Raw genomic sequence first — 220,621 nt, forward strand, 5'->3', positions numbered from 1 at the left:
TATTTGCACCTGGCGGAGCTTCTCTCGGCGCAGCAACCCGTGTCGGACCACCACGACGAGATGCTCTTCATCGTCCAGCACCAGGTCACCGAGCTGTGGCTCAAGCAGCTGACCCACGAGCTGCGCTCGGCGATTGCCCTGATCGCCGCCGACGACCTGCCGCCGGCGCTGAAGCGGCTGGCCCGGGTCAAGGCGATCCAACGGCAGATGTTCGAGCAGTGGGCCGTGCTCGAGACGTTGACGCCGATCGAATACGCGCAGTTCCGCGACTCGCTCGGCAAGGCCTCGGGCTTCCAGTCCCCGCAGTACCGCACCGTCGAATTCCTGCTCGGCAACAAGAACCCGCAGATGATCGCGGTGTTCGCCCACGACGAGATCCTGCGATCCGCTCTGCAGGCCGATCTCGAGGCACCCAGCCTGTACGACGAGTTTCTCCGCTATCTGGCGCGGCACGGCCACGAGGTGCCGGCCTCGGTGCTGGAGCGAGATGTCACGCAGCCGTACACCGCTGATCCCGGGGTGATCGAGGTGCTGCGCCGGATCTACGCCGATCCCGACACCTACTGGGCCGCCTACGAGATGTCCGAGGAGCTCGTCGACGTCGAGGGCAGCTTTCAGCTGTGGCGGTTCCGACACCTCAAGACCGTCGAGCGGATCATCGGCTTCAAGCGTGGGACCGGCGGCTCGTCGGGCGTCAGCTTCCTGCAGAAGGCCTTGGAGCTCACGTTCTTCCCCGAGCTGCTGGACGTGCGGACGCACATCGGCGCCCCCTAGCGCGGCCCGGGGTTGTGCTCGTGGTGGACCCCCCCCGCGGAGCGCGACAGCGGTTGGGCGCTGCCGCCCCAGCGTCGTGCGATGATCTCCGCCATGATCGACACGGCGGTCTCGGCGGGTGTGCGCCCACCCAGATCGAGACCGATCGGGCTGGCCAGCACCGACAGCTGCTCCTCGCTGAGCCCCGCCTCGCGGAGCCGGTCGAGCCGTTCGACATGCGTGCGCCGCGATCCCATCGCGCCGACGAACGCCGGCCGGTGGTCGCCGCCCAGTCGCAGCGCCACGTCCAGCACCGGCACGTCGAACTTGGGATCGTGGGTCAGGACGCAGATCACGGTGCGCCGATCGACGCGACCACCGGCAGCCTGCTCCGCGAGGTAGACGTGTGGCCACGCCACGACGACGTCATCGGCACCCGGGAACCTGGCCGCTGTCGCGAACACGCCCCGAGCGTCACACACCGTGACGTGGTAGCCGAGCAGTGCGCCCTGGTCCGCGACGGCAGCCGCGAAGTCGATCGCCCCGAACACGATCATGCGGGGTCGTTCCCGCAGGCTCGCGACGAACACTCGCATGCCGGTCTCCATGCGCTGGCCCTCCGGGCCGTACGTGAGTGTGCCGGTCGTGCCGACGTCGAGCAGCCCACGGGCATCGTCGATCACGGCAGCATCAGCCCGTTCCAGCCCGAGGCTGCCGACCACCGAGTCCGGGCGCACGACGATCCGTCGCCCGATCCACTCATCGGCCGGATGCTCCACGACCGTCGCGACGGCAACCGGCCGCCCGGCCTCGACGTCCGCGGCGATCCGTCCGAGCTCGGGATGAGTCGTGGCTGACACCGGCTCGACGAAGACCTCGATGGTCCCTCCGCACGTGAGCCCCACCGCGAAAGCCTGCTCGTCGCTGTATCCGAACCGCTCGAGCGCGGGCCGACTCCGCGTGATCACGGTCTGCGCGAGGTCGTAGACGGCGCCCTCGACACATCCTCCCGAGACCGACCCGTCCACCGTGCCGTCGGCGAGCACCACCATCGACGCACCCGCGGGCCGGGGCGCTGACTGCTCGGTGTGGATGACGGTCGCCAGCGCCACGACCTCGCCACGCCGCCACGAACCCAGCAGCTGCCCCAAGACCTCACGCACGGAAGCGGCGCCCAGTCATCATGAGCCGATGATAGGTCGGCGATGATCGACGTCCGCGCCGGTCCCGAGGTCCCGACAGTCGACCACGACAGGGCCATGCTGTTCGAGGTAGGCACGGGCGCCCTGGTCACCCGTGACGGACGCTGCGACAGCCGGCCAGTGTGCTCGACCGATCAGGACGGGATGCCCGTGACCCTGCCCGTAGTCCGCCCGGGCCAGCACCTCGGACGAGGCGACCGCGAGCAGTCGGCGGACCACCCGGGCGTCGACGTCAGGCAGATCCACCAGGTGCACGAGGGCGGCAACCGCCTCATCGTCGTCGATGGCGCGCAGGCCTGCCGCCAGCGACGCGGACATGCCATCGGCCCAGTCGGTCGCCCGGACCACCCAGACGGGCTCTGACTCGAGGGCGGTCTCGACCAGGTCCGCCGCCGCGCCGATCACCACGACCACGCGGTCGCAGCCCCCCGCCGCCAGCATCCGGGCCGCGGACACCACCCACGGCACACCGCCAGCGCCTTCCACGAGAGCCTTGGGCTGACCCATCCGTGTACCCGCACCGGCCGCGAGGAGCAGTCCCGTCACCTGAGTCACGCCACCAGTGTCGCGGTCGCCCGGCGAATCACGAAGGCCCCCGCCCGTTCACACGGTGGGGGCCTTCGCTGGGTCTGCTGGCGAGTTGCCTCGTCAACGCGGGGTGACTAGAACCCCATGCCGCCCATGTCACCCATGTCCGGGGCGCCTCCGCCGGCCTGAGCAGGCTCAGGCTTGTCGGCGACGACGGCCTCGGTGGTGAGGAACAGTGCCGCGATCGAAGCTGCGTTCTGCAGCGCCGAGCGCGTGACCTTGGCCGGGTCGATGATGCCCGCCGCGATCAGGTCGACGTACTCGCCGGTGGCCGCGTTGAGTCCGTGGCCCTCCGGGAGGTTGGCGACCTTCTCGGCGACGACTCCACCTTCGAGACCAGCGTTGATCGCGATCTGCTTCAGCGGGGCCGAAGCTGCGACGCGCACGATGTTGGCACCCGTCGCCTCGTCACCCGTGAGCTCGAGCTTCTCGAAGACCGCAGCAGCAGCCTGCACGAGTGCGACGCCACCACCGGCGACGATGCCCTCTTCGACGGCCGCCTTGGCGTTGCGGACGGCGTCCTCGATGCGGTGCTTGCGCTCCTTGAGCTCGACCTCGGTCGCTGCGCCGACCTTGATGACGGCGACGCCACCGGCGAGCTTCGCGAGACGCTCCTGGAGCTTCTCACGATCGTAGTCGGAGTCGCTGTTCTCGATCTCGGCCTTGATCTGCTTGACGCGACCCTGGATCTGCTCGTCCGAACCGCCGCCCTCGACGATCGTGGTCTCGTCCTTGGTCGTGACGACCTTGCGAGCCGTGCCGAGCAGTGTCAGGTCAGCGGTCTCCAGGCTGAGTCCGACTTCCTCGCTGATGACCTCGCCACCCGTGAGGATCGCGATGTCGGCCAGCATGGCCTTACGACGGTCGCCGAAGCCGGGCGCCTTGATGGCGACGGACTTGAAGGTGCCGCGCATCTTGTTGACGACCAGCGTGGCCAGAGCCTCGCCGTCGACGTCCTCGGCGATGATGACCAACGGCTTGCCGGCGGCCATGACCTTCTCCAGGACGGGGACCATGTCCTTCACGGAGCTGATCTTGGAGTTGACGATGAGGATGTAGGGATCCTCCAGCACCGTCTCCTGGCGCTCGGCGTCGGTCACGAAGTAGCCCGACAGGTGACCCTTGTCGAAGCGCATACCCTCGGTGAGCTCAAGGTCGATGCCGAACGTGTTCGACTCCTCGACCGTGATGACGCCTTCCTTGCCGACCTTGTCCATGGCCTCGGCGATGATCTCGCCGACCGTGGTGTCAGCAGCGGAGATCGAGGCGGTCGAAGCAATCTGCTCCTTGGTCTCGACGTCCTTGGCCATGCCGAGCAGCTGAGCGCTGATGGCCTCGACGGCGGCCTCGATGCCCTTCTTGAGGCCCATCGGGTTGGCGCCGGCCGCGACGTTGCGCAGGCCTTCGCGGACGAGGGCCTGAGCGAGGACCGTGGCGGTCGTGGTGCCGTCACCAGCGACGTCGTCGGTCTTCTTGGCGACCTCCTTGACGAGCTCGGCGCCGATCTTCTCGTAGGGATCCTCGAGCTCGATCTCCTTGGCGATGCTGACACCGTCGTTGGTGATCGTGGGGGCTCCCCACTTCTTCTCCAGGACGACGTTGCGACCCTTGGGGCCGAGCGTGACCTTCACGGCGTCAGCGAGCTGGTTCATTCCGCGCTCGAGGCCGCGACGGGCTTCCTCGTTGAAAGCAATGGTTTTTGCCATAAGTACTTTTCTCCGACTTGGTTGTCGAGTGGGTGATCAGGCGATGCCCGCGACGGACGGCTGCGGCGTGTGGCGAACCCTTCTCGCCGCAGCCCACAACCTCATCGGTCTGATCTGCTGTCTTAGCACTCTCATCATACGAGTGCTAATCAACGTCGCGCAATCAGGTGGACGGAATCGGTCCCATTGCGTACGCCATCCCGACAAGATGTGGGCACTTGTCGTGACTTCCAGAGGTCCGAAACGCCCGAAAGTGCCCACATCTGGCGGACTCAGACGGAGAAGAGGAGGAACAGGCCCGTGAACGTGTAGGCGACCATCAGGACCAGCATGGCCAGCTGCCCGCTGAGCCGGTGCTCCTTCGGCAACAGGGCCAGAGCCCGGTCGTGCGCGGCGATGACGGCGAGGACGTGGCCGACGACCACGAAGGTCACCTTGAGCGCGGCGAGCATCGAGGTGTGCTCGGACAGGACGTATGCCGTCGCCGGGTCACCCAACGGCGCCCACCCGCGGCCGAGCGGGTCGAGCAACGCGAAGAACGCGGTCTGCCCCTTCTCCATCAGGTAGGTCAGGTAGTGGGCGAAGACGTAGCCCACGACGATCGGCACCAGGGAGTGCGCAAGCCGGCCCGGCAGCGCTCGCCGCTCCCGCCCGCTGACGCCTCCCGTCGCCCGTCCGGCGAGGACGAACAGCGCAGCGACCACGACGCAGAAGGCCAGCAGGGTCACGGTGTGCTGCCAGGTTGCCAGCGTCCTGCTCTGCCAGAACGACGACGCCGAAAAGCTGTCGTACGCCGTCGAGCCCAGCAGCGTCGCAAGCACCGCGACGAGACCAGGCTCGACCGGGATCGACGGCAGACTTCGCAGCGGGTTGTGGAGGACCCAGCGACCGTCCCGTACGAACGGCGACAGCTTGGCGATGATCGCGCTGTAGACGTCGAACGGGTCGGCCCGGTCGAACCAGCGCTGACCGAACGCCACACCACCCAGGAGCATCATGGCGACGTAGCAGGCAACCCAGGCACGCACCGCGGCGATGCTGCCGGGGTCGGGCGAGGCGAGCTCGAGCCACACGAACGCGAACAGTCCGGCGACCGCGGGCCAGTAGCCGAGTCGCTCGGGATAGGCCCACAGCCCAGGCCACCGACCGGTCAGGCTCCGCCACGGGGACAGGCCGCGCCAGATGTGACCGGCGACGAGCGCCAACGGGACCAGCCCGACCCACACGAAGATGTAGAGCGCGCCGACCCCGCCGTTGCCCGAGTCCGACGGTCCCGCGAAGAGCGCCACCATGGCCCAACCGGTCAGCAGCAGCCCCACGATCGCGAGCCACCGCCGACGCGGTGGAGCTTCGCGAGGCGCCGGTTCACCGGCGAACTTCGGTTCCTTCCACGCCAGGGCCAGCACCGCGAACGAGATGGTCAGCGCCCATGAGGCGCCGACCATCGCGTAGAGGAAGGGGATCGGCAGGTCGGTCGACCCGCCGAGGCCGTGAGTGTGGATCACGGACGAACGACGAGCTGCACGATCGTGACGTCGAGGTGGTGGGCCTCGACCGCAACCTGTCCCGGGGTGTCGATCGTGAACGAGAACGACTCGTCGTCGCCGGCGGACACCTCGAACTCGTGTTCCGGGTCGGAGTGGACGTGGAGCTCCTCGTCGGCGTCACTCGTGACGTGGAGCGTGACCTTTTGACCCACCCGGACGTCGATCCGCTTGCCCTGTGGCGTGACGGCACCGCCCTTCAGCACGATGTCGACTGTCACTCCGGCATCGGTCGGGGCCGGCGACGGACTTGTGGAGGTCGGCGCCGCGGTCGACGTCGAACCGTCTTCCGCCGGCGCCTCGTCGGCGGAGCTCGAGCCACCACATCCTGCAAGCAGCAGGACGCAGGCGCACAGGGCTGACACGATCTTCACTCGTTCTCCTCGGTGTCGAAGGCGCGGTCGATGAGATCGCGCTCGGCTTGTTCTTCCCTGCGGTCCTTGCGCGCGATGTAGAGCACGACACCCACGACGACGACCGCCGGCACCAGGGCCGGAATCGCCAGAAGTGCCGCGTGGTGCGCGAGGAGCTGGTCTCCGGCCGGCGTCATGACGTCAGCGTAGGGGTCTGTTCGGACTCAGCGGCTTCATACTCCTCGATCTTGCGAGCAACCCGCGAGACGGCCACCGAGATGCCCAGGACGATCCCCAGGCTGCAGAGCAGGACGACCATGTTGGCCACGCCCCACATCCAGGCCGGGCCGTCACCGTTGCGCTCCCGCTGCAGGATGTCGATCTCGGGCACGAATTCCCGCGTGAAGGTCGCCGAGGCCGGGACCTCGCCGACGTCAAGCGGCGCGTCGGCGGGCAGGAAGATCGGCACGGCCGCGAGCGTCCGGCCGTCCTGCACGCGCAGCAGCGTCTTCCAGTTGCCGCCTACGGGGACCGGCTTGGTCGACTCCCAGGTGTTCTGGCCGGTACGTCGGAGACGATCGGTCACGACGCCTGCGCCGCCGCCCTGCCATGCGGTGATCTGGACCCAGGTGGGGTTGTCGTCGACCAGGTCGGCCGGAGTGACCGTGAGCTTGGCGGTGACCTCGGGGTTCGCTGCGGTGCCAACCTGGGTCAGCGCGAAGTCGGCCGAGGCGTTGCTGGGGACCGTCGCGTGCAGCCCGTTCGCGACGGCGAGCGCGGTCACGAGCACCGAGGCGGTCACGATGACCCGGCCGACGTTCTTGGCCGGCGGGCGACCCTGCAGTCCCAGTGCGAACAGCGCGCCGCACAGGCCTGCGGCGATTCCGACGGGCACGGACATCGCCAGGCCCTCGGCCCAGATGTCGCGCGGCCACGGGAACTGGAAGACCTCGTCGTTCCAGAGCTTCTCGATGACGCCACCGACGCTCGCGATCAGCAGACCGCCGACGGCACCGAACCACAGCGGCTTGTCCTTCAGCCTCGACAGGGCCAGCAGCTCGATCAGCACTGCGCTGCCGAGGTAGAGCGGGAAGACGTGGTGGGCCTGGCCCATGACGTCGGTGACGACGAAGGAGATGATCCCGCGCATCAGCAGGAAGAACACAACAGCGGCGATCGCGGCGCCGGGACCGACGTACAACCGCGCGGCGACGAGGGTCAGGCCCGCCGCAGCGGCGATCATCATCGGGGCGAACACCAGGCGGAACTGCGCGATGCCGAAGTCGAACTCGGCCTGGAAGACCGACAGCCCGATCAGCAGCGAGCCGAAGGCCGTCGAGACCATCACGGTGCGCAACCAGACCGGGACCTCCCGACCCTTCAGCCGCATCGCGATCTCGGCCTCACGATTGAGCAAGATGATGCCCGCCGTCGATAGTCCGGCACCACCGATCAGCATCAGGTGCGTCGGTCCCCACAGCGTGACGTCCTGGCCGAAGAGGCGGTGCCAGACGTCGTCGAGCGGGAAGCCGATCAGGGCGTACAGTCCGCAGGCGGCGATGAAGATGCCGCTGACGGGGGCGTACCAGTGCCGGGTGATGCGCACCGAGGCGATGCCGGGCTTCTCGCCGTCACGCGGATAGACGACCGCCGACATGCCCGCGATGAACAGCGCGAACAGGCCGTACAGGATCAGGTAGTGGGCCGGGTTGGCCAGCGGGCCAGCGTCCCGGCCACGTCCGGCGTGCAGGCTGACGTCCCACATGAAGCCCAGCAGCGCGACGATCAACGAGCTCGCGACGAACACCGTCGGGATCGTGGACCAGCCGGGCTCCCCCGTGCGGCGGCCCAGCGCGCTGCCGAGCCGGTCGAACCACTCGATGCGGTGGGTGCGGTGCGCCCATGCGATCACGAGCAGCACGCCCGTGACGAGCGTGGCGGCGATGGACAGACCGATGACCTGGCCGAGCTCTGCACCACCGACTGGGGCAGTGGCGGGGTCGGACGCGGAGATGAACATACCGGGAGTATGTCAGTGTCGATGTGACATGGCAAGTGTCATATACCTGGTGGGGTCGCCAGACATGAAAGAACCCGGTCCCCCCGGACCGGGTTCTTTCATTGGACTCAGTGCGCGATGACCTCGTGAGCCTCGCGACCCTTGGGCCCGTCGACCACCTCGAACTCGACCTTCTGGCCGTCCTCGAGAGTCTTGTAGCCGTCTGACGCGATCTTGGACCAGTGGACGAAGACGTCGTCCTGGCCCTCGACCTCGATGAAGCCGTAGCCCTTATCAGCGTTGAACCACTTGACGGTGCCTTGCACCATGCCGCCACTCCCACCTGTTACCCGACGAACCCCACCTGCCGAGGGGCTCATTCGCAGAGCCTACAAGGCTGCGCACCCACCGGCCACGGCCGGGCAAGCCCGGCCACCGCGTCACCCAGGCTCAGCACCCCCCGGCCACGGCCGGGCAAGCCCGGCCACCGCGTCACCCAGGCTCAGCACCCACCGGCCACGGCCGGGCAAGCCCGGCCACCGCGTCACCCAGGCTCAGCACCCACCGGCCACGGCCGGGATGATGGAGACCTGGGTTCCGGCCGGCGTAGCGGTGTCGAGTCCCTGCGCGAAGCGCACGTCCTCCTCGGCCACATAGATGTTGACGAAACGGCGCAGCTTGCCCTGCTCGTCGACGACTCGTGCCTTGATGCCGGGGAAGCTGCCCTCCAGCGAGTCGAGGACCTCGGCCAGCGTGCCACCGTCGGCGGCGACCTGTGACTGGTCGCCCGTGTAGGTGCGCAGGATCGTGGGGATTCGGACGTTGATGCTCACGGTGCTCCTTGAGATGTTCTGGGGATCAGACGATGCCGGAGGCGACGAAGGCCTCGTACGTGGGGGCGATGGTTGCTGCCGGGCCCACCAGGCCGGTGACCGCGTCGAGGGTCTTGAGGCCGTGTCCGGTGTTGATGACGACGGTCTCGAGCTCGGGGTCGAGCAGCCCGGTCTGGACCAGCTTCTTCAGCACGCCGACCGTGGTGCCGCCGGCCGTCTCGGTGAAGATCCCCTCGGTGCGGGCGAGCAGCACGATCGCCTCGCGCACCTCGTCGTCAGAGATGTCCGCGATGGCCCCACCGGTCTCGCGGCAGATGTCCAGGACGTACACGCCATCGGCCGGATTGCCGATCGCGAGCGACTTGGCGATCGTGTCGGGCCGGGTCGGCCGGACCACGTCCCATCCCTCGCGGAACGCCTCGGAGACCGGCGAGCAGCCGGTGGCCTGGGCACCGAACACGCGATAGGGCTTGTCATCGACCAGGCCGAGGGAGATGAGCTCCTGGAACGCCTTGTGGACCTTGGTGAGCTGAGAGCCCGATGCGACCGGGATGACGATCTGGTCGGGCAGGCGCCAGCCGAGCTGCTCGGCGATCTCGTACCCGAGCGTCTTGGAGCCCTCGGCATAGAACGGACGGACGTTGACGTTGACGAAGGCCCAGCCTTCCTCCTCGCCCGCGATCTCGCTGGCGAGCTTGTTGACATCGTCGTAGTTGCCGTCGACCGCCACGAGGTTCTCGGTGTAGACCGCGGAGTTGATCTGCTTCGGGGTCTCGAGGTCGCTGGGGATGAACACCACGGTCCTGATCCCCGCGCGCGCGCCAGCGGCAGCGACCGCATTGGCCAGGTTGCCGGTCGACGGACACGCGAAGACCGTGCTTCCGAACTCACGCGCAGCACTCAGCGCACACGCAACGACGCGGTCCTTGAACGAGTTGGTCGGGTTGGTGCTGTCGTCCTTGACCCAGAGCTTTGCCAGACCCAGCTCTGCGGCCAGGTTGTCCGCACGCAGCAGCCGGGTGTAGCCGGGCTCGAGGTTCGGGCTGAGCTCGATGTCGTCGGGGGCGGGGAGGAGCGCCTTGTAGCGCCAGATGTTGCTCGGCCCGGCTTCGATCTGCTCCCGGGTGATGACCGGAAAGTCATAGCGGATCTCAAGTGGCCCGAAGCACTCGTGACACACGTAGTGCGGGCCGAGCTCCTTGGTCGTGCCGCACTCGCGGCAGACGAGCTCAACGGCATTGCCGAAGGCGCCTTCGCGAATCGCGGGGCGGGTGGTTGTCGGTGCGACTTCTTGAGCAGTGACGGTCACGCGATCCTCCAGGTCATCTTTCCCGGATCGGCTGTCGCCCGGGACGGATTGAGCACCTGGTCGCTGACCGACTGGTTGCTGGGGTGTCGTAGGGCCGTATCCCTCTACCCCTCGTGATGAGTGACTCCAATGTAGGACGCGTCTCACGATGTGTCCACTCTGTCCACATGTTGGACGGGCCCGTCTCATTGGACGGCCAAGGGCCGCGTCAGTGGTGGCGGGAGAATCGCGTCGCCGGAGGCGGATAGTCGCCGTCCGCGAGGTTGGCCAGCCGCTCGAACGGGTTGTACGACGAGTGATCTCCCGCGATCGCGTACGAGATCCCGACACACAGGAAGTACAGCGGGAGCATCGCGACCCCGAGGACGAAGGCGTACTGGGTGCAGTGCCGGTCCTCGTGTCGCAGCAGCGCGGGCCGGTCGCGTAGGTGGTCGACATCGTGCTTGCTGGTGATGACGCTGCCGATCGTGAACGCGCCGGCGACCGGGAAACCGTAGCGATAGCCCGTGGCGAGGTACGTTCCACGGCCGCGGCCAACGATCGTCGCACCGCCGATCCGCGCGATCAGCAGCCCGAGCGGCGTGCTGAGGTTGAGCCAGTTGAGCACCGTCCGCACCCGAGTCCAGGGCGTGTGCGGCAGCACCGGAACCGACTCAGATCTCATCGGCCAGCTCTTCGAGCCAGCCCGCCACTGCATCCGGTCCGTCGAGGACCACGTCTGCCCGGGCCACGAGGGCATCCTGCTCGTTCGAGGCCGAGCAGATCAGGAGCCCCCGGACGCCGGACCCACGCAGGTCATCGACCGCGTCGAAGGCGGGCAGGTCGCCGAGGTCGTCGCCGGCGAAGATGACCTGGCGGGCGCCGACCTCGGCGACCAACGCGCGGACGACGTCCCCCTTGTCGGTGCCTGGCGCCCGCAGCTCGATGACCTGACGGCCGGGCTCCACCGCCAGGCCGAGTCCGGCGGCCAGCTCCGCGAGCGGCTCGGCGAGATCGTGGAGCACCTCAGGGTCGATGCCGCGGGTGTGTACCGCGATCGCGAGGCCCTTGTCCTCGATACGCACGTGGTGCGCTCCTCGCTGCTCCAGCCAGTCCGGCAGCGTCTCGGCGAGGCGGATGATCGCCTCGGAACGCTCGGGCTCGATCGTGACCCCGGTCGCCGCGTCCCACCGCTCGGCGCCGTACTGCCCGCAGATGATGAGCCGCTCCAGGCCCTCGACCCCGACGAATCCGCCGAGCTCCAGCGCCTGCCGCACAGGGCGACCCGTGACGATCGCAACCTGTCCCAGCACCCGGCCGAGGTGCGCGAGAGCAGCGACCGAGCTCGCATGGGCGTAGGCCTGGGTCGGATCGTCGACGATGTGGGCCAGAGTGCCGTCAAAGTCCAGAGCGAGCAGGGTGCCGCGGGGATCGGAGATCACAGCGGCGCGGGTGGTTCCGGACATCTTCCTATTGTTGCGGGCCGGACAAGATGACCGTCAAGCGGTCCGTCCGCATCGGCGACACGCTCGGCAGGATCCGGTCGATGCCGACGTCATCGCCGAGCCGCCGCCCCTGCTCGGCGAGTGCCGGCGGGTAGTAGACCGTGTTGCTGGAGATCGCGCCTCGCCAGTTGCCGATCCCGACGACATTCCAGCCGGCCTTGCGCACCGTGACGGCGAATGTGTCGGCGAGACCGCCGATCGTGGTGTTGTTGAGCACCGACACCGGCGCCGTGCGGTCGATCACGGGTTCGGTGGTCTCAGCAGGTGCCGGGGTCGTCGCTGGCGCGGCCGAGGCAGTCTCGGTGGCTGTCGGCACAGGGGTCGTCGCTGTCGTGGCAATCGGCGCGGGGTCGGCGCTCGTCGAGTCCTCGTCCTGGTCGACAAGCAGCCAACCGAGCCAGCCTGCCGCTCCGACGCACAGCAGCACGGTCAGGACGATGAACCAGCTGGCGGGCACGTACGCCTTGCGGCTCGGGGTCCGGCGATGATCCATCTGGACCTTCAGAGGTCGATGCCGAGACGCCTGGCCGAGCGGCTGCGCTGGCGTTGGGCTCGCAATCGACGAAGGCGCTTGACCAGCAACGGATCGAAGGCGAGGGCATCCTCACGATCGATCAACGCGTTGAGCACCTGGTAGTAGCGGGTCGCCGACATGTCGAACTTGTCGCGGATCGCCTGCTCCTTGGCGCCGGCGTACTGCCACCACAGGCGCTCGAGGGCCAGGATCTCGCGATCGCGATCAGACAGCGTCTCGACGGCGGCCGGACTTCCGGCGTTCGACTTCTCCACGGCGCTCATGCCCTGATCCTAGAACACGAACTACACATGTGTCATTTGCCATGATGAAGTCATGGCAACTGAATTTGCAGCAGATCGACCCATTCGCTGGGGCATCCTGGCCACTGGACACATTGCCGAGTCCTTCGCGACCGATCTGGCGCTGGCCGACGGCAACGAGCTGACGGCGGTGGGATCGCGCAGCCGCGAGTCTGCGAGCGAGTTCGCCGAGCGGTTCGGCGCAGCCAGGTCACACGCTTCCTACGCTGCGCTGGCCGAGGATCCCGACGTCGATGTCATCTACGTCGCAACGCCGCACAGCAGGCACCTTGAGGACGTCATGGCCTGCTTCGAGGCCGGCAAGGCCGTGCTGTGCGAGAAGGCGGTCGCGCTGAACGCGGCGGACGCCGGCACGCTGGTCGACGAGGCCCGCCGTCGTGGGCTGTTCTTCGCCGAGGCGATGTGGATGCGCACGAATCCCAACATCCGCCGCGCCGCCGGGCTGGCCGCCGACGGCGCCCTGGGCGAGATCGGCCAGGTCCGGGCCGAGCTCGGCTTCGTCGCCCCGCCCACCACAACCCGGCTCTGGGACCCCGCCCTCGGTGCGAGCGCGCTGCTCGACATCGGCATCTACCCGCTGACGTTCGCGCACCTGGTCCTCGGCGAGCCGACAGCCATCGCCGCGGCGGGGGTCCGGTCCGACCTCGGCATCGACGTCAACGGCGGGGCCACCCTGACGTACGCGAGTGGCGCGGTTGCGAGCATCGCGTGGACGCAGGTCGCCCAGAGCGACAACCGCGCCTCTATCGCTGGCGACCTGGGGATCGTCGAGATCCCGGGACGATTCCACCACCCGACCGAGGTCCACCACATCCACGACGGGCGTACCGACACGATCCGCGAGCCCGTCACGGGTCGGGGCTACGCCCACGAGATCGCCGAGGTCGCGGCCTGCCTGCGAGCCGGCGCGACCGAGTCCTCGCTGCTCCCGCTCGACGAAACCGTGTCGATCATGGCGCAGATCGACGAGATCCTGAACCAGATCGGGGTCGACGAGCGGTGACGCTCCCCACATCGGGCTAGGCTGCGGTCATGGCCGTCGGCACCGCAGACTTCGTCGTGATCGCCAACCGCCTGCCCGTGGACCGAGTGACCGCTCCGGACGGCAGCACGATGTGGCGGACCTCCCCCGGTGGGCTCGTCACGGCCCTCGAGCCGGTCATGCGTCGCAACGGCGGCGCGTGGATCGGCTGGCACGGTGCCGCCGACGAAAAGCTCAAGCCCTTCGTCCACAACGGACTGCACCTGGTCCCGGTGCCCCTCAGCGAGCAGGAGGTCGCCGAGTACTACGAGGGCTTCTCCAACTCGACTCTCTGGCCGCTCTACCACGATGTCGTGGCGCCGCCTGAGTTCCACCGCGAGTGGTGGGACTCCTACGTCCGCGTCAACCGCCGCTTCGCCGAGCGAGCAGCCCAGGTCGCCAAGCCGGATGCCGTCGTGTGGGTGCAGGACTACCAGCTCCAGCTCGTGCCGAGCATGCTGCGCGAGCTGCGGCCCGACCTGCGCATCGGCTTCTTCCTGCACATCCCGTTCCCGCCGGCCGAGCTGTTCCAGCAGCTGCCCTGGCGCCGCCAGATCCTCGAAGGCCTGCTCGGCGCCGACCTGGTCGGTTTCCAGATGCCAGGAGCCTCGCAGAACTTCGTCCGGCTCGTTCGGCAACGGGTCGGCCACAAGACGCACCGCGACATGATCTATCTCCCCGACGGACGCACCGTGCTGGCACAGGCGTATCCCATCTCGATCGACGCCGCTGGCTTCGAGGAGCTCGCCCGAACACCCGAGGTGATCGCCAGGGCTGCGGAGATCCGGGAGAGCCTCGGCAATCCCAAGACGATCCTGCTGGGCATCGACCGGCTCGACTACACCAAGGGGCTGCGTCAGCGCCTGCGCGCCTTCGGCGAGCTCATCGGTGAAGGCTCCTTGCACGTCGACGACGCCGTGTTCGTGCAGGTCGCGACCCCGTCCCGTGAACGGGTCGACCAGTACAAGATCCTGCGCGATGACATCAACCGCCTCGTGGGCCGCATCAACGGCGACGTCGCCCGCATCGGCCAGCAGCCCGTGACCTATCTGCACGCCTCCTATCCACGCGCCGAGATGGCCGCTCTCTACCGTGCCGCCGACGTCATGGTGGTGACGCCACTGCGCGATGGCATGAACCTGGTCGCCAAGGAGTACGTCGCCTGCCGATACGACGACCGGGGTGCACTGGTGCTGAGCGAGTTCGCCGGTGCGGCCTCGGAGCTCAAGTCGGCCTATCAGGTCAACCCGCACGACATCAACGGTATGAAGAGCAAGATGCTCGAGGCCATCAACGCCAGCCCGCGGGAGAATGCACGGCGCATGAAGGCGATGCGCAAGCAGGTCATGGAGAACGACATCGAGCTGTGGGCCTCCAACTTCCTGCGCGAGCTCACCGCCAGTCGCGATCCGCACGTCAAGAACCCGCGACCGGTTTGATCCCCCACGCCGTGCTCGCCTTGTTCCGTTCACGTCCGGCCGCGCTCGGCCGCCCGGGCACAGCATGACCGCTCGATGAGCGCGCTCGATCCGTCGGTACGCCGCGGGTATGCACTCGGTAGCGTCGCGACCGGGACCTTCGGCACTGTCCCGGGCCTGCTGCTGCTGCCCTACCTGACCGACTCGCTCGGCATCACCGCGATCGTCGCGGGTTTCATCGTGTTCGTTCCCAAGGCGTGGGACGGCGTGCTCAACCCGATCGCCGGCCGGATCAGCGACCGCTCGACGTCGCCCGCCGGCCGGCGGAGGCCGTTCCTCCTGAGGGGCGGCCTGGCGCTCGCTGCCTGCTTCGCGCTGCTCTTCGCCGGACCGGTCGGGCCGCCGGTCGTCGCGGGCACGTGGGTCGTCGTCTGGTTCCTGGCGTGCGCCACGGCCTACGCCTTCTTCCAGGTGCCCTACGTCGCGATGCCGGCCGAGATGACCCTCGACTACCGCGAACGCACCAAGCTCATGACCTGGCGGGTCGTCGTGCTGGCGCTGGCGATCCTGCTGTCCGGCGCGACCGCCCCGATGGTGGTCAACGCCTTCGGCGACGAGGGGACCGCCAAGGGCTACCGCTTCATGGGTGTCTACATTGCGGCGATCCTCGCGCTGGGGGTCTATGGCGCGTGGCGCGGCACCCGCAACGCGCCCGAGCACCGCGTCGAGACTGCCGCCGGCTCGCTGCGCGACCAGCTCCGCCTGGTGTCGGCGGTCCGTGACTTCCGGATCCTGCTGTTGACGTTCGTCCTGCAGGCGGTCGGAGTCGGGGCGATGCTGGCCGGCGTCGCGTACGTCGCGGACGACCTGCTGGACAGCGCGGCCGCCGCGACGATCCTGTTCGCGGCCTTTGTCGGCCCCGCCCTGCTCGTGACGCCGCTGTGGGAGCGATATGCCGAGCAGCGCGGCAAGAAGTCCGGCTACCTCATCGCTTCGGGATTCCTGGTGCTCGGCGCCGCGGCTCTGTTCCAGGCCCGGGCCGAGCAGACCGTCGCCGTCTACCTTGCCGCCGCGGTCGTCGGCATCGGCTACGCGGGCGCGCAGGTTTTCCCGATGGCGATGCTGCCCGATGTCGCCGCCCGCGACGCCGCGGTGTCCGGCGAGAACCGGATCGGCGTCTTCACCGGCGTATGGACCGCTGGCGAGACCCTCGGACTCGCGATCGGGCCCGGCCTGTTCGCCGTGATCCTGGCGATCGGCGGCTACGTCTCCTCAACCGACCACACCGCGGTCCAGCCCGAGAGCGCACGCACTGCGATCGCGATCGGCTTCTCGCTCGTGCCCGCAGCGCTGATCGCGGCCAGCATGCTGTTCCTGCGGCGCTATGCCCTCGACGACGACCTGAAGGTGACTCATGAACTCTGACGACATCCTGCGCCGGCTCGAAGAGCTGCGCGCCGACGACCTACCGACCCACGGGGGACGCACCCTCGCGTACGTCTACGACTCGGGCCTGGCCGAGGCCGACCGGATCGGCAAGCAGGCTCTCGCGATGTACGCCTCGACGAACGGACTCGACCCGACGGCCTTCCCGAGCCTGCTCGCGATGGAACGCGAGCTCGTGGCGTTTGCCCGGCCCATGTTCCACGGCGGCGAGGACGTCGTGGGCACCGTGACCTCGGGTGGCACGGAGTCAATCCTGCTGGCGGTGCAGGGCGCCCGTGACGCGCTGCCCGGCACGACCGCTCCGGTCATGATCCTCCCGACCACGATCCATGCCGCGTTCAACAAGGCGGCGCACTACTTCGGGGTCGAGCGGGTCGCGGTCGACGTCGACCCGATCACCAAGCGCGCCGATCCGGCCGCCATGGCCGCCGCGATGGACGCCTACGGCGACCGGGTCGTGCTCGTCGCCGCCTCGGCCCCCTCGTACGCGCACGGCGTCGTCGACCCGATCGAGGAGATCGCGGCCGAGACCATTGCGCGTGGCCTCCGCCTGCACGTCGACGCCTGCATCGGCGGCTGGGTGCTGCCGTGGGCCGAGCGGCTGGGGCACGCCGTGATGCCGTGGGACTTCCGGGTGCCCGGCGTCACGAGCATCTCGGCCGACCTGCACAAGTACGCCTACACGCCCAAGGGCGTCTCGCTGCTGCTGCACGCCACACCCGACCTGCGCCGGCCCCAGTTCTTCGCCAGCGCCGACTGGCCCGGCTACACGATGCTCAACGCGACGACGCAGTCCACCAAGTCTGGCGGACCGCTCGCCGCGGCGTGGGCCGTGGTCAACCTGATCGGCGACGACGGCTACCTCGACCTGGTCCGCACGACGCTCGACGGCACGACCGCGCTCGTCACCGGGATCGAGGCGCAGGAGCACGTACGCCTGGTCACCCGTCCCGACTCCTCCCTCGTCACCCTGGACACCGACGAGACCTGCGACGTCTTCACGATCAGCGACCAGATGCTCGCCCGCGGGTGGTTCGTGCAGCCGCAGATGTCATATCGCGACATGCGCGCGTCCCTTCACCTGACGGTGTGCGCCGCGACGGCCCCGGCAGTGCCGGAGTTCCTGACTGCCCTGGCCGAGTCTGTCGAGGCAGCCGTCGCCGCCGGACCGATCGTGATCGATGCCGAGCTGCGCGCCGCGGCCGAGTCGCTCGACCCCGAGACCCTCGACGATGCCGCGTTCGACGGGCTGCTGGCGCTGGCCGGTCTCGGCTCGGAGACCGGAGCAGTGACCGCACCGGAGCAGATGGCGCCCGTCAACGCACTGCTCGACGTGGCTCCCCCCGCCCTGCGGGAAGCCCTTCTGATCGCCTTCTTGGACAGGCTCTCCCGCTGATGACCGACGCCGAGGACATCGACCTGTTCTGGGCAGCAGCCCGGCACCAGACGCGCACCAACCCGGTTCCGGGCTACCTCGGCAGCTATGCCGGCGATGCGGTCGCACCACCGGCCTGGTCGTTCGGAGGAAGCCCCGAGCAGGCCGACGAGCTGCTCGGGCTCGTGCTCGACGGCACCAAGACCGCCACGGCCAGCGCCCTGTGGGACTACGAGCACGATGACGAGCCGATCCCCCGGGTCGGCGACCTCAGCATCGTGCTCGACGGCGCCGACCATCCACGCGGGCTGCTCGAGACGACCCACGTCGACGTCGTGCCATTCGACCAGGTCGACGCCGAGCACGCCGACCTCGAGGGCGAGGGCGACCGCACCCTGGACTACTGGCGCGAGTGCCACGAGCAGTTCTTCAGGACCCACGCCTCCCACACCCGCGGGTTCTCGCCCACCATGCCGGTCGTGCTCGAACGATTCCGGGTGCTCTACCCGCGATGACCAAGGCGGCGCCGGACTTCTGGGCAGCACCGACCCTGACCGGGCGGCACGTCCGGCTCGAGCCACTGGAGCCAAGCCATGCCGCCGGAGTCCTCCGCGCATCGGACGACGACGAGGTCTTCCGTTGGCAGGCCTTCTCCCGTCCCGACACGATCGAGCAGGCCGAGGCCCTGGTCGGGCTCTACCTGGCCAGGCCCGGCACGATCGCCTGGGCCCAGGTCGATGTGGCAACAGGTGTCGTCGCCGGGCTCACGACGTACTACGACATCGACCCGGCCTTGCGCACCGTGGCGATCGGCTCGACCTGGCTTGGCCGCCGATACTGGCGCACAGGGGTCAACACCGAGGCGAAGCTCCTGCTCCTACGCCGCGCCTTCGATGATCTGGACTGCGCGCGCGTCGTGTGGCACGTCGACAGTCTCAACGAGCGTTCGCAGGTTGCGGTCACCCGGATCGGCGGCGTACGCGAGGGCGTGCTGCGCAAGCACCGCATCCGTCGCGACGGGTCCTGGCGCGACACCATCGTGTTCTCCATGACCGACGACGAGTGGCCCGCAGCCCGCGACTCGCTACACGCCCGACTGGACCACTGACCTGCTCCAACTTCACGCTGCGAGACAATGAGGGCAATGACTGACACCACGAGCGTTGACCTGACCCCCGAAATGCCCGAGCTGCCCGGACCTTGGCGCGCCCGCGTCCCGGCGTACGACGACATCGCCGCGCTGGTCCAGCTGCGGCACCTCGACGAGCTCCAGGGGACCGGCGAGGCGCACATCGACCCCGCCGGCATCGAGTCCGAGGTCGCAGGCCAGGCCTCGTGGACACGTCGCCAGATCGTCGCGGTCGGTGCCGACGATGTCCCCCGCGCATGGATCACGGTGCACGACCGGGCAGCGGGCCGCGCCCTGATCTGGGGCTACTTCGATCGTGACGTCGTCGAGATCGACACGATCGCCGGGGCGTTCTACGCCTGGGCCGAGGAGACCGCCATCGCGATGGCTAGGATGCGAGGGGTCACCGAGACGCGCCTCGACGAGAGCCCGTTCGCCGAAGACACCCGCCAGGCGGGCTGGCTCGCAGCCGCGGGCTACACCAAGCGCCGCACCTGGCTGCACATGAACCGGCCAGTCACCGCCGAGGACGCGACCCTCGAGCCACGCGCGGGTGTCACGGTACGCCCCGTCGAGCGCCACGAGAACGGCTTCCCCGTCGCGGCCGACCTGCAGATCGTCCACCAGATGCTGGAGGCGTCCTTCGAGGACCACTTCAACTCCTACCGCGAGAGCTTCTCGGAGTTCCTCCAGCGACAGCGGGAAGAGCCCGGACACCGCTGGGACCACTGGTGGCTCGCCTACGTCGATCCCGAGGACGGCGGTGAGCCCGTTGCTGCCGGAACGGTCGTCTGCTCAGTCCTGTCCGCTCCCGAAGGCGGCGTCGAGGGCTCCTACGTGGAATACATCGGGGTCAACCGCGAGGCGCGAGGCCGTGGCGTCGCCAAGGCATTGCTCTGGACAGTGTTCGCCGATGCGGCGAGCCGCGGCCGGGACCGTGTCGGTCTCGAGGTCGACGACGACTCCCCCACCAAGGCCGACCAGCTCTACCTCGCGCTCGGGTGGACGACGGACTACGCGACCGACTCGTGGTTCAAGGACATCCAGCTCACGGACTGACGCTCGCGACCCCACCGGGCACGTTGGTCAGCCCACGCTGCTCGCGCTGGCCGGGCGTCATCGAACTTCCTTCGAATCAGCCCGGGATATCGGGGGCAGTTCAACGTTTTGAGCGACCATGCCGCCCCGGTACGTAGATCATTCGGACAGTTGCATCCCTGACCGCAGATACTTCACCATGGCGTATGACTTCATCTCCCCGCCACGTCGTCGTGATCGGTGCCGGCATGGTCGGCCTCTCCACCGCGTGGCACCTGCAGTCCGACGGCGTGCGCGTGACCGTGCTCGATCGTTCGGGTGTCGCGGCCGGATCGTCGTGGGGCAACGCCGGCTGGCTCGCCCCGGCGCTGACTCTGCCGCTCCCGGACCCCGCGATCCTGGCCTCCGGGGTGCGGGACACGCTCAAGTCGTCGTCTCCTGTCTACGTCCCCTTCTCGGCCAATCCGCGCCTGCTCCGATTCCTGGCCGGATTCGCCCGGCACTGCACCCCGACCAAATGGCACAGCGCGATGTCGGTCTACAGCCAGATCAACCGACTCGGGCTCGCAGCCTTCGACGAACTGGCCGACGGGGGCGTCGCCGAGCCGACCCACGAGGCGCAGCCGTTCCTGGCCGGATTCGCCACCGAGGCCGATCGCGAGACCTTGGTGGCCGAGTTCCGCCACGTCGTCGAGGCCGGCGGCGCGACCGACTACGACCTGCTGACCGGGCACGAGATCAAGCAGCTCGAGCCGAGCCTCGGTGACGGCGTCACATCGGGTCTCGCCCTGCACGGCCAGCGCTTCATCAACCCCGGCCGCTACGTCCACTCGCTCGCGGAGTCCGTGCGGGCCCGCGGCGGCGAGATCATCGGCGGGGTGCGCGTGCGCGACGTCAAGGACCTGGGCAGCGCCGGCGTCGAGGTCCTGACCGATGGCGCCTCAGTCCATGCCGACACCGCGGTCCTCGCGACCGGCGCGTGGCTCGGCGACCTCGGTCGCCGACACGGCGTCAAGAAGATCGTGCAGGCCGGCCGCGGCTACAGCTTCACGGTCCAGCCGACACACATGCCCAAGAATCCCGTCTACTTCCCGAGCCAGCGCGTGGCCTGCACACCACTGGGCGATGGCTTCCGCGTGGCCGGGATGATGGAGTTCCGCAGCCCCGAGGATCCACTCGACCCACGCCGGGTCAACGCGATCATCGACGCGGTTCGCCCGATGCTGACAGGTGTCGACTGGGATGCCAGGACCGACGAGTGGGTTGGCTCCCGCCCCTGCACCGCCGACGGCCTGCCGCTGATCGGCGCGACCCGGTCGCCCCGGGTCTTCGTGTCCGGCGGCCACGGCATGTGGGGCATCGTGCTCGGACCGCTCAGCGGTCGACTGCTGGCTCAGCAGATCACCCGCGGCGAGCGCCACCCTTTGATGCAGAGCTTCGACCCGCTGCGCTGAGCGACCTCAGTCGGCGAGCCGGCCGCGCTTGTGCTCGAAGATCAGGTTGGTCTCGGTCAGGGCCACCTCGGGGGCCGAGCTCAGGTTGTCCACGACGAACGCGCGTAGGTCATCAGGATCGCGGGCCGCCACGTGGACGTGGAAGTCATCGGCGCCCGCGAGGAAGAAGACGTTCAGGACTTCGGGCATCTCGGCGAGTCGGTCCGAGAACTCGTTGATCGAGCCACGGGCATCGCCCCGTAGGCGCACCGCGATCATGGCCTGGATGGGGCGACCGATCCACGCCGGATCGACCTCGGCATGAAAGCCCGCGATCACACCGCGCTCGACCAGGCTGCGCAGACGGGTCAGGCAGGTCGATGCCGCGACACCGACCCGGTCGGCCAAGGCATTGTTCGGCATGCGGCCATGGCTGCGCAGTGCCGCGACGATCCGCTGGTCGATGTCGTCCAACTCGCGAACATCATTCGGCATACGCACTCCACGGCTCAGAATTTCGGCGTCTTCCACGTCGAACGGGCATCGTACAGAATCATCTTCACGCTGTTGCAGAGTATTCCGCACTTACTTCACGATGGGGGGACATTCCGCCTGAAGGAGCAGTCATGCTGGTCGGTGTCCCCCGCGAGATCAAGAACCACGAGTACCGCGTCGCCATCACGCCCGCGGGCGTGCACGAGTTGACCCGTCACGGGCACGATGTCGTCATCGAGAGCGGCGCCGGTCTCGGCTCGGCGATCAGCGACGACGAGTACGTGGCCGCTGGGGCCAGGATGCTCGACACCGCAGAGGCCGTGTGGGAGTCCGCCGACCTGGTGCTCAAGGTCAAGGAACCGATCGCCGCCGAGTACGGCAGCATGCGCCGCGGACAGGTCCTGTTCACCTACCTCCACCTCGCCGCGAGCCGCGAGTGCACCGACGCACTCCTCGCTGCCGGGACGACGTCGATCGCCTACGAGACGGTCCAGCTGCCTGATCGCTCGCTGCCACTGCTGGCACCCATGTCGGAGGTCGCGGGTCGCCTCGCACCCCAGGTCGGCTTCCAGCACCTGATGGCGAGCAACGGTGGTCGCGGGGTCCTTCCCGGCGGCGTGCCGGGCGTGTATCCCGCCGACGTCGTGGTGATCGGCGCCGGAGTCTCGGGCGTCAACGCTGCCGAGGTCGCGCGCGGCATGGGCGCTCGGGTCGAGATCCTCGATCTGGACGTCGCCAAGCTGCGGCAGGTCGATGCCCGGTTCGCCGGGATGATCACGACTGTCGCCTCCAACTCGTTCGCGATCGAGAAGGCCGTGCGCGAGGCGGACCTCGTGATCGGCGCGGTCCTGGTGCCCGGCGCCAAGGCGCCCAAGCTCATCAGCGACGATCTCGTGGCCACGATGCGACCCGGATCGGTGCTCGTCGACATCGCGATCGATCAGGGCGGCTGCTTCGAGAGCTCGCGGCCCACGACCCACGACGACCCGACCTTCAAGGTCCACGACTCGATCTTCTACTGCGTCGCGAACATGCCCGGCTCCGTGCCACGGACCTCGACCTATGCTCTGACGAACGTGACACTGCGATACGCGCTGGCACTGGCCAACAAGGGCTGGAAGCAGGCCGTGACCGACGACGCTGCCCTCGCTGGCGGTCTCAGCACGCACGACGGCCATCTCGTCAACGGCCCGGTCGGCGAGGCCCTGGAGATGGAGATCACCCCGCTCAGCGCCCTCTGACCGTTGGCAGTCGGCCTGCCGATCCGGCCTGATCGCGGTTGACTGTGTCGATGAGCCAAGGACCAGCCGCACGGCCGGGTGACGCGGAGCTCGCGATCGCCGGCCGTTCGGCGATCGTGGCGGTCACCGGATGGTTCTTCGCCGACCTGTCCTCGGCGATGCAGTCACCCCTGGCTCTGTCGCTGACCTTCTTGCTGTGGCTCGGCACTCTGTTGGCTGCGGCTCGCACGGTCCTCGCTCTGGCGATCGGGCTCTGGAAGCGCACGCGCCGGCGATAGCTCGGAAGTCAGGCCGTGTACGGCCGGGCGCGACGCAGCGCCCGGTTGGCGACCGCGGCCAGCACCACCGCGGCACCCGCCGCCGCCACGGTGACGGCGAACGCTGGGGTGTGGCCCCCGTCGTCGGCGAGCCGCCCCGCGACCGACGCACCCAGGGCGTAGCCGATGCCGGTCGACCCTGCGAGCAACGTCATCGCGGTGCCGACCCGGTGAACCGGGACCAGGATCCCAGCGAGGGCGAAGTTGCTGATCATGTAGGGCGCGACTGCGAAGCCCAACAGCGCAATGACCCCGATGAGCGCACCGATCGAGTCGACGAGCAGCAGCGGCAGCGCGAGCACCAGGAGACCGACGGCGGCGACCAGCATGCGGGTCGCGTACAAGATGCGCTCGGGCAGGGCGGTGATGGCGAGCCCCGCCGTGACGCTGCCGATGCCCAGCACGGCGTGGATCAGTCCGGCCACCCCGGCATGCCCCTCCGTGCGGGCCAGCACCGCCGTGCCGGTCTGGACGCTGCCGAAGATCGTGCCGATGCACAGCTGGGCCACGACGAGCACCGCGAAGGCCACCGACCACAGCGCGGCCGATCCTGGCCCGCCGGTCGTCGAGCGCTTCGCGACCAGGGCCGACGTCGGGTGAACTGCGAACCACGAGCCGAAGACCGCGAGGATCACCGCGGCGGCCAGCAGCGCCCCGGCCGGCTCGGCGATGATCGCGAGCAGGCCGATCATGGCGGGGCCGAGGACGAATGACGCCTCGTCGGCGGCGCCTTCGTAGGAGAATGCGGCATCGACGAGTCGTCGCTGGTCGCCCGCATCCCGCGTGATGGGCCTCCAACGCACCCGCGCGAGGGGGCCGACCTGCGGCATCGCGAACCCCGTCACGCCGGCCACGGCGAAGATCAACACCCGGGACGCATCGGGCGTGGCCACCACGACGATGGCCGCCAGACCGACCGCACCCACGAGCGACTGCACCAGGACGACGGGTCGCTGCCCCACCCGATCGGCGAGGCTCCCGGCGATCGGCGATCCCACGGCGTTGGCGACCGCGAGGACCCCGGCCGCGGCGCCGCCGGCACCATAGCTGTCGAGCTCGGCGCTCACCAGGACCAAGACACCGAGCTGGCTCATGGCAAGCGGAATTCGCCCGAGGAAGGCTACGAAGATGTAGGCGGGCCCGACGATCCGCAGAAGTGCGCGGTAGGCGGCGATGGCTGACACAGCCCGGGCAGTCTAGCGCCCGCCGATAGGGTCGCTTCATGCCGTTGTCCCGTGCCCGTCGCTCGACGTTCGCGATCTTCGCGCTCAACGGTTTCCTGCTCGGGATGTGGGTCGTCAACATCCCCGAGATCCGTGATCGCACGGGTGCCAGCACCGTCACGCTGGGCTACCTCCTGCTACTGCTCGGAGGCAGCGCCCTGCTCGGCATGACGGTCGGCGGCTGGCTGATCGACCGATTCGGCAGCAGCATCGTGACGGTCGTCGCCGGGCTGGGGCTGAGCGCCAGCGTGATCGGCCCCGCACTCGCGACCAGCGTCGCGGGACTCGCGGTCGCACTCGGCACGCTCGGCCTCTTCAACGGCACGATCGACGTCGCCCAGAACGCCCACGCGGTCGAGGTCGAGCGAGCGTACGGGCGACCGATCATCAGCGCCTTCCACGCGTTCTTCTCGCTCGGCGGGCTGCTCGCGGCGCTGGTCGGCGGCGGCCTGATCGCTGTGGGGGCCGATGTCCGCTGGAGCCTCGCCGGGGCTGGCGCAGCCGGTGTCGTGGTGACGCTGGCCGCCCGGTCGGCGCTGCTACCTCCAACCGCGGCGACGACCCGGGCCGCCGGCACCCCGCGGGCGCGCTCGCCGTGGAACCTGCGCCTCGCGGTCCTGGCGCTCCTCGCGTTCATGCTCCTGCTGGCGGAGGGCGTCGCCTACGACTGGAGCACGGTGCACCTGCACGACTCGCTCGGCGCCAGCAAGACCCTCGCAGCGTGGGCCTTCGGCGCCTTCTCGATCACCATGACCCTGGTGCGGCTGGTGGCAGACCGGGTCGTTGCCCGGATCGGCGCCGCAGCGTACGTCCAGCGTGCCGCCCTGGTCGGCGCGGTCGGCCTGCTCGGCGCGGCGCTCGCCCCGAGTGCCGGTGTCGCGATCGCGGCGTGGGCGGTGTTCGGGATCGGCTTGGCTGGCTGCGTGCCGCAGTTCTTCAGCGCAGCGGGCAACATCGATCCGGCAGCTGCCGGCACGTACCTCGCCAGGGTGACCGGGATGGGCTACCTCGGGCTGCTGGCCGGCCCGGCAATCATCGGGGTCCTGACCCAGTGGGTGCCCCTCACGACGGCGTTCACGGTCCCCATCGTCGGGTGCCTCATGGCTGGGCTGCTCGCACCGTCGGCACTGCGCAAGGTCGACGCGTGAACGGCCCGCTCGGCGAGCTCATGGCACCGGACTGGGCCGAGGCACTTGCGCCGTTCGCCGACCAGATCGCCGCGATGGGGCAGTTCCTTCGGGACGAGAGCGGGGCCGGACGTCCTAGTCTGCCCACGAGCGATGCCATCCTGCGGGCGTTCGCCGAGCCGATGGCCAACGTCAAAGTGCTGATCGTCGGGCAGGACCCCTACCCGACCCCGGGCCACGCGATGGGCCTGTCGTTCTCCGTCGCGCCTGACGTACGGCCGGTGCCACGCAGCCTGGGCAACATCTTCACCGAGCTCGAGGCCGACCTGGGTGTCGCCCGCTCCCCCAGCGGTGACCTGACCCCCTGGGCCCGGCAGGGCGTCCTCCTGCTCAACCGGGTGCTGACGGTTCGCCCCGGCGAGGCGGCAAGCCATCGCGGCAAGGGGTGGGAGGCCGTGACCGAGCAGGCGATCCGCGCGCTCGCCTCCCGGGGCACCCCGCTGGTGGCGATTCTCTGGGGTCGGCAGGCACAGGGGCTGGCGCCGATGCTGGGTGACGTGCCGCGGATCGAGTCGACGCACCCCAGCCCGCTGTCGGCCTCACGCGGCTTCTTCGGGTCTCGACCGTTCAGCCGCGCCAACCATCTGCTCGCCACCCAGGGTGCACAACAGGTCGACTGGTCGCTGGACCACTAGGCTGACGACGTGGCCGAACAGGGGAAGATCCGTGACCGTGGCGTCGTGATCGACGAGGGTTTCGCGGGCATGCAGCGATGGGGTCTGCGGATCGTGATCATCGCCGCCGCCGCGTGGATCATCGGCTGGATCATCGGCCACACCTGGATGGTGCTCTACCCCGTCTCGCTGGCACTGATCCTGTCGACCGTCCTGGCTCCGCCGGTCTCTTGGCTGCGGGCCCGCAAGGTCCCGTCCGGACTGGCCGCGGCGGCCGTCGTGCTGGGATTCATCGGCGTCGTCGTCGGCATCATCGCGATCCTGACCCCGCAGGTCGCCGACAAGTCCGGCGAGGTCGCCGCCGGCGCCACGGACGGGTTGCAGAAGATTCGTGACTGGGTCACGGGCGAGCCACTCAGCCTGTCAGACGGGCAGATCACGAGCGCGATCGAGGCCGTGCAGGACAAGGTCACCTCCAGCGCCAGCGCGATCAGCTCGGGCGTGTTCTCGACTATCGGCACCGCGACCTCGGTCATCATCAACCTGGTCCTGATCCTGATGCTGACATTTTTCTTCGTCAAGGACGGCCACAAGTTCCTCCCGTGGATCACGACCCTCGGTGGGGCACGCACCGGCACACACCTTGCCGAGGTGCTCGGACGCTCGTGGAACACCCTCGGCGGATTCATCCGGACCCAGAGCCTCGTGGCCCTCATCGATGCCGTCATCATCGGCACGGGCCTGGCGATCCTCGGGTCACCCCTCGCCATTCCGCTGGCGGTCATCACCTTCTTCGGCGGCTACATCCCGATCATCGGTGCATTCGTGAGCGGTGGGCTGGCTGTCCTCGTGACCCTCGTGACGAACGATCCCAGGGACGCGTTGATCGCGTTGATCATCGTGGTTGCGGTGCAGCAGCTGGAGGGCAACGTCCTGTCGCCGTGGTTGCAGGGCAAGAACATGAACCTGCATGCTGCCGTCGTGCTGATGTCGGTCACCGCCGGCGGCACCGTCTTCGGCATCACCGGCGCCTTCCTTGCCGTCCCGGTCGTCGCCACGATCGCCGAGATCCTCCGTTACACCAACGAGCACATCGACGACTCGGTGTCGGTCCTCGCCCCCAAGCTCGACTCCGAGGCCGCCGAGACCCTCGACGCCGACTGATCCTGACGGCGAAGGAGGACAGATGGCGGTCGAGACGGCACAGACCCTGGATCGCGGACTGCGCATCCTGTCGCTCGTCGCGGCCTCGGACTCCCGCTTCACGATCAAGGAGATCGCCGAGTCACTCGGGATCAGCCGCACCGTGGCCTATCGGCTCATCGTGACCCTGGAGGAGCGCGACCTGCTGCAGCGCGACGAGCAGGGCCGCCTGGGTGCGGGGTTCGGCATGATGGCATTCCGCAACGCCTACCTCCCCGAGCTCAAGTCCCGGGCGTACGCAGCGCTGACCGAGCTGGCCGACTCGAGCCGCGCCACGGCCCACCTGACGATTGCCGACGGCGACGATGCCGTGGCGCTCCTGGTCGTCGAGCCCGGCCGCAGCGACCTGCACGTGGCGTACCGTGTCGGGGCGCGCCACCGGCTGGACACCGGCGCAGCGGGCAAGGCGATCCTGCTGGGGCGGCAGCACGCAGGTGGCGCAACCCCGATGGCCAGCACCTCCGGCGAGCTGCAGCCGGGCGCCGAGGGGCTCGCGGCACCCGTGCTGGGTGTGCCAGGCCTGGAGGCGTCGATCGGCATCGTCAGTCTGCACCACATCGATGCGGCTGTGGAGCCCCTGGTGCTCAAGGCGGCCCGAGCCGTCACCGAGGCGCTCACCGCCGGCTCCTAGCCGACGATCGTGCCGGTGACCTCGCCGAGCGTCAGCACCTCGCCGTCGGCGCCGGGCGCCGTGGCTCGAAGCGTGACGGTGTCACCGTCCTCGAGGTAGGTCCGGGTGCTGCCGTCGTCGAGGGCGAAGGGCTCGGTCCCGCCCCACGACAGCTCGAGCAACGATCCACGCCGATTGGGCTCCGAGCCCGATATCGTGCCGGAGCCGTAGAGGTCGCCTGTGCGCAGCGAGGCGCCGTTGACCGTCATGTGGGCCAGCATCTGGGCCGGCGACCAGTACATCGCTGCGTAAGGGGGACGCGACACCGCCGTGCCGTTGAGATCGACCTCGAGATCGATCGCGTAGCCGGCCGGGCCCTGCACCACGAGGTAGTCCAGCGGCGCAGGATCCTGTCCGGGCAGCGGGACGCGCGCTGCGTCCAGGGCAGCGAGCGGGGTGATCCACGGCGAGATCGAGGTCGCGAACGACTTGCCGAGGAACGGCCCGAGCGGGACGTACTCCCACGCCTGGATGTCTCGCGCCGACCAGTCGTTGAGCAGCGTGACGCCGAAGACGTGATCGGCGAAGGCGTCCGTGCCGACCGGCCGACCCTGCTCGCTCGGGGTGCCCACCACGAACCCCAGCTCGGCCTCGATGTCGAGCGCACGCGACGGTCCGAAGCCGGGCCGGCCGTCCGGGCCCGGGCGCTGCTGACCACTCGGACGCACAACCGGCGTGCCCGACGCCACGACGGTCCCGGCCCGCCCGTGATAGCCGACCGGGAGGTGGCGCCAGTTGGGCAGCAGCGGCTCTGCGTCGGGACGGAAGATCCGGCCGAGGTTGGAAGCGTGCTCCAGCGAGGCGTAAAAGTCGACGAAGTCGGCGACCGCGAACGGCATGCGGGTCACGACCTCGGCCACGGGGATGCGCGCGGTCGACGTACCGGAGGCGAGGACGTCCTGCAGCCACGTGCGCGCCGCCGCCCACACGCGGGGGCCGGCTGCCATCAGCGCACCGAGGTCCGGCGTCGCCAGCACCGCCGGATCGACGCCCGGCGGCGGGGACGCCGAGGCCAGCGCGGCCAGGTCGATGACGTCGTCGCCCAGACGCACGACGATGAGCTCGCGGCCGGCGTATGTGACTGCGGCGTACGGCAGGTGCGCCAGTCCGAATCCCGCGCTCATTCGGCTAGCCCGAGGTCGACGAGGTCGGCGTACGGCTCGGCGATGCTGCAGCTGCCGAACCCCCTGAAGATCCTTCGCACGGCGTCCACCTGGTCAGCGTCCCATGACGAGACGATCGCGGCGAGGGCTCGACCATCGCGCTCGGCGAGGGTCGCCGCGGCGTCCTCCGATGTCGCGCCTGCCAGCAGCCCGTGCACCGCGGCGAGCACGTTGAGGAATCCGTGCTGCTCGAAGTCCGTGCCGTCCTGGGTGTTGCGCACTGCACGATGCAGGCCCGCGGTCAGCTTGAACCGCTGGCGCTCGCCCACCAAAACCGCGAGCACAGCGGCGAGCTCGGCCTCGCTCGGGTACGCCTCGGCGACGACTCCACCGGTCCGGAGCTTGACCTGGTGTCCGTCCGAACCGATCCCCTCGAGGGCGACGATCCACGCCGCCGACACCCCGACGCCGGGCCGCGGCAGCTCGATCGAGACCGTGGGCCCGTCCTTGGCCCACGCGAGCCCCATGAGCAGGTCGACGGCAGCGGCGGACAGGTCGGCATCGGCCGCCACCGCGATCTCGGCGCCCACGACTGTGAGGAGCTGAGAGCCGGTCGCGCGAATCACGGCCTGCGCGAGCTCGGCCGGACCGGCTGTCCCGATGATGCCGATCCGCAGTGGCTGCTCGTTGACTCCGTCCAGCTCGACGACGTCGTGGTCGCGCACCAGCAGCGGACCGACGAGCCACGCGTGACTGCTGCTCTGATGCTCGTGGTGCTCGACGACGGCGTCGGCCAGCGACGCATTGCCCGGCGGGAAGACCGCGGCATCATCGATCAGACGGTCGAAGCAGCGATGGGTTGACACCCTCCGGACGATATCGCAATGTGTGTTTATCGGATACTCTCATCCGCTATCCGGACACAGGAGCGACCCGTGACCTTCTACCGCAGTGCGGGCACCATCCCGCCCAAGCGTCACACCCAGTTCCGCACCGCCGAGGGCGCCCTGCACCACGAGGAGCTGATGGGCGAGGAGGGGTTCTCCAGCGACTCCTCGCTGCTCTATCACCGTGGCGTCCCGTCGGCGATCGTCGGCTCGGAGATCTGGGACCTCCCCGACCACACGACCGCCGCGAACCACCCACTCAAACCCCGCCACCTGCGGCTGCCCGCACTGTTCGCCGAGAGCGACCCCGGGTCGATCGACCTGGTGACAGGTCGTCGACTCGTGCTGGGCAACGGCGACGTTCGCATCGCGTACGTCGTCGGGAACGCGGCGTCACCGATGTACCGCAACGCGATCGGCGACGAGTGCGTCTTCATCGAGTCTGGCCACGGGACAGTCGAGACGGTGTTCGGCAGCCTGCCCTTTCGCACAGGTGACTACGTCGTGATTCCCCGGGCCACGACGCACCGCTGGCTGCCCGACGGGACGGTCCGGGCGTATGCGATCGAGTCCAACAGCCACGTCGCACCACCCAGGCGCTATCTCTCCCGATACGGCCAGCTGCTCGAGCACGCGCCGTACTGCGAGCGAGACCTGCACGGTCCGCCCGAGCCACTGGTCGCGGAGGGGCGTGACGTCGAGGTGCTGGTGAAGCACCGCGGATCCGGCCCGAGCGGAATCGTCGGCAGCATCCTGACCTACGACACCCACCCGTTCGACGTCGTGGGCTGGGACGGGTGCCTTTACCCCTACACGTTCAACGTCGCCGACTTCGAGCCCATCACCGGGAGGATCCACCAGCCGCCGCCGGTGCACCAGGTCTTCGAGGGGCAGAACTTTGTGATCTGCAACTTCGTGCCGCGCAAGGTCGACTACCACCCGCTCGCGGTCCCGGTGCCGTACTACCACTCCAACGTCGACTCCGACGAGGTCATGTTCTACGTCGACGGTGACTACGAGGCGCGCAAGGGCTCCGGCATCGCGATCGGGTCGATCTCGCTGCATCCCGGGGGGTACGCGCACGGCCCCCAGCCCAGCGCGATCGAGGCGAGCCTCGGCGTCGAGGCGTTCGACGAGCTCGCCGTCATGGTCGACACATTCCGACCGCTCGAGCTCGGCGAGGGCGGGGCGGCGACCGACGACGGTGTCTACGCCTGGTCGTGGGCCGGCCGCCGCCTCTAGCCGCCCGACGCCGCACCCCAACCTCTGAGAAGGTGAACCCATGGACTCTCGTCACGACCTGCTGAACGTCGACCACCTCCTGACCGACGAGGAGCGTGCGATCCGCGACACCGCCCGCCGGTTCGCCCAGGATGCGCTCGCACCGCACATCATGGAGTGGTCGGAGTCCGGCGAGCTGCCCGTGCGCGACATCGCCAAGCAGATGGGCTCGACCGGTCTGCTCGGGATGCACCTCACGGGCTACGGTTGCGCCGGCGTCGGCCCCACGGCGTACGGCCTGGCGAGCGCCGAGCTCGAGGCGATCGACAGCGGACTGCGCTCACTGTTTTCGGTGCAGGGCTCGCTCGCGATGTACTCGATCCACGCCTACGGCTCGGAGGAGCACAAGCAGCAGTGGCTGCCGGGCATGGCGGCCGGCGACTTCATCGGCGCCTTCGGACTGACCGAGCCGGACCACGGCTCGAACCCCAATGGCATGCGCACCCGCGCCAGGCGCGATGGCGACGACTGGGTGCTGAACGGCTCGAAGATGTGGATCACGAACGGCAGCGTCGCCGACGTCGTGGTGGTCTGGGCCCAGACCGACGACAAGATCCGCGGCTTCGTCGTGCCGACCGACACCCCCGGTTTCTCGGGTCGAGCGATCAAGCACAAGATGTCGATGCGCGCCTCGGTCACGAGCGAGATCACGCTGGAGGACGTCCGCCTGCCCGGCGACGCGGTGCTGCCCGGGGTGAGCGGACTGCGCGGGCCGCTCAGCGCGCTCAACGAGGCTCGATTCGGCATCATCTTCGGCTCGACCGGTGCCGCCCGCTCGTGCCTGGAGACCGCGATCGACTACGCGAAGACACGCATCCAGTTCGACAAGCCGATCGGCGCATTCCAGCTGACCCAGGCCAAGCTCGCGGACATGAGCGTGGCGCACGGCACCGCGCTGCTGCTCAGCGTCCACCTGGGCCGGCTCAAGGAGGCCGGATCAATCACCCCCGCACAGGTCAGCGCGGGCAAGCTCAACAACACCCGGGTGGCGATCGACATCGCCCGCAAGGCCCGCACGATCCTCGGCGCCAACGGCATCTCCGGCGAGTACGCCGTCATGCGGCACGCCAATAACCTGGAGTCCGTGCTGACCTACGAGGGCACCGCCGAGATCCACCAGCTGACGATCGGCCGGGAGCTGACCGGGTTGTCAGCCTTCGCCTAGCGCCACGCTCCCGCGTGAGACGCTGGGGCCATGACTGAGGCGGCGGACCAGGCAGCAGCGCCGCGCCGCGGACGTCCCGGCTACGACCAGCAGACTGTGCTCCGCCGGGCGATCGACCTGTTCAACCAGCAGGGCTACGACGGCACCAGCATGGGCGACCTGGCCAAGGAGCTGGGGCTGACCAAGTCAGCGATCTATCACCACGTGCCGAGCAAGGAGCATCTCCTCTCGGCGGCGCTCGACGAGGCCCTGGACGGCTTGTCGGCCGCGGTCGACACCGCCGCGGCGGCCGCTCCGGGCACCAGCGCGTACGAACGTCTGCGGACCGTCGTCCAGGAGTCAGTCGAGATCCTCGTCGCACATCTGCCGGCTGTGACACTGCTGTTGCGGGTGCACGGCAACAGCGAGGTCGAGCTGGCCGCACTCGAGCGCCGGCGCCGGATCGACGAGCGACTCGCGAGCCTGGTGCAGGCCGCGGTCGACGAGGGTGCGCTGCGAGCCGACATACCGCCGGACCTGATCAGCCGCCTGTTGTTCGGCATGGTCAACTCGCTCGTCGAGTGGTACCGCCCCGGTGGACCGGTCGACCCCGACGTCCTTGCCACGTCGATCGCGACGCTGGCATTCGACGGGCTGTGCTTGCGCGACTCCTAGGCGTCGGCGATGTCGCGCCCGAGTGCGCGGCTGCGGCCGCGAAACTCCGCGATCATCGCCGAGCCGTCCCCCACGACCCGGTTGATCGTCACGTCGTAGATCCCGGTGCGGCCGCGGGAGGCGCGCTCGGCTGCCGTCGCGAGCAGGGTGTCACCAGCATGGGCGGACTCCAGGAAGGTGATGTCGAACCCCGACGCCACCGTGACCTCCCCGTGGGAGTTGCAGGCCAGCGCGAACGCCGTGTCGGCGAGCGAAGCAACGAGACCGCCGTGGCACACCTCCCAGCCGTTGACCATGTCGGCCCGCACGACCATCGTGACCTGGGCCGAGCCAGGACCGACCTTGACGACCTGCATGCCGAGCAGTCGGCTGGCCCGGTCCCCGGCCCACATCCGCTCGGTGCTGGCCTGGGCGATCTCGTGTGCGTTCACCTGCGTCTCCTCGGTTCGGATGGGATCACGCGTCGAAGTCGACCGTGACGCTCTCGCTGACGGGATGGCTCTGGCAGGTCAGGACGTAGCCAGCCTCAACCTCGGCGTCCTCCAGGGCGTAGTTGCGACGCATCTCGACCTCACCGGAGGTGACCCGGGCCCGGCACGTGCCGCACACACCGCCCTTGCAGGCGAACGGCAGGTCGTGGCGGGTTGCCGCGGCCCCATCGAGCACGCTCTCGTCGCGTGACATCGGCGCGGTGGTCGTGCGCCCGTCGAGCACGATCGTGACATCGCTCGTGATCCCCGAGACCACATGATCGGCTCGGTGCAGCTCCGGGGGCGGCTCGTCGACGTAGAACAGCTCGAAGTGGACCCGTTCGGGGGGGACCCCCAGCTCGGCAAGCACCCCACGGGCATCGGAGATCATCCCGAACGGCCCACACAGCCACACATGGTCGACCGCCCCCACCGGCACCAGGACGGTCAACAGGCGACGCAGCCGATCGGCCTCGAGCCGCCCAGAGAACAGCTCGACGTCGCGCGGCTCGCGGGACAGCACGTGCGCGAGGTCGAATCGTGATCCGTACCGGTTCTTGAGGTCAGCGAGCTCCTCGGCGAACATCACCGAGCCGCTGGTGCGGTTGCCGTACAGCATCGTCACGCGGGCATCAGGATGCGTGAGCACCGACGACGCGATCGAGATCATCGGCGTGATGCCCGACCCGGCGGCGATGCACAGGTGGCGTTCGCCGCCATCGGGATCCGCGCGGAAGCTGCCGGTCGGGGTCTGCACCTCGATCCGGTCGCCGGGGCGTACGTCGTGCACGAGCCAGGACGAGAACAGCCCCTCGGGAATCTCACGCACACCGATGCGCGGGGAGGCGCCGACGGCGGCGCAGATCGAGTACGACCGACGGTGCTCGGTGCCCTCGATCACGCGACGCAGGGTCAGCGACTGCCCGGCACCGAAGTCGAAGGCCGACCGCAGGTCGCTCGGGACGTCGAAGGTGACCGCCGCGGAGTCATCGGTGAGCCGCTCGACCGAGGTGACCGTGAGCGCGTGGAACGCCGCCCGCGGCGTCACGCCGGTCGAGCTTGTACCCGCGGTAGGTGTGCCGATCGAAACCATCAGATCTCCTTGACGTGCTCGAAGGGCTCGAGGCACGCCGTGCAGCGGTAGAGCGCCTTGCAGGCCGTGGGACCGAACTCCGAGGTCAGCTCGACATCTGCTGAGGCACAGCGCGGGCAGGTCAGTGCGCGACGGGTCGCCCGGAGCGACAGGACGACCGGACCGTCGTGGCGTGGTGCCGGGCCGGGCGCCGACAGGCCATGGGCACTGAGCGCCCGCCGCCCGCGCTCGGTGATCCAGTCGCTGGACCAGGCCGGGTTCAGGCTCACGCGTACGTCGACCCGGTCGAATCCGTGGTCGCGCAACGCGTGCACGAGATCGTCACGCATCGTGGCCATCGCAGGGCAGCCCGAGTAGGTCGGCGTGATCGTCACGACGACCGTGCGCTGGTCGACCACCTCGACGTCTCGGAGCACTCCGAGGTCCTCGAGAGTCAGCATCGGCATCTCCGGGTCGGTCACCGCTGCGACAACTTCCCGCGCCGCGGCCATGCCCTTCACCATGAGCCCATCGGGTGCGCGCGGGCCACGACCTGCAGCTCGGCGAGCAGCCGGCTGAACGCCTCGGTGTGGAGCCCGTCGCGTCCCGTCTCGCCCCGCACGCCGGCCAGGGGTCCGACCTCGGGTCGGTCGACACCGCTGGCCGAGAAGACCTGTTCGAGCAGCACGTCGACCTCGTCCGCGACGCTCGCCGGGTCGACGCCGACGCCCGCGTCGGCGACGGAGCGCTCGACCGGGTGGGTCGTGAAGAGCTCGGCCAGCAGCGGCCAGATGGCGACGAGTCCCTCGACCACGCGGCGACGTGACTCCTCGGTGCCCTGCGCAAGCGTCAGGAACCAGCGGGCGGCGTAGTCACGGTGATAGGTCATCTCCTTGACCCCCTTGACCGCGACGGCCGAGAGCACGTGGTCCCGGCTGGCCGCAAGGCGTTGGAACAACGCGAGCCGCCAGGTCGAGAACAGCAGCAGTCGGGCCATCGTCATCGCGAAGTCACCGTTGTCGGCCTCGACCATTCGCACGTTGCGGAAGTCGCGGTCGCCCCGGAAGTAGGCGAGTGCGTCCTCGGCCGGCACCGGTGAGCGCTCGGGCAGGACCGGGACGACAGAGGGGTCGGCCGCCGCGGCCCGGGCGAGCAGGAGTCGGGCCTGGCCCAGCAGGTCCAGCGCGATGTTGGCCAGCGCGATGTCCTCCTCGAGGTCGGGCGCGTTGCTGCACCACTGCGACAGGCGCTGTGACATCACCAGGGCGTCGTCGGCGAGCATCAGGCAGTAGACCGCCAGGTCGTGCCGGTCGACACCATCGGGCACGGTTGTGTCGACGCCGGCCAACGGGTCCTCGAAGTCGGTGCCGAACGCCCACTGCGAGTCGTCACCGCCAAGCAACCCGTCGTACACCGAGTCGTGGTCGGAGACGTGGCTCGGATCAGGTGTGTGATTCATGGTCAGCTCCCGATCACATGTGGGGGACGTCGTCGGGGATGTCGTAGAACGTCGGGTGGCGATAGACCTTGTCGCCACTCGGCGCGAACAGCGGGTCCTTCTCGTCGGGACTCGACGCCGTGACGGCATCCGAACGTACGACCCAGATGCTGACGCCCTCGTTGCGGCGGGTGTAGACATCGCGCGCGTGCCGCACCGCCATGTCGTCGTCGGCGGCGTGCAGCGAGCCGACGTGCACGTGGTTGAGGCCACGCTTGCCGCGGACGAACACCTCGTACAACGGCCACTCGGCCTGGACTCCCTGGCTCATGCGCGCGTCCCTTCGGTCCGTGCCGCGAAGGCCATCGCGGCCTCACGCACCCAGGCGCCGTCGTCCCACGCCTTCTTGCGGTGGGCGATGCGTTGGGCGTTGCACGGCCCGTTGCCGCTGATGACGTCCTTGAACTCGTCCCAGTCCGGCTGGCCGAAGTCGTGCGACTGGCGTTCCTCGTTCCAGCGGAGATCGGGGTCGGGGAGCGTGACGCCGAGCGCCTTGGCCTGCGGCACGGTCATGTCGACCATGCGCTGGCGCAGATCGTCGTTGGTGTTGCGCTTGATGCCCCACGCCATCGACTGGGCCGTGTTGGGCGAGTCGTCGTCGGGCGGACCGAACATCATCAGCGCCGGCCACCAGAACCGGTCGACCGACTCCTGCACCATGGCGCGCTGCTCGTCGGTGCCGCGCATCATCGTGGCCAGCAGCTCATAGCCCTGCCGCTGGTGGAACGACTCCTCCTTGCAGACCCGGATCATCGCGCGACCGTACGGCCCGTACGAGGTGCGGCACAGCGGCACCTGGTTGCAGATCGCGGCGCCGTCGACGAGCCAGCCGATCGTACCGACGTCGGCGTACGACAGCGCCGGATAGTTGAAGATCGAGGAGTACTTCTGCCGCCCGGAGATCAGCATCTCGGTCAGCTCGTTGCGGGAGACGCCGAGCGTCTCGCACGCCGAGTAGAGGTAGAGCCCGTGACCCGCCTCGTCCTGCACCTTGGCCAGCAGGATCGCCTTGCGTCGCAGCGACGGTGCACGGGTGATCCAGCCCCCCTCGGGCTGCATCCCGATGATCTCCGAGTGAGCGTGCTGGGCAACCTGGCGAACGACGGTCTTGCGGTACGCCTCGGGCATCCAGTCGCGCGGCTCGATCCGATCGTGCTGCTCGATCGTGGACTCGAAGGACGCCTGCAACGCTCTCGTGTCCATCTCGGGGGCCAGGGTCATGTCGCCTCCAGCTTTCTCGTCCGCAACCATTTACTGACCGAACGGTCTGTAATAGTCTTGCACGCGACATCGCGATCGCGCAACGAAAGGCAACGACCCATGAGTGCACACCTCCAGAGCTACGCGGCTGGATCGTGGTTCCGCGCCACCGACGAGGGCCCCCCCCTCCTCGACGCCACCACGGGCGAGGAGGTCGCCCGCGTCTCGGCGACCGGCCTTGATCTCGCGGCGATGGTCGATCACGCGCGCACGGTCGGCGGACCGGCAGTCCGCGCGCTGACGTTCCATCAGCGCGCCTCGATCCTCAAGGCCGTCGCCAAGCACCTCGGCGAGCACAAGGACGAGCTCTACGCGCTGTCGGCCCGTACGGGAGCCACGCTGCGCGACTCGCAGGTCGACATCGACGGCGGCATCGGCACGATGTTCAGCTATGCCGGCAAGGGCACCCGCGAGCTGCCCAACGACACCCTGATCCTCGACGGAGGCACCGAGCAGCTGGGCAGGACCGGGGTCTTCCTCGGCCAGCACGTGTGGACGTCACGCCCCGGTGTCGCGGTGCAGATCAACGCCTTCAACTTCCCGGTCTGGGGCATGCTCGAGAAGCTGGCACCGGCCTTCCTCGCCGGACTCCCCACGATCGTCAAGCCGGCCAGCCAGACCGCGTACCTGACCGAGCTCACGGTACGACACATCATCGACTCGGGACTGATGCCCGAGGGCTCGTTGCAGCTGCTGTGCGGCAGCCCCGAGGGCCTGCTCGACCAGCTCGGCGCCCAGGACTCCATCGCGTTCACCGGCTCGGCCGCGACCGGCGCGATGTTGCGCCAGCACCCCGCGGTGCTGCACGGCGGCGTGCAGCTCGGCGTCGAGGCCGACTCGCTCAACTGCTCGATCCTCGGCCCCGACGTCACGGCCGACGATCCCGAGCTCGACCTGTTCGTCAAGGGAGTCGTCGCCGAGATGACGGTCAAGGCCGGGCAGAAGTGCACCGCGATCCGCCGCGCGATCGTGCCCGCCGCGATCGCTGACGAGGTCATCGCCGCGATCAGCGGCAGGCTGGCCCAGATCACGGTCGGCAACCCGACCAGTGAGGGCGTACGCATCGGCGCCCTGGCGAGCCTGGGCCAGCGCGACGAGGTGCGCAAGGCCGTCCAGACCCTCCGCGGTTCTGCCGAGATCGTGTTCGGCGACCCCGACCACGTCGACGTCGTCGACGCCGACGCGGAGACCGGCGCCTTCATGTCCCCGATCCTCCTGCGCGCCGCAGCCGGCGCGTCCGAACCGCACGACGTCGAGCCGTTCGGTCCGGTCAGCACCGTGCTGACGTACGACACCATCGACGAGGCCGTCGCGCTGGCGGCCCGCGGTCAGGGATCGCTCGTCGGATCGCTCGTCACGCACGATCCGGAGGTCGCCCGCGCCATCACCGTGGGGCTCGCGCCGTGGCACGGCCGCATCCTGGTGCTGGACCGCGACGCCGCGCCGGAGTCCACCGGACATGGCTCGCCCCTCCCGGTGCTGGTGCACGGCGGGCCCGGCCGGGCCGGTGGTGGCGAGGAGCTCGGTGGCATCCGTGGGGTCCTGCACCACATGCAGCGCACCGCGATCCAGGCCTCACCTGACATGCTCACCGCGATCACCGGGCAGTGGATCAAGGGCTCGGTGCAGCGTGTCGACGACCAGCACCCCTTCCGCAAGAGCCTGGCCGAGCTGCGGATCGGCGACACGATCCGCTCGGCGTCACGCACCGTGACGCTGGCGGACATCTCGCACTTCGCGGAGTTCACCGGCGACACGTTCTACGCCCACACCGATCCCGTGGCGGCGGCTGCCAATCCGCTGTTCGGCGGAATCGTCGCACATGGCTACCTCGTCGTCTCGATCGCCGCAGGCCTGTTCGTCGAGCCCAACCCCGGTCCGGTCCTGGCCAACTTCGGCGTCGACAACCTGCGCTTCCTGACCCCGGTCAAGGCCGACGACACGATCGACGTGACGCTGACGGTCAAGCAGATCACGCCCCGCAACAGCGCCGACTACGGCGAGGTCCGCTGGGATGCCGTCGTCACCAACGCGGAAGGCAAGCCTGTTGCGACGTACGACGTCCTGACCCTCGTCTCGAAGACCCTCCCGGAGTGACCCCGCCCCTCAACGGGTGGGGCGCTGGTCGAGGATCCGGCGCATCTTGCCGACCGATCGCTCGATGACCGCCGGCGCCACCACCTCGACGTCGATGCTGACGCCGATCCTGCTCTTGACGAGTCTCCGTACGCGCTCACCGGTCGCCTGCGCGACGTCGGTCGGCACGCCTTCGCGGTGCTCGACGCGCACCGTCATCGAGTCGAGCGTCCCGGTGCGGGACAGGACGCACTGGAAGTGCGGCGACAGCTCAGCCGTCGCAAGCAGGATCTCCTCGATCTGCGTCGGGAACAGGTTGACCCCGCGCAGGATGATCATGTCGTCGCTGCGGCCCGTGATCTTCTCGATCCGGCGCATCGTGCGAGCCGTGCCCGGGAGCAGGCGGGTCAGGTCGCGAGTGCGATAGCGGATGATCGGCATCGCCTGCTTGGTCAGCGAGGTGAAGACAAGCTCGCCCTCCTCGCCGTCGGGGAGCACAGCCCCGGTGTACGGGTCGACGATCTCGGGATAGAAGTGGTCCTCCCACACGTGCAGGCCGTCCTTGGTCTCGACGCACTCCTGCGCGACGCCCGGGCCCATCACCTCGGACAGGCCGTAGATGTCGACCGCGTCGATGCCGAGCCGCTCCTCCATGTCGCAACGCATGTGGTTGGTCCACGGCTCGGCGCCGAAGATGCCGACCCTCAGCGACGTCGAGCGCGGGTCGACGCCCTGGCGCACCATCTCATCGACGATCGCGAGCATGTACGACGGCGTCACCATGATGATCTCGGGCTCGAAGTCCACGATCAGCCGCACCTGTCGTTCGGTCATGCCACCCGAGACAGGCACGACGGTGCAGCCCAGCTTCTCGGCGCCGGCATGCGCGCCCAGCCCACCGGTGAACAACCCGTACCCGTACGCGTTGTGCAGCATCTGGCCCGGCCGACCTCCCGCGGCGCGGATGCTGCGCGCCATCACCGTCGCCCAGGTCTCGAGGTCTTCGCGGGTGTACCCGACCACAGTCGGCTGCCCCGTCGTGCCCGACGAGGCATGAATGCGCGAGACCTGCTCCCGTGGCACCGCGAACATGCCGAACGGGTAGTTGTCGCGCAGATCGGCCTTGGTCGTGAACGGCAGCTTCCCCAGGTCGGACAGCTCGCGGACGTCGTCAGGATGCACCCCCGCGCCGTCCAGGGCCTGTCGATAGTGCGGCACGTGGTCGTACGCATGGCGGACCGACCAGCGCAGCCGCTCCAGCTGCAGTGCACGCAGCTCGTCGATGGAGGCGGTCTCGATCTGCTCCAGCCCGTTGTCGGCAGCCGTCATCGCGGCGACCCGCCCGCTGCAAGGCGCGCAGCTGCGAGGTCGAGCGCAGCCTGCTCGCTGCTGATGCCGCCAGCGCGGGCCGTGCCGAAGACGTCGTCGAGGGTCGCACCGATCCCATCGATGTGCGCGGCCACCTCCTCGGTGGACCAGCCCAGGACCTCGCGGCCGACCAGGTGGATCGCACCACCGGAGTTGGCGATGAAGTCCGGAGCGTAGACGATGCCGCGCCGGGCCAGATCGTCGCCGACGGCGGGGTCGGTCAGCACGTTGTTGGCAGCACCGGCCACGACCGCCGTGCGGATCGCCGCGGCCACCCCGGCATCGATGAGCCCGCCCATCGCGCACGGCACGAAGACGTCCGAGGGGGTGTCCAGCACCTCGGCCGGATCGACGATCGATGCACCCAGCCGGACAGCGCGGGCACAGCGCTCTTCGTCGACGTCGGCGGCGATCAGCTCGGCCCCGTCCTTGCGGGCGAGCTGCAGCACGTCCATGCCGACCGCGCCAAGGCCCTGGATCAGGATCCGGCGTCCCTCGAAGGAGTGGATGCCGGCCTCGGCCGCGGCATGCTGCATCGCGACGTAGACGCCCTGGGCTGTCGACGGCGCGCTCGACCCCGGACCTCCGGCCGACTCGGAGCGGCCGAACGCGAAACCGGACTCGGCATGCAGCACGTCCATGTCGGCCGAGCTGGTGCCCACGTCCGGCCCCGTCCAGTAGCTGCCGTTGAGCGTCGCGAGGTTCTCCGCGTGGATCGACAGGATCCGCCGCCAGAGCACGTCGTCGATCTCGTCGCGCGGCGCGGGCAGCGCGATGACCGACTTGCCACCGCCCATCGGCAGATCGGCCGCCGCCATCTTGAGCGTCATGGCGCCGGCCAGCCGCTGCGCGTCGGCGATCGCATCGGCGTACGACCCGTAGTGGCGGGCCCGGGTGCCCCCCGCGGCCGGGCCCCGGCTCCGCGAGTGCAGCGCGATGACGAAGAAGGCACCGGTCTCGCGGTCGTACCGTGCGGAGCACAACGCCCCGTCCCAGGAGGTGAGGACATCGACGGTCATGGGTCGTCCTTTCTAGAGGTGGGCGATGGCCGAGCCGGGTGACTCGATCGCGTCGGCGACGACCCGCATGAAGCCGGCAGCGGTCCCGCCGTCGCACACCCGGTGGTCGAACACGAAGGACATCTGGGCGATCTTGCGGACAGCGAGCTCGCCGTCGACGACCCAGGCCCGGTCGATGACGCGACCGAAGCCGAGGATCGCGACCTGCGGGTGGTTGATGATCGCGGCGCTGCCGTCGACGTTGAATCCGCCGTAGTTGTTGATGGTGAACGTGCCGCCGGTGAGCTCGGCCTGCGTCGCCCGACCGTCGCGAGCTGCTGCGGTGAGCCGGCGGATCTCACCGTCGAGCTCCATCGTGGTCAGCAGGTGCGCGTCGAGCACCGACGGCGCGAGCAGTCCGCGATCGGTCTGGACCGCGAGGCCCAGGTTGATCCCGGCGTACTGCACGAGCTCGTCGTTGACGGTGTCGACCTCGCCGTTGAGCTCGGGATGGGCACGCAGGCCGGCCACCGTGAAGCGGGCCAGATAGGCCAGCAGCCCGGGCACCGACTTGCCGGCCGCCTGGGCTGCCGCGCGAATCGCGAACAGCTCGGTGAAGTCGACGTCCACCCACACCGTCGCCTCCGGGATCTCGCTCCGGCTGCGTGACAGTGCGGTTGAGACCGCCTTGCGAAATCCGGTCAGCGGGATGCGCTGAGCGACGTCCAGCCCGGTGCGTTCGCTGCGGTTCGTACGCTCGGTGCTGTCAGCACCGGCCGCGTCGATCGCAGCCTCCACATCGCGCCGGGTGACCAGCCCGTCGGTGCCGGTGCCGGTGATCTCGCGGACAGAAAGACCTGCCTCGCGGGCGCGACGACGGACCAGCGGGGAGGTGACCCGGGCGACGGGTTGCCCTCCCGTGGCAGCGATCCCCTGGGTCGCGGCCACGGGAGGGCTGGACTCGATGGCGCGGGGACGCCGGCGGCGGCCACTGCCGGCGCTCTCGGGTGTTCCGTAGCCGATCAGCACGTTGCCCGATCCGGCTCGTTCCTCCTCGCGATGGCGCTCTCCCGCATCGGCAGGGATGGACGACTCATGGCTACCAGCGGCGTCGATCGAGATCAGCGGGCGGCCCACATCGATCGCGGCGCCCTGCTCACCGTGCAGCTCGCTGACCCGACCGGCGTACGGCGACGGGACCTCCACGATCGACTTGGCGGTCTCGACCTCGACGACCGGCTGGTCGACGACGACGACGTCGCCGACCGCGACGAGCCAGCGGACGACCTCGGCCTCGGTCAGCCCCTCACCGAGGTCCGGCAGGGTGAAGATCTGGGTGCTCATCGGTCGTCCCACTGCAGGGTGTCGACGGCGTCCAGGATGCGGTCAACGCTGGGCAGGTGGAAGTGCTCGAGCTTCGGCGGGGGGAACGGGATGTCGAATCCCGTGACCCGACGGACCGGCGCTGCCAGGTGGTGGAAGCAGCGCTCGGTGACCCGCGCGACGATCTCCGACGACACGCTCGCGAAGCCAGCTGCCTCGGCGACCACGACGGCACGCCCCGTCGACCGCACTGCGGCGCAGACTGTCTCGTCGTCGAACGGCACGAGGGACCGCACGTCCACGACCTGCAGGCTGCGTCCTTCCGAGGCTGCGACGTCGGCGGCTTCCAGCGCGATCGGCACCGAGGTGCCGTAGGCGATCAGGGTCGCGTCGGTGCCCTCGCGACGCACGACCGCGCGCCCTATGCCCGGCTGCGGCTCGTCGAGATCGACCTCGTCCTTGCTGAAGTAGAGTTTCTTGGGTTCGAGCACCACGACCGGATCCGGCGACGCGATCGCCTCACGCATCAGGGTGTACGCGTCGGCGACCGTCGCGGGCGCGACGACCGTCAGACCCGGGGTGTGGACGTAGTAGGCCTCGGACGAGTCGCAGTGGTGCTCGACGCCCCCGATCCCCCCCGCGTACGGGATGCGGATCGTGATCGGCATCCCGACGGTTCCCCGGGTGCGGTTGCGCATCTTGGCGACGTGGCTGACGACCTGCTCGAAGGCGGGGTAGGCGAATGCGTCGAACTGCATCTCGACGACCGGCCGCATGCCGTTCATCGCCAGCCCGACGGCCATGCCCATGATCCCGGCCTCGGCGAGCGGTGTGTCGAAGCACCGCGCCTCGCCGAACTGCTCGGTCAGGCCGTCCGTGATCCGGAAGACGCCGCCGAGCGCGCCGACGTCCTCACCGAACATCAGCACCGAGTCGTCGGCTGCCATCGCATCGCGCAGCGCGTGGTTGAACGCCTGGGCCATCGTGATCTTGGTGTGCTCGGCCATCAGCGGGCCTCCTCCCGGGTCAGCTCTTCGGCAAGGAACGCCGCCTGCTCCACGAGCTGCGGGGTCGGCGTCGCGTAGACGTGGGCAAACAGGTCGTCGGGGTTCGGCTCGACATCGGTCATCAGGCCGCCGCGCATCGCTGCCGCAACCTCCTCGGCCTTGCCGGCGAACTCGGCCATCCGCTCCTCGCCGAGGAGATCGCGCTGCGTGAGGTACGCCTGGCTGCGCCGCAGCGGGTCACGGTCCTGCCATGCCTCGACCTCAGCGTCAGGGCGGTAGCGCGTCGCGTCATCGGCGTTGGTGTGCGCCTGCATCCGGTAGGTGTGAGCTTCGACGAGCTGCGGGCCGCCCCCGGCTCGCGCCGACTCGACCGCCTCGCCCAGCACCGAGAGGAGTGCGGCGACGTCATTACCGTCGACCCGCTCGCCCGGGATGCCATAGCCGATCCCCTTGTGCGCCAGCGACGGTGCGACGCTCTGCCGAGCCAGCGGCACCGAGATGGCGTACTCGTTGTTCTGCACGAAGAACACCGCCGGGGCCCGGAACACCGCAGCGAAGTTGAGCGCCTCATGGAAGTCACCCTCGCTGGTCGCTCCGTCTCCGCACATCGCCATCACGACGGTGTCCTCGCCGCGGAGAGTTGCCGCGTGCGCGACCCCGACCGCGTGCACGAGCTGGGTCGCCAACGGCGTCGCCTGGGGAGCAACCTTCGTGGCCACCGGGTCGTAGCCCGAGTGCCAGTCGCCCTTGAGCAGCACCAGCGCGCCAACCGGATCGACGCCGCGAGCCACGATCGAGACCGTGTCGCGGTACGTCGGGAACAACCAGTCGTGCTCGCCGAGCACCAGCGCAGCAGCCACCTCGCAGGCCTCCTGGCCGTGCGAGGACGGATAGACCGCGAGCCGGCCCTGCCGCACCAGCGCGTAGGCCTGATCGTTGATGCGCCGGCCGACGACCAGCGCCTCGTGCGCGCGGAGCATGTCCTCGTCGCTCGGAAAGGCGTGACCGGTGTCATCGGTCCGCGTCCCGTCCGGGTCGAGCAGGCGGACCGGCTGGTCGGACGGCAAGAGGTCGCGATGCGGCACGTGGGGACACCCTTCGGTACAAGCTGCTGTTCACAGAACAGTGCGCCTGAGGGCCAACCGAGGGCAACAGCTGGCAGATTGTCGAGAAAATGTCTCGACACACGCCGGTGTAGCCTGCCATTCATCCACCATGACGTGTGTCACACGGGAAGCGAGAGACAGATGGCCGGAGCTGAGATCGACGACATCGACATCCAGATCCTGGACGCCCTCGAGGCCGATGGTCGGCTCTCGATGCGCCAGCTCGCCGAACAGGTCCACATCTCCCGGGCCAACGCCTACGCCCGGGTCGAGCGGCTCACCCGGTCAGGGATCATCACGGGCTACACCGCTCTCGTCGACCAGGTCGCGCGCGGGCTCGGCACCTCGGCATACCTCACGATGAACGTGCGCCAGACCGACTGGCGCGAGATCCACAGGCAGCTGCGCGCGCTACCCGGCATCGAGCACATTGCGCTCGTCGGCGGCGAGTTCGACGTCGTCATGCTGGTGCGCGCCCGGGACAACTCCGATCTCCGCCGACTCGTGCTCGACGAGATCCAGGGAATCCCGGGCGTGCTGAGCACCCGCACGCTGCTGGTGTTCGAGGAGTCGCTCCCGTCCCGTCAGCCGTGACCGGACGCGACTACCGCGGGACCACCGTCACGCTCACCGTGGACGGAGTGCCGACCTGAGCGAGGACGAGGGTCGGGGCATTCGCGGCCGAGACGACCTTGGCGCCCGAGACCCTGACCTCGTAGCCGCGCGGGTACTGCACGGCCGGCGTGGCGACCGTGGTGCGTGCGCCTGCGCCGAACACGCCTCCGCCCACCTTGCGCGGCGTCCACGAGAACGTGAACCGGCTGGTCGAGCGATCGAACCGGTACGCCCCCGGCGTGCCGGCGACCGCCTTCGGGTGCGCGACGGCGATCGAGCGGAGCACATCAATCGCGACGTTCGCGCCGGTCGGCGCGATCGCCGGGTCGAGGACAATGGCCTGGTCATCGGCAGGCCTCGCGCCGGTTGGGTCGTTGCAGCCGCAGTAGGCCCAGTACATCCAACCGATCTGGTGCTTCGCCGCCTGGTCCACGACAGCGGTGTTGATGTCGGTGTTGGTCGTCCCGCCGAACTCGGTCAGCAGGGGCAGGACCTGACGTTGCTTCGCATGGGCCGCCGCGTTGGCGAAGACCAGACCGTCCATCGCGGCGCAGTCCAGGCCGTAGCTGCCGAGCAGCCCCCGACCGAGGAAGGTCGCCGTGAGGCAGTACGTGTGGAACGAGAAGCCGAGCTCGGCCCCCCGGGGAGCCACGTGGGTCCTGATGCCGTTGTTGAACAGCGCATACGGCTCGTAGAACGTCACGGTCCGCTGGTCGACGGCCCGGATCTTGTCGATGACGCGCTGGGAGAACCGCGTCAGCGCAGCGTCCTGGATCGGGCAGCCGATCGGCAGCGCACACATCGCATAGCCGGTGCCGGGCCACGGCTCGTTGAACAGATCGAAGGACATGACGCCGGCGGTGTCGGCGAAGTACTCCGCAACGTGACCCCATGCGGCTGCGTACCGGTCCTGGAGGCCCACACCGCCCGGGCCCTTCCGGTTGGCCCAGAAGTTGTCGTACGCACGGTTGAGCGCGAACATCGCGAGATAGTTCTTGTTGAAGCCCAGCTTGGGCTCGGCCGGGAGCCCGTCGTCCTGGACCGCCCAGTCCGGCGCACCCTCGCCCTCGAAGCGCTCGTTGAACATGTCCTGGTGGAAGTCCAGCATCGTGCTCACACCATGACGTTCCAGCGTCTGCACCGTCTCGCGGATCCGAGCCAGGTAGGCATCGTCGTATTGTCCCGGCGCCGGCTCGACGGCCTTCCAGATGACGCCGAGTCGCACCGAGTCGAGACCGTTCGCAGCGAGGAACGCTGCATCGTCGTCCCCGAACCCCGTGGCATCAGGCGCGTAGGAGCCCAGCTTGTTGACCATGTTGACGCCGTGCACGACGAGTGCGCGACCTGAGGGGTCGACGAGCCAGGTGCCCTCCGTGCTCGGTCGGTCCGTCACGGCCTGCGCGGCCGACGGAATCGACACCACCATGCCGGCCACCAGTGCGACAGTCGTCATCCACCTGATCATCAGCGTGCTCCTCGATCTCGTTGTGCGTGACACTCTGACATAAGTTGTCACATTGCCACAAGGCCTCGTAGGATGTGCCCATGTCACCCAGCACGACTCCCGACCGCATCGACGAGTATCTGGATGCGGCGCGCGCCTGCATCCTGGATGTCGGCATTCGGCGCACGACACTGACCGACGTCGCCCGGCGAGCTGGCGTTGCCCGCATGACGCTGTATCGCCGCTGGCCCGACATGCAGACGTTGATGGGCGACCTGATGACCCGCGAGTGGGTGCAGCTCGCCACGACCGCTGGCGCAACACCCGCACGGTTCGGGCCACAGGAGATCGCCGAGTCGGTCGTCCGGACGATCTCGGCCATTCGCGAGAACGCTCTGTTCCAGAAGATCGTGTCGGTCGACCCCGAGTTCCTGCTGCCGTACCTTCTGGTCCGTCGCGGACGGACCCACGATGCGATCGTGCAGGCCATCGCGGCCGCGGTCGAGCTGGGTCAGCGCGACGGCCTGGTCCGCGCGGGCGATGCTCGTGTGTTCGCGGTCGGCATCATCGTCGCCGCGCAGAGCCTTGTGGTGTCGGCTCAGATCATGTCCGACCTCGCCGACCAGGACACGCTCAACGGCGAGCTCGTGACGATGATCCAGAGGTACCTCGCATGAGCCGGTACGCCGTGGTCGGCTCGGGGCCCGCTGGAGCAGCCGCCGCGCATGCACTTGCCGCCGCCGGCCACGATGTTGTCGTGCTCGAGCAGGCCGACCGCATCGGCGGCCGCACGATCGGCTGGGATGCACCCGACGCGACGGTCGACTCCGGAGCAGGATTCTTCACGAACTTCTATCCGGTCCTCGACGGCCTCCTCGATGAGCTGGGTCTGCGGGAGGAGATCATCACGCTCGACCGGAGCAATGCGCTCGTGCGAGACAGCGAGATCGCGTCGCTCTCCCTGGGCTCGGTCGGCTCGTTCCTGCGCTTTCCATTCGTCGGACCGGCCGGCAAGGCGCGGATGGCGCGCGCCACTGTTGCGGCCTCGCTGCGCCGGCGAGGTCTCGACCTCAACGACCCGGCCAGCCTCGCCGCAACCGACGACCGATCGGTCGCCGCGCACGCACGGGCCACGGTCGGCGAGCAGGCCTACGAGAACCTGGTGCGGCCCAGCATCGAGCCGTTCTGGTACATCTCGTGCGAAGACGTGTCCCGGTCGATGTTCCTCGCTCTCCAGGCCCGAGCCGCGACTGCGCGGTTCTACACGTTGCGCCCGGGCATGCAGGCCATCGCCGAACGCCTGTGCGCCGGCCCGGGTATCGAGGTCCGCACCGCCCAGCGCGTCGATCGCATTGCGCGCGACGGCACCGGTGTCATCGCCGACGGCGAACGATTCGACGGGATCGTGGTCGCCACGACCAGCAGCGCCGCCGCCCGAATCGTCGACCCCGCGCTGCTCTCCGCCGAGCTGCGCGAGCACCTGGCCTCCCAGCAGTACGTGCCGCAGGTCCATGCATCCTTCCGGGTGGCGCACGAGGCCTGCCCCCCGCAGAGCGCGCTCTTCCCGGCCGGCCCCGGACATCACTCCGTCGCGGCAATCGCGTTCAACAGCCACAAGCGCCAAGGCACCCATCAGGACGGCGAGCTCGTGAGCGTCTTCCTGAGCGCCCGGGTCAGCGCCGACCTGGTCGACTCCGACCCGGCGACGATCTATCAGCACGCCTGGCGGCTGGGCCGCGAGCTGTGCCCCACACTGCCTCTCGTGGCTGAACCATTCGCCCACGTGGCGAGGCGGGAGGCCATCCCGGTCCACGCGGTCGGCCGATACCGCACCGTGGCGCAAGCCCTCACGACCCAGGCCGCTCCACTCGTGCTGGCGGGTGACCACCTCGCCACGGCCACGATCGACGGCGCACTGTCCTCCGGGCAGCGCGCCGCTCGTGCCCTGCTGCTCGAGCGATCGCCTAAGGCAACCGCCGGCTGATCCACATGCCCCAGAGTGCCGCGAACGCGAACATGAACAGCGAGTAGACCGCGGCCGGGATCGAGATCTCGGTGCTGTCGAGGACCTCGACCGCGACGTAGATCGCCAGGGTCGCATTGTGCACCCCGATCTCCATCGACGAGGCAATCGCTTGTCGGCCGACGATGCCGAAGGCCCGCGGAACGACGTAGCCGAGGACCAGACTGATGGCGCAGAACAGCGCCGCCGCCAGACCAACCTTCGCGAAGTAGTCGCCGATGTTCTCGCGCTGGTCCAGCAGGATGCCCAGGACCAGCACGGCGAGGATCACTGCAGAACCGATACGTACGGGCTTGTCCGCGCGCGAGGCGAACCCGGCGCGGTAAGACCGCACGAGCATGCCCCCAATCACCGGCAGCAGGACAATCGCGAACACCTCGACAACCTTGCGGAACTGCAACGAGACCGTGTCCTGACGGTCGTAGTACGCGATGGCCAGGTTGGTGATGATCGGCAAGGTCACGATCGCGACGATCGAGTTGATCGCGGTCAAGGTCACGTTGAGCGCGACATCCCCGCGGAACAGGTGGCTGAACAGGTTGGCGCTAGTGCCGCCCGGCGAGGCCGCGAGCAGGAGCAGGCCGATGCCGATCAGCGGCGGCAGGTCGAACAGCAGCACGATGCCGAAACAGATGATCGGCAGCAGCACCAGCTGGCAGGCGAGCGCCACGAAGACCGCACGCGGGTGCTGTCGGACGCGGCGGAAGTCCTCGATCGTCAATGAGAGGCCGAGGCCGAACATGATGATGCCGAGCGCGAGCGGGAGACCGACCGTGGTCAGCGGAGAATCCATGGCGACACACTAGGGCGTGCGAGGCCGGGACGACTGCAACCGAGGGGCTCTACGATCGTGCAATGGACCGCAAACCGGGCCGACCACGCCTCCTGAGTCTGGACGCCATCGTCGAGGCCGTGCTCGCGGACGGCATCTCCACCTTCAGCATGCCCTCGGTCGCAGCGCGACTGGGAGTCGCGCACTCGGGGCTCTATCGCTACGTCCACGACGGGGACGACCTCTTGGTCAGTGCGATCGAGCGGGCCGCACTGTCGGCTCATTGGCCCGAGGCGGACCTGCCGTGGCGCGACCTGCTGCGCGAGATCTCCCACACTGTGCAGAACGTCTGCGAGCGCTATCCCGGCTACGCCGTCGCCGCCTTGTCCCCGCCACGCTGGTCGACCAAGATGGTCGACCAGATCGGCCCCTACATCATTTCGTTGCAACGGCAGGGATTCACGATCGAGGATGCTTCGGTCGCGGTGACCCTCGCCGGCAATCTCGCCCTGACCACCTCGCTGGCCGGTGTGACCGCGGCACAACGCTCGACCGACATCCCCCGCGAGTCCAGCCTCGCCCAGCAGGCCCGGGTCCTCGACATCGTCCTCGACGGACTCGCCGGCCGACTGATCGCCTGACTCAGGCCTTCGCCTGACGGCTCAGCCTGCGCCGCAGGACTGCCAGGAGGATCCCCAGCAGGACAAGGGCTGCGAGCCCGAGCCCCACGATCAGCCCCGCCGAGAGTCCGGGCGAACCATCCGTGTCGGCCTTCTCGTCGGCGTTCTTCTTGGGCGGCGTCGCGAACTCAGGCGCGCCGGCCACGTCCCCGACCACGGCGACGCTCAACGTCAACGGGATCTCACCGATCTCCACGTCGTTCTTCGACGAGGTCGCCCGCACGCTCACCCCGCAGTAGACGTCGCCGGCCGAGTCCGACCCACGCAGGACCTTGTTGCGCGACTGCCTGTTGGCGTAGGCCAGGGCCGGGCTGGCCACGTGGAGGGTCAGGTCCTTCCCGGCGTAGACACCGTCGTCTCCCTTGCCGAGCACCTCGGTGACCTCGGTCCGGAACGGTCCATAGACGCGAGCCTGGGTTGCCCGCACATTGGCGCTGGAGACAGCTCCATCTGCCGCGCCGAGGGTCAGGTCACACACGGCCTGCTGCCCCCATCCGACGTCCCGGACCCGGTACATCAGGGTCTCGCCGGCGACGATCGTGTCGGAGTAACGACCCGCGTCCAGGGCCGGCGCGCCGGTGAAGCTCACGGACCCGAGCACGGGCGTGATCGGCCCGTTGTCGGCCGGTCCGGTGACGTCGCCGTAGCCCTGGGACGAAGACGATTCGGTCAGCTGCGCGCCATTCAGCACCTCTGGCTCGGTCCGCACCAGGATCTCCAGGGGCTTGACCCCCTCGACCTTCGGCGGCTGGACCGTGAGGACGTACGGACCGGCGCCGCAGTCGGCCTTCACCTTCGGGGTCACGAGCGTGTACGCGGCATAGGGCGCGCGGGTGTTGCCGACCCCCACGACCGACGCATCGCTCTCCGCACACCGTCGGCCATCGGCCGTCGTGACCGCGATCTCGAGCCGCTCGGACGCCGTCAGGTCGTCCGAGGTCGTGCGCGTCGAGACGCTCAGGTGAAGCGTGCCCTTGCCGGGATCGGGGACCGAGTAGTGCTCGACGCCGGAGTCGCCGATCGTGTCGAGCCACTGACCGTCGGTGATGGCGGCAGGCGCGGATGCGCTCGTGCCGCCCTCCACCGCGAGCCCGTTCTCGACGTACCCTCGGGCCGCGCGGACCGAGGCGCGCTTCAGCGTGGAGTCGAGGCGAGAGATGTCCTGGACGTCGTAGTAGGTCCCGCCACCGGCAGACGCGATGCAGGTGAGCTGGTCGCGTGCCTTCGCGTCGACCTGCAGGCCCACGACGTCAAGGTAGAAGTCGGTGCCCTGCTTGCGCAGGTCCCGCGCAACCTCGCACGGATCACCACCACAGTTCTCCTCCCCGTCGGAGACCAGCACGATGCTGCGTGGCCCCTTGTCGGGGAGATCCTTGAACGCCTGCTTGAGCGAATAGGCGATGGGGGTGTTGCCCAGGGGCCTGAGCTTCTTGACGCCGGCGGTGAGAGCCGGTCGGTCGACGGTGTCGACCGGCACCAGCAGTTCGGAGTCCTGACAGGACCCCTTGCCATCGGAGATCGTCGAGCCGTAGGCGCGCAGTCCGACTTTCGCGTCGGCGGGCACGGCCTTGATCACCGAGCGCAGGCCCGCCTGGGCCGCCTCCATCCGGGTGCGCCCGTCACCCGAAGACTCCTTCATCGATCCCGAGCCGTCGAGCACGAGCACGACGGAACCGCCACCCTGGCCGATCACCGAGTCCTCTGCTCCGACCGGCCCACCAGCGGCGATCCCCACCAACAGGACCCCAGCGGTCGACAGAGCAATCACCAACTGCTTTCCCCCGAGCATCCAGCCAGTCTGACACATCCGTCTGGACGCTTCCCTCCGTCAGCACGGACGGCTTCCGTGCGCTAGTGTCACCCTGACTCCTCTGGAGTCGCATGCCAGACCGACCACAGCGCATCGGCGTGCTGCTGTGATTCAAGGCCAGCCGGGGGGGGTGCAGTGTGAGCAGCCGCATTGTCTTGGTGACGCGATTGGCGTCGTCACTCGGCGTCTCGGGGACGCACGACCAGCTTGCGGTCGCCGACATCCGACACGCCGATGCCGTCGAGTCGGCCATCGCCGACCACCACCGCGGCGGCGAGTCGGTCGTCCTGACGGGTGCCCTGGAAGACGCCGAGGACCTGACCGTCATGGCCGCCCGTTCTAGGGTGCGCATCCCGGGTCTGCGGGTGGCGGTCGAGCCGCTGCCCGGCAACCCTCTGGCGCTCGCGATCATCTCCTCGTTGGCCGACGACGCGGACGGGGATTCCGCCTGGATGCACGCCGCGCTCGATGACCTGCGTCAGCGCACCTGGTCGGGCACGTGGCTCACCAAGCTCTCGCACCTGACCCGCCCCAACCCCACGGTGTGGCAGCAGATCGCATCCTGGCTGCCCGGCGCCGCCTTCCTCGCCGAGCACTCGCCGGCACCGTCCGTGACCACTGCGAAACGTGCACCTCTCAACGCCCTGCCCGCACGCCCCGGCACGGCGCTCCTGCACTCGCCGACGGACTCGTGGGTCGTGGAGGCTGTGCTCGAGTCGCTCGGCTCCACCTCGAGCACTCCCGTGGCACCCGCCCGAGACCTCATTGACTCCTACGGCACGAGCAGCGCCATCGAGTTCGTGGCCATCCCCGAGGACTTCCGGGAGGCCGCTACCAGGATCGCCGCGGAAGCCGTGGTCTGCACCGCGTGCGGGATGCGACACGCGCGTACCAGTTGCCCCTATTGCCGCATGACCATCACCTCAGGAGTGCTCTCGTGAATCCCCGTCAACGCCGCGGCGTCATCTTGATGGTGCTTGCCGGCCTGTGTGCCATCGCGCTGTTCTTCGTCTCGGTCAACTGGGTGGGCTCGGTCAACGCCAAGGTGTCGCCGCTGGTCAAGACCTACCGGGCGACCGACGCGATCCCGGCGTACTCGGTCATCGAGGCCGACGACGTCGAGACAGTCGAGGTCCCCGCGCGGTGGGTGTCCACAAGCGCAGCGGTTGACATCAAGTCCCTTGTCGGCGAACGAGTCGCCTTCAACGTCGACGAGGGTACTTACCTCAGCGATGACATGCTGCTCCCCCGGTCCTCCCTGAACGAGGACGAGCGCGAGATCGCGCTGACCGTCGACGCCAAGACCGGCATCGCGGGCCGGGTCCAGACCGGCGACTTCGTCGACGTGTACGCGGTGTTCACCAACAGCGAGGGCACCGGCGGCACGTCGCGGGTCCTCGTTCGGAACGTCCGAGTGGTCTCCGTGCGGGGTGTCGAGACGCAGACCGCTGGCAAGGGCGATTCGTTCGGCGAGGAGCAGATCATCCCCGTGACCCTGGCGCTCCAGCCCAAGGCCGCTCTGGCGGTGACCTACGCCGACGCGTTCGCGACCTCCGTCCGGCTGGTGGGCCTGCCACCCGGAGTCACCAGCAAGAACCGCTCGAACGAGCCCGAGTCCGTCAGTGGCACCGACCTTGCCCGGTCGGGGGGTGCGTCGTGAACATCCCCGTCGTGATCGTGGCCCCGAACCAGACGACAGGCCTGGAGGTGCGCTCCCAGGTCGACGAGGTCGACGGCTTCTACGTCGTCGACGTCGTGGACACGACAGCCCGGCTCCACGAGGTCATCCTGGACCGCCAGCCCCACATCGTGCTGATCCACGAGGGTGCAGGCCCCCTGCCCACGCCGCAAGCGGTGCGCGACATGCAGGCGCGGCACCCCGACGTTGCCGCCGTGGTGCTGACCGAGAAGTTCTCCCCTGAGGTCTTCACCGCCGCGATGGACGCCGGCGCCCGGGGCGTCCTGCAGTACCCGACTTCGCACGACAACCTTCAGCAACGGCTACCTGCCGTCGCCGACTGGGTCCGGCAGATGCGCAAGCACCTCTCATCGGGCGTCGCCGACGACGAGCTCGGGTCCCGGGGACGGCTCATCGCCGTGGCGGGCTCGAAGGGCGGAGTCGGGACCACGACCGTCGCAATCCATCTGGGTCACGACGCGGTCACGCGGGTTCCCGGCCGCAGCGTCTGCGTCGTCGATCTCGACCTCGACGGCGGCGACATCAGCGACTTCCTCGGGATCGAGCACCGGCTCGACATCTCCGACCTGGCCAAGGTGGCCGACGACCTGTCTACCCAGACCGTGGAATCTGCCGTGCACCGCAGCCCTTCGGGGCTGGCCGTGGTCCTGGCCCCCGACCGGGTCGAGGACATCGGTGAGGTCGCCGAACGTGAGGCGTTGCTGATCCTCGCCGCCCTCCGGCGGCATTTCGACCTCGTCATCGCGGACTGCGGATCGTCGATCAATCCGGCCACCGCAGCCGCCGTCGAGACTGCCGACGACGTCGTGCTCCTTACGACTCCCGACCTCCTCGCGCTGCGCGGCGCCCACCGGACGACCGAGACCTGGCGACGCATCGGGGCTCGGGAGATCGACCACGTCAAGATCCTGATCAACCGCTCAAGTCGCGACAGCGACATCCAGCCCGACACCGCATCGCGACTGCTGCCCAAGGACCCGTTGGAGATCGTGCTGCCAGAGTCCCTCAAGGTGTTGCAGCGGGGTGTCAACCTGCAGGACCCCGGCGAGATTCGGTCGGCAGGATGGTGGTCCCGCATCCAGGCCTTGGCCGGGGTCCTCGACACGGTGCCGGCAGCCGCACACCAGGCACCGAGCCCCCGAGCGGGTTCCGGCTTCCTGCGCCGCCGGGCAGCAGTCGCTGAGCCCGCGGAGGCGGGTCAGTCGACGGTCGAGTTCATCGGCGCCCTCGTGCCCGTCGGCCTCTTCATCCTGCTGCTGTGGCAGCTGGGCCTGTGGGGCGTGACGGCGGCCTACACGAGCCACGCTGCCGACGCGGCCGCCCGCGAGGCGGCCATCGTCTCGGGCACGTCCGGCGCGCAGGCCGCGGTGCAGGCCGAGGCCATGGAAGCCGTCCCGGGCTGGTTCAAGCGGCAGATCGCAGTCGATCTGCAGGCCAACCGGGTTGTCGTCCGGGGACGACTGGCGCTCCTGGCGCCCGGCGTCTCCACCGGCGTCACCTTGACATCGTCCGCGCCGATCCTCGACGAAGGGGAGTGACATGCGGCGCGAACGCGGGACCTCCACGATCGAGATCATCGGCATCACCCCGCTGGTCGTGCTCGTCATGATCATTCTGGCCCAGACGGCGCTGGCTCTCTACGCGTCGACGTCGGCGCAGACCGGGGTGCGGATCGCGGCCCGCGCCTGGTCACAGGAGCCGGCCATGTCACCGGCAGGCGTGCACAGCACCATCAACGCCACCGTGCCGTCGTGGCTTCGTGTCGATGCCGGCGACGTCGTCCTGCGGGGACCGGGGCACTCCGTGACCGCGACGTTCGACGTGCCGGACATCATTCCGTTCGCCGATTTGCGGATCACCCGACGGACCGTGATGCCATGAAGGAGCGCGCCAGGTTCTCCTCGAGCTCGATTCGCACCTCCGACGGCGAGCAGAGTGCCGAGCTCTCCGCGATCGCCGAGGAGACCGACGACGCACTGGTCGCCGACTTCCGGGACCGGCTGCTGAACGAGATCGATCTCGCCGAGCTCTCCAAGCTCGAACTGCCCCAACGTCGAGCCCGCCTCGAGCGGGTCATGACTCATCTGGTCGCCTCGCACGGCCCCCTGCTGTCGTCACGGGAACGCACCGGCCTGATCCGCAGGGTGGTCGCCGAAGCGCTCGGCCTGGGCGTGCTCGAGCCTCTGCTGGCCGACGACGCGATCACCGAGATCATGGTCAACGGCCCCGATCTGATCTACGTCGAGCGCCTCGGCCGGGTCGAGCTCGCCAAGGAACGTTTCGTCAGCACCGAGCAGCTGCTGCAGACGATTGACCGCATCGTCTCGACGGTCAACCGACGGGTCGACGAGTCGAGTCCGATGGTGGATGCCCGCCTACGCACCGGCGAGCGCGTCAACGTCATTCTGCCGCCGTTGGCTCTGGACGGACCGATCGTGACGATCCGGAAGTTCCCGCGACCTTTCACGATGGAGCAGCTCGTGTCGGCCGGGACGCTCGACGAGCAGACTGCACAGGTCCTCGCGGCAGCGGTGCGCGCCAAGCTCAACATCATCGTGTCGGGCGGGACCGGCTCGGGCAAGACGACGTTGCTGAACTCGCTGTCGTCGTTCATCCCCGAGCGGGAACGGATCGTGACGATCGAGGATGCGGCCGAGCTGTCCTTGCAGCAGACCCACGTGATCAGGCTCGAGTCGCGCCCTGCCAACGTCGAGGGCAAGGGCCTGGTGTCGATCCGTGACCTCGTCCGCAACAGCCTGCGCATGCGGCCTGATCGCATCATCGTGGGAGAGGTCCGTGGCGGCGAGACGATGGACATGCTGTCGGCCATGAACACGGGCCACGAAGGCTCCCTCACGACGATCCACGCGAACAGTCCGGAGGAGGCGCTGAGTCGCGCCGAGACCCTGGCCAGCATGAGCGACCTCGACCTGCCGTTCGCGGCCGTGCAGGAGCAGGTCAACAACGCGATCGACATGATCGTGCAGCTCGACCGGGGGCCGGACGGCTCCCGGCGCGTCACCGACGTCGCGCTGATCTCGTCGAAGGGTCGCGAGGAGTACCGGCTGGAGCGGCTCACGACGTTCGTGGCCGACCCGATCGGAGCCGACCGGGTCGTTCGCGGGCGGCACGTGGCACGCCCGCTGCCCGACCACTTCGTCCGCCGGCTGATGCTGGCCGGCCAGAGCGTGGCGGCCGCCCCCATCTCGCAGGTCGAGCCCTGACGTGACGCCCACCCTGTTCGTGTCGTTTGCGACCCTCGTGCTGGTTCTGCTGGGCCTCTACCAGTTCTGGATCGACCTCGGCGAGAAGAGCCTCTACCTCCATGCGGCTCACGGAGATCCCGCGGCCGACGACACCCACCACGCCCGCGCCCCCATCGACCGGTGGGTCCTCCGGTCGCGGTGGGGAGCGGGCATACAGTCCTCAATCGACCTGCTCGGCTGGAGCACCCGTCCGAGCACCTTCGCAGCGATCGTCGCCGGGGTCTGCCTGACGGTCGGGCTCGTGATCGGCGCCCTGCTCTCCTGGCTGCTGGTGCCCGTCGGATTCTGGGTCGGCGCAGCCGTGGTGCGCAATCGCATCCGGGCGCTGCGCGAGAAGCGCAAGGAGGATTTCATCGCCCAGATGCCCCAGCTGGCGCGGGTCCTGTCGAACGCCTCGTCGGCTGGCCTCTCGATCCGCACCGCCGTGGCGATGGCCGCCGATGAGCTGGAGGAACCCGCGAGCACGGAGCTGCGGACCGTGGCTGACCAGATCAACGTGGGGGTGTCGCTGGAGACAGCGATGGCCAACATGGAGCAGCGGCTCCCCTCCCGCGAGCTCGGCATCCTGGTCAGCTCGCTGGTGGTCAGCTCGCGGTCCGGTGGCGCCCTGGTCTCGGCCCTGCGCGACATCGCCGAGACCCTGGAGACCCGCAAGGAGGTCCGCCGGGAGATCCGCACGACGTACGCCCAGACCGTCGCCACTGCGTACGCCGTCCTGAGCTTCGGCCTGGTCGCCTTGCTGCTGCTCGAGTCGCTGAACTCCGGGACCGTCGACGCCATGCTGCGCAACCCCATCGGCCAGGCGGCCCTCATCGGTTCCGCAGCGGTTTACGCCGGGGGGATCTGGATCGTCCGCCGGATGACCCGGGTGGAGGCGTGATGGCGCTGCTGTTCGGAATGGCCGTGCTCGCCACGTTCGCTGTCTTCGTGTTCGGGTGGCGCCTGGCCCGCGCGGATGCGCTCGAGGGATGGGACGTGGCGGACATCGCGCTGCTGCGCGACGAGGCCCAGCGCAAGCGCCGGGTCGGCATCCTGGAGCGGATCGCGCGTCGGACGTCCCCCCAGCTGGCGGTCGTGCTGGGACCGCGCATCATCGCCAACCTGCGTCGTCGCATCGACCTGGCCGGACGCCCCGACGGCATGACCGTCGACACCTTCTTGCAGCTGCTGGTCAAGTACATCATCGTGCTGGGCGGCGCCGGGGTCTACATGATGATCCTGGGCCGGCTGGTCTCGGCGCTGCTACTGGTGGCCGCCGGCGTCATCATGCCGCTGTCCCGACTGGCTGGAGCGCGCCGTCGTCGCCAGACCCAGATCGACGCCGATCTGCCTGACTTCCTCGACGTCCTCGCGGTCACGGTCGGCGCCGGCATCGGCTTCCGCTCAGCGATGGACCGGGTCAGCACCCGATTCACCGGCCCGCTCCGGGAGGAGCTGACCCTCACGCTGCACCAGCTCGACGTGGGCGTGCCGCGACGAAGCGCCTTCACCCAGCTGCGCGATCGGTGCGACACGGATGCCATGTCCTCGTTCGTGTCGGCCCTGTTGCAGGCCGAGGAGCTGGGCGCCCCACTCGGGGAGGCGCTCAACAGCATCGCCCGCGACAGCCGTCGCGAGGCGGCCCAGTCGGCCCGGCAGCGCGCCGCGCGCATGAATCCGCGAGTCACCTTGATCGTCTCGGTGATCCTCGTGCCGCCGACCCTGGTGCTGATCGGCGTCGGCATGTTCCTTGGTGCCGATATCGACTTCGGAAGTCTGCTCAATGGTTGACCAGACCCTGGTGACCCAGGTCGTGCGCTACGCATTCGTGATCCGTCTCGCGTCGCTGGTCTTCGTGGTCCTCGATCCTTCGGGGGTGGCCACGTCGCTCGTCGGCTACGTCGCGGTCCTGTTCATCACGGCGACCAGCGCGCTCGGGCTGTACGTCACGGGCCCCCTCACCCGTGTGGTCAACGCCCATCCCACGTTGTTGATCCTGGACGTGCTCGTGACATCGCTGATCGCCGCGACGATCGGCACCCAGAGCCCCATCGTGCTGTGCTCCATGAGCACCGCAGTGCTGATCGGAATCCTGCTCCCCCGGCACTATGTGGCACTGGTCCTGACGATCCTGGTCGGGGCATACGTCCTCACGACGGTCAGTCAGGTCACCGAGCCGAGCTTCATGACCGTGGTCCTGACGCCCGTGTCCTACGTCGCGATCTGCGTGCTCGGCTCGCTCACCCGCACCCTGCACGCCGCAGCGATGGCGGACCAGGCGAGTGCCCGCCGGTCCTCCGAGGACGCCGCCCGCGAGCGGGAGCGCGCACGACTGGCCAGGGAGATGCACGACTCGGTCGCCAAATCGCTCCACGGCATCGGGCTCGCTGCGGCCGCACTGCCCATGTGGGCGCGCAACCAACCCGACCAGCTTCCGCAACGGGCCCGCGAGCTCCAGGACGCTGCCGAGTCCGCCTCGATCGATGCCCGGGCCATCCTGATCGGCCTTCGCGCCGATCCGAGCGAGCTGTCGCTTGCGCAACGGCTCCGAGCCCTGACCGAAGACCTCACGATGGGCGGGGTCCGGACCAACCTGTCGGTGTCCGACACGGCAACGGTTGACGCCGACGTCGCGCGAGAGCTGACGGCCATCGTCGCGGAGGCCGTCGAGAACGTCCGCCGCCACAGCGAGGCCACACTCGTGGAGGTCTGCGTCGGCGACGAGACGGACGCGCTGGTGGTCTCGATCAAGGACAATGGCGTCGGCTTCGACCCGCAGGAGGTCCCCCGCGACCACTTCGGCCTCGTGGGCATCCGGGAACGCGCCGAGTCCGTCGGCGCCACGGCTGCCATCACGAGCGCGCCAGACACCGGTACCCACATCGTCGTACGCCTGGCCCACGACGCCCGGAGCCATCCGTGACCGGGCCCATCAAGGTCCTGATCATCGATGACAACCCCATCGTGCGTCTGGGCCTGCGCAACCTGCTCGACGTGCAGGACTCGATCACCGTCGTGGGCGAGGCCGACAACGGTGACGACGGCGTGCGGCTCAATCTGGAGCTGCTGCCGGACGTCGTCCTGTGCGACGTCCGGATGCCGGGGCTCGACGGGGTCGGAGCGGCCGAGCAGATGGCTCCCACGTCCCATGTCGTGATGCTGACCTACACCGACGACGTCGACACGATCCGCGCCACGATCGCCGCCGGCGCCAAGGGTTACCTGGTGCACGGCGCCCACCAGCCGGACGAGATCATCGCGGCGGTCGTGACAGCGGCCAGCGGCTCGTCGGTGCTCGGCCCGGCCGCTGCACGGGCCCTGCTGTCGGGATCGCTGGCTCCACCCCGCGCGGTCGACCATCGCGTCCGCGGGCTCACCGACCGTGAGGGCGAGGTCATGGATTTCGTGGCCCGCGGACTCGGCAACCGCGATATCGCCAAGGCCTGCTTCCTGGCCGAGAAGACGGTCAAGAACCACATCAACAACATCTTTGCCAAGCTCGGCGTATCCACCCGGGCCGAGGCGATCAGTCTCTGGCTCGGCGCCACCGGGACCCAGCCCGGCGCCTGACAAGTCAGGCCCGGCGTGGGCCCTCGGGCCCATGAAATGTGCGACCCGGGCGACCTACGTTCATGGGGTCGGACACACGACAAGGCGCAGGACCGTCCGGCATCCACGTCACCCGCAGCCGCTTCCAAGGAGAACACCATGCAGAACCTCGCACTCAAGTTCCTGGCCATGACGATTTCCGCCATGCACGCCCCCAAGGACGAAAAGGGTCAGGGCACGATCGAGTACCTCGGTGCGATCATCGTCGCCGTCGTGATCATCATCGCCACGATCGATGCCGTCGGAAACCTCGGCATCGGTGAAGCCATCGCCAAGCAGGTCGAGACGATCACCAGCAAGGCCTGATGTTCCCCGCCACCACGGCGCGGGAGGAGCGCGGCGCCGCCGCGCTCCTCCTTGTCGTCTCCGGAATCGTCGCAGGCCTGATGGTGCTGACCCTGTGGGCACTGCCCATCGCCGGCGCATCGTCACAGCAGGCCAAGACCCAGTCTGCGGCCGACGCCGCTGCGCTGGCCGGAGCCGACGCCGTCGTGGGTGGGCTCGCCGACACGCTCAAGGGGTTGAGCTCATGGAACGGCTCCTACTCGGCGCTCGGCACCACCAGCGGCGCCGAACGGGCCGCGGTGTACGCCGATCAGAACGGCGCAACCCTGATCTCCTACGCCGGCCCGCCCACGACTCCCGGATGGACCACCCGCGCCGGCGTCCGCCGCATCGTCGACGGCCAGGTCTACGAGTCCAGGGCCTCGGCCCGCCTCGACCTGCCATCGTGCTCGACCGAAGAGGTGGAGCCACCGCCGACCGACGAAGTGGATCCGCCACCGACCGACGAGGGCGAGGAGCCCGAGGAAGGCGACGAGCCTCCACCACCACCCGACTCCACGGTCAGCTGCGAGGGACTGCCGGCGTTCACGATCGTCGAGGGTGACCTCAGCCTCTCGACCGGCTGGGCTGGCTTTGTCGATGCGCTGCTCGGCGGCTCACACGCGAAGCTCACCGGATGAGCGCGTCATTGCGCGGCGAGCACGGCACCGGGCGCCACGCCCCAGCGCCGAAAAGCTCCTGCCTCGGCCTCGAGCACCGATCGGGATCGACGCCGCATCGCGCCGAGTCGTCGGGGTGGCATGGTCTGCACGTGCAGCACTCGACCGTCTCGGTCGACCAACGCCACATCGATCGCGAACCGCATGCCCATCGTGTGGACGTGCCGGCACGGCATCAGCCAGATCGCTCCGTCGAGGCCATCACGGCCCAACAGCCCCTTGCGGCGAGTGCCGTAGCTGTCGGCCATCTCGACAGCACCGACTGGTCGACCATCCACCGTCAGCACGCGCATGTCGCCATCGTAGGCATCCGCGCGCCCGGCTTCCGGCTCGACCCTCCCGCCCACCGACCTTCACCCCACCGCCAGGAGATCCCATGAACATCGGCATGCCGGCCCGTCGCCTTCTCGTCGCTCTCGCCCTCCCCGTCGCGCTCCTCGCTGCGTGTTCGGACGGAGGCCAGAGCGTGCCAGACGACCAGCGACTCAAGCCCGCAGGCGCCCCGACGGGGTGGCAGGCGTCCGATCTGGACCTAGTGAGCATTGCCGCGCCACCCACGTGGAAGCGGGCGGCGGCCACGACTCCCGAAGCCGGAACCACGATCACGACCTGGAGCACGCCTCCGGTCGACGGGAAGTCCACCAGCGGCATGGAAGTACGCGAGATCACGTCGCCGAACAACGACGCGGCGACCGCGGCCAAGGCCCTCGGCGTCAACGCCATGACCACGATGCAGGGTGGCAAGCCGGACCCGAAGGAGATCGTCTGGCCGGAGGCGGTCAACGCGTGGATCCTGACCAACGACATCACCGTCGGCCCCACCGCCGAGGAGCGCGACAAGTTCGCCAGCGTGTCATTCGTGGCGGACCTCGCCGACGGCCGTCAGGTCCAGGTCCTCGCCTTCAACAAGAAGGGCCTCGATGACGCCCTGCTGCTGAAGGTGCTCAGCACCGTGGAGCTCGTGCAGGTCGACCAATGATCGCCAGTCGGCGCGACGATCGCGGGCAGGGCAGCGTCGAGCACTTGGGCGCGATCGTGATCTCGGTGGCCATCATCTTGGCCCTGCTCGCCGCAATGATCGCCGCCAACCCTCAGATCGGCGAGGCCATCGCCTATCAGGTCTGCAAGGTCGTCCACGTCGCCGGCGGCCCCGACTGCACCGCACCCGACGCCCCCCCCTCGGCCGAGGACAGAATCCCTCAGGACCCGTGCCTGGAGGGCAGCGACAACGTCAACGCGTCCGCGCAGCTCTCGGTCGTCGTCACGATTCGCAAAGGATGGATCTATCTGACCGAGGAGATGTCCGACGGCACCTTCCGCGTCACCCGAGTGCGAGAGAACTCCATCGGCACCGGCTTCGGTCCGGGCTTCGACGCAAGCGTCACCATCGACGGCAAGAAGTACGGCATCGTCGGCAACGTCTCGGCCGATGCGTTGATCGCCGGCAACATGGGCTCGACCTGGTACGCCGGCTCGCAGAGCGAAGCCGAACAGATCATCAACGACAGCCTCAAGGAGGAAGCCGTCGACACCACGATCGGCAGCCCTCCGCTGATCGGGGGACTCCTCAGTGGTGCGGTCAAGCACTTCACCGGTCAGCCACCGAAGCCCGATGAGACATACGTCGAGGGCGGGGTGCAGGTCAGCGGCCAGGCCGCCGTCTCGAACGTCCTGTTCGGGGGTCAGGTGGATGCCAGCCTGGAAGGCTACGCGGGCTTCAAGGAGGGCCCGGACGGCTACACGGTCTACATCAAGGGCAACACCAGCGCGAGCATGTCGATCGGCGGTGTCTGGGGCCCGGCGGAGGACCCCGCCGCCGGTGCGGAGTTCGTCTACGAAGCCCACTACGACAAGAACTGGGAACCGGAGGGACTCACCATGACGACGGCGACCTACGCCGACTCCAGCGGGTACGACGAAGGCGACACCCGCGTCGTCACCGAGCACGTGTTCACTGTGCCGGTCACCGACGACGCATCCCGCGAGCTGTTCGACGACGCCCTGATCAACCCGCTGGCGTTCTTCGACGTCAGCGAGGAGGCAAAGCGCAGTGGCTACTATGCGAAGAACACCTACGACGTGGACGAGAACACGTATGGAGGCACCCTGGACGGCAAGCTCATCGGTGAGTACGGCGGCGGGGTCGAGGGAGGCACCGTGACGCAGGACTTGACCGATGCCCAGTACTGGGACGGCGCCGGCTTCTCGGACAGGCCGGACTGCCTTGTCTGATCTCGTCGCCGTCGGGCTGTCGATCCTCGGTGGAGGTGCCGTCGTCGCCACGGTCTTCTTCCTGGTCGCCTGGTCCCGGACCTCGATGGCCCGGGGATGGACAGCGACGACAGGCGTCGTCATCGACCGGCGAACCGGACGGGCCGAAGGCGGCATCCCCGCGCAGCACCCCACCTTCCAGTGGCAGGACGCTGACGGCAACCTCCACCAGGAGACGTCATCCATGAAGCAGTCCCTCGGCCCGGCCCCGGGCACCCGCGTCCCTGTCCTCTACGACCCCGCACACCCTTCCCGCGCCGTCATCAACACCTACGTGCAGAGCGGGCGGCTCTTCTGGGCGCTGGGATTCCTCGTCCTTGCTCTGGGCATCCTGATCGGCGGCTTCCTGTTGCTCGGCGCCGCGCGCATGAACTGAAAGGCACGACATGAGACCCACCATCCTGATCGGATCGGCAGTCACCTCCGCGCTGCTCGCGCTCGTCGCCGCGGTTGTCGGTGGCATCGTGGCCGGCAACCAGGTGTCCGTCACCCCGGGCGTCATCACCCGCACCGTGTTGGTCGTCGTGGCCCTCGCGGTCACGGCGGCGATCTGGGGCAGCCGGATGGGGCCCACCGACCGGGCCGAGTCGCTGGTCGCAGGTCTGTCGCTCGGCTGGTTCCTCGACCTGGCCAATTGGGACGGGCACGGGGTCATCGGTCAGCTCTTCACCTCGTCCGACCTCGCCGCCGCGATGATCGACCTGATCGTCTGGTCCGCGGTTTCCCTCGGCCTCGTGGCCCTACTCGCCAGGCGGCCGCAGGCACCTGCCAACCCGATCCGCAGCGGTCAGCGCTACTGAGGCGGCCGGCATCCTCGGGGCGGATCTTCGGCGCACGACACCCGGCGCCCTGGAATTCCCGGGTGCGATCACCGGGTTGCTGATGCAGCAGCCAGGGGACCACGGACGATCCGCCGCATCTATGCTGGCGCCGCAGAACCACGCACCTCGGCCAGGAGTCCAGATGCCAGACGACGCGGAGCATCCCGCCACCGCAGGCCCAGATCCCTCGCACCTGTCGTGGTCGCGCCATCGGCAACTGGTCGCGCTGCTGCTCCAGGGCGCGACATGGAGGGTCTCGTCACGGGCGTCCCTCCTCGTCGGCACCCTGCTGACCGCCGTCAACCAGGGCGACCAGATCGTCGGCGGCACGATCGGCTGGGTGGGTGGCGCGCGGATCGCGGCGAACTACGCGATCCCCTACATGGTCGCTGGGGTGGGGTTCCTCAGCGGCTACCGCACCGCAGCGACCCGCTGAGACCGACGCGCGAGATCGCCACTACCGGATCCACCCGAAGCTGGGCACGACCTCACGCGGCCAGCTGAGCGTCACACTCGACGATGTCGGGCTTCGGGATGATCAGGCGGTGGTCACCGGGTTCCCTGACAGATCGATCCCCCGTTGCCCATCCCGTCGGACCTCGACGGCCTCGCCCTTGGACCCGCGGCTGCGTCGAACACACCCATGCCCACCCGCCCAACAGAACCGGAGAAACACCATGCTGCCCGCCCACGTAGAAGCTTTCATCGATGCCGAGATCACCGCCAGCACGACCGACTTCAGCGACCTGCGCGCGGTGATCCTGAACGGAACGCTGAAGCCGTCCCCAGCCCCGAGCCACACCGACGGCCTGATCGACGTGTCCGCCCGGGTGCTCCGCGGAGTCGGAGCGCGCGTCGACACCATCAGGATCGTCGACCACACCATCCCGCCGGGTGTTTACCCCGACATGCGCGAGCAGGGCTGGGCCACCGATGAGTTCCCCGACCTCTATCGGGACCTGATCGAGCCTGCCGACATCGTCGTGCTCGCGACGCCCATCTGGCTCGGCGACCAGTCCTCGATGACGCGCCTCGTGATCGAGCGTCTCTACGGCTGGTCAGGCGACCTGAACGCCGCAGGCCAATGGTCCTACTACGGCAAGGTCGGCGGTGTGCTGGTCACCGGCAACGAGGACGGCGGCAAGCACTGCGCCGCCCAGATGCTGTACGCCCTCTCCCACATCGGATTCACCATCCCGCCGCAGGCCGACGCCTACTGGGTCGGTGAAGCCGGGCCGGGCCCCTCGTACCTCGACGACGATCGCGGCGCGCAGAACCACTGGACCACCCGCAACACGGTCTTCGCGGCGTGGAACATGCTCCACACGGCGCGCCGCCTCAAGGACCAGGACGGCCTTCCCGCGCACGGCAACGTCACGGCCAACTGGGACCTCAGCAATCCCACGCACCCCACCCCCGAGTACCGCTGACGTCGGCACCGGTGCCGACGGGCGACCCGTCGAGCACTGGAGCCTCCGACAGGATTCGAACCCGCGACATCCTCATTACAAGTGAGGCGCTCTACCAACTGAGCTACAGAGGCGTACGGGCCGTGGCCCGGCTCCCATCGTAGTGGGTGCCGGGCGAGGAGCTCGAGACACCCGCGCCGGCCCGCGCCGGTGAGCGTGTGCCGCTGCGTGTTGCGACATACTGACGCGGTGACAGATCTCGCCAACACCGAATCGTATGCCCGACTGCTCACCGCGACTCGCGACCTGGAGACGCCGTTCGCGGTGATCGACGAGCAGGCGTTGTGGGCCAACGCCGATGATCTCGTGCGGCGCGCGAACGGGGTGCCGATCCGGGTCGCCAGCAAGTCCGTGCGGGTGCGCTCGATCATCACCGGCACGCTGGCCCGTGCCGGCTTCGCCGGCGTCATGTCCTACTCGCTGGCCGAGTCCAACTGGCTCGTCGACAACGGTGTCGACGACATCTTGCTCGCCTATCCGACGACGAGCCGCTCGGCACTGGACTATCTGGTCGCCGACGAGCGCCGGCTGGCCCAGATCACCGTCATGGTCGACAGCACCGAGTCGCTGGACCACATCGACCGGCTGCTCGGCGTGGGCCACCCCGCAATCCGGGTCTGCATCGACGTCGACGCCTCGCTCAAGATCGGACCCGCCCACCTGGGAGTACGCCGGTCGCCCGTCCACAGCGCCGAGCAGGCCGGCGCGCTGGCTGCGGCCATCGTGGCGCGGCCCGGATTCGACCTGGTCGGAGTCATGTTCTACGACGCACAGATCGCGGGCCTGCCGGACTCCTCGGCGGCGGTCCGCCTGGTCAAGAAGCGCTCGGCGGCCGATCTGATGGTGCGCCGGTCCCAGGTTGTGGCGGCGGTCTCGGACCATGCGACGCTCCAGATCGTCAATGCGGGCGGCACCGGCAGTCTCGAGGTCACCGGTGCAGATCCCGCGATCACCGAGCTGACCGCCGGCTCCGGCCTGTTCTCGCCGACCCTGTTCGACGGCTACGACGCCTTCGAGTCGCGTCCTGCCGCGTTTTTCGTGCTCTCGGTCGCCCGCAAGCCCGCGCCCGACATCGCGACGCTGTTCGGCGGCGGCTACATCGCGTCGGGGCCGACCAACAAGAACCGTCAGCCGGCTCCCGTCTGGCCCGCTGGTCTCAAACCGATCGGCACCGAGGGCGCCGGTGAGGTGCAGAGCCCGGTCAAGGGCGATGCCGCGCGGGCACTGAGCATCGGTGACCGGGTCGTGATGCGGCATGCCAAGGCCGGCGAGATGTGTGAACGCTTCGACGAGGTCGTGATCGTCACCGCAGGTGGCGGGGCGACACGCATACCCACGTATCGCGGAGAGGGCAAGAACTTCGGATGAGCCATACCTGGACCAATTGGGGCCGCAGCGAGCAGAGCCACCCCGCGCGCATCGCGTACCCCGGATCGACCGCCGAGGTCTCCCGGCTGGTGCGCGAGGCCGTGGCGGCGGGGACCACGATCAAGGCGATCGGCGCAGGCCACTCGTTCACCGCGATCGGGGCTACCGACGGGATCCTGCTCCGGCTGGACCGGATGAACCGCATCCTCGCCCGCGACTCGACCACTGGACGGGTCCGAGTCGAGGCCGGCATCTCGCTGCACGACCTCAACCCCCAGCTCAAGGCCATGGGCCTGGCCCTGCCGAACCTCGGCGACGTCGATCCGCAGTCGGTCGCCGGGGCGATCTCGACCGGCACCCACGGCACGGGAGGAAAGCTGCTCGGTATCTCGGCAGCGGTCGTGGGCGTCCAACTCGTCACAGGTGACGGCGAGGTCCTCGACATCGACGAGCGCCACCCGTGGTTCGGCGCTTCCCGCGTCACGCTGGGGGCGCTCGGCATCGTGACCGAGGTGACGCTGCAGTGCGTGCCGGCCTTCCTGCTGCACGCCCGCGAGGCACCCATGGCGCTGCCCGAGCTGCTCCAGCAGGTCGACTCGCTGGTCGCGGACAACGACCACTTCGAGTTCTACTGGTTCCCGCACACCGAGAAGGCCCTGACTAAAGCCAACAACCGGGTCCCGGACGGCACGCCACGCAAGCCGGTCGGCCGCTTCCGGCACTGGCTGGACGATGAGTTCCTCAGCAACACCGCGTTCGATGGCATCAACCGGGTCATGACCCGCAAGCCCTCATGGATCCCGCGGGTCAACGGGTTCGCCGGCTCGGTGCTGGGTGCCCGGGAGTACGTCGACGACTCCTACAACGTGTTCGTGTCGCCGCGCACGGTCCGGTTCCGCGAGTCCGAGTTTGCGATGCCGCGCGAAGCCCTGCCCTCGGTGCTGCGCGAGCTCGGCCAATGGTTCGGCGCCGGCCACGAGAATGTGTCGTTCCCGATCGAGGTCAGGTTCACGGCCGCCGATGACGTGTGGATGTCGACCGGCCACGAGCGGGACAACTGCTACGTCGCGGTGCACCAGTACTGGCGCACCGACTACACGTCGTACTTCGCCGCAGCGCAGGACATCTTCACCGCGCACGGTGGACGGCCGCACTGGGGCAAGATCCATACCCTCGACGCGGGCTACTTCTCGCAGGCCTACTCACGGTTCGACGAGTTCGTGCAGGTCCGCGACGAGCTGGACCCCGCAAGGACGTTCAGCAATGCCTACCTGGGCCGCGTGCTGGGCTGACCGACCCCCGGATGTGGAGAACCCGCACCACGACGTACATGGTGCGGGTTCAGCCAGGGCTGGTCGCAATCAGCCGCGGATCTGGGCGATCGCGTAGAGAGCGATGCCGGCGGCGACACCGGCATTGAGCGACTCCAGGCCCGTGCTCATCGGGATCGAGACGATCTCGTCGCACGTCTCGCCGACCAGCCGGGACAGTCCCTTGCCCTCACTGCCGATCACGACGACCACCGGACCATCGACCATCTGCGACTGCGCGATGTCAACGGCACCATCGGCGGCCAGGCCGATGACCATGCAGCCTTCTTCCTGGAACTGCTTGAGCGTGCGGGTCAGGTTGGTGACCCGCGCGACCGGCACCCGGGCCGCTGCCCCGGCTGAGGTCTTCCAGGCTGCCGCGGTGATCTGGGCAGCCCGACGCTCGGGGATGACGACGCCGTGCGCGCCGAAACCAGAGGCCGAACGGATGATCGCACCGAGGTTGCGGGGATCAGTCACACCATCGAGCACGACGATCAGCGCCGGCTCGTCGCGATCGGCGGCGAAGTCGAGCAGGTCCTGCGGGTTGGCGTACTCGTAGGCGTTGATCTTCGCCGCGATGCCCTGGTGCACGGCGCCACCCGTGAGCTTGTCGAGCTCGATCCGGCCGATCTCGAGCAGGCTGACGTGCTGCTCGGCGGCGAGCTTGAAGATCTCGCGCACCTTCTCGTCACGATCGGTGCCCTCGGCGACGTACAACGCGTGCACCGGCACGGTGGCCTTGAGCAGCTCGAGCACCGAGTTGCGTCCGGCGACCCACTCGGCAGCGTCGCCCACCTTGCGCTTGGGCCGAGCCGCCTCGCGCTTCTGGGTCGCGTTCTTCATCTTGTAGATCTTGTGGTTCGGACGATCCTCCGCACGCGGGGTCGGGCCTCTGCCCTCGAGACCCTGGCGGCGGCGACCGCCCGATCCGGCGGTGGGGTTGCCCTTGCCGGTCTTCTTGATAGCGCCCTTGCGCTTGCTGTTTCCTGGCATGTCAGTTGTCGCCCTTCACGGACCATCTCGCGCCCTGCGGAGTGTCCTCGATCTCGATGCCGGCAGCCGTGAGCTGGTCGCGGACCCGGTCCGCGGCAGCGAAGTCCTTGCTGGCTCGCGCCTCCTGGCGCTGCTCCAGCAGCCCACCCACGAGGGAGTCGATCACCTGCGCGTACGCCGCATCGTCACCCCCACGGTCCCACGTCGGGGACAGTGGGTCCAAACCGAGCACGTCCAGCATCGCCCGTACGCTCGCCAAGACCCCTCGCAACGCCGCACTGTCGCCCTCGGACAGGAGCTTGTTGCCCTCGGACAGGACGGCCTGCACTGCTGCCAGCGCGGCCGGGACGGAGAGGTCGTCGTCCATCGCCGCAACGAAGTCGGCGCACGGGATGCCGAGCTCGCCGGGGCCGACCAGCTCGGCAGCGCGACGCACGAAGCCCTCGATCCGCTGGAACGCCGTCGCGGCCTCGGCGAGCGACTCCTCGGAGAACTCGACGATCGATCGGTAGTGCGAGGCGGCGAGGTAGTAGCGCAAGTCGATCGGACGGACCCGCTTGACGACCTCGCTGACCAGCAACGTGTTGCCGACCGACTTGGACATCTTGGAGCCGGCCAGGTTGAGCATCGCGTTGTGCATCCAGACCCGAGCGAACTTCTGCCCCCCGGCTCGCGACTGCGCCAGCTCGTTCTCGTGGTGGGGGAAGCGCAGGTCCAACCCGCCCCCGTGGATGTCGAACTCGTCGCCGAGGAACTTCGAGGCCATCGCCGAGCACTCCAGGTGCCAACCCGGACGCCCCCGGCCCCACGGCGTGGGCCATGAAGCCGACGCCGGATCGCCGGGCTTGCTGCCCTTCCACAGGGCGAAGTCGCGGGCATCGCGCTTGCCCTCCGGAGGTGCGTCCTCGGCCGCCTGCATGTCGTCGATCTTCTGGTTGGACAGCACGCCGTACTCGGGCCAGGACCGCACGTCGAAGTACACATCCCCCGAGCCGTCCGAGGCGGCGTACGCGTGCCCCCGCTCGATCAGCGTCTGCATCATCTCGATCATCTCGGGCACGACCCCGGTCGCGCGGGGCTCGTAGGTCGGCGGCACGCAGCCCAGCACCTCGTACGCAGCATGCAGGGCCCGCTCGTTCTCGTAGGCCACGGCGAACCACGGTCGACCCTGCTCAAGGCCCTTGGCGAGAATCTTGTCGTCGATGTCGGTCACATTCGCGACGATCGTGACGTCGAAGCCGGTCCGCTCGAGCCAGCGGCGCAGGACGTCGAACACGACCTCCTTGCGGATGTGGCCGATGTGCGGAGGGCCTTGCACCGTGAGGCCGCAGTGGTAGATCGAGACCCGTCCGGGGTGCACCGGGACGAGTTCGCTGATCTGCCTGGACGCAGTGTCATAGAGCTGGAATGCCACGGGCCAACCCTATCGGCTCCACGCAGCGCTTCCGCCCGCCCACGCTAGCGATCTCCTCAGTCACATCCGCCCCATCTGCCCCATCCCTGACCTACGATGTGTCGATGCGCACACTTCCCCGGCTTCTGCTCGCCGCTGCGCTCGGCCTCGCCTTCCTGCCCGCCACCCCGGCGTCCGCAGCAAGCTCGGACCGGGCCGCCTTCGCCCGTTGGACCAGCACCTCGGACTTCGCCCGCGGCACGTCCACCGGCTTGGCCGCCAAATCCGGTGCGGTGACGCTGGGTTCGGGCACGTCCATCACCTCGTACGACGACCCCCGGGTCAACGGCGGCTCCCACCGGTACGACCTCGGCGACTGGGTCTCACCGTGGCAGAGCACCGGATTCCCGGCGCGAACGCTGATCCCCTCGTGGAGCATCGGCACACCCAATGGCACCTGGGCGCGTATCGAAGTGCGGGTCCGCAGCGGATCGACGATCGGCAGCTGGGACACCATCGCCCGTTACGCGGCCGGCACCACCGATGTCAGGCGGACGTCCTACCCCACCCAGAGCGACGACCTGGCCAAGCTCTCGACCGACACGATCATCGCCAACAGCGGCAAGACGTTCGATGGCTGGCAGATCCGTATCAAGCTGATGCGACGGGTCGGCGACCGCGACAAGCCGACGCTGTACGCCGTCAACGGCATCGCCTCCAACTACGAGGCCCGCACGATCGCCACGAGCACGACGACTATGAGCTCAACCACGGAGCTCGACGTTCCACGCTCTTCGCAGATGATCCATAGCGGCGAGTACCCCAAGTGGGGCGGCGGCGGCGAGGCCTGGTGCTCGCCGACCTCAACCTCGATGGTCATGCGCTACTACAACCGCGGACCGAGCGCCAAGTCCTACTCGTGGACCAGGTATGCCGACGGGTTCGTCGACCATGCGGCTCGCTATACGTTCGACTACCGGTACGACGGCACCGGCAACTGGCCGCTCAACACCGCGTACGCCGCCCGGTACTCGCTCGACACCTTTGTGACCCGGCTTGACTCGCTGCGCGAGGCCGAGGCGTTCATCAAGGCCGGCATCCCGCTGGTCGCCTCCGTCGCCTACGGCAAGGGCGGCCTGACCGGCGCCCCTATCTCGTCGACACCGGGACACTTGTTGGTGATCACCGGGTTCACGACCAGCGGGCGGGTCATCGCCAACGATCCGGCGGCGTGGTCGAACTCCTCGGTCCGTCGGATCTACTCCCGGTCCCAGTTCGAGAAGGCCTGGCTGCAGGGTAGTGGTGGCGTCGTATACGTCATCCGGACCAAGAGTGATCCGCTCCCAAAGGACACCGCGCGCTGGTGAGGCTCAGCCCACCGTCACGCTGACACCGGGATAGCCCGTCGCGCCATCGGGGAGGACATCGGCGCGCGCGCTGGTCTGCGGCTCCCCGTCGGCATTCGTCGCGCGTGCCTCGATCGTGTGATCGCCGGCCGTTGCATCCCAGTCGTACGTCCACTGGACCCACGTGTCGACGTTGGGCACCTCCGCGAGCTTCGCCTTCTGCCACGGCCCTTCGTCGACCCGCACCTCGACGCCCGAGATGCCCACGCCCTGGGCCCAGGCGACGCCGGCGACCGTGGTCGTGCCGACGTCCGCGATCCCGCCACGCGGCACGTCGATGCGCGACTCGGTCTTGACCGGCCCCCGCTCGCCCCAGCCACGCTGCGTCCAGTACGCCTCGAAGTCCGCGAAGCGAGTCACCTCCCAGTCCACGACCCACTTGGTCGCCGACACGTAGCCGTACAGTCCGGGAACAACCTGCCGGACCGGGAAGCCGTGCGGGATCGGCAGCGGCTCGCCATTCATCGTCAGCGCCAGCAGGGCGTTGCGACCGTCGGTCAGCGCCTCCAGCGGAGTGCCGCACGTCCACCCGTCGTCAGACGTCGACAGCAGGGCGTCCGCGCCGGACTGGATACCGACCTCGTCGAGAATCGCCTTGATCGACACGCCGCCCCAGACGGTGTTGCCGATCAGGTCACCGCCGACGGGGTTGGAGACGCAGCAGATCGTGATCCAGGCGTCCTCGAGGCCACGGTCGAGCAGATCCTGGTACGTCAGAGTCAGCTCCTTGTCGACCAGACCGTGGATGCGCAAGGACCACTCGGCCGGATCGATCAGGGGTGGCGACAGAGCAGTGTCGATGCGATAGAAGTCGCGGTTGGTCGTCAGCCACGGGTCTTGATCAGGAATCTCGAAATCGGTACCCACCGGCGAGGCGGACGTGCGACTCGGCAGCTTGAGCGAGGCGCGGGCGCGTTCGACCGCCTCGCGGCGACGGTGTCGCGACGCGAGGACCTGCCCGGCGGCCCCGATGAACACCGTCGCGACGGTGATGATCGCGAAGGTCCTGAGGAACGATCGGCGGGCCAGGTCCGCCTGCTGGTGGTCGCGCTCCTGCAGCAGGAGTTCCAGCACCCCCAGCACGACCACACCGGCCGCCAGGCTGGTGAAGACTCCCGCAGCACCGCCGTAGGGGCGGGACAGGACCGCCGCCGAGGTCAGCCCGACCAGCAGGGTCACGAGCCCGAAGGCCCAGACCCGATGGGTCAACCACCAGCCTCCGACGACTGCGCCGAGAGCGATGATCGCGAGCACGACACTGCCGATCGCGAGCGGCTTGTCGGCCTGGCCGACCACGCCGATGATCGCTTCGGCGAGCGGGCCGGGCGTCAGCCGGATGACCGACTGACCGACCGCCAGCACAGGCGACTCGCGCAGACTCAGCAGCGCGGCCAGGGCCTCGCTGGCAGCGATGGCCGCGGCTGCGGCCAGGACGCCGCTGGCGATGTTTCGTCGAGAGGTCACGATCCCATCCTCCCGTGGACGGTCCAGGTCCGCCGGACGTACGGCATGATCAACCTGTGACATCCGCGCGCATAGGCATAGGGACCGACGTCCACCGGCTCGTGCCCGGACGAGCCATGTGGCTCGCCGGTCTGGAATGGCCGGACGAGGAGCAGGGGCTCGAGGGGCACTCCGACGGCGACTGCGCGGCGCACGCGATCGTCGACGCCACCCTGGGCGCGGTCGGGCTCGGCGACATCGGCAGCCACTTCGGCACCGGTGATCCCGAGTGGGCCGGCGCTTCGGGGGTCGACTTCCTCGAGGAGACCGCCCGACGACTGCGCGACCGAGGCTGGATCGTCGGCAACGTGTCGGTGCAGATCATCGGCAACAGCCCCAAGATCGGACGCCGCCGCGAACAGGCTCAACGCGTCCTGAGCGACGCGATCGGTGGACCGGTCGGCGTCACGGCCACGACGACCGACGGCCTGGGCCTCACCGGCCGAGGCGAGGGCATCGCCGCGATCGCCACGGCGCTGGTCCTCCCCCGCTGACCCGACGGGCGATCAACCCACGACATGACGAAGCCCCCGCCTCGAGGAGACGGGGGCTTGCGTACGTGGATCAGCTCAGGAGGCGAGGACCTCGTCGAGCCGAGTCTCAGCCTTGTCCTCGTTGGTCTTCTCGGCCAGCGCGAGCTCAGAGACCAAGATCTGACGGGCCTTGGCCAGCATGCGCTTCTCGCCAGCCGACAGTCCGCGCTCGTGATCGCGACGCCACAGGTCGCGGACGACCTCGGCGACCTTCAGCACGTCACCGGAGTGCAGCTTCTCGAGGTTGGCCTTGTAGCGCCGCGACCAGTTGGTCGGCTCCTCGACATGCTCGGCGCGCAGCACTCCGAAGACCTGCTCGAGTCCCGCTTCATCGACGACATCGCGAACTCCGACCAGATCGAGGTTGCACGCGGGGACACGGACCACCAGATCGTTCTGCGAGACGATCCGCAGGACAAGGTATTCACGCTCCTCGCCCTTGATCGTCCGGGTCTCGATGTCCTCGATGACTGCCGCACCGTGATTGGGATAGACAACGGTTTCGCCGACAGCAAAAGTCATAGAGAAAACACCCTTCGTAGGTGACAAGGATAACATGTGCGACCGACAACCATCCCTGTCGTTTCAGGGCATCAGTGCCATACCAGACGCGGTCACAGCAGGTCAAAGGCAAAGCCGGCGCGCTCCTCGGATACCATCAGCAGCGCCCCTCCGAATGCATGAACCACCGACCGAAAGCAGTGATCTGGTGAGCACCGTACGACGACGCCGCCTCGCGGCCACCGCCCTCGCCGTGACAGCGACCTTGACCCTCGGCGGATGTGGCACCGGATTCGGCGCCCAGACCAATCAGGTCTACCAGCCCGGAGTTGGCGCCAACCACCGCGGCGACATGGACGTGCTCAACACCCTGTTCGTCATGAACGCGGACGAGTCCGCCACGTTGTCGGCCAGCATCGCGAACAACACCGACTCCGACCAGACCCTCTCGTCGATCAGCGTCACGACACTGGACGACCAGGAGCTGCAGGTCCGCAGCGCCACGACGGTCCTCCTGCCGCTACCGGCTGGCGACCTCACGACTGTCGGCGGCGCGTCCGATGCGGGCGGCCTCCAGATCAGCGCGGGCGCCACCGCGGGCCTCTACGTCCGCGTGACCCTGAACTTCAGCGACGCAGCGCCGGTCACGATCCAGGCACCTGTCGTCGCCCGGACCGCCGAGTACGCCAAGGTTGCCGGGAGCGACGGACTCGCGCCGTCCGACGTCAGCGGCGAGGGCTCGGAGTAGACCCAGCCAGGCACACGAAGGCCCCCTCCGAGAACCGGAGGGGGCCTTCGTACGTGCTCGATCAGCTGATCTGACCGGTCACCAGGTAGACGACACGGCGGGCCATCGAGACCGCGTGGTCACCGATGCGCTCGTAGTAGCGCGCCAGCAGCGCCAGGTCGACGGCCGGCTCGACGCCGTACGCCCAGTCGTCACCCAGGAGCGCGCGCAGGAGCTCCTTGCGCAGACGATCCATCTCGTCGTCCTCGTCCTCGAGCTGGCCCGCGGCGTCGACGTTGCGGTTGGCCACGATCCGCGAGGCGGAGTCGATCATCGAGTCGGCCACGGTGGCCATCGCGACGATGGTCGGGTGCAGGTGCGCGGGGACAGCGGAATCGGGCATACGGCGTCGGGCCACCTTCGCCACGTGCACGGACAGATCGCCCATGCGCTGCAGGTCGGTGAGCATGCGCAAGGTCGCCACGAGCTGCCGCAGGTCGGTCGCGACCGGCTGCTGGGTGGCGAGCAGGAGCAGTGTCCGCTCTTCGATGATCTCGGTCGCTTCGTCGATGTCCCGGTCGCCGGCGATCACGGACTCAGCGATCTGGGCGTCTGCTTGGAGCAGCGCCTTCGTCGCGTCGGCCACGGCACGTCGGACGGTCCCGGTCAGGTTCACCAGGTCGTCGACGATGGCATCGAGCTGTTCGTAATACTGATCACGCATGTGCCCCACCTTAGAGAGCGGGGGTGAACAAAGGGCGACCCCCGGTGAACGTGATGTGAACAGCAACCGAAAGGCCCGCCGCCGCAGGTCCACAGTGGACTGATCTGACGCTTCGCCCCCTACGATCAACCGTGTGGACACCAGTGCAGGAGTGTTGATCGCCGGCGCGATCGGCGCCGTCGTCGGCGCGATGATCACGTACCTCTGGCGGTTCAGCGAGCGTCGGGCCGCTGCGGTGCCCGAACCTGCCCCCCTCGTGCCGCCCGGTGCCGAGCTCGTCCTGTCCGTGCTGTCGTCCTCCGCGGTGCTGATCGACTCGTCGGACACCGTCGTCAAGGCATCGGCGCCGGCCGTGGCGATGGGCATCGTCCACGACGACCGCCTGGAGCCTGACGAGCTCATGTCCCTCGTGCGGCAGGTGCGCCGCGACGGCCAGGTGCGGGAGGCCGACATCTCGCTGCAGCCCCGCCGCGGCACCACCTCGTACGTCCATGCCCGCGTCGCGCCACTGACCTCACGCCTGATCCTGGTGCTCGCCCACGACCGCACCCGCGAGCACCGGGTCGAGTCGATCCGCCGCGACTTCGTCGCGAACGTGAGCCACGAGCTCAAGACTCCCGTCGGCGCCCTCAACCTCCTCGCCGAGGCCGTCGGAGAGGCCAAGGACGATCCCGAGGCCGTGGTCCGCTTCTCCGGCCGCATGCACCTGGAGAGCGAGCGGCTGACCCGCCTCGTCCAGCAGATCATCGACCTGTCCCGGCTGCAGAACGACATCCTCAGCGACGACGCGACGACGATCAAGATCGGCGAGCTGGTCTCGGAGGCCACTGAGCACTCCGCCACCGAGGCCGAGCACAAGAACATCGTCATCGCGACCTCGGTCGAGCCCGAGCTCTATGTGCACGGCGACCGCGGTCAGCTGCACGCCGCGGTGAGCAACCTGGTCGAGAACGCCGTGACCTACAGCCCCGAGGGGTCGAGGGTGACCGTGACGGCGCAGGCCGATGACGAGGACGTCCGGCTGACCGTGACCGACAACGGCATCGGCATCCCGGGTGACGAGCTCGACCGGATCTTCGAGCGTTTCTACCGCGTCGACCCGGCGCGGGCCCGAGCGACGGGTGGCACCGGGCTGGGGTTGTCGATCGTCAAGCACGTCGCCGCCAGCAACGGGGGCACGGTCGAGGTCTGGAGCGAGCCGGGACTCGGCTCGTCGTTCACGCTGGTCCTGCCGGCCCACCGACATGAGATGGATGAGGAGAACGCGTGACGAAGGTACTGGTCGTAGAGGACGAGACGAGCTACAGCGAGGCGCTGTCGTACGTCCTGCGCAAGGAAGGTTTCGAGGTTGCGATCGCCGAGACCGGCCCTGATGCCCTGACCGAGTTCGACCGGGGTGGGGCAGACATCGTGCTGCTCGACCTGATGCTGCCCGGCCTGTCAGGCACCGAGGTGTGCCGCGCGTTGCGGCTGATCTCCTCGGTACCGATCATCATGGTCAGCGCCAAGGACACCGAGGTCGACAAGGTCGTCGGGCTGGAGCTCGGCGCCGACGACTACGTCACGAAGCCGTACTCGCCGCGCGAGCTCGTCGCCCGCATCAAGGCCGTCCTGCGTCGCGGCATGGTCGACGAAGTGGACGACAATGCCTCGCTCGAGCACGGACGTGTCCGCATGGACGTCGACCGCCACCTCGTGACGATCGACGGCGCGGAGACCCGGTTCCCGCTCAAGGAGTTCGAGCTGCTGGAGTACTTCTTGCGCAACCCCGGCCGCGTGCTGACCCGCGGGCAGCTCATCGACCGGGTCTGGGGCGCTGACTACGTCGGCGACACCAAGACGCTCGACGTCCACGTCAAGCGTCTGCGGGCCAAGATCGAGACCGATCCTGCCAACCCCCTCACGCTGACCACCGTGCGGGGCTTGGGCTACAAGTACGACACCTGAGCCGAAGGCGTCTCGCCCCCCGACGCGGAGGCGCCGCTCAGCGGCCTTGGTTGGCCACTGCGGCGATCGCGTCGGCGGCGGCCTGGGGGTCGAGGTACGTGCCGCCCGGGACGGTCGGCTTGAGGTCGGCGTCGAGCTCGTAGACCAGCGGGATGCCGGTCGGGATGTTGAGCCCGACGACGGCGTCCTCGCTGAGGCCGTCGAGGTGCTTGACCAGGGCGCGCAGCGAGTTGCCGTGCGCGGTCACCAGGACCACGCGATCGTCAAGCAGGTCCGGGACGATCGAGTCATACCAGTAGGGCAGCATCCGGTCGAGCACGTCGGCGAGGCACTCGGTGCGTGGCAGGAGCTCGTCGGGCAATGCGACGTAGCGCGGGTCGGCGGCCTGGCTGAACTCGGAGTCGTCGGCCAAGGCCGGCGGTGCCACGTCGTAGGACCGACGCCAGGTCATGAACTGCTCTTCGCCGAACTCGGCGAGCGTCGCCTTCTTGTCCTTGCCCTGCAGTGCGCCGTAGTGACGTTCGTTGAGCCGCCACGACCGCTTGACCGGGATCCAGTGCCGGTCGATGCCGTTGAGCACGATCTCGGCCGTACGGATCGCGCGACGCAGCAGCGAGGTGTGCAGCACGTCCGGCGCAAGGTCGGCCTGCGCCAGGAGTTCGGCGCCGCGCGCGGCCTCGGTGAGACCCTGCTCGTTGAGGTCGACATCGACCCAACCGGTGAACAGGTTCTTGGCGTTCCACTCGCTGTGGCCGTGTCGCAGCAGGATCAAGGTGCTCATGGCACCGAGCCTAGGCCTTCACTGGTCCGGCGGACCAGCGGCCTTCCAGTCCCGATGGATCTGGGTGAGCGCCTGCACGTAGTCGTTCTGGGAGTGGACGCCCGCGAGGGTCCATTGCTTCTCGACCACGACGTAGGGGAGCTGGGCGATCTCCAGTGCGGCACCGGTCTCGACCTGCGTACGTACCTCGTCGGCGTACTCGTTGCTGGCCAGCAACGCCTCGGCGGTCTCGAGCTCAAGACCGACGAGCGCAGCTCGGGTCGCCAGGGTGAAGTGGTCGCCGATGTCGGCGCCCTCCAGGAAGTGCGCGCGCCACAGCTGGTGGGCGAGATCGCGCTGGAAGCCGGGACCGGCCTCGTCGGCCCAGGTCAGCAGTCGCCACGCGTCGAAGGAGTTGGCCTGCACGGCCTCGTCGAAGTTGAGATCGATGCCGGTGATCCGTGCGGCCGCGGTGACCTGCACGTTGATCAGCTCGGCCTTGTCCAGGCCGCCGAGCTCGTCGGCGGCCGCGTCCATCAGCCGCCGCCCGTCAGTCGGCGACTCCGGCTCGATCTGGAAGGCCCGCAGCGTGAGCTCGACCGGCTCGCCCGTCAGGATCGAGAACATGGCGGCGGCCCGCTCGAACCGGGTCGCGCCGATATACGCCCACGGGTCGACGACGTCGACGAAGATCGTCGCCTTCATGGCTGGTCGGGGAGGTTGCGGTCGGCACTCATCGCGTCAACGGTATCGACTCAGAACAACACACAGGTCATGGCCAGTGAGACCGAGCTGGCCACGACCGTCGAGCAGGCCGCCAACCCCACGACCCGCGGCGGAACGGGGAAGATGACCTTGAGTTGCATGCCGAGGCCCAGACCGAACATCGCCGCGGCGAGCAGCAGGTTGGTCGCGACGTTGGCCCCGTCGAGCGTCCAGGCGGGAAGGATCCCGGTCGTGCGGACCGACGCGGCCACAAGGAACGCGATGACGAACCACGGCAGGAACGGCACCGAGGGGCCGTCCGCCGTGTCGTGCGGGTCGCGCCTGCGCGCCGCGACGTACGCGGGTGCGAGCATCGCCACCCGGCCGAGCTTGATCGTCGTCGCGACGGCGACCGCGGCCGCCCCGGCCGTCGATGCGGCGGCGATGACCTGCGCGACCTCGTGGATCGATGCTCCCGCCCAGACCCCGGTCTGTTGATCGGTCAGGCCGATCGCCCGGGCCACCAGCGGGACCACCACAATCATGGCGCTCCCGAACAGCGTCACCATCGCGATCGCCAGCGCCACGTCTTCAGTCCGACGGCGGATCCCACCCTCGACGGCTGCGATCGCCGCGGCGCCGCAGATCGAGAAGCCTGCCGCGATCAGGGTCACCAGCCCGCGATCGACCCCCATCCGGTCACCGATCAGGCAGGTCGCCGCGAAGGTCACACCCGCGGTGACCAGCACGACAACGAGTCCCGCGAGGCCCAGGTCGAGGATGTCGCCCAGCGGCAGACGGAGCCCCAGCAGGGCCACCCCCAACCGCAGCAGGAGCTTGGTCGCGGAGGCGTGTCCCCGCAACAGCTCCCCGGTTCCCAGCGAGGTGTTGGCGACGATCACCCCGATGACCAGAGCCACCAGCAGCGGGCTCGCGAGAGGCGCGGCACGGTTGACCCCCACCGCGAGCACCGCCACGAGCAGCGGAGCGATCCAGGCGGTGACGGAGGAGGACGTACGAGAAGTGAGCACCCGACCAGCATCGCCCGGCTCCGTCACCGGCGGTAGTAGCCGCACACGGGGCAGCTCATAACGTATCGTTATGAGCATGGATCTCGAATCGCTGCGGCTGATCGTGCTGGTCCAGCAGCACGGCAGCCTCGGCGCGGCTGCGCGCGCGCTTGGCATCAGTCAGCCTGCCGCCAGCGCCCGACTGCGTGCCGTCGAGGCCCGGCACAGCCTGAGCCTGGTCACCCGTTCCCCACGCGGCTCTGTCCTCACCGACGACGGCCGGGCCGTGTGCGCCTGGGCCGAGCGGGTCATCACCGAGGCGGATCACCTGGAGGCGGGCCTCGCGGCTCTCGGGACTCGGCGGCGTGGTGACCTCAAGGTCGCCGCGAGCCTGACGATCGCCGAGTACCTGATGCCGCGCTGGCTGGCCGACCTCCGGCGGCTGCAGCCCGAGGTCCACGCCGGCCTCGTGGTCGTCAACAGCACCGACGTCATGGCTCAGGTGCGCTCGAGTCGTGTCCGGATCGGCTTCATCGAGAGCCCCGCGTTGGACAGCGACCTGCACTCGCGTGTCGTCGGCCACGACCGGCTCGCCGTCGTCGTCCCGCACGGCCACCCGTGGGCCGGCCGGGACGACCCGATCGGCCCGGAGGAGCTCGCGGCCTCGGCCCTCGTGGTGCGGGAGCCCGGGAGCGGCACCCGCGAGACCTTCGATCGCGCCGTCGGCGCCCAGCCGCTCATCGCGATGCAGGCAGGCTCGACGGCCGCGATCCTCGGCGCCGCCGCCAACGGTGTCGGGCCAGGCATCGTGTCCGAGATCGCGGCTCGACAGGCGATCTCGTCGGGCTCGCTCGTCGACGTCGCGGTGTCGGTCGACCTGAGCCGCACGCTACGGGCGGTCTGGCTCGGATCCGAGCGTCTCCGCTCCCCCGCTCGGGACCTGGTCGAGATCGCCTCCCGCGGCAAAAGCTGAGCGTGGGCCGATCAGCCCTGCGGGCGGAGGTGCTTGAATGCGTCGAGGTTGCGGGTCGACTCGCCGCGGGATTCACGCCACTCCCACTCCTTGCGGATCGACGACGCGAACCCCAGCTCGAGGATCGTGTTGAAGGACTCGTCGGCGTACGTCAGCACGGCGCCCAGTACCCGGTCGATCTCGGCACCGGTCACGGCGTGCAGAGCGAGCCGACCGTCAAGGTAGATGTCCCCCGCGGAATCGACCGCGAACGCGACTCCGAACATCTTGAGGTTGCGCTCCAGCAGCCACCGGTAGACGACCTGGTGGTTCTCGTCCGGATTGCGGCACACGAACGCGTGGACACCCAGGGCGTGCTTGCCGATCTCTAGGCGGCACGACGTCTGGAGCTTGCGCTCACCCGGCAGAGTGACCTCGAACGAGCCGGGGCGGTGCTCGGTGTACTCCAGCTCAGCCGCCTTGAGGGCGTCGATGATCGTGGCACGCACGTCGGTCATGACTGGTCCTCCTGCTCGATGCGGTGCGATTCGATGGCTTCCTCGTAGACCTGCAGAGTGCGGTCGGCGGTCACGTCCCAGCCAAAGCCCTCGGCGTGGCGGACGGCCTTCTGGCTCATCGCCTCACGCAGCTCGGGATCGGTCAGCACGGGGTGCAGCGCTGAGGCATAGTCGGCCGGGTCGTGCCCGTCGACCAGCACCCCAGTGACTCCGTCGGACACCGCGGTCGGCAACCCCCCGACTCGTGCCGCCACGACTGGCGACCCGCAGGCCTGGGCTTCCAGGGCGACGAGGCCGAAGGACTCGTTGTAGGACGGGACACACACCACGGTGGAGGCGGCGTACCAATCCGCAAGTCCGCGCTGATCCACAGTGGGGACGAATCGCACGATGTCACGGATGCCGAGCGCGTTGCTCAGGTCGACCAGTGAGGTGGGCTGCTCGAGCCCCGCGCCGGATGCTCCGCCGACGATCGCCACGACGAGACGATCGCGCAACGACGGATCGAGCTCGAGCAGAACCGCGGCGGCCCGCAGCACGATGTCGGGGGCCTTGAGCGGCTGGATCCGACCGGCGAACAGCAGCAGCGCCGCATCAGCGGGGATCCCGAGGCCGGCCCGCGCTTCGGACTGGCTCCTGACTCGAAAGACCTCCAGGTCCACGCCCGGGTGCACAACTGCGACCCGGGACGGCTCCGCGTCGTACATCTCGATCAGCTCGCGGCGCTCTTCCACGGTGTTGGCGATCAGCCGGTCGGCGAGTCGGACGATCTCCTCCTCGCCATAGATGCGGCCGATCGGCTCCGCCGCATCACCCTCGGCAAGCAGGGCATTCTTGACCTTGGCCATGGTGTGCATGGTGTGGACCAGCGGCACGTTCCAGCGCTCGCGCGCGACGGTGCCGACCTGGCCGGAGAGCCAGTAGTGCGAGTGCACCAGATCGAAATGCCCCGGCTCGCGCTCCACCTCGACCCGCAGCACGTCCCGCACGAACGAGCACAGCTGGGACGGCAGGTCATTCTTCTCCAGGCCCTCGAACGGTCCGGCAGCGACGTGATGGACCCGGATGCCTGGCGACACGTCGACGACCTGCGGCTGGTGTCGCGACGTCGCGCGGGTGAAGATCTCGACCTCGATCCCACGGGACGCGAGCTGTCTAGACAGCTCGAGCACGTAGACGTTCATGCCGCCGGCATCGCCATCACCCGGCTGCTCCAGCGGTGACGTGTGCGCCGAAAGCATCGCGATTCGCTTGAGCATGGATCAGCCCGCCTTTCGGATCCATCGTCTCACCCGGCTCCCAGCCTGCATCCTCACGCCTGTCTGGCACGATGACCGCATGATCAATGCTGTCGTCACCGGAGCAAGCAGCGGCATCGGCGCTGCGACCGCCCGCGCCCTCGCCCAGGCCGGCTATCACGTCTTCTGCGTCGCACGCCGCACCGAGCGCATCGAGGCCCTGGCCACGGAGATCGGCGGCACGGCAGTCACCTGTGACGTCACGGACGAGGCCCAGGTTGCCGCTCTCGCCGAGGCCGTCGGACCGACGCTCAACCTCCTGCTCAACAATGCTGGCGGCGCGATCGGCACCGACCAGGTGGCCACCAGCAATCCCGACGACTGGCGTCGCATGTACGAGGTCAATGTCATCGGCACGTTGCTGGTGACCCGTGCGCTGCTGCCCGCCCTCGTCGCGAGCGGCGCCGGGACCCTGGTCAACCTCGGCTCGACGGCCGGCCGCATCGCGTACGAGGGCGGCGGCGGCTACACGGCGGCCAAGCATGGCGTCGCAGTCATGACCGAGACGCTGCGCCTGGAGCTCAACGGTCAGCCGGTGCGTGTGACCGAGATCGCGCCGGGCATGGTGCGCACCGACGAGTTCTCGCTCAACCGATTCGGGGGCGACGAGGACAAGGCGGCCTCGATCTACGCCGGTGTCCGCGAGCCGCTCGTCGCCGAGGACATCGCTGACGCAATCGTGTGGGTCGCAACCCGACCACAGCACGTCAACGTCGACCTCCTGGTGCTCAAGCCGATCGCTCAGGCGGCCCAGCACAAGGTGCACAGAAGCGGCTGAAAGGCCGCTCGCGATTTGACCTATCGTCCTCATTCGGGAAATGTGGAGGACCCACCCCCCCCCTACATTGAGGTCACACCTATGTCAAGCATTAAGCGTGACAATCAGGAAAGGATCCCGTGGCGCTCTCAGATTGCGCCCGGAGTGTTCTTCCCCGCTCTCATCATTCTGGGGCTCGTCGTCCTGATCAGCATCCTGTTCCCCGACGCGACCGGAGACGCCCTGGGATCCGCCCAGAGCAGCGTCATCGGCGACATCGGCTGGTACTACACCCTGACTGTCACCGGATTTGTCGTCTTCGCCCTCTGGATGGGCATCGGTCGATTCGGTGACATCAAGCTCGGCAAGGACGATGACGAACCCGAGTTCAGCCTCAAGGCCTGGTTCGCGATGCTGTTCGCGGCAGGCATGGGCATCGGCCTGGTGTTCTGGGGTGCTGCCGAGCCACTGACGTTCTTCACCGACCCCAAGCCGGGCGTGACCGGCACCGAGGCCGAGCTCGCTCAGAAGGCGATGTCGCAGGTCTTCCTGCACTGGGGCCTGCACGCATGGGCCATCTACGTCGTCGTCGGACTGTCGATGGCGTACGCGATCCACCGCAAGGGACGCTCGGTCTCGATGCGCTGGACGCTGGAGCCGCTCCTGGGTGACCGGGTCAAGGGCCGGCTCGGCGACGCGATCGACGTCGTCGCGATCGTCGGCACCGTCGCGGGAGTCGCGACCTCGCTCGGACTCGGTGTCCAGCAGATCACGGCTGGCTTCGTCCACCTCGGCCTGATCGATGAGGGTACGGACACGATCCGCGTCCTGCTGATCGTCGCGATCACGAGCCTCGCAGTCATCTCCGTCGTCAGCGGCCTCGGCCGCGGCATCAAGTGGCTGTCCAACATCAACCTTGGCCTCGCGGCAGGACTGCTCCTGCTCGTGCTGATCCTCGGTCCGACCCTGTTCCTGCTGCGCAGCTTCGTGCAGAACCTCGGAGGCTACGCCGCCGACATCGTCCCGCTGAGCTTCAACACGAGCGCATTCGCTGGTGACGATGGCATTCAGTGGCAGGGCTGGTGGACGACGTTCTACTGGGGCTGGTGGATGTCTTGGGCGCCGTTCGTCGGCATCTTCATCGCCCGCATCTCAAAGGGCCGTACGATCCGGGAGTTCGTCGCGGGCGTCCTCCTCGTGCCCACCTTGGTCTCGGCCCTGTGGTTCAGCGTCCTCGGTGGCGCCGCGATCCTGCGGCAGATGGAGGTCGGTGACCTCACCAACTCCGACGGTGGCATCACCAGCGAGAACGTGCTGTTCGACCTGCTCGGTAGCCTGCCCGGCGGTGCGATCCTCTCCGGACTCGCGATCATCCTCGTCACGATCTTCTTCGTGACGTCGTCCGACAGCGGATCGCTCGTGGTCGACATGCTCGCCTCCGGCGGAGACCCCCAGCCGCCGACGTGGAGCCGCATCCTGTGGGCCGTCATCGAGGGCCTCGTCGCCATCGCGCTGATGCTGGCAGGCGGTCTGGCTGCCCTGCAGACCGGGGCGATCCTGACCGCGGTCCCCTTCAGCGTCATCATGATCGCGATGTGTTTCGCGACCTATCGTGCGCTCAAGGCCGAGCGCACCGAGATCCTGCGCCTTGGCCGTCGCGCTCGTGAGCGCGAGATGGCGATCGAGGTGGGTGACACGGTGAAGGATCACTTCGTGGACAACTTCGACGACCACTTCGGTGGTCCGGTCGACGAGCGCATCGACCGTGCGCTCGAGGAGCAGTCCGACTCGAGCTGATCCACACACACGAAGGGGCCCCACCGGACAACCGGTGGGGCCCCTTCGTCGTTGCGCCGGTCAGTGCATCATGGCCGGCGGCACCGTCGTGTCGTCCTCGAGGTGGTTGGGCTGCTTCCGGCGAGGCAGGAACGCCGCCGGTATGAGCGTCAGGACCACGAGAGCCCAGGCGACCCAGAAGGTCGAGCCGAACGCACTGGCGGCCTGATCGAAGCCCTGCGCGATGTTGCTCGCCCCGACCTTGTCGAGGATCGACGAATCCCGGACCGAGCCGATCGCCGCGTTGGCGAACTCTCCGTCGTTGAGGTGGTTGGTCAGGATCACCGACATCACCGCGACTCCGACCGAGCTGGCGATCTGCTGCGAGATGTTGAGCAGGGTCGACCCCCGCGCCACCTGATGGTTGTTGAGCGTCTTGAGCGCCGAGGTGAACAGCGGCATCATCGTCGCCCCCATGCCCAGGCCCATCACGAACAGTGCCGGGATGAGGATCCAGTACGAGGTGCTGGCATCGATCTGGGTCAGCGGGAACATGCCGATGACGATGAGCGTCAGGCCGACCGGGATGATCCGCCCGACCGGGATCTTGTCGACCAGCGAGCCGGCGATCGGCATCGTGACGATCGCTCCGACACCCTGCGCGACCATGAGCCAGCCCGCGGCCGTCGTGGACTCACCACGGATCTGCTGGAAGTAGGTCGGCACGAGCAGCAGCCCACCGAAGAAGGCCGCGCCGAACAAGAACATCGTGACGATGGAGAACGTCAGGTTGCGATCCTTGAACAGCCGCAGATCCAGCAGCGGGTGCTCCGGGCGGAAGGCATGGAACACGAAGGCGATGATCAGCAGGACACCGGCCACGACGCTGACCCACACCTTGGGAGCGCCGAAATCGCCGCCCTCACCCGGGAGGGAGGAGATGCCGAACAGGAACGCAGCGAGACCCGGTGACAGGAGAGCCATGCCGAAGAAGTCGAAGGACTCCGAGGGCACCGGCGCATCCTTCGGGAGGACCATCCACGAGTAGATGATCGCCGCAATGCCCAGGGGCAGGTTGATCAGGAAGATCCAGTGCCACGAGGCCTGGTCGATCAGGACGCCGCCGATGATCGGTCCGGCGATTGGGCCGAGCATCATCGGGATGCCGAGGATCGCCATGACGCGTCCCATGCGCTGCGGGCCCGCGGCGCGCGTCATGATCGTCATGCCCAGCGGCATCAGCATGCCGCCACCGAGGCCCTGCAGGACCCGGAACACGATCAGCATGTTGATGTCGGTCGCCATCGCGCAGAGTGCGGAACCGAGCGTGAACAGAGTGATCGCGGTGATGTAGAGGCGCTTGGTACCGAACCGGTCGGCGGCCCAACCGGTCATCGGGATGACGGTGGCCAGCGCCAAGGTGTATGCCGTCACGGTCCAGGCGACGAGCGAGTACTGGAGCTCGCCGTTGCCGTCGGAGAAGACACGCTGAAAGGTCGGCAGTGCAACGTTGACGACCGTGATGTCCAGGATCGACATGATGGCGCCCAGGACGACGACACCGGCCACCTTGAGGACAGCGGCGTCGATCTGATCCGGTAGTTCTTCGTGTGGAGCCGGGGTGGTCATAGGCAGTTCTCCTGTTGGGTGCGCCGGCGCAGGGTGTCGCCGGCGAGGATGTCACTGAGCGCGCGATGCAGGTTGTCGCGCTGGTCCTCGGGCAGGTTTGCCGCGAATTCCTTGATCGACTCCCGCTTGGAGTCGATGTGTTGCAGGCTGAGCTTTTCTCCCGCGTGAGTGAGGGACGCGAGCTTGACCCGGCGGTCGTCCGGGCTCTCCCGTCGCTCGACGACGTCGAGCTTGAGCAGCTGTTCGACATTGCGCCCCGTCGCGGCGTCCGACAGACCCAGGGCCGTGGCAATCGTGTGGATCGGCATCGGCCCCCCGTTCTTGGCCAGCAGGAACAGCGTGCGGGCCTGCGAGAACGACAGGTCGAGCTCGACCAGTGCGTCCATGCCGTCGGACTCGGCAAGGTTCATCAGGCGCATGATGAAGTCGTCGAGAGCCGCGTAGAGGTCGTCGGGTGAGGTTGCCACCGAAAGATCCTAACTATCACGCAACCTTTGTGCAAGTGAGATATTTGTGAACGAGCAATGGCCGCGAGTGTGCCGCGATTCGTCTCTCAGGCCCGCTCCACGTAGAATGGGCAGGCTCCGGGTTCACTGAGCATCCCCCACGCTGAGGACAGTTTTCGCATGCCCCTACGTTCCGACTTGCGCAACGTCGCAATCGTCGCCCACGTCGACCACGGCAAGACCACGCTGGTCGACGCCATGCTCCAGCAGCAGGGCCACTACGACGAGCACCATCAGCTCGCCGAGCGCGCCATGGACTCCGGCGATCTGGAGCGCGAGAAGGGCATCACGATCCTCGCGAAGAACACCGCCGTTCGCTACAGCGGCCCCGGCGCCCCCGAGGGTGGCGTCACGATCAACATCATCGACACCCCCGGCCACGCCGACTTCGGTGGCGAGGTCGAGCGCGGCCTCTCGATGGTCGACGCGGTCATCCTGCTGGTCGATGCCTCAGAGGGCCCCCTCCCGCAGACCCGCTTCGTGCTGCGCAAGGCCCTTGCCGCACACATGCCGGTCGTGCTGGTCGTCAACAAGGTCGACCGTCCCGACTCGCGCATCGCCGAGGTCGTCGACGAGACGTACGAGCTGTTCCTGGACCTGCTCGAGGACGGTGCCAGCGAGGACGCCCTCGACTTCCCCGTCGTCTACGCCTCCGCACGCGCCGGGCGCGCGTCGCTGACGCAGCCCGAAGACGGTGGCATGCCTGACAGCGACAACCTCATTCCGCTGTTCCAGACGATCATGGATGCCGTGCCGGCGCCCGAGTACACCGAGGGCGCACCGCTGCAGGCGCACGTGACCAACCTGGACGCCTCGCCGTTCCTCGGTCGCCTCGCCCTCGTCCGCGTCTTCCAGGGCACCCTCAAGAAGGGCGCGCAGGTCGCCTGGATGAAGCACGACGGCACGGTCGAGAAGGTCAAGATCACCGAGCTTCTCGTCACCAAGGAGCTCGAGCGCGTGCCCGGCGAGAGCGCAGGTCCCGGCGACATCGTCGCGATCGCGGGCATCCCTGACATCACGATCGGTGAGACCCTGGCCGACCCCGACAACCCGATCGCGCTGCCGCTCATCACGGTCGACCAGCCGGCGATCTCGATGACGATCGGCACCAACACGTCGCCGCTCGCCGGACGCGAGAAGGGCACCAAGGTCACGGCCCGCCTGGTCAAGGACCGGCTCGACCGCGAGCTCATCGGTAACGTCTCGCTCAAGGTGCTCGAGACCGAGCGTCCTGACGCTTGGGAGGTCCAGGGCCGCGGCGAGCTCGCGCTGGCCATCCTCGTCGAGCAGATGCGTCGCGAGGGATATGAGCTGACTGTCGGGAAGCCGCAGGTCGTCACCCGCGAGGTCAACGGCAAGATCCACGAGCCGATGGAACGCCTGACGATCGACGCACCCGAGGAGTACCTCGGCGCGATCACGCAGCTGCTGGCGGTCCGCCGCGGTCGCATGGAGCAGATGATCAACCACGGCACCGGCTGGGTCCGCATGGAGTTCATCGTCCCGGCACGTGGCCTGATCGGTTTCCGTACCGAGTTCCTCACCGACACCCGCGGCACCGGCATCGCGCACCAGACGTTCGAGAAGTACGAGCCGTGGGCCGGCGACATCTCGACCCGCCCCTCAGGCTCGCTCGTCTCGGACCGCTCGGGTGCCGCGACGTCGTACGCCATGACCAACATCCAGGAGCGCGGCACGCTGTTCATCGAGCCGGCCACCGAGGTCTATGAGGGCATGATCGTCGGCGAGAACTCGCGCGCCGACGACATGGACATCAACATCGTCCGTGAGAAGAAGCAGACCAACGTCCGCTCGAACGCCGACGAGTTCGAGAAGCTCGTGCCGCCGCGCAAGCTGTCGCTCGAGCAGTCGCTGGAGTTCTGCCGCGAGGACGAGTGCGTCGAGGTCACCCCGGCCAACGTCCGGATCCGCAAGATCATCCTCGACGCGACCGTGCGCAACCGCGCCAACCGCACCAAGAAGTAACCCTGGGCGGTGGGTTAGTCGCCTATCCCCTCGGCAGCGGTGAGTCAGTCGCCCATCCGGCTTCGGATGGGCGACTGGGCCACCGCCCCGCGCGAATCGGGAGGAACAACTCGTCCCACCGGTCGCCGAAGACGGGCGCCGGCCCGACGTAGCCGAGCTCCAGCATCCTGGTGTGGATCCGCATGATCATGACTTTCGGCCTGCCGAGCATCTCACTCGTCACCTGGAGGTAGTCGATCGTGTGGCGCCGGAACGCCGCATATCGGTGGATGTCCCGGTTGAACTGCGCGATGCTCTCAGCGTGCTGTCGGCCCTCGTACTCCAGCGCCAGCATCACGCAACGGATCAACAGGTCGACAATCCCCAGGAGCTCACCGTCGACCACGACCTCGATGTTGGTCTCCGGCCGTGGCAGCCCCGCCGCGACGACGCACGAGCGCACCTCGGACTCCTTGAGCGATCGCGACCCTCCGTCGAGCAGCGGTAGAACACGCCGCGACTGGCGTGCACCCGGACGCCACTGCTGTGCGCGCGCCACCTCGCCGACCTCGATCGTGGTCATGTGCCGGTGGTGCAGCAGCCAGTCGCCGACCTTGATCGCATCGATGAGGCGGGCCGTGGCGCAGTACTGGATGAACGCTGCCGCAGGTGTCACCCCGATCGCGTCAAGTGGTGGCAGCACCTCAGTCCGGTGGAGGAAGACTCCCGGCATGTGGATATGCAGATCCCCACTGACGGTGAACCTGACCGGCCGGACCGCGCCGACGTCCAGTCCCAGCGCCTGGATACGAGAGAGGTGGCTGAGCTGCGCCCGTGGAGACATCGCCAAGGACGAGGCGGTGATCCAGTCGAGGTCGCTCATCTCGTGATCGCGATGTGCCCAGACCCGCGGGAGCACCCGCGTCCAAATCGGGCCGTTGAGCATGTCGGGGGTGACACCGAACGAGATGGCCTCGGACTGGTGGAACGGTCGACGCCGAAGGGTCTCCGGCACGAAGGGATGCGGTGGCATACGTACCACCTGACGTCCCCCGTCCGGGCGCCGCGACGCTGAACTGCAACGCTGTGGAAACGCTCGCGGCCCCGGCCCGCTGTGGAGAGGTAGGTGGGTCGCCTTTCCCGCGCCGGATAGCCGACACATCCACCGCTCACAGAGGCGATAGCCGAGCAAGTCACCGCCCCCGGGAGGGCTAGAGGACATTGCGGGGACGGAACTGGACGCTGATGCGGGGTCCGACGGGCTTCGCGGTCTTGAGGATCGCGTGGTCCCACGTGCGCTGGCACGAGCCGCCCATCACCACGAGATCGCCGTGCCCGAGCGAGAAGCCGATCTGCTCGCCGCCGTCACGCGGACGCAGTGAGAGCCGACGGGCGGCGCCCAACGAGACGATGGCGACCATCGTGTCGGCCGACCGTCCGCGGCCGATCCGGTCACCGTGCCACGCGACGCTGTCCCGGCCGTCGCGGTAGTAGCAGAGCCCCGCGGTCGCGAACCGCTCGCCGAGCTCGGTCTCGTAGTGGTCACCCAGCTGTTCACGCGCGTCGCGCAGCAAGGGGGCGGGCAGCTCCGCTCCGCTGTCGTAGTGGCACAGCAGCCTCGGCACGTCGACCATGCGGTCGTACATCTCACGATTCTCGGCCCGCCACGGCACCTCCGCCTGCAGACGCAGGAACAACTCGTCGGAGCCGGCAACCCAACCCGGCATGACATCGACCCAGGCGCCGCGGCTGAGCACGGTGCGACGGACCGTCAGCGCGTTGAGCTCCGTCGGTCGTCCCGCATCGAGCAGGGAGCCCTGGAAGAAGTCCTCCATGGGTAGAGCGTACGCCAGTTCGAACGCCTGTTCTATCTTCTAGCCGATGTCGCGGCGCTCCAACGCCACCATGCCGCCGATCCCGGCGAGCCCCGCCAGCATCGCGACCACCAGCAGCGGCATGGGTCGCAGGTCCTCCGCGGGCAGCAGCGCGAGGTGGTGAAACGGTGAGACATTCTGCACCCAGCCCGGGAGCCGGAGCGCGGCGCCGAACAGCATCACGACGACGCAGAGGCCCAGGAAGAACCAACCGACCGATCCCCACCTGGTGCGGGTGCCGTACGCGAGCCACGCGACCCCCGCCAGCAGCAGCACCGGCACGACGTACTGCACCGTCGCTCCGGTCAGCCGGAGCACTGCCCCGGAGTCGCCCGCCACGATTCCGAAGCCCAGCCCCAGACCCAGTCCGGCGGCCAGCAGGACGATCACCGTCCCCAGGACCGTGACGGCCAGCTGCGACAGCGCCCAGCTTCGTCGCGAGACCGCGGTGGCGAGCAGCAGCTCGGCGAAGTACGCCGCTTCCTCGCCCCGCAGCCGCAGCACCGACGAGATCGCGAATCCAGCGCCAACAAGCCCCAGCATCAAGGCCGTCGTGGCGTAGAACGAGTCGACCAGCGATCCCCCACCCTGAGCAAACATGTCCGCCGCGAACTGCGAGTCGCCGACGAGGTCACCCACGCTGTCGCCGATCGACCCGTACGCAACGCCCATCAGCGCCAGCCCGGCGGTCCAGCCCACGACGCTCCCGCGCTGCAGCCGCCAGGCGAGCGCGAACGTCGAGCCAAGCTCGCCACGCGATGGCCCCGGACGAGCCTGCAGCACTCCGCTGCCGATGTCGCGGTGGTCGAACAGCTGGACGGCGACGACACCCAGTACGCCGATCGCGCCGAGCGACAGCAGCGCCGGCCACCACGTCTCACCCGCGTAGGCCCGCATGTACTGACCCCAGCCGATCGGCGAGAGCCACGACAGCGCACCATTGCCCAGATCGCCGATCGCACGCAGCGCGTAGGCGATGCCAATGGCCGCACCGGTGATGCCGTACGCGCCGCGGGTGCTCGCCGCGAGCTGGACCGCGACCAGCGCGACCCCGGCGAAGACCAGGCCAGCCAGCCCCGCGGCGAGCGCGACGACGATCGATCCCTCCACCGGCAGGTCGTACGACACCAGGCTGCCCGCGAGCAGCAGGACCAGCAGCACGTTCGCGATGAACGCGACCAGCGCGGCAGCCGCCATCGGGGCGTGGCGACCGATCGCGGCAGCCCGCACGAGCTCGTCGCGGCCGCTCTCCTCCTCGGCACGGGTGTGCCGACCGATGAGGAACATGCTCATGAGCCCGGCGATGACTGCACCGAACGCCGCAGACTGCCACGCAACCTGTCCGCCGATCGTGTCGAGGGCCCGCGCGGGGCCGGCCATCGCGATGAACGCGGCATTGCCCTCCATGCTGGCGGCGGCCTTGGAGAGCTCGGCCTGCGACGGGTAGAGGCCGTCCACGCTGACCGCCTGCGAGTAGTAGATCGAGACGTTTCCCAGGATCCACCAGAGCATCATGAGTCGGTCCCGGCGGAGGTGGAACCGCAGCAACGCCAGCGTCCCGGCGAACGCCGTCACGACGGGACCTCCTCGCCGTAGTGGCGCAGGAACAGCTCCTCCAACGTCGGCGGCTGGCTCGTGAGCGTCCGCACGCCGAACCGGCCGAGCGCCTCCAGGGCCGCGCCGAGCTGCAGCGTGTCGACCTCGAACGCCGCCCGGTTGCCATCGACCACCAGGCCGTGAACGCCGGTCAGCCGGTCAAGGCCCGACGGCGTCTCGGCGAGCTCGGCGTTGACCGAGGTGCGGGTGAGGTGGCGCAGGTCGGCCAGCGTCCCGGACTCGACCGTGCGACCGGCGCGAATGATGCTGACCTTGTCGCACAACCGCTCGACCTCGGCGAGGATGTGGCTCGAGAGCAGCACCGACCGGCCGTCGTCCTTGAACTCCTCGACGCAGTCGGTGAACGCCGCCTCCATCAAGGGGTCGAGACCCGAGGTCGGCTCGTCGAGGATCAGCAGGTCGACGTCGGATGCCAGGGCCGCGACGAGGGCGACCTTCTGCCGGTTGCCCTTGGAGTACGTCCGCGACTTCTTGGTCGGGTCCAGCTCGAATCGATCGACGAGCATGGCGCGGCGCTTCTCGTTGAGCCCCCCGCGGAGCCGACCGAGCAGGTCGATGACCTCGCCACCGGAGAGGCCGGGCCAGAGGTTGACGTCGCCCGGAACGTACGCCAGTCGGCGGTGCAGTGCCGCGGCGTCGCGCCACGGATCCTGCCCGAAGAGCGTGACGGTGCCGGCGTCGGCACGCAGCAAGCCCAGCAGGACCCGGATCGTGGTCGACTTGCCCGATCCGTTGGGGCCCAGGAACCCGTGCACCTCGCCACGCGGGACCCGCAGGTCAAGGCCATCGAGTGCGGTCGTCCGGCCGAACCGTTTCACGAGTCCGGCGATGTCGATGACAGTCTCCATGCCACCGACGGTACTCATGCGGTTCGGCGTGCAGCCGGTGCCCGCTGGTCGTCAGTGCGAGGAACCGCGCACCTGGGCGAGGTAGACCAGCGCGGCAACGGTGCCGAGCAGGTTGAGCAGTCCCAGTGGGGCCCACCACAGCAGGTGGGCCAGCACCGCGAGCACCAGGATGATGATCCAGGTCTGCTTGGGCAGCGTCTCGATGTAGGTGAATTGAGCCGATGGCCTGGCGACGGAGTCGACCAGGGCAAAGCCCTTGGCTGCGAACAGCGCGATGGACAAGATGATCATCACGTTGCTCTGGATCTCGAACATGCCCGAAGGCTATCGGGCGACGAAAGAGGCGGGCCCCCGGTCGGGGACCCGCCTCTTTCGATTCGGAGGGATCAAGCCTTCGCGGCAGGAGCCTTCGCGGCAGGAGCCTTCGTGGCCTCGGGGGCCTTCTTGGCGGCCGGAGCCTTCTTCGCAGCAGGCGCCTTCTTGGCGGCCGGAGCCTTCTTCGCAGCAGGCGCCTTCTTGGCGGCCGGAGCCTTCTTCGCAGCAGGCGCCTTCTTGGCCGGCTCCGGCGTCTTCTTGACGGCGGTGTCAACCTTCTCGGCAGCCTTGCGTACCGAGGTCGGCGCCTTCGACGTCACCTTGGTGACGGTGTTCTTGGCGTCCGTCACGAGCTGCTCAGCGCGCTTCTGCGCCTCGTCGGCGAAGCCCTTGGCCTGCTTGGTGTAGTCCTCGACGCTGCCGTTGGCGTGGGCAACGAGCTTCTCGCTGCGCTTGGCGAGGTCGGCGTACGCGCTCGTCGCGGTGCCGAGGGCGGTCGTGGCGAAGTCCTGGGCCTGCTTCTGCAGGTCGGACACGTCGAGCTTCTTCAGGGTGTCCTGAAGTGCCTTGACGTCGTCGACGATGGACTTGACCTGGGTGTTGATCGTGTCGGTGATGCTCATATTTCCTCCTGGTTGGCTTCGGTCACTGTTGCGGCCAGCTCGGTGTCCGATGCTTCGTCGGTGCCGACGAAGGAGCGATAGATATCGAGCAGCGCAGTCTTCTGACGCTCTGTGAGACGGGGGTCGAGGGCTATGGCGTCCTCGACCATCCGGGCTCCGCTCTCGTCGGCATCGAGGATGCCGGCACGAACGTAGAGCGACTCGGCGGAGATTCGCAGCGCCTTGGCGATCTGCTGCAGTACCTCTGCCGAAGGTCGGCGCAGACCTCGTTCGATCTGGCTGAGATACGGATTGGAGACATCCGTCAACTCGGCCAGTTGTCGAAGCGACATCTGTGCCTGACCTCGCTGCTCACGCAGATATTCGCCGAGTCCCTCGACTGTCCTCTGCATGCTCAACTTGGCCATGCCTCCAGTTTGCTTGCAAAAGTTAGCAAATGCAAGCAGAGCCGCTAGCGATGTGCGTCACACGCGTTTACGCAGGTCAGAAGGTCAATCGGAGCTCGCCCACGGATCGGCCGCCGCCCAGGACCTGTGGCCGCTCGCGCAGCATCGGCGCCTCGAGACCAGCCAGCTCAAGAGCCCGCCCCATGACCGCATAGAGGGGTCGCTCCGCGCCGTCCTCGATCTTGACGGCGTACGCCGAACCGTCAGGCAGTCCAGCCACGTAGACGCTTTCGGCACCGGACTTCGCGATCAGGCCGGGGAACGCCAGCATCAGGTCGCGCTCCTCACGTGTCGTGCCGCTGACGTACTCGGGGTGCGCGACCATGGCCCCCACGAGCCGCGCGCCGTGGCTTCCGTTCGGGCTCTGCACGATCCGGCCGATGGCGCTGGCCAGCCGCTGGAGCGACGTGCCCAGCAGCGGCGCCCCGCACCCGTCCATGCCGATCGCCGCGGGGGGACCGTCCGTGAGCTCGGTGAACGTTGCGGTGATCTCCTGCTGCAACGGGTGATCCGGGTCCAGATAGCTCGCAGTCGGCCAGTCCCGCGTGACGCAGGTCAGCAGCATCGCGGCGTGCTTGCCCGAGCAGTCCATGCAGATTGCTGCTCGTCGGCCACCGGCGCGGAGGTAGTCCGCGTGCGTGTGCGGGTCGAGCGGGTACGACGGCGGTGTCTGCAGGGCCGTCTCGTCCAGCCCGGCCAGTGCCAGGATCTCGCGCACGCCGTCCAGGTGCAGCTGCTCACCCGAGTGGCTCGCCGACGACAGCGCCAGCAGCCGGCCGTCGAGCGGCAGACCGGCACGCAACATGCCGAGCGCCTGGATCGGCTTGTTCGACGACCGGGGGAACACCACGGTGCTCGGATCACCGATCGACCAGGTCACCTCTCCAGCGGGGTCGACCCCGACGGCGACGCCACGATGACGACTCTCCACGAACCCGGAACGCACGATCTCGGCAAGGACATCCATCCCGCCAGAGTAGAAGACATCGGACCCGGCGCGGCCCCGCGCCCTCGTGGCTACGATGACGTGGTGCCCGCACCCTCTTCGAGTCTCGCCCAGTTCCACGCCGTGATCCCGGCAGGCGGTGCCGGCACCCGCCTCTGGCCCTTGTCGCGCGCCGCGCGCCCGAAGTTTTTGCTCGATCTGGACGGTTCAGGTCGCTCCCTGCTGCAGCAGACGTGGGACCGGCTGGTCGATCTGATCCCCGCCGAGCACATCCACGTCGTGACCGGCGCTGCGCACGCCGAGGCGATTCGCAAGCAGCTGCCCGAGCTCACGAGCCTGTTCGTCGAGCCATCACCCCGCGACTCGATGCCGGCCATCGGGCTCGCCGCAGCTGTGATCGGATCGGCCGACCCTGACGCCATCATCGGGTCGTTCGCCGCCGATCACGTCATCGACGACCAGGTGTCGTTCGCCGAGGCCATCGGACAGGCCGTTGCGGTCGCCCAGACGGGGATGATCACCACGATCGGCATCACCCCGACCGGTCCCTCGACGGCGTTCGGCTACATCGAGTCCGGCGACCACCTGACGGTGGACGGGGCCGGCTCGGCCCGCGCCGTCACCCAGTTCGTCGAGAAGCCTGACCTGGCTACTGCCACGGCGTACGTCGCGACGGGGCTGCACAGCTGGAACGCCGGCATGTTCGTGACTCGGACTGACGTCCTGCTGGGTCATCTCGCCCGACTCCAGCCCGGACTCCACGCGGGTCTCACGAAGATCGCCGCCGGCTGGTCGACCGAGCACCGGGACGGGCTCCTCGACGAGGTCTGGCCGACTCTGACCAAGATCGCGATCGACCACGCGATCGCCGAGCCGGTCTCTCTCGAAGGTGGCATGGCCGTCGTTCCGGGCGCCTTTGCCTGGAACGACGTCGGCGACTACGCCGCCCTGCAGGACATCGGCGGCACCTCCTCGCAGGACACGGTGTGGATCGACTCCGACGGCTTGGCCATCGCCGACGACGGCACCACGATCGCGGTGGTGGGGCTGCGCAACGTCGTCGTGGTGCGCACGTCCGATGCTCTGCTCGTGACCACCCGGGAGCACGTCCAGCAGGTCAAGGACGTCGTCAGCGCCCTGAAGGACCGCGGCCGCGTCGACGTCGTTTGAGCTGGCGCTCGCTGTACGGCGGGACCAGGTCGATCAGCTCGCCCGCGACGGTCTCGGCCGTCGGGGTGTACGCCTGCGCGACCTCCCCGGTGCCAACCACACGAACCTCACCGTCGTCAGGACCGGCGTAGACCGCGTCGCCGCGGCCGAGCTTGAGTCGCTCGCCGGATTCGTTGACGAGCTCGACCTCGCCACCCGTGCAGACCACGATGCGCTGCCGTGCGGTCGGGAGAAGTGTGCCCTCGGGCTCGGCGCGCGAGCACTGGCTCACGGCGAGCGCGAACTCACGCACGTCCGGGCTGAACACGTCGGTCGAAAATCCGAACGGCTCGGGAGCCACCCGGGCGAGCCGCGACATGCCTCGGTCCAGGCACTTGACCAGACCTTCAGGGTCCAGCGCCTTGGTCGTCAGGCCGGCTCGCAGGACGTTGTCGGACGCCGCCATGACCTCCAGGCACATGCCGCGCAGGTGCGCATGGATGATGCCAGTGCCCAAGAAGGCCGCCTCGCCGGGCTGCAGCGTCAGCCGGTTGAGCGCCAGCGAGATGATCACTCCGATGTCATCGGGATAGTGCTCGGCGATCTCGGTCGCGGTGACGTAGGCACGCTTGACGTCGATGCCCTGGTCGACCAACGTCCGGCAGCACGCGACGACCCTCGCGATGTCGCCCGGGTCGACGGGCTCGGTCAGCAGCCGTTCAACGAGCCGCACGATCCCCGGGAAGCCGGGCGCAGCGTGCAGATCCTCCGCGAGGCTCTGCGCGAAAGGCGTGTCGATGCCGTTGAGGACGCGCAGGATCTCGGCGGTCGGCCGGAATCCGACGAGAGTGTCGAACGTCGTCAGCGCGTAGGCCATCTCGGGCTTGTGGTGCGGATCCTTGTAGGTGCGGGTAGGCGACTCCAACGGAACGCCGGCAGCCTCTTCGGCCGCGAAGCCGGCCTGCGCCATCGCTTCGCTGGGATGCACCTGCAACGAGAGCGGCCGGTCCGCCGCGAGGATCTTGAACATGAACGGCAGCTCGCCAGCGACCTCGTCGAGCGACATCGTGCGATCCGGGCCCTGGATCGTGGACGGCCCGAGCGGGTGCGTCCCCATCCAGATCTCTGCCACCGGGGTCTCCCCCGGCTCGAGACCCATGAACCGCGGGATGTCGGCCGTCGAGCCCCAGTCGTAGGCCCTCGAGGCGTTGTCGAGCCGCAACATTACTTGTGCCGGGGCTTGCGGGTGCCTTCACCCGACGCTGAGCCTGGGCCGGACTTCTTCTCGTAGGGCTTCTTCTCGTAGGGCTTCTTCTCGTACGGCTTCTTCTCGCCTGAGCTCTTCTCGTACGGCTTCTTCTCGTACGGCTTCTTCTCGTACGGCTTTTTGGCGTAGGGCTTCTTCTCGTACGGCTTGCTGCCCTTGCGGTCCTCGCGGGTGCGCTTGATCGGCGGGCCGTCGTCAAGCTGCAGGTCAATGAGCTTGCCGGAGATGCGCGTGTTGGCCAACGCCTCGAAAACCGCATCGGGGAGGTCGACCGGAAGCTCGACCAGGGTGTGCTCGGTGCCGATCGTGATCTTGCCGAAGTCCGACCGCTTGAGGCTTCCCTCGTTGGCGAGCGCTCCGACGATCATCGACGGGCCGATCTTGTGCCGCTTGCCAACCGCGACGCGATACACCGCCGAACCTTCTGACGGCAGACGGTCAGAGCGATCGAAGCCGGCCGGCTTGCTGCGCGGGGCGGAATCGTCACGCGGGGCTCGGACCGACTTGGGCGGATCGGGCCGCAGGAAGAACTCCTTGTCGGTCTGGCTCATGACCGCGAGCGCGGCGGCGGCATCGGTCATTGAGACCTCGTTCTCGCTGACGTACTCCTCGACGAGCGTGCGGAAGGCATGGAACTGCGGCGAGCCCATGCTCGAGGTGATTGCGTTGGCGAATCGGCCCGCACGGCGTTCATTGACCTCCTCGGCGGAGGGCACCGACATCTCCTCGACCGGACGGCCGGAGACCTTCTCGATCGCCGACAGCATGCGGCGTTCACGCGGTGTGACGAAGAGGATCGCCTCACCGGTGCGCCCGGCCCGGCCTGTGCGGCCGATGCGGTGGACATAGGCCTCGGTGTCGTGCGGGATGTCGTAGTTGACGACATGGGTGATCCGGTCCACGTCGAGCCCACGGGCCGCGACATCCGTCGCCACGATCAGGTCGATCCCGCCGGACTTGAGCTGCGCGACGGTGCGCTCACGCTGGGCCTGCACGAGGTCGCCGTTGAGGGCTGCCGCGGAGTAGCCGCGGCTGCGCAGCTTGTCGGCCAGCTCCTCGGTCGCCGACTTGGTGCGCACGAACACGAGCATGCCGTCACCGGTCTCGACCTCGAGCAGACGCGTCAGCGCATCGAGCTTGTGGTGGTGCGACACCTGGATCCAGCGCTGGCGGACCGTCGCGGTCGAGGTCGTGGCCTTGGGCGTCGCGATGTCGACCGGGTCGTGCAGGTACTTCTTGGCCAGGCTGCGAATCTGCTTGGGCATCGTTGCGGAGAACAGGGCGACCTGCTTGTACTCCGGAGTGTCGGCGAGGATTCGCTCGACGTCCTCGGCAAAGCCCATGTTGAGCATCTCATCGGCCTCGTCGAGCACCAGGAACTCCAGCGCCGTCAGGTCCAGGCTGCCGCGCTCGAGGTGGTCGATCACGCGGCCGGGGGTGCCGACGACGATGTGGGCGCCCTTCTGCAGGCCCGAGAGCTGGAAGCCGTAGCCCTGCCCGCCGTAGACCGGAAGGACCCGGACTCCGGGGATGTTGACGGCGTACGCGGTGATCGCCTCACAGACCTGGAGCGCGAGCTCACGGGTCGGGGCGAGCACGATGGCCTGCGTCTTGGCGTTGGAGGGATCGATCTTCTGCAGGATCGGCAGCGCGAACGCCGCGGTCTTGCCGGTGCCAGTCTGCGCCAGGCCGACGACGTCCTTGCCCTCCAGCAGGGTCGGGATCGCGCGGGCCTGGATCGGGGTCGGGGTCTCGTATCCCAGCGACGACAGTCTGCTGACGAGGGAGTCGACGAGGCCGAGCTCGGCGAACGTCGGCGTGGACGGGGTTTCTTCGGTGGTCATGATTGCTCTCGTCTCGAATGACGCGGGGGCGGATCTCGCTTGATCCCGGCGACACTGGAAACCGCCGTGAATCGGGGGCGCAGCCGCGCGTGCTCGCGCAAGGTCCACGGTATCGGTCGTCGGCATGATCGGTGAAACTCACGGATGCGCAACCGGAGTGTCATTGGACTCAGTAGGCGCCCGCGGACGACACAACTGCCCGGAACGTCTTCCACAGGATCAGCATGTCGCCCACCAGGGACCAATTCTCGACGTAGTACAGATCGAGCCGGACGGTGTCCTCCCAATCCAGCTCGGAACGCCCCGAGATCTGCCACAGACCGGTCATGCCGGGGCGCACCAGCAGCCGACGACGGGCCTCGGCGGCGTAGCCGGAGACCTCCGAGACCAGGGGTGGTCGCGGTCCCACCAGGCTCATGTCGCCCTTGAGGACGTTGAACAGCTGCGGCAGCTCGTCCAAGGAGTAGCGCCGAAGGAATCGGCCAACCCGGGTCACCCGAGGGTCGTCCCGCATCTTGAACATCACGATGTTGCCGGTATCGGGCTCCAGGTCCGCGAGCATCGCGTCCGCGCCCTCCACCATGCTGCGGAACTTGATCATGCCGAACGTCTGGCCGTCCTGCCCGACCCGCTCCTGCACGAAGAACACCTTGCCGGCGCTGGTGAGCTTGATCGCGACCGCGAGCACAACGAGCACGGGCGAGAACGCGAGGACCAGCGCGAGGCCACCGACGCGATCGAACAGACCCTTGGCCCAGCGCTGCGCACCCCGGTAGGACGGCTGCTCGACGTGCAGCAACGGCAGTCCGGCCACGGGGCGGATGTGCACCCGCGGCCCAGCGATGTTGGCCAGCGAGGGCGCCACGATGATCTCGATGTCGTAGCCCTCGAGGTCCCAGCCGAGCCGACGGACCATGTCGGGGTGCATCGCATCTGACGATGTCACGATGAGGGCGTTGGCACCGGATGCCAGCACGGTCTGGGTGAGGCCGTCGACGCCCCCCAGGACCGGGACACCCGCGACCTGACGCGGCGGGTCCGGCGTCGTGATGCAGGCGCCCGTCAACCGGTAGCCGAACACCGCGTTGCGGCCGATCACCGCGGCAATGTTCTCGACCGCCGCGGTGCTGCCGATCACGATCGCCGCGTACGTCATCTGCCCGCGCTGTCGACGCACCAGAAGCCACTGGCGCCACGACCAGCGACTCAGGGCCAGCAGGGTCAACCCGAAGGGCAGCAGCACCAGGACGTACATCCTCGGGACCTTGAACTCGGCCATGTAGCCGCAGAACGCGATGACCGCGAACACCACGAGCGTGGAGCTGAAGACCCGTTTGTACTCCTCGGGTCCGGCGCCGAAGACCCGGGTGTCACGGGTGCCGGCCAGAGTCAGGACGACATGCCACAGCATGGCCATCCCGACCGATGCTCCGACCAGCTCAGGCGTGAATGCCTCGAATCCGACCTCGGCGATGCTCGCAGCCCACACGACGTGCGCGGTTGCGAAGACCCAGACCAGGATCACCAGGTCGGAGAGCACGAGGATGCGGCCGTAGTGACGCTCCCAGTCGGCACCTCGACGATCCGTCGCGGCTCTCACGCCCAGTTCCGTTCCGCCTAGCCCCGAGTTGGTGGCGGAATCCATCCGGAGGCTCACGCGCGGGACGGCCGCCGAACCATCCGACGTCCCAGTGCGATCGCGAACATGAGTGCCCCGATCAACGAGGCCGTCAGCGCGACGCTCCCTGCTCCGAGTACGAGGTCACCATAACCACCCTCGGTGTCGGCGAAGGCCGACAGCAATCCGTCGTGTCCGGACTGGAGCCACATGAACAACGGCGGAAGCAACGCGACGAAGCCCGTGCACGCGAATGCCATGAGCACGCGGCTCATGCCGATCGGTGTGTAGTCCATGGGAATCTCAGCTCTGCGGGGGTCGGGCGGAAGGACGCTCTGCAATAGAAACGATCGTTGGCCAATGGGGTTACGCCCGCCCAAACCCGCCGTGGCAGATGGGCCACGAGTCGGCGTCCGGGTGTCGTAGCCTTCGTCTGCAGGTTCCACATCACCGAGGAGTTGTCCGATGAAGCAGGGTCATCCCGCCAAGCTGCTGTTGCGACGGTGGCCGTCGATCGTGGTCATGACGGTGATCGGACTGGTTCTGGCCGGGGCCTATCTGGCCTCGGCGTCCCCGCTCTACACCGCCCATGCCGACATCCTGATCTCTCCGCCCGTCGCCCAGAGCACTCGCGCAGTGTCCGACCGAACGGTCGAGTCGTACGCACAGGTGCTGGGTGGGCGAGGCACTGCCGGGCGAGTCGTGCAGGATCTCGGCCTGCCGATGAGCGGACGCTCGGTCGATCTCCGCCTCGACGGCGAGGTCGTCCCCGGCACCTCCACGCTGCGGGCAACCGCCGAGGACGGCAGCCGCGAGCGCGCCGCCGAGATCGGCCAGTCCGCCGCCGAGACGTTCGTGACCTGGTTCGGCACGCTGGACACCGACCTCACCGCGACCGTGGTCGAGAAGGCTGCCGTCCCGACCACGGCGTCGAGCCCGTCACGGGCGGGCTGGCTGACAGCCGGAGGAATCCTCGGACTGCTCGCCGGACTCCTCCTGACGTGGGCACGCAAGGCCTCCGACCACAGCATCCGCACCCCGGCCGAGCTCGAGGAGATCTCCGAAGCGCCGGTGCTCGGCGCCATCGCGTACGACCGCGCCGCGGTCGACTCACCACTCATCACCTCGCTCGGGACGCACCACCCTCGATTCGAGGCGATCCGGATCCTGCGGACGAACCTGCAGTTCCTCGACATCGACCGGGACACCAAGGTCATCACGATCACGAGCTCCTTGGCCGGCGAGGGCAAGTCGACCACGGCGTGCAACCTGGCCATTGCGCTGTCACAGACCGGTTCCCGGGTCGCGCTGGTGGAAGGCGACCTGCGCCGGCCGCGGGTCAGCGAGTACCTCGGCATCGAGAAGGCCGTCGGGCTGACCACGGTCCTCGTCGGTCGGGTGACCCTCGACGCAGCGCTGCAGCCTGCCGCGACCCCGGGACTCGACGTCCTGACCAGCGGATCGCTGCCACCCAACCCGTCGGAGATCCTGCAGACCAACGCGATGCGAGCGCTGGTCTCGGATCTGCGGCACCGCTACGACATCGTGCTGATCGATGCGCCACCGCTCCTGCCGGTGACCGACGCCTCGCTGCTCGCCTCTATCTCGGACGGGGCAATCCTGGTCGTGCGTCACGGCCAGACCAGCCGCGACGAGGTACGCACCGCGACCGAACGCCTGCACTCCGTCGGCGCCCGGCTGCTCGGCACGGTGCTGAGCATGTCGCCGGTCAAGGAGCTGTCTCGCTACGGGTACGGCTACGGGTACGGCTACGGACCCGACTACTTCGCGCAGGCCACCGGCGGTCGCAGGGGCGGGGCGCGCCGGTCCTAGCGGACCAGACTCACTGGACCGCGACGAGCGCGTTGAGCCGGCGGCTGATCGCGTCGACGGCCTCGTCGATCTGGTCCGCGGTACGACGATGTATCGCCGGGCTTCGGCGATACGGATCGTCGATGTCGGCGTTGCTGGGAGCCTTGCTGCGCTGACGCGCTGCGTTGGCGACCAGCTCGTACGGATCGCTGCCCTCGACCAGATCGCCCAGGGCCGCGAACTCACGCAGCGTGAAGGTCCGGCGCAGGGCACGCGGGCTCATCGAGAGGATCGCCGAGCGATGTTCACGGGTCGCCGCCAGGATCAGGTCTGCGGAATCGACGAGATAGGAATCGATCGCGTGTGACCGGAAGCTCTTCGCCGAGTGCCCGAGCCGCATCAGCTCCATCGTGGCCATCGCGTCCATCGGTTGCCGGTCCCAGCCCTGCACTCCGGCGCTGGCGACCTCGAACCTGTCCGGGACCAACGATGCCCGCAGGAGCGCCTCGATCATCGGGGACCGGCAGATGTTGGCGGTGCACACTGCCAGGATCGCGAAGCGACGGGCGGTCATCAGCCCAGGACCGGTCGGACGTGGAGCCCGGCCTCCGGATCGACGAGCACCTCCTGGTTGGCGGCGACCCCGTCGGCCAGCAACGTGGCGGTGGTGGCGACGTTGCGCTTGACGACGGCCAGGGCGATCGGCCCGAGCTCGTGGTGACGTGCCGCCGATCCGACGAAGCCCACCCGAACGCCGTCGAGAGTCACGTCCGAGCCATGCGACGGCAGGTGGTCCACCGAACCGTCCAGCAGCAGCCGGACCAGACGGCGAGGCGGTCGGCCGAGGGTGTGTACGCGGGCGACGGTCTCCTGGCCGCGATAGCAGCCCTTGTCGAGGTGAACCGCCACGCCCAGCAGGCCGAACTCGTTGGGAATCGCACGCTCATCGGTGTCCAGACCGACACGCACCAGTCCGGACTCGATCCGCGCGGCCTCCCATGCCCACAGCCCGACCGGGTCGCCAAGTTCCGCCGGCAGGTCCAAGAGGGACTCGCGCGGGCGGAGCTCCCACGACAACACAGGTGGGCCGTCTGCGCCCGTGGCACGGGGGCGACCGATGACAGCCCAGTCGGCCGTTGCCAGAACCACGTCGACCCGCATCATGAACCGCATCCGGTCCAAAAATTCCACCAGCGCAGCGCCCGCGCCGGGCTCGGTGTGGGCCCAGAAGATCTCGCCATCGTCGACTCCGGAGAACCCGTGCTCGATGCGGCCCTGTGGCGAGAGGAGCAGCACCTCGGTCTGCACGCCGGGCGCGAGACCTTCCAAGAACTGGGTCGTCAGCGAGTGTAGCCAGGTCAGTCGGTCGGGCCCGCTGATCGTGACGACGTCCCGATGCGAAAGGTCCACGAATGTCTCGCCCGTGGCCAAACGGTGCTGCTCGGCAGAGATAGCGCCGTAATGCGCCGCGACGTCGCCGTCGGGCGCATCGCCGCCCACGGCGCCGTGGAGGGCCAGGAGCGGGCTGCGGTGCTCAGACACGGGCCAGTCGCCCCCACAGGTGGGACTGCATCTCCTGGCCCTCGGCAGCCATGTCGTACGCGTACATCAGGTCGCCCTCGACGAGTCCGTACATCCGCTGTCCGGCGGTGTACTCCTTCGCCGTGGCGGTGCGGGCGACGATGTCGGTCGCCAGGGTGATTCGTGGTCCGTCGACCTCGCCGTACCAAACCTCGGCGTAGCCGGTCGGATGCGCCAGGACGAGCTCCAGCTGGCCTTCGCCCTTGGGTCTCAGGAAACCGGTCTCCAGAGCACCGGGTCGCACCCGCTTGCCAGCCTCGTCGGTGATCCACGTGCGGCTGAAGTAGTGGAGGAACGGGCGCGTGTCATGCGCGAAGACGATGTCCTGCTCGAAGGTGAACCCATCGATCGTCGGATAGTCCCCGTGCCCGTCGCCGTGCCAGTTGCCCAGCAACCACACGACCGGCATCAGGTCGGGGTGAAGGTCGGACGGTATCTCGAACGGCATGTTTCCAGTCTACGGTGGGGCTCTACGCTGGACCGATGAGAGCCGTCGTGCAGCGCGTCACCCAGGCTCGAGTCGACGTCGACGGCCAGACCGTGGGGGCCATCGGTACGGGCCTCGTGGTCCTGCTGGGCGTGACGCACGACGACACCACCGAGACCGCCGAGCGGCTCTCGACCAAGATCTGGAACCTGCGGATCCTGCGCGGCGAGGAGTCCGCGGCAGACATCGGTGCCGGCATCCTCGTGGTCAGTCAGTTCACGCTCTATGGAGACGCCCGCAAGGGCCGCCGACCGACCTGGACGGCGGCCGCGCCGGGGGCTGTCGCCGAGCCCCTCTACGACCACTTCTGTGCCAGCCTGCGCGGGGCTGGGGCCATGGTCGCCCAGGGTGTGTTCGGGGCTGACATGGAGATGTCCCTCACGAATGATGGCCCCACCACGCTGATCATCGATCTCTGAACCAATTCGAGTTGGTCGCCTTGCCAGCACCCGGCAGAATGGACTGGATTCCCTGAGAACGGAGCACGATGGCAGGCAAGATCGGCAAGAGGTATCGCGACGCTGGCAAGCGCCGCGATGGAGGTCAACCCTTCCACCGCCGCCACCGCAAGCTACTCGTCGCCCTCGTGGCCCTCGTCGTCGTCGTGCCGGTCATCGGCACCGCCGCATACGCGTACGTCCTGAACAAGCAGCTCGGCAACGTCGACAACGTCACGACCAAGACGCTCGACGAGGCGGACCGCCCCGATCCCGACGAGGGCGATGCGCTCAACATCCTCCTGCTGGGCTCGGACAAGGGCGAGCAGGTCGCGGGACAGACCGCCGAAGAGGCCAAGGCCAACGTCGCCGAGGACGCCAAGTCCGCGACCTGGCCGGCCGGCAAGTACCGCAGCGACACCATCATGATCGTGCACATATCGGCCGACCGGAAGTCGTCGTTCCTGACCTCGATCCCCCGCGACACGTTCACCACGATCTATGACGCCAACGGGCAGCCGCAGGGTCAGAACAAGATCAACGCCGCGTTCTCGGAGTACGGGCCCGCCGGCGCGATCTCGACCGTCGAGCACCTGACGGACCTGCGCATGAAGCATCTCGCCATCATCGACTGGGAGGGCTTCAAGGATTTGTCGACCGCCGTCGGTGGAGTCCCGGTCCACATCCCCGCCGACACCTACGACTCCGCTCAGGACGTTCAGTGGCTGGCTGGCGACTACAACCTCAAGGGCAAGAAGGCCCTGCAGTACGTCCGGCAGCGACACGGCCTGCTCCGCGGCGACTTCGACCGCATCGCGCGTCAGCAGAACTTCCTGCGTGCCCTGATGGGCAAGATGCTCGACAAAGGAACCATGAGCAATCCGGTCAAGCTCATCAACACCGTCAAGGCCCTGACCAAGAACCTCACGGTCGACGAGGAGTGGTCCGGGGGCGACATGCGTGGACTCGCGCTCTCGCTCCGCGGGATGCAGGCCAAGGATGTCTCATTCGTGCAGATGCCTGTCGCCGGCACCGAGACGATCCCGGTCTACGGAAGCATCGTCAGGCTCGAGGACGCCAAGTCGCAGGAGCTCTTCGCAGCGTTGCGCGACGACGACCTGGACACCTACCTCACGAAGTACCCCGGCGACCTGCTGAAGGACAGCAAGGACGTCGGCTGAGACGGCCGTAAATCAGCCGCAGGCGGACTGGACCCGCACGTTGTTGAGCGTCTGCTGCACACCCGGCGTCGTGGAGAACACCGCGTCGCCGCGCTGGCCGCGACCCGAGATCATCGACGTCGTGACGGTGTAGGTCTCGCCCGGGTTGATCACCAGCGTCACGCTCGTGACGTTGCGGCCCAGGTGCCGGTCGGCATAGACGGTCTGCTTCTTGCCGTTGACCCGCACCTCGGTGAAGCCACCGTCGAATGGCGAGTAGGCGCGCACGCTGATCCGCATCGTGCCGCGTGGCGTGAAGGCACCGGTGCCAGTGACGTACGGTGACAAGCGGTCCGCGTTCGACGGCGCGTTCGACCTCAGCTCGGTCGTCGTGCTGAGCTCCTGGACGTCCCCCCGAAGGCAGCGACCGGTCCGAAGGATCGTCGTGTAGTCAAGGTAGAACTCCATCTTGGTGGAGGCTGCGTCACTCAGGTAGACGCCGACGTGGGGCGTCTCCCCGTCATCCCCGCCCACGGCTCCGGACAGGTTCGTGGTCCGGATCTCGCGCTGCTCGTCCTCGTGGGAGGACCACACCGTGAGCCGGTTCTCGTTGGCGGCGGCCACCAGCGCCGAGATGACGACTCGCGACTGCCCGTCGCCGGACTTGACGACATCAAAGATCTTGCGTGCGGCCGAGGCGAAGAAGTCGTCCTGCTCGTCGTTGTCCTGAACCTGGCGGTAGAGCCGGTTGAGCAGGGTGCTGACGGCATTCGACTGGTCGATCACTGCTCCGTTGTCGACCGTGACCGGCCCCGTGCCGCCGAGCACGTAGCTCAGCGCGATGGGGTCGACGGAGATGACCCCATCGACGTCGACACCAAGTCCCTTCTTGACCAGGGCCCGGGTGATCTCACCCGTCCGCGGAAAGTCGGGAGTGATGTTGGCGTCGCGCAGGTCAGTCACCAGGGTCGTGGGGAAGACCGTCTTCTCGTCCTTGGTCATCGGGATGACAGGTTTCGCGACGGGGGGGAGATCCTGGGTCGATCCCTGTTCGCCCATCGAGAGCTTGCCGTTCTTGGCCTTGAGGATTGCGAACGACCCGGCGATACCGCCAGTGGGGCGGACCTCGGCATTGTTCTGGATCAGCAGCAGATAGCGCCTGGTGTCCTTGCCGCCGAGCATCGACGGGAGGAGCTGGGCGGCGGTGCGGCTCGAGCTGGCCGCCGAGCCAGCGGTCGCGATCTTGTTCTGGATCGTCGCTACCGGCCCACGGATCGGCACCAGCAGGGAGTCTGCATCGATCTTCACGAGCTTGTCATTCGCTGCTGCAAGCGCCTCGTCCGCCGCCGCGATAGACGGGCGGATCTCGTTGATCGCCGCGAGGTCGACCTTGCCGTCACGCGGGCTGAACGTGTTGAGGTTGACCTGCTTGGACAGCTTGACGACCGGAGGCATCGCTTCCTGCGAGATCTGGTCGATGACGTCAGCCACCGTCTGCACAGCGGAGACGTTCTTGCCGAAGTAGGGCACGTGCGAGCCGACGATCCACAGGATCCCGTCCGTGCGACTGCGCGCCTCGGCCGCGGACTCCTGCAGCCCGACGAGGGTCGCCTTGGCGCCCACGTCGTCGCCGGCCACGATCTGGCTCTGCAACACCTCGGCCTGGTTGGCAGCAAGCCGCAGCGACGAGCTCGCCTGTCGCGCCTGCAGCCCGAATGCCGCCAGCAGCACGACGATCAGACCCAGCACTCCCCAACCGACCTGGACGCGGGTGATGCGTTGGTACCACGGCCGGTGATGGTGATACCTGGTGCGACCGCCGAATCTGCCGATCCTCATCGCCAGGCCCACACAGACGCGTATGCGCGTCCCGAAGTCAGGACGCGCATACGCAACTGTTCAGGAATCTCAGCGAGTCTGGTGGCGACGGCGTGAGGCGAGCGTGACGCCACCTCCGGCCATGATCAGGGCACCGCCCGCGAGCAGGATCCACAAGCTGGATCCGCCCGTGTTGGGGAGGATTCCGTCACCCGCGTCGCTCACGCCCTTGGGGAGCAGCGTCACGGTGGCCGAGACCGGGCACGTCGATGTGGGGTAGTCCACCGTGTCGTCCGCGGCCTGGAGGACCGCCGAGGAGCCGGTCGAGTAGAACGCGGGCTTGGCGTCGGACGACTGCGTGGGAGCAGAGGCCGGCGCAACACCGGTGGCGTGCTCGCAGCTCGCGGTGATCTTGGAGGTGGTCTTCTTGGTGACCACCTCGGTGCCGAAGGATCCGCTGATCGACGTTCCCGAACCGGTCTTGGACTTGCCCGCGTAGGTCACGGTCCAGTCACAGTCGACCGTGCCGGCGTCGGCGGTGTACTTGAAGGACTGACCGCCTTCGAGCGTGGAGTTGTTGAGCGACAGGGCGATGCCGCAGTCGGGGTAGGCCTGGGCGACGCTGGAAGTCAGCAGGGTCACAGCACCTGCGATGGCTGCCACGGCAGCGAGCCGGAGTTTGAACATTACGCTCCCAGAGTTCCGAGATTTGATGATGCAGGCAAGACGGTCGTGCAGAAAAAAACACCGTACATCGTGCCTAACGAGCGTCTGCGGCGCTTCGTTACGCCAAACCTTAGCGCAGCCACATCGATTGCTGTGCCAGATTTCGGACCTCGCCGGTCGCAGCGGTGCACGCAAGACGAGGTGCGCCCGGCCGGAGCCGGACGCACCTCGCTGGATGCTGGTAGCGCTCAGACCGCGACGGCCACCTCGGCCACGCTGCCCTTGGCGGCCGTGACAGGGCTGTCGACCGAGATCGCCCGGGGGGCCAACGTGCGTAGCGTCCACTCGCCGGGGCCGGCGAAGAACCGGAACTGGCCCGTCACCGAGGTCGGGACCTCGGCGGTGAACTCACCGGTGCGATCGAGCAGGCGGACGTACGCGTTGCCGACCGGCTGGCCGTCACGCGTCACGATGCCCTGGATCACGGCCTGGTTGGCCACGTCGACACCCTCGAGCGAAGGTCCGCCCTTGATCGCGCCGCACATCAGGCAGCACCCGGCTCGTCGCCCAGAGCGACCGGAACGCCGCGCAGCGAGCCATACTCGCTCCACGATCCGTCGTAGTTCTTGACGTTGTCGTGGCCAAGGATCTCTTTGAGCACGAACCACGTGTGCGAGCTCCGCTCACCGATGCGGCAGTAGGCGATGGTGTCCTTGCCTTCGTCCAGACCCGCTCCGGCATAGAGCGTGGCGAGCTCTGCATCGCTGCGGAAGGTGCCGTCGTCGTTGGCAGCCTTGCTCCACGGCACATTGCCCGCGGTCGGGATGTGCCCGCCGATCTGCGCTGCCTCCTGCGGGAGGTGGGCCGGCGCGAGCAGGCGACCTGCGTACTCGTCGGGGCTGCGGACGTCGATCAGGTTCTGGACGCCGATCGCGCCGATGACCTCGTCGCGGAACGCCCGGATGCTGTCGTCGGGCTGCGTGGCGGTGTAGACCGTGGCCTCGCGGCTCGGCACCTCACTGCTCAGCTCACGGCTGTCGAGCTCCCACTTCTTGCGGCCGCCGTCGAGCAGCCGAAGGTTGTCGTGACCGTAGTACTTGAGGTACCAGTAGGCGTAGGCCGCGAACCAGTTGTTGTTGCCTCCGTAGAACACGAGGGTGTCGTCGGTACCTACGCCCTTGGCCGACAGGAGCGCCTCGAGCTTGTCCTTGCCGATGAAATCGTGGCGGACGCCATCCTGAAGGTCGGCCTTCCAGTCGAGCTTGATCGCACCGGGGATGTGACCCTTGTCGTACGCCTCGGCGTCCTCGTCGACCTCGATGAGGACGATGGTCGGGTCGTTGAGGTTTTCCTCGACCCAGTTTGCTGTGACGAGCGCTGATTCGCGGCTCATGGTGTACCTCCGTTGTGCCCTGTCGGGCGATTGAGCTGATGTGGGGATGGATGTCGTGGTGCGCTGGGCTCAGGCGTTGACCGGCGTGAGCCGGCGGACCGCCAGGTAGAGCTCGCAGCCGAGGCACAGGCCCACGGTTGCGTTGAGCAGTGCCGCCATCAGCGCCAACGCCGCGGCGATGTAGGCGACCGTCGCGGCCCCGCCGAGGAATGCGAGCAGCGCGACCGCCGTGAACGACAGCCCGACGATCTGGGCGAATCGGGGCGGCCGGGCGTCCTCGAGCTCGGTCGGTGCGCCGATCCGCGGCCGGATGAAGCGGGCGAACACGATCGCGTATGGCGAGTACTTGAGGCCGACCAGCGCCGCGACGGCGAAGATCGCAACCTGCGCGGCCAGCAACCACACCCCGACCTGGCCGGGAATGACCAGGACGAGAGCGAGGACCGTCGCAGTGGCGGTGGCGGCGACCCGAAGGCCTCGGGGGTCGACGAGATGGGGTTGGGACATGATGCTCCTGCGCTGAAAGGCACGGCCCGGCCTGGCCTGGGCGTGCGAGAACTGACGGACGAGGGGTGTCAGCGCATTCGACACAACGACGAGGACGTGCAGCAGTTGTCCACTGCTCGGCGCCGCGTCAGGTGTGTCGTCTGGAACATGGCTCAAGAGTAGGGCGGGACATCCCTCGAAGCGTCAAACATCTCGCCATGTGGACAGTTGTCTCACATGTTGGCTCGGTTGCTGCAATGGGAGGCCCCGAAGTCAGGGGATGGCCTCGCCGAGCGCAGCCAGGACCTGCTCGCGTCGCGGGAGCCCCGAGGCGCGGGTCGAGATCGCACCACCGGCGTCCAGCACGAGGACCGTGGGCGTGCGCATGATGTTGAGTCGGCGAACCATGTCGAGGTGCGCCTCGGCGTCGATGTCGATCGTGACGACGCCATCAAGCTTGGCCGCGACATCGTCGAGCAGGATCCGCGTCGCCCGGCACGGCGAGCAGAATGCGCTCGAGAACTGGACCAGCGTGGCTCGCTCCCCCAGAGCGCCCCCGAGGTCGGCAGCTGTCAGGACCTCAGCACCCGCCGGCACCGTCGACGCAGCGAACCGCCCGTTGCGGGCCTTGAACGCCATCGCCGTGATGGCCGTCAGCAGCACAGCCACCAGGAGAACGACGATTCCGATCATGCGATGAGTTTACGTCGGGCCGTCGAGTGCCCCAGGCCGTGATCAGAGTCCGGGCGCACCGATGAGCTGGCCACCGACGTACACGAGGGGTGCCGCGAGGGCGATCGACATCGCTCCCGGGAAGCCCCATCCCGCGGCGGCGTGCGTACGACCTCGCGACCAGGCCCGGCCGAGCACCTGGCCCAGGACCGCGAACAGTGCAGCAGCCGAGCCGACCGCGATGCCGAACACCCACGTCATGGGTGAGTCGACCGTGGAGGCGACCGTGGCGCCGCCCGCCGCGCCCGCAACGATCGCGGCCGAAGCCGCGACGTATCTGTCCATCGGGATCAGCCACACCACAAGTCCGGCGGCGACTCCGGCCCCGCCGACCGCGACCACCTCGGGCCCGCCGAGTGACTGGGTCGCACCGATCCACCCCGTGGTCAGCGCCGCGAAGACCCCGAGCGTCACGGCGTAGGCCGTCGACGGCACCAGATCGGCCCGGCCGTCGGTGCGCAGCATCTGCGCGACGAGGGAGACGAACACCCCCACCGCGATGGCCGGCATGATCCCGGCCAGCATGCCGGTGTCGGTCGCGCCGACGACGTCGGGCGACGAGCCCGCAGCGCCGTCCAACAGCCCCGGGAACAGGGCGATCGCCGTCGCGACGCTGCCGGCACTCAGCGCGGCGATGAAGTGGGGCGACCGTATCGATCGGCCCGAGGGATCGACAGCGCTGGGTGCCAGAGCGATCAGGACCTGCACCAGGACCACCGAGGCCGCGACGAAGACCGGGCCCGTATAGGCGGTGAGCGTGATCATGCCGACCAGCACTAGTGACATCAAGGTCGATCCGAGGCGTGACACCCCCGCATGATGCCAGTTGCTGGCGCGGTTTGGCCCGGACTCGGCCACTCAGCCGCCCGCGAACGGTGGCAGGAACTCCACCGTGTCGCCGGTGTGCAACGTCACCTCGGCGTGGTCGCGCGCACCGACTGGCGTCTCCCCGACCAGGATCGAGCAGGTCGAGATCACGTCGTCGAACCGGTCCCGATCCCGGTGACGCCGACTGATCTCCTCGATCAGGGCGGCCAACGTGCTGGCCGGAACCTGCTCGGCCGCGACCCCGGCCGCGGAGCGCGCAGACGCCCAGTAGTGCACTGTGACGCCGTTCTCATTCACGTCTTCTCGTGGCAACTGGTCCGACACATGTCGTATTGTGGTCCATGCATCGAGGCCACGGCGATCCGCCATGGCCTCGTCGTTCAGAAGCAGACCCGGCTAGCCACGCAGCACGGAGGATGACTGATGTCCCACCTGCTCCTGCTCACCAAGAGCACGCAGTCCTCGGTCGAGGTGCTGCCCGCGCTCGCTCTCCTGCCGCACCATGTCAAGATCCTGCCTGCCGAGGCCAGCGCCCTGATCGACGCACCCCCGTGCGACGCCGTGCTGGTCGACGGACGTCTGGATCTCGCCCAGGTGCGCAGCCTGACCCGGGTCATTCGCACGACGGGCGTCGAGTGCCCACTGATCCTGATCCTGACCGAGGGCGGCCTTGCCGTCGCAGCGGCGGACTGGGGCATGGACGACGTGATCCTGACGACTGCGGGCCCGGCCGAGCTCGAGGCCCGGCTCCGACTCGGCATCGGCAGGCTTGCCGCGAGCCAGGCCGGCGGTCACGAGAGCCACGTGATCTCCTCCAGCGGTCTCGTCGTGGACGACGTGACCTACACCGCCAAGCTCGAGAATCGCACCCTTGACCTGACGTTCAAGGAGTTCGAGCTCCTGAAGTTCCTCGCCCAGCACCCCGGCCGGGTGTTCACCCGCCAACAGCTTTTGCAAGAGGTGTGGGGCTACGACTACTTCGGCGGCACCCGGACGGTCGACGTCCACGTCCGGCGGTTGCGCGCCAAGCTCGGCACCGACAACGAGACGCTGATCGGCACGGTCCGCAACGTCGGCTACCGCTTCGTCGCAACCAAGTCCGAGCCTGCACGCGACACCGCCGACGCGAAGGCCTAGGTTCGAGGCCTGATGGCCCATCTCACCGCGCACGGTCTGCTCGATCTCGTCCTCGACGAAGGATCCTTCGTCTCCTGGGACGAGCCGGTCGATCATTCCGGCCTCGACCCGAAGTACCAGCAGGAGCTCGTGGCCGCGGCAGAGCGCGCCGGCACCGACGAGTCGGTACTCACCGGCCGGGGTCTCATGCGCGGACGCCCCGTGGCGGTCCTGGTCAACGAGTTCCGGTTCCTGGCCGGCTCGATCGGCCATGCCGCCGCCCTGCGCATCACCTCGGCCGTACGCCGTGCCACCGCCGAAGGCATCCCGGTCCTGGCCACGACGGCCTCGGGCGGCACCCGCATGCAGGAGGGCACGCCGGCGTTCGTCCACATGGTCGACATCACCCGCGCGATCATGGACCACCGGGCGGCGGGGCTCCCCTACCTGATCTATCTTCGGCATCCCACGACTGGTGGAGTCTTCGCGTCCTGGGGCTCGCTGGCACACATCACGATCGCCGAGCCCGGAGCCCTCATCGGATTCCTGGGCCCCAAGGTCTACGAGCTACTGGAGGGCAAGCCCTTCCCGCCCAACGTCCAGACCGCCGAGAACCTCGCCGACCGTGGGATCATCGACGCCGTCGTGCTCCCCGACGAGCTGCCGCTGCTGGTCGATCGCACCCTCGGCCTGCTCGTCGACGCACCCACCCGACAGACCCGCGAACTGCGCACCGGTGAGGTCCGGCGGGAGCGGTCCGCATGGGAGTCGATCCAGATCACCCGCAACCGCCGCCGCGCCGGAGTCCGCGAGGTGCTCCGCTACGGCAGCGACGCGACCGTGCGCCTGCAGGGCACCGAGAAGGGCGAGCGCGACAGCGCGATGATCGTGGCCTTCGCCCGGCTCGACGGGCAGCCGTGCGTCGTGATCGGTCAGGACCGCACGACCCAGACGCGTTTCAAGCCCATGGGACCGGCCGCCCTGCGCGAGGCCCGCCGCGGCATGAGGCTGGCCAATGAGCTCCGGCTGCCACTGGTCTCGTTCATCGACACCCCTGGTGCCGAGCTGTCGCCCGAGGCCGAGCAGGGCGCAATCGCGGGAGAGATCGCGCGGTGCATCAGCTGGATGTCGACGATGCGAGTTCCGACCGTCTCGGTTCTGCTGGGTCAAGGTTGCGGCGGCGGAGCGCTCGCCCTGCTGCCGGCCGACGTCGTGATCGCGGCGGAGAACGCCTGGCTGTCACCGCTGCCGCCCGAAGGCGCCAGCGCGATCGTGCACGGCGACCTCGAGCACGCCGCCGAGATGGCCGAGGCGCAGCGCATCGGCGCGATCGACCTCTACGAGAACGGCACGGTGCAACACATCGTGCCCGAACCCGCAGGTGACACGCCTGAGAGACTCGCGCGGGCGATCGCCGCAGAGGTCGGCGCCCAGCTCGTAGCGCTGAGGAACCGATGAGCCTGCTCACCCTGGCCGAGCGGGCCACCGCCGTGGACGGCATCGAGCCGTTCAACGAAGCCAGCCTGTTCGCACTCCGAGACGGCACGAGGGCACGAGTCATCGTGCATCAGACCGAATCCGACGGCTCAGTCTCAGCCGCTGCGTATGCCGTCGGCGACGCGCCGGTCGAGATCGTCGTCGACCCCGACCAGCGCCGCGCGGGACGCGGTCGCCGCATCCTCGACGAGCTCTTGGCCGACGGCGAGCAACGCTTCTGGGCTCATGGCGACCTGCCGGGCGCCCAGGCGCTCGCAGCGGCGGCAGGACTGCGGATCGAACGAACGTTGCTGGTCCTGCGGCTGACATTCCACGGTCCGCCCGCCCACGAGGAGCTCCCCGACGGCGTCACGATTCGCACGTACACGCCAGGCGATGCCGATGGTGTGATCGCGGTCAACGGCCGGGCATTCGCCAACCACCCCGAGCAAGGTGCGATGGATCGGGCCGACTTCGATCGCCGCACTTCGGAGCCGTGGTTCGATCCCGCCGGGCTGTTCGTTGCCGAGCGGAGCGGGCGCATCATCGGATTCCACTGGACCAAGGTCGAGACCCCCTCGACAGGCTCAGGACAACCGGTCGGCGAGGTATACGTCGTCGGCATCGATCCGGATGCTCAGGGCGGCGGTCTGGGGACGGCCCTCACCGCCCGCGGCCTGCGGCACATGTTCGAACGTGGCCTACCGGTCGTGGACCTGTACGTCGAGGGCGACAATGCGCCCGCCCTCAAGGTCTATCGGAACCTCGGGTTCCGAGATCACAAGAAGGACGTCCTCTACTCCCGCTGACCGTCGGGTCAGGAGAGATTGCGCTGGAGGGCCGCCGCCGCACGCCGCATGGCGCGCGGGGCAGCACTTCCGGCCCCGACCATGTTCGCGAACGAGTGGATCAGGCCCTCTTCGCACACGTACTCGACCGGTACGCCGGCCGCGCGGAGCTTGTCGGCGTACGCCTTGCCCTCGTCGAGCAGCGGATCGAAGCCCGCCGTCACGACGTAGGCTGGGGCGATGCCGGCGACGTCGTGGTGCAACGGTGAGAGCCGAGCCTCGGTCCGGTCCTCGTCACCGACCAGGTAGTTCTCCTCCGCGAGATCCATGAACGCCTTGCTGAGGTAGAACCCCTCGGCGAACGTGGCGCGGCTGTCGCTCGTGCCGAGGAAGTCCGTGGCCGGATAGATCAGCAGCTGGAAGGCCGGCTCGATCGCGTCGCCGATCGCGTGCTGCGCGACGATCGTGGCCAGGTTGCCACCGGCGCTGTCCCCACCGACCGCGATGCGGGCCGGATCGACACCGATGCCCTTGGCGTGCTGCGTGATCCACGTCCACGCCGCCCACGAGTCGTCGAACCCGGCCGGGAAGGGCGCCTCCGGGGCCAGCCGGTAGTCGACCGCGATGACCCGGACCTGGGCCTCCTCCGCAAGGAAGCGGCATACCGCGTCGTGGCTCTCCAGGTCGCCGTAGATCCAGCCACCGCCGTGGAAGAACACCAGCGCCGGAGACTCGCCGGTGAGCCCGCGCGGCGTGTAGAAGCGCAGCGCCAGCGGGCCGCCGGGGCCGTCGATCGTCCGATCGGTCACAGCACCGATCGGCATCTTGCCGCCGACCATGCGCGCGCCGGCCACGATCGAGGCGCGCCCCTTCCGGATCGCCATGGTCTCAACCGCAGGGCCCTCGAGCTTCATGAGCCTCAACAGCAACTGCATCTCCGGATCAAGCGTCTTGCCACCCACGACGACAGGCGACCCGGCGAGTCGTTTGATCAACGGGCGCGGCAACGCGAGGATCGAGCGGGCAGCAGTCCCGCGTGCGGCACCGACAAACTGGTTCAGGATCGACATGCGGACAAGTTAGCGCATGAGTTGACCGTTCAGTCCGTGTTCACCTTGGCCTGACAAGGTGTACAGGTGGACACACACGAGATGGCCGTCGCTGACATCGAGGCCCCCGCCTCCCCGGACGAGTTCGACGTCGACCCTCCGTTCGACCCGGCGGGGAGCTCACTTCCGCACGATCGTTTTCTCGACCGCGAGCTCTCGTGGATCGCGTTCAACGCACGCGTGCTCGAGCTGGCGCAGGACCATTCGGTCCCGCTGCTCGAGCGGGTGCGGTTCGCGGCGATCTTCGCGAGCAACCTCGACGAGTTCTTCATGGTCCGCGTCGCAGGGCTCAAACGCCGCATCGCAGCCGGCGTCGCCGTGCCCTCTGCGAGCGGCCTGAACCCTCGCGACGTGCTCTCCCGCAGCCTCGAGGCGAGCCAGGACCTGATGGTCCGCCACGCCGAGACGTACCACCAGGAGCTCGTGCCGGACCTCGCCGAGCACGGCATCGAGCTGCTGCACTGGAGCTCTCTGCGGGAGGCCGAGCAGAAGCACATCAGCGCGCTCTACCGCGATCGCGTGTTCCCGATCCTCACGCCGCTCGCGGTCGACCCTGCGCACCCGTTTCCCTACATCTCGGGGCTCTCGCTCAACCTCGCGCTGGTCATGCGCAACCCCGAGACCGGCAAGGACCACTTCGCCAGGGTCAAGGTCCCGCCGATCATCAACCGGTGGATGGAGGCCGATCCGGGTCGCTTCGTGCCGCTCGAGGAGGTCATCGCGGCCCACCTCGACCTGCTGTTCCCGGGCATGGAGGTCATCGCGCACCACGCCTTCCGGGTGACCCGCAACGAGGACCTCGAGGTTGAGGAGGATGACGCGGAGAACCTGCTCAAGGCGCTCGAGAAGGAGCTCCTGCGACGCAAGTTCGGTCCGCCCGTACGCCTGGAGGTCGAGGAGTCGATCGATCCCGGTGTGCTCGACCTGCTGGTGTCAGAGCTCGGTATCCGCCGTGAGGAGGTCGTCCGGCTGCGCGGCCCGCTGGATCTGCGCAGCCTCAACGAGATCGCCGACCTCGACCGCCCCGAGCTTCGATTCGAGCCGTTCGTCCCGGGCACCCACGAGCACCTGGCCGAGGTCGAGACCTCCAAGCCCGCCGATCTGTTCAGCGCGCTGCGCAAGCGTGACGTCCTGGTGCACCACCCTTACGACTCGTTCGCCACCAGCGTCCAGCGCTTCATCGAGCAGGCCGCCGCGGATCCGCACGTGCTCGCGATCAAGCAAACGCTCTACCGGACGTCGGGCGACTCACCGATCATCGACTCACTCGTCGACGCCGCCCGCGCGGGCAAGCAAGTCCTGGTGCTCGTCGAGATCAAGGCGAGATTCGACGAGCAGGCCAACATTCGCTGGGCCCGCAAGCTCGAGCGCGCCGGCTGCCACGTCGTGTACGGCCTGGTCGGCCTCAAGACCCACTGCAAGCTCGCGCTCGTCGTCCGCGACGAGCCCGACGGGCTGCGTCGCTACGCGCACATCGGCACCGGCAACTACAACCCCAAGACCGCCCGCCTGTACGAGGACTTCGGGCTGCTGACCGCTGACCCCGACATCACGCACGACCTGACCGACCTGTTCAACAACTTGTCGGGGTTCGCCCAGGACTTCTCCTACCGGCGGCTCATGGTGGCGCCGGCCGGGCTGCGCGACGGGATCGTCGAACGCATCGACGCCGAGATCGCCCACCATGCGGCCGGTCGCACGTCGGGCATCCGCATCAAGATCAACTCGCTGGTCGACGAGTCGATCATCGACAAGCTCTACGAGGCGTCACGCGCAGGCGTGCAGGTCGACCTCAACGTGCGCGGGATCTGCACCCTGCGGCCGGGCGTCCCTGGTCTCAGCGACAACATCCGGGTCACCAGCATCCTGGGACGATTCCTTGAGCACAGCCGGGTCTACTGGTTCGCCGGTGGAGGTGAGCCCGAGGCCTGGATGGGCTCGGCCGATCTCATGCACCGCAACCTCGATCGACGCGTCGAGGTCCTCGTGCGAGTCCCGACACCGGCCCACACGACGGAGCTCGGCGAGCTGTTGGCGCTGGCGGTCGACCCGGAGACCTCGTCCTGGCACCTCGGACCAGAAGGGCAGTGGACCCGCCATGTGGGGTCGCGCAACCTGCAGTCCGTGCTGATCGAGCGGGCCAAGGCCCGGCGCTCCCGCTAGTCAGCAGCCGGCGAACAGCAGCGGCCCGTCGCCACTCATGTACGTGATCGAGCTGGGGTCGTGGTCAAATCGCAGCGACGTCGTCGTGCCGTACAGATCAGCGGCCTGCAACTTCAGCGAGTCCTCGATGCGGCCCGAGCGCCCGATGAAGGGGCCCGTCGCAAGCCGGCGGCGGGCGTCGAGCTGGGCTGCGGCCACCGACGGTGATTGGAATCCCATGACGAAACGCATGACCTGCGTCGATCCCGGGCCGCTGACGAGCCCGCGACCGGCGAAGACCGGGGCCACCAGCGCGCCGGCCCGATCGATCGCCGCGCTGGCCTGAGCCCGGACCTCAGCGCCCTGGTCGGCCAGCGAGGTCGACGCACACACGAACGGTCCGGCCTGGAGCAGCACGGTGTCGGCGCCGGTCAGACGACGAGCGACGTCCTGTGCGCTGCGGTTGGCCAGAAGCGAGGGCGCGTCCCGGTCGATCGTGTCCAGCACCGTCGAGATGTACGTCGGACGGTCGGCCGCAACGATCAGGCGGCGGCGCGGCATCAGGACGATCGACGCCAGAGTTGCGGTGAGGTCGGGGCTCGCGGTGCGCACCGAGTCGGGCCCGAGGGACCACACTGACCCTTCCTGCGTGTAGCCCAGCTTTTCCAGGCCCGCGCGGACCGAGGCGAAGGAGACCGCCTCATCCAGCTGGGCCACCATCCCGGCACCATCGTTGGCCTGCCCGTAGATCTCCCAGTCCAGGTCGGCTGCGGACCAGCCGTACCCGGCGTGCATCTCTTCGGTGTACTGCCCGAGGACCGATCTGGTCGACAGGTCGAGCAGGACGGCGTCATCAGTCAACGCGGCCCGCCCGGCCGCGGTCGCCGCTTCGCCAAGCCCTAGCTCGGACCGGACGCGTGCCCAGTTCGTGAATCCCGCGACCCGCGTGTCGGGCGGCAGCGCGTCCAGCGCGACGGTCAGCGGCGACCGGGTGTCGGCGGCGACCTGACCACTGGTCCACCAGCCCCCGGCGACGACCAGACCCAGGACCAGGATCGAGGCCATGGCCGAACCGATCACGTGACGCAGATGCATCCCGTCCACACCTCCGTCACCAGCCCGTCATGTTCTCAGGGGACAATACGCGTATGGCACATGAACGGATCATCAACGCCGCAGGTGGCGTCGTGTGGCGCAAGCGCGGCGGCTCCGGCCTGTCCGAGCCCCGGGTCGAGCTTCTCGTCGCGCATCGCCCGTCCTACGACGACTGGACCTTCCCCAAGGGCAAGGTCGACCCGGGTGAGGCGCTGCAGACGACGGCGGTCCGCGAGATCGCCGAGGAGACCGGAATCCGCGTGCGTCTTGGCGTGCCGCTGCGGCAAGTCAGCTATCCGGTCAGCGCCGGCACCAAGGTCGTCCACTACTGGAGTGCCCGACCCGTCGGCAAGGACGACGTGGACACCTTCGTGCCGAACAAGGAGGTCGACGAGATCCGCTGGGTCGGCTTCCGGGAGGCCCGGGAGCTGCTGACCTACGAGCACGACGCCAAGTTGCTGGACACGTTCACCGAGCTGCAGGAGAGCAAGGCCCACCGCTCACGGACGCTGATCGTGCTGCGGCACGGCAAGGCCGCGCCTCGGACGGACCACGACGACGACCAGGCGCGTTCCCTGACCGCCGTCGGAGCGGAGCGGGCCCAGGCGCTCGTGCCGCTGCTGGGCGCGTACGGCGTGCGTAGGGTCGTGAGCAGCCCGGCTGTGCGCTGCGCACAGACCGTCGAGCCCTACGCCCACTCGATCAGCACATTCCTCGAGATCGACGACCGGCTCTCCGAGGACACCCGCTCCGCCCAGGTGCAGCGCTCGGTCGATGCACTGCTCGACCGCAAGAAGCCGGTCGTGCTGTGCTCGCACCGGCCGACGCTCCCCTGGGTGTTCGACGCGATCGGCACGGCCGTCCAGGACCTGGCCCCCGGCGAGGCGGTCGTCGTGCACCACCGCAAGGGCAAAGTCCTCGCGACCGAGTCATTGGCGTGATCCACGTCTCATTCCAGCGGGGATCCCGGCTCCCGGGCGCCACCGTTACATCACCGTTCACCGCGCGTTCATCTTCGGTCGGACATCGATACACCTGCGGCTCCTAACGTCCTGAGGGTAAGCAACAAAGATTCCCAGAGAGGGACACCCCGTGAACCGCAACTCACTGCGCAAGGCCGCCCCCGCGGCCGCGCTTGTACTCGCCTTCGGCCTCAGCGCCTGCGGTGCAGCGAACGAATCCGATAGCGGCGCCTCCACCGGCGGCGCCGACCAGGTGTCCGGCACGCTGAACGCCGGCGGATCCAGCGCCCAGGAAGCTGCCATTGCCGCCTGGAAGAAGAACTTCCAGACTGCCAACCCCGACGCCACCGTCAACTACGACCCGGTCGGCTCGGGCGGCGGCCGCGAGCAGTTCCTCGCCGGCGGCTACGTCCTGGCCGGCTCTGACGCCTACCTGAGCGACGAAGAGCTCGCCACGGCGAAGGAGACCTGCAAGAGCGACGTCGTCGAGGTCCCCGTGTACGTCAGCCCCATCGCCGTCGTCTACAACCTCAAGGACGTCAAGGAGCTCAACCTCGCCCCCAAGACGATCGGTGCGATCTTCGAGGGCAAGATCACGAGCTGGGACGACGCGGCCATCAAGGCCGACAACCCCGACGCCACGCTGCCCAGCACCAAGATCACGCCGGTGCACCGCTCGGACGACTCGGGCACGACCAAGAACTTCACCGACTACCTCGACCAGGCCTCCGACGGCGGCTGGAGCGGCGGAGTCATCGAGACGTGGCCGATCAAGGGCGGCGAGGCCGCCGAGGGTACCTCGGGCGTCATCGCGGCAGTCAAGAGCGGTGAGGGCACGATCGGCTATGCCGACGAGAGCCAGGCCGGTGACCTCGGTCAGGCCAAGGTCAAGGTCGGCGACGAGTTCACCGCCGCCACACCTGAGGCTGCAGCCAAGATCCTCGACAGCTCCAAGACTCTCGAGGGACGCGCTGCGACCGACATCGCGATCGACGTCGACCGCAAGTCGACCGCGTCGGGTGTCTACCCGATCGTCCTGGCTTCCTACCAGATCGCCTGCCAGACGTACGACGACAAGGCCACGGCCGACCTCGTCAAGGCATGGCTGACCTACATCGCCAGCAGCGACGGCCAGTCGGCCGCCGGCGACTCGGCCGGCTCGGCGCCCCTGACCTCGGACTTCGGTACGAAGGTCCAGGCCGCGATCGAGACCATCTCCGCAGCCTGACACCTGGTTCCTTGAGCCTGCCGATCTTGTTCGGCAGGCTCAAGGGCCGGTCAGGCCCCTTCTGTTTCCGCCAGGCCCCTGTCTTCTGAAAGGCTGCACCTGTGACCAGCACGCTCGCCCCCCCCAAGCGCACCGTCGTCCGTAGACCCGGCGACCGCGTCTTCTCCGGGCTGTCGACCGGCGCGGGCATCCTGATCCTGGTTGTGCTCGCCGGTGTCGCCGCATTCCTCACGATCGAGGGCATCCCCGGCATCCTTGCCAACCCCGACGAGGTCAAGAGCGGCCAGAGCTTCCTTCCGTACGTCTGGCCCCTGGTCTACGGCACGCTGATCGCCGCGACGGTCGCCCTGATCATCGCCGTGCCGGTCGCGGTCGGCGTCGCGCTCTTCATCTCGCACTACGCCCCGCGCAAGCTCGGGCAGACCCTCGGATATCTCGTCGATCTGCTCGCCGCAGTGCCGAGCGTCGTCTACGGCCTGTGGGGCATCCAGTTCCTGGCGCCGAACCTGGTGCCGTTCTACGAGTGGCTCGAGAAGAACCTGGGATTCATCCCCTTCTTCGCGGGGCCCGCCTCCACAACAGGCCGCACGATCATGACCGCGTGCATCGTCCTGGCCGTCATGATCCTGCCGATCATGACCGCGATCTGCCGCGAGATCTTCCTGCAGACCCCTCGTCTGCACGAGGAGGCCGCCCTGGCCCTCGGCGCGACCCGCTGGGAGATGGCGCGACTCGCGATCTCCCCCTACGCGCGCTCGGGGATCGTGTCCGCTGCCATGCTCGGCCTGGGTCGCGCCCTCGGCGAGACCCTCGCCGTCGCGATGGTCCTGTCGGTCAGCGCCGGCACTGTCACGGCCAACCTGATCAGCAGCACCAACCCCAGCACGATCGCCGCCAACATCGCCCTCAGCTTCTCCGAGGCCAGCGGCAAGAGCGTCAACGCGCTCATCGCGAGCGGTCTGGTGCTGTTCGTGATCACCTTCCTCGTCAACTTCGCCGCGCGCGCCGTCGTGGATCGCCGCAAAGAATTCTCCGGAGCCAACTGATGACGACCACCCTCGCACCGTCCGTCGACGTCTCCCGTGAGCTTCGCGGGGCACAGCTGCCGAATCGCGCCCCCCAGGCCATCGTCGCGCTCTCGCTCGTCGCGGGCGCCGGGGCCTACGCGCTCGGCGTCGGCCCGCTCCGCAGCGTCCTGATCGCCTGGGTCGTCAGCCTGAGCCTGCCGATCTGGTCCGCCGTCGTCGAGGGAAGCCGCAAGGCCACCGACCGACTGGTCACGGTCCTGGTCGCCTCGTCCTTCGTGCTGGCGATGTTCCCGCTGGTCAGCATCCTCTACACCGTCATCAGCAAGGGCGCCCACGTCCTGTCAACCGAGTTCTTCACATACTCGATGCGCAACGTCGTCGGCGAGGGCGGCGGCATCTACCAGGCCCTCATCGGCACAGTCCTGATCACTGGCGCGGCGACCGTGATCTCGGTGCCGATCGGCCTGTTCGCCGCGATCTACCTCGTCGAGTACGCCGAGGGCAACCGGCTGTCCCCCTGGGTGCGCTTCCTCGTCGACGTCATGACCGGCATCCCGTCGATCGTGGCCGGCCTGTTCGCCTACGCGCTGTTCGTGATCTTCTTCGGCGAGGGCGTCCGGATGGGCATCGGCGGCTCGGTTGCCCTGTCGGTCCTGATGATCCCCGTCGTGGTCCGGTCGTCCGAGGAGATGCTCAAACTCGTCCCCAACGAGCTGCGGGAAGCCGCGTACGCCCTCGGCGTGCCGAAGTGGCGCACCGTCGCCAAGGTCGTGCTGCCCACAGCCCTGGCCGGCATCGTCACCGGCATCACGTTGGCCATTGCCCGCGTCATCGGCGAGACCGCTCCCCTGCTGATCATCGCCGGCGCGACCGACTCGGTGAACTTCAACCTCTTCGACGGCCGCATGGCCACCCTCCCGGTGTTCGCCTACTCCTCGGTGCGCAATCCCCGGGTGCCGCCCGAGTTCAGCATCGACCGCGCCTGGGGCTCAGCCCTCGTGCTGCTCCTGATCGTGATGTTGCTCAACCTGATCGCCCGCCTCGTCTCCCACTACTTCTCGCCCAAGGGCGAGCGCTAAAAGTCCAGGAAGGACTCCACCATGGCCAAGAGCATCGATGTATCCGACCTCAACATCTACTACGGCGACTTTCTCGCCGTCGAGGACGTGACCATCCCGATCCCTGCGAAGTCAGTCACGGCGTTCATCGGACCCTCCGGTTGCGGCAAGTCGACCTTCCTCCGGTCGCTCAACCGCATGCACGAGGTCATCCGCGGCGCACGCGTCGAGGGCAAGGTCCTGATCGACGGGGAGGACCTCTACGGCCCCGACATCGACCCGGTGAACGTCCGCCGCATGATCGGCATGGTCTTCCAGCGGCCCAACCCGTTCCCCACCATGTCGATCTACGACAACGTGCTGGCCGGGCAGAAGCTCAACAGCAAGCGCATGAAGAAGTCCGAGTCCGACGACGTCGCCGAACGGGCGCTGCGTGCCGCCGGCCTGTGGACCGAGGTCAAGGACCGCCTCGACCGGCCCGGCTCTGGTCTGTCCGGCGGTCAGCAGCAGCGCCTGTGCATCGCCCGCGCGATCTCGGTCGAGCCGGAGATCCTGTTGATGGACGAGCCCTGCTCGGCACTCGACCCGATCTCGACCAGTGTCATCGAGGACCTGATCCACGAGCTCAAGTCGCAGTACACGATCGTGATCGTGACCCACAACATGCAGCAGGCCGCTCGCGTCTCCGACGAGACCGCGTTCTTCAACCTGTCGGGTGTCGGCAAGCCCGGCCGGCTCGTCGAGCACGGTCGTACCGAGACGATCTTCTCCAACCCGCAGGACCCCGCGACCGAGGCGTACATCCAGGGCCGCTTCGGATAACGGTTTACCTGGTAAACCGCGAGCCGGGTTAGTTGCCGGGGATCACGATGCGCAGCAAGAAGTACGACGCGGCGCCGACAGCCGCAGCGGCCGGGATCGTGATGACCCAAGCCGTGATGATGCTGCGGGCGACACCCCAGCGGACGGCGCTGAAGCGCTTGGTCGCGCCGGCTCCCATGACCGCGGAGGTCATGGTGTGCGTCGTCGAGACCGGAGCGTGCAAGCCGATCGCCATGCCATACAGGACGATCGCCGCGGTCGACTCGGCCGCGAAGCCGCGTGGCGGGTCGAGGGCGATGATGCGCCGGCCCATCGTGCGCATGATCCGCATGCCGCCAGACATCGTGCCGAGCGAAATCGCACTGGCCGCCGCGATGATGACCCACAGCGGGATGTCGTCCCCGGTGTGCTCACCGCCAGCGATCAGGGCCAGGACAATGACACCCATGGTCTTCTGCGCGTCCTGCAGTCCGTGCCCCAGCGAGAGTGCGGCAGCCGAGACCGTCTGCGACAGGCGGAACCCACGATTGACGGTGTGCGGGTTCGCGCGGCGGAAGATCCACATGATCGACAGCATCACGAGGAACGCCCCGCCGAAGCCCATCGCCGGGCTGACGATCATCGGGATCGCGACCTTGTCGATGACCTTGTCCCAGTCGACCGAGACCCCGGCCGCGAGACCGACGCCGATCAGGCCGCCGATCAGGGCGTGCGAGGACGACGACGGGATCCCGAAGTACCACGTGATGAGGTTCCACACGATGGCACCGAGAAGGGCGCTGAGCACCACCGTGAGGGCGTGATTGGGTGTCAGACCATCGAATCCGGTCAGGATGTCCTTGATGGTCTTGGCCACGCCGACACCCAGCAGCGCCCCGACGAAGTTCAGCACCGCGGCCATCATGAGAGCGATCCGCGGCGTCAGTGCTCGAGTCGAGACCGAGGTCGCGATCGCGTTGGCGGCGTCGTGGAAGCCATTGGTGTAGTCGAAGAACAGGGCGATGGCGACGGTGAGGATCACCAGCGCCAGAGTGAGGTCCACTCTCAGGACTCCTTGACGGCGATCTGCTCCACCGTGTTTGCGACCGATTCGAGCGCGTCGATGGCGTGCTCGAGGGAGTCCACGACGTCCTTCAGCTTGAGGACCTCGAGCGACTTGTAGGAGCCGCCGAACAGGTGCGCGACGATGCGCCGATACGAACGATCACCCTGGTTCTCGAGTCGGTTGATCTCGATCCAGTACTCGTCCAGATCCTTCATCGTGCGCAGACGCGGCATCGCCTCGGCGGTCAGCTGGGTCGCACGCTGCAGCACCTCGACCTGCGGGGCGAAGTCAGCCGGGAGGTCGCCCAGCTCGTAGAGGCCGACCAGGTCGACGGTCTCCTCCATGAAGTCCATGACGTCGTCGAGGCTGCTCGCGAGCCGGTAGATGTCTTCGCGGTCGAACGGCGTGATGAACGTCGAGTTCGCGCGCTTGATGATGCGGTGAGTCGTCTCGTCGGCCTGATGCTCGGCCTCGCGCATCTGCTCGCCGAGCAAACTCTTGTCGGTGCCAGTATCCAGCATCTGGGCAAGGAGGTCAGCGCCGTGCACCAAGTGGTTTGCCATCTCGGTGAACAAATCATAGAACGAGGTTTCGACTGGTCGGATGCGAAAACGCACGACTAGCTCCTGTCAAAGCTGGGTAGGCCACGCCCATGCTAGAGCCACTGCAAGTGGCAGTGTCAATCGCGGGTGTCACTTCCCGTTCAGCTGGCAGTCGCAATGCCGAGGATCTCGTCCACCTCGCGTTGCGAGAAGTGGCCCTCCTGCGCGGAGGCCGCGATAATCAGCCGGCTGGTCAGCTCGATCTCGTCGAGTACTTCATCATCGCGTAGGCGACTGTCCAATGGCTCTGGCATCGGGGCTCCGGTTGCAATTGCGCTCGATCATCGTGTGCTTCAGCCTGATGCGCCGCGGGGCGCACCAAGGTCGTTCTCCCCTTCCATCGAGATTAACCCGTCGGTCCACAGAACGCAGCCCTTTGCCCCTACTCGTGTCGACCTGCGGGTCGGTCACGGATCGCCGAGCGGGTGCCCGCGGTCCGGGGCAGACTCGACACATGACCTCCCGGGCCGCGCTACGGCAGATCGCGGCGCTGGCCCTCGCAGCGGTGACGCTGCTCGCAGCGTGCTCCGGAAGTGACGACGGCCCGGCCAAGAAGGCGGCGGAGCCGGGCCGGGCGCCAGCCGTGACCACCGCGCCCGCCGGCGAGGTGGTGGACGTCGGCGCGCTCCCTCAGGGCATCGTCTACGACGACCAGACCAACACGCTCGCGGTGGCCGTACGCGATCCGTTCCGGCTGTTGCTGTTCGACCCGGACACCCTCGCCGTACGCAGGAGCGTGTCGCTGCCGGGCAAGGTGCGACACCTCCAGCTCGCCGCACCTGGTGGCCCCGTCCTCGTGCCGGCCGAGAGCGCCAACGCGATCGTCGAGGTCGCGCTGCCCGACGGCGCGACCCGCACGACCAAAGTCCAGCGTCAGCCCCACGACGCGGCCGCGGTTGCCAATGGCGATCTCGTGGTCGGCAACGAGTTCAGCGGGTCAATCTCGATCGTCCGCGACGGCAATGTGCTCAACACGTTCGACGACCTGCTCCAGCCCGGTGGCGTGGTCACCACCGTCGACACCGCCGCGATCATCGACGTCAAGGACTACACCCTCAGCACGTACGACCTGGATGGTCTGTTCCGGTCGGGGCGGGTCGCGGCGGGTGCCGGCCCGACCCACGGCGTGCTCGTGGACGACAACCGGGTCGCGGTCACCGACACCCGCGGCGACCAGGTGTTGCTGTTCACTCTTGACCCCCTGCGCAAGGTCGGATCGATCGCGCTGGAGGGCAACCCGTACGGCATCACGGTCGGTCAGGACCCCCAGACCGTGTGGGTGACGCTGACGACTCAGAACAAGCTGGTCGGTCTGGACGTCAGCGCGAACTCCCCCAAGATCATCGCGACGTATCCGACCGTCGCCCAGGCCGACACCGTGGCGGTCGCTCCCGACAGCCGCACCTTGTGGGTCACCGGAACCCGGGATGGCACGATCCAGCGCATCACCCGCTGACGCGGTAGTCGGCACGATCAGGATCGATACTCCAGCGGGTGCGCGGCCGTGCCAGCGTTGTCGGCTTGGGCACATGCCCTTCGGACTCGACACCTCTGCGATACTCGGAGCCGGGTATGGCGACATCGTCCTGAGGGCTCCGCGGATGGTCGTCCCATGTCCCGGGCCTTTAGCTCAATTGGCAGAGCAGCGGACTTTTAATCCGCGGGTTGTGGGTTCGAGTCCCACAGGGCCCACTACACCACCCCCTGGATCCGCCCGGCCTCCGCCACCTCGGCGCCTGGGCCGTGAGCGACCGAGGTCCGTAGCATGGGTGGAACACCATGGCCCCATCCACCGTTCCCGCCCACGAGCGCAAGCTGCTGCTCGCCGTCGACGCCCCGTCGCTCCTGCACCGCAACCACCACGCGCGAGCGCACACGAGACTCATGGACCGGTCCGACCGTCCGGCGTGGGCCCTGCACGGGATGCTGCGACAGATTCTCGAGTCCATCGAGTCGTTCGCACCGGATGCGGTGATCTTCGGTCTCGATGACCGCACGTCGTCGGTGCGCGAGGAGTTCTACCCCGAGTACAAGGCCGGGCGTGCCGCGAAGGACGCAGAGCTGGTCGACCAGCTCGACCGGGCCGGACGACTGCTCGACGCCCTTGGTCTGGCCACGCTCACACCTCCGGGACTCGAGGCGGACGATGTCAGCGCCTCGGCCGCTACCTGGGCGAGCAGCAACGACTGGAACTGCGTCATCATCACGTCCGACCGTGACTCCTTCGCCCACATCAGCGACCACACGCAGGTCTTGCGCCTGATCAACGGCGGCATGAGCAACTCCCCATTGCTCAACCCCGTCCGACTCAAGACGATGTACGGCGTTGCCGCAGAGAACTACCTCGAGTTCGCGGCGTTGCGGGGTGACACGAGCGACAATCTGCCCGGAGTGACCGGGATCGGCGAGAAGACGGCACCCGTGCTGCTCGCACAAATGGGTTCCATGCGCGACGTCTGGGCGGACATCGATCACAACGCCGGTCGGGCGCTCGTCGCGACCCTCGACTCCTGGGCCGAGGAGACCGGGAACCGCCGGATCGGCGCTGGCCTGCTCAAACGGCTCACCGCCCCCGGATCTCGCGAACGGTATGAGTTCAACGTGAAGATCATGTCCGGCCAGGACGACCTGGACCTCGGGCTCACCCCCGACATCCCGGGCACACCCGGACTGCTGCCCCTCGACATCGATCGCGTCTCGCGGGTCGTCGGCTACCTCAACGTCCAGGCCACCACGGACCTCGCCCTACGGGTGTTGACCGGGCGCCCGGCATCGACCGAGTTCTGACGCTCAGCGTGGTCACCGGGGTCAGGCGGACTTGTACGTGCTTGCCTTCGCTGGGGTCCGCCGATGTGCCTCGTCCACGTCCTTGGCAATGACCGACTCCTCGTCCGGGTCATCAGCGTCCGGGTCATCAGCGTCCGGGTCATCAGCCTCCGGCAGAGGAGACTCCGAGACCTTGGTCGATGCCTCGCGGCGGGCATTGAGATGGTCGACCAGGCCGCGGGTCCGGCCGATGATGTATGGCAGGTAGACCAGGAACGCCAGGACCAGGACGCACAGCAGCAGGCCGGCGAAGGGACGAAGGACGTAGTCGATCATGCGCGGCACGGCTCAGCGGACACGATCGCGCCCGGGAACGTGACGGCTCGCAGCAGGCTCCAGAACAGGGACAGGTCTGATCGGAGAAGAGGCATACCTCATGCGTACCCCACAGCCACAAACCCATGTCCCGGGACCGCAGGGATTCTCTCGATCGACGTGACCATTCACACGGTAGATTCGCTCTAGGTGGCTCGGTAGACCCCAGCGCACCGAAGTAACCTCTGATCCGTCACGACCTGAACCTGGACGAGAGATATCGAATGACCGCGCACCTCGTCTACCTGCTGGGTGGGGCCTCGCTGTTTCTCGCGGTCGTCCTGCCATACGCCTTGCGCTCCGCCGCCCTGTCGGCCCCCGTCGTCCTGCTGGCGGTCGGCGCGCTGATCGGGCTGCTGCCGAACACCGACGGTTCCTCGTTCTCGCCTATCGAGCACCGCTTGTTCGTCGAGCACCTTGCGGAGTTCACGGTGCTCATCGCGCTGATGGGCGTGGGGCTGGCGCTCGACCGGCCGCTGAGCCTGCGGTCACTGGCGCCGTGGCGTCGGTGGGGAGCGACGTGGCGCCTGCTCGGCGTCGCGATGCCACTCTCGATCGCTGCGGTGGCCCTGCTGGGCTGGTGGGCCATGGGGCTGGCGCCATCCGCCGCGCTCCTGCTCGGAGCGGTGCTCGCGCCGACCGATCCGGTCCTCGCGTCCGACGTGCAGGTCGAGGGCCCGACGACCGGCGACGGCGACGAGAATCAGATCGACGAGACCGACGAGGTGCGGTTCGCGCTGACCTCCGAGGCCGGCCTGAACGACGGGCTCGCCTTCCCCTTCGTCCACGCCGCGATCCTGCTGGCAGCCACCGGCCCGGTCACCGAGTGGGGCGCGAGCTGGCTCGCCTGGGATCTGGTGGGCAAGGTCGTGGTCGGCTCGGTCCTCGGCATCGCCGTGGGTTGGCTCCTCGCCAAGGCCGCATTCGGCTCGACCGCCCCGTCGCTCCGCACCTCGGAGTCGGGCGAACCGCTGCTGGCGATCGCCGCGGTGCTGCTGTCGTACGGCCTCGCGGAGGTCGCCGGCGGATACGGCTTCCTCGCGGTCTTCGCCTGCGCCATGACGCTGCGCTCCGCAGAGCGAGGCAGCGAGTACCACGCGCTGATGCACCAGGTCGTCGAGCGGCTCGAACGGCTGCTGACGCTGATCATCCTGCTGCTGCTGGGCGTCGCGCTGACCAACGGCCTGCTGAGCAACCTGACCTGGCCCGCGGTTCTCGTCTCGGTGTCCTTGCTCCTGGTCATCCGCCCGGCTGCGGGGATGCTCGCGCTGTCGATCCCCCACCCGTGGAGTCGGGCACGGGTGGGGGACGCGACCCTCGGCGCTCGTGAGCGGGCAGCGGCAGCGTTCTTCGGCGTCCGCGGTATCGGCTCGATCTACTACCTCGCGTACGCGACCGGTCAGGCCGACTTCGAGCGCGTCTCGGTGCTCTGGTCGACCGTGGGCCTGACGATCACGCTGTCGGTCATCCTTCACGGTGTCAGCGCCACGCCGGTCATGCGTTGGCTCGACGCACGCCGCGACGACGCCGCGTACTGAACGCCGTCGCGCCGGACCTCACCTAGGGGCTGGCCGCGAGGAACAGGAACGAGCCCAGGATCGACAGATGGATCGCGCCCTGGAGCAGGGTCGCCCGCCCCGGGACGACGGTCAGGACACTCGTGATCAGCGTCAGCGCCAGCAGGACCATCTCGGTCGGACCCAGGCCGAGGACCAGCGGTCCGTCGAGCCAGATCTGCGCGATCGCAATGACGGGGATCGTGAGCCCGATGCTTGCCATGGCCGACCCGTACGCCAGGTTGAGGCTGATCTGCACCCGTTTGCGACTCGCCGCGCGGGCCGCCGCGAGCGTCTCGGGGAGAAGGATCAGCAAAGCGATGACGACACCGACCACGGCCTGCGGCATGCCGGCCGCATCGACCCCCCGCTCGATCGCAGGCGACACGTTCTTGGCATTGCCGACCACCGCGACGAGCGCGACGAGCAGGAAGCCCACACTCGCCCAGGCCGCCCGGTCCGACGGCGGCACGGCGTGCTCGTCCTCGGGCACGAGCGAGCCGTCGCTGCGGGTCGGCAGGAAGTAGTCACGGTGCCGCACGGTCTGCATCGCGACGAACAGCGCGTACAGGCCCAGTGCTGCGACAGCGGCGAAGCCGAGCTGCGCGGGGGTGAACTCCGGGCCGGAGCGGCCCGTCGTGAAGGTCGGGAGCACGAGGCACAACGTGACGACCGTTCCGACGGTCGCCAGGGCCGCGCCCGTGCCCTCTGCGTTGAAGTGCGCGACCTGTCCTTTTCGGGTCGCGGCAAGCAACGAGATGCCGACGACGCCGTTGCAGGTGATCATGACCGCCGCGAACACGGTGTCCCGGGCCAACGTCTCGCTGCCCTTGGTGCCTGCCGTCACCAGCGTCACGATCAGGGCGACCTCGATCACCGTCACTGCCACCGCCAGGACCAGCGAGCCATAGGGCTCTCCGACCCGGTGCGCGATGACCTCGGCATGGTGCACCGCCGCGAGGATCGCGGCACCGAGGAACATCGCGACCACCGCCACGGCGATCCCGGGGAGATCGCGGTGCCACGCCAGCGCGAAGACGATGAGCGCAGCGACCGGTGCCGTGGCCTCCCAACGGGTGGTCAGCGTGCGTGCGAGGATCACGCCCTCACCCTTCAGATCGGACCTGATCACCCGGTACGTCGCCCCGCAACGAGCTCGTCAGCCCCGAGCGCGGCCCCACCGGCAGCCCGACCGCTACGGTGACTGTCATGTCAGCAGTCAAGAGCCCGTGGCTCCTCGCCTTCGCCGCCGTCTCCGTGATCCATCTCGTCCTGAACGCCGCGGACCTGACACCGTGGGACAGCATCACGAAATGCTTCATCGCGCCCTTGCTGGTGGCCTGGGTCGTCGAGCAGCACGGGCCACGCCTGCTGGTCGTCGCCCTGGTCTTCTGCTTCCTGGGTGACCTGTTCCTCGAGCTCGGCGATGACCTGTTCGTCGTCGGCATGGCGGCTTTCGCCGTGGCGCACATCTGCTTCATCCGCTTCTTCGTGCAGCGTGGTGCGATTGACCGGCTGCGGCGCAAGCCTCTGATCGTCGTGGTCTACGTCGTCGCGGCGATCGGCCTGGTGGCCTGGTGCTGGACCGGCCTCGAGGTCGGACTGCGCCCCATCGTGCCGGTGTACGCCGCGCTGCTCCTCGGCACGGCGGCAACGTCGCTCGCAACCGACCTGCGGGCCGGAATCGGCGGCGCCTGCTTCCTGGTGTCGGATGGGATCATCGCGCTCAACGAGGCGAACCGGCTCGACTCGATCCCCACGGCCCTCGTCGGTCTGGCAATCATGTCGCTGTACATCTCGGCGATCTACTTCCTCGCGTCCGGGATCCTCGGCCGGGAGCGGACGACGCTCGCCGCAGGACCAGGATTCGATCCCACGGTGCGTACCGACTGCTGGCCCCGCCTGCCGGCACAGTCGAGCTGATGCCTGCCGACCGTACGTACCGGCTGGTCGTCCGGATCTTCGGCATCGTGTTCCGGCTCATGGGGTACCGCTTCGACGTCCGCGGCGCCGAGCATCTGCCGACCACGGGGCCCGGCGTCGTCGCCGGCAACCACATCGGCTTCCTCGACTTCACCTTCGTCGGGTACGCCGCTCGCGCCCGCAGACGCCGGATCCGGTTCATGGCGAAGCGATCTGTCTTCGAGATCCCGGTCGTCGGTCGGCTGATGCGGGCGATGCGACACATTCCGGTCGACCGCCGCTCCGGCGCTCGGGCCTACCGGCAGGCGCTCCAGCGGCTCGACGCGGATGAGCTCGTCGGCGTGTTCCCCGAGGCCACGATCAGCCGCTCCTGGCTGCTCAAGCCGTTCAAGCGCGGCGCGGCCGGACTCGCGGTCAACCGCCGGGTGCCGCTGATCCCGACCATCGTCTGGGGCGGGCACCGCATCTACACCGTCGACGGGCACCGCAGCCTGCGACGTCGCATGCCGATCACGATCATGGTCGGCGAGCAGCTGCTGCCCGGCCCGGACGAGACCGTCGACGAGCTGTCGACGCGGCTCATGGTCGCGATGGACGCGCTGCTCGCCGAGGCGATCGACACATATCCGGCGGTCCCGCGCGACGACACCGACCGCTGGTGGCTCCCCTACGATCGCGGTGGGAGCGCACCCGATCCCGAGACCGCGGCCGTGCTCGATCGTGAAGCGGTCGCCCGCATCGGCGACTCGTTCGACTGACCGCAACCACGCGAGGAGCGACATGACGTACCAAGAGACCACGCCCGTGACCGTCGGGGACCTGAGCTTCGACGTGCGAATGCTCGGACCACAAGGCGGCGATCCGGTCGTCCTGCTGCACGGATTTCCGGAGAACTCGTTGTCGTGGACGGCCGTGGCGGCACGCCTCGTCGACGCCGGTCTGCGCGTCATCGCGCCCGACCAGCGCGGCTACTCCCCCGGTGCCCGTCCGACCGAGGTCGGCGCCTACGCGACCTCGACCCTGGCCGGCGACGTGATCGGTCTGGCCGACGCCCTCGGGCTCGGCACGTTCCACCTGGTTGGTCACGACTGGGGCGCGGCGGTCGCCTGGGTCGTCGCGGCCGAGCACCCCGAGCGGTTGCGCTCCCTGACCGCGGTGTCGGTGCCACACCTCGCGGCGTACGGCGCGGCGCTGGTTGACGACCCCGACCAGCAGCAGCGGGCGGCCTACATCGGGCTGCTGCGTCAGGCGGGCAAGGCCGAGGACCTGTTGCTGGAGGACGGCGCCAGGCGGTTGCGGGCGATGTACGGCTCGACCGTCTCCCCCGCCCAGGTCGACAGCTATGTCGGTCCGCTCTCCGAGCCGGGCGCACTCACGGCGGCGCTCAGCTGGTATCGCGCGATGCAGTCCGACCTCGGCGACCTGCCCTCGGTGATCGTCCCGACAACCTTCGTGTGGAGCGACCAGGACCTGGCCATCGCGCGGATCGGCGCCGAGCAGTGCGGACAGTACGTTGACGCCGACTACCGGTTCGTCGAGCTCGCAGGGATCAGCCACTGGATCCCCGAAGAGGCGCCGGACTCGCTCGCCGAGGCGATCCTGGTGCGCGTCAGCAGCTGACCCGTGGCCCTCGCCGACGACTTCGCCAGCACCTCCGCCCCGTTCGCCCTGCGGACGCTGCAGGTGCGCTCACTCGAGGCGGTCCACGCCGCGATGGCTGCAGGACGTCGACGTCTCTGGGTCTCGCTGCCGCCAGGCACCGGCAAGACGCTGCTGGGACTCGAGCTCGTCCGCCGGCTGGGCCATCCCGTCGTCGCGCTGACGCCGAACACGGCGATCCAGGGGCAGTGGGTCCAGACCTGGTCGCAGTTCGAACCCGTCACGGTGCCTGCCGGGACCGACCGAGATCTCTCATCGCCGGTCACCGTGCTGACCTACCAGTCGCTCGCGACCTTTGAGCGCACGGACGACGAGGCTGATGATGCGGAGGACCCACAGCTGGTCGACCGGCTGCACGAGAACGGTCGCCGGCTCATCACCTCCCTGCGGGACGCCGGCCCGATCACGATCGTGCTCGACGAGTGCCACCACCTGCTCGAGGTGTGGGGACGGCTGCTGGCCGAGGTGCTCGCCGACCTTCCCGAGGCCACCGTCATCGGGCTCACCGCGACTCCGCCAACGGTGCTCGACGCCCGTCAGGCTGCTCTCGTCGATGAGTTGTTCGGCGACATCGTCTTCAGCGCCTCGATCCCGGCCGCGGTCCGCGAAGGCCACCTCGCCCCGTTCGCCGAGCTCGCCTGGCTCACGCTGCCGACGGCGGAGGAGTCGGCGTGGTTGCGGGACCAGTCGATGCGGTTCGTCCAGCTGACGACCGATCTGGTGGACACCCGATTCGGCTCGATCCCGATCCTGGTGTGGTTCGATCGACGCTTCCTCGACCTCACGACCCCGTGGACCACGTTCGAGCGCGATGACCCGGACCTGGCTCGAGCCGCACTGCGGCTCGTCCACGCCGAGCTGCTCGCCCTCCCCGACGGTGCACGACTGCGAGAGGAGCATCGGCAGGGCCCGACGGCCGACGACTGGGCAGCGCTGATCGACGACTGGGTCAGGAAGTGCCTCAGCCGCTCGGGTGTTGCCGGGGACGAGGCCGTCATGGAGGCTCTTCGCAAGGCGCTTCCGGGTGTCGGCTATCAGCTGACCCGCACCGGAGTGCGCCGTGGCCGCTCGCCGGTCGATCGGGTGATCGCGCGCAGCGAGAGCAAGATGCGGGCCTGCCAGCAGGTGCTCGAGGCCGAGCACGCCAACCTTGGCGAACGGCTCCGGTCACTTGTCCTGTGCGACCACGAGATGGCCAGCGCAACCACACCGACCGGCCTGCGACCGACGCCGGCACGCTCCGGGTCCGCCCGGCAGACCCTGCGCCACCTCGTGGCGTCGGGCTCGACCCACACCCTGCGTCCGATCCTCGTGACCGGTCGCAATGTCGCCTCCACCCCGAACACCGCCCAACACGTCATCGACCTCGTGCGCATGACCGACCCGGCTCTGGCCGACCGGCTCGTCCTCAACCCGCTCGACGACGCCATCGGTGACGACGGACTCGTCACGATCGATGGGCCGTGGTCGAGCCGAGAGTGGGTCCGCGTCGTCACGCAATTCTTCGAGTCCGGGGGCAGCCAGGTGCTGATCGGTACCCGCGCGCTGCTCGGCGAGGGCTGGGACGCCAAGGGACTCAACAGCCTCGTCGACCTGACCACTGCGACCACGACGAGCGCAGTCGTCCAGACACGTGGGCGCGCACTGCGCCTCGACCCGAGCTGGCCGGGCAAAGTCGCGATCACCTGGTCGATCGCCTGCGTCGCCCCTGACCACCCGCGCGGCGACGGCGACTGGCAGCGACTGGTCCGCAAGCACCAGGGATTCTTCGGCGTCGACGACCTGGGTGAGGTGATCTACGGCATCGCGCACATCGATGCTCGGTTCTCCCCCTTCGCGGCACCCGCCGCCGAGTCGTTCGACGCGATCGACGCCGACATGCTGACCCGGGCCGAGGAGCGCGAGGTCGTCCGTGAGCGGTGGGCGGTCGGCACGCCGTATGACGACGCCCTCGTCCACACCCTCCGTGTGCGGCCGAGTCGCCCGTCGACCCGTCCATCCGAGACCGTCGATGGTCACATCGCGATGACGCCCCCTGCGTACGTACCCGGCCAGCACGGCCCGGTGTCCACACGGCCGCACGTCTCCCCGCGACTCTCGCCATGGAAGTCGACCCGCGCCGCCGCCGCGGACCCGGGCACGATGGCGTACGCCTGCGCAGTGGCCGACGCGATGCTCGCCGCCGGCATGTCGCCGTTCGGAGCGGACCACGTCGAGGCGACCATCGATCCGGGCGGGGAGTACCGACTGCGGCTCGACGGGGTCGACGAGCCGACGTCGCAGGTCTTCGTCGAGTCGCTCGACGAGCTGCTGGGTCCGGTCCGTTCGCCGCGCTACCTCGTCACTCGCCACCTCTACGGCAAACCCGGGTGGATCGACGGGTGGCGAACCCTGCTCGGTCGGCTGCGTCCGGACGCGCACGTATGGCACGCCGTGCCGACCGTGTTCGGCACCCATGGCAGACTCGTGCGCCACTTCGACCGCGCCTGGTCACGCTGGATCACGGACTCGTCTGCGGTCTACGCCCACAGCCCCGAAGGCGTCGCGGCGCTGTCGGTCAGTGCCGGCACTGCGCCGCTCGAGCTCGTGACGGTCATGCGGTCCGCCTGGTCGTGAGGTGACTCGAGACCAACGACGCGCCTCAGAGGTCAGTGACGACTGCCGAGTCTCCGCCGTCGTACGGCTGACCCGTGATTTTGGACTTGGCCAGGTTGAACAGGCTGGTAACGCCCCCGCCCGGACTGTCCCAGTACTGCGCGGTCTCGGCGGCGACATGAATCAGGATCGCGTTGGGATCCTCGGGGCCTTCAGGCAGCCAGGCCTCGGCGAACGTGCTCCACAGCTCCTTAAGCGTCGGCGAACCCCTTGCTGAACTCTCCGGCCGCGATGCCCTTCGGCGCCCCGTCCTGGTAGGCCGAGACGCGATCGACGACGGCCTGGATTGCTTCGGTGTGTGCACTCTGATCAGTCATGCCACCGGAGTACCCCAGCGGCGGCGCCCCACACCCGAGAGGACTCAGGCGATGCGCTCGGCGGCGCCGTCGACCTGGACCAACGGCCAGCCGGCCGGATCGTCGAGCGAGCGACCGACCCGGCGGGCGTAATGGTTCCAGTCCTCGGCGCGTCCGGCGTACCAGACGACCTGACGGATCATGAGGTTCTCGAGCTCGCCGGCGGCGACGCTCGGGTGGCGGAAGCCGATCTCGTAGGCGATGTTGCGGGCCGCCCTGGCATCGGCGGTCGCGTCGTGCGCATTGTCGAGCAGCACGTCGTAGTAGGCCGCGACGTCGGTGAGTCGGCGGGGGCCGAGGCCACCGCGCTCGATGCCCCAGTCAATGACGTACGGATCGACCACCAGCAGGCGGTCCCAGTCGGGCTGCGGCAGTCCCCAGCGGCTCGCCTCCGCGCGCAGCATCGTGAGGTCGTAGGCCGCGTTGAACACGACCAGGCCGACGCCACGCTCGATCAGGTCCTGGACCCAGGCGATGACCTCGGCGAGCGCGTCGGCGGGAACCGGCGCGCCGACGAGCGCCTCATCAGTGAGCCCGTGGACCTTGGCGGACTCGGCCGGAATCGGGACGCCGGGGTTGATCAGGCCGGAGAACTCGTGCCCGCGGTCGTCCAGCAAGGCGTAGCTCAGGACCCGATCGCTCAGCGGATCGACCCCGGTCGTCTCGAAGTCGAGCGACGCGAGTGCGGTGTGGTGCCAGCCGGGATGGTCGCCCCGCGGCGGCGGGGTCGGCGAGCAGGTCAGGCAGATCGTGCGCCAGTTGCCGGGGATGCCGATCAGCTGCCCGGCCGCGATCCCCACCGCGGTGTCGCACTCTGAGCACATGCCGGCGTACTTGTTGGCTCTCACTGTGGTGCACCTTCGTTCCCGACGTCGTGGTCATCACCGTACGGTCCGCCACCGACAAGACAGGTCGCGACACGAGGGAAGGTCGCCGTCCGCTGCCGCGCTCCGTCCACATCACCGGGGGACCCGCTGACAACCGAGCCCCTGCCCGGGATCACAGTGAACACGCCCTCGGGCAATCCGGCCTCCAGACCCAGCTCGCCAAGCCGGATCGCGGTCAGGGGCGTCAGCGCGGCGGGCTTCAGATTCACCGAGGTTCCAATACGGAAATCGTGGGTCAGTCCACCTCGGCCCACACAGATCCGTCGCTGGTCGACAAATTGGGGACAAATTGTCTCACCGCGGGTCGATAGTCAGTCGTCGCCGGACTGCTCCTCGTCCTGACGTGCCCGCTTGAGCTCATCGCGCTCTCCCTTGAGCTTCTTGACCTCGACCTTGCTGTGCTTCATCCGCATGCTCGTGACAGTGATGACCAGGGCGAGAAGCGCCCCCACGATCACCCCGCCCAACGTGCCGGCACGGAACCCAGGCGCCTCGACGTCAAAGATCCGCTCACCCGCGTGCGCGGCCTTGCTGTTGCCGGCAACGACCGACAACGTCAGCCAGTTGGGCGCCGCCAGCGCAACCGCGACGACCGCGACGATGATGCGCCAGGTCCAGCTGAAGAACCGCCGGCGAATCTGGAACAACAGGAGCAGCGGCACGAAGGTGAACGTGAATCCGTAGAACAGCCCCCACAGGGCACCACGTGTGACGCCGCCGTTGACCTGGTCACCGATGCGGTGGGCCCACCACCGGGGGAAGAACGCCGAGGAGATTCGGAAGCCGATGTACAGAGCGGCAATGAGTGCGATGCCCAGGACGATGCGGGTGACCCAACGGCTGGGTGCGACATTGGGCTGGTCCGCGACGGTGCGATCCATCGCGTCGTCCTCGTGCGGCTCGTTGGTCGCTGCAGACTCGTCTTGGTTCATGGGCTCATCATGGCACCGCAGAAGACACCTGCCGCGTTTTGCCGCCCCCGCACGCGGGTTGGCGGTCGATCACGACGCTGACGCACGCGATAGGTTCGTCGCGTGCGTATAGCGACCTGGAACGTCAACTCCATCCGTAGCCGCATCGACCGCGTGACGGGGTGGCTCGAGCGCAATGACGTCGACGTGCTGGCCATCCAGGAGACCAAGTGCCGCGAGGACCAGTTCCCCGGCCTCGAGCTCTCCGCGATGGGCTACGAGTACGCCCACTTCGGGCTGAGCCAGTGGAATGGTGTCGCCCTGATCTCGCGGGTCGGCCTCGAGGACGTCGCCACGAGGTTCGCCGAGGACCAGCCGATGTTCGGCGATCCCGAGGTCGTCGAGGCCCGCTCGATCGGCGCGACGTGCGGCGGTGTCCGGGTCTGGAGCCTGTACGTGCCGAACGGGCGCGAGCTCGACAACCCTCACTACACCTACAAGCTGGCATGGCTCGAGCGGCTGCGTCAGTCGGCGGCTGAGTGGCTCGCCGAGAACCCGACCGGACAGATCGCGCTGACCGGCGACTGGAACGTCGCGCCTCAGGACGAGGACGTGTGGGACACGTCCGTCTTCGAGGGCAAGACCCACGTGTCAGCACCCGAGCGGGCTGCGTTCCAGGGCATGCTCGACGCGGGATTCACCGACGTCGTCCGTCCGTTCACCCCCGGCGAGTTCACGTACTGGGACTACCAGCAGCTCGCATTCCCGAAGAAGCGTGGGCTGCGGATCGACTTCGTCCTCGCCTCCGAGGCGCTCGCGGCGAGAGTCGACAACGCCTGGATCGACCGCGAGGAGCGCAAGGGCAAGGGCGCCAGCGACCACGCACCGGTCGTCATCGACATCACCTGATCGGCCCCGGCCGACCTACCGCGCCAGGAATCTGACGATCACGGCGGCGATACGTTCCCCGGCGTGACCGTCCCACAGCGGCGGCGTCACGCCATCGGAGGTGCGCGTCCCGTCGATGATCGACTCGAGCCGGTCCGCCAGGTCGTGCTGGGTCACCAGCTGGTTGGTGCCGTGGGTGATCGTCACGGGTCGCTCGGTGTTGGGGCGCAGGGTCAGGCACGGCACCGCCAGCATCGTGGTCTCCTCCTGCACGCCACCGGAGTCCGTGATGACCGCGAGGCTGCCACGGACCAGGCCGATGAACTCGACGTAGCCGAGTGGATCGATGACCTGGATCGCCGGGTGATCCATGAGGCCCGCGGACTGGAAGCTCTTCCTGCCTCGCGGGTGCAGCGGAATGACGACGGGCGTCCGGTCGGCGACTCCGTGCAGCGCCTTGACGATGGACCCGGCCTGGGCCGGATCGTCGACGTTGGCCGGCCGGTGCAGCGTCGCCACGACGTACGGCCCCTCGAGCCCGAGCTGGGCCCGGGCCGCGTCGGCGTCGAACGCGTCGAGATTGGCCAGCAGCGTGTCGATCATCGGGTTGCCGACGAAGTGGATCTTGTCCGCCGCGACGCCCTCGGAACCCAGGTGCACGTTGGCGTCGGGGCTCGTCGTGAACAGCAGATCCGCGAGGCTGTCGGTCACGATCCGATTGACCTCCTCGGGCATGGTTCGGTCAAAACTGCGCAAACCTGCCTCGACGTGGGCGACCGGGATCTGCAGCTTCGCGGCGACCAGCGATGCCGCGACGGTCGAGTTGACGTCGCCATAGACCACGACGAGGTCGGGACGTTCGGCGACGAACATGTCCTCGAGCTCGGTCATGACTTTGGCCGTCTGGTGCGCGTGGGAGCCGGAGCCCACACCGAGATTGACGTCGGGCTCGGGCAGGCCCAGCTGTTGGAAGAACACCTCGGACATCACCGGGTCGTAGTGCTGCCCGGTGTGCACGAGCACCTGCCGGACGCCGAGCCCATCGAGCGCCCGGATGACCGGGGCTGCCTTCGGGAAGTTGGGTCGAGCACCCGTCACATGGAGGACATGGGGCGCAGGCGACTGGCTCATGGGCATCTCTCCGACGGGGTTCGAGGTCTGTCCGAGAGGTTAGCGGGAACCCGCAATTGATTCGTAAAATTCCGCGGGCTCGCAGGCTTCCGGGTTAGTTTCGCGGCACGTCTACACCTCACAGGTGAAGGGATCTACAGTGTCCATCGACATGGCAATCATCGGCCTCGGCTACGTCGGCCTGCCGCTTGCCCAACAGGCTGCCAGGTCTGGCCTCAGCGTGATCGGCTTTGACCTGAATGGCCCGATGGTCGAGTCGCTCAACGGCGGCACGAGCCACATCGACGACCTGACCGATGCCGACATCGCCGAGATGCTGTCGCTCGGGTTCGCTGCGACGACCGACGAGGCTGCGCTGGCCGAGGCTGATGCAGTCGTGATCTGTGTGCCGACCCCGCTGTCGGTCGACGGCGCGCCGGACCTCGGCGCGGTGATCGCAGCGACGTTCACGGTTTCTCATCAGCTCCGCAAGAATCACCTGATCGTGCTCGAGTCGACGACCTATCCCGGCACGACCGACGAGATCGTGCGCCCGATCCTCGAGGCGACCGGGCTGGTTGCCGGCATCGACTTCCACCTGGCCTTCAGCCCCGAGCGCATCGACCCCGGCAACCCCACATACGGCGTCGCGAACACCCCCAAGGTCGTCGGCGGACACACGCCCGCCTCGACCAAGGTCGCCACCGCGTTCTACAGCCGGTTCATCGATACCGTGGTGCCGTCCAAGGGCACCCGAGAGGCCGAGACGACCAAGCTGCTGGAGAACACCTATCGCCACATCAACATCGCGCTGGTCAACGAGATGGCGCAGTTCTGTCACGAGATGGACATCGACCTGTGGGAGGTCATCCGCAACGCGGCAACCAAGCCCTTCGGCTTCCAGGCGTTCTATCCCGGGCCCGGTGTCGGCGGCCACTGCATCCCGATCGACCCGAACTACCTGTCATACAAGGTCCGCGCGACACTCGGTCGACCGTTCCAGTTCGTCGAGCTCGCCCAGACCATCAACCGGCAGATGCCGTCGTACGTCGTCGAGAGGGTCACCGAGCTGCTCAACAACGATGGCAAGGCCATGCGCGGATCCACGATCCTTCTGCTCGGCGTGACCTACAAGCCCAACATCGCAGATCAGCGCGAGTCACCTGCAACCCCCCTGGCCCACCTGCTCGACGACCGGGGCGCCAACCTGGTCTTCCACGACCCCTACGTCGAGACCTGGACTCCCGGTGGCGTGAGCGTCAAGCGGGTGGCCGACCTGGTGGAAGCACTGCGTACGGCCGATGTCTCGGTGCTGCTGCAGAACCACAGCGAATACGACCTGAAGGCGATCGCGGCGGAGGCCACATGCCTGTTCGACACCAAGGGCGCGACGGACAACCCAGCCGTAGCTCGCCTCTGACCCCCGCTGGGCGACTCGGTCAGCTGAGCCAGTCCGGACGCAACGGCCAGCTGGCGTCGCCGTGCCGGCCGGGCTTGACCGCCAGCACGTGGTGCAGCTCGATCTCGTTGCGCTCGAAGGCCAGGCGCGAGCCGGCCATGTATATGCCCCACACCTTCGCGCGGCCGATGCTCACCTCGCCGAGCGCCTCGTCCCAGTGCTTCTCGAGGTTGTCGGACCAGCCCTGGAGCGTCATGGCGTAGTGCTCACGCAAGTTCTCGACGTGGCGGACCTCGAGTCCGTTGTCCTGGATCGCAGTCGTGATACGACCAACCCCGGTGAGCTCCCCGTCGGGGAACACGTAGCGATCGATGAAAGCACCGGTCGAGAGCGCCTTGTTGTCGGGGCGGGTGATGCAGTGGTTGAGCAGCCGGCCACCGGCCTTGAGGTGATCCCGGATGAAGCTGAAGTAGGACGCATAGTTGCGGACGCCGATGTGCTCGGTCAGCCCGATCGAGCTGATCGCGTCGAACTCGGTCTCGGTCACGTCGCGGTAGTCCATGAACCGCACCTCGGCGAGATCGTCCAGGCCCTGCCGCTTGATCTCGTCCTGCGCCCACGTGGCCTGCTCGCGAGAAAGCGTCACGCCGATGACATGGACCCCATAGTGCTTCGCGGCGTGACGGACCATGCCGCCCCAGCCGCAGCCGATGTCCAACAGCCGCTGACCGGGTTTGAGATCGAGTTTGCGGGCGATCAGGTCGTACTTCTCGAACTGCGCCTCCTCCAGCGTCGCCTCCAACGTGGGGTAGACCGCGCAGGTGTAGGTCATCGACGGGCCGAGCACGAGCTCGTAGAACCGGTTGGAGACGTCGTAGTGGTGATGGATCGCCTCGGCGTCGCGCTTCTTGTTGTGTCGCAACCCCTCCATCGCACGCCGCCACTTGGGCAGGTGCTCCTCCGGTGGGGGCGGCGGGGGCTTGAGGTTGCCGAAGCCCAGGCTGCGTACGATCTGGATCATCTCAGCCGCTGACGGCACCTTGAACCGCAGCTGACTCATGATCGAGACCATCGCGTCATAGGGGTTGCCGGGGTGGACGCCCTCGAGCTCGAGGTCGCCCGAGACGTACGCGCGCGCGAAGCCCAGGTCGCCTGGGGCCGTCATCAGGTAGGACAGGCCTCGCTCGTTGAGCAGGTTCATCGTGAAGGGCGCGTCCTCGGGTCCGGCGACGCTGCCGTCGAAGGCCTCGAACCGGAACGGCAACCCATCCTTCATGAGCCGTCCGAGCGCATCTGCGATCGTCAGCCGTACTCCCACGTCAGTGGTCATGAGTTCCTCACCGCTTTCTCGTACAGGGTGCTGAGTCTGCCTTCTGGGTCATAACGCCGACGGACGGCGGCCAGCACCTCGCCGCCATACATCTGGTCGAAAGTCTTCTGGTCGTAGAAGGCCTCGGAGTACAAAGACTTGTGGCCACCCAGGTCGTGAACGAAATCCTCGATCCGACGGTTGACGGCACCCGTGGGCGATCCGGCCGGAACCTCGACGGTGCCCCAGAAGCCCACGTTGACGTACGTCTCGCCGGTCGCGAGTGGGTAGACCGGCCACGCACGCGTCGTCCGGAGTGGGCACAGCCACACCGGTCGCATGCCGACCTCGGCATCGAACCACTCGAGGAACTCCGGCAGCCGGCCGATCGGGACCTCGACGTCCTGGATCACCCGTTCGCGCCCGGGCACCTTCTTGATGCGATCGAGCAGGCGGCTGAGGCCGATCTTCTCGTCGAGGCCCACGAGCCGGTGATAGACGTCGCTGCGCCGCAGGCGTCGCGGCCAGATGCGTCGGACCCAGCGGTTCTGCGCCCCGAATGCGCCCGAGCACCAGAACCAGTCGGTGTCCCAGCGCCACAGATAGTCATGCATTGTCAGTGCGTCGGTCTCGCGCTCGGCGATGGATCGGTAGAAGATCTGCTGGCCCGTAAAGTCGCTGACCGGCTGCTCGACGTCAGTGAACCGCGCCAGGGTCAGGTAGATCCCGTCGGGGCTGAACGCCGTGCCGTCGAGGCCGTCGACCCGTTCGCCGCGCCACTCGCCGGTCTCCGCAATGAGCTTGATCGCCCTGACCGCAGCAGCGGCGTCGACGACCTGGACGTGGCGGAGCGCGACGAAGTCCGGGACCTTCTCGAGCCTGATCCTGAGCCGGGTGGCATAGCCGAGGCTGCCGTACGAGTTGGGGAACGCATCGAACAGATCGGCGTGCTCGCCGTCCGGCGTCGCCGTGACGATCTCGCCGGACCCGGTGAGGATGTCCATCTCCAGCACCGACTCGTGCGGCAGGCCGTTACGGAATGAGGTCGACTCGATGCCCAGACCCGTGACCGCGCCGCCCAGCGTGATGGTGCGCAGCTGCGGAACGACGTAGGGGATGAGGCCATGGGACAGGGTCTCATCGACGAGCCGCTCGTACGTGCACATGCCCTGCACGTCGGCGGTTCGTGCCTCGATGTCGATCGCGATGACGCCGTCGAGACCGCTGACATCCAGGCCCGGCGAGTCGCTGCTCTGCCGGGGACGGAACAGGTTGGACGTCTTCTTCGCCAGACGGATGCGATCGCTCGGCGCTATCCGTCGGTACGACTCCAGCAACCGGTCGACGGCGTCCTTGTGCGTGTGCCAACCCTTCACGTGCTTCAGGCTAGACCCGGCGCGGGACGTCGCGCCTTGCAGGTGGCGCTATTTGCTGGCGAGGAACCGTAGTGCCGCGGCATATCCCTCGATGCCCATGCCGACGATCACGGCGGCGGCGATGTCGCTGAGGTAGGACGTGTGCCGGAAGGCTTCGCGCGCGTGCACGTTGCTGAGGTGGACCTCGATCAGGGGGGCCGTGAGCTGGCTCGCGGCATCGCGGACCGCGACCGAGGTGTGGGTCCACGCGCCAGCGTTGAGGACCACCGGCGATCCCGCGTCGGCCGCCTCGTGGAGCCAGCCGATCATCTCGGCCTCGGCATCGGTCTGGCGAACGTCGATCGCCAGATTCAGCTCGGCGCCGATCTCCTCGCAGCGGGCAATCAGATCTGCATACGTCGCCTTGCCATAGACCTCGGGCTCGCGCACGCCGAGACGGCCCAGGTTGGGGCCGTTGAGGACGAGGACCGTCATCGAAGTCACCTCTGCAGTTGCCAGATCAGCGCGATCGCGGCGCTGGACGCCCTCAGATCGTACTCACCCCGGTCGGTGAGTCGTGCCTCATCGCCCGCGGCCAGCACGGTGTCGCCCAACGTCAGGGAGCCGGAGATCACGTGCACCAGGCTTCGCGAGGTCGCGGGGACGTGCACCGACTCCTCGGCGTCGAGGCGAGCGACGAAAAGCTCGGCCGGCGCGTGGACCTTGACGGTCGGAGTCAGGACCCCGCACTGCGGGTCGACCTCGACCTGGGCGTATTCGGGCTCGGCGTCGTGGTCGGACGCCAGCATCATCTGGATGAAGACCACAGGCTGGTCGAACGAGGCGTTCTGCTCGGAGTGCTGGACTCCCGTGCCGGCGCTGAGCCGCTGGGCCGCGCCCGGGAGGATCACGCCCCCGTGGCCGGTGCCGTCCTCGTGCTGCAGCGCACCCTCGACGATCCACGTGACGATCTCGACGTCGGCGTGGTGGTGCAGGTCGTAGCCACGCCCCGCCTCGATGCGCTCGGTGTTGATCGCGACGATCGGCCCGAAGCCCACGTTGTCGGCGTCGTAGTGCGCGCCGTAGGAAAAGCTGTGCCACGTGTCGACGCCGTCGGCCTCGGTGCGGAACCTGTCGGCCGCGCGGCGGATCTCAGGCATAGCCCAACTCGTGCAGCCGGTCGTCCTCGATGCCGAAGTGGTGGGCGATCTCGTGCACGACCGTGATGCCGACCTCTTCGACGACGTCCTGCTCGGTGTCGCAGATCTCCAGCGTCGGATTGCGGCACACGACGATGCGATCCGGCATCGCCCCTCCGTACGAGCTGTCCCGCTCGGTCAGCGGTATCCCGTCGTAGAAGCCCAGCAGCGTGGGGTCGTCCACCGGCGCATCGTCCTCGATGAACAGCACGACGTTGTCCAGCAACGCGGCAAGCTCAGGGGGCACGGCAGCGAACGCAGCCTCCACGAGCTCGGCGAACCGATCCTCGCTGATCTCGACCATGAACCCATCTTGCCCCCCGCGGTTTGGGGACCGTCCGGCTCACCCACTATGCTGAACGGGTTTTCCGGCCCCCATCGTCTAGCGGCCTAGGACGCCGCCCTTTCACGGCGGTAGCACGGGTTCGAATCCCGTTGGGGGTACCACCGACAATCGGCCTGACCAGCAGAGATGCTGCGCAGCAAGCCTCTCTCGTTCCTCCGCACCTCATGCTCGGGCGAGACTGGGGCAGCAGCAGCGGACGCGGGGCCCGCCGCGGCCGCCGCCCAGCGGCCACGGGTGCGAGCCAAATCCATGGCGCCGGCAACCTCGTGGAGACAGTTTTCCAACAGTTGCCCCGCGGGGTCTAGGCACCCGGTTGACGGGTGGACGACACGTACGAGAAGCCAGGCGACTCCCGCCCGGAGCTCGAGGAGCTCGTCGCGGGCCGACGCATGATCACCGGAGAGGGCCCAACGTGGACGCGAGCAACGAGTCACCCTCCACCAAACCATCGGTGCCGGGCAACCGGACCGTCGCGGCGGGAATCATCCTGCTCGTCGCGGCGGTCTTCGTCAGCAGGATCACTCAGTGGTGGTGGGCGCGCGTGTTCGACGGGGCCATCCACGCACTGGGCGACACACCTCGCGCGGCCGCCCTCGTGGGCTGGGGGTCGATCTTCCCTGTCTTCGGCTATGCCCTCATGCTGATGATCACCAAGGAGCGACGCACGGGAATCTTCTTCTGGACGTGGCCGTTCCTGTGGGTCGCAGTCTTTCCGCTCATGACGCTGCAGCCCTCGCGCCCGCGAAGAGCCGAATCGGTGCGGGACGACTACTGGTACCTCGGGTCGTTCTTCGACACCCACTTCTTCGCCATCTACATCGGCATCGTCCTCGTCGGTGTCTTCGTCGGAGGTGCGTGGCTGAGGTCCAAGCTCGACCCGACTTGGGAGAAGCCCCACCCAGTACTGGACCGGCTACCGGTGGTCACCCTTGCCGCGATGCTCACCGGCTCTCTGGTGTGGGCAGTCGTAGGTTTTTAGCCGGATGGAGGACGGACGGACCGTTCGCTCGGGTAGAGCGACCCGCCCGCGGGGTGCCGCGGGCCGGTCTACGCTCCACCCATGCCTCCACACGAGCCGCTGGGTCCCACGGCACTCGGCGTCGGTCTGCTGGTCGCCCTGACGATCGCGGTCCTGTGGAGCGCACGGACACCCCACCCGTTCGCCCCGTCGTGGGCGATCGCGCGCGGCGCGGTCCAGCTGGCGGTGATCAGCCTGGTGCTCGGCAAGGTCATCGCCAGCCCGCTGTGGGTCACGGTCGCACTCGTCGTGATGTTCTCGGTGGCTGCCAGCACAGCCACCCGAAGGATCGGCTGGAGCTGGCGGCACCTGGCTCTCTTGGGCGGAGCGATGGCGGCCGGGATCGGCGTGACCCTGGCGATCGTGTTCCTGACCGACGCGCTGAACCCGTCGCCTCGCTACGCGCTCGCGATCGGCGGCATCGTGATCGGTAACGCGATGTCGATCGCGACGCTGGCCGGGCGCCGACTGCACGAGGCGATCGACGAGCACTGGGACGAGGTCGAGGGCTGGCTCGCACTGGGAGCCACCCCGGCACAGTCGACCATGATGTTCGCCCGTTCCGCGGTGTACTCGGCCTTGATCCCTTCGACCGACCAGACCAAGACGACCGGACTCGTCACGCTCCCCGGCGCGTTCGTGGGTGCGATCTTCGGCGGTGTTTCTCCGTTCGAGGCGGGCAGGTTCCAGATCGTGGTGCTGGCGTCGGTCATGGCAGCGGGATCCATCACGGCGGTCGTGGTCGTCAGGGCGTTGGCACCGGTACGCGTACGTCCCGAGCCACTGGGGTGAGAGCGGGCCGTCCGGCGCCTTGATAGATTCCGCACGTGCCAGGTGCAAGAGCGTGAGCTCCGGCCCGGCACTGCCGCGTCGGCTCGGGACCGTCGATGCGGTCGTCATCGGCCTGGGCTCGATGATCGGGGCCGGGATCTTCGCCTCATTCGCCCCCGCCGCTGCGGCGGCCGGCGCGGGGCTGCTGATCGGGCTCGCGATCGCGGCCCTGGTCGCACTCTGCAATGCGACGGCGTCGGCCCAGCTGGCGGCCCAGTACCCGACGTCGGGCGGCACGTACGTCTACGGACGCGAACGGCTCGGCGACTGGGCCGGCTTCCTGGCCGGCTGGAGCTTCGTGATCGGCAAGACCGCGAGCTGTGCGGCCATGGCCCTGACGTTCGCGGCATACGCGGTTCCCGGTGACGGCGAGAGATTCGTCGCCGTGGCGGCCGTCGCGGCCCTCACCGCGGTCAACTACTTCGGCGTGACCCGCACCGCGACACTGGCCCGCGTCATCGTCGCCTTCGTGCTGGTGGTCCTTGCCATGGTCGTGGTCGGTGGCAGGGCAGCCGGCACCCCACAGGGTCACGACCTGACCACCGGCCTGTTCGCCGAGGGCTGGTACGGGATCCTGCAGTCGGCCGGCCTGCTGTTCTTCGCGTTTGCCGGATACGCCCGCATCGCGACGATGGGCGAGGAGGTCAAGCATCCCCGCCGCACGATCCCGCTGGCGATCATCGCCGCACTGGGGATCGTCCTGGTGGTCTACACGCTCGTCGCCACCACCGTGCTCCGCTCGATCGGTCCCGGCGAGCTCGCGACGTCCACCGCACCGCTCGCGGATGTCGTCGGCGCCGCGGGGTGGAGCTGGGCCGCGCCAGTTGTCCGCGCCGGCGCCGCCGCGGCATCGTTGGGCGCACTGCTCGCGCTGATCGCCGGCGTCGGGCGCACCAGCCTGGCCATGGCCCGCAACCGGGACCTGCCGCTGTGGCTCGCAGGCGTCCACCCTCGGTACCGGGTCCCCCATCACGCAGAGCTCACGCTCGCGGTGGTCGTGAGCGCACTGGTGCTGACGATCGACCTCAGGGGTGCGATCGGTTTTTCGTCGTTCGGCGTGCTGCTGTACTACCTGGTCGCCAACGCCTCGGCCTACACCCAGGCGGGTCGGGATCGGCGCTATCCTCGGACACTCCAGGTTCTGGGGGCCGGAGGCTGCCTTGTGCTCGTCGCGACGCTTCCGCCCACCTCGATCCTCACGGGTCTGGGCGTGCTCGCCCTGGGTGTGGCATACCGGCTCGCGGCTCGCATGGGACGCTGATCCGATGAAGGTCATCCGAGCTCAGCTCGCCGAAGTCTCCGAAGCCGCTCCGCTGTTCGCGGCCTACCGGGAGTTCTACGGCGAGCCCTACGACCTGGAGGCCTCGGCCAGCTTTCTAGCTCGTCGCCTGGCGCGCGACGAGTCGATCGTGCTGATCGTGCGCGACGGCGATCGAGCCGTCGGATTCAGCCAGATCTATCCGGCGTTCTCGTCAACCAGGCTCGCACCGATCTGGATCCTCAACGACCTGTACGTCCTGGAGGACGCTCGCGGCGCCGGCGCGGTCGATGCACTCCTCCACACTGCCGCGACGCTCGCGGTCGACGCGGGCGCCGTCTCGATCGAGCTCGCCACGGCGCACGCCAACCTGCGCGCGCAAGCGGTGTACGACCGCAGCGGCTACCAGGCAGACGAGGTGTTCAGGCACTACGAGAAGCAGCTGCCGTAACCGGGCTCAGCCTGCCGCCGCCCGGCACAATGGCACTGTGAGCGCTGGACGATTCGCCCCCTCGCCGTCGGGTGACCTGCACATCGGCAACCTGCGCACCGCGCTGCTCGCGTGGCTCTGGGCACGCCACTCCGGGCGTGACTTCCTGCTCCGCATCGAGGACCTGGACCGCGTACGGCCAGGCGCCGAGCGACGTCAGCTCGCCGACCTGCGCGCGATCGGGCTGGACTGGGACGACGAGCCGCTCCGGCAATCCGAGCGCCATGCGTCCTACGCCGAGGCGCTGGACCAGCTGGAACGTGCGGGCCGGACCTACCAGTGCTTTTGCTCCCGACGCGAGATCCGGCAGGCCCCCACGGCTCCGCACGCGCCTCCGGGCGCCTATCCCGGCACATGCCGGGAGCTCACGAACGCCCAGAGTGCGGATCTTCGCCGGCGGCGTCCGGCCGCTCTGCGCCTGCGAGCGGACGTGAGCAAGTTCGTCGTGCAGGACGAGATCCACGGCTCGTACGAGGGAGCCGTCGATGACTTCGTGCTGCGGCGGGGCGACGGCGTGCCGGCCTACAACCTCGCGGTTGTCGTGGACGATGCCGAGCAAGGCGTCGACCAGGTCGTGCGGGGCGACGACCTGCTCGCCTCGTCGCCCCGTCAGGCCTACCTCGGAGGGCTGCTCGGCGCGGCGATCCCGACCTATGTCCACGTGCCGCTCGCGCTCAACGTCACGGGTCGACGCCTCGCCAAGCGCGACGGGGCCGTGACGCTCGAGCAGCTGCGCCAGCACGGCGTCGATGCCTTCGACCTGCTGGCAAGGTCCTGGGGCCTGAGCGGCACCTCCCCCGTCGAGCTGCTGCGATCATTCGACCCGACCACTCAGCCGACCGGCCCGTGGGTGTTCCGGCCGCCAACTAGTGCTGGTCGATGAACGCCTCGATCAGGTCGCTGAGCGCATCAGGCTGCTCGATCGTGCTGGAGTGGCCCGAGTCCGGGACGATCTCCAGACGAGCGCCATCGATCGCGCCGGTGATGATCTCGGACTTGGCGACCGGCGTCGCGACGTCATCGGCACCGACGACCACGAGGGTCGGCGCGGTGACCTGACCCAGCTCGGGCAGGATCGCCAGCCGGTCCGTGACGCCGTAGATCGCCTGCTTCATGCCCGAGCGCTTGACCCCCCTGACCTCGTTGAGCCACGCCTCGATCTGTGGCTTCGAGCGATCACTGGCCAGGTAGGTGGGTCCGAACATCAGCGGCTTGACCTGTGAAGCGACCGGTCCCAGTCCGAGCAGGCCGTAGATCTTCGCCAGCAACCTGTAGCGGCTGACCTTGTCCGGGTCCTCGGGACCTGCGCTGGTGTCCAGCAGCGTCAGCGAGCGGATCAGCTCGGGCCGTCGGGCAGCGAGCCGCATCCCCACGAAGCCACCCATCGCGAGCCCGACGTAGTGGACCTTGCCGAGGCCGAGCTGCGCGATGACAGCCGCTGCGTCGTCGGCCAGGGTGTCCATGTCGTAGCCCCCGCTCGCGGCGGGCGATCTGCCCTGCCCACGCCAGTCGATCGTCACGCAGCGATACCGGGAGGCCAACCGCTCCACCTGCGCATCGAACATCCGGCCGCTGAACAGCAGCCCATGGCCGAAGACGACCGTCGCGGCGTCGGGTCTTCCGGCCGGAGTCTCGGTGTCCTCGATGTTGATCTTGGCGCCGTTGATCTCGACGAGCGGCATGCAGACCTCCTCTGTCCGCTCCGAAGCATGTCAGGCCGGCGCAGACTTCGCCAGAGCGCACCTGTTGACAAAGTTTGTGAGTCATCACTAACTTGTTGCGCATGGCGACCGGGAAGCGCATGAAAGCCGAGGACCGCAAGGTCATGATCCTCGAGGCAGCGATCGAGGAGTACGGCCGATCCGGCATGCAGGCGACCTCCACCGAGCTCATCGCGGAGCGGGCAGGCGTGTCGCAGCCCTATCTGTTCCGGCTGTTCGGCACCAAGGACGGGCTGATCAGCGCGGCGATCGAGCATCACACCGCCAAGCTGCGCCAGACATTTCGCGACGCGGTCGAGCAGCGCGCCTCGGACGCGTCCCCGCTCGAGGCGATGGCCATGGCGTACATCGGCTTCATGACCGAGGATGCCAACTCGCTGCGCTGCCAGCTCCACACCTGGGCGGCCGGGTCCGATCCCGCCATCAAGGACGTCGCCCAACGCACGTATCGCGAGATCTGGGAGGAGATCGCCGAGCTGAGCGACGCCTCCGCCGACGAGGTCCGCGACTTCATGGCGCACGGCATGCTGCTGACCGTCGTGGCCGCCCTCGACCTGACCGAGCTGTACGGCGATCCGTACGCCGTTGCGAAGGAATTTTGATGTTCACTGCCCTGAGCCGATTGGCCAACACCCATCCACGTCGCGTCCTCGGGGCGACTGTCCTGTTCTTCGTCGTCGCCGGGGCCCTCGGCGGGCCGGTCGCCGGGCTGCTGAACAACGACAACGACTCGTTCTCGGACACCGGCGCCACCAGCGCCCGGGCGATCACCCAGATCGAGCAGGCCAGCGGCCAGGACGCCTCACCGAGCGTGATCGTGCTGGTCGACAGCGACGACAGCAGAGCCATCAACCAGGCGACCGCTGTGCTGAAGCAGGAAGTCGCCGTCGCGCAGGTCGTCGGTGGACCCGACTACGGCAAGCAGTTCCTGTCCGAGGACGGCACGCAGACGTACTTCGCAGCGATCTACAGGTCCGGCGTCGATGCAGACCTGACTACCGAGCACCTGCGCGACCGGCTCGGCAGAATCGACGGCGTACGGGTCGGCGGCTTCGGCCCGGCGTACCAAGAAGTCAATGAGCACGTCGAGTCCGACCTCATCAAGGCCGAGCTCATCGCGTTCCCGCTGCTGTTCATCGTGTCGCTGCTGGTCTTCCGGTCGGCCGTCGCGGCCCTGCTGCCGCTCCTGGTCGGCGGTCTGACCATCGTGACCTCGTTGCTGATCGTGCGAGGCATCAACGAGTTCGTCGACATCTCGATCTTCGCGCTCAACCTCATCACGGGCCTGGGCCTGGGCCTGTCGATCGACTACTCGCTGTTCCTGGTCTCCCGCTACCGCGAGGAGCTCGAACGCGTGGGGCCCGGGGCCGAGGCCATCCGTCGCACCGTCGCGACGGCAGGTCGCACCGTCGCCTTCTCCGCTGTGACCGTGGCCGGCGCCGGCCTGGCGCTGCTGGTCTTCCCGCTGCGCTTCCTCTACTCGATGGGCATCGGCGTGACGGTCGTTGCGCTGGCCGCCGCGGCAGTTTCGCTCATCGTGCTCCCCGCATTGTTCGCCGTGCTGGAGCACCGGGTCAACGCCCTCGCGCCGAAGCGCTGGCGCCAGGCCCAGCTGGCCGAGGCACGATCGGAGGTCAAGGGCTTCTGGTACCGCTTGTCGAAATTCGTCATGCGCTTCCCGGTCGGGACCGCGATCGCTGGCGCAGCAGTGCTGCTCGCGCTCGGCACACCGTTTCTCGGCGTGAAGTTCACCGGCGTCGACGCGACGGTCCTGCCCGAGGGCAGCCCGTCCAAGTCTGTCGACTCGATCCTTCGCAGCGAGTTCGTCGGTGCCGAGTCGTCGCCGATCATCGTGGCGGTCACGGCCCCACAGTCCGGCGCCGCCGACATCCAGACGTTCGCCTCGTCGCTCGGCTCTCTGGACGGTGCGGGCCAGGTTGCCGAGCCTCGCTTCCTGGGCCGGGACACCTGGCAGGTCGACGTCATCCCAGCGGACTCGACGCTCGACGACAAGACGCTGAACCTGGTGTCCGACATCCGAGCAGTCGACGCGCCCGGACCCGTACTGGTCGGCGGCCAGAGCGCCGAGCAGGTCGACCAGGTCGCCTCGATCGCTGCCAAGATTCCACTGGCTCTGGCGATCCTCGCGACGTTGACCTTCCTCACGCTGTTCTTGATGACCGGTTCGGTGATCCTCCCGATCAAAGCCCTCCTGATGAACGTGCTGACGATCAGCGCGACGTTCGGCGCGCTGGTGCTGATCTTCCAGGACGGCCGGTTCGAGGGGATCTTGGACTACTCGAGCCAGGGTGCCCTGGAGTCGACGCAACCCGTGTTCCTGTTCGCGGTGGTGTTCGGCCTGTCAACCGACTACGCGGTGTTCCTCCTGACCCGGATCAAGGAGGCGAGGGACGCCGGGGCTGGTGAACGCGAGGCCGTCGCCCTTGGTCTGCAGCGGACCGGACGCATCGTCACCGCGGCCGCGCTGCTGTTCGCGATCGCGCTCGGCTCGTTCGCGACGTCTCAGATCATCTTCATCAAGGAGCTCGGAGTCGGCACGGCGCTCGCGGTCCTGATCGATGCGACGATCGTTCGCGCGATGTTGGTGCCCTCCCTGATGGCACTGCTCGGCAGAGCCAACTGGTGGGCACCGCGACCGCTCCGGAGTCTGCACGACCGATTCGGCATCAGCGAGGGCGATCCGGTCGACCACGTCCCGAGCCGACAGAGCGTCAACGCCTGACCCACCCCCACGTTGAGCCTGACGTTTCTACAGACACGTACGGCGTGTCGGAGCAGAAACGTCAGGCCCAGCGGGTTGGTGAGGTGCTAGATCAGGCCCTTGTCGGTCAACCACTGCTTGGCCAGGTCCGCAGGAGCGGCCTTGTCAGGTCCCTGGTTCTTGGTGTTGAGCTCCAGCAGGTCCTGCGTCGTGAGTTGAGCCGAGATCTCGTTGAGCACCGTGGTGACGGTGTCCGACGCCTTGTCACCATTGATCAGCGGCACGACATTCTGCGCCGCGAACATGTTCTCTGGGTCCTCAAGCGTGACCAGCTTGTTGGCCAGGATCGACGGGGTCGTGGAGTAGATGTCCGCGACGTCGACCTTGCCGCTGAGCAGTGCCTTGAGCGTCGCGGGGCCCCCGCCGTCACTGATCGCGGTGAACTTGGCACCCGTGATGCCGTAGATCCGTTCCATGCCTGGCAGGCCGAACGGGCGGGTCTTGAACTCGGGGTTCGCGCCGACCTTCAGACCATCGATCTTCTTCAGGTCACCAATGGTCTTGAGACCCTCGGACGCCGCGAACTCGGGCGTGACGTTGAGGGAGTCCTTGTCCTCAGCCTTGGAGACGTCGAGCACCTTGAGCTTGCCCGGCAGTGCGTCACCGAGCGCCGCAGCGACATCCTCGGAGGAGGTCGCGGTCGCCTCCTTGTCGACGTACTGGAGCAGGTTGCCGGAGTACTCCGGGAGGAGGTCGATCTCACCGTTCTCCAACGCGGGGATGTAGGCCTCGCGGGCGCCGATGTTGAGTTTTTTGTCGACCTTGACGCCCTTGGCCTCCAGGGCCTGCGCGTAGATCTCGGCGATGATCTCGTTCTCGGGGAAGGCCGCCGAGCCGACCGTGATGCTGTCGGCGGGCGCCTTCGCCCCGTCGGTCGGGTCACTGCTGCCGCAGGCAACGAGCGACAGTCCGAGCAGGGCCGCTACTGCGATTGCCGCAGTTCGCTTGTGGATGGTCATGATTCTCCTTGTTGGGTGGGGTCAGACTTGCGAAGGGGAAAGAGCGGGACGAGCGCCGCGCGCGAGGCGCTGAAGCCCGGCGAAGATGCCGTCGAGGGTGAGGGCCAGGGCCACGACCAGGACCGAACCGCCCACCATCTGGGGATAGTCCCGAGTGGCCTGGCCATCGATGATGTAGCGGCCCAGACCGCCCAGCGATACGTACGCGGCGACCGTCGCGGTGGCGACGACCTGCAACGTTGCGGACCGGAACCCACCGACGATGATCGGCAGCGCGAGCGGTATCTCGACCTGGGTCAGGATCTGCCACTCGGTCATGCCCATGGACCGCGCCGCATCGATGGTCTGCCGGTCGACCGACTCGAGCCCGGAGTACGCGCCGGCCAGGAGGGAAGGGATGGACAGCACAACCAGGGCGATCAGCGGCGGAGTCAGTCCGATGCCAATGAACAGCACGATGAAGGTCAGCAGGCCCAGTGTCGGCAGCGCACGCAAAGCCCCCGTGATCGACACCGCGGCGGTGCGCATCCGGCCGGTGTGCCCGATCCACAGCCCGAGCGGAATAGCGATGACAGCGGCGATCAGCACAGTGTCTGCCGTATAGCCCAGGTGCTGGAGCAGGCGGTGGGGTACGCCGTCGTCGCCACTCCAGTGCGCGGAGTCGGTCAGCCAGTCCACCGCGTCGGTCCAGATGCTCATGCGGCGCTCCTGACCGGCCGGCCCAGACTCGCCCACGGCATGAGCACACGGCCCATCAGGACGAGGAACAGGTCGAAGACCAGGGCGAGCAGCACCGTCGCGGCGATGCCGATCACGATCTCGGTGTTGAACGTGCGGCGATAGCCGTCGGTAAACAGGGAGCCGAGACTGCTCACCCCGATCAGCGCACCGACGCTGACCAGGCTCACGGTGCTGACCGCCACGACCCGGAGGCCCGCGAGCAGCACCGGGCCGGCGAGCGGCAGTTGGACGCGCAGGGCCCGCTGCGCAGGGGAGTAGCCATTGGCCGAGGCGGCGTCGAGCACGGCCGGCGACACAGATCCGAAGGCGTCCGAGGCCGTGCGGACCATGATCGCCGCGGCGTAGATGCTCAGCGCGATGATGACGTTGACCGGACTCAGGAAGCCCGTGCCGAGCAGGCCCGGCAGCACGGCGAACAGGGCAAGCGACGGGATCGTGTAGAGGATGCCGACGAAGCCCAGCACGCTCCCGCGGAGCCGGGGATGGCGATCGGCGTACCACCCGATCGGCAGCGCCACGACGAAGCCGACCACGATCGGCACGGCGCTCAGCCACGCGTGCCGCACGGTCAACGACCACACGTAGGCGAAGTTGTCGATCAGCCAACTCATTCGGACAGGACTCCAGCAGCCTTGCCCGACTCATCGAGCACGATCTTCCTGCCGTCGCGCTCCTCCACGTGCAGCTTGCGAGTGCCACGGTCAAGCCCGACGAAGCTGCTGACGAACGCATCGGCCGGCTCTGCGAGGATCTCGGCCGGGGACCCGACCTGAGCGATCTCCCCGCCCTTCTTGAGGATCACGACCTGGTCGCCGAGCAGGAACGCCTCGTCGATGTCGTGCGTCACGAACACGATGGTCTTGTCGAGGTCGCGCTGCAGGCGCAGCAGCTCGGTCTGCAGCTCCTCGCGGACGATCGGGTCGACCGCACCGAACGGCTCGTCCATCAGCAGGATGTTGGGATCGGTCACCAGCCCTCGTGCGACGCCCACGCGCTGCTGCTGCCCACCGGACAGCTGGCTGGGGTACTTCGTCGCGAGCGAAGCGTCCAGCCCCACGGTCTCCAGCATCGCGTACGAGCGGTCGCGGGCCTGCTTCTTGTCGACACCGGTCAGCCGCAGGACCGTCCCGACGTTGTCGATGACCGTCCGGTGTGGGAGCAGGCCCGAGGCCTGCATGACATAGCCGATGCTGCGCCGCAGCTCGACCCGGTCCCGCGTCGCGATGTCGACGTCGTCGATCAGGACCTGGCCGTGGGTCGGGTCGACCATCCGGTTGACCATCCGCAGCAAGGTCGTCTTGCCGCAGCCGGACGAGCCCACCAGGACAGTCGTTGAGCGCGATGGCAGCGCCAGGCTGAAGTCGTCAACCGCCTCCGTACCGTCTGGGAACGTCTTGCCGATGGAGCGGTACTCGATCATGCGGTCCTCCGCGGGGCGCGATAGGTAGGCATTGAACAGGGGATGAGGCTTGAAACAGTCTGGCCTGAACCGGAGCAACGGGCAATCGCTGGCCGCGGTCGCCTTCGATCCTGGCGCATGTCCATGACAGAACCACCCCAGCCCGCTGTTGATTCCCGCTCGGGCACATGGTCGGCGATGGCGGGTCGTACGGTCGTCTAGCCGGGATGCGGGACGGGCGTCCGAGGCTAGGCTGGATCGCGAGCGCTTCGGCGCAGGCAAGGAGGACACCCCATGAAGTTCTTGGTCATCATCGTCGTCATCGCGGCCGTCGTGGCAGTGCTGTGGCTGCGTACCGTGCGGCAGGGAGCCACCACGACTCAGCATCCGCGCAGCATCGACGACACCGTCAGGCCCGCGCCGGGCGGCGAGATCCGGCTTGATGCACCTTCCACCGGCATCGGCACGCCCTTCGGCGACGCAGCACAGGAATCGGCTGCTGCACCGGGTTCGGACTTCGCGTGGGAGCCGGAGGTCGCCGATCCCGATGGGGATGCGACCGGACGAGGCCCGCAGACCCCCAGAACGCATCCGACGGAGTGACCCGTTTTGTCCCACGGCTCGCCTGTACGTTACAGTTACGGCGCGGTTCAGCCGCGTTTCACAGCAAGGCCCCGTAGCGCAGTTGGTTAGCGCGCCGCCCTGTCACGGCGGAGGTCGCCGGTTCGAGTCCGGTCGGGGTCGCCAGCTGAAAGATCCCACGCACCGGAGTCCAGGTGCGTGGGATTTTTGCATCTCCAGGCTGCCGATTTCAGTCGGCCGCACGCGGTGCGATAAGGTGATCGTCGCTCGTTCGCGAGCACGGCCAGGTAGCTCAGTTGGTACGAGCATCCGCCTGAAAAGCGGAGGGTCGCCGGTTCGACCCCGGCCCTGGCCACCCACATCTCCACCCCGCACGGTCCGCCTCGTCAGGCGGGCAGGCCTAGTCTGGATCACATGGATCTTGGACTCACCGATCGCGTCTACCTGCTGACGGGGGCCACCGGCGGCCTTGGCCGGGCCACGGCACAGGCCTTGGTCGACGACGGTGCCCGCGTCGTGATCTCGTCCCGCTCGCAGGAGTCGGTCGACCGCGCCGTCGCCGAGCTCGGCCCGCTCGCGGTCGGCCGGGCCGTCGACAACGCCGACCCGGCGGCACCCGGACTACTCATCTCGACTGCACAAGAGACGTTCGGTCGCCTGGACGGCGCCCTGATCAGCGTCGGCGGCCCGCCCGCCGGTCCGATCCTCGAGCGCACGGAGGAGGAGTGGCGCGCGTCGTTCGAGACGGTGTTCCTCGGCGCCATGCGTCTCGCCGTCGCGGTGGCCGAGGAGCTCGACGAGGGCGGCTCGATCGCGTTCGTCCTGTCGACGTCGGTCAAGGCCCCGATCCCCGGGCTGGGCATCTCCAACGGCCTACGGCCCGGCCTGGCGATGGCCGCCAAGAACCTCGCCGACGAGCTCGGCCCGCGCGGCATCCGCGTCAACGGCCTGCTGCCCGGTCGGGTCGAGACGGCCCGGGTCCAGCACCTCGACTCGCTGAGCGCGGATCCCGCCGCGTCCCGGTCGGCCGCCGAAGGGACCATCCCGCTGCGTCGCTACGGCCGGCCCGAGGAGTTCGGTCGCGCCGCGGCCTTTGTCCTGTCCCCCGCTGCCGGCTACCTCACCGGAGTCATGCTGCCGGTCGACGGCGGGATGTCACGCAGCCTCTAGGCATCCTGCGATGCGGTCTCCCGTGGCTGCTCGGCCTCGACCCGAGACTCCCCCCGCTGCCAGCCCGGCGGCATGAAGACGTAGCCGAGCTTGTGCCGCCAGCTCGCGGCACGGTGGACGTCGCGGAAAAGCTCGCCGTACGCGCCGTACTGCAGGCGGAGCAGGTTGTACGTGTCGACCGGGACGGTCAGTCCGTAGGTCGGACGGAACAACTCGTGCTGGAAGGTCCCGAACATCCGGTCCCACACGATGAAGATGCCGGCGTAGTTCTTGTCCAGGTACTCCGGGTTGCTCCCGTGGTGGACCCGGTGGTGCGACGGCGTGTTGAAGACCAGCTCGATGGGTCGCCACATCGTGTCGATGCGCTCGGTGTGCACGAAGAACTGGAAGATCAGGTTGAACGAGAACGCGACGTAGAGCATCCACGGCTCGAACCCCAGGAAAGGGAACGGCAGCCAGAACAGGGCCTCGGCCCACGGGTTCCACTTCTGCCGCAGCGCTGTCGACAGGTTGAAGTACTCGCTGGAGTGGTGCGCCTGGTGCGCCGCCCAGCCGATCCTGACCCGGTGCACGAAGCGGTGCTGCAGGTAGAAGGCGAGATCCAGCCCGATGATCAGCAGCGCCCAGGACCACCACGTGTCGGTCGGCAGGTGCCAGGGGGCGAGGTGGACGCTGACCGCGACGAACACGACAAGGGTGCTGAGCTTGAAGACCGCGCTGGAGAAGATCGAGCCGACCCCCATCCAGAGGCTGGTCCGAGCATCCTTGCGCTCATAGCCGCGCATCTCCTCGTCCGTCTCGAGGAAGCGGAAGGCCGCCAACTCGATGAGCAACGACAGGATGAAGAAGGGCGCCGCCACCAGCGTGGGGTTCTGCAGCGGGTCGAGGAACTCGCTCATCGATATTCTCCTGACTGATATGACCTTGGGGTAAGTTACCACGATCATATATGCCGGCGCTAGAGTGTTCTCGTGGTCAGACCCAACGCCGGAACCAAAGGCGTCCCCCGCCTCGACCGGGAGACCCAGATCCTGGACATCGCGTCGGAACAGTTCGGAACGCATGGCTACGCCGCCACGTCAGTTGCTGCGATCGCTGGGCTGGCAGGCATCTCCAAACCGCTGATCTACAACTATTTCGGCTCGAAGGAGGGCCTGTACGAGGCCTGCCTCGACCGCGGCGGCTCGCTGGTCGCCGACGAGATCGAGCGCATCGCCCGCGGAGACACGGTCGGCATCGAGCGCGGCATGCAGACCCTCGGCGGGATGTTCGCGCTCCTGGAGCGGCAGCGCTACCTCTGGCGGCTGTTCTTCGATGTGACCGCGCCATCGACGGGGCCCATCGCCGACTCGGTCACGCTGTACGCCGACCGGATCGGCAAGCTCGCCGAGGAAGGCGTCGCCGAGCTCATGTCCCTGGCGGGCAACGACGACGAGCTCGACGTATCCGCCATGACCGCGGTCTGGCTTGGCATCGTCGACTCGCTCATGAACTGGTGGGTGGACCACCCCGACGACACTGCCGAGCAGATGATGCAGAGGTGCCTGCGGCTTTTGCGGGCCCTGCTCGGGGCGGTCGAGCAGTGACCGGCCGCCTGCAGGGTCGAACCGTCGTCCTGACCGGCGCGTCCAGCGGCATCGGCGCCGAAGCAGCGCGCAAGCTCGCGCGGCTCGGCGCGACGGTGTGCCTGCTGGCCAGGCGTGAGGACGATCTGGAGATCATCCGTGCCGAGATCGCTGCGGCCGGCGGCACTGCTCACACGTACGCGGTGGACCTCGCGGACCCCGAGGCTGCCGAGGCCGTTGCGGCGCGGCTGCTCGCAGAACACCCCCGGATCGATGCCCTGGTCAACAATGCGGGCCGTTCGATCCGGCGCCCCATCACGGACTCGCTCGACCGCGTGCACGACTACGAGCGCACCATGGCGATCAACTACTTCGGCGCGGTGCGGTTGACCCTCGCGCTGGTCCCGCGCTTCCTGGAGCAGGGCCACGGACATGTCGTGGTGTCGTCGAGCATGTCGACCCAGGTGCCGATCCCGCTGTTCTCGGCCTACCTCGCGAGCAAGGCGGCGCTCGAGTCGTTCACCCGGTCGTTGACCGCCGAGCTGGGCCACCAGGGAGTCACCTCGACGGTCGTCTACTTCCCGATGGTCCGCACCGAGATGTCGGGGGCGACCTCGATCTACCAGGCCATGCCGATGCTGAGCGCGGACAAGGCGGCCAACTGGCTGGTCAAGGCAGTTGTCGACAAACCGACACGGGTCACGAGCCTGCCCGGCGCGATGGGCGAGCTCGGCATGGCGACGCTGCCCGGTGTCATCACCAAGGTGTCACAGCCGCTGTTCCGCCGCATGGACCGGAGCCTGGCGAGGCGCACCAAGCGCTGACTCCGGGCTTGTCGTGCGGGGACATCGGTCGGTTGCCATGATGGGGCATGACCTCGCAGCCGATCGTGCCCGCATGACCACCGACCGGCGACGCAAGTCCAGCCGCGTGATCCGCCGGCTGGTCCTCGAGATCGTCGGCTGGACGCTGGTGCTCGCCGGCGTGGCCGCACTGGTCCTGCCAGGACCGGGCCTGCTGCTGCTCGTGGCCGGGCTCGCCGTGCTGTCCCAGCAGTACGAGTGGGCCGAGCGGCGGCTCGAGCCGGTCAAGATCCAGGCCTTCAAGTCCGCTGCCGACGGCGTGCAGACGTGGCCACGCATCATCGCCAGCGGCTCGGGCGCCGTCGCGCTCGGAGCGATCGGCGTGTTCTGGGGCCTGGGGTCCGAGGCGCCGGGCTGGTGGCCGGTCCGCGACAGCTGGTGGCTCATGGGCGGGTGGGGCACCGGAGCGACGCTGATCCTGTCGGCGATCATCGCGCTGGGCTTCATCGTCTACAGCTTCCGCCGGTTCCGCGGTGTGGCGGATCCCGAGGCAGCGGCCGAGCGCGCCGCGCGCGGGGACTGATCCGCGACGTCGCCGTGCGACAGGCGGACGAGGGACCGGAGCCCCCGCCCGCCGCTTGTCACTCGAAGTGGCGACGCGGGTTGGCGACCAGGATGGTCTCGATGTCGGCTTCGGACACACCACCCTCGAGCAGGGCCGGGATGACGTCCTCGCTGATGTGCCGGAAGTGCCAGTTCGGCGCCGCCGCGTGCTTGGCTTCGGGGCTGAAATAGTCGATGTAGCAGTTGGCATCGTGGGCCAACGTGATGCTCCCGGCATAGCCACGGCGCACGAGCTCGATGATGGTCGTGATGCGCTCCGAGAGCGGGTTGAACAGATCGAGCCCGAACCGGTCCATGCCGAGCAACGAGCCGGCGTCCGCGACCTTGCAGAGGTAGTCGAGGTCGTTGGTGTCGCCGGAGTGACCGATGATGACCTTGGCGAGGTCGACGCCCTCCTCCTTGAGCACCTTCTGTGCCACGAGACCGGACTCGGTCGTCGGGTTGGTGTGGACAGTGATCGGCGCGCCGGTCTGCACGTGTGCCTGGCCGACGGCCCGCATGACGCGCTCGACCCCCGGCGTGAGCCCTTGGTGCTCGATCGCACACTTGAGCAGACCGGCCCGGATCCCGGTGTCGGCGATGCCCTCGGTGATGTCCTTGACGAACATCTCGGTGAGCGGCTCGGCGATGTCGACGAGCAGTCCCGGGCCGCGGTGCTCGAACTGGTGCGGGATGTCGTTGTAAGTGTAGACGCCCGTGCCGACGATGATGTTGAGATCGACCTGGTCGGCGATCTTCTTGATCCGGGGGATGTAGCGCCCCAGGCCCATCACGGTGGGATCCATGATCGTGTCGATCCCGACGGCCTTGAGGTCGGTCAGCTTCTGGACCGCGTCGTCGATGCGCTCCTGCTCGTCCCAGTCGGTCAGGTAGTTCTCCTTGTACTCGGTGTTGAGCACGAAGACGTGCTCGTGGACCAGGGTGCGGCCCATCTCGCTCGAGTCGATGGAGCCGTTCGCGGTCTGCACGGTCGTCATCGGGTGGTCCCTCCAGTAGAAGATATTGAATGTGGGTTCAGGTTCGGGTTCAGTGTGTCCCCGCTCACACGGTTGGTCAAGAGACTGTCTGCCCCTCGGACAGGAAGGACAGCACCCGCTCGATGACGACGTCCGGCTGCTCGATGATCACGCTGTGTCCTGCGGTCGGCAGGCTCCACAGCTCCGCGCCGGCGATGCCGTCGACCACTTCCTGCGACCACTCCGGCGGCCGGGCAATGTCCTCGCCCCCGCTGACGACCAGTGTCGGTGCACTCACGGCGGGCAGCAGGTCAACGGCACTCTCTCGCCCGACGACACCGCGCACCGCGTGGTGCAGACCGGGTCGCAGCGCGGCAATGTCGGCCCGCATCTTCGCGAGGACGTCGGCCCGGCCGGGATCGTTGCGGCAGGTCTCCCCCAGCATGATCTGTACAACCATCTCGAGGATGTCGCCGACGAACCCGTGCCGCGACACCTCCTCGGCGATCGGGCGGAACGCCTCCAGCTGCTCGGGCGGCTCGGCCCGGACGGACGAGCCGAGCATGACCATCCGATCGATCGCCTCGGGTCGTCGCGCCGCCACCCGGACGGCGACGTCGCCGCCCATGGACTGGGCGACCAGGTGGACACGGTCCAGACCCAGCCTGGCGAGCAGGTCGAGGATGTCATCGGCACAGATGTCCATCGTGACGGTCTCGGTCGCATCGCCGTTACGGGCCTGCCCACGGAACTCCGGGCGGATCACGCGGAGGCGACCGGCTGCAGCCTGGGTGAAGGCGTCGAACATCGTGTGGTCGAGGAACAACGAGTGCAGGCAGACCACAGCGGGCAGATCGGCCTCGCCGGTGTCGGCGACGAACAGGTCGGCGCTCATGACCGAGCCGCCAGTGCATCGAGTCCGGCCAGGTGTCGCTCGAGGACGTCGATGACCGCCTCCGGGTTCTCCATCGCATGCACGTGCCCCGTGCGCTCCATGATCTCCAGCGTGGCGCCGGGCGTGCCCTCGACGATCTGGCGCGACTTCGGTGGCGGGTAGGTGTGATCCTCCGTCCCGGCCACGACGAGCACCGGGACCGAGATCGAGCCGAGCTCGTCCAGCACCGGGAGGCGGTGGGCGATGTTCCATGCGGCGTCCGCGTACTCGGGGGTACGGCTGCGCAGCATCGCGGTCACCTCGGCCAGCACCTCGGCGCGAGACGGGTCAGTGAGGGTGGTGTCGCCCATCATGAACTGCAGCACGCCGTCGAGCACCGGCTCGATGCCGTGCTGGGCGAGGACCTCGACGAGTCCGTCCATCTCGTCGGCCTGCTCCTCGACGTCGGCCGACGTCCCCATCAGGACCGCCGAGCTGATCAGGTCAGGCCGGCGGGCCGCGAGGCGAAGTCCGACAAACCCACCCATCGAGTTGCCGACGAAGGTGCACGGTCCGGCGTCGAGCGCCTCGATCAGCGCAGCGGCGTCCTCGGACAGCGTGTCCATGTCGAGCTTCTCGCGCACATCACGAGCGCTCTCGCCCTGGCCCCGGTGGTCATACCGGATGACGCGATACCGGTCGGACAGCGCCGCAGCCTGCGCCGCAAACATGCGTACGTCGAAGAACATCGAAGGGCTCATCACGATCGCGTGGGCGTCGCGTGGGCCCTCGTCCTCGTACCGCAGAGTCGTCCCGTTCACGTGGATCATGGCCATATGAGTCTCCTAGAGTGTGATGGGCGTCACCCTACTTGAATCCGCGTTCAGGTTCAAGTAACCTGCGCTGCACGCCCACGCCACGGAGGAAGTCATGCCCGAGACCACCGCACCGATCCGCCCGACGTCGATCAAGGACCTCCAGGAGCTGGTCGGCACGACCCTCGGCCCGACGGAGTGGCACGACGTCACCCAGGAGCGGATCAACGCCTTCGCCGACCTCACCGGCGACCACCAGTGGATCCACGTCGACCCCGAGCGGGCGGCCCAGAGCGAATTCGGCTCGACCATCGCCCACGGGCTGTACAGCCTGTCGATCGGCCCCCGGTTCATGGAGGATCTGATGGCGTTCGATGGCTTCGCCCACAGCCTCAACTACGGCTACGAGAAGGTGCGCTTCCCCGCCCCCCTGCCGATGGGTTCACGCGTTCGCATGCATGCCACGATCCAGTCCGTCGACGACGTCGGCGGTGGCTCGGCCCACATCATCACGACACAGCTCTTCGAGCGCGAGGGGTCGGACAAGCCGGTCTGCGTCGCGCAGTCGGTCGGTCGCTTCACGGAGTATCCCGCGAAAGCCTGAGGGTCCGACGTTCCGCGGCTTCCGCGGAGGCCGGGCCACGGCCCGGCCTCAGTCGGCGCGCTTGCCCAGGCCCAGCGCGTTGGCCCACAGCCGGGTGCTGGTCTCGACCAGGTCGTCGACCGACCAATTCTCGCCCAGCGCGAAGCTCGAGTACGCGAGTCGACCGACCATTCCCGAGAGCGCCCGCGCCGTCATCAGCGGTTCGAGCCCGGGATCGACCAGACCCTCCTCCTGCATGCGCGCGATGCTCTTCGCGTTGCGTCGCGCGAATGCCTCGCCTCGCTCGAGCCGGCGCTGTCGGAAGTCCTCGTCGATCGTGGCGACCTGCTCCTGGAGCATCATCAGCTTGGCGTTGCGCTTGTAGGTCTGGAAGTAGGCCCGGTTGCTGGCCTCGATGACCGCGACGGGGTCGTCGGTGGTCTCGACATGCGGCATGCCCGGGTGGAGCATCTCGTCCTTGGCCGCCTCCATGACGGCAAGGAAGATCTCCTCCTTGCTCACGAAATACGTGTAGAAAGTGCCGGTGGAGCAATTGGCCTGCGCCGTGATGTCGGCCAGGCGCGAGGCCAGGAAGCCGTCACGCTCGAAGACCACCCTGGCCGCGGCCACGAGTGCCGCTCGGGTACGCACCCCCCGTGCCGTGGTGGGTGGCTCCTTCGACGCGGTGGTGTCCGACAGCGTCATCGTCTTCCACTCCTTCCGTTCGGTCATCTTCACTTTGTACTGAAACCAGTATCACGTGGCGCGTCAGGCTACCGGGTCGAGCACCCGGACATCGGGCGGACTGGCCAGCTCGGGGCCCATGCGCGCCGCAAGCTCGGTGAAGTGCTCGGAGGCGCCGTGCGCTCGGAGGTCGTCCTTCGAGGCCCACCGCTCGACCATCATGAGGGTGTCCGCGTGGCGGCGCACCCTGAACAGGTCGTAGCGCAGGCAGCCCTGCTCGGCACGTACCGTGTCGAGCGCGCCGGCAAGCAGGTCGGCCACGACGTCCCCCCGTCCGGGCAGCGCCTCGATGGTGGCGATGACATCGAGCGCGGTCATCGGATCACGACCGGGTTCACCGGCGCGCCGGTGCCGCCGACGACCTTCAGCGGTGCCGCGGTGTAGAGGAACGTCCACCTCTGGTCGGCAGCACACGCGGCTGCCAGGTCGTCGAGCCAGGCGATCTCGGTGAACGCGACCCCGAGGTTGCGCATCAGTGCGCTGTGCAGCGGCAGCGTGACGCCGGTCCCCGGTTCGAAGGTGACCTCGTTGGCGATCGTGTCGGTGACCAGGTTCGGGATCTCCATGTCCTGGAACCACTGCACCAGCTCGGGGCTGTAGGTCAGGCCGGGCTCGAGGAAACCGTCGTAGAACTCCTCCGGTGTCTGCCCGTAGTAGGAACCGATGAAGCCGGTGCGGATCAGCAGGATGTCGTGCTTCTCGATCGTCACGCCCTGGGCCGCGGCGATCTCCAGCAGATCCTCGTGGGTGAATGTCTCACCCTTGTCCAGGACCGTCTTGCCTCGGTGGCGTGCCACATCGATCAGCACGCCACGACCCACGATGCCACGTTCGGCAATCGGCAGCACCGACGCCTTCGACATGTCACCTGCCGTCGTCGACGCGTCGTAGCCGTTCCAGATCTGGCCGCCGTACCAGACATGGCCCAGCGCGTCGTACTGCGTCGAGGCCTGCAGGAACAGCGTCGCGACGTCATCGGCGTAGTGGGCGCCGCCGGGGGTCTCATCACCCTCGCCGCGCTCGAAGAACGACTCGTCCATGACGTTCTTGCGCTGGATGCTCTCGCGTCCGGGCCACACCGGGTCACCGTCGGGGTTGCCCATGCGAACCTGCAAGGTGAAGACCTCGCCGGTCTCGACGTGCCCGACACCGCGCAGGATCTCGCCGCTGGTCAGGTAGTTTAGCGAGCCCACCTCGTCGTCGGGACCCCACTTACCCCAGTTCTTCGGGGAGTCCTTCAGGAAGTCGCCGACGTACGGCGTCTGGTTCTCGGCGGTCATGGTGCTCTCCTCGTAGGTGATGGGTGATGTCAGGTGTCGAGTCCGGCGGCGGCAGCGGTGCGCCACGCCCGGTCCACGAGCTGCTCGATGAAGATCGGCTCGGGCGGTCCGCCGTCGGCCGCGTTGCGCGGATCGTCCAGAGAACGCCGCAGCACGCCTTCGCAGATGACCGCGATCTTCCAGAGCCCGAGCACGTGCCAGTAGTCCAGGTCCGCATCGTCGCGCCCGGAGGCCGCCAGATAGGAATCGCGCAGGGTGGCCCGGTCGACGAAGCCCGGCAGCGCCGAAGCAGCGAACAAGGCGGTGGGTGGGTCGTCGGCCTCCGGCCAGTAGGCGAGGAGGCTGCCGATGTCGGCGAGCGGGTCGCCGAGGGTGCTGAGCTCCCAGTCGAGCACGGCCCGCACGTCGCCGGTTCCGGGATCCGCGATGACGTTGCGGATGTGGAAGTCGCCGTGCACGAGGGTCACCTCGCGCTGCTCGGGCACGCGGCGCCTCAGCAGCTCCGTCATGGCGTCAAGCTGCGGCAGGTCGCGAGTGCGACTGTCGTCCCACTGCCGCGACCACCGCTTGATCTGCCGTGCGGCATAGGGCGCGTGGCTGGCCAGCCCGTCAAGGCCGACCTCGACGATGTCGACGTCGTGGATCGCAGCCAACGTCGCGCCCAGGGCAGGTCCGAGAGCGGCCCTCAGGTGCATCGGCAACGTGTCGGAGACCTCGGGCCGGTCGACGACCAGTCCGTCAACGTGCTCCATCACCACGACGGGCGACTCCGCCAGCCGATCGTCGACGTACTCACCGAGGACCCGGGGTACGGGGACCCCGGTGTCCTGCAGGGCCGAGAGGATGCCGAACTCACGGTGCACATCGTGCGCCGACTCGAGCAGGTTCCCACGGGGCGGACGTCGCACGATCCAGCGCCCTGCCCCGGCGTCTCGGACCAGGTAGGTGAGATTCGACTGGCCCATGCCGACGCGTTCTGCCGTGAGCTCGCCCGACACGTCGACGCCGTCACCGCACATCACCTCGGCCAGGATCGCAAGGTCGAGTGCGACGTCCTGGGCAACCCGTGTCGTGTCCATGGTCAGTGACTTCCGGCCGTCGCCATGGCGGCATCGGCTGCTGCGCCCGCGTTGATCATCTGCCCACCGTCGATGACCAGCGTCTCGCCGGTGATCCACGACGACGCGTCCGACGCGAGGAAGCAAATGGCCGATCCGACGTCGTCCGGCTCGCCGATGCGACCCAGCGGGGTGCGATCCGCGACGGCCGGCTCATGCTCCTTCCACAGAGCCTCGGCCAGGCGAGTGCGCACGACGCCGGGCGCGACCGCGTTGACGCGGATCTGCGGCCCGAGCTCGATCGCGAGCTGCTTGGTCAGGTGGATCAGTGCCGCCTTCGAGACGTGGTAGCCCCCGAGGTCAGGACCCACCGACAGTCCACCGATCGACGCCGTGTTGACGATGGATCCGCCGTGATCGCCCATCCAGGCCTCGACGGCGAGCTTCGACCACAGGATCGGCGCCCAGAGGTTGACGTCCATCGTCTTGGCAAAGCGCCCGTGGTCCTGTGACAGGACCGGGCCGAAGGCCGGGTTGGTCCCGGCGTTGTTGACCAGGATGTCGATGCTGCCGAAACGTTCGAGGGTCTGCTCGACGCACAGCCGCGCAGCAGCCCCGTCGGTCGCGTGGGCGCCGATGCCCAAGGCCCGGTCCCCCACCGAGGAGGCGGCCGCAACAGCCGCCTCCTCGGTGCGGGACGTGAGCACGACGTTCGCACCCGCACCGTGCAGCGCCGCCGCGGCGGCGAGGCCGATCCCCCGCGATGCGCCGGTGACGATCGCGGTGCGCCCTGCGAGCGTCGCCTCGGTCACTTCTTGTTCCACTCCGGCGAGATGCGACGGAGCTCGACCTGGGCGATGGTGCGCTTGTGCACCTCGTCCGGGCCGTCGGCCAGACGCAGGGTCCGCTGGTGGGCGTAGAAGCTGGCGAGTGGGAAGTCGTCCGTGATGCCGCCGCCGCCGTGGACCTGGATGGCCCGATCGATGATCTTGAGAGCGATGTTCGGGGCCGCGACCTTGATCGCCGCGATCTCGACCCGGGCCTTCTGGTTGCCGACGGTGTCCATCAGCCACGCGGTCTTGAGCGTGAGCAGACGAATCATCTCGATGTCGATCCGGGACTCGGCGATCCAGTCCTGGATGTTGGAACGGTTCGCGACCGGCTCGCCGAACGTCACACGATTCTGCGCACGCGAGATCATCAGGTCGAGCGAACGCTCGGCCATGCCGATCGAGCGCATGCAGTGGTGGATCCGGCCCGGTCCGAGACGGGCCTGGCTGATCATGAATCCGTCACCCTCCTCGGCCAGGAGCGCCGTCTTGGGGACCCGGACGTCCTCGAACAGGATCTCGGCGTGGCCTTCACGATCCATGTATCCGAACACCGGCAGACCGCGGACGATCGTGACACCGGCGGCGTCGATCGGCACGACCATCATCGACTGCTGGCGGTGCTTTGCCGCCTCGACGTTGGTCTTGCCCATCACGATGAGGACCTTGCAGTTGGCGTGCAGGGCGTTGGACGCGAACCACTTGCGTCCGTTGAGCACGTACTCGTCGCCGTCCGCGTCCATGCGGAGCTGGACGTTGGTGGCATCCGAGCTGGCGACAGCCGGCTCGGTCATGCAGAACGCCGATGCGATCTCCCCGGCCAGCAGAGGCTTAAGGTACTTCTCCTTGTGCTCATCGGTCCCGAAGAGCTGCAGCACCTCCATGTTGCCGGTGTCGGGAGCGTTGCAGTTCATCGACTCGGGGGCGAGATAGGGGCTGCGGCCCATGATCTCGGCCAGCGGCGCGTAGTCGAGGTTGCTCAGGCCGGGCGAGCCCCAGGCCGCGTCCTCGTGCGGGTGGAACAGGTTCCACAAGCCGCGCTTCTTGGCCTCGGTCTTGAGCTCCTCGAGGATCGGGGGATGGAAGTTCGCGTCGCCCGACTCAGCCATCTGTGCGGCGTAGACAGACTCCGCAGGGTAGATGTGCTCGTCCATGAACGCCAGGAGCTTCTCCTGGTACTCGAGCGCTCTCGGGCTGTGTTCAAACTTCATCAGATCTCCTTGTGGGATAGCGGTGCAAAAAATTGAGGACGTCGGTGGGTGAGGCTGGCCGCGCGTTCGACAGGGTTGGCGCCCTGGAGGGACGCACCCTTCGGGGTGTCGGCATCATGGGCCAGCGCTCTCACCATACATGAATCCGAGTTCAGTTTCATGTCATGCCGCCGCCGCACGTCGGCGGGCCAGAGAGCCGACACCGACACCGAGGATGAGCAGCATTCCCTGGAAGAGGTACTGGTAGTACGTCTCCAGACCAATCAAGGCGATCGAGTTGAAACCGACCGAGACGGTGATGACACCGACGATGGTGCCGATGATGTGGAACTGTCCATCCCTCAGGACCGCCGAGCCGAAGAACGCCGCAGCAAATGCGCTGAGAAGATAGGAGTCGCCGGCCGCAACGGCCGCACTTCCGGTGCGGCTGGCCAGCAGGAAGCCCGTCAACGCCGCGCACGCGCTGCAGACTGCGAACGCAATGACACGGATCCGATCGACGCGGATGCCTGACAGTTCCGCAGCCACGGGGTTACCACCGACGGCCTGCATGGACTGCCCGAGCACCGTCCGGTTGAGCAACAGCCAGAGAAAGACGCCAAGACCCAGCATCACGAAGACGGGATAGGGCACTCCGAGGAATCGGTTGAACGAGAGGTTGATGAAGGCGTCAGGATTCTCGAGGGAGATCGGCGAGCCGTCGGAGATGGCGTAGTTGATGCCGATCACGACGGTGCCGACGCCGAGCGTCGCCACGAGAGCTTGGACGTTGAGGTAGGTCACGACGAAACCGTTGACCAGGCCGAGGCCGAAGCCCATGACCAGAACTGTCACGAGAGCCAACGGGATCGAGAACCCGGCCTTCAGCATCACGGTGCAGGCCACAACTCCGGACAGGCTCGCCACGTTACCGATGCTGAGGTCAAACTCGCCGGTCACCAGAGCGAACGTGAGACCCATGGCGATGATCGCCGCAAGGGCACTCTGATTGAGGATGTTGACGAGGTTGCTTGTCGTGGCGAACGTGTTGGGTTCCAGGATTGAGGTCACCACGACGAGGATGCCGAGCACGAGCAGCGCACCATAACGCCCCAGCCAGCGCATCGACCTGCCACTGCGCGTAGCTGTGGTCTCCGATGGTGGAATGACAGTTGGCTCGATGGTGGAGGTCATGCGGTCTGCTCCTGTTCGGTTGTGCCGAAGCACAGTGAGGTGAGGTGGTCCTTGCCTGCCAGGTGGGCCGGCACATCTTCGACAAGACGCCCGGAGCGCATGACGAGCACTCGGTCGCAGATCCCGAATTCCTCGAAGTCGCTCGAGATCATGAGCACCGACATCCCATCGGCGGCCAACGACTGGATCAATCCGTAGATCTCGGCCCGGGCGCCGACATCGACGCCGACAGTGGGCTCGTCGAGGATCAGGAGCTTCGGGCCCGTCACGACGTACTTGCCGACGACGACCTTCTGCTGGTTGCCGCCGCTCAGGTCGACCACGTGCTGCTTCTCTGATCGGATCTTGATGCCGAATCGCTCGATGATTCCGCGCGCATTCGCCGATGCCGATCGCGGGTCGTACCGGTGGAGCAGACGACGCTCCGCACCGATCGCCGCCATGTTGAGGTTCGCGGTCACGGTGTCGGCGAGAACCAGACCCTGCGACCGACGCTCCTCGGGCACCAGCGCCACACCGTGGAGCAAAGCCTCATGAGGCGAGGAGGGTCTGAACCTCTCCCCGCCCATCGTCATGGCCCCGGACTGGGCGTGGTCGGCGCCGACGATGATCCGTGCGAGCTCGGTCCTGCCTGCCCCGACCAGACCGGCGAGGCCGACAATCTCGCCCTCCCCGATCGCGAAGCTGACATCGAGGACCTTGGGCGCCCGGGTCACTCCGCTCACCACCAGCCGCTCCCGGGTGGGCGCGGCCTCGTGCTCGGCAACCGCCGCGGTCAGGTCAGGGACCTCGCGTCCGACAATATGGGTGGTGAGCTCGCGGCGCGAAGTCGAGTCGGCCGGAACCGTGGTGATGAAATGACCGTTGCGGAAGATCGTCACATCGTCCGACACCTGCAGCACCTCTTCGAGCCGGTGCGAGATGTAGAGGATGCCGACTCCGTCCCGCTTGAGCTCGTCCATGACGCCGTAGAGACGCTGCGCCTCCTCGTCGGTGAACGAAGCAGTCGGCTCGTCCATGGCGACGACCCGGCCCAGACGCATCAGCGAGCGGCCCAACGAAACCATCCAGCGATCTGAGAGCGAGAGCTCAGCCACCGGGGTGTCGAGCGGAACCCGGTACCCCAGCCGATCCTGGACCTCCATGGCCTGACGCCGGACACGGCGCCGGGCCAGCATTCCCCACGTTCCTTGGACGTCCGACCCCATGGCCATGTTCTGGAGAGCAGTGAACTTCGGGACGAGGTTGAGCTCTTGATGGACGAAGCTCAGCTGAAGGGCCGACGAGTCGCGGGGCGATAGGATGTCGACCCTTTTGCCGTCGATGAGGATCTCGCCCTCGTCGGCCGACTCCAGGCCCGCCAAGATCTTGACGAGCGTCGACTTGCCCGCTCCGTTCGCTCCACACAGCGCCATGACCTTGCCCGCATGCAGGGAGATGGAGACCCGATCCAGTGCGTGGCTTCCACCGAAGCTCTTGGAGATGCCCTTCATCTCGAGCAACGGTGTGGCCGCGGGAGGGCCCACCACTGCTCGCGTTTCCGAGAGGTCTCTCATGTCGTCGCTCCTAAAATCTGCCGTGGTGCCACGCACCGGATCAAGTCCCATGTCGATCAGCCCTGGTTCGCGCCGGGGTGCGTCTTCAAGTAGTCCGCGACGTTGTCCGCCGTGACCATCTCGTAGGGCACCGGCTTCAAGCTCTGCTTCGCGTCCGGACCGTCAGCGATGATGCGCGGCGACTCCTCGAACAGGGTCTTGCCGGCCGCGACGGGCTGAGCTGCTGCGGTCGCCCGCAGCGTTCCGTTCTCGACGGCCTTGATACCTGCCGGCGTTCCGTCGATGCCGTAGATCTTCACATCAGTGCGGTTGGCCTGCTTGGCGGCGACAAGAGCACCCATGGCCGGGTCATCGAAGCAGGCCCAGATCGCGAGCGGGGTATCGCCCTTCGGGTGCTTGGTAAGCCATGCCTGTGCGAATCGAGTGCCGGAGTCCAGTTGACCGGGAATGGTGACCTCTTCACGCGACACCTTGATCGCGGTGCCCTCCAGTGCCTTGTCGAGCGTCTTCTCGCGACCCACGCACGGCGCGCCGGCCTTGTAGCCGAGCTTCAGCAGGTCGCCGCCGTCAGCGAGGTCTGACACGACGAGGTCAGCGATGTCCTGGCCGGAGGTCTCGATCACGTCCATCCCGAACGGAACGCCGTCAGTGGTGCCACCGGCGATGGAGGCGACCGGGATTCCGGCGGCCTGAGCTGCCTTGACGCCGGCCGTGAGCTGGTCGCTCGGGAACACCGAGACGATGATGAGGTCGACCTTCTTCTGGACGAAGTCCTGCATGGCGCCGATCGCCTTGTCGACGGCTCCATCAGGATTGGCTGTCGTGACCTCCCAGCCAGCCTTCTCGGCCAGGTCCTTGTACGTGTTGATGACCGCCTCAGTGGTGATCTCGCGGGGGGCGAACCGGACGATGCCGACGCTGTACGTCTTGCTTCCGTCGCTCCCGGCGTTGTTGTCGGAGCTGCTGCTTCCGCCGCATGCGGACATGATCACCAGGGCTAGGCTGGCGATGACGCCGAGCCCAATCTGTCGAACCTTCATGCTGTCTCCTGTTGCTGTCGCCACCCTGGAAGGGGCGGGCGTATTCCAGACGCGACCGGATGGTCGTGTCAGTGGTGCAGATGAATCCCCCGTATCACCGCACGACCGAGTGGTCATCGCTTTCGAGACCCAGCAGCGTCCGCAGACCCTGTGTGGTCTCCGCTGCCGTGCGGTGCACGACGCCACCCATCCCGAGACGTTCGGCGGCGACGATGTTCTGGGCGAGGTCGTCGACCATGACGACTTCGGCGGGGGCTGCGCCGAGGCGCTCGCACCCGATCTCGTAGAGTCGCCTCGACGGCTTGCGGACGCCTTCCTTGCCGGAGATCGTCACGGAGTCGAACATGGCGTCGAGGTCGTATCCCGCGTAGCAGTCGCGACCGAGCGAGTTCGAGACCAGGCCGACCGGGACGCCCGAGGCGCGCAGGTCCGCGACCAGCGCGATCGTCTCCTCGTCCCGGGCCAGGCCAGACTGCATCCGACGCAGGAGGTCTTCGGCCCCGATGTCCGCGCCGTGCGCTCGCAGGCGGCCTGCGAAGCCGGCCTCGAACCCGTCGTGGTCGAGCCGGCCCTCCTCGTGGTCGGCCAGGAGCTGCTTGGACTCGGGGTCCCCACTCAGCAGACGCAGAGGCAGACCCCGGTCACCGCAGAACTCCTCGCCGAAGTCGGCGAACGCAGCCAGGACGCTCGTGGTCAGCACCCCACCGAAGTCGAACAGCACCGCCCGCCGGTTCACGGCCGAGTCGACCGCGGTCACGCGAGCGTGTCCTGGTAGCGACGCATGCCGGCCAGCCAGCGGTCATAGTCCGACCCCTTGCGGCGGTAGAACTCAAGCACCTCGGGGTGCGGGAGGATCAGGAACTGTTCGGTGCCGATCCCCGCGACCACGATGTCCGCGACCTCCAGCGGCTCGAGAACGCCACCGGCCTCGGTCACGGCCTTGGCCCCCATCCGCGCGAGCTCGTCGTCGGACTCGGCGCCGCCGTTGAGCATCGCGGTGTTGACGCCCATCGGGCACAGGCAGCTGACGGCGATGCCGCGGCTGCCGTAGGTCACCGACATCCACTCGGCGAAGGCGACAGCTGCGTGCTTGGTCACCGAGTACGTCGGCGAGCCGATCTGCGTCAGGAGACCCGCGGCCGAGGCCGTGCTCAGGAAGTATCCGCGACCCCTCTCGAGCCAGCCGGGGGTGAGCAGTCGGGCGGCCCGCACGTGCGCCAGGACGTTGACGTCGATCGACGTCTCCCAGTCGCTCTCCGACGACTCCAGCCCTTGACCGAGTCCGACACCGGCGTTCGCTGCGTAGAGGTCGACAGGACCGAAGCGCTCGGCGGCCAGGTCGAGCACTGCGCGGATGTCGGCCTCGACCGAGCAGTCCCCGGCAAGGCCGGCGACGCGGCCCGGAGCGATGCGCTCGAGCTCGGCGACCGTCGTCGTGACCCGTCCGTCGTCCAGATCGGTGACGACGACGCTGGCGCCGTGCTCCAGGAGCCGTTGAGCGAGCGCGCTGCCGATCCCGCCGGAGGCTCCCGTGACGACCGCGACTGAACCGTCGATCTTCATGCCGTCGCTCCAGCCGCTGCGACGCGGATAGCGTCCCGATCGATCTCACGCTTGAGGATCTTGCCCGTGGCGCCCTTCGGGAGGCTCTCGACGAACTGGAAGAGCCGCGGGACCTTGTACGCCGAGAGCTGGACCTTGGCCCACGCCCGGATCTCCTGCCCCGTGGCGGTGGAACCGGGCCGCAGCGCGATGACCGCCGCGACCTCCTCGCCGAAGTGGTCGTCCGGCACTCCGACGACCGCGACCTCGACGATGTCGGGGTGCTCGTAGAGGATCTCCTCGACCTCGCGCGGATAGACGTTGTAGCCACCACGGATGATCAGGTCCTTCGCCCGGTCGACGATGCTCAGGTAGCCGTCCTCGTCGAGCGTGCCGAGGTCACCGGTCTTGAGCCAGCCGTCCTGCAGGTCCTCGGCGGTGGCCTCGGGGCGGTTGCGGTAGCCCTTCATGATCGTCGGGCCCTTGATGAAGACCTCCCCCACGGTGCCGGCGGCCACGGGGGTGCCCTCCGCGTCGCGCACCTCGATCTGGCTGCGGGGCAGTGCTGGGCCGACCGTGCCGGCCTTCTGGACCCGGTTGATGTCGTTGAAGGTCGCGGCGCCGGTGGACTCGGTCAGGCCGTAGCCCTCGAGGATCGCGCAGTCGAAACGCTCGTTGAACGCTCGCATGACCTCGACCGGCAACGATGCACCGCCCGAGGTCGCCAGACGCAGGTGCTCGAAGTCGCTGGGCCCGTAGTCGGCCGCTGCGTGCAGCATCGCGTTCCACATCGTGGGCACACCGGCCATGGCTGTGAGCCGGTCGCGACGCAGCATCTCCAGCATGGCGGTCGGCTCGAACGGCGACAGCACCGACAGCGACGAGCCCGTGACGAGCACGGTGTTCATGACCACGGCCTGGCCGTAGACGTGGAAGAGCGGAAGCGCCGTGCCGAAGCGGTCGTCCTCGCTGAGCGCGAGGACCGGGAGGAACGAAGAAGTGGTGTCCAGCAGGTTCGACGCGGTCAGCTCGACGCCCTTGGGTCGTCCGGTCGTGCCCGACGTGTAGAGGATGATCGCGGTGTCGTCAGGAGCATGGTCGTGCGCCACCTCGACGGGCTCTGCGTCGAAGCTCGCTCCCTCGTCGACGATCCACAGGTCCAGCCCACGGTCCGCCGCGGCGGCGCGGGCAGCATCGGCGCACTCGTGCCAGACCAGGACCAGCACGGCCTCCGAGTCGTCGAGCACGTATCCGATCTCGGGAGCGGTGGCCATCGTGTTCATCGTGATGACACTGACCCCGGCCGCGTGGAGGCCGTAGTAGACCACGGGGAACTCGATGATGCTCGGCGCGATGAACACCACGCGATCCAGTGGCTGTAGGCCGGCGGCCTTCACGGCCCCGGCTACCCGGCTGCTCGCAGACCGCAGCTGACCGTAGGTCAGATCGCCACGTGACGATCGCAGCGCGACCCTGTCCGGGTCGTTCGCCGCGTTGGTCCAGACGTTAGCCGCCACATTCACCATCTGCACATGCTCTTTTCACTCGAAGGTTGTGTGACCTGACTCACGTGACCGGCCTCACGTTGGTCACCGTAGTTGAAACCGGGTTCAGGTTCAAGTAGGTCGCCAGAAATTCTTCAACACCCACACCCGAGGGAGTCGACGTGCCCAGAGCCGCGATCGTCGCGCCCGCCCGCACCCCCATCGGCACGGCCTGTCGGGGAGCGTCCAGACCGACGTCGGGCGACGAGCTCGACCGGGCCTCGCCCGGTCCCACAGGCGAGGCCCGCGTTGCAGCCCGCGTCGAGCTGCTCGCCTGAGTACCTCCGAAGAGCTGGAGGGGCTCGTCGCCGAGCTGCTCGCGACGCACCCACCGGCGACGACGACTCGGATCGACCTCTTGCGTGCGAGGTACGATGCGGGACTCGCATGGGTGGCCAAGCCGGTCGGACGCGGCGGCTTGGGGCTGACGGTCTCGGACCAGGCGGCCGTCGACCTCGCGCTGAGCGCTGCCCGCGCCCCGGACAACGATCCGGCGGCCAATCGCATCGGCCTGGGCACGGCGGCCCCCCACGATCCTGCGCTTCGGCACGACCGACCAGGTCGACCGGTTCCTGCGACCGCTGTGGACCGGCGAGGAGATCTGGTGCCAGCTCTTCAGCGAGCCGGGCGCCGGCTCAGATCTCGCGAACATCTCGACCTCCGCCGTTGCAGACGGCGACTTGTGGACGGTCAACGGTCAGAAGGTCCGGACCTCCGGCGCCCAGAACGCCGACTATGCGATCCTCGTCGCCCGTACCGATCCCTCGGCGTTCTAGCTGTACTCGGCTAGCACGCGGGTCTCACCTATTTCTTGTGTCCCATGCACGATCCCGGGGTCGAGGTGCGGCCACCGCGCCAGATCACCGGCGAGGCGGAGTTCAACGAGGTCTTCCTGACCGACGTACGTGTTCCCGACGCGCTACGCCTCGGCGCAGTGGGCCAGGGGCGGGAGGTGGCCAATGCGACGCTCAACAACGAGCGGGTCTCCATCGGTGGCGGTGAAGGCGTCCGCGAGAGCGGAATGATCGGCGTCGTCGCCGACACGTGGAGGCAGCATCCGGAGCTCAGGCGTCCGGCCCTCCATGACCGGCTCCTCCGGCTCTGGGTCTACGCGGAGGTCGCCCGACTGACCGCCGACCGAGCGCCCAACCGGTCCGCCGACGCGATCCCCGGACCGGGCGACTCGGCGGCCAAGATCGCGTTCGCTCGGGTCGCCCAGCAGCTCAGCGCCCTCGAGGTCGAGCTGCTCGGCGCCGAGGGCATGCGGTACGACGACTGGACTCTGCGGCGTCCCAAGAGGGTCTCGTTCACGGGACGTCGCCCCGGTTTCCGCTTCCTACGCGCCAAGGGCAACTCGATCGAGTGCGGCACCACCAAGGTCCCCCTCAACCTGATCGCGGAGCGGGTCCTCGGACTCCCTCCCGAGCAGGCGGGGCCTCGCACAATGGTGCCTGCGGACCACCGTCGAGCACGTCGTGCAGCGGCGGCAGTTCGGCCAGCTGCTCGGTGGGTTCCAGGCCCTCAAGCACCGCCTCGCACAGGCCTGGATCGACGTCGACTCGGCTCGATTCGTGGCGGACCGCGCGGCGGTCGAGGGCGATCCCGACCTCGACCTCCTCGTCGCGGTGGCCCAGTCCATGTGTTCCGAGGTCGCCCTGCAGGTAGCCGAGGAGTGCATCCAGATGCACGGTGGCACCGGGATGACCTGGGAGCACCCGGCGCACGTCTACCTGAAGCGCGCGCTCGCGGACGTCTCGGCTCTGGGCAGCCCCGAGCACCATCACGCCTCGATCGCCCAGCTCGTCCACCTGCCAGGCTCCGTCCACCCCCTCCGACGGGTAGAGTCTGCTGTGATCCGCACCACCCCGCGGCTCAGACGTTGGAAGCGCCCACCACCGCGTTTCCGTCAACCACGACAGAGAGCACTACCGTGACCACTCAGCACACCAGCAACGCACCGTCCGTCTTCGGCAGCCGACACGAGCAAGTCGTGTTCTGTCATGACGAGGCCTCCGGCCTGAAGGCCATCATCGGGATCTACTCCACGGCCCTCGGCCCGGCCCTTGGCGGCACCCGGTTCTACCCGTACGGGTCCGAGCAGGCAGCCCTGACCGACGTCCTCAACCTGTCGCAGGGCATGGCGTACAAGAACGCACTCGCCGGGCTCGACCTCGGCGGCGGCAAGGCCGTCATCATCGGCGACCCCGCGACGCTCAAGACCGAGGCACTCCTGCGGGCGTACGGCCGGTTCGTCCAGACCCTCGGAGGCCGCTACTACACCGCCTGCGACGTCGGCACCTTCAGCCCTGACATGGACCTCATCGCGCGCGAGTGCGACTTCGTGACCGGCCGAACCGTCGAGCACGGCGGCGCCGGCGACTCCTCGGTCCTCACGGCCTTCGGCGTCTACCAGGGCATGCGGGCATCCGCCCAGCACCTGTGGGGCGACACCTCGCTGGCAGGCAAGCGCGTCGGCGTCGCCGGAGTCGGCAAGGTCGGCAAGCACCTCGTCCGCCACCTCGTCGAGGAGGACGCCCAGGTCGTCGTCACCGATCCGTACGCGCCAGCCGTCGCCGCCCTGATCGAGACCTATCCCACCGTCACCGCGGTCGCCGACACCGAGACCCTGATCCGCGAACCGCTGGACATCTACGCGCCCTGCGCCCTCGGCGGTGCGCTCAACGATGAGTCGATCGAGGTGCTGACCGCGACGATCGTGTGCGGTGCGGCCAACAACCAGCTGGCCCACGAGGGCATCGAGAAGCGGCTGGAGGAGCGTGGCATCACCTACGCGCCCGACTACTGTGTCAACGCCGGCGGCGTGATCCAGGTTGCGGACGAGCTCGAGGGATTCGACTTCGATCGGGCCAAGATGCGCGCGACGACGATCTACGACACGACGCTGGGCGTGCTCGAGCGGGCCAAGGCCGAAGGCGTGCCACCCTCGATCGCCGCCGACCGCATGGCCGAGCAGCGGATGCGTGAAGTGGGCCGACTTCGCTCGGTCTGGCTACCCAGCTCGTGACTCAACGTCCCTGAGCGATGCCCGCTCCTTGAGTTTGTCGAAAGAACTTTTCGACAAGCTCAAGGAGCGAGCACGTAACCCGATGAACCGTTGAATCGAGCGGAGGATCGCCAAGCACTCCGGTCACGCCGAGGCGTGACGGCTCATGCACATCGGGAGCCAGCGTCAGCTGGCGGCCGGATCATCTCGCTCGAGATCACGATACTGAGCGGGAATCGGTTCGCCCGACTCCCCGTGAAGCTCACGCTGCAGAGTGTTGAAGTCCGTGTCTGGCGTCCGGTACTTCAAGTCGCGCGCAACTTTGGTCTGTTTGGCTTTCGCACGGCCGCGCCCCATGGGTCGACCCCCTCGCAGAAAAGTAGTCAGTATGTCGTGCGGCCAACCCTACCCAAGGGTCACAACAATCACTGCATCGCCCCCCCCGAGGGGTCGTGAAAGCGCGCCCAACCGGACGTCGCAGGCGAGCCGCGGTCAGGCGTACGAGCCCGTGAGGGCCACTGACCCACCCTCGCCATGGACGCCGGCATCCGCAACGTCACCCGCGATCCACGCGTCGACGCCGTGCTCGGCCAGCAGCCGTACGGCAGCGTCGGCGGCATCTGCGGCCACAAGGGCCACCATGCCGATGCCCATGTTGAGGGCCAGGTCGAGGTCTGGCTGGGCGACGTCGCCCAGGGCTCCGACGAGGCCGAACACCGGCTGCGGGGACCAGGTCGAGCGGTCGACCCGCACTGAGACGGAGTCCGGGACGACCCGAGCCAGATTGGCCGCCAGCCCGCCACCAGTGATGTGCGACATCGCGTGCACCTCGACACCGGCGGCCAGCGCGAGGCACGGCAGCGTGTAGAGGCGGGTCGGGGTCAGCAGCTCCTCGCCGAGGGTGCGCCCGAACTCGGGCACCTCCCGGTCGAGCTGCCAACCTGCCTTGTCGAAGAACACATGGCGCACCAGGGAGTAGCCGTTGGAGTGCAGTCCGCTGGCGGCCATCGCGATGACGACGTCACCGGGCCGCACGAGGTCGGGCCCCAGGAGCTTGTCAGCCTCGACGACACCCGTCGTCGAGCCGGCGATGTCGTACTCGTCCGGCCCCAGCAGGCCGGGGTGCTCGGCGGTCTCGCCACCCAGCAGCGCCGTGCCGCTCTCGGCACAGGCCATCGCGATGCCCTTGACGATGTCAGCGATCCGCTCGGGGACGACCTTGCCGCAGGCGATGTAGTCGGTCATGAACAACGGCTCGGCACCGCACACCACGAGATCGTCGACCAGCATGCCGACCAGGTCGAAGCCGATCGTGTCGTGCTTGTCCATGCGCTGGGCGATCTGGACCTTGGTGCCAACACCGTCCGCGGAGGTCGCGAGATACGGCTTGTCGTAGGACTTCAGGGCCGAGGCGTCGAAGAGTCCGGCGAAGCCGCCGATACCTCCGACGACCTCGGGCCGACGGGCCTTGTCGACCCACTGCTTCATGAGTTCGACGGCACGGTCGCCCTCTTCGATCGAGACGCCGGCGCTCGCATAGGTGCTCATCAGATGACCTCCAGCGGCAGCGTGTCCTGCGCCTCGAGCAGGTGCTTGCCGATCACATCGTCCTCGGGAAGCGCGACGGGGTAGATGCCGTCGAAGCAGGCGCGGCACAGATCGTCCTTGGGCACGTTGGTCGCCTCGACGAGCTGGTCGAGGGTGACGTACGCCAGCGAGTCGGCGCCGATCGACTTGCGAATCTCATCGACCGAGATGCCGTTGGCGATGAGCTCGGCCGGTGACGCGAAGTCGATGCCGTAGAAGCACGGCCACTTGACCGGCGGCGACGAGATGCGGACATGGACCTCCGCAGCGCCGAACTCGCGCAGCATGCGGACCAGGGCTCGTTGGGTGTTGCCGCGCACGATCGAGTCATCAACGACGACGAGCCGCTTGCCGGCGATGACATCGCGCAGCGGGTTGAGCTTGAGTCGGATGCCGAGCTGCCGCAGCGTCTGCGAAGGCTGGATGAACGTGCGGCCGACATAGGAGTTCTTGACCAGACCGTGGCCGAACGGGATGCCGCTCTCCTCGGCGTAGCCGATCGCCGCCGGGGTGCCGGACTCCGGCACTGGGATGACCAGGTCGGCATCGACCGGGAACTCCCGGGCCAGTCGTCGACCGATCTCGGCACGTACCGAGAACACCCGCTGGTCCGAGATCGTGGTGTCGGGCCGGGCAAGGTAGACGTACTCGAAGATGCAGCCCTTGGGCTCGGCCTTGGCGAAGCGTTCGGTGCGCAGGCCATCTTCGTCGATCGCGATGAACTCACCCGGCTGGACCTCACGGATGAACGAGGCGCCGACGATGTCGAGCGCCGCGGTCTCGCTGGCGACGACCCAGCCACGTTCGAGCCGGCCCAGCACCAGTGGGCGGATGCCCTGGGCGTCGCGCGCGGCGTACAGCGTGGTCTCGTCCATGAACACCAGGGAGAATGCGCCGCGCAGCTTGGGCAGCACCTCGAGCGCCGCCTCCTCGACCGACCTGTCGGGGTAGGAGGCCAGCAGCGTCGCCATGACCGACGTGTCGGACGTCGCAGTCTCACCCTTGCCCGATGTCGCGCCGGATTCGAGGTCACGCTCGCGCAGCAGCTCGACCAGCTCGGCGGTGTTGGTCAGGTTGCCGTTGTGCCCCAGCGCGACAGATCCCGAGGCGGTGGGACGGAAGGTCGGTTGCGCGTTGTGCCACACGCTGGAGCCGGTCGTGGAATACCTGGCGTGGCCGATCGCGATCTCGCCCTTGAGCGACTCGAGGGTCGCCTCGTCGAAGACCTGCGACACCAGCCCCATGTCCTTGTAGACAAGAATCTGCCGCCCGTTGCTGACCGCGATGCCGGCCGACTCCTGGCCACGGTGCTGCAGCGCGTAGAGACCGAAGTAGGTCAGCTTGGCGACTTCCTCACCGGGGGGCCAGACGCCGAAGACGCCACAGGCGTCCTGGGGTCCGGCGTCCTGGGGATCGAGGTCGTGGGTCAGGCGTCCATCTCCGCGGGGCACGTGCCAAGTGTAGAGGCCACCCCGGGCTCTGAACGAATGTCGGCCGAAGCGCGGGCAACATCACACGCTTCCAGCGCGCCTGCGGGACCCTCGACCTGGGAGGGCGACATAGTTCTGGCTTGCGCCCGACGCCCCGCACCGATCAGATGGACCCCATGACTTCTGACACGATCTCCGTCGAACGCACGATCAAGGCCACTCCCGAGCAGATCTTCGCGCTGGTGGCCGATGCCGCCCGGCACGCCGACATCGACGGTTCCGGTACGGTTCGCGGCACCCGACAGGCGTCACGCCCGCTCACCCTCGGCTCGACGTTCGGCATGGCGATGCACATGGGCGTGGGCTACCGCACCTCCAACACCGTCGTGGAGTTCGAGCAGGACCGCCGCATCGCGTGGAAGACCACCGGCATGAAGGGCCTGGTCGGAGGCCGCATCTGGCGCTACGAGCTCGAGCCGGTCGACGGCGGGACCCTGGTGCGTGAGTCGTGGGACGTCTCGCAGGACAAGCAGAAGTTCCTGCTCAAGCGCAGCCGGATGGCACCCGCGGCGAAGGCCGGGATGCGTAAGACCCTCGAGCGGATCGCATCAAACCTCGAGGCATAAGGCGCCCGGTCCCCTACCCTGATGTGACCCCTGTCACCTCAGTCGAGGAGCACCATGCCCGTCGCCATCCCTCCCGCCACGTATCTGCCCGACTTTCTCGCCTTCCGTGCGACCGAGCAGCCAGACCAACCGTGCTGGATCTTCGGCGAGCGCACCTGGACCTGGGCGCAGGCCTGGGAAACGGTGGGCCAGGCGGCCGGCGCACTCGCAGCCGAAGGCGTTGGCCGAGGCGACCGGGTCGCGATCCTGGACAAGAACAATCCGGCGGTGCTGCATATCCTGCTCGGCGGATGTCACATCGGTGCCGCCACAACCGTGGTCAACTGGCGTCTTGCAGGCGATGAGCTCGACTACGTCATCAACGACTGCGGAGCCACGGTCGTCTTCGTCGGCCACCAGCTCGTCGACCAGTTCGAGCTCGTCCGCGACCGACTGAAGCACGTCGAGAAGGTCATCATCGTCGGCGGCGAGCACGACGAGCTCGAGGCGTGGCTGGCCGCTGCGACCCCGATGGATCGACAGGCCGAGGTCGAGCCCGACGACGTGTGCGTCGTGATGTACAGCTCCGGCACCACGGGCCGACCCAAGGGTGTGCAGCTGTCCCAGCACGCGATGGTCGAGCACAGCGTCAACGGCCTGGGTGACGCGAACTACGAGGACGGCGACATGCTGCTCGTCGCGATGCCCATGTTCCACGTCGGCGGCTGCTCGTACGCGCTGCTGGGGCCCGTCGTCGGCGCGCCCGGCTACATCATCAGCGAGGTCGATGGAGCTTTGTTGGCCGGCGGAGTCATGGCTGGCTGCACGCACGTGTTCCTCGTCCCGGCTGTTGTCGCCGCGCTGGTCGCCGCCGGACCGCAGGTCATGGGCCTGTTCGGCAAGCTCAAGGCGTTCGGCTATGGCGCGGCACCCATGCCACTTCCCGTGCTACGCGCGGCGATGGAAGCGTGGCCCAACACCGAGTTTCAGCAGGTCTATGGGATGACCGAGTTCGGTGGCGTCATCACAGTCCTGAACGACGCGGCCCACCGCGACACGGCCCACCCCGAACGCCTCGTGTCGGCTGGCCTGCCCGTGGACCACGCCGAGATGAAGATCGTCGACCCGGTGTCGCTGCGGGACATGCCGCAGGGCGAGTCCGGCGAGGTCTGGTTCCGCACGCCACAGGCCACGATCGGCTACCTCGGGAAGCCCGAGGCGACTGCGGAGCTCATCACCGCCGACGGCTGGGTCCGCACGGGCGATCTCGGTCGGGTCGACGAGGACGGCTTCTTGTTCATCGAGGACCGGATCAAGGACATGATCATCACGGGCGGCGAAAACGTCTACTCCCCCGAGGTCGAACGCATCCTCGCCGAGCACCCCGCGGTCGCCGAGATCGCGATCATCGGCGTGCCTGACGACCGGTGGGGAGAGGCGGTCAAGGCCGTCGTCGCATTCCACCCCGACCAGACCGCGACCCCCGAGGAGCTCATCGCCTTCGCCCGGGAGCGACTTGCCGGCTACAAGGCTCCGTCGACCATCGACATCGTCGAGGCGCTGCCGCGCAATCCCTCCGGCAAGATCCTCAAGCGCGACCTGCGCAAGCCCTACTGGGGGGACGGCCGTCAGGTCTGAGCCCGACCCAAAAAGACAACGTGGCCCCGACCATCCAGGGGAGGGGCCGGGACCACGATGGCTCAAGCGTATCGCTTCGAGCTGGCGTCACCACACCAGCACCATGACAGGACTCTCACCCGACCCGTACCCTTCACGGCATGCCTCTGGCACCATTGCCCACCTCCTGGCTGCCGTCCGACACGGCCCTGACGGGTCGTCGCGACGTCGGCGTCGCGGCTGCGAGCTGACCGCATGGCACTCGTCTCGGCACACCGAGGTGGCGCTGGTGACGACCCCGCGGCACAGAACACGCTCGCCGCGTTCGAGGCGGCCATCGGCGCCGGCTGCGACTTCGTGGAGTTCGACGTACGTCTGACTGCCGACGGGCGTCCGGTGATCTTCCACGACGCAGACCTCCCGGGCGAGGCCGGCGTCCGATCAATCGCCATGCACCGTCACGACGAGATCGCCGACGCGAATCTGGTCGACCTCGACGCCGTCCTCACCCTCATCCGCGGCCGAGTCAAGGCGCACGTTGACCTCAAGGTGCCCGGCGACGAGATCGCCCTCGTCGAGCGGATCGTGTCGGCGCTGGGCACCGACGACGTCATCATCACGACGGCCGAGGACTCGTCGGTGCGCCGACTCCGGCGATGGTCCCAAGAGCACGCTCCGGACCTGCTCGTCGGCCTGTCCTCCAGCCCTCGATCAGGGGCCACTCACTGGTTTGCGCGCAAGCGGGTTCAGCTGGAGTCCGCATTTCCGCGGCTGCGGATCCGGCTCAGCGGAGCCAATCTCGTGGTCGCCCACAAGACCGTGGCCCGGCTGTCACTCAAGGCGTACGCCCGCCGGCGGGGGCTGCCGCTGCTGGTGTGGACGGTCGACCGGCCCGACGAGCTCGAACGGTGGATGAACGACCCGGACGTGTGGACTGTGACGACGAACTACCCCGATCGCGCCTTCGCAGCGAGACACTAGGCGGGGACGCTGCTGCGCGAGCGGTTCGTCAGGCCTGGTCGAGCGGCAGCAGCGGAGAAAGGTCCGAACGCTCCCCCGACGCTCGCACCACGGCATCGGTCCAAGCCAGCCGGCCGCGGCCGAGCGCGATCCAGGTCGGCGCATCCATCTCGACGACGGCCGGCGGCGTGCCACGGGTGTGCCGCGCCCCGGCGATGCACTGGACCGCCGCGAACGGCGGAATCCGCACCTCGACGCTCGCGCCGGGTGCCTTGTCGACCAGCAGCGCCACAAGGTGCATCGTGGCCGCCTTGAGATCGGCCCGCGCCGGCTCCCCGGCATCCAGCCGGTCGCAGATGCGGACGAACTCATCATGCGACAGCGGCGTTGGCCGGCGTGCCATCAGGCGACGTGGGCGCCCAGGACCGCCGGGATCGTCGCCTGCCAGCCGGCCTTGAGCTCATCGATCGAAAGGCTGAGCTGGCCGGCGACCTCGATCGTCGTGCCACCGGTGCGACCGACCGATGCCAGCTCGACGCCGTGCTTTTCGGCCAGCGCAACGAACTCGTCATGGCGGCCTTCGGTCACGACGACCATGGCACGGGCCGAGGACTCGCTGAACAGCTCGACGAACGGTTCGTCCAGGTCGACCGTGACGCCGATGCCGTGGCGGAACGACGCCTCCGCGAGGGCCATCGCCAGGCCACCGTCGGAGAGATCGTGCGCCGACTCCACGACACTGGTCTTGGCGGCCTCGACCATCAGGTCGGCCAGCGCACGTTCGGCGGCCAGGTCCACGACCGGAGGACGCCCGCCGAGGTGCTGGTGGACGACATCGGCCCAGGTCGAGCCCGACAGCTCGTCCCGCGTCTCGCCCAGGACCAGCACGTGGCTGCCCTCGGCCGAGAAGCCCTGGGTGATCCGCAGACGTACGTCGTCGATGACGCCCAGGACGCCGACGACCGGCGTGGGCAGGATCGGGGTCTCGCCGGTCTGGTTGTAGAACGAGACATTGCCGCCGGTGACCGGGATGCCGAGCACCTCGCACGCGTCCTTCAGCCCGTGGGTGGCTTGCTCGAACTGCCACATGACGTCGGGATTCTCCGGCGAGCCGAAGTTGAGGCAGTCGGTGACCGCGAGCGGGAGCGCACCCGTGATCGCCACGTTGCGGTACGACTCCACGAGCGCGAGCTGGGCACCGACGTAGGGATCGAGCTTGGCAAACCGGCCGTTGCAGTCGGTCGAGACCGCGACGCCAAGGTTGGTCTGGTCGTCGATGCGGATCACGCCGGCGTCCTCGGGCTGGGCCAGCACCGTGTTGCCCTGGACATATCGGTCGTACTGATCGGTGACCCACGACTTGTCGGCCATGTTGGGCGAGGTCACGATGGCGATCACCTGGTCCCGGAGCTGGTCACCCGAGGTCGGCCTCGGCAGCTGCTCAGCGGCATCGGCCTGGAGCGCGTCCTGCCACTGCGGGCGCGCGTAGGGGCGGTCATAGGTCGGCCCGTCGTGTGCGACCGAGCGCGGCGGGACGTCGACGACGGTCTCGCCGTGCCAGTCGATGACCAGGTGGTCGCCGTCGGTGACCTCGCCGACGACGACGGCCTCGACGTCCCACTTGGCACAGATCGCCATGAAGGCGTCGAGGTGGTGCGGCTCCACGACGGCCATCATGCGTTCCTGCGACTCGCTCATGAGGATCTCCTCGGGCGAGAGCGTCGAGTCGCGCAGGGGCACGGTGTCGAGCTCGACGTGCATGCCGCCATCACCCGCGGAGGCCAGCTCGCTGGTCGCGCACGAGAGTCCTGCGCCGCCAAGGTCCTGGATGCCGTTGACGACCTCGGCGCGGAACAGCTCGAGTGTGCACTCGATCAGCAGCTTCTCCATGAACGGATCGCCGACCTGGACGGCCGGGCGCTTCGACGGCCCCGTCGACTCAAAGGTCTCGGACGCCAGGACCGAGACGCCGCCGATGCCGTCACCGCCGGTGCGCGCCCCGTAGAGCACGACCTTGTTGCCGACACCACTCGCGAACGCCAGGTGCAGGTCCTCGTGGCGCAGCACGCCGACGCAGAGCGCATTGACCAGCGGGTTGCCGACGTAGGTCGGGTCGAACACGACCTCGCCGCCGATGTTGGGCAGGCCCAGCATGTTGCCGTAACCACCCACGCCGGCCACGATGCCGGGCATGACCCGACGGGTGTCCTCGGCGTCCAGCGGGCCGAAGCGCAGCGGGTCCATGACCGCGACCGGTCGAGCGCCCATCGCGAGGATGTCGCGCACGATGCCACCCACGCCCGTCGCGGCGCCCTGATAGGGCTCGACGTAGGACGGGTGGTTGTGAGACTCGACCTTGAACGTCACGGCATAGCCCTGACCGATGTCGATCACGCCAGCGTTCTCACCTATGCCGGCGAGGGTCTTGCCCAGCGGGGTCTCCTGGGGCAGGTCACCAAACTTCTTGAGGTGCACCTTGGACGACTTGTAGGAGCAGTGCTCGCTCCACATCACGGAGTACATCGCAAGCTCAGCACCGGTCGGGCGACGACCGAGGATCTCGCGGATGCTGGCGTACTCCTCCTCGCGGAGGCCGAGCTCAGCCCACGGCTGGGCCTGCTGCGGGGTGCGGGTGGCGTGGAGGACGGTGTCGAGCTGGCGGGCTGCAGTCACAGCCGAATCCTATCGGTCCCTCCCCACGCCTCCGAATCCGTGGTGGCAGTCAGCGCCAGGCGCCGCGGGTGTGCTGCGGCGGGTACGGCGCTTCACGGTGCGACACCCCCAGCTCGTGGGCCGCGCGCAGCGGCCATGCCGGCTCCCTGATCGCCGCGCGGGCCAGCATCACGATGTCGGCGTCACCATCGACCAGCACCTGCTCGGCCTGGGCCGGGTCGGTGATCAGCCCGACGGCGGCGACCGGCAGCCCACTCACGCTGCGCACCTCACGCGCGAACGGGACTTGGTAGCCCGGACCGATGTCGATCTTCTGGTGGGCCACCGCGCCACCCGACGACACGTCGAGCAGATCGACGTCGTGCTGCTTGAGCACCGACCCGAGCTGAGCGGTCTCCTCGACGGTCCACCCACCGTCGGCCCAGTCCGAGGCCGACAGACGGACGAACACCGGCTTGTCCCACACCGCTCGGACCGCGTCGACGATCTCGACGACGAGCCGGGTCCGGTTGGCGAAGGACCCGCCGTACCGGTCGGTGCGCTGGTTGGCCAACGGAGAGAGGAACTCGTGGATCAGGTAGCCGTGAGCTCCATGGATCTCGACGACGTCGAAACCGGCGGCGTCAGCCCGTACCGCAGCGTCGGCGAAGGCCTGCGGCAGAGCGGCAACCTCCTGGGTCGCCAGCGCACGCGGCACGTCAAGACCCTCGAAGGCCAGCGCTGAAGGTCCTACCGGCTCCCAGCCCCCGACCTCGGCCGGAGCCGTGCCGGAGCCCTCGCTGAACGGCGACCACGTCGAGCCCTTGCGGCCGGCGTGCGCCAGCTGGATCGCGGCGATCGTGCCCTGGCTGCGGACGAAGTCGGTGATGCGACGCCACGGCTCGATGTGCTCGTCCGACCAGATGCCGGTGTCCTCGGGGCTGATCCGGCCCTCCGGCACGACGGCGGTCGCCTCGGTCACGACCAAGCCAAAGCCACCCATCGCGTGCTGCCCGAGGTTGACCAGGTGCCAGTCCGTCGGCATCCCGTCCCGCTCGAAACATGAGTACTGGCACATCGCCGCGAGCCAGATGCGGTTGCGCGCGGTCATGCCACGCAGGGTCAGGGGTTCGAAGAGAGCGGGCACGTCGGGTGCAACCGGCCGGACACCCGCGTCATTCCGTCAGAGCGCACCCAGGCCGTAGCGGATCATGAAGTCACGCTCGGCGTCGCGACCGCCCTCGGGATCTGGCACCGGGTTGGTCTCCTGCGACGTCACGGTGTCCGCCAGGCGTACACGCCTGGGGAGCTGCTTGAAGCGGTCCGGCTCCGTCATCGGGTGACCTCCGTCAGCGGCACGCCGGGATCAGCCAGCCGCTCGCGATCCACGGCGCGCCCGACAAGCGCACGCAGCGCGTCGTTGACGTCCCACACGTTGACGTTCATGCCCGCCCGGACGACGTCTTGCGCCAACCAGAACGCGATGAACTCCCCCGAGGCCAGGTCTCCCCGGATCACCACGGCATCGTCCGCGGAGGCGCGGCCGACGTACTCCATCCCCAGGTCGTACTGATCGGTGAAGAAGTACGGTTGCCAGTCGTACGTCCCGTCCTTGTCCAGCAGCGCACGGCCTGCCAGCACGCCCTGCCGGATCGCGTTGTCCCAGTGCTCGACCCGCACCGTGCGGCCGAGCGCCGTGTTGAAGGCCATGGCAACGTCACCGGCGGCGAAGATCACCGGGTCGGACGTTCGCAGGTGCGCATCGACGCAGATCCCGCCATCGACCTCAAGACCGGCCGCCTCGGCAAGCTGCGTGTTAGGACTGATACCGACCGCGACGACCACGACGTCGGCCGGCAGCACCTCATCACCCACCTGGACGCCGCTGACCCGACCCGCGGAGCCGATCAGCGCCGTGACGGAGACCGACGTCCGCACGTCGACGCCATGGCTGCGGTGCAGGTCGGCGAAGTATCCGCCCAGCTCATCGCCGAGCACCCGTCCGAGCGGCACGGCGGCGAACTCGCACACCGTGACGCGGGCACCCGCGGCCCGCGCTGCGGCCGCGGTCTCCAGACCGATCCAGCCGCCGCCGATGATGACGACGTCACGCGCCGAGGTGAACGCCTCGCGAAGACGGGAGCTGTCCGCGATCGTCCGCAACGACAGCACGCCGTCCAGATCTGCACCCGGCAGGTCGAGTCGCCGAGGGCTCGCCCCGGTCGCGATCAGGAGCCGGTCGTACGGGACGACAACACCTGAGGACGACGTCACGGTACGGGCGTCGCGCTCGATCGATGCGGCGGCGTCACCGAACATCGTCGTCACGTCGTGCTCGTCGAGCCAGCCGGGCGGGTGGACGTACAGCTCCTCGGACGACTCGCTGCCCTGCAGATGGCCCTTGGACAGGGCCGGGCGCTCATATGGTCGTTCCGCTTCGTCGCCGATCAGGGTGATGCGACCGGTGAATCCCTCGGCGCGCACGGACTCGACGGCCTTGGCCGCCGCAAGTCCGGCACCGATCACGACGATCGATCCGTCAATCTCCATCTCGTCAATCTCCTACTTTCGGCTCATGGACGCAAGGATGCGAGCACCCGGAATGTAGCCAACGTGCGCGACGGGCTGATCGACACCGAGTTCGCCCGCCTCTCAGGACGCACCGGCCCCGGGGCAGGACGCCCCTCCAAGCTCTATCGCCGATCCGGTGACGACATCGCGGTCTCCCTGCCGGAGCGGGAGAACCAGTTCGCCGCGGCGCTGATGGCCGACGCGATCAGCGATTCCGCACGGACCGGCGCCCCCGTCATGGAGTCGCTGGCACGCATGGCCGCCACGCACGGGCGAGCTCTGGGGATCGCTGCCGGATCCGCTGGAGCACCTGCTGGAGCAGCCGCTCTGGACGTGGTCTGCGAGGTGCTTGCCGAGCACGGCTTCGAGCCGCGGGTCGACGCCGGTCAGGCTGTCCTCGCCAACTGCCCGTTCCACGCGCTCGCGACGACTCACACCGCGCTGGTCTGCGGCATGAACCTGGCCCTGATCGATGCCATGGTCGATGAGGTGGAACCCGGCGCCGTCGAGTGCCGCCTCGACCCCAGCCCCGGCCGTTGTTGCGTGACCCTCTCGGCCCTTCCCGAGCGCTGACGGGTGGCCGGAGGGCCGACTTGCGAACGTCGGATCAGATTGGTTCGGAGGGCTCCAGCACGGGCGGGCGGCGCCTTCCACCGGGCAGTCGTCCGGCGAGGGCGCCTAGCGGCTCGACCGCACCACTGAGGATGTTGACCGCGGAGTTCAGGCTGGGGATGGCGTGGCCCAGCGCCTCGAGCCGCGGGATGATGGCATCGAACGTCGTCCCGAGATCGATCAGTTGGTCGAGCGTCCCGCCGGGCGCCAACAGCTTCTCCAGGATCCCGTCCTCGGCAAGGAGCTGCTCGAGCAGTCCGCCCTCGGCAAGGACCCGGTCCAGGGCGCCCTCCTCGGCCAGCAGCCGGTCGAGGGCCCCGTCGGGGGCAAGGAACCGGTAGAGCGATCCCTCTTCGCTGAGCGCGCGGTCCAGCGGACCTCCCGCCTCGAGCAGCCGGACAAACGGTCCTTCCTCGTCGGCCATCCGGTCGAGCAGCCCGTCGCGAGCCAGCGCCCTGCCCAGCGGGCGATCGTCGGCCGTGAGGTCAGCCAACGTGTTGGCCAGCCCGATCGGTCCACGCTCGTCGGCGAGGATCCGACCAAGCTGCTCGAGCAAACCGTTCTCACCGAAGATCTGTGCCAGCCGGGTGCCGTATCCGCCCTCCCGCAGGATCGGGCCCTGCGGGGAGGCGAGCTGGCCGAGGCCGAGCGTCGCCTGGGTCGCAGCGATCGTCACGCGGAGGGGAAGCAATGCCAGTCCTCGGATGTCCATACGACGAAGCGTAGGACCTTGACATCACCAATGTCACGATCTGATGCGCAGACCATCCGCCATTGATCATCCGTGCCCCTCAGCCTAGTATTCAACACATGTTGAATAAGTCGGTCGTCGACGTTACCCACCTGTGCGTCGTCCGGGGCGCCACCACCGTGATCCCCGATCTCACGATCTCGGTCCCGCAGGGATCGATCACCGGGCTGCTCGGACCGAGCGGCTGCGGGAAGTCGACCCTGATCCGTGCCATCGTCGGGATCCAGATCATCAGGTCGGGGACCGTGACGGTGCTCGGTGGTCCGGCCGGTACCGCGGCTACCCGGCAACGGGTCGGATATGTGACCCAGGCCGGCTCGATCTATCCCGACCTGACTGTCGTGCAGAACCTTCACTACTTCGCAGCACTGGCCGGCGCAACGGACTCCGCAGTCCGTGAGGCCGTCTCCAACGTCGGCCTGGACGACAAGGCCTCCGCCCTGGTCGGCAATCTCTCCGGGGGACAGCGGACCCGAGTCTCGCTCGCCGCGACGCTGCTGGCTGATCCGGAGCTGTACCTGCTCGACGAGCCGACCGTCGGTCTTGATCCGGTGCTGCGTCGGGACCTCTGGCAGCTGTTCGACGACATCGCGGCAACTGGCAAGACCCTGCTCGTCTCGAGCCATGTCATGGACGAGGCCAGCAGGTGCGACCGCGTCCTGCTGATGCGGGAGGGACGGATCCTGGCCGACGCGACCCCCGACGAGCTCCGCGCTCAAACCGGCGAGGACGACCTGGAACAGGCGTTTCTCTCGCTGGCAGAAGGGACCGCGGCATGAGCCGCACGTTCGCCACCGCCCGCCGCGTCCTGCAACAGCTGAGCCACGACCCTCGCAGCATCGTGCTGATCGTGGTCCTGCCCTCGGTGCTCCTGCTGCTGTTCAAGTACGTCTACGACGGCAGCCCCGAAGTGTTCAACCGGATCGGGCCGCAGATGCTGGGCATCTTCCCGTTCATCATCATGTTTCTCGTGACCTCCGTGACGATGGTCCGGGAGCGGACCTCCGGCACGCTCGAGCGTCTGCTGACCACACCGATCCGCCGCGGCGAGCTGATCGGCGGGTACGCCCTGGCGTTCGGAGTCGCCGCGCTGGTGCAGGCCGTGGTCACGTCGGCCGTCTCGATCTGGCTGCTCCAGATGGACGTCAACTCTCCCTGGGCGGTCGTACTGTTCGCCGTGGCGGACGCTGTGCTGGGCACCGCGCTCGGCCTGCTGATGTCGGCGTTCGCCGTGACCGAGTTCCAAGCTGTCCAGTTCATGCCGCTCGTCGTGATCCCGCAGCTGCTGCTGTGCGGCCTGCTCACCCCTCGCGCCAGCATGCCGGACCCGCTCTACTGGCTCTCCAACGTGCTGCCCCTGAGCTATGCCGCCGACGCGTTCCGGGATCTCGGCCTCAGCGGAGACTTCACCTCAAACCTGTGGATCGACCTGATCGTCCTGGTCGGCTGCTGTGCCCTCGCCCTTGCTGGCGCGTCCCTGACGCTGCGGCGCAGGACGCCATGACCAGCGGGCGCGCCCGGGGCCGGCCGTCATCATCGGACGCAGCAGACCGTCGGGCCACGATCCTCGCGGCGGCTCGGTCCCAGTTCGCCGTCCGCGGCTTCGCCGGCACGTCGCTGCGGGCGATCGCCCGCGAGGCCGGCTGCGACGTCAGCCTGATCAGCCACTACTTCGGCGACAAGGCCGGGCTGCTCGTCGCCACGATGGAGCTGCCGGTCAACCCGATCGAGAAGATCGCCTCGGCCATCGCCGATGGCCCGGACGGGATGGCCGAGCGCCTTCTGAGCACATTCCTCCAGGCCTGGGACCCCCATCACGAGGTTTTCAGCGGGCTGGTCCGGACGACGCTGGGCTCCGGCGATGCCCAGGCCCCGATGCTGGAGCTGGCCCGCAACATCCTCGTGACCGCCCTGCTCGAGGTGCTCGAGGGGGACGACCGCGAGCCGCGGGCAGCGCTGCTCGCCAGCCAGCTCATCGGTATGGCGGTGATGAGATACGTCGTCAGGCTCGAGCCGCTCGCCAGCGCCCCGATCGACCAGGTCGTACGTCTGTACGCACCCGCGATGCAGGTGCTGATCGACCAGCGCCCATGACCGCCGCTCGACCAGGACAGGTCAGAGCGATCCGGCGATCGTCCCGATCAGGGCGAACAGTGCGACGACGACCGAGATCGGGATGAGCCAGAGTGCCGCGACGGCAATCGTCACGGTGGTGCCGATCTTGGGCGGCGCGAAGTACTTGGCGCGAGGCAGGTCCCCGATGCCGTCGATCCAGCGGCCGGTCATGGTCATACCGCCCCAGACGCCCCGGAGCCGATCGAACACCCGCCAACCATCCCCACCGGCAATCTGCGACAGCGCCCCACGGGTCTCGTCGATCCTGTCGCTGAGGCTGATCATGATGCCCAGCTCGGTCGCGAGCCGGTCGGGGTCGTCGGCCGCCCGGAGGATGGAGTGGCGACGGATCCAGAAGGCTCCGTTCACGACCGCCATCGCAAGGCCGGAGAGGATGAAGAAGGTGCCCACTCCCCCACCCGTGAGCAACCCCAGCGCAAGCGTCATCAGGATGAACGGCACCGATGCCCAGGCGAGCAGCGCCGTCGGGATCCGCAGCACGCGGACCGCGACCGTGATGACGCCCGCTGCTCGACGAGCGACGTCACCGGTCTGGTCGTCGACCCGCGACGCGAGGTTGCCGATCGATGCATTGGCCTGGGAACCGAGCGAGCGACCCTGACGAAACTTCATGTCTTCAGCGTACTGACCCGCTGAGAAGCCGACCGGGGCCGAGACCCGCGCGCATCGGTCCTAGGCTGCACTCGTGGCCATCGCTCTCTCGCTTCTTTCGGCCCTGTCCTACGGCATCTCTGACTTCCTCGGCGGCATCTTTGCCAAGCGCTCGTCGCCGTGGCAGGTGGCTGTCGTCGGCCAGACGTCGTCGGGAGTCATCAGTCTGTTGGCGGCCTTGGTCGTGGCTGGCGCACCCACCTCGACCGACATGGCGTACGGCGCTCTGGCCGGGCTTGGCGGCGGGTTCGGCGTCGCCTTCCTCTACCGCGGTCTGTCCACGGCCCGCATGGGCGTCGTGGCACCGTTGTCGGCGATCGGCACCGCACTCATCCCCGTGGCCGTGGGCCTGTCGACCGGCGATCGTCCCTCGCCACTAGCGCTGGTCGGGGTCGTCTGCGCCTTCCCGGCGATCGCGCTGATCTCCCGGGTCGTCGACGACAACCCCGCGCACCGGGGTGGGGTCATCGACGGCATCCTGGCCGGCATCGGCTTCGGCACACTGTTCACGTTCCTCGGCCAGGTCGGCGACGAAGCCGGCCTCTACCCACTTGCCCTGTCGCAGCTCACCTCGATCGGCGCGGTCATCGTAACTGCGACGGTCCTGCGCCAAGCCTGGGTGCCGCGGAGCCGTCGGGCGTGGGCCGCGGTCGTGATGGGCCCGCTCGGCGCAACCGCACAGGGCGCGTTCCTGTTCGCGACCCACCACGGCCTGCTGTCGATCGTGTCGGTCATCTCCTCGCTCTACCCGGCCAGCACGGTCCTGCTCGCGGCAGTGCTGCTCCGCGAGAAGATCCACCGCTGGCAGGGCGTCGGGCTGGCCTTTGCCGCACTCGCGGTCACCCTGGTCGCCGCCGGCTGAGGCCGGCAGCAGTCATTTCAAGAACTTGCTCGTCGCGCGATCCTTCAGCGGCTTGCCGCCGGTCTGGCAGGTCGGGCAGTACTGCAACGAGGAGTCAGCGTAGACGACCTCCAGCACGGTGTCGCCGCACACGGGGCAAGTGTCGCCGGCCCGGCCATGCACCCGCATCCGGGTGCGCTTGTCGTCCTTGAGCTCTGCGGCGGGCTTGCCCCGAGCCTCCTCGACCGCAGACCTCAGGATCTCCTGGACCGCGGCCTCGAGCCGGACGATCTCGGCGTCGTCGAGACTCTCAGCGATCGCGAACGGGGACAGTCTCGCGGCGTGCAGGATCTCGTCGCTGTACGCGTTGCCGACGCCCGCGACGATCTTCTGGTCACGCAGCAGGCGCTTGACCTGCATCCGCCGGGCCAGCAGCGGACGCAGCTCGAAGCCCGGCCCGAGCGGATCCGGCCCGAGCGCCGCGATACCCGGAACCTCCACGGGGTCACGTACGACGTACATCGCCAGGCCTTTGCGGGTCCCGGCCTCGGTGACGTCGAAGCCAACCGTCGGACCATCGCCCCGGTCGAGGCGCACGCGGGCCGCGATGTTGCTCGCGCCCAGCTTGAGCCTGGTGTCGGGCAGGTGGTCGGTCCAGCGCAGCCAACCGGCCTTGGCCAGGTGGACCACGACGTGGATGCCGTCGACGTCGATGTCGATGAACTTGCCGTGCCGGCTGACACCCGAGACGGTGAGTCCGGACAAGGACGTGACCGGCGGGTCGAAGGTCTTCAGCACCGCGAACGAGGCCAGCTCGACGCCCGCGACGACGGCGCCGGCGATCTCCTGGTCGAGGAACTCGACGAGGGCATTGACCTCGGGAAGCTCAGGCATGACTCAATGATCGTGCTTGGCGAAGAAGTTCTCCATAGCTGGCCACGTGGTTCTCCTCGCGGCGCGTCCGGTGAGCACCCCCAGGTGTCCCCCCGGAGCCTGCACGAGCTGCGCATCGGGTGAAGAGGTGACCAGGTCGAGGAGGTGCTCGACCGCGGCGTGTGGTGCGAGCGAGTCGTTCATCCCGGCGACGACGAGCACCGGGACGTCGACCGCAGCGAGGCGTACGGCGCGGCCGGCGAGCTCCATCGTGCCGGTCGCGAACTCATTGCTGCGCATCACGACGTGGTACAGCTGGCCGAACGTCCGGCCCGGATAGGCGTACATGTTCGACATGAACCGATCGACGGACTCCAGCTGCGCGAGGAAGTCCCGGTCATCGGCGTGCATCAGCATCGAGACCGGCTTGGTGAGGTACTTGTCGATGCTGGAGAGCTGGAAGCCCAACCGGGTCAAGGGCGCCGGGACGCCCCCCATCGCGCGGTACGCGGGTGCGATGAGGCGGCCACCGATCCGATCGATCGGGCGGGCCAGGGCCAGCAGCGGCACCTCACGCAGGTCGAACGGGCTCGCGACCGCGGTCGTCGACGCGAGTGGCAGCTCGGGGTGCGCGGCCGCCATGAACATCGTGAAGATGCCGCCGAGGCTCCAGCCGGCCATGTGCACCGCGTCGGCGCCCGAGTGCTCGACGGCGATCTCGACCGCCGCAGGCAGGACCGAGTCGACCCAGTGCTCGATGCCGAGCCCCCGGTGCGTGAAGCTCACCGGGCCGTAGTCGACCAGGTAGACCGGGCGACCCTGCTCGACGAAGTACTCGATCAGGCTGCAGCCCCGGCGCAGGTCGAAGGCGATCGCGGGCGCGGCCAGCGGCGGGACGAGCAGCAGCGGACTGCCCTGCGTGGGGACCCCGTCGGCCGCCGAGTAGCGGTACACCGTGAACGCCTCACGTCGCTCGACGATGTCACGAGGCATGAATCGCAGGTCTGCGATCGAGCGGCGCTGCACCTTGTCGGTGAGGTTGGTACGGACGGCGCCGAGATCGCGCGGGAACCTGATCGACGGGAGTGCCACGCCCCGAGTGTGGCAGACCACCCCGGTGTCCACCGGTCGATCTTGCAGGTCAGCCCGCGAACGTCAACCAGAGCAGCGAGACGTTGAGCGCAATCACGACCGCCGCGACCAGGCACGCGGCCGCGGTGGTCCGCCGCAGGTTGACGTGCTCCCCCATGACGTCCTTCCGAGCGGTCAGAACCACGAGCGGGACGAGCGCGAACGGGATGCCGATCGACAGGACCACCTGGGACAGCACCAGTGCTCGACTGGGCTCGGCCCCGAGCGCCAGCACGATCAGGGCGGGTATCAGGGTCACAACGCGTCGCACGAGCAGCGGCAGCCGGACGCCCAGCAGACCCTTCATGACCTCGGCGCCGGCGGCGCTGCCGACCGAGGTCGAGGCGAGTCCGGAGCCGAGCAATGCCACGGCGAACAGCAGCGCGACCCCGGCGCCGAGCTCGGACGTCACGACGGCGTGGACACCTTCCAACGTGTCGGTGCCCGGCAGACCGTCGAGGCTCGCGGCGGCCACGACCAGCAGCGACAGGTTGAGGATGCCCGCGAGGATCAGCGCGAGCGCAACGTCGGCGCGGGTCGCCGAGAGCAGCTGACGGACGCTCAGCCCCTCACCCCGGCTGCCAAGTCGATCAACCGTGAGGCTCGAGTGCAGGTAGATGACGTGCGGCATGACGGTCGCCCCGATGATGCCGGAGGCAAGCAGCAGGCTGTCGGTGCCCTCGAACATCGGCACGAGTCCCCCGGCCAGCGCGGCACCTTCGGGTGGATTGACGAACAATCCGGCCATGAAGCCCACCGCGATCAGCGCGAGGAAGCCGACGATGACGCGTTCGAGCGCCCGCTGCCCGCGCACGTCGCCGATGCGCAGCACGGCCATCGCGACGACCGCCGTGATGACGGCACCGAGCATGAGAGGCAGGTCGAACAGCAGGTAGAGCGCGATCGCCCCACCGACCACCTCAGCCAGGTCGGTCGCGATCGCGATCGCCTCGGCCTGCAGCCAGTAGACGATGCGTGGGCCGGTCGACAGCCGTTGGCCCATGTGCCCGGCCAGCGACCGGCCGGTGACCATGCCGAGCTTGGCCGACAGGTACTGCACCAGGACCGCCATGGCGTTCGCCATCACGACGACCCACACCAGCGTGTAGCCGAACCGCGATCCGGCGGTGACGTTGGTCGCGACATTGCCCGGGTCGACGTACGCCACGGCGGCGATGAAGGCAGGCCCCAGCAGGGAGACGCGCGGCATCTTCCCCTTCACGAGCATGACCACCAGCATTCCGTACCCCGGTCCGGCACGTCACACCCGTCGAGCGCCTAGGCTCCACGGGTGAACACCCGACTACGGCAGAAGCTCATCCGCAACTCCCTGCAGTTCATTCCCGAGGGCGATCACGTGCAGGCAGCGTTCGGTGCGACCGTGCGGCCGCAGATGCTGTTCCTCCCGGTTGTCGGCGTCTACATCCTGGTCGTGACGCAGCTTCCCGAGGCGCTGTTCCCCGACAACGCACCCGCCGCCATCGCGGTGGCCGCGGGCTTGAGCGCGGGCGTCGTGCTGTTCTGGTTGACGATCAACCCCTGGCGGATCGTGATCGCGACCGACCGCCGGATCCTCCTTCTGGATTGCCGCCGCTTCACCTCGTACAACCCGGTCAAAGTCATCCGCGAGGTCCCGAGGAACACCCGGATCACCGGACCGAAGGGCAAGGTCGAGGGCCTCGGTGAGCAGCTCTACGTGCCGGACCGCTTCAAGGCCGAGGTCGCCGCGGCCGACGCGGCGCTGCCTCACTAGCGTCCGGTCGCGACCGGCCGATCCTGGGTGCTCCACTGCGACCACGAGCCCGGATAGAGCGCCGCCTCGAATCCGGCGATGGCCAGCGCGGCGACCTGGTGGGCCGCAGTGACACCCGAACCACAGTAGGTAGCCACCTCGGACCCGTCGCGTACGCCGAGTGCCTCGAACCGCTCCCGCAGCTCCGCGGCTGGGCGGAACTGGCCCCGAGCGTCCAGGTTGTCGGTCGTCGGAGCGCTGACAGCCCCCGGGATGTGCCCCGCCTTTGGGTCGATCGGCTCGGTCTCGCCGCGATAGCGCTCCCCGGCTCGAGCATCGAGCAGCACGCCGACGAACCCGGCTGCCTCGTCGGCGTCGATCGTGGGCAGGGTTCCGGCGGCCAACGTGACGTTGCCACGATCTGGCGCGACGTCATCCGTCGCCAGGGCGCCGCCAGCAGCGGTCCAGGCAGCCAGCCCGCCGTCCAACAGACGTACGTCGGCGAGTCCCGCCCAGCGCAGGAGCCACCACGCGCGCGCCGCCGCGAGGTTGCCACTGTCGTCGTATGCCACGACGGTGTCGCCGGAGTTGACGCCCCACCGCCGGGCCGCGTCCTGCAGGTCCTCGACCCGTGGGAGCGGGTGGCGTCCGATGCCTGGCTCGCCGTGGGAGGCCAGCTCGGCTTCCAGCCCGACGAAGACCGCGCCCGGGATGTGGCCCGCGAGGTACTCCTCGCGTCCGGGTGGGCCACCGAGCTTCCAGCGGACGTCAATCAGCGCGACTCGCCCGGTCGTGGACGCGAGCTCGTCGGCACACATCAGGATGCTCACGGTGACAGATTAGGCCCGGACATGACGAACGGCGCCACCTCCGGGCGTACCGGAGATGACGCCGTATCAGTCTCGCGAGCTGTTACGAGGAGTAGACGCGGGTGGATCCGCCGGACCCGGTCGAGCCGCCACCGCCGCTGCGACGACGTCCGCCGCCACCGCCACGGTTGCCGCCACCGCCCTGCGGACGACCTCCACCGTTGCCGCGGAACCCGCCCTGCGGGCGTCCTCCGCCACGGCTCTGGCCGCCACCGCCGCCGGAGCTGCGTGCGCCCTGACGTACGGACGACGCGTGCGGCGCCTCGGTGCCTGCACCGGAGAGCGCCTCGGCAGTCATCGGCGACGGGGCCGTACGGGCGTCGTGGTGACGCGCCGTGACCCCGGCCTTGTGCTGGAGCTGGATGACGTCGCGCAGGGCCTCGGGTGTCGTCATCGTCACGACGGATCCGGACTCACCTGCACGAGCCGTGCGGCCCGAGCGGTGCTGGTAGGCCTTGTGCTCGGCCGGAGCGTCGTAGTGCACGACCAGGCCGATGCGGTCGACGTGGATGCCGCGCGCCGCGACGTCGGTGGCGACGATGACGCTGGCCCGGCCACTGCTGAACGCCTCGAGGTTGCGCTCACGGTGACGCTGCGAGAGGTCACCGTGCATGTCGACGGCTTCGATGCCATTTTGGGTCAGCTGCTTCGCGAGGCGCATCGCACCGCGACGCGTACGCGTGAAGACGATGCTGCGGGGGTTGGCCCGGAGCAGGTCGAACGCGGCCTTGGACTTCTCGGTCGCGGCACTGACGAGCACGTGGTGCTCCATCGTGTCGACGTGGCTGTCGGCCGAGTCGACCTCGTGCAGCACGTGCTGCGGCAGGTGACGCTTGACGAGCTTGTTGACATCACCGTCGAGCGTCGCCGACAGCAGCAGCCGCTGGCTCGACTCGGGCGTCCGGTTGAGGATCGCGTCGATCGGCTTGTAGAAGCCAAGGTCGCACAGGTGGTCGGCCTCGTCCAGCACCGTGATCTCGATGTCGTCGAGGGTCATGCAGCGACGGTCGAGCAGGTCTGTCAGGCGACCGGGAGTCGCGATGACGATGTCGACGCCGTTGCGCAGCGTGCTGATCTGCTTGTTGATCGGGACGCCTCCGTAGACCGTGGTCAGTCGCAGGCCCATCTTCTGTGCGAGCGGCTCCATGGCCGTGCGCACCTGGGTCGCGAGCTCGCGGGTCGGGAGCAGGATCAGGCCGCGGGGGGCCTTGGGACGGCTCGTGCGTCCGGCGAGCCGGACGAGGACCGGCAGGCCGAAGGCCAGGGTCTTGCCGGAGCCGGTGCGGGCCCGGCCCAGCACGTGGCGTCCCGCGAGCGCATCGGGGATCACCGCAAGCTGGACGGGGCTGGGGTTGACGATCTCCTGGCGCGCCAACGCGGATACCAGCGAGGCGGGGAGGTCGAGGGTGGAAAAGGTGGGCAGCACAGAGCTGCCTTCAGGCTTGGTCAAAGAACTCACAGACGATTCGGGAAAGAATGCCCGATATCCATTTCACGCGGATTCGCGCTACTTCGTCGGGCCGGAACAGCGCCGGACTGGCGCGTTCACGTATTCACATACTAACAGTCGGCCGACTCGCACGACGAATTGTGTGACGCCACTCTCAGGCGAGCAGATCGGCGTAGTCGGGGTGCTTCTGCACGAAGCGCGCGACGTAAGCGCACTCCGCGATGATCTTGTTGCCCTGCCTGCGTACGTCGTCCAGCGCGCCGGTCACGAGCTCAGCGGCCAGACCCTGGCCCTCGTGGCCGTCGAAGACCACGGTGTGCGGGAACGTCACGACCTCGCCGTCCTCGATCGCCTGGGTGAATCCGGCGAGGACTCCGTCGACGTGGATCTCGTAGCGCTGCTTGTCGGTGTTGTGCACGATCTGGTTGCTCATGGTGACGTCAACGCTCAGGTGAGGGTGAGGATTCCGAGCGTGCCGACCGCGAGGGCCAGCACGAGGGAGATCGCGATGAGGATCGTGTGCACCCGCAGGAAGGTCGTCGGGGCGCCGGCGGCATCCCGTGAGCGCTCGTCCTTGCGAACCCGCTTGAGGAAGGGCGGCCAGATGACGAAGTTCCAGATCGCGGTGACGAGCAGCACGAGCGACCAGGCGACGGGGAGATCCATGCTCCCGATTGTTCCGCAGGACGCCCACGGGAGTGCGAGCAGGTCGCCCGGCCTGGCCGCGACCTCAGGCCGAGGTGAGGATTCCGAGCGCCGAGGTGAACAGCGCCAGGCCGTCTGTGCCGGGGCCGGTCAGGTCCTCGACAGCATGCTCGGGGTGCGGCATGAGGCCCACGACGTTGCCGCGCTCGTTGGTGATGCCGGCGATGTCGCGCAGCGATCCGTTGGGGTTGACGTCGACGTAGCGGAACACGACGCGACCCTCACCCTCGAGTCGGTCGAGCGTCTCGTGGTCGGCGACGAAGCCGCCCTCACCGTTCTTGAGCGGCACGACGATCTCGTCACCGACGGACAGGTCGCCGGTCCACGCCGTCGAGGCGTTCTCGACCTTGAGCTTCTGATCGCGGCAGATGAAGGTGCGGTGGTCGTTGCGGATCAGGGCGCCCGGGAGCAGGTGCGACTCGCACAGGATCTGGAAGCCGTTGCAGATGCCCAGCACAGGCATGCCACCCTGCGCTGCCGCGACGACCTCGGTCATGACCGGCGCGAAGCGTGCGATGGCACCGCAGCGCAGGTAGTCACCGTAGGAGAATCCGCCTGGCAGAATGACCGCGTCGACGCCTCGCAGGTCGTGATCACCGTGCCACAGAGCGACCGGTTCACCGCCCGCGATGCGAACGGCCCGCTGCGCGTCGAGGTCGTCGAGCGAGCCCGGGAACGTGACGACGCCGATCTTCACGCGTCGGCTCCGGCCGAGTCCTCGACCCGCAGGGTGTAGTCCTCGATCACGGGGTTGGACAGCAGCTTTTCGGCGAGCTGGTGGATCTCCGCCAACGTCGTCTCGTCGGCGGTCGCGACCTCGAGCTCGAAGCGCTTGCCCTGACGGACGTCGGTGACGGCGTTGAAGCCGAGCCGCGGCAGGGCGCCGTGGACGGCCTTGCCCTGCGGGTCGAGAATCTCCGGCTTGGGCATGACATCGACGATGACGCGGGCCACGGGTGCTCCTTGGGTGGTCGGTGTCGCCAGTCTATCGGTGGGCCGCCTGCACCCGAACCGGCCCCCGCCCCGCCCCCGGGCGGTGGGTGGCTCGGCTTTCCGACGTCGGAAAGCCGAGCCTCGCACCGCTCGGCCGGGGTAGACCGGACTGTCAGCTCAGCTCGCGCTTGAGGATCTTGCCGGTGCTCGTCATGGGCAGCTCGTCGAGGAACTCGACGGTGCGCGGGTACTTGTACGCCGCGAACTGCTCCTTGCCCCACGCGACCAGATCGGCCTCGGTGACGTCGTCGTGATCCTTGTTCTTGACGACGACGGCCTTGATCTCCTCACCGTGCGACTCGTGCGGGACGCCGATCACGGCGACCAGCGAGACCGCGGGGTGCTCCATCAGGATCTCTTCGATCTCGCGCGGGTAGACGTTGAACCCGCCGCGGATGATCATGTCCTTGGACCGGTCGACGATGTAGTAGAAGCCGTCCTCATCCTTCTTGGCCAGGTCGCCCGAACGGAACCAGTCGTCGCGGATCGCCTCGGCGGTCGCCTCGGGGCGGTCGTAGTAGCCCTTCATGATGTTGTGGCCCTTGATCGCGATCTCACCGACCGCGTCGGGTCCGTCGGGCACATCGGTCCAGTCGTCGTTGATGAGCTTCATCTCGACGCCGGGGATCGGCACACCGATCGAGCCGACGCGAGGCTCCTCGCCGAACTTCGAGAACGACGCCACCGGCGAGGTCTCCGACAGTCCGTAGCCCTCGAGGATCGTGACGCCGAAGCGCTCCTTGAACTGTCGGTGGATGTCGACCGGGAGGGCCGAGCCGCCGGCCGCGGCGACCCGAAGGTTGGCCGCGAGCTTCTGCACGTCGACGCTGTCGTCGAGCGCACCCAGCAGGCCCCAGTACATCGTCGGGACGCCCGCGAAGAACGTCACGTCGTTGGCCAGCATGAGCCCCAGCGCTGCTGTGGCCTCGAAGCGCGGCAGCATCACGACGGTGCCACCGAACGCGATCGAGCCGTTCTGGATCACGGTCTGCCCGAACGAGTGGAACAACGGCAGGACGCACAGATAGGTGTCGGGACGCTCGGCGTCGGCGCCGAACAGGTCGGCACCAGCCAGCGCGTTGTCGCGCATGTTGCGGTGCCGCAGCTCGGCGCCCTTGGGCTGCCCCGTCGTGCCGGAGGTGTAGAGGATCACCGCGGTGTCATCGTCATCGCGGTCGACCGTCTGGAACGTCGGCGGCTGCTGCGCGACGAGCGGGCCGTAGAACTCCGGCGGTTCCATCGGCTCGGGCTGCTGCGAGTCGAGCTTGATCAGGAAGAACTCGGTGCACGACTCGGTCGCCTCGAAGCCCTCCCAGGCCGCATCACCGATCGGCAGGTCAGGAGTGCCCTCGAACGCGAAGTAGGCCTTCGCGTCGGAGTCGGCCAGGTGGTAGGCCACCTCGCGGGGCTTGAGCAGCACGTTGAGCGGGACGACCGTCGCGCCGGCCTTGAGGATGCCGTAATAGATGATCGTGAAGTACGGGAGATTCGGGCACGACAGAGCGACCTTGTCGCCGGGCTGGATGCCGCGGGACACCAGCAGGTTGGCGACCTGGTTGGCGGCGCCGTTGACCTGCGCGTACGACAGGCGGGTGTCACCGAAGACGATCGCCGTCCGCTCCGGGTAGGCGGCGGTGGACTGCTCGAGCATGGCGGCGAGATTGGCCACGGGGGTCTCCTCGGGTACGTGACGGGTCTCTCACCCTACCGCCAGCATCCGGCCACCGCGGGGCGACGGCTCGCGCTGCCGGCTCAGCAGCCGTCCCGCATGACATCGGGCTTGGCGCCCCGGGTGACCTCGATGAACGTGACCTTGTCGTTCGCCGAGATCTCGCCCGGTGCGGGATTGAACAGGAAGCCGATCCACCCGCCGCCCTCGCTGACGAACAGGCCGGTCTGACCGTAGCCCGCCTCCTGCGGATCGACGTCGCCGAGCACGCCCTGCACGGTCTCGTACGTGCTCCCGACGCCCAGCCCCGAACGCGTGCGCGGACCGGCCTTGTGGATGCCGATCGAGAAGACCGATCCGTCGTCACGCGTCAGGATGTCGAGCGCATCCCGGTAGGGCACCTTCCAGACCAGGTCGTCGACGCCCTCACAGACCGCGGACGTCACGTCGGCCTTGAAGTAGCCCGTCGCGTACGCCTCCTGCTTGCTCATGCCGACACGGACCGGTCCGACCGCGCCGGCCACGATTCGCAGTGAGGTCACGGGCACCAGTGGCAAGGCGGCGGGAGTCGACGGCTTCGTCGAGGCTCCTCCCTCGGAGGCTGTCGGGGTGGCCGGCGAGCTGGTCGTCATCGTCATCTGCGGCGTGGTGACCGTCGCCACGGCCTTCGTCTCGGGATCGGACCCGGAGAGCTGACGCGCCACGAGTCCGGTGCCGACACCGCCGACCATGCTGACGGCCAGGATGCCGGCCGCGACCTGTTGCTTCATGGGTTTCTCCTCACTGTGGGCGCTCCCCGTGGAGTGCCTTCCATCAGGAGAGATGCCGCGCAGGCCTCAGAAGTTGTCGACATATACGCCCAATCTTCCACGGACGAACGCGCGTGCGGTGTGGATCCGCGCCTTCACGGTCCCCAGCGGCGCACCGGTCAGCGCGGCGATCTCCTCGTACGGCAGTGCCGCGACGTCCCGCAGAACGAATGCCTCGGCCGCAGCAGGATGGGCCTGTTCGAGCGCTTCGATCGCATCCAGCAGGTCGAGCCGGCTTCCGGCGATGACGCTCGTCGTCCGCGGGTCCGGTGTCGCCGACAGCTCGTCGTCGGACCGTTCGGCGAAGCGTCGCTTCAAGGTGCGGTAGGTCTGGCGCGCCGAGTTGGACGCGATGACCGTGACCCACCCCATGAAGGAGCCCCGACCCGTGTAGTCGTGCAGGTGGGTCGCGATCGCCAGCAGGGCGTCCTGCGATGCTTCCTCCGCGTCGTGCACGTGCGGCAGGAGCCGGGCGCACCGGCGGAGCACCTGCGGACGGATCGCCGTGAGGAGCTCGTCGAGGGCGCGCGGATCGCCCGAGCGCGCCCGGTCGACCAGTTCCGCGTCCACGTGCATGGCATCGACCATACTGATTCCGATGAGACAGATCGGGCGATATCGCTTGGACGAGGTCGAGGGATTCGGTGCCTTCGCCACGGTGTGGCGCGGTTTCGACCTGGAGCTCGAGATCCCGGTGGCTGTCAAGGTGCTCGCCGAGAACTGGGCACACCACGCCGACGTCCGCGAGCGCTTCCTGGCCGAGGCCCGCCTGCTGCGCCGCCTGCACGATCCACGTGTCGTTCGCGTTCACGACGTCGGCACCCACGACGACCGGCCGTTCTTCGTCATGGACTTCGTGCCCGGCGGCACCCTCGCCGGGCGGGTCAAGCCGCCCGTGTCGACCGAGCGCGCCCTGCAGCTCGCGATCGACTCGGCCCGCGCAGTGCAGGTGCTGCACGAGGCGGGTGTCCTGCACCGCGACATCAAGCCGTCCAACCTGCTCGTGGGTGACGCCGAGCAGGTCCTTGTCGCCGATCTCGGCAGTGCCAAGCGACTCGCCGAGGCCAGCGGGGTCACCGTCACGACCGGCACCCCGGCCTACATGGCACCCGAGCAGGCGCGGGGCAACCCGATCGACGCACGCTCCGACGTCTACTCGCTGGGCGCCGTCGCGTACGAGCTGCTCGCCGGGCACCCGCCGTACGACGTCGGAGACCCCGGCTCGTTGCTGAGCCGGACGGTCGACAGCCGACCCGCTCCGCTGGCCGTGTCCCGCGGTCTCCCGCGCACCCTCGACCACGTCTTGGCGTCGGCCCTCGCCACGCGACCGCAGGACCGGCCTGCTTCGGCCGAGGCGTTCGCCGACGCCCTCGAGCACGTCGTCGCGGGCTCCCGAGTGCACAACCTGACCCGGGTGCGGCGGGAGGTCGCGCCCGCGCTCGCGATCACGTTGGCATTGCTGGTGTTCGGCTTGTCTGCGGCCCTGACCTGGTGGGCCCTGCGCTGAGGCCGAGCGATCAGAAGGACTCGCCGGTCAACTGCTCATATGCCTGGACGTAGCGCTCACGGGTGCGGTCGACGACCTCTGCCGGCAACGACGGCGGCTGCCGGTTGCCTGCCCGGTCCCAGCCGCTCTCGGTCGAGATCAGCCAGTTGCGCACATACTGCTTGTCGTACGAGGGCTGAGCCCGGCCCAGCTGGTAGGAGTCAGCGGGCCAGAAGCGCGATGAGTCGGGGGTCAGGACCTCGTCGCCCAGGACGACGGTGCCGTCCGGTCGGGTGCCGAACTCGAGCTTGGTGTCGGCCAGGATGATGCCGCGAGAGCGAGCGATCTCCTCGGCGCGGGCGTAGATCCGCAGCGTCAGGTCGCGCAGCGTCTCGGCACTCTCGGCGCCGATCGTCGCGGTCACCTGCTCGAACGAGACGTTCTCGTCGTGCTCGCCCATCTCGGCCTTGGTCGCGGGGGGGAAGATCGGCTCGGGCAGGCGCGAGCCGTCCACGAGCCCTGCGGGCAGCGGAACCCCGCACACCTCGCCGTTCGCGTCGTAGTCGATCAGGCCCGAACCCGTCAGGTAGCCGCGCGCGACGCACTCGACGGGAAACATCTGGAGCTTCTCGACGATCAGCGCCCGACCACGGACACGTTCGGGCACCGACGTCGACACGACGTGGTTCGGCACGATGTCGGACAGCTGGTCGAACCACCACAGCGACATGCGGGTCAGGATCTCGCCCTTGTCGGGAATGCCGGGCGTCAGGACGAAGTCGAACGCTGAGATGCGGTCAGACGCGACCATCAGGAGGTTGCCGCCATCGACCTCATAGAGGTCGCGCACCTTCCCCGAGTGCAGGTGGCGGGCTCCGGGGATGTCAAGTGGCACGCGCCCAGCCTAGTGGGGTGCCGCGGTCAGACGAACGCCACCGCCGCGAGCGCGCCCAGCACGAGTGCGACTGCGCCGGTCACGAACAACGTGCGCACGAGGTCCGCCGCCGCCCGGTCGACCGAAGCCAGGCGGGCGCGCGACGAGTCGTGGGGATCGAGCAGGACATCGACCTCACCATCTGGCACCTCGACTCCCGGGGGCACCTGCAACCGAAGGCGCCGGCCGCCCTGCCCGGCGTACTCGACCCGCCGTGAGCCGCCGACATCGAGCACCGTGCCGGTGACGCGGACCCAGTCGTGCGGCAGGAGCTTCAGTGCCTGCCGACGACGCACGGCCCACGCAAGCAGGACCACACCGCCGACCAGGAGGACGACCGGGACGAAGGAGAGGGACACGTCCTCCAGCGTAGGTCGCCCACCCGGTCAACGTCGGGTCAAAGGATCGAGCCCGGCGCGTATGCCGCTGCCTGCGGGTTGGCCGCAACGAGCTCCTCGACCCGCGCCACGACTGCGCGGACCTGGCTGACCGCGGCACCCGTGAAGTCGATCGGCGACGCAACCAGCGTGGCCAGGTCGGACTCCGACAGACCGAGCCGCTCGTCGGCCGCGAGCCGGGCGAACAGGTCGTTGTCGGCAGCGCCCTTCTCGCGCATCTCCAGGGCCACCGCGACGGCATGCTGCTTGACCGCTTCGTACGCCGTCTCACGGCCGACCCCGTGGCGCACCGACGCCATCAGGACCTTGGTCGTGGCGAGGAACGGGAGGTAGCGATCGAGCTCACGCTGGATCACGGCCGGGAACGTCCCGAACTCGTCGAGCACCGTCAGGAAGGTCTCGAACAGGCCGTCGGCGGCGTAGAACGCGTCCGGCAGGGCGACGCGGCGGACCACCGAGCACGAGACGTCGCCCTCGTTCCACTGATCGCCGGCGAGCTCACCGATCATCGAGACGTAGCCCCGCAGGATCACCGCGAGTCCGTTGACCCGCTCGCACGACCTCGTGTTCATCTTGTGCGGCATCGCGCTCGAGCCGACCTGGCCGGGGCGGAAGCCCTCCGTGACGATCTCGTTGCCGGCCATCAACCGGATCGTGGTCGCCAGGTTGGACGGCGCGGATGCCAGCTGCACCAGTGCCGTGACGACGTCGTAGTCCAACGATCGCGGATAGACCTGACCGACGCTGGTCAGGACCTTGTCGAAGCCGAGGTGCCGCGCGACGCGCTGCTCGAGCTCGGCGAGCTTGGCCTCGTCGCCACCCAGCAGGTCGAGCTGGTCCTGGCTCGTCCCGACCGGACCCTTGATGCCGCGCAACGGGTAACGGGCGATCAGGTCGTCGAGCCGGTCGACCGCCACCATGAGCTCGTCAGCGACCGAGGCGAAGCGCTTGCCGAGGGTCGTCGCCTGGGCCGCGACATTGTGGCTGCGACCGGCCATCACGAGCTCAGCGTGCTCGGTCGCGAGCCGCGCGAGACGGGCGAGGGTCGCGAGCGCGCGATCGCGTACGACCTCGAGGGACGCCCGGATCTGCAGCTGCTCGACATTCTCGGTCAGGTCACGGGAGGTCATGCCCTTGTGGATGTGCTCGGTGCCGGCGAGTGCGGCGAACTCCTCGATGCGTGCCTTGACATCGTGCCGGGTGACCTTCTCGCGCTCGGCGATCGAGCCGAGGTCGACCCGGTCGATGACCGACTCGTACGACTCGATGACGCCATCGGGCGTCTCGACCCCGAGGTCCTTCTGCGCCTTGAGGACGGCGATCCAGAGTCGCCGTTCGAGCACGATCTTGTGCTCGGGCGACCAGATGCGGGCAACCTCCGGCGAGGCATAGCGGCTGGCGAGGACGTTGGGTGTGGTCACGACTCCATTGTCCCTTGCTCGGCCGCGAGGGCGATGTCGGTCCGGTGGTGGGAGCCGCGGATGTCGATCAGGTCGACGCCGGCGTACGCCCGACGGCGCGCCTCGGCCAGGTCGTCGCCGATCGCGGTCACCGACAGGATCCGCCCGCCTGCACTCACCAGCTGCCCGTCCTGGACCGCCGTGCCGGCGTGGATGACGTCGACTCCGTCGAGCTCCGCGACCTGGTCCAGGCCACCGATCGGGTCACCCTTGCGGGGCGCCTCCGGATAGCCGTCGGCAGCGACGACGACCGTGACGGAGGACGCCTTCGACCACTGCGGCAGGCCGACCTCGGCGAGCTCACCCGTGGCGGCTCCGAGCAGCAGGGCCGACAGCGGCGTGCGGAGCAGCGCCAGGATCGACTGCGTCTCAGGATCGCCGAATCGCGCGTTGAACTCGATGACCCGCACGCCACGGCTGGTGAGCGCCAGACCCGCGTAGAGCAGACCCTGGAACGGTGTGCCGCGCCTGGCCATCTCCTTGACCGTCGGCACCAGCACCCGGCGGGAGACCTCCGCGACGAGGTCGGCGGGGGCCCAGCTCAGCGGTGTGTACGCGCCCATTCCGCCGGTGTTGGGGCCTTCGTCGTCGTCGTAGGCACGTTTGAAGTCCTGTGCCGGCTGGAGCGGCAGCACCGTCTCGCCGTCGGTGATCGCGAAGAGGGAGACCTCAGGGCCATCGAGGAACTCCTCGATCACGACGGTGCCGCACTGCGCGGCGTGATCGATTGCGGCCTGCCGGTCATCCGTCACGACGACACCCTTGCCGGCCGCCAGCGCATCGTCCTTGACGACGTACGGCGGGCCGAACGCGTCGAGCGCGTCGATGACCTGCTCGGCGGTCTCGCACACGTGGGCCATCGCGGTCGGGACTTCGGCGGCGGCCATGACCTGCTTGGCGAACGCCTTGGAACCCTCGAGCTGGGCCGCCTCGGGGGACGGCCCGAAACAGGCGATGCCGGCGGCCCGCACGTCGTCGGCGACTCCCGCGACGAGTGGCGCCTCGGGTCCGATCACGACGAGGTCGGCGCCGATCGCGGTGGCCAGGGCTGCCACCGCGGGCCCGTCCATCGGGTCGACTTCATGCAGGGTCGCGACCTCGGCGATACCGGGATTGCCCGGGGCCGCGTGGACCTCGGTGACCTGCGGGTCTCTGGACAGCGCGAGGGCCAGGGCGTGCTCGCGGCCGCCGGTGCCGATGACGAGTGTCTTCACGGAGGTCGAGCCTATCGGCACGCCGGGTGCGCCCCACCCTGCGGCGGGGCGCTCACCTGACGGCCGCGCGAGGAATGCCCACTCTGCTCAGAGCAGGGCGTGACGCTCGATCGACTGCTCGCGGTCCGGTCCGACGCCGATCGTCGAGATCCGTGCACCCGAGATCTTCTCGAGCGCCAACACGTACTCCTGGGCCGTCTTCGGCAGGTCCTCGAACGTCCGCGCGCCGGAGATGTCCTCGGTCCAGCCCGGGAAGTACTCGTAGATCGGCTTGGCGTGGTGGAAGCCGGTTTGCGTCATCGGCATCTCGTCGACCCGCTCGCCGTCGACGTCGTACGCGACACACACCGGGATCTGGTCCCAGCCGGTCAGCACGTCGAGCTTGGTGAGGACGAAGTCCGTGACGCCGTTGATGCGTGCGGCGTAGCGCGCGATCGGGGCGTCGTACCAGCCGCAGCGCCGGGGGCGACCCGTCGTGGTGCCGAACTCGGCGCCGTTCTTGCGCAACCGCGCTCCGTCGCCGTCCTCGTCGAACAGCTCGGTCGGGAACGGGCCCTCGCCGACGCGCGTCGCGTAGGCCTTGACGATGCCGATCACGCGAGTGATCTCGGTCGGCGCAATGCCTGATCCGGTGCACGCACCACCCGTCGTCGCGGACGACGAGGTCACGAACGGGTAGGTGCCGTGGTCGACATCCAGCAGCGTCGCCTGGCCAGCCTCCAGCAGGACGGTCTTGCCCTTGCCCAGCGCCTCGTGCAGCAGCAGCGGGGTGTCGGCGACCATCGGCGCGAGTCGATCGACGTACGACAGCAGCTCCTCGACGATCTCGTCGACCTCGACCGCGCGGCGGTTGTAGACCTTGGTCAGGACCTGGTTCTTGAGCTCGAGCGCGCCTTCGACCTTCTGGCGCAGGATCTTCTCGTCGAACAGGTCCTGGATGCGGATGCCCAGCCGGTTCATCTTGTCGGCATACGTCGGGCCGATGCCGCGCCCCGTCGTGCCGATCTTGCGGCTGCCGAGGAACCGCTCGGCGACCTTGTCCAGCGTGCGGTTGTAGTCGGCAATGACGTGCGCATTGGCGCTGACCACGAGCTTGGACGTGTCGATCCCGCGCTCCTCGAGCCCGTCGATCTCCTCGAACAGGACCTTGAGGTCGACCACGACGCCGTTGCCGATCACCGGGACGCAGCCCGGGCTCAGGATGCCGCTGGGCAACAGGTGCAGCGCGTACTTCTGGTCGCCGATGACGACGGTGTGGCCGGCGTTGTTGCCGCCGTTGAACTTGACCACATAGTCGACCCGGCTGCCCAGGATGTCGGTGGCCTTGCCTTTGCCTTCGTCGCCCCACTGGGCTCCGACGATGACGACTGCGGGCATGGATGGCACCCCTCACACATGCGACAAGCCCCGTTCTTGCGGGGCTCTTACCACGGCAGTCTAGGGCATTCGGCCAGAATCGGCGGCCTTCAGGTGGCCTGGCGAGCCCGATAGGCGGCGACCGCGGCCCGATTGCCGCAGGCCGTGCTGCAGAAGCGGCGGGACCGGTTGCGGGACAGGTCCAGCACGAGTCCGCCGCAGTCGGCGTCGGCGCAGACACCCAGTCGGGACAACTCGTCGGTGCGGATCACGTCGATCATCGCCATGGCTGTCTCGACCGCGATCCGGGCGTGCAGCGGCTCGTCGGTGCCGATCGCGTGCACGTGCCAGTCCGTCTCCCCGTGGCGCACCAGCTGGGGCAGCGCGCGGGCGTCGGACAACATCCGGTTGACGATCGGCACGGCATCGTCGCGTGAGCTCAGGAGCAGGGTCCGCAACGTCGAGCGCAGCCCACGCATGGACTGGAGCTCGGCGTCGTCGCCCGCCAACCGTCCGGTGTAGCCCTGACCGTCGAAGAATGCGGCGAGGTCGGCGGTCGTGGTCATGGTGTCCGGATGCTCCGCCGAGTTGACGAGTATCACGGCGGCCTGCAGATCCATCGCCGTGTCATGAGTGAAGACCATGTTGACACCTTACACCGTTCCTCGTACTGTCACTTGTCATGATGACAATGACTCATGACGTCGAGGCGACGGCCCGCTCCCGCGTGCCACAGGGTCTGGCCTTCGCGGCACTGTCAGCGATCTCTTTCGGCCTCTCCGGCGCCCTCGCCAAGGGTCTGCTCGAGGCCGGCTGGACTCCCGCCGCAGCGGTGACGCTACGCATCGTGATTGCCGCCGTCGTCCTGCTGGTTCCCGCCACGATCGCGCTGCGGGGGCGGTGGGCTCTGCTGCGCGACAACGCCAGGCTGGTCGTGTCGTACGGAGTCGTCGCTGTTGCGGGGTGCCAGTTCGCGTACTTCAACGCCGTCGACCACATGCAGGTCGGAGTGGCCCTGCTGATCGAGTACACCGCGCCCGTTGCGGTCATCGGCTGGCTGTGGTTTCGCCATCACCAGCGTCCCGGGCGGCTGACGGTGCTCGGCGCGGTGGTCGCCGCGGTCGGACTGGTGCTGGTCCTGGAGCTGGTGTCCGGGGCGAGCGTCAGCCTGGTGGGTGTGCTCTGGGCTCTCGGCGCGATGGTCGGCGTCGCGGCGTACTTCGTGATGTCGGCGGACGAGGACAACGGGCTGCCGGGACTGGTCCTCGCGGCGGGCGGCCTCGTGGTCGCCGCGATCGTCCTGCTCCTGGCCGCGCTGCTCGGGATCGTGCCGTGGGCCGCGCCCCGGACCTCGGTGTCGTTCGTCGACACGACCGTCCCGTGGTGGGTTCCGGTGCTCGCGCTGGGCGTCGTGACGGCCGCGCTGGCGTACGTCACGGGCATCGCAGCAACTCGCCGCCTCGGCTCCCGACTCGCCTCGTTCGTCGCGCTCAACGAGGTGCTGGCCGCGCTCGTGTTCGCCTGGTTGCTGCTTGGCGAGCTGCCCGGCGGCATCCAAGTCGTCGGCGGCCTGCTGATCCTCGCCGGCGTCGTGGTCGTCAAGCTCGGCGAGCCAGAGATCGCGGCCACACCCGGATCGCCCTAGGCTGACGCCTCATGACATCACTCCTCGCGATCGCAAACGCCGATGCCGGCACAGCGGACGACGACGCGATCAGCCAGACCGTCGAGGCGATGGCGCGCCGCCACGACGTCGAGCTCGTGACGACGTCGACGCCCGACGACCTGGTCGCGGCGTTGCGGGCACATCCGACGATCGACGGTGTCGTCGTGCTGGGCGGTGACGGCAGCCTGCACGCCGTCGTCGAGGCGCTGCGCACCGAGGGACGACTGGGCGATGTCGTGGTGGGACTCGTGCCGCTGGGCACGGGGAACGACTTCGCCGCGACCCTCGGGCTGCCCGACGACGGCGTCAAGGCCGCTGAAGTCATCGCCGTGGGACGCACCCGCCCGATCGACCTGATCATCGACGCCGATGATCACGTCGTCGTCAACGCCGCCCACATCGGGATCGGCGCCGAGGCCGCACGGGCGGCCCGGCCGTGGAAAAAGCTGCTCGGCCCGGTCGGCTATGTCATCGGCGCCGTCATCACGGGCGCGCGCGGGCTGACCCAACCCGGGGCACGGCTTGAGATCACGATCGACGGCACGACCCTGGACCGCACAGAGCCCATCATCCAGGTGGCAGTAGGCAACGGCCGGTTCGTGGGCGGCGGCGCTCCGCTGCTCCCACAGGCCGATCCGTCCGACGGGGAGCTCGACCTTGCCGTGTCGTACACCGAGTCACCGCGGCGCCGCATCGCGTACGCCCGGAGCGTCCGACGCGGCGACCATCACCGCCGGGACGATGTGGTCTACATGCGCGGCACCCA

236 protein-coding genes, 5 tRNA genes, 2 pseudogenes and 1 riboswitch (2 of these 244 only partly in view) are annotated in these 220,621 nt (G+C 68.3%); of the genes and pseudogenes, 107 read left to right on the top strand and 136 right to left on the bottom strand.

What is annotated here, in order from left to right; translation table 11 throughout:
- Positions 1–774: the 3' portion of a tryptophan 2,3-dioxygenase gene (locus C6I20_RS12755; protein WP_118396414.1), read on the top strand. It extends 72 nt beyond the left edge of the window; the window shows 774 of its 846 coding nt (coding positions 73–846); the start codon falls outside the window, past its left edge; it ends in the stop codon at positions 772–774.
- Here C6I20_RS12755 and C6I20_RS12760 read toward each other — a convergent pair.
- The 14 genes from C6I20_RS12760 to C6I20_RS12825 all read right to left on the bottom strand — a co-directional run bounded on the left by C6I20_RS12760 (position 771) and on the right by C6I20_RS12825 (position 12,569).
- Positions 771–1,916 (bottom strand): XdhC/CoxI family protein, encoded by a 1,146-nt coding sequence (locus tag C6I20_RS12760; protein WP_118396416.1) that lies wholly within the window; start codon positions 1,914–1,916, stop codon positions 771–773. The genes C6I20_RS12755 and C6I20_RS12760 overlap by 4 nt on opposite strands.
- An 18-nt stretch (positions 1,917–1,934) precedes the next feature.
- Positions 1,935–2,510, bottom strand: a complete 576-nt coding sequence (locus C6I20_RS12765; RefSeq protein WP_118396418.1) for an NTP transferase domain-containing protein — start codon at positions 2,508–2,510, stop codon at positions 1,935–1,937.
- A 107-nt stretch (positions 2,511–2,617) separates the two neighbouring features.
- Complete coding sequence (gene groL / locus C6I20_RS12770; protein WP_118396420.1) at positions 2,618–4,249, bottom strand: chaperonin GroEL; 1,632 nt, start codon at positions 4,247–4,249, stop codon at positions 2,618–2,620.
- Between the two features lie 272 nt (positions 4,250–4,521).
- Positions 4,522–5,754: a hypothetical protein gene (locus tag C6I20_RS12775; RefSeq protein WP_118396422.1), complete on the bottom strand. Its 1,233-nt coding sequence runs from the start codon at positions 5,752–5,754 to the stop codon at positions 4,522–4,524.
- Positions 5,751–6,167, bottom strand: a complete 417-nt coding sequence (locus C6I20_RS12780; protein WP_118396424.1) for a hypothetical protein — start codon at positions 6,165–6,167, stop codon at positions 5,751–5,753. The genes C6I20_RS12775 and C6I20_RS12780 overlap by 4 nt, the downstream gene beginning before the upstream one ends.
- Positions 6,164–6,343: a hypothetical protein gene (locus C6I20_RS12785; RefSeq protein WP_118396426.1), complete on the bottom strand. Its 180-nt coding sequence runs from the start codon at positions 6,341–6,343 to the stop codon at positions 6,164–6,166. Before C6I20_RS12785 ends, C6I20_RS12780 begins: the two co-directional genes overlap by 4 nt.
- Positions 6,340–8,166 carry a hypothetical protein gene (locus tag C6I20_RS12790; RefSeq protein ID WP_118396428.1) on the bottom strand — a complete coding sequence of 609 codons (1,827 nt, stop codon included), beginning with the start codon at positions 8,164–8,166 and terminating at the stop codon, positions 6,340–6,342. The genes C6I20_RS12785 and C6I20_RS12790 overlap by 4 nt, the downstream gene beginning before the upstream one ends.
- Before the next feature lie 107 nt (positions 8,167–8,273).
- On the bottom strand, positions 8,274–8,474 hold the full coding sequence (locus C6I20_RS12795) for a cold-shock protein (protein ID WP_118396430.1): 201 nt from the start codon (positions 8,472–8,474) through the stop codon (positions 8,274–8,276).
- 225 nt (positions 8,475–8,699) lie between these two features.
- Positions 8,700–8,978, bottom strand: coding sequence for a MoaD/ThiS family protein (locus C6I20_RS12800; protein ID WP_118396432.1), 279 nt, complete (start codon positions 8,976–8,978; stop codon positions 8,700–8,702).
- Positions 8,979–9,003: 25 nt separating this feature from the next.
- On the bottom strand, positions 9,004–10,239 hold the full coding sequence (thrC, locus tag C6I20_RS12805; RefSeq protein WP_305765022.1) for a threonine synthase: 1,236 nt from the start codon (positions 10,237–10,239) through the stop codon (positions 9,004–9,006).
- 58 nt (positions 10,240–10,297) lie between these two features.
- Positions 10,298–10,410, bottom strand: a riboswitch (SAM riboswitch).
- Between the two features lie 85 nt (positions 10,411–10,495).
- Positions 10,496–10,951, bottom strand: coding sequence for a hypothetical protein (locus C6I20_RS12810; protein ID WP_118396436.1), 456 nt, complete (start codon positions 10,949–10,951; stop codon positions 10,496–10,498).
- Positions 10,941–11,732, bottom strand: a complete 792-nt coding sequence (gene otsB / locus C6I20_RS12815; RefSeq protein WP_118396438.1) for a trehalose-phosphatase — start codon at positions 11,730–11,732, stop codon at positions 10,941–10,943. The genes C6I20_RS12810 and otsB overlap by 11 nt, the downstream gene beginning before the upstream one ends.
- 4 nt (positions 11,733–11,736) lie before the next feature.
- Positions 11,737–12,264, bottom strand: coding sequence for a LytR C-terminal domain-containing protein (locus C6I20_RS12820; RefSeq protein WP_118396440.1), 528 nt, complete (start codon positions 12,262–12,264; stop codon positions 11,737–11,739).
- Positions 12,265–12,272: 8 nt separating this feature from the next.
- Positions 12,273–12,569 carry a DUF3263 domain-containing protein gene (locus tag C6I20_RS12825; protein ID WP_118396442.1) on the bottom strand — a complete coding sequence of 99 codons (297 nt, stop codon included), beginning with the start codon at positions 12,567–12,569 and terminating at the stop codon, positions 12,273–12,275.
- A gap of 52 nt (positions 12,570–12,621) precedes the next feature.
- On the opposite strand from C6I20_RS12825, the gene C6I20_RS12830 reads away from it, so the two are divergent.
- From C6I20_RS12830 to C6I20_RS12865, 8 genes are all read left to right on the top strand, one after another.
- On the top strand, positions 12,622–13,611 hold the full coding sequence (locus tag C6I20_RS12830; RefSeq protein ID WP_118396444.1) for a Gfo/Idh/MocA family protein: 990 nt from the start codon (positions 12,622–12,624) through the stop codon (positions 13,609–13,611).
- 29 nt (positions 13,612–13,640) lie between these two features.
- Positions 13,641–15,068 (top strand): trehalose-6-phosphate synthase, encoded by a 1,428-nt coding sequence (locus C6I20_RS12835; RefSeq protein WP_118396446.1) that lies wholly within the window; start codon positions 13,641–13,643, stop codon positions 15,066–15,068.
- A 75-nt stretch (positions 15,069–15,143) separates the two neighbouring features.
- Entirely contained in the window at positions 15,144–16,472 is a 1,329-nt protein-coding gene (locus tag C6I20_RS12840) for an MFS transporter (RefSeq protein ID WP_118396448.1), read from the top strand.
- On the top strand, positions 16,462–17,889 hold the full coding sequence (locus tag C6I20_RS12845; RefSeq protein WP_118396450.1) for an aminotransferase class V-fold PLP-dependent enzyme: 1,428 nt from the start codon (positions 16,462–16,464) through the stop codon (positions 17,887–17,889). The genes C6I20_RS12840 and C6I20_RS12845 overlap by 11 nt, the downstream gene beginning before the upstream one ends.
- Complete coding sequence (locus tag C6I20_RS12850) at positions 17,889–18,383, top strand: ASCH domain-containing protein (RefSeq protein WP_118396452.1); 495 nt, start codon at positions 17,889–17,891, stop codon at positions 18,381–18,383. The genes C6I20_RS12845 and C6I20_RS12850 overlap by 1 nt, the downstream gene beginning before the upstream one ends.
- On the top strand, positions 18,380–18,976 hold the full coding sequence (locus tag C6I20_RS12855) for a GNAT family N-acetyltransferase (RefSeq protein ID WP_118396454.1): 597 nt from the start codon (positions 18,380–18,382) through the stop codon (positions 18,974–18,976). Before C6I20_RS12850 ends, C6I20_RS12855 begins: the two co-directional genes overlap by 4 nt.
- Before the next feature lie 36 nt (positions 18,977–19,012).
- On the top strand, positions 19,013–20,056 hold the full coding sequence (locus tag C6I20_RS12860; RefSeq protein WP_118396456.1) for a GNAT family N-acetyltransferase: 1,044 nt from the start codon (positions 19,013–19,015) through the stop codon (positions 20,054–20,056).
- A gap of 185 nt (positions 20,057–20,241) precedes the next feature.
- Positions 20,242–21,489 (top strand): FAD-binding oxidoreductase, encoded by a 1,248-nt coding sequence (locus C6I20_RS12865; protein WP_118396458.1) that lies wholly within the window; start codon positions 20,242–20,244, stop codon positions 21,487–21,489.
- A 6-nt stretch (positions 21,490–21,495) separates the two neighbouring features.
- On the opposite strand, the gene C6I20_RS12870 is transcribed toward C6I20_RS12865, so the two are convergent.
- Positions 21,496–21,963, bottom strand: a complete 468-nt coding sequence (locus tag C6I20_RS12870) for an Lrp/AsnC family transcriptional regulator (RefSeq protein WP_118396461.1) — start codon at positions 21,961–21,963, stop codon at positions 21,496–21,498.
- A gap of 131 nt (positions 21,964–22,094) precedes the next feature.
- Here C6I20_RS12870 and ald point away from each other — a divergent pair, with 131 nt between their 5' ends.
- Both ald and C6I20_RS12880 read left to right on the top strand, forming a co-directional pair.
- The gene (ald, locus tag C6I20_RS12875) at positions 22,095–23,204 is read left to right on the top strand and encodes an alanine dehydrogenase (protein WP_118396463.1); all 1,110 of its coding nucleotides are present in this window, start codon (positions 22,095–22,097) and stop codon (positions 23,202–23,204) included.
- A 50-nt stretch (positions 23,205–23,254) separates the two neighbouring features.
- A complete protein-coding gene (locus C6I20_RS12880) occupies positions 23,255–23,482 on the top strand; it encodes a hypothetical protein (RefSeq protein WP_118396465.1) in 228 nt (75 codons plus the stop codon).
- Between the two features lie 8 nt (positions 23,483–23,490).
- Here the strand turns inward: C6I20_RS12880 and C6I20_RS12885 are convergent, their stop codons facing one another.
- Entirely contained in the window at positions 23,491–24,705 is a 1,215-nt protein-coding gene (locus tag C6I20_RS12885; RefSeq protein WP_118396467.1) for an MFS transporter, read from the bottom strand.
- Between the two features lie 38 nt (positions 24,706–24,743).
- Between C6I20_RS12885 and C6I20_RS12890 the strand changes: the two genes are divergently transcribed.
- From C6I20_RS12890 to C6I20_RS12905, 4 genes are read left to right on the top strand one after another with little or no spacing between them, the layout of a single operon-like run.
- Complete coding sequence (locus tag C6I20_RS12890) at positions 24,744–25,892, top strand: MFS transporter (RefSeq protein WP_118396469.1); 1,149 nt, start codon at positions 24,744–24,746, stop codon at positions 25,890–25,892.
- Positions 25,889–26,566, top strand: coding sequence for a uracil-DNA glycosylase (locus C6I20_RS12895; protein WP_118396471.1), 678 nt, complete (start codon positions 25,889–25,891; stop codon positions 26,564–26,566). The genes C6I20_RS12890 and C6I20_RS12895 overlap by 4 nt, the downstream gene beginning before the upstream one ends.
- Before the next feature lie 9 nt (positions 26,567–26,575).
- On the top strand, positions 26,576–27,709 hold the full coding sequence (locus C6I20_RS12900) for an AI-2E family transporter (protein WP_254052136.1): 1,134 nt from the start codon (positions 26,576–26,578) through the stop codon (positions 27,707–27,709).
- Between the two features lie 22 nt (positions 27,710–27,731).
- The gene (locus tag C6I20_RS12905; RefSeq protein WP_118396473.1) at positions 27,732–28,379 is read left to right on the top strand and encodes an IclR family transcriptional regulator; all 648 of its coding nucleotides are present in this window, start codon (positions 27,732–27,734) and stop codon (positions 28,377–28,379) included.
- Here C6I20_RS12905 and fahA read toward each other — a convergent pair.
- Both fahA and C6I20_RS12915 read right to left on the bottom strand, forming a co-directional pair.
- A complete protein-coding gene (fahA, locus tag C6I20_RS12910) occupies positions 28,376–29,542 on the bottom strand; it encodes a fumarylacetoacetase (RefSeq protein ID WP_118396475.1) in 1,167 nt (388 codons plus the stop codon). The two genes, C6I20_RS12905 and fahA, sit on opposite strands and share 4 nt — an antisense overlap.
- A complete protein-coding gene (locus C6I20_RS12915) occupies positions 29,539–30,387 on the bottom strand; it encodes a hypothetical protein (protein ID WP_118396477.1) in 849 nt (282 codons plus the stop codon). The genes fahA and C6I20_RS12915 overlap by 4 nt, the downstream gene beginning before the upstream one ends.
- Positions 30,388–30,456: 69 nt before the next feature.
- Between C6I20_RS12915 and C6I20_RS12920 the strand changes: the two genes are divergently transcribed.
- From C6I20_RS12920 to C6I20_RS12930, 3 genes are read left to right on the top strand one after another with little or no spacing between them, the layout of a single operon-like run.
- Entirely contained in the window at positions 30,457–31,650 is a 1,194-nt protein-coding gene (locus C6I20_RS12920) for a homogentisate 1,2-dioxygenase (RefSeq protein ID WP_118396479.1), read from the top strand.
- A gap of 40 nt (positions 31,651–31,690) precedes the next feature.
- Positions 31,691–32,854 (top strand): acyl-CoA dehydrogenase family protein, encoded by a 1,164-nt coding sequence (locus tag C6I20_RS12925; protein ID WP_118396481.1) that lies wholly within the window; start codon positions 31,691–31,693, stop codon positions 32,852–32,854.
- Positions 32,855–32,884: 30 nt separating this feature from the next.
- Positions 32,885–33,508 carry a TetR/AcrR family transcriptional regulator gene (locus C6I20_RS12930; protein ID WP_118396483.1) on the top strand — a complete coding sequence of 208 codons (624 nt, stop codon included), beginning with the start codon at positions 32,885–32,887 and terminating at the stop codon, positions 33,506–33,508.
- Here C6I20_RS12930 and paaI read toward each other — a convergent pair.
- The 6 genes from paaI to paaA are packed head-to-tail and all read right to left on the bottom strand — an operon-like array spanning position 33,505 to position 37,769.
- Complete coding sequence (gene paaI, locus C6I20_RS12935; RefSeq protein WP_254052137.1) at positions 33,505–33,939, bottom strand: hydroxyphenylacetyl-CoA thioesterase PaaI; 435 nt, start codon at positions 33,937–33,939, stop codon at positions 33,505–33,507. The genes C6I20_RS12930 and paaI overlap by 4 nt on opposite strands.
- 25 nt (positions 33,940–33,964) lie before the next feature.
- On the bottom strand, positions 33,965–35,026 hold the full coding sequence (gene paaE / locus C6I20_RS12940; RefSeq protein ID WP_254052138.1) for a 1,2-phenylacetyl-CoA epoxidase subunit PaaE: 1,062 nt from the start codon (positions 35,024–35,026) through the stop codon (positions 33,965–33,967).
- A 44-nt stretch (positions 35,027–35,070) separates the two neighbouring features.
- On the bottom strand, positions 35,071–35,574 hold the full coding sequence (gene paaD / locus C6I20_RS12945; RefSeq protein ID WP_118396488.1) for a 1,2-phenylacetyl-CoA epoxidase subunit PaaD: 504 nt from the start codon (positions 35,572–35,574) through the stop codon (positions 35,071–35,073).
- Positions 35,568–36,509 carry a 1,2-phenylacetyl-CoA epoxidase subunit PaaC gene (paaC, locus tag C6I20_RS12950; protein WP_118396490.1) on the bottom strand — a complete coding sequence of 314 codons (942 nt, stop codon included), beginning with the start codon at positions 36,507–36,509 and terminating at the stop codon, positions 35,568–35,570. The genes paaD and paaC overlap by 7 nt, the downstream gene beginning before the upstream one ends.
- A gap of 13 nt (positions 36,510–36,522) precedes the next feature.
- Positions 36,523–36,819 (bottom strand): 1,2-phenylacetyl-CoA epoxidase subunit PaaB, encoded by a 297-nt coding sequence (gene paaB / locus C6I20_RS12955; protein WP_118396492.1) that lies wholly within the window; start codon positions 36,817–36,819, stop codon positions 36,523–36,525.
- Positions 36,816–37,769, bottom strand: coding sequence for a 1,2-phenylacetyl-CoA epoxidase subunit PaaA (gene paaA / locus C6I20_RS12960; RefSeq protein WP_254052139.1), 954 nt, complete (start codon positions 37,767–37,769; stop codon positions 36,816–36,818). Before paaA ends, paaB begins: the two co-directional genes overlap by 4 nt.
- A gap of 99 nt (positions 37,770–37,868) precedes the next feature.
- Between paaA and paaZ the strand changes: the two genes are divergently transcribed.
- Complete coding sequence (gene paaZ, locus C6I20_RS12965; RefSeq protein ID WP_118396494.1) at positions 37,869–39,905, top strand: phenylacetic acid degradation bifunctional protein PaaZ; 2,037 nt, start codon at positions 37,869–37,871, stop codon at positions 39,903–39,905.
- A gap of 9 nt (positions 39,906–39,914) precedes the next feature.
- Here the strand turns inward: paaZ and paaK are convergent, their stop codons facing one another.
- From paaK to pdhA, 5 genes are read right to left on the bottom strand one after another with little or no spacing between them, the layout of a single operon-like run.
- A complete protein-coding gene (gene paaK, locus C6I20_RS12970; RefSeq protein ID WP_118396496.1) occupies positions 39,915–41,213 on the bottom strand; it encodes a phenylacetate--CoA ligase PaaK in 1,299 nt (432 codons plus the stop codon).
- Entirely contained in the window at positions 41,210–42,271 is a 1,062-nt protein-coding gene (locus C6I20_RS12975; RefSeq protein WP_118396498.1) for a Glu/Leu/Phe/Val dehydrogenase dimerization domain-containing protein, read from the bottom strand. Before C6I20_RS12975 ends, paaK begins: the two co-directional genes overlap by 4 nt.
- A gap of 12 nt (positions 42,272–42,283) precedes the next feature.
- Positions 42,284–43,594, bottom strand: coding sequence for a dihydrolipoamide acetyltransferase family protein (locus tag C6I20_RS12980; protein ID WP_118396500.1), 1,311 nt, complete (start codon positions 43,592–43,594; stop codon positions 42,284–42,286).
- Positions 43,591–44,580, bottom strand: a complete 990-nt coding sequence (locus C6I20_RS12985) for an alpha-ketoacid dehydrogenase subunit beta (protein ID WP_118396501.1) — start codon at positions 44,578–44,580, stop codon at positions 43,591–43,593. Before C6I20_RS12985 ends, C6I20_RS12980 begins: the two co-directional genes overlap by 4 nt.
- Positions 44,580–45,665: a pyruvate dehydrogenase (acetyl-transferring) E1 component subunit alpha gene (pdhA, locus tag C6I20_RS12990; protein ID WP_118396503.1), complete on the bottom strand. Its 1,086-nt coding sequence runs from the start codon at positions 45,663–45,665 to the stop codon at positions 44,580–44,582. The genes C6I20_RS12985 and pdhA overlap by 1 nt, the downstream gene beginning before the upstream one ends.
- A 162-nt stretch (positions 45,666–45,827) precedes the next feature.
- On the opposite strand from pdhA, the gene C6I20_RS12995 reads away from it, so the two are divergent.
- Positions 45,828–46,280, top strand: coding sequence for an Lrp/AsnC family transcriptional regulator (locus C6I20_RS12995; RefSeq protein ID WP_118396505.1), 453 nt, complete (start codon positions 45,828–45,830; stop codon positions 46,278–46,280).
- 10 nt (positions 46,281–46,290) lie between these two features.
- Here C6I20_RS12995 and C6I20_RS13000 read toward each other — a convergent pair whose 3' ends face one another.
- The gene (locus C6I20_RS13000) at positions 46,291–47,754 is read right to left on the bottom strand and encodes a cellulase family glycosylhydrolase (RefSeq protein ID WP_162891319.1); all 1,464 of its coding nucleotides are present in this window, start codon (positions 47,752–47,754) and stop codon (positions 46,291–46,293) included.
- 92 nt (positions 47,755–47,846) lie between these two features.
- Between C6I20_RS13000 and C6I20_RS13005 the strand changes: the two genes are divergently transcribed.
- Both C6I20_RS13005 and C6I20_RS13010 read left to right on the top strand, forming a co-directional pair.
- Positions 47,847–48,422 (top strand): TetR/AcrR family transcriptional regulator, encoded by a 576-nt coding sequence (locus tag C6I20_RS13005; protein WP_118396509.1) that lies wholly within the window; start codon positions 47,847–47,849, stop codon positions 48,420–48,422.
- Entirely contained in the window at positions 48,419–49,729 is a 1,311-nt protein-coding gene (locus C6I20_RS13010; RefSeq protein WP_118396511.1) for an NAD(P)/FAD-dependent oxidoreductase, read from the top strand. The genes C6I20_RS13005 and C6I20_RS13010 overlap by 4 nt, the downstream gene beginning before the upstream one ends.
- On the opposite strand, the gene C6I20_RS13015 is transcribed toward C6I20_RS13010, so the two are convergent.
- A complete protein-coding gene (locus C6I20_RS13015; protein WP_118396513.1) occupies positions 49,710–50,561 on the bottom strand; it encodes a bile acid:sodium symporter family protein in 852 nt (283 codons plus the stop codon). The two genes, C6I20_RS13010 and C6I20_RS13015, sit on opposite strands and share 20 nt — an antisense overlap.
- 62 nt (positions 50,562–50,623) lie before the next feature.
- Here C6I20_RS13015 and C6I20_RS13020 point away from each other — a divergent pair, with 62 nt between their 5' ends.
- Positions 50,624–51,181, top strand: a complete 558-nt coding sequence (locus tag C6I20_RS13020; protein WP_118396515.1) for a TetR/AcrR family transcriptional regulator — start codon at positions 50,624–50,626, stop codon at positions 51,179–51,181.
- Between the two features lies 1 nt (position 51,182).
- Here C6I20_RS13020 and C6I20_RS13025 read toward each other — a convergent pair whose 3' ends face one another.
- Positions 51,183–53,009: a VWA domain-containing protein gene (locus C6I20_RS13025; protein WP_162891320.1), complete on the bottom strand. Its 1,827-nt coding sequence runs from the start codon at positions 53,007–53,009 to the stop codon at positions 51,183–51,185.
- Positions 53,010–53,188: 179 nt separating this feature from the next.
- Here C6I20_RS13025 and C6I20_RS13030 point away from each other — a divergent pair, with 179 nt between their 5' ends.
- The 11 genes from C6I20_RS13030 (at position 53,189) to C6I20_RS13080 (ending at position 62,548) form a co-directional block, all read left to right on the top strand.
- Positions 53,189–53,971: a hypothetical protein gene (locus tag C6I20_RS13030; RefSeq protein ID WP_118396519.1), complete on the top strand. Its 783-nt coding sequence runs from the start codon at positions 53,189–53,191 to the stop codon at positions 53,969–53,971.
- Positions 53,968–54,690, top strand: coding sequence for a Flp pilus assembly protein CpaB (gene cpaB / locus C6I20_RS13035; RefSeq protein WP_118396521.1), 723 nt, complete (start codon positions 53,968–53,970; stop codon positions 54,688–54,690). Before C6I20_RS13030 ends, cpaB begins: the two co-directional genes overlap by 4 nt.
- The gene (locus C6I20_RS13040) at positions 54,687–56,267 is read left to right on the top strand and encodes an AAA family ATPase (RefSeq protein WP_118396523.1); all 1,581 of its coding nucleotides are present in this window, start codon (positions 54,687–54,689) and stop codon (positions 56,265–56,267) included. Before cpaB ends, C6I20_RS13040 begins: the two co-directional genes overlap by 4 nt.
- Before the next feature lies 1 nt (position 56,268).
- A complete protein-coding gene (locus tag C6I20_RS13045; RefSeq protein WP_118396525.1) occupies positions 56,269–56,610 on the top strand; it encodes a TadE family protein in 342 nt (113 codons plus the stop codon).
- On the top strand, positions 56,607–57,953 hold the full coding sequence (locus C6I20_RS13050; protein WP_118396527.1) for a CpaF family protein: 1,347 nt from the start codon (positions 56,607–56,609) through the stop codon (positions 57,951–57,953). Before C6I20_RS13045 ends, C6I20_RS13050 begins: the two co-directional genes overlap by 4 nt.
- Before the next feature lies 1 nt (position 57,954).
- Positions 57,955–58,875, top strand: coding sequence for a type II secretion system F family protein (locus C6I20_RS13055; protein ID WP_118396529.1), 921 nt, complete (start codon positions 57,955–57,957; stop codon positions 58,873–58,875).
- Entirely contained in the window at positions 58,875–59,765 is an 891-nt protein-coding gene (locus C6I20_RS13060; protein WP_118396531.1) for a type II secretion system F family protein, read from the top strand. The genes C6I20_RS13055 and C6I20_RS13060 overlap by 1 nt, the downstream gene beginning before the upstream one ends.
- The gene (locus C6I20_RS13065) at positions 59,758–60,897 is read left to right on the top strand and encodes a sensor histidine kinase (protein ID WP_118396534.1); all 1,140 of its coding nucleotides are present in this window, start codon (positions 59,758–59,760) and stop codon (positions 60,895–60,897) included. Before C6I20_RS13060 ends, C6I20_RS13065 begins: the two co-directional genes overlap by 8 nt.
- On the top strand, positions 60,894–61,544 hold the full coding sequence (locus C6I20_RS13070) for a response regulator transcription factor (RefSeq protein WP_118396536.1): 651 nt from the start codon (positions 60,894–60,896) through the stop codon (positions 61,542–61,544). Before C6I20_RS13065 ends, C6I20_RS13070 begins: the two co-directional genes overlap by 4 nt.
- Positions 61,545–61,682: 138 nt before the next feature.
- Positions 61,683–61,889 carry a hypothetical protein gene (locus C6I20_RS13075; protein ID WP_162891321.1) on the top strand — a complete coding sequence of 69 codons (207 nt, stop codon included), beginning with the start codon at positions 61,683–61,685 and terminating at the stop codon, positions 61,887–61,889.
- Complete coding sequence (locus tag C6I20_RS13080) at positions 61,889–62,548, top strand: hypothetical protein (protein WP_118396540.1); 660 nt, start codon at positions 61,889–61,891, stop codon at positions 62,546–62,548. Before C6I20_RS13075 ends, C6I20_RS13080 begins: the two co-directional genes overlap by 1 nt.
- Positions 62,549–62,553: 5 nt before the next feature.
- On the opposite strand, the gene C6I20_RS13085 is transcribed toward C6I20_RS13080, so the two are convergent.
- Positions 62,554–62,880, bottom strand: coding sequence for a DUF192 domain-containing protein (locus tag C6I20_RS13085; RefSeq protein ID WP_118396542.1), 327 nt, complete (start codon positions 62,878–62,880; stop codon positions 62,554–62,556).
- A gap of 83 nt (positions 62,881–62,963) precedes the next feature.
- On the opposite strand from C6I20_RS13085, the gene C6I20_RS13090 reads away from it, so the two are divergent.
- The 6 genes from C6I20_RS13090 to C6I20_RS13115 all read left to right on the top strand — a co-directional run bounded on the left by C6I20_RS13090 (position 62,964) and on the right by C6I20_RS13115 (position 67,109).
- Positions 62,964–63,566, top strand: a complete 603-nt coding sequence (locus C6I20_RS13090; protein WP_118396544.1) for a hypothetical protein — start codon at positions 62,964–62,966, stop codon at positions 63,564–63,566.
- A complete protein-coding gene (locus C6I20_RS13095; protein WP_118396546.1) occupies positions 63,563–64,819 on the top strand; it encodes a hypothetical protein in 1,257 nt (418 codons plus the stop codon). The genes C6I20_RS13090 and C6I20_RS13095 overlap by 4 nt, the downstream gene beginning before the upstream one ends.
- Entirely contained in the window at positions 64,812–65,234 is a 423-nt protein-coding gene (locus C6I20_RS13100) for a DUF3592 domain-containing protein (protein ID WP_162891322.1), read from the top strand. The genes C6I20_RS13095 and C6I20_RS13100 overlap by 8 nt, the downstream gene beginning before the upstream one ends.
- A 10-nt stretch (positions 65,235–65,244) precedes the next feature.
- Positions 65,245–65,658 (top strand): hypothetical protein, encoded by a 414-nt coding sequence (locus tag C6I20_RS13105; protein WP_118396550.1) that lies wholly within the window; start codon positions 65,245–65,247, stop codon positions 65,656–65,658.
- A gap of 163 nt (positions 65,659–65,821) precedes the next feature.
- Positions 65,822–66,115, top strand: coding sequence for a hypothetical protein (locus C6I20_RS13110; protein ID WP_118396552.1), 294 nt, complete (start codon positions 65,822–65,824; stop codon positions 66,113–66,115).
- Between the two features lie 241 nt (positions 66,116–66,356).
- The gene (locus C6I20_RS13115; RefSeq protein WP_118396554.1) at positions 66,357–67,109 is read left to right on the top strand and encodes a flavodoxin family protein; all 753 of its coding nucleotides are present in this window, start codon (positions 66,357–66,359) and stop codon (positions 67,107–67,109) included.
- Between the two features lie 37 nt (positions 67,110–67,146).
- On the opposite strand, the gene C6I20_RS13120 is transcribed toward C6I20_RS13115, so the two are convergent.
- A tRNA-Thr gene (locus C6I20_RS13120) sits at positions 67,147–67,222 on the bottom strand.
- 115 nt (positions 67,223–67,337) lie between these two features.
- Here C6I20_RS13120 and C6I20_RS13125 point away from each other — a divergent pair.
- Together C6I20_RS13125 and C6I20_RS13130 are read left to right on the top strand one after the other, a co-directional pair.
- On the top strand, positions 67,338–68,516 hold the full coding sequence (locus C6I20_RS13125) for an alanine racemase (RefSeq protein ID WP_118396556.1): 1,179 nt from the start codon (positions 67,338–67,340) through the stop codon (positions 68,514–68,516).
- Positions 68,513–69,808 (top strand): D-arabinono-1,4-lactone oxidase, encoded by a 1,296-nt coding sequence (locus C6I20_RS13130; protein ID WP_118396558.1) that lies wholly within the window; start codon positions 68,513–68,515, stop codon positions 69,806–69,808. Before C6I20_RS13125 ends, C6I20_RS13130 begins: the two co-directional genes overlap by 4 nt.
- A gap of 69 nt (positions 69,809–69,877) precedes the next feature.
- Here C6I20_RS13130 and rlmB read toward each other — a convergent pair whose 3' ends face one another.
- Together rlmB and cysS are read right to left on the bottom strand one after the other, a co-directional pair.
- Positions 69,878–70,822, bottom strand: coding sequence for a 23S rRNA (guanosine(2251)-2'-O)-methyltransferase RlmB (rlmB, locus tag C6I20_RS13135; protein WP_118396560.1), 945 nt, complete (start codon positions 70,820–70,822; stop codon positions 69,878–69,880).
- Position 70,823: 1 nt separating this feature from the next.
- Positions 70,824–72,236 (bottom strand): cysteine--tRNA ligase, encoded by a 1,413-nt coding sequence (gene cysS, locus C6I20_RS13140; protein WP_118396562.1) that lies wholly within the window; start codon positions 72,234–72,236, stop codon positions 70,824–70,826.
- A gap of 104 nt (positions 72,237–72,340) precedes the next feature.
- Between cysS and C6I20_RS13145 the strand changes: the two genes are divergently transcribed.
- Positions 72,341–73,582 (top strand): peptidase C39 family protein, encoded by a 1,242-nt coding sequence (locus C6I20_RS13145; RefSeq protein WP_162891323.1) that lies wholly within the window; start codon positions 72,341–72,343, stop codon positions 73,580–73,582.
- Between the two features lie 3 nt (positions 73,583–73,585).
- Here C6I20_RS13145 and C6I20_RS13150 read toward each other — a convergent pair whose 3' ends face one another.
- Positions 73,586–75,085 (bottom strand): molybdopterin-dependent oxidoreductase, encoded by a 1,500-nt coding sequence (locus tag C6I20_RS13150; RefSeq protein WP_254052140.1) that lies wholly within the window; start codon positions 75,083–75,085, stop codon positions 73,586–73,588.
- 56 nt (positions 75,086–75,141) lie between these two features.
- Between C6I20_RS13150 and ispF the strand changes: the two genes are divergently transcribed.
- Positions 75,142–75,618, top strand: coding sequence for a 2-C-methyl-D-erythritol 2,4-cyclodiphosphate synthase (gene ispF / locus C6I20_RS13155; RefSeq protein ID WP_118396566.1), 477 nt, complete (start codon positions 75,142–75,144; stop codon positions 75,616–75,618).
- A 75-nt stretch (positions 75,619–75,693) separates the two neighbouring features.
- Here the strand turns inward: ispF and C6I20_RS13160 are convergent, their stop codons facing one another.
- The gene (locus C6I20_RS13160) at positions 75,694–76,179 is read right to left on the bottom strand and encodes a CarD family transcriptional regulator (protein WP_118396568.1); all 486 of its coding nucleotides are present in this window, start codon (positions 76,177–76,179) and stop codon (positions 75,694–75,696) included.
- A 187-nt stretch (positions 76,180–76,366) separates the two neighbouring features.
- Here C6I20_RS13160 and C6I20_RS13165 point away from each other — a divergent pair, with 187 nt between their 5' ends.
- Entirely contained in the window at positions 76,367–76,906 is a 540-nt protein-coding gene (locus C6I20_RS13165; protein ID WP_118396570.1) for a hypothetical protein, read from the top strand.
- Between the two features lie 61 nt (positions 76,907–76,967).
- Here C6I20_RS13165 and phoU read toward each other — a convergent pair whose 3' ends face one another.
- Positions 76,968–77,609: a phosphate signaling complex protein PhoU gene (phoU, locus tag C6I20_RS13170; RefSeq protein ID WP_118396572.1), complete on the bottom strand. Its 642-nt coding sequence runs from the start codon at positions 77,607–77,609 to the stop codon at positions 76,968–76,970.
- A 133-nt stretch (positions 77,610–77,742) separates the two neighbouring features.
- On the opposite strand from phoU, the gene C6I20_RS13175 reads away from it, so the two are divergent.
- On the top strand, positions 77,743–78,879 hold the full coding sequence (locus C6I20_RS13175; protein ID WP_118396574.1) for a cell wall metabolism sensor histidine kinase WalK: 1,137 nt from the start codon (positions 77,743–77,745) through the stop codon (positions 78,877–78,879).
- On the top strand, positions 78,876–79,556 hold the full coding sequence (locus C6I20_RS13180) for a response regulator transcription factor (RefSeq protein ID WP_118396576.1): 681 nt from the start codon (positions 78,876–78,878) through the stop codon (positions 79,554–79,556). The genes C6I20_RS13175 and C6I20_RS13180 overlap by 4 nt, the downstream gene beginning before the upstream one ends.
- A 37-nt stretch (positions 79,557–79,593) precedes the next feature.
- On the opposite strand, the gene C6I20_RS13185 is transcribed toward C6I20_RS13180, so the two are convergent.
- The 3 genes from C6I20_RS13185 to C6I20_RS13195 are packed head-to-tail and all read right to left on the bottom strand — an operon-like array spanning position 79,594 to position 82,052.
- Positions 79,594–80,337, bottom strand: a complete 744-nt coding sequence (locus C6I20_RS13185; RefSeq protein ID WP_118396578.1) for a phosphoglyceromutase — start codon at positions 80,335–80,337, stop codon at positions 79,594–79,596.
- Between the two features lie 18 nt (positions 80,338–80,355).
- Positions 80,356–81,021: a DsbA family protein gene (locus tag C6I20_RS13190; protein WP_118396580.1), complete on the bottom strand. Its 666-nt coding sequence runs from the start codon at positions 81,019–81,021 to the stop codon at positions 80,356–80,358.
- Positions 81,022–81,071: 50 nt separating this feature from the next.
- Entirely contained in the window at positions 81,072–82,052 is a 981-nt protein-coding gene (locus C6I20_RS13195) for a YeiH family protein (protein WP_162891324.1), read from the bottom strand.
- 76 nt (positions 82,053–82,128) lie between these two features.
- Here C6I20_RS13195 and C6I20_RS13200 point away from each other — a divergent pair, with 76 nt between their 5' ends.
- Entirely contained in the window at positions 82,129–83,004 is an 876-nt protein-coding gene (locus tag C6I20_RS13200; RefSeq protein WP_216822889.1) for a LysR family transcriptional regulator, read from the top strand.
- A gap of 11 nt (positions 83,005–83,015) precedes the next feature.
- Here C6I20_RS13200 and C6I20_RS13205 read toward each other — a convergent pair whose 3' ends face one another.
- Both C6I20_RS13205 and mshA read right to left on the bottom strand, forming a co-directional pair.
- A complete protein-coding gene (locus C6I20_RS13205) occupies positions 83,016–83,501 on the bottom strand; it encodes a YbjN domain-containing protein (protein WP_118396586.1) in 486 nt (161 codons plus the stop codon).
- Positions 83,498–84,760 (bottom strand): D-inositol-3-phosphate glycosyltransferase, encoded by a 1,263-nt coding sequence (gene mshA / locus C6I20_RS13210; RefSeq protein WP_118396588.1) that lies wholly within the window; start codon positions 84,758–84,760, stop codon positions 83,498–83,500. The genes C6I20_RS13205 and mshA overlap by 4 nt, the downstream gene beginning before the upstream one ends.
- 79 nt (positions 84,761–84,839) lie before the next feature.
- Here mshA and C6I20_RS13215 point away from each other — a divergent pair, with 79 nt between their 5' ends.
- Positions 84,840–85,577, top strand: coding sequence for an SDR family NAD(P)-dependent oxidoreductase (locus C6I20_RS13215; protein WP_118398922.1), 738 nt, complete (start codon positions 84,840–84,842; stop codon positions 85,575–85,577).
- Positions 85,578–85,658: 81 nt separating this feature from the next.
- Positions 85,659–87,353, top strand: coding sequence for a BCCT family transporter (locus C6I20_RS13220; protein WP_118396590.1), 1,695 nt, complete (start codon positions 85,659–85,661; stop codon positions 87,351–87,353).
- Positions 87,354–87,413: 60 nt separating this feature from the next.
- On the opposite strand, the gene C6I20_RS13225 is transcribed toward C6I20_RS13220, so the two are convergent.
- Together C6I20_RS13225 and C6I20_RS13230 are read right to left on the bottom strand one after the other, a co-directional pair.
- A complete protein-coding gene (locus C6I20_RS13225; RefSeq protein ID WP_118396592.1) occupies positions 87,414–88,961 on the bottom strand; it encodes a DHA2 family efflux MFS transporter permease subunit in 1,548 nt (515 codons plus the stop codon).
- Complete coding sequence (locus tag C6I20_RS13230) at positions 88,958–89,428, bottom strand: MarR family winged helix-turn-helix transcriptional regulator (RefSeq protein ID WP_216822890.1); 471 nt, start codon at positions 89,426–89,428, stop codon at positions 88,958–88,960. Before C6I20_RS13230 ends, C6I20_RS13225 begins: the two co-directional genes overlap by 4 nt.
- A gap of 159 nt (positions 89,429–89,587) precedes the next feature.
- Between C6I20_RS13230 and typA the strand changes: the two genes are divergently transcribed.
- A complete protein-coding gene (gene typA / locus C6I20_RS13235; RefSeq protein ID WP_118396594.1) occupies positions 89,588–91,453 on the top strand; it encodes a translational GTPase TypA in 1,866 nt (621 codons plus the stop codon).
- A 22-nt stretch (positions 91,454–91,475) separates the two neighbouring features.
- On the opposite strand, the gene C6I20_RS13240 is transcribed toward typA, so the two are convergent.
- The 8 genes from C6I20_RS13240 to C6I20_RS13275 all read right to left on the bottom strand — a co-directional run bounded on the left by C6I20_RS13240 (position 91,476) and on the right by C6I20_RS13275 (position 98,122).
- On the bottom strand, positions 91,476–92,465 hold the full coding sequence (locus tag C6I20_RS13240) for a hypothetical protein (RefSeq protein WP_118396596.1): 990 nt from the start codon (positions 92,463–92,465) through the stop codon (positions 91,476–91,478).
- A 178-nt stretch (positions 92,466–92,643) separates the two neighbouring features.
- Entirely contained in the window at positions 92,644–93,267 is a 624-nt protein-coding gene (locus C6I20_RS13245) for an alpha-ketoglutarate-dependent dioxygenase AlkB (protein ID WP_118396598.1), read from the bottom strand.
- A gap of 39 nt (positions 93,268–93,306) precedes the next feature.
- Positions 93,307–94,881: an ABC transporter permease gene (locus C6I20_RS13250; RefSeq protein WP_118396600.1), complete on the bottom strand. Its 1,575-nt coding sequence runs from the start codon at positions 94,879–94,881 to the stop codon at positions 93,307–93,309.
- Complete coding sequence (locus tag C6I20_RS13255; RefSeq protein ID WP_118396602.1) at positions 94,878–95,771, bottom strand: ABC transporter ATP-binding protein; 894 nt, start codon at positions 95,769–95,771, stop codon at positions 94,878–94,880. The genes C6I20_RS13250 and C6I20_RS13255 overlap by 4 nt, the downstream gene beginning before the upstream one ends.
- 51 nt (positions 95,772–95,822) lie before the next feature.
- Complete coding sequence (locus C6I20_RS13260; RefSeq protein WP_118396604.1) at positions 95,823–96,086, bottom strand: DUF2516 family protein; 264 nt, start codon at positions 96,084–96,086, stop codon at positions 95,823–95,825.
- 71 nt (positions 96,087–96,157) lie between these two features.
- A complete protein-coding gene (locus C6I20_RS17420; protein WP_216822891.1) occupies positions 96,158–96,709 on the bottom strand; it encodes a hypothetical protein in 552 nt (183 codons plus the stop codon).
- Positions 96,706–97,116, bottom strand: coding sequence for a helix-turn-helix domain-containing protein (locus tag C6I20_RS13270; RefSeq protein ID WP_118396607.1), 411 nt, complete (start codon positions 97,114–97,116; stop codon positions 96,706–96,708). Before C6I20_RS13270 ends, C6I20_RS17420 begins: the two co-directional genes overlap by 4 nt.
- A 76-nt stretch (positions 97,117–97,192) precedes the next feature.
- On the bottom strand, positions 97,193–98,122 hold the full coding sequence (locus C6I20_RS13275) for an asparaginase (RefSeq protein ID WP_118396609.1): 930 nt from the start codon (positions 98,120–98,122) through the stop codon (positions 97,193–97,195).
- A 63-nt stretch (positions 98,123–98,185) separates the two neighbouring features.
- Between C6I20_RS13275 and C6I20_RS13280 the strand changes: the two genes are divergently transcribed.
- Complete coding sequence (locus C6I20_RS13280) at positions 98,186–99,271, top strand: mannose-1-phosphate guanylyltransferase (RefSeq protein WP_254052141.1); 1,086 nt, start codon at positions 98,186–98,188, stop codon at positions 99,269–99,271.
- Here the strand turns inward: C6I20_RS13280 and manA are convergent.
- The 4 genes from manA to C6I20_RS13300 form a co-directional block, all read right to left on the bottom strand.
- Positions 99,231–100,475, bottom strand: coding sequence for a mannose-6-phosphate isomerase, class I (manA, locus tag C6I20_RS13285; RefSeq protein WP_118396612.1), 1,245 nt, complete (start codon positions 100,473–100,475; stop codon positions 99,231–99,233). The genes C6I20_RS13280 and manA overlap by 41 nt on opposite strands.
- The gene (locus tag C6I20_RS13290) at positions 100,475–102,361 is read right to left on the bottom strand and encodes a DEAD/DEAH box helicase (RefSeq protein ID WP_118396614.1); all 1,887 of its coding nucleotides are present in this window, start codon (positions 102,359–102,361) and stop codon (positions 100,475–100,477) included. Before C6I20_RS13290 ends, manA begins: the two co-directional genes overlap by 1 nt.
- 169 nt (positions 102,362–102,530) lie before the next feature.
- The gene (locus tag C6I20_RS13295; RefSeq protein ID WP_216822892.1) at positions 102,531–103,961 is read right to left on the bottom strand and encodes a sugar transferase; all 1,431 of its coding nucleotides are present in this window, start codon (positions 103,959–103,961) and stop codon (positions 102,531–102,533) included.
- A gap of 53 nt (positions 103,962–104,014) precedes the next feature.
- Entirely contained in the window at positions 104,015–104,275 is a 261-nt protein-coding gene (locus C6I20_RS13300; RefSeq protein WP_118396619.1) for a hypothetical protein, read from the bottom strand.
- Positions 104,276–104,444: 169 nt separating this feature from the next.
- On the opposite strand from C6I20_RS13300, the gene C6I20_RS13305 reads away from it, so the two are divergent.
- Positions 104,445–105,812 (top strand): polysaccharide biosynthesis tyrosine autokinase, encoded by a 1,368-nt coding sequence (locus C6I20_RS13305; RefSeq protein ID WP_118396621.1) that lies wholly within the window; start codon positions 104,445–104,447, stop codon positions 105,810–105,812.
- Positions 105,813–105,822: 10 nt separating this feature from the next.
- Here C6I20_RS13305 and C6I20_RS13310 read toward each other — a convergent pair whose 3' ends face one another.
- The 3 genes from C6I20_RS13310 to C6I20_RS13320 are packed head-to-tail and all read right to left on the bottom strand — an operon-like array spanning position 105,823 to position 107,820.
- Positions 105,823–106,365 carry a hypothetical protein gene (locus tag C6I20_RS13310; protein ID WP_118396623.1) on the bottom strand — a complete coding sequence of 181 codons (543 nt, stop codon included), beginning with the start codon at positions 106,363–106,365 and terminating at the stop codon, positions 105,823–105,825.
- Complete coding sequence (locus C6I20_RS13315; RefSeq protein ID WP_118396625.1) at positions 106,365–107,333, bottom strand: folate-binding protein YgfZ; 969 nt, start codon at positions 107,331–107,333, stop codon at positions 106,365–106,367. Before C6I20_RS13315 ends, C6I20_RS13310 begins: the two co-directional genes overlap by 1 nt.
- The gene (locus C6I20_RS13320) at positions 107,326–107,820 is read right to left on the bottom strand and encodes an FABP family protein (protein ID WP_118396627.1); all 495 of its coding nucleotides are present in this window, start codon (positions 107,818–107,820) and stop codon (positions 107,326–107,328) included. The genes C6I20_RS13315 and C6I20_RS13320 overlap by 8 nt, the downstream gene beginning before the upstream one ends.
- Before the next feature lie 35 nt (positions 107,821–107,855).
- Here C6I20_RS13320 and dtd point away from each other — a divergent pair, with 35 nt between their 5' ends.
- On the top strand, positions 107,856–108,278 hold the full coding sequence (gene dtd / locus C6I20_RS13325; RefSeq protein ID WP_118396629.1) for a D-aminoacyl-tRNA deacylase: 423 nt from the start codon (positions 107,856–107,858) through the stop codon (positions 108,276–108,278).
- Positions 108,279–108,346: 68 nt separating this feature from the next.
- Positions 108,347–109,477, top strand: a complete 1,131-nt coding sequence (locus C6I20_RS13330; RefSeq protein WP_118396631.1) for an LCP family protein — start codon at positions 108,347–108,349, stop codon at positions 109,475–109,477.
- A gap of 12 nt (positions 109,478–109,489) precedes the next feature.
- Here C6I20_RS13330 and C6I20_RS13335 read toward each other — a convergent pair whose 3' ends face one another.
- The 8 genes from C6I20_RS13335 to C6I20_RS13370 all read right to left on the bottom strand — a co-directional run bounded on the left by C6I20_RS13335 (position 109,490) and on the right by C6I20_RS13370 (position 115,676).
- Positions 109,490–111,295, bottom strand: a complete 1,806-nt coding sequence (locus C6I20_RS13335; protein WP_162891325.1) for a DUF4012 domain-containing protein — start codon at positions 111,293–111,295, stop codon at positions 109,490–109,492.
- Between the two features lie 69 nt (positions 111,296–111,364).
- A complete protein-coding gene (locus C6I20_RS13340; protein ID WP_162891326.1) occupies positions 111,365–111,937 on the bottom strand; it encodes an LPXTG cell wall anchor domain-containing protein in 573 nt (190 codons plus the stop codon).
- A gap of 251 nt (positions 111,938–112,188) precedes the next feature.
- The gene (locus C6I20_RS13345; RefSeq protein WP_118396637.1) at positions 112,189–112,485 is read right to left on the bottom strand and encodes a DUF1416 domain-containing protein; all 297 of its coding nucleotides are present in this window, start codon (positions 112,483–112,485) and stop codon (positions 112,189–112,191) included.
- Positions 112,485–113,333 carry a sulfurtransferase gene (locus C6I20_RS13350; protein WP_118396639.1) on the bottom strand — a complete coding sequence of 283 codons (849 nt, stop codon included), beginning with the start codon at positions 113,331–113,333 and terminating at the stop codon, positions 112,485–112,487. The genes C6I20_RS13345 and C6I20_RS13350 overlap by 1 nt, the downstream gene beginning before the upstream one ends.
- A gap of 69 nt (positions 113,334–113,402) precedes the next feature.
- Positions 113,403–113,840, bottom strand: a complete 438-nt coding sequence (locus C6I20_RS13355) for a DUF4395 domain-containing protein (protein WP_118396641.1) — start codon at positions 113,838–113,840, stop codon at positions 113,403–113,405.
- Between the two features lie 252 nt (positions 113,841–114,092).
- Positions 114,093–114,512, bottom strand: a complete 420-nt coding sequence (locus C6I20_RS13360) for a thioredoxin family protein (RefSeq protein WP_118396643.1) — start codon at positions 114,510–114,512, stop codon at positions 114,093–114,095.
- A 42-nt stretch (positions 114,513–114,554) separates the two neighbouring features.
- Entirely contained in the window at positions 114,555–115,337 is a 783-nt protein-coding gene (locus C6I20_RS13365) for a hypothetical protein (RefSeq protein ID WP_162891327.1), read from the bottom strand.
- A gap of 72 nt (positions 115,338–115,409) precedes the next feature.
- Positions 115,410–115,676 carry a MoaD/ThiS family protein gene (locus tag C6I20_RS13370; protein ID WP_254052142.1) on the bottom strand — a complete coding sequence of 89 codons (267 nt, stop codon included), beginning with the start codon at positions 115,674–115,676 and terminating at the stop codon, positions 115,410–115,412.
- A gap of 126 nt (positions 115,677–115,802) precedes the next feature.
- Here C6I20_RS13370 and C6I20_RS13375 point away from each other — a divergent pair, with 126 nt between their 5' ends.
- The 3 genes from C6I20_RS13375 to mshD are packed head-to-tail and all read left to right on the top strand — an operon-like array spanning position 115,803 to position 118,780.
- Positions 115,803–116,516, top strand: coding sequence for a response regulator transcription factor (locus C6I20_RS13375; protein ID WP_118396649.1), 714 nt, complete (start codon positions 115,803–115,805; stop codon positions 116,514–116,516).
- A 12-nt stretch (positions 116,517–116,528) separates the two neighbouring features.
- The gene (locus tag C6I20_RS13380; protein ID WP_118396651.1) at positions 116,529–117,953 is read left to right on the top strand and encodes a carboxyl transferase domain-containing protein; all 1,425 of its coding nucleotides are present in this window, start codon (positions 116,529–116,531) and stop codon (positions 117,951–117,953) included.
- Positions 117,950–118,780: a mycothiol synthase gene (mshD, locus tag C6I20_RS13385; RefSeq protein WP_118396653.1), complete on the top strand. Its 831-nt coding sequence runs from the start codon at positions 117,950–117,952 to the stop codon at positions 118,778–118,780. Before C6I20_RS13380 ends, mshD begins: the two co-directional genes overlap by 4 nt.
- Before the next feature lie 8 nt (positions 118,781–118,788).
- Here the strand turns inward: mshD and C6I20_RS13390 are convergent, their stop codons facing one another.
- The gene (locus C6I20_RS13390; protein WP_118396656.1) at positions 118,789–119,829 is read right to left on the bottom strand and encodes an alpha/beta hydrolase; all 1,041 of its coding nucleotides are present in this window, start codon (positions 119,827–119,829) and stop codon (positions 118,789–118,791) included.
- An 81-nt stretch (positions 119,830–119,910) separates the two neighbouring features.
- Between C6I20_RS13390 and C6I20_RS13395 the strand changes: the two genes are divergently transcribed.
- Positions 119,911–122,031 carry an RNA degradosome polyphosphate kinase gene (locus C6I20_RS13395; RefSeq protein WP_118398928.1) on the top strand — a complete coding sequence of 707 codons (2,121 nt, stop codon included), beginning with the start codon at positions 119,911–119,913 and terminating at the stop codon, positions 122,029–122,031.
- On the opposite strand, the gene C6I20_RS13400 is transcribed toward C6I20_RS13395, so the two are convergent.
- A complete protein-coding gene (locus C6I20_RS13400; protein ID WP_118396658.1) occupies positions 122,032–123,105 on the bottom strand; it encodes a hypothetical protein in 1,074 nt (357 codons plus the stop codon).
- A gap of 53 nt (positions 123,106–123,158) precedes the next feature.
- Between C6I20_RS13400 and C6I20_RS13405 the strand changes: the two genes are divergently transcribed.
- From C6I20_RS13405 to pstB, 5 genes are all read left to right on the top strand, one after another.
- Positions 123,159–124,046: an NUDIX domain-containing protein gene (locus tag C6I20_RS13405; RefSeq protein ID WP_162891328.1), complete on the top strand. Its 888-nt coding sequence runs from the start codon at positions 123,159–123,161 to the stop codon at positions 124,044–124,046.
- A 151-nt stretch (positions 124,047–124,197) separates the two neighbouring features.
- Positions 124,198–125,295: a phosphate ABC transporter substrate-binding protein PstS gene (gene pstS / locus C6I20_RS13410; RefSeq protein ID WP_118396662.1), complete on the top strand. Its 1,098-nt coding sequence runs from the start codon at positions 124,198–124,200 to the stop codon at positions 125,293–125,295.
- A 101-nt stretch (positions 125,296–125,396) separates the two neighbouring features.
- Positions 125,397–126,341: a phosphate ABC transporter permease subunit PstC gene (gene pstC, locus C6I20_RS13415; protein ID WP_118396664.1), complete on the top strand. Its 945-nt coding sequence runs from the start codon at positions 125,397–125,399 to the stop codon at positions 126,339–126,341.
- Positions 126,341–127,402, top strand: coding sequence for a phosphate ABC transporter permease PstA (gene pstA / locus C6I20_RS13420; RefSeq protein WP_118396666.1), 1,062 nt, complete (start codon positions 126,341–126,343; stop codon positions 127,400–127,402). The genes pstC and pstA overlap by 1 nt, the downstream gene beginning before the upstream one ends.
- A 21-nt stretch (positions 127,403–127,423) precedes the next feature.
- Positions 127,424–128,203, top strand: a complete 780-nt coding sequence (gene pstB / locus C6I20_RS13425) for a phosphate ABC transporter ATP-binding protein PstB (protein ID WP_118396668.1) — start codon at positions 127,424–127,426, stop codon at positions 128,201–128,203.
- Positions 128,204–128,231: 28 nt separating this feature from the next.
- Here the strand turns inward: pstB and C6I20_RS13430 are convergent, their stop codons facing one another.
- From C6I20_RS13430 to C6I20_RS17160, 3 genes are all read right to left on the bottom strand, one after another.
- The gene (locus tag C6I20_RS13430; protein WP_118396670.1) at positions 128,232–129,245 is read right to left on the bottom strand and encodes an inorganic phosphate transporter; all 1,014 of its coding nucleotides are present in this window, start codon (positions 129,243–129,245) and stop codon (positions 128,232–128,234) included.
- Positions 129,246–129,247: 2 nt separating this feature from the next.
- Positions 129,248–129,865: a DUF47 domain-containing protein gene (locus C6I20_RS13435; protein WP_118396672.1), complete on the bottom strand. Its 618-nt coding sequence runs from the start codon at positions 129,863–129,865 to the stop codon at positions 129,248–129,250.
- An 86-nt stretch (positions 129,866–129,951) separates the two neighbouring features.
- The gene (locus C6I20_RS17160; protein ID WP_162891329.1) at positions 129,952–130,104 is read right to left on the bottom strand and encodes a hypothetical protein; all 153 of its coding nucleotides are present in this window, start codon (positions 130,102–130,104) and stop codon (positions 129,952–129,954) included.
- 200 nt (positions 130,105–130,304) lie between these two features.
- Here C6I20_RS17160 and C6I20_RS13440 point away from each other — a divergent pair, with 200 nt between their 5' ends.
- The 3 genes from C6I20_RS13440 to C6I20_RS13450 all read left to right on the top strand — a co-directional run bounded on the left by C6I20_RS13440 (position 130,305) and on the right by C6I20_RS13450 (position 132,637).
- Positions 130,305–131,306 carry a YncE family protein gene (locus C6I20_RS13440; RefSeq protein ID WP_118396674.1) on the top strand — a complete coding sequence of 334 codons (1,002 nt, stop codon included), beginning with the start codon at positions 130,305–130,307 and terminating at the stop codon, positions 131,304–131,306.
- Between the two features lie 163 nt (positions 131,307–131,469).
- Positions 131,470–131,542, top strand: a tRNA-Lys gene (locus C6I20_RS13445).
- Between the two features lie 87 nt (positions 131,543–131,629).
- Positions 131,630–132,637, top strand: a complete 1,008-nt coding sequence (locus tag C6I20_RS13450; protein WP_118396676.1) for a 5'-3' exonuclease H3TH domain-containing protein — start codon at positions 131,630–131,632, stop codon at positions 132,635–132,637.
- A gap of 21 nt (positions 132,638–132,658) precedes the next feature.
- Here C6I20_RS13450 and C6I20_RS13455 read toward each other — a convergent pair whose 3' ends face one another.
- The gene (locus tag C6I20_RS13455; protein ID WP_118396678.1) at positions 132,659–132,952 is read right to left on the bottom strand and encodes a hypothetical protein; all 294 of its coding nucleotides are present in this window, start codon (positions 132,950–132,952) and stop codon (positions 132,659–132,661) included.
- Positions 132,953–133,215: 263 nt separating this feature from the next.
- Between C6I20_RS13455 and C6I20_RS13460 the strand changes: the two genes are divergently transcribed.
- Positions 133,216–134,529, top strand: coding sequence for a sodium:proton antiporter (locus C6I20_RS13460; RefSeq protein ID WP_118396680.1), 1,314 nt, complete (start codon positions 133,216–133,218; stop codon positions 134,527–134,529).
- A 22-nt stretch (positions 134,530–134,551) separates the two neighbouring features.
- Here the strand turns inward: C6I20_RS13460 and C6I20_RS13465 are convergent, their stop codons facing one another.
- On the bottom strand, positions 134,552–135,649 hold the full coding sequence (locus tag C6I20_RS13465; protein ID WP_118398930.1) for a calcium:proton antiporter: 1,098 nt from the start codon (positions 135,647–135,649) through the stop codon (positions 134,552–134,554).
- A gap of 107 nt (positions 135,650–135,756) precedes the next feature.
- Between C6I20_RS13465 and C6I20_RS13470 the strand changes: the two genes are divergently transcribed.
- The 4 genes from C6I20_RS13470 to C6I20_RS13485 are packed head-to-tail and all read left to right on the top strand — an operon-like array spanning position 135,757 to position 140,745.
- Positions 135,757–136,470: a lysoplasmalogenase gene (locus C6I20_RS13470; protein ID WP_118396682.1), complete on the top strand. Its 714-nt coding sequence runs from the start codon at positions 135,757–135,759 to the stop codon at positions 136,468–136,470.
- The gene (locus C6I20_RS13475) at positions 136,470–137,228 is read left to right on the top strand and encodes a 1-acyl-sn-glycerol-3-phosphate acyltransferase (protein WP_118396684.1); all 759 of its coding nucleotides are present in this window, start codon (positions 136,470–136,472) and stop codon (positions 137,226–137,228) included. The genes C6I20_RS13470 and C6I20_RS13475 overlap by 1 nt, the downstream gene beginning before the upstream one ends.
- A gap of 22 nt (positions 137,229–137,250) precedes the next feature.
- A complete protein-coding gene (locus tag C6I20_RS13480; protein WP_118396686.1) occupies positions 137,251–138,090 on the top strand; it encodes an alpha/beta fold hydrolase in 840 nt (279 codons plus the stop codon).
- Between the two features lie 3 nt (positions 138,091–138,093).
- Complete coding sequence (locus C6I20_RS13485; RefSeq protein ID WP_118396688.1) at positions 138,094–140,745, top strand: DEAD/DEAH box helicase family protein; 2,652 nt, start codon at positions 138,094–138,096, stop codon at positions 140,743–140,745.
- A gap of 25 nt (positions 140,746–140,770) precedes the next feature.
- Here C6I20_RS13485 and C6I20_RS17860 read toward each other — a convergent pair whose 3' ends face one another.
- The 5 genes from C6I20_RS17860 to C6I20_RS13505 form a co-directional block, all read right to left on the bottom strand.
- Positions 140,771–140,971: a pyridoxamine 5'-phosphate oxidase family protein gene (locus C6I20_RS17860; RefSeq protein ID WP_371682685.1), complete on the bottom strand. Its 201-nt coding sequence runs from the start codon at positions 140,969–140,971 to the stop codon at positions 140,771–140,773.
- A 4-nt stretch (positions 140,972–140,975) separates the two neighbouring features.
- A complete protein-coding gene (locus C6I20_RS17720; RefSeq protein ID WP_256372157.1) occupies positions 140,976–141,101 on the bottom strand; it encodes a hypothetical protein in 126 nt (41 codons plus the stop codon).
- Positions 141,102–141,145: 44 nt separating this feature from the next.
- Positions 141,146–141,988 carry an exonuclease domain-containing protein gene (locus C6I20_RS13495; protein WP_118396692.1) on the bottom strand — a complete coding sequence of 281 codons (843 nt, stop codon included), beginning with the start codon at positions 141,986–141,988 and terminating at the stop codon, positions 141,146–141,148.
- The gene (locus C6I20_RS17425) at positions 141,985–142,236 is read right to left on the bottom strand and encodes an aldehyde dehydrogenase family protein (RefSeq protein WP_254052143.1); all 252 of its coding nucleotides are present in this window, start codon (positions 142,234–142,236) and stop codon (positions 141,985–141,987) included. Before C6I20_RS17425 ends, C6I20_RS13495 begins: the two co-directional genes overlap by 4 nt.
- Positions 142,237–142,338: 102 nt before the next feature.
- On the bottom strand, positions 142,339–142,959 hold the full coding sequence (locus C6I20_RS13505; protein ID WP_118396694.1) for a hypothetical protein: 621 nt from the start codon (positions 142,957–142,959) through the stop codon (positions 142,339–142,341).
- 102 nt (positions 142,960–143,061) lie between these two features.
- Here C6I20_RS13505 and C6I20_RS13510 point away from each other — a divergent pair, with 102 nt between their 5' ends.
- Positions 143,062–143,847, top strand: coding sequence for an exodeoxyribonuclease III (locus C6I20_RS13510; RefSeq protein ID WP_118396696.1), 786 nt, complete (start codon positions 143,062–143,064; stop codon positions 143,845–143,847).
- 15 nt (positions 143,848–143,862) lie between these two features.
- Here the strand turns inward: C6I20_RS13510 and wecB are convergent, their stop codons facing one another.
- The gene (gene wecB, locus C6I20_RS13515) at positions 143,863–144,957 is read right to left on the bottom strand and encodes a non-hydrolyzing UDP-N-acetylglucosamine 2-epimerase (RefSeq protein ID WP_174232953.1); all 1,095 of its coding nucleotides are present in this window, start codon (positions 144,955–144,957) and stop codon (positions 143,863–143,865) included.
- Between the two features lie 151 nt (positions 144,958–145,108).
- On the opposite strand from wecB, the gene C6I20_RS13520 reads away from it, so the two are divergent.
- Positions 145,109–146,356: a nucleotide sugar dehydrogenase gene (locus C6I20_RS13520; RefSeq protein ID WP_174232954.1), complete on the top strand. Its 1,248-nt coding sequence runs from the start codon at positions 145,109–145,111 to the stop codon at positions 146,354–146,356.
- Between the two features lie 19 nt (positions 146,357–146,375).
- Here the strand turns inward: C6I20_RS13520 and C6I20_RS13525 are convergent, their stop codons facing one another.
- From C6I20_RS13525 to C6I20_RS13545, 5 genes are read right to left on the bottom strand one after another with little or no spacing between them, the layout of a single operon-like run.
- Complete coding sequence (locus tag C6I20_RS13525; RefSeq protein ID WP_118396702.1) at positions 146,376–147,665, bottom strand: cyclopropane-fatty-acyl-phospholipid synthase family protein; 1,290 nt, start codon at positions 147,663–147,665, stop codon at positions 146,376–146,378.
- Positions 147,662–149,020: an FAD-binding oxidoreductase gene (locus tag C6I20_RS13530; protein WP_118396704.1), complete on the bottom strand. Its 1,359-nt coding sequence runs from the start codon at positions 149,018–149,020 to the stop codon at positions 147,662–147,664. Before C6I20_RS13530 ends, C6I20_RS13525 begins: the two co-directional genes overlap by 4 nt.
- 48 nt (positions 149,021–149,068) lie before the next feature.
- Positions 149,069–149,494 carry a type II 3-dehydroquinate dehydratase gene (aroQ, locus tag C6I20_RS13535; protein WP_118396706.1) on the bottom strand — a complete coding sequence of 142 codons (426 nt, stop codon included), beginning with the start codon at positions 149,492–149,494 and terminating at the stop codon, positions 149,069–149,071.
- Positions 149,495–149,499: 5 nt separating this feature from the next.
- Positions 149,500–150,159, bottom strand: a complete 660-nt coding sequence (locus C6I20_RS13540; protein ID WP_118396708.1) for a pirin family protein — start codon at positions 150,157–150,159, stop codon at positions 149,500–149,502.
- Positions 150,152–150,502 (bottom strand): metallopeptidase family protein, encoded by a 351-nt coding sequence (locus tag C6I20_RS13545; protein WP_118396710.1) that lies wholly within the window; start codon positions 150,500–150,502, stop codon positions 150,152–150,154. The genes C6I20_RS13540 and C6I20_RS13545 overlap by 8 nt, the downstream gene beginning before the upstream one ends.
- A gap of 67 nt (positions 150,503–150,569) precedes the next feature.
- Between C6I20_RS13545 and C6I20_RS13550 the strand changes: the two genes are divergently transcribed.
- From C6I20_RS13550 to gluQRS, 6 genes are all read left to right on the top strand, one after another.
- Positions 150,570–150,645, top strand: a tRNA-Glu gene (locus C6I20_RS13550).
- 311 nt (positions 150,646–150,956) lie between these two features.
- Positions 150,957–151,523: a hypothetical protein gene (locus tag C6I20_RS13555; RefSeq protein WP_118396712.1), complete on the top strand. Its 567-nt coding sequence runs from the start codon at positions 150,957–150,959 to the stop codon at positions 151,521–151,523.
- Between the two features lie 81 nt (positions 151,524–151,604).
- Complete coding sequence (locus tag C6I20_RS13560) at positions 151,605–152,354, top strand: ABC transporter permease (RefSeq protein WP_118396714.1); 750 nt, start codon at positions 151,605–151,607, stop codon at positions 152,352–152,354.
- A gap of 52 nt (positions 152,355–152,406) precedes the next feature.
- Complete coding sequence (locus tag C6I20_RS13565; protein ID WP_118396716.1) at positions 152,407–153,654, top strand: APC family permease; 1,248 nt, start codon at positions 152,407–152,409, stop codon at positions 153,652–153,654.
- Between the two features lie 4 nt (positions 153,655–153,658).
- A complete protein-coding gene (locus tag C6I20_RS13570) occupies positions 153,659–154,102 on the top strand; it encodes a GNAT family N-acetyltransferase (protein ID WP_118396718.1) in 444 nt (147 codons plus the stop codon).
- 37 nt (positions 154,103–154,139) lie between these two features.
- Positions 154,140–155,024, top strand: coding sequence for a tRNA glutamyl-Q(34) synthetase GluQRS (gluQRS, locus tag C6I20_RS13575; protein ID WP_118396720.1), 885 nt, complete (start codon positions 154,140–154,142; stop codon positions 155,022–155,024).
- Here the strand turns inward: gluQRS and C6I20_RS13580 are convergent.
- On the bottom strand, positions 155,008–155,823 hold the full coding sequence (locus tag C6I20_RS13580) for an alpha/beta fold hydrolase (RefSeq protein ID WP_118396722.1): 816 nt from the start codon (positions 155,821–155,823) through the stop codon (positions 155,008–155,010). The two genes, gluQRS and C6I20_RS13580, sit on opposite strands and share 17 nt — an antisense overlap.
- Positions 155,824–155,924: 101 nt before the next feature.
- Here C6I20_RS13580 and C6I20_RS13585 point away from each other — a divergent pair, with 101 nt between their 5' ends.
- On the top strand, positions 155,925–156,464 hold the full coding sequence (locus C6I20_RS13585) for a TetR/AcrR family transcriptional regulator (RefSeq protein WP_118396724.1): 540 nt from the start codon (positions 155,925–155,927) through the stop codon (positions 156,462–156,464).
- Positions 156,464–158,605 carry an MMPL family transporter gene (locus C6I20_RS13590; RefSeq protein ID WP_118396726.1) on the top strand — a complete coding sequence of 714 codons (2,142 nt, stop codon included), beginning with the start codon at positions 156,464–156,466 and terminating at the stop codon, positions 158,603–158,605. Before C6I20_RS13585 ends, C6I20_RS13590 begins: the two co-directional genes overlap by 1 nt.
- 86 nt (positions 158,606–158,691) lie before the next feature.
- Here C6I20_RS13590 and C6I20_RS13595 read toward each other — a convergent pair whose 3' ends face one another.
- From C6I20_RS13595 to C6I20_RS13610, 4 genes are read right to left on the bottom strand one after another with little or no spacing between them, the layout of a single operon-like run.
- A complete protein-coding gene (locus tag C6I20_RS13595; protein WP_118396728.1) occupies positions 158,692–159,603 on the bottom strand; it encodes an ABC transporter substrate-binding protein in 912 nt (303 codons plus the stop codon).
- Positions 159,604–159,624: 21 nt separating this feature from the next.
- Positions 159,625–160,302, bottom strand: a complete 678-nt coding sequence (locus tag C6I20_RS13600; RefSeq protein ID WP_118396730.1) for an ABC transporter permease — start codon at positions 160,300–160,302, stop codon at positions 159,625–159,627.
- The gene (locus C6I20_RS13605; RefSeq protein ID WP_118396733.1) at positions 160,299–160,955 is read right to left on the bottom strand and encodes an ABC transporter permease; all 657 of its coding nucleotides are present in this window, start codon (positions 160,953–160,955) and stop codon (positions 160,299–160,301) included. Before C6I20_RS13605 ends, C6I20_RS13600 begins: the two co-directional genes overlap by 4 nt.
- Entirely contained in the window at positions 160,952–161,764 is an 813-nt protein-coding gene (locus C6I20_RS13610) for an ABC transporter ATP-binding protein (RefSeq protein ID WP_118396735.1), read from the bottom strand. Before C6I20_RS13610 ends, C6I20_RS13605 begins: the two co-directional genes overlap by 4 nt.
- Positions 161,765–162,037: 273 nt before the next feature.
- Here C6I20_RS13610 and C6I20_RS13615 point away from each other — a divergent pair, with 273 nt between their 5' ends.
- The 4 genes from C6I20_RS13615 (at position 162,038) to C6I20_RS13630 (ending at position 163,495) form a co-directional block, all read left to right on the top strand.
- Positions 162,038–162,346 carry a hypothetical protein gene (locus tag C6I20_RS13615; RefSeq protein ID WP_118396737.1) on the top strand — a complete coding sequence of 103 codons (309 nt, stop codon included), beginning with the start codon at positions 162,038–162,040 and terminating at the stop codon, positions 162,344–162,346.
- A gap of 67 nt (positions 162,347–162,413) precedes the next feature.
- Positions 162,414–162,490, top strand: a tRNA-Asp gene (locus C6I20_RS13620).
- Positions 162,491–162,606: 116 nt separating this feature from the next.
- Positions 162,607–162,680 (top strand) — tRNA-Phe (locus C6I20_RS13625).
- A 59-nt stretch (positions 162,681–162,739) separates the two neighbouring features.
- A complete protein-coding gene (locus tag C6I20_RS13630) occupies positions 162,740–163,495 on the top strand; it encodes an SDR family oxidoreductase (protein WP_118396739.1) in 756 nt (251 codons plus the stop codon).
- Here the strand turns inward: C6I20_RS13630 and C6I20_RS13635 are convergent.
- Positions 163,492–164,394: a sterol desaturase family protein gene (locus tag C6I20_RS13635; protein WP_118396741.1), complete on the bottom strand. Its 903-nt coding sequence runs from the start codon at positions 164,392–164,394 to the stop codon at positions 163,492–163,494. The genes C6I20_RS13630 and C6I20_RS13635 overlap by 4 nt on opposite strands.
- A 72-nt stretch (positions 164,395–164,466) precedes the next feature.
- Between C6I20_RS13635 and C6I20_RS13640 the strand changes: the two genes are divergently transcribed.
- The 3 genes from C6I20_RS13640 to C6I20_RS13650 all read left to right on the top strand — a co-directional run bounded on the left by C6I20_RS13640 (position 164,467) and on the right by C6I20_RS13650 (position 166,446).
- On the top strand, positions 164,467–165,081 hold the full coding sequence (locus tag C6I20_RS13640) for a TetR/AcrR family transcriptional regulator (protein WP_118396743.1): 615 nt from the start codon (positions 164,467–164,469) through the stop codon (positions 165,079–165,081).
- Positions 165,078–165,884 (top strand): SDR family NAD(P)-dependent oxidoreductase, encoded by an 807-nt coding sequence (locus C6I20_RS13645; RefSeq protein ID WP_174232955.1) that lies wholly within the window; start codon positions 165,078–165,080, stop codon positions 165,882–165,884. The genes C6I20_RS13640 and C6I20_RS13645 overlap by 4 nt, the downstream gene beginning before the upstream one ends.
- 73 nt (positions 165,885–165,957) lie before the next feature.
- Positions 165,958–166,446 carry a PGPGW domain-containing protein gene (locus C6I20_RS13650; protein ID WP_118398934.1) on the top strand — a complete coding sequence of 163 codons (489 nt, stop codon included), beginning with the start codon at positions 165,958–165,960 and terminating at the stop codon, positions 166,444–166,446.
- A 58-nt stretch (positions 166,447–166,504) separates the two neighbouring features.
- Here the strand turns inward: C6I20_RS13650 and C6I20_RS13655 are convergent, their stop codons facing one another.
- The 3 genes from C6I20_RS13655 to C6I20_RS13665 all read right to left on the bottom strand — a co-directional run bounded on the left by C6I20_RS13655 (position 166,505) and on the right by C6I20_RS13665 (position 169,153).
- Positions 166,505–167,464 (bottom strand): phosphotriesterase, encoded by a 960-nt coding sequence (locus C6I20_RS13655; protein ID WP_118396745.1) that lies wholly within the window; start codon positions 167,462–167,464, stop codon positions 166,505–166,507.
- A gap of 76 nt (positions 167,465–167,540) precedes the next feature.
- Complete coding sequence (locus C6I20_RS13660) at positions 167,541–168,338, bottom strand: alpha/beta fold hydrolase (RefSeq protein WP_118396748.1); 798 nt, start codon at positions 168,336–168,338, stop codon at positions 167,541–167,543.
- The gene (locus C6I20_RS13665) at positions 168,335–169,153 is read right to left on the bottom strand and encodes an alpha/beta fold hydrolase (RefSeq protein ID WP_118396750.1); all 819 of its coding nucleotides are present in this window, start codon (positions 169,151–169,153) and stop codon (positions 168,335–168,337) included. Before C6I20_RS13665 ends, C6I20_RS13660 begins: the two co-directional genes overlap by 4 nt.
- A gap of 94 nt (positions 169,154–169,247) precedes the next feature.
- Here C6I20_RS13665 and C6I20_RS13670 point away from each other — a divergent pair, with 94 nt between their 5' ends.
- Positions 169,248–169,736 (top strand): MaoC family dehydratase, encoded by a 489-nt coding sequence (locus tag C6I20_RS13670; RefSeq protein WP_118396752.1) that lies wholly within the window; start codon positions 169,248–169,250, stop codon positions 169,734–169,736.
- A gap of 48 nt (positions 169,737–169,784) precedes the next feature.
- Here C6I20_RS13670 and C6I20_RS13675 read toward each other — a convergent pair whose 3' ends face one another.
- From C6I20_RS13675 to C6I20_RS13730, 12 genes are all read right to left on the bottom strand, one after another.
- Entirely contained in the window at positions 169,785–170,447 is a 663-nt protein-coding gene (locus tag C6I20_RS13675) for a TetR/AcrR family transcriptional regulator (protein ID WP_118398936.1), read from the bottom strand.
- Between the two features lie 36 nt (positions 170,448–170,483).
- Entirely contained in the window at positions 170,484–170,777 is a 294-nt protein-coding gene (locus tag C6I20_RS13680) for a putative quinol monooxygenase (protein ID WP_118396754.1), read from the bottom strand.
- Positions 170,774–171,739 carry a cyclase family protein gene (locus tag C6I20_RS13685; RefSeq protein WP_118398938.1) on the bottom strand — a complete coding sequence of 322 codons (966 nt, stop codon included), beginning with the start codon at positions 171,737–171,739 and terminating at the stop codon, positions 170,774–170,776. The genes C6I20_RS13680 and C6I20_RS13685 overlap by 4 nt, the downstream gene beginning before the upstream one ends.
- 29 nt (positions 171,740–171,768) lie before the next feature.
- Positions 171,769–172,818, bottom strand: coding sequence for a phosphotransferase family protein (locus C6I20_RS13690; protein ID WP_118396756.1), 1,050 nt, complete (start codon positions 172,816–172,818; stop codon positions 171,769–171,771).
- Positions 172,819–172,820: 2 nt separating this feature from the next.
- Positions 172,821–173,609: an SDR family oxidoreductase gene (locus C6I20_RS13695; protein ID WP_118396758.1), complete on the bottom strand. Its 789-nt coding sequence runs from the start codon at positions 173,607–173,609 to the stop codon at positions 172,821–172,823.
- The gene (locus C6I20_RS13700; protein ID WP_118396760.1) at positions 173,606–174,838 is read right to left on the bottom strand and encodes an acyl-CoA dehydrogenase family protein; all 1,233 of its coding nucleotides are present in this window, start codon (positions 174,836–174,838) and stop codon (positions 173,606–173,608) included. Before C6I20_RS13700 ends, C6I20_RS13695 begins: the two co-directional genes overlap by 4 nt.
- Before the next feature lie 162 nt (positions 174,839–175,000).
- The gene (locus C6I20_RS13705; RefSeq protein WP_118396762.1) at positions 175,001–176,011 is read right to left on the bottom strand and encodes an ABC transporter permease; all 1,011 of its coding nucleotides are present in this window, start codon (positions 176,009–176,011) and stop codon (positions 175,001–175,003) included.
- The gene (locus tag C6I20_RS13710; RefSeq protein ID WP_162891330.1) at positions 176,008–177,567 is read right to left on the bottom strand and encodes a sugar ABC transporter ATP-binding protein; all 1,560 of its coding nucleotides are present in this window, start codon (positions 177,565–177,567) and stop codon (positions 176,008–176,010) included. Before C6I20_RS13710 ends, C6I20_RS13705 begins: the two co-directional genes overlap by 4 nt.
- A gap of 56 nt (positions 177,568–177,623) precedes the next feature.
- Positions 177,624–178,607, bottom strand: a complete 984-nt coding sequence (locus tag C6I20_RS13715; RefSeq protein WP_162891331.1) for a sugar ABC transporter substrate-binding protein — start codon at positions 178,605–178,607, stop codon at positions 177,624–177,626.
- Positions 178,608–178,701: 94 nt separating this feature from the next.
- Positions 178,702–179,364, bottom strand: coding sequence for an HAD family phosphatase (locus tag C6I20_RS13720; protein ID WP_216822894.1), 663 nt, complete (start codon positions 179,362–179,364; stop codon positions 178,702–178,704).
- The gene (locus C6I20_RS13725; RefSeq protein ID WP_118396768.1) at positions 179,361–180,170 is read right to left on the bottom strand and encodes an SDR family oxidoreductase; all 810 of its coding nucleotides are present in this window, start codon (positions 180,168–180,170) and stop codon (positions 179,361–179,363) included. Before C6I20_RS13725 ends, C6I20_RS13720 begins: the two co-directional genes overlap by 4 nt.
- Entirely contained in the window at positions 180,167–181,675 is a 1,509-nt protein-coding gene (locus C6I20_RS13730) for an AMP-binding protein (protein ID WP_118396770.1), read from the bottom strand. Before C6I20_RS13730 ends, C6I20_RS13725 begins: the two co-directional genes overlap by 4 nt.
- A 140-nt stretch (positions 181,676–181,815) precedes the next feature.
- On the opposite strand from C6I20_RS13730, the gene C6I20_RS17165 reads away from it, so the two are divergent.
- The 5 genes and pseudogenes from C6I20_RS17165 (at position 181,816) to C6I20_RS13750 (ending at position 184,718) form a co-directional block, all read left to right on the top strand.
- Positions 181,816–181,971, top strand: coding sequence for a hypothetical protein (locus C6I20_RS17165; RefSeq protein ID WP_162891332.1), 156 nt, complete (start codon positions 181,816–181,818; stop codon positions 181,969–181,971).
- 372 nt (positions 181,972–182,343) lie between these two features.
- Positions 182,344–182,469 carry a hypothetical protein gene (locus tag C6I20_RS17635; protein WP_254052330.1) on the top strand — a complete coding sequence of 42 codons (126 nt, stop codon included), beginning with the start codon at positions 182,344–182,346 and terminating at the stop codon, positions 182,467–182,469.
- Between the two features lie 44 nt (positions 182,470–182,513).
- Positions 182,514–183,044 (top strand): annotated as a pseudogene (locus tag C6I20_RS17640) (acyl-CoA dehydrogenase family protein); the annotation flags it as partial.
- A 94-nt stretch (positions 183,045–183,138) separates the two neighbouring features.
- A pseudogene (locus C6I20_RS13745) lies at positions 183,139–183,627 on the top strand (acyl-CoA dehydrogenase family protein); the annotation flags it as partial.
- Positions 183,624–184,718 (top strand): Glu/Leu/Phe/Val dehydrogenase dimerization domain-containing protein, encoded by a 1,095-nt coding sequence (locus C6I20_RS13750; RefSeq protein WP_118398944.1) that lies wholly within the window; start codon positions 183,624–183,626, stop codon positions 184,716–184,718. The pseudogene C6I20_RS13745 and the gene C6I20_RS13750, both read left to right, overlap by 4 nt.
- A 165-nt stretch (positions 184,719–184,883) precedes the next feature.
- Here C6I20_RS13750 and C6I20_RS13755 read toward each other — a convergent pair whose 3' ends face one another.
- The 3 genes from C6I20_RS13755 to purF all read right to left on the bottom strand — a co-directional run bounded on the left by C6I20_RS13755 (position 184,884) and on the right by purF (position 187,735).
- Complete coding sequence (locus tag C6I20_RS13755) at positions 184,884–185,054, bottom strand: DUF3073 domain-containing protein (RefSeq protein WP_118396774.1); 171 nt, start codon at positions 185,052–185,054, stop codon at positions 184,884–184,886.
- Positions 185,055–185,189: 135 nt separating this feature from the next.
- A complete protein-coding gene (gene purM / locus C6I20_RS13760) occupies positions 185,190–186,245 on the bottom strand; it encodes a phosphoribosylformylglycinamidine cyclo-ligase (protein WP_118396776.1) in 1,056 nt (351 codons plus the stop codon).
- Positions 186,245–187,735 (bottom strand): amidophosphoribosyltransferase, encoded by a 1,491-nt coding sequence (purF, locus tag C6I20_RS13765; RefSeq protein WP_118396778.1) that lies wholly within the window; start codon positions 187,733–187,735, stop codon positions 186,245–186,247. Before purF ends, purM begins: the two co-directional genes overlap by 1 nt.
- A 155-nt stretch (positions 187,736–187,890) precedes the next feature.
- Between purF and C6I20_RS13770 the strand changes: the two genes are divergently transcribed.
- The 3 genes from C6I20_RS13770 (at position 187,891) to C6I20_RS13780 (ending at position 190,917) form a co-directional block, all read left to right on the top strand.
- Positions 187,891–188,340 (top strand): SRPBCC family protein, encoded by a 450-nt coding sequence (locus tag C6I20_RS13770; protein ID WP_118396780.1) that lies wholly within the window; start codon positions 187,891–187,893, stop codon positions 188,338–188,340.
- A gap of 54 nt (positions 188,341–188,394) precedes the next feature.
- Positions 188,395–189,957, top strand: a complete 1,563-nt coding sequence (locus C6I20_RS13775; RefSeq protein ID WP_118396782.1) for a long-chain-fatty-acid--CoA ligase — start codon at positions 188,395–188,397, stop codon at positions 189,955–189,957.
- A gap of 234 nt (positions 189,958–190,191) precedes the next feature.
- Entirely contained in the window at positions 190,192–190,917 is a 726-nt protein-coding gene (locus C6I20_RS13780; protein WP_118396784.1) for a glycerophosphodiester phosphodiesterase, read from the top strand.
- Positions 190,918–190,945: 28 nt separating this feature from the next.
- Here C6I20_RS13780 and C6I20_RS13785 read toward each other — a convergent pair whose 3' ends face one another.
- The 5 genes from C6I20_RS13785 to C6I20_RS13800 form a co-directional block, all read right to left on the bottom strand.
- Entirely contained in the window at positions 190,946–191,299 is a 354-nt protein-coding gene (locus C6I20_RS13785) for a sterol carrier family protein (protein ID WP_162891333.1), read from the bottom strand.
- Positions 191,299–193,569: a phosphoribosylformylglycinamidine synthase subunit PurL gene (purL, locus tag C6I20_RS13790; protein WP_118396786.1), complete on the bottom strand. Its 2,271-nt coding sequence runs from the start codon at positions 193,567–193,569 to the stop codon at positions 191,299–191,301. The genes C6I20_RS13785 and purL overlap by 1 nt, the downstream gene beginning before the upstream one ends.
- A 49-nt stretch (positions 193,570–193,618) precedes the next feature.
- On the bottom strand, positions 193,619–194,659 hold the full coding sequence (locus C6I20_RS13795; protein WP_254052144.1) for a tRNA-dihydrouridine synthase: 1,041 nt from the start codon (positions 194,657–194,659) through the stop codon (positions 193,619–193,621).
- A 72-nt stretch (positions 194,660–194,731) separates the two neighbouring features.
- Positions 194,732–194,884 carry a hypothetical protein gene (locus tag C6I20_RS17170; protein ID WP_162891334.1) on the bottom strand — a complete coding sequence of 51 codons (153 nt, stop codon included), beginning with the start codon at positions 194,882–194,884 and terminating at the stop codon, positions 194,732–194,734.
- On the bottom strand, positions 194,881–196,098 hold the full coding sequence (locus tag C6I20_RS13800) for an NAD(P)/FAD-dependent oxidoreductase (RefSeq protein WP_118396790.1): 1,218 nt from the start codon (positions 196,096–196,098) through the stop codon (positions 194,881–194,883). Before C6I20_RS13800 ends, C6I20_RS17170 begins: the two co-directional genes overlap by 4 nt.
- Positions 196,099–196,161: 63 nt before the next feature.
- Here C6I20_RS13800 and C6I20_RS13805 point away from each other — a divergent pair, with 63 nt between their 5' ends.
- Complete coding sequence (locus C6I20_RS13805) at positions 196,162–196,692, top strand: transcriptional regulator (RefSeq protein WP_118396792.1); 531 nt, start codon at positions 196,162–196,164, stop codon at positions 196,690–196,692.
- 34 nt (positions 196,693–196,726) lie between these two features.
- Here C6I20_RS13805 and C6I20_RS13810 read toward each other — a convergent pair whose 3' ends face one another.
- Positions 196,727–197,443: a hypothetical protein gene (locus tag C6I20_RS13810; RefSeq protein WP_118396794.1), complete on the bottom strand. Its 717-nt coding sequence runs from the start codon at positions 197,441–197,443 to the stop codon at positions 196,727–196,729.
- A gap of 98 nt (positions 197,444–197,541) precedes the next feature.
- Between C6I20_RS13810 and C6I20_RS13815 the strand changes: the two genes are divergently transcribed.
- Genes C6I20_RS13815 through C6I20_RS13825 form a run of 3 tightly spaced genes read left to right on the top strand, consistent with a single transcriptional unit; the run spans position 197,542 to position 199,576 of the window.
- Positions 197,542–198,261 (top strand): ABC transporter ATP-binding protein, encoded by a 720-nt coding sequence (locus C6I20_RS13815; protein ID WP_118396796.1) that lies wholly within the window; start codon positions 197,542–197,544, stop codon positions 198,259–198,261.
- Complete coding sequence (locus C6I20_RS13820; protein WP_118396800.1) at positions 198,258–198,986, top strand: ABC transporter permease; 729 nt, start codon at positions 198,258–198,260, stop codon at positions 198,984–198,986. The genes C6I20_RS13815 and C6I20_RS13820 overlap by 4 nt, the downstream gene beginning before the upstream one ends.
- Positions 198,983–199,576 (top strand): TetR family transcriptional regulator, encoded by a 594-nt coding sequence (locus C6I20_RS13825; protein WP_118396803.1) that lies wholly within the window; start codon positions 198,983–198,985, stop codon positions 199,574–199,576. The genes C6I20_RS13820 and C6I20_RS13825 overlap by 4 nt, the downstream gene beginning before the upstream one ends.
- A 21-nt stretch (positions 199,577–199,597) precedes the next feature.
- Here C6I20_RS13825 and C6I20_RS13830 read toward each other — a convergent pair whose 3' ends face one another.
- Complete coding sequence (locus tag C6I20_RS13830) at positions 199,598–200,230, bottom strand: hypothetical protein (RefSeq protein WP_118396806.1); 633 nt, start codon at positions 200,228–200,230, stop codon at positions 199,598–199,600.
- A 73-nt stretch (positions 200,231–200,303) separates the two neighbouring features.
- Between C6I20_RS13830 and C6I20_RS13835 the strand changes: the two genes are divergently transcribed.
- Positions 200,304–201,131, top strand: coding sequence for a DMT family transporter (locus C6I20_RS13835; protein ID WP_118396809.1), 828 nt, complete (start codon positions 200,304–200,306; stop codon positions 201,129–201,131).
- A 12-nt stretch (positions 201,132–201,143) separates the two neighbouring features.
- Here the strand turns inward: C6I20_RS13835 and C6I20_RS13840 are convergent, their stop codons facing one another.
- The 3 genes from C6I20_RS13840 to C6I20_RS13850 are packed head-to-tail and all read right to left on the bottom strand — an operon-like array spanning position 201,144 to position 204,306.
- A complete protein-coding gene (locus tag C6I20_RS13840) occupies positions 201,144–202,004 on the bottom strand; it encodes an Fpg/Nei family DNA glycosylase (protein WP_118396812.1) in 861 nt (286 codons plus the stop codon).
- Positions 202,005–202,007: 3 nt separating this feature from the next.
- Positions 202,008–203,075 carry an alpha/beta fold hydrolase gene (locus C6I20_RS13845; RefSeq protein ID WP_118398948.1) on the bottom strand — a complete coding sequence of 356 codons (1,068 nt, stop codon included), beginning with the start codon at positions 203,073–203,075 and terminating at the stop codon, positions 202,008–202,010.
- Between the two features lie 49 nt (positions 203,076–203,124).
- A complete protein-coding gene (locus C6I20_RS13850) occupies positions 203,125–204,306 on the bottom strand; it encodes an Nramp family divalent metal transporter (protein WP_371682686.1) in 1,182 nt (393 codons plus the stop codon).
- A gap of 99 nt (positions 204,307–204,405) precedes the next feature.
- On the opposite strand from C6I20_RS13850, the gene C6I20_RS13855 reads away from it, so the two are divergent.
- Positions 204,406–204,867 carry a hypothetical protein gene (locus C6I20_RS13855; protein WP_118396815.1) on the top strand — a complete coding sequence of 154 codons (462 nt, stop codon included), beginning with the start codon at positions 204,406–204,408 and terminating at the stop codon, positions 204,865–204,867.
- On the opposite strand, the gene C6I20_RS13860 is transcribed toward C6I20_RS13855, so the two are convergent.
- From C6I20_RS13860 to C6I20_RS13900, 9 genes are all read right to left on the bottom strand, one after another.
- Entirely contained in the window at positions 204,864–205,676 is an 813-nt protein-coding gene (locus C6I20_RS13860; protein ID WP_216822896.1) for a sulfurtransferase, read from the bottom strand. The genes C6I20_RS13855 and C6I20_RS13860 overlap by 4 nt on opposite strands.
- A gap of 82 nt (positions 205,677–205,758) precedes the next feature.
- Entirely contained in the window at positions 205,759–207,141 is a 1,383-nt protein-coding gene (locus C6I20_RS13865) for a DEAD/DEAH box helicase (RefSeq protein ID WP_162891335.1), read from the bottom strand.
- Positions 207,142–207,319: 178 nt separating this feature from the next.
- On the bottom strand, positions 207,320–207,598 hold the full coding sequence (locus C6I20_RS13870) for a GNAT family N-acetyltransferase (protein WP_118396819.1): 279 nt from the start codon (positions 207,596–207,598) through the stop codon (positions 207,320–207,322).
- 14 nt (positions 207,599–207,612) lie between these two features.
- Entirely contained in the window at positions 207,613–207,831 is a 219-nt protein-coding gene (locus C6I20_RS13875; RefSeq protein ID WP_118396822.1) for an SCO4848 family membrane protein, read from the bottom strand.
- A 64-nt stretch (positions 207,832–207,895) separates the two neighbouring features.
- Positions 207,896–208,567: a phosphoribosylformylglycinamidine synthase subunit PurQ gene (purQ, locus tag C6I20_RS13880; RefSeq protein WP_118396825.1), complete on the bottom strand. Its 672-nt coding sequence runs from the start codon at positions 208,565–208,567 to the stop codon at positions 207,896–207,898.
- Positions 208,564–208,824 (bottom strand): phosphoribosylformylglycinamidine synthase subunit PurS, encoded by a 261-nt coding sequence (gene purS, locus C6I20_RS13885; protein WP_118396828.1) that lies wholly within the window; start codon positions 208,822–208,824, stop codon positions 208,564–208,566. The genes purQ and purS overlap by 4 nt, the downstream gene beginning before the upstream one ends.
- Positions 208,825–208,975: 151 nt before the next feature.
- The gene (locus C6I20_RS13890) at positions 208,976–210,532 is read right to left on the bottom strand and encodes a long-chain fatty acid--CoA ligase (protein WP_118396831.1); all 1,557 of its coding nucleotides are present in this window, start codon (positions 210,530–210,532) and stop codon (positions 208,976–208,978) included.
- An 83-nt stretch (positions 210,533–210,615) separates the two neighbouring features.
- Entirely contained in the window at positions 210,616–211,302 is a 687-nt protein-coding gene (locus C6I20_RS17175) for a hypothetical protein (RefSeq protein ID WP_162891336.1), read from the bottom strand.
- A 66-nt stretch (positions 211,303–211,368) separates the two neighbouring features.
- Positions 211,369–211,917, bottom strand: coding sequence for an RNA polymerase sigma factor (locus tag C6I20_RS13900; protein WP_254052145.1), 549 nt, complete (start codon positions 211,915–211,917; stop codon positions 211,369–211,371).
- Between the two features lie 22 nt (positions 211,918–211,939).
- Between C6I20_RS13900 and C6I20_RS13905 the strand changes: the two genes are divergently transcribed.
- The gene (locus tag C6I20_RS13905) at positions 211,940–212,848 is read left to right on the top strand and encodes a serine/threonine-protein kinase (RefSeq protein WP_216822897.1); all 909 of its coding nucleotides are present in this window, start codon (positions 211,940–211,942) and stop codon (positions 212,846–212,848) included.
- Between the two features lie 10 nt (positions 212,849–212,858).
- On the opposite strand, the gene C6I20_RS13910 is transcribed toward C6I20_RS13905, so the two are convergent.
- The 6 genes from C6I20_RS13910 to C6I20_RS13935 all read right to left on the bottom strand — a co-directional run bounded on the left by C6I20_RS13910 (position 212,859) and on the right by C6I20_RS13935 (position 218,833).
- Positions 212,859–213,722, bottom strand: a complete 864-nt coding sequence (locus C6I20_RS13910) for a phosphoribosylaminoimidazolesuccinocarboxamide synthase (RefSeq protein ID WP_118396833.1) — start codon at positions 213,720–213,722, stop codon at positions 212,859–212,861.
- A gap of 26 nt (positions 213,723–213,748) precedes the next feature.
- Positions 213,749–214,120 carry a DUF3592 domain-containing protein gene (locus C6I20_RS13915; RefSeq protein ID WP_118396836.1) on the bottom strand — a complete coding sequence of 124 codons (372 nt, stop codon included), beginning with the start codon at positions 214,118–214,120 and terminating at the stop codon, positions 213,749–213,751.
- Positions 214,121–214,158: 38 nt separating this feature from the next.
- Positions 214,159–215,580: an adenylosuccinate lyase gene (purB, locus tag C6I20_RS13920; protein ID WP_118396839.1), complete on the bottom strand. Its 1,422-nt coding sequence runs from the start codon at positions 215,578–215,580 to the stop codon at positions 214,159–214,161.
- The gene (gene purD / locus C6I20_RS13925) at positions 215,577–216,833 is read right to left on the bottom strand and encodes a phosphoribosylamine--glycine ligase (RefSeq protein ID WP_118396841.1); all 1,257 of its coding nucleotides are present in this window, start codon (positions 216,831–216,833) and stop codon (positions 215,577–215,579) included. Before purD ends, purB begins: the two co-directional genes overlap by 4 nt.
- Before the next feature lie 87 nt (positions 216,834–216,920).
- On the bottom strand, positions 216,921–218,210 hold the full coding sequence (locus tag C6I20_RS13930; RefSeq protein ID WP_118396844.1) for an adenylosuccinate synthase: 1,290 nt from the start codon (positions 218,208–218,210) through the stop codon (positions 216,921–216,923).
- 89 nt (positions 218,211–218,299) lie between these two features.
- A complete protein-coding gene (locus C6I20_RS13935; RefSeq protein WP_118396847.1) occupies positions 218,300–218,833 on the bottom strand; it encodes a CGNR zinc finger domain-containing protein in 534 nt (177 codons plus the stop codon).
- A 38-nt stretch (positions 218,834–218,871) separates the two neighbouring features.
- Between C6I20_RS13935 and C6I20_RS13940 the strand changes: the two genes are divergently transcribed.
- Both C6I20_RS13940 and C6I20_RS13945 read left to right on the top strand, forming a co-directional pair.
- Positions 218,872–219,834 carry a DMT family transporter gene (locus C6I20_RS13940; protein WP_118396850.1) on the top strand — a complete coding sequence of 321 codons (963 nt, stop codon included), beginning with the start codon at positions 218,872–218,874 and terminating at the stop codon, positions 219,832–219,834.
- A gap of 11 nt (positions 219,835–219,845) precedes the next feature.
- On the top strand, positions 219,846–220,621 hold the 5' portion of the coding sequence (locus C6I20_RS13945) for a diacylglycerol kinase family protein (protein ID WP_118396853.1). Its footprint extends 115 nt past the window's final position; only the first 776 of its 891 coding nucleotides appear in the window; it begins with the start codon at positions 219,846–219,848; the stop codon falls past the right edge of the window.

It is taken from the genome of Aeromicrobium sp. A1-2, from assembly GCF_003443875.1.
Lineage (GTDB): Bacteria > Actinomycetota > Actinomycetes > Propionibacteriales > Nocardioidaceae > Aeromicrobium.

Bases quoted from the DNA above. Each gene is read 5' to 3' on its own strand.
- groL (WP_118396420.1), bottom strand. From the start codon at position 4,249: ATGGCAAAAACCATTGCTTTCAACGAGGAAGCCCGTCGCGGCCTCGAG.
- C6I20_RS12785 (WP_118396426.1), bottom strand. From the start codon at position 6,343: ATGACGCCGGCCGGAGACCAGCTCCTCGCGCACCACGCGGCACTTCTG.
- C6I20_RS12790 (WP_118396428.1), bottom strand. From the start codon at position 8,166: ATGTTCATCTCCGCGTCCGACCCCGCCACTGCCCCAGTCGGTGGTGCA.
- C6I20_RS12795 (WP_118396430.1), bottom strand. From the start codon at position 8,474: ATGGTGCAAGGCACCGTCAAGTGGTTCAACGCTGATAAGGGCTACGGC.
- C6I20_RS12810 (WP_118396436.1), bottom strand. From the start codon at position 10,951: ATGAGATCTGAGTCGGTTCCGGTGCTGCCGCACACGCCCTGGACTCGG.
- otsB (WP_118396438.1), bottom strand. From the start codon at position 11,732: ATGTCCGGAACCACCCGCGCCGCTGTGATCTCCGATCCCCGCGGCACC.
- C6I20_RS12820 (WP_118396440.1), bottom strand. From the start codon at position 12,264: ATGGATCATCGCCGGACCCCGAGCCGCAAGGCGTACGTGCCCGCCAGC.
- C6I20_RS12825 (WP_118396442.1), bottom strand. From the start codon at position 12,569: ATGAGCGCCGTGGAGAAGTCGAACGCCGGAAGTCCGGCCGCCGTCGAG.
- C6I20_RS12830 (WP_118396444.1), top strand. From the start codon at position 12,622: ATGGCAACTGAATTTGCAGCAGATCGACCCATTCGCTGGGGCATCCTG.
- C6I20_RS12835 (WP_118396446.1), top strand. From the start codon at position 13,641: ATGGCCGTCGGCACCGCAGACTTCGTCGTGATCGCCAACCGCCTGCCC.
- C6I20_RS12840 (WP_118396448.1), top strand. From the start codon at position 15,144: ATGAGCGCGCTCGATCCGTCGGTACGCCGCGGGTATGCACTCGGTAGC.
- C6I20_RS12845 (WP_118396450.1), top strand. From the start codon at position 16,462: ATGAACTCTGACGACATCCTGCGCCGGCTCGAAGAGCTGCGCGCCGAC.
- C6I20_RS12850 (WP_118396452.1), top strand. From the start codon at position 17,889: ATGACCGACGCCGAGGACATCGACCTGTTCTGGGCAGCAGCCCGGCAC.
- C6I20_RS12855 (WP_118396454.1), top strand. From the start codon at position 18,380: ATGACCAAGGCGGCGCCGGACTTCTGGGCAGCACCGACCCTGACCGGG.
- C6I20_RS12860 (WP_118396456.1), top strand. From the start codon at position 19,013: ATGACTGACACCACGAGCGTTGACCTGACCCCCGAAATGCCCGAGCTG.
- C6I20_RS12865 (WP_118396458.1), top strand. From the start codon at position 20,242: ATGACTTCATCTCCCCGCCACGTCGTCGTGATCGGTGCCGGCATGGTC.
- C6I20_RS12870 (WP_118396461.1), bottom strand. From the start codon at position 21,963: ATGCCGAATGATGTTCGCGAGTTGGACGACATCGACCAGCGGATCGTC.
- ald (WP_118396463.1), top strand. From the start codon at position 22,095: ATGCTGGTCGGTGTCCCCCGCGAGATCAAGAACCACGAGTACCGCGTC.
- C6I20_RS12880 (WP_118396465.1), top strand. From the start codon at position 23,255: ATGAGCCAAGGACCAGCCGCACGGCCGGGTGACGCGGAGCTCGCGATC.
- C6I20_RS12890 (WP_118396469.1), top strand. From the start codon at position 24,744: ATGCCGTTGTCCCGTGCCCGTCGCTCGACGTTCGCGATCTTCGCGCTC.
- C6I20_RS12905 (WP_118396473.1), top strand. From the start codon at position 27,732: ATGGCGGTCGAGACGGCACAGACCCTGGATCGCGGACTGCGCATCCTG.
- fahA (WP_118396475.1), bottom strand. From the start codon at position 29,542: ATGAGCGCGGGATTCGGACTGGCGCACCTGCCGTACGCCGCAGTCACA.
- C6I20_RS12925 (WP_118396481.1), top strand. From the start codon at position 31,691: ATGGACTCTCGTCACGACCTGCTGAACGTCGACCACCTCCTGACCGAC.
- C6I20_RS12930 (WP_118396483.1), top strand. From the start codon at position 32,885: ATGACTGAGGCGGCGGACCAGGCAGCAGCGCCGCGCCGCGGACGTCCC.
- paaD (WP_118396488.1), bottom strand. From the start codon at position 35,574: ATGGTGAAGGGCATGGCCGCGGCGCGGGAAGTTGTCGCAGCGGTGACC.
- paaC (WP_118396490.1), bottom strand. From the start codon at position 36,509: ATGAATCACACACCTGATCCGAGCCACGTCTCCGACCACGACTCGGTG.
- paaB (WP_118396492.1), bottom strand. From the start codon at position 36,819: ATGAGCCAGGGAGTCCAGGCCGAGTGGCCGTTGTACGAGGTGTTCGTC.
- paaA (WP_254052139.1), bottom strand. From the start codon at position 37,769: ATGACCCTGGCCCCCGAGATGGACACGAGAGCGTTGCAGGCGTCCTTC.
- paaZ (WP_118396494.1), top strand. From the start codon at position 37,869: ATGAGTGCACACCTCCAGAGCTACGCGGCTGGATCGTGGTTCCGCGCC.
- paaK (WP_118396496.1), bottom strand. From the start codon at position 41,213: ATGACGGCTGCCGACAACGGGCTGGAGCAGATCGAGACCGCCTCCATC.
- C6I20_RS12975 (WP_118396498.1), bottom strand. From the start codon at position 42,271: ATGACCGTCGATGTCCTCACCTCCTGGGACGGGGCGTTGTGCTCCGCA.
- C6I20_RS12980 (WP_118396500.1), bottom strand. From the start codon at position 43,594: ATGAGCACCCAGATCTTCACCCTGCCGGACCTCGGTGAGGGGCTGACC.
- C6I20_RS12985 (WP_118396501.1), bottom strand. From the start codon at position 44,580: ATGGCCGAGCACACCAAGATCACGATGGCCCAGGCGTTCAACCACGCG.
- C6I20_RS12995 (WP_118396505.1), top strand. From the start codon at position 45,828: ATGGCCGGAGCTGAGATCGACGACATCGACATCCAGATCCTGGACGCC.
- C6I20_RS13000 (WP_162891319.1), bottom strand. From the start codon at position 47,754: ATGACGACTGTCGCACTGGTGGCCGGCATGGTGGTGTCGATTCCGTCG.
- C6I20_RS13005 (WP_118396509.1), top strand. From the start codon at position 47,847: ATGTCACCCAGCACGACTCCCGACCGCATCGACGAGTATCTGGATGCG.
- C6I20_RS13010 (WP_118396511.1), top strand. From the start codon at position 48,419: ATGAGCCGGTACGCCGTGGTCGGCTCGGGGCCCGCTGGAGCAGCCGCC.
- C6I20_RS13015 (WP_118396513.1), bottom strand. From the start codon at position 50,561: ATGGATTCTCCGCTGACCACGGTCGGTCTCCCGCTCGCGCTCGGCATC.
- C6I20_RS13020 (WP_118396515.1), top strand. From the start codon at position 50,624: ATGGACCGCAAACCGGGCCGACCACGCCTCCTGAGTCTGGACGCCATC.
- C6I20_RS13025 (WP_162891320.1), bottom strand. From the start codon at position 53,009: ATGCTCGGGGGAAAGCAGTTGGTGATTGCTCTGTCGACCGCTGGGGTC.
- C6I20_RS13045 (WP_118396525.1), top strand. From the start codon at position 56,269: ATGCGGCGCGAACGCGGGACCTCCACGATCGAGATCATCGGCATCACC.
- C6I20_RS13050 (WP_118396527.1), top strand. From the start codon at position 56,607: ATGAAGGAGCGCGCCAGGTTCTCCTCGAGCTCGATTCGCACCTCCGAC.
- C6I20_RS13060 (WP_118396531.1), top strand. From the start codon at position 58,875: ATGGCGCTGCTGTTCGGAATGGCCGTGCTCGCCACGTTCGCTGTCTTC.
- C6I20_RS13065 (WP_118396534.1), top strand. From the start codon at position 59,758: ATGGTTGACCAGACCCTGGTGACCCAGGTCGTGCGCTACGCATTCGTG.
- C6I20_RS13075 (WP_162891321.1), top strand. From the start codon at position 61,683: ATGCAGAACCTCGCACTCAAGTTCCTGGCCATGACGATTTCCGCCATG.
- C6I20_RS13080 (WP_118396540.1), top strand. From the start codon at position 61,889: ATGTTCCCCGCCACCACGGCGCGGGAGGAGCGCGGCGCCGCCGCGCTC.
- C6I20_RS13085 (WP_118396542.1), bottom strand. From the start codon at position 62,880: ATGCGCGTGCTGACGGTGGATGGTCGACCAGTCGGTGCTGTCGAGATG.
- C6I20_RS13090 (WP_118396544.1), top strand. From the start codon at position 62,964: ATGAACATCGGCATGCCGGCCCGTCGCCTTCTCGTCGCTCTCGCCCTC.
- C6I20_RS13095 (WP_118396546.1), top strand. From the start codon at position 63,563: ATGATCGCCAGTCGGCGCGACGATCGCGGGCAGGGCAGCGTCGAGCAC.
- C6I20_RS13105 (WP_118396550.1), top strand. From the start codon at position 65,245: ATGAGACCCACCATCCTGATCGGATCGGCAGTCACCTCCGCGCTGCTC.
- C6I20_RS13110 (WP_118396552.1), top strand. From the start codon at position 65,822: ATGCCAGACGACGCGGAGCATCCCGCCACCGCAGGCCCAGATCCCTCG.
- C6I20_RS13115 (WP_118396554.1), top strand. From the start codon at position 66,357: ATGCTGCCCGCCCACGTAGAAGCTTTCATCGATGCCGAGATCACCGCC.
- C6I20_RS13130 (WP_118396558.1), top strand. From the start codon at position 68,513: ATGAGCCATACCTGGACCAATTGGGGCCGCAGCGAGCAGAGCCACCCC.
- rlmB (WP_118396560.1), bottom strand. From the start codon at position 70,822: ATGCCAGGAAACAGCAAGCGCAAGGGCGCTATCAAGAAGACCGGCAAG.
- C6I20_RS13145 (WP_162891323.1), top strand. From the start codon at position 72,341: ATGCGCACACTTCCCCGGCTTCTGCTCGCCGCTGCGCTCGGCCTCGCC.
- C6I20_RS13160 (WP_118396568.1), bottom strand. From the start codon at position 76,179: ATGACTTTTGCTGTCGGCGAAACCGTTGTCTATCCCAATCACGGTGCG.
- phoU (WP_118396572.1), bottom strand. From the start codon at position 77,609: ATGCGTGATCAGTATTACGAACAGCTCGATGCCATCGTCGACGACCTG.
- C6I20_RS13185 (WP_118396578.1), bottom strand. From the start codon at position 80,337: ATGAGCACCTTGATCCTGCTGCGACACGGCCACAGCGAGTGGAACGCC.
- C6I20_RS13190 (WP_118396580.1), bottom strand. From the start codon at position 81,021: ATGAAGGCGACGATCTTCGTCGACGTCGTCGACCCGTGGGCGTATATC.
- C6I20_RS13200 (WP_216822889.1), top strand. From the start codon at position 82,129: ATGGATCTCGAATCGCTGCGGCTGATCGTGCTGGTCCAGCAGCACGGC.
- C6I20_RS13205 (WP_118396586.1), bottom strand. From the start codon at position 83,501: ATGACCGACGTGCGTGCCACGATCATCGACGCCCTCAAGGCGGCTGAG.
- mshA (WP_118396588.1), bottom strand. From the start codon at position 84,760: ATGCTCAAGCGAATCGCGATGCTTTCGGCGCACACGTCACCGCTGGAG.
- C6I20_RS13215 (WP_118398922.1), top strand. From the start codon at position 84,840: ATGATCAATGCTGTCGTCACCGGAGCAAGCAGCGGCATCGGCGCTGCG.
- C6I20_RS13220 (WP_118396590.1), top strand. From the start codon at position 85,659: ATGTCAAGCATTAAGCGTGACAATCAGGAAAGGATCCCGTGGCGCTCT.
- C6I20_RS13225 (WP_118396592.1), bottom strand. From the start codon at position 88,961: ATGACCACCCCGGCTCCACACGAAGAACTACCGGATCAGATCGACGCC.
- typA (WP_118396594.1), top strand. From the start codon at position 89,588: ATGCCCCTACGTTCCGACTTGCGCAACGTCGCAATCGTCGCCCACGTC.
- C6I20_RS13240 (WP_118396596.1), bottom strand. From the start codon at position 92,465: ATGCCACCGCATCCCTTCGTGCCGGAGACCCTTCGGCGTCGACCGTTC.
- C6I20_RS13245 (WP_118396598.1), bottom strand. From the start codon at position 93,267: ATGGAGGACTTCTTCCAGGGCTCCCTGCTCGATGCGGGACGACCGACG.
- C6I20_RS13255 (WP_118396602.1), bottom strand. From the start codon at position 95,771: ATGGAGACTGTCATCGACATCGCCGGACTCGTGAAACGGTTCGGCCGG.
- C6I20_RS13260 (WP_118396604.1), bottom strand. From the start codon at position 96,086: ATGTTCGAGATCCAGAGCAACGTGATGATCATCTTGTCCATCGCGCTG.
- C6I20_RS17420 (WP_216822891.1), bottom strand. From the start codon at position 96,709: ATGAGCATCACCGACACGATCAACACCCAGGTCAAGTCCATCGTCGAC.
- C6I20_RS13270 (WP_118396607.1), bottom strand. From the start codon at position 97,116: ATGGCCAAGTTGAGCATGCAGAGGACAGTCGAGGGACTCGGCGAATAT.
- C6I20_RS13275 (WP_118396609.1), bottom strand. From the start codon at position 98,122: ATGGATGTCCTTGCCGAGATCGTGCGTTCCGGGTTCGTGGAGAGTCGT.
- manA (WP_118396612.1), bottom strand. From the start codon at position 100,475: ATGTTGCGGCTCGACAACGCCTCGAGGGCCTACGACTGGGGCTCGACG.
- C6I20_RS13290 (WP_118396614.1), bottom strand. From the start codon at position 102,361: ATGACCACCGAAGAAACCCCGTCCACGCCGACGTTCGCCGAGCTCGGC.
- C6I20_RS13300 (WP_118396619.1), bottom strand. From the start codon at position 104,275: ATGGACTACACACCGATCGGCATGAGCCGCGTGCTCATGGCATTCGCG.
- C6I20_RS13305 (WP_118396621.1), top strand. From the start codon at position 104,445: ATGAAGCAGGGTCATCCCGCCAAGCTGCTGTTGCGACGGTGGCCGTCG.
- C6I20_RS13310 (WP_118396623.1), bottom strand. From the start codon at position 106,365: ATGACCGCCCGTCGCTTCGCGATCCTGGCAGTGTGCACCGCCAACATC.
- C6I20_RS13320 (WP_118396627.1), bottom strand. From the start codon at position 107,820: ATGCCGTTCGAGATACCGTCCGACCTTCACCCCGACCTGATGCCGGTC.
- dtd (WP_118396629.1), top strand. From the start codon at position 107,856: ATGAGAGCCGTCGTGCAGCGCGTCACCCAGGCTCGAGTCGACGTCGAC.
- C6I20_RS13330 (WP_118396631.1), top strand. From the start codon at position 108,347: ATGGCAGGCAAGATCGGCAAGAGGTATCGCGACGCTGGCAAGCGCCGC.
- C6I20_RS13335 (WP_162891325.1), bottom strand. From the start codon at position 111,295: ATGAGGATCGGCAGATTCGGCGGTCGCACCAGGTATCACCATCACCGG.
- C6I20_RS13345 (WP_118396637.1), bottom strand. From the start codon at position 112,485: ATGTGCGGCGCGATCAAGGGCGGACCTTCGCTCGAGGGTGTCGACGTG.
- C6I20_RS13350 (WP_118396639.1), bottom strand. From the start codon at position 113,333: ATGAGCCGCGAATCAGCGCTCGTCACAGCAAACTGGGTCGAGGAAAAC.
- C6I20_RS13355 (WP_118396641.1), bottom strand. From the start codon at position 113,840: ATGTCCCAACCCCATCTCGTCGACCCCCGAGGCCTTCGGGTCGCCGCC.
- C6I20_RS13360 (WP_118396643.1), bottom strand. From the start codon at position 114,512: ATGATCGGAATCGTCGTTCTCCTGGTGGCTGTGCTGCTGACGGCCATC.
- C6I20_RS13365 (WP_162891327.1), bottom strand. From the start codon at position 115,337: ATGTCACTAGTGCTGGTCGGCATGATCACGCTCACCGCCTATACGGGC.
- C6I20_RS13375 (WP_118396649.1), top strand. From the start codon at position 115,803: ATGTCCCACCTGCTCCTGCTCACCAAGAGCACGCAGTCCTCGGTCGAG.
- C6I20_RS13380 (WP_118396651.1), top strand. From the start codon at position 116,529: ATGGCCCATCTCACCGCGCACGGTCTGCTCGATCTCGTCCTCGACGAA.
- mshD (WP_118396653.1), top strand. From the start codon at position 117,950: ATGAGCCTGCTCACCCTGGCCGAGCGGGCCACCGCCGTGGACGGCATC.
- C6I20_RS13390 (WP_118396656.1), bottom strand. From the start codon at position 119,829: ATGTCGATCCTGAACCAGTTTGTCGGTGCCGCACGCGGGACTGCTGCC.
- C6I20_RS13395 (WP_118398928.1), top strand. From the start codon at position 119,911: ATGGCCGTCGCTGACATCGAGGCCCCCGCCTCCCCGGACGAGTTCGAC.
- C6I20_RS13400 (WP_118396658.1), bottom strand. From the start codon at position 123,105: ATGCATCTGCGTCACGTGATCGGTTCGGCCATGGCCTCGATCCTGGTC.
- C6I20_RS13405 (WP_162891328.1), top strand. From the start codon at position 123,159: ATGGCACATGAACGGATCATCAACGCCGCAGGTGGCGTCGTGTGGCGC.
- pstA (WP_118396666.1), top strand. From the start codon at position 126,341: ATGACGACCACCCTCGCACCGTCCGTCGACGTCTCCCGTGAGCTTCGC.
- pstB (WP_118396668.1), top strand. From the start codon at position 127,424: ATGGCCAAGAGCATCGATGTATCCGACCTCAACATCTACTACGGCGAC.
- C6I20_RS17160 (WP_162891329.1), bottom strand. From the start codon at position 130,104: ATGCCAGAGCCATTGGACAGTCGCCTACGCGATGATGAAGTACTCGAC.
- C6I20_RS13440 (WP_118396674.1), top strand. From the start codon at position 130,305: ATGACCTCCCGGGCCGCGCTACGGCAGATCGCGGCGCTGGCCCTCGCA.
- C6I20_RS13450 (WP_118396676.1), top strand. From the start codon at position 131,630: ATGGCCCCATCCACCGTTCCCGCCCACGAGCGCAAGCTGCTGCTCGCC.
- C6I20_RS13455 (WP_118396678.1), bottom strand. From the start codon at position 132,952: ATGATCGACTACGTCCTTCGTCCCTTCGCCGGCCTGCTGCTGTGCGTC.
- C6I20_RS13460 (WP_118396680.1), top strand. From the start codon at position 133,216: ATGACCGCGCACCTCGTCTACCTGCTGGGTGGGGCCTCGCTGTTTCTC.
- C6I20_RS13470 (WP_118396682.1), top strand. From the start codon at position 135,757: ATGTCAGCAGTCAAGAGCCCGTGGCTCCTCGCCTTCGCCGCCGTCTCC.
- C6I20_RS13475 (WP_118396684.1), top strand. From the start codon at position 136,470: ATGCCTGCCGACCGTACGTACCGGCTGGTCGTCCGGATCTTCGGCATC.
- C6I20_RS13480 (WP_118396686.1), top strand. From the start codon at position 137,251: ATGACGTACCAAGAGACCACGCCCGTGACCGTCGGGGACCTGAGCTTC.
- C6I20_RS17720 (WP_256372157.1), bottom strand. From the start codon at position 141,101: ATGACTGATCAGAGTGCACACACCGAAGCAATCCAGGCCGTCGTCGAT.
- C6I20_RS13505 (WP_118396694.1), bottom strand. From the start codon at position 142,959: ATGAACCAAGACGAGTCTGCAGCGACCAACGAGCCGCACGAGGACGAC.
- wecB (WP_174232953.1), bottom strand. From the start codon at position 144,957: ATGAGCCAGTCGCCTGCGCCCCATGTCCTCCATGTGACGGGTGCTCGA.
- C6I20_RS13520 (WP_174232954.1), top strand. From the start codon at position 145,109: ATGGCAATCATCGGCCTCGGCTACGTCGGCCTGCCGCTTGCCCAACAG.
- C6I20_RS13525 (WP_118396702.1), bottom strand. From the start codon at position 147,665: ATGACCACTGACGTGGGAGTACGGCTGACGATCGCAGATGCGCTCGGA.
- aroQ (WP_118396706.1), bottom strand. From the start codon at position 149,494: ATGACGGTCCTCGTCCTCAACGGCCCCAACCTGGGCCGTCTCGGCGTG.
- C6I20_RS13540 (WP_118396708.1), bottom strand. From the start codon at position 150,159: ATGCCTGAGATCCGCCGCGCGGCCGACAGGTTCCGCACCGAGGCCGAC.
- C6I20_RS13545 (WP_118396710.1), bottom strand. From the start codon at position 150,502: ATGGTCGAGATCAGCGAGGATCGGTTCGCCGAGCTCGTGGAGGCTGCG.
- C6I20_RS13560 (WP_118396714.1), top strand. From the start codon at position 151,605: ATGCCTCCACACGAGCCGCTGGGTCCCACGGCACTCGGCGTCGGTCTG.
- C6I20_RS13570 (WP_118396718.1), top strand. From the start codon at position 153,659: ATGAAGGTCATCCGAGCTCAGCTCGCCGAAGTCTCCGAAGCCGCTCCG.
- C6I20_RS13580 (WP_118396722.1), bottom strand. From the start codon at position 155,823: ATGCCGCTCGTCGAGATCAACGGCGCCAAGATCAACATCGAGGACACC.
- C6I20_RS13585 (WP_118396724.1), top strand. From the start codon at position 155,925: ATGGCGACCGGGAAGCGCATGAAAGCCGAGGACCGCAAGGTCATGATC.
- C6I20_RS13590 (WP_118396726.1), top strand. From the start codon at position 156,464: ATGTTCACTGCCCTGAGCCGATTGGCCAACACCCATCCACGTCGCGTC.
- C6I20_RS13595 (WP_118396728.1), bottom strand. From the start codon at position 159,603: ATGACCATCCACAAGCGAACTGCGGCAATCGCAGTAGCGGCCCTGCTC.
- C6I20_RS13600 (WP_118396730.1), bottom strand. From the start codon at position 160,302: ATGAGCATCTGGACCGACGCGGTGGACTGGCTGACCGACTCCGCGCAC.
- C6I20_RS13605 (WP_118396733.1), bottom strand. From the start codon at position 160,955: ATGAGTTGGCTGATCGACAACTTCGCCTACGTGTGGTCGTTGACCGTG.
- C6I20_RS13610 (WP_118396735.1), bottom strand. From the start codon at position 161,764: ATGATCGAGTACCGCTCCATCGGCAAGACGTTCCCAGACGGTACGGAG.
- C6I20_RS13615 (WP_118396737.1), top strand. From the start codon at position 162,038: ATGAAGTTCTTGGTCATCATCGTCGTCATCGCGGCCGTCGTGGCAGTG.
- C6I20_RS13630 (WP_118396739.1), top strand. From the start codon at position 162,740: ATGGATCTTGGACTCACCGATCGCGTCTACCTGCTGACGGGGGCCACC.
- C6I20_RS13635 (WP_118396741.1), bottom strand. From the start codon at position 164,394: ATGAGCGAGTTCCTCGACCCGCTGCAGAACCCCACGCTGGTGGCGGCG.
- C6I20_RS13650 (WP_118398934.1), top strand. From the start codon at position 165,958: ATGACCACCGACCGGCGACGCAAGTCCAGCCGCGTGATCCGCCGGCTG.
- C6I20_RS13655 (WP_118396745.1), bottom strand. From the start codon at position 167,464: ATGACGACCGTGCAGACCGCGAACGGCTCCATCGACTCGAGCGAGATG.
- C6I20_RS13660 (WP_118396748.1), bottom strand. From the start codon at position 168,338: ATGAGCGCCGACCTGTTCGTCGCCGACACCGGCGAGGCCGATCTGCCC.
- C6I20_RS13665 (WP_118396750.1), bottom strand. From the start codon at position 169,153: ATGGCCATGATCCACGTGAACGGGACGACTCTGCGGTACGAGGACGAG.
- C6I20_RS13670 (WP_118396752.1), top strand. From the start codon at position 169,248: ATGCCCGAGACCACCGCACCGATCCGCCCGACGTCGATCAAGGACCTC.
- C6I20_RS13675 (WP_118398936.1), bottom strand. From the start codon at position 170,447: ATGACCGAACGGAAGGAGTGGAAGACGATGACGCTGTCGGACACCACC.
- C6I20_RS13680 (WP_118396754.1), bottom strand. From the start codon at position 170,777: ATGACCGCGCTCGATGTCATCGCCACCATCGAGGCGCTGCCCGGACGG.
- C6I20_RS13685 (WP_118398938.1), bottom strand. From the start codon at position 171,739: ATGACCGCCGAGAACCAGACGCCGTACGTCGGCGACTTCCTGAAGGAC.
- C6I20_RS13690 (WP_118396756.1), bottom strand. From the start codon at position 172,818: ATGGACACGACACGGGTTGCCCAGGACGTCGCACTCGACCTTGCGATC.
- C6I20_RS13700 (WP_118396760.1), bottom strand. From the start codon at position 174,838: ATGAAGTTTGAACACAGCCCGAGAGCGCTCGAGTACCAGGAGAAGCTC.
- C6I20_RS13705 (WP_118396762.1), bottom strand. From the start codon at position 176,011: ATGACCTCCACCATCGAGCCAACTGTCATTCCACCATCGGAGACCACA.
- C6I20_RS13710 (WP_162891330.1), bottom strand. From the start codon at position 177,567: ATGAGAGACCTCTCGGAAACGCGAGCAGTGGTGGGCCCTCCCGCGGCC.
- C6I20_RS13715 (WP_162891331.1), bottom strand. From the start codon at position 178,607: ATGAAGGTTCGACAGATTGGGCTCGGCGTCATCGCCAGCCTAGCCCTG.
- C6I20_RS13725 (WP_118396768.1), bottom strand. From the start codon at position 180,170: ATGAAGATCGACGGTTCAGTCGCGGTCGTCACGGGAGCCTCCGGCGGG.
- C6I20_RS13730 (WP_118396770.1), bottom strand. From the start codon at position 181,675: ATGGTGAATGTGGCGGCTAACGTCTGGACCAACGCGGCGAACGACCCG.
- C6I20_RS13755 (WP_118396774.1), bottom strand. From the start codon at position 185,054: ATGGGGCGCGGCCGTGCGAAAGCCAAACAGACCAAAGTTGCGCGCGAC.
- purM (WP_118396776.1), bottom strand. From the start codon at position 186,245: ATGAGCACCTATGCGAGCGCCGGCGTCTCGATCGAAGAGGGCGACCGT.
- C6I20_RS13770 (WP_118396780.1), top strand. From the start codon at position 187,891: ATGACTTCTGACACGATCTCCGTCGAACGCACGATCAAGGCCACTCCC.
- C6I20_RS13775 (WP_118396782.1), top strand. From the start codon at position 188,395: ATGCCCGTCGCCATCCCTCCCGCCACGTATCTGCCCGACTTTCTCGCC.
- C6I20_RS13780 (WP_118396784.1), top strand. From the start codon at position 190,192: ATGGCACTCGTCTCGGCACACCGAGGTGGCGCTGGTGACGACCCCGCG.
- C6I20_RS13785 (WP_162891333.1), bottom strand. From the start codon at position 191,299: ATGGCACGCCGGCCAACGCCGCTGTCGCATGATGAGTTCGTCCGCATC.
- C6I20_RS13795 (WP_254052144.1), bottom strand. From the start codon at position 194,659: ATGACCGCGCGCAACCGCATCTGGCTCGCGGCGATGTGCCAGTACTCA.
- C6I20_RS17170 (WP_162891334.1), bottom strand. From the start codon at position 194,884: ATGACGGAGCCGGACCGCTTCAAGCAGCTCCCCAGGCGTGTACGCCTG.
- C6I20_RS13800 (WP_118396790.1), bottom strand. From the start codon at position 196,098: ATGGAGATTGACGGATCGATCGTCGTGATCGGTGCCGGACTTGCGGCG.
- C6I20_RS13810 (WP_118396794.1), bottom strand. From the start codon at position 197,443: ATGGACATCCGAGGACTGGCATTGCTTCCCCTCCGCGTGACGATCGCT.
- C6I20_RS13815 (WP_118396796.1), top strand. From the start codon at position 197,542: ATGTTGAATAAGTCGGTCGTCGACGTTACCCACCTGTGCGTCGTCCGG.
- C6I20_RS13820 (WP_118396800.1), top strand. From the start codon at position 198,258: ATGAGCCGCACGTTCGCCACCGCCCGCCGCGTCCTGCAACAGCTGAGC.
- C6I20_RS13825 (WP_118396803.1), top strand. From the start codon at position 198,983: ATGACCAGCGGGCGCGCCCGGGGCCGGCCGTCATCATCGGACGCAGCA.
- C6I20_RS13830 (WP_118396806.1), bottom strand. From the start codon at position 200,230: ATGAAGTTTCGTCAGGGTCGCTCGCTCGGTTCCCAGGCCAATGCATCG.
- C6I20_RS13840 (WP_118396812.1), bottom strand. From the start codon at position 202,004: ATGCCTGAGCTTCCCGAGGTCAATGCCCTCGTCGAGTTCCTCGACCAG.
- C6I20_RS13870 (WP_118396819.1), bottom strand. From the start codon at position 207,598: ATGAGCAACCAGATCGTGCACAACACCGACAAGCAGCGCTACGAGATC.
- C6I20_RS13875 (WP_118396822.1), bottom strand. From the start codon at position 207,831: ATGGATCTCCCCGTCGCCTGGTCGCTCGTGCTGCTCGTCACCGCGATC.
- C6I20_RS17175 (WP_162891336.1), bottom strand. From the start codon at position 211,302: ATGAAGCAACAGGTCGCGGCCGGCATCCTGGCCGTCAGCATGGTCGGC.
- C6I20_RS13900 (WP_254052145.1), bottom strand. From the start codon at position 211,917: ATGCACGTGGACGCGGAACTGGTCGACCGGGCGCGCTCGGGCGATCCG.
- C6I20_RS13905 (WP_216822897.1), top strand. From the start codon at position 211,940: ATGAGACAGATCGGGCGATATCGCTTGGACGAGGTCGAGGGATTCGGT.
- C6I20_RS13930 (WP_118396844.1), bottom strand. From the start codon at position 218,210: ATGCCCGCAGTCGTCATCGTCGGAGCCCAGTGGGGCGACGAAGGCAAA.
- C6I20_RS13935 (WP_118396847.1), bottom strand. From the start codon at position 218,833: ATGGTCTTCACTCATGACACGGCGATGGATCTGCAGGCCGCCGTGATA.
- C6I20_RS13940 (WP_118396850.1), top strand. From the start codon at position 218,872: ATGATGACAATGACTCATGACGTCGAGGCGACGGCCCGCTCCCGCGTG.